Origin of the sequence: Stenotrophomonas sp. ESTM1D_MKCIP4_1, assembly GCF_003086895.1 — a bacterium.
In the GTDB taxonomy this organism is placed as follows: domain Bacteria; phylum Pseudomonadota; class Gammaproteobacteria; order Xanthomonadales; family Xanthomonadaceae; genus Stenotrophomonas.
Genome location: NZ_CP026004.1, coordinates 3736135 through 3962849, shown reverse-complemented (window position 1 = coordinate 3962849; position 226715 = coordinate 3736135). Strand labels below are relative to the sequence as shown.

202 protein-coding genes, 1 tRNA gene, 1 pseudogene and 2 riboswitches (2 of these 206 only partly in view) are annotated in these 226715 nt (G+C 67.2%); of the genes and pseudogenes, 126 read left to right on the top strand and 78 right to left on the bottom strand.

Features of this window, described 5'->3' with window-relative positions; translation table 11 throughout:
• From accC to C1924_RS17980, 4 genes are all read right to left on the bottom strand, one after another.
• Positions 1-583 carry the 5' portion of an acetyl-CoA carboxylase biotin carboxylase subunit gene (gene accC / locus C1924_RS17995; protein ID WP_108766531.1) on the bottom strand. It extends 785 nt beyond the left edge of the window, so only the first 583 of its 1368 coding nucleotides appear in the window; its start codon is at positions 581-583; its stop codon lies beyond the left edge, outside the window.
• Positions 584-593: 10 nt separating this feature from the next.
• Positions 594-1073, bottom strand: a complete 480-nt coding sequence (accB, locus tag C1924_RS17990) for an acetyl-CoA carboxylase biotin carboxyl carrier protein (RefSeq protein ID WP_108766530.1) — start codon at positions 1071-1073, stop codon at positions 594-596.
• Positions 1074-1133: 60 nt separating this feature from the next.
• Positions 1134-1577, bottom strand: a complete 444-nt coding sequence (gene aroQ / locus C1924_RS17985; RefSeq protein ID WP_108766529.1) for a type II 3-dehydroquinate dehydratase — start codon at positions 1575-1577, stop codon at positions 1134-1136.
• Positions 1578-1846: 269 nt separating this feature from the next.
• The gene (locus C1924_RS17980) at positions 1847-2554 is read right to left on the bottom strand and encodes a DOPA 4,5-dioxygenase family protein (RefSeq protein ID WP_108766528.1); all 708 of its coding nucleotides are present in this window, start codon (positions 2552-2554) and stop codon (positions 1847-1849) included.
• Between the two features lie 156 nt (positions 2555-2710).
• Between C1924_RS17980 and C1924_RS17975 the strand changes: the two genes are divergently transcribed.
• The 8 genes from C1924_RS17975 (at position 2711) to C1924_RS17940 (ending at position 10877) form a co-directional block, all read left to right on the top strand.
• Positions 2711-3538, top strand: a complete 828-nt coding sequence (locus tag C1924_RS17975; protein WP_108766527.1) for an isocitrate lyase/phosphoenolpyruvate mutase family protein — start codon at positions 2711-2713, stop codon at positions 3536-3538.
• Positions 3539-3767: 229 nt separating this feature from the next.
• Positions 3768-4313 carry a sigma-70 family RNA polymerase sigma factor gene (locus tag C1924_RS17970; RefSeq protein WP_108766526.1) on the top strand — a complete coding sequence of 182 codons (546 nt, stop codon included), beginning with the start codon at positions 3768-3770 and terminating at the stop codon, positions 4311-4313.
• A 68-nt stretch (positions 4314-4381) separates the two neighbouring features.
• Positions 4382-5365 carry a FecR domain-containing protein gene (locus tag C1924_RS17965; protein ID WP_108766525.1) on the top strand — a complete coding sequence of 328 codons (984 nt, stop codon included), beginning with the start codon at positions 4382-4384 and terminating at the stop codon, positions 5363-5365.
• A 140-nt stretch (positions 5366-5505) separates the two neighbouring features.
• A complete protein-coding gene (locus C1924_RS17960; protein WP_108766524.1) occupies positions 5506-7953 on the top strand; it encodes a TonB-dependent receptor in 2448 nt (815 codons plus the stop codon).
• A gap of 8 nt (positions 7954-7961) precedes the next feature.
• On the top strand, positions 7962-8657 hold the full coding sequence (exbB, locus tag C1924_RS17955) for a tonB-system energizer ExbB (protein WP_108766523.1): 696 nt from the start codon (positions 7962-7964) through the stop codon (positions 8655-8657).
• Positions 8657-9088 carry a biopolymer transporter ExbD gene (locus C1924_RS17950; protein ID WP_108766522.1) on the top strand — a complete coding sequence of 144 codons (432 nt, stop codon included), beginning with the start codon at positions 8657-8659 and terminating at the stop codon, positions 9086-9088. Before exbB ends, C1924_RS17950 begins: the two co-directional genes overlap by 1 nt.
• Positions 9088-9801, top strand: coding sequence for an energy transducer TonB (locus tag C1924_RS17945; RefSeq protein ID WP_108766521.1), 714 nt, complete (start codon positions 9088-9090; stop codon positions 9799-9801). Before C1924_RS17950 ends, C1924_RS17945 begins: the two co-directional genes overlap by 1 nt.
• Entirely contained in the window at positions 9798-10877 is a 1080-nt protein-coding gene (locus C1924_RS17940) for a cytochrome c peroxidase (RefSeq protein ID WP_216821559.1), read from the top strand. Before C1924_RS17945 ends, C1924_RS17940 begins: the two co-directional genes overlap by 4 nt.
• A 64-nt stretch (positions 10878-10941) precedes the next feature.
• On the opposite strand, the gene C1924_RS17935 is transcribed toward C1924_RS17940, so the two are convergent.
• Positions 10942-12993: a TonB-dependent receptor gene (locus C1924_RS17935; protein WP_108766519.1), complete on the bottom strand. Its 2052-nt coding sequence runs from the start codon at positions 12991-12993 to the stop codon at positions 10942-10944.
• Positions 12994-13213: 220 nt separating this feature from the next.
• Here C1924_RS17935 and C1924_RS17930 point away from each other — a divergent pair, with 220 nt between their 5' ends.
• The 3 genes from C1924_RS17930 to C1924_RS17920 all read left to right on the top strand — a co-directional run bounded on the left by C1924_RS17930 (position 13214) and on the right by C1924_RS17920 (position 16090).
• Complete coding sequence (locus C1924_RS17930) at positions 13214-13810, top strand: NAD(P)H-dependent oxidoreductase (protein WP_108766518.1); 597 nt, start codon at positions 13214-13216, stop codon at positions 13808-13810.
• Between the two features lie 14 nt (positions 13811-13824).
• Positions 13825-14421 carry a TetR/AcrR family transcriptional regulator gene (locus tag C1924_RS17925; protein WP_254051168.1) on the top strand — a complete coding sequence of 199 codons (597 nt, stop codon included), beginning with the start codon at positions 13825-13827 and terminating at the stop codon, positions 14419-14421.
• 112 nt (positions 14422-14533) lie between these two features.
• On the top strand, positions 14534-16090 hold the full coding sequence (locus C1924_RS17920) for an alkaline phosphatase (RefSeq protein ID WP_108766517.1): 1557 nt from the start codon (positions 14534-14536) through the stop codon (positions 16088-16090).
• A 56-nt stretch (positions 16091-16146) separates the two neighbouring features.
• On the opposite strand, the gene C1924_RS17915 is transcribed toward C1924_RS17920, so the two are convergent.
• Entirely contained in the window at positions 16147-17022 is an 876-nt protein-coding gene (locus C1924_RS17915) for a LysR substrate-binding domain-containing protein (protein ID WP_108766516.1), read from the bottom strand.
• A 93-nt stretch (positions 17023-17115) separates the two neighbouring features.
• On the opposite strand from C1924_RS17915, the gene C1924_RS17910 reads away from it, so the two are divergent.
• Positions 17116-18051 carry an AEC family transporter gene (locus tag C1924_RS17910; protein WP_108766515.1) on the top strand — a complete coding sequence of 312 codons (936 nt, stop codon included), beginning with the start codon at positions 17116-17118 and terminating at the stop codon, positions 18049-18051.
• A gap of 139 nt (positions 18052-18190) precedes the next feature.
• Here C1924_RS17910 and C1924_RS17905 read toward each other — a convergent pair whose 3' ends face one another.
• The 3 genes from C1924_RS17905 to C1924_RS17895 form a co-directional block, all read right to left on the bottom strand.
• The gene (locus C1924_RS17905) at positions 18191-18904 is read right to left on the bottom strand and encodes a transporter substrate-binding domain-containing protein (protein ID WP_108766514.1); all 714 of its coding nucleotides are present in this window, start codon (positions 18902-18904) and stop codon (positions 18191-18193) included.
• 64 nt (positions 18905-18968) lie between these two features.
• On the bottom strand, positions 18969-20492 hold the full coding sequence (locus tag C1924_RS17900; RefSeq protein ID WP_108766513.1) for a carotenoid oxygenase family protein: 1524 nt from the start codon (positions 20490-20492) through the stop codon (positions 18969-18971).
• 26 nt (positions 20493-20518) lie between these two features.
• Positions 20519-20941: a DUF2141 domain-containing protein gene (locus C1924_RS17895; RefSeq protein WP_108766512.1), complete on the bottom strand. Its 423-nt coding sequence runs from the start codon at positions 20939-20941 to the stop codon at positions 20519-20521.
• A 149-nt stretch (positions 20942-21090) separates the two neighbouring features.
• Here C1924_RS17895 and C1924_RS17890 point away from each other — a divergent pair, with 149 nt between their 5' ends.
• Both C1924_RS17890 and C1924_RS17885 read left to right on the top strand, forming a co-directional pair.
• Positions 21091-22188 (top strand): histidine kinase, encoded by a 1098-nt coding sequence (locus C1924_RS17890; protein WP_108766511.1) that lies wholly within the window; start codon positions 21091-21093, stop codon positions 22186-22188.
• On the top strand, positions 22185-22823 hold the full coding sequence (locus C1924_RS17885) for a response regulator transcription factor (protein WP_108766510.1): 639 nt from the start codon (positions 22185-22187) through the stop codon (positions 22821-22823). Before C1924_RS17890 ends, C1924_RS17885 begins: the two co-directional genes overlap by 4 nt.
• A 102-nt stretch (positions 22824-22925) precedes the next feature.
• Here C1924_RS17885 and C1924_RS17880 read toward each other — a convergent pair whose 3' ends face one another.
• Positions 22926-23762 carry an arylamine N-acetyltransferase gene (locus tag C1924_RS17880; protein ID WP_108766509.1) on the bottom strand — a complete coding sequence of 279 codons (837 nt, stop codon included), beginning with the start codon at positions 23760-23762 and terminating at the stop codon, positions 22926-22928.
• 209 nt (positions 23763-23971) lie between these two features.
• On the opposite strand from C1924_RS17880, the gene C1924_RS17875 reads away from it, so the two are divergent.
• Positions 23972-26509, top strand: coding sequence for a methyl-accepting chemotaxis protein (locus C1924_RS17875; RefSeq protein ID WP_108766508.1), 2538 nt, complete (start codon positions 23972-23974; stop codon positions 26507-26509).
• A 118-nt stretch (positions 26510-26627) separates the two neighbouring features.
• On the opposite strand, the gene C1924_RS17870 is transcribed toward C1924_RS17875, so the two are convergent.
• The 5 genes from C1924_RS17870 to C1924_RS17850 all read right to left on the bottom strand — a co-directional run bounded on the left by C1924_RS17870 (position 26628) and on the right by C1924_RS17850 (position 34936).
• Positions 26628-29156: a sulfite reductase flavoprotein subunit alpha gene (locus tag C1924_RS17870; protein ID WP_108766507.1), complete on the bottom strand. Its 2529-nt coding sequence runs from the start codon at positions 29154-29156 to the stop codon at positions 26628-26630.
• 651 nt (positions 29157-29807) lie between these two features.
• On the bottom strand, positions 29808-30365 hold the full coding sequence (locus tag C1924_RS17865) for a TlpA disulfide reductase family protein (protein WP_108766506.1): 558 nt from the start codon (positions 30363-30365) through the stop codon (positions 29808-29810).
• Positions 30362-32716, bottom strand: coding sequence for a protein-disulfide reductase DsbD (locus C1924_RS17860; protein WP_108766505.1), 2355 nt, complete (start codon positions 32714-32716; stop codon positions 30362-30364). Before C1924_RS17860 ends, C1924_RS17865 begins: the two co-directional genes overlap by 4 nt.
• Positions 32713-33051: a divalent-cation tolerance protein CutA gene (gene cutA / locus C1924_RS17855; RefSeq protein WP_108766504.1), complete on the bottom strand. Its 339-nt coding sequence runs from the start codon at positions 33049-33051 to the stop codon at positions 32713-32715. Before cutA ends, C1924_RS17860 begins: the two co-directional genes overlap by 4 nt.
• Positions 33052-33118: 67 nt before the next feature.
• On the bottom strand, positions 33119-34936 hold the full coding sequence (locus tag C1924_RS17850; protein ID WP_108766503.1) for an endonuclease: 1818 nt from the start codon (positions 34934-34936) through the stop codon (positions 33119-33121).
• Positions 34937-35259: 323 nt separating this feature from the next.
• Between C1924_RS17850 and C1924_RS17845 the strand changes: the two genes are divergently transcribed.
• Both C1924_RS17845 and groL read left to right on the top strand, forming a co-directional pair.
• On the top strand, positions 35260-35547 hold the full coding sequence (locus tag C1924_RS17845) for a co-chaperone GroES (RefSeq protein ID WP_088027441.1): 288 nt from the start codon (positions 35260-35262) through the stop codon (positions 35545-35547).
• A gap of 83 nt (positions 35548-35630) precedes the next feature.
• Positions 35631-37280, top strand: a complete 1650-nt coding sequence (gene groL / locus C1924_RS17840) for a chaperonin GroEL (RefSeq protein WP_108766502.1) — start codon at positions 35631-35633, stop codon at positions 37278-37280.
• A 285-nt stretch (positions 37281-37565) separates the two neighbouring features.
• Here groL and C1924_RS17835 read toward each other — a convergent pair whose 3' ends face one another.
• Positions 37566-37832, bottom strand: coding sequence for a hypothetical protein (locus tag C1924_RS17835; protein WP_108766501.1), 267 nt, complete (start codon positions 37830-37832; stop codon positions 37566-37568).
• A 127-nt stretch (positions 37833-37959) separates the two neighbouring features.
• Here C1924_RS17835 and C1924_RS17830 point away from each other — a divergent pair, with 127 nt between their 5' ends.
• The gene (locus C1924_RS17830) at positions 37960-38571 is read left to right on the top strand and encodes a DUF6445 family protein (protein WP_108766500.1); all 612 of its coding nucleotides are present in this window, start codon (positions 37960-37962) and stop codon (positions 38569-38571) included.
• Positions 38572-38574: 3 nt separating this feature from the next.
• On the opposite strand, the gene C1924_RS17825 is transcribed toward C1924_RS17830, so the two are convergent.
• On the bottom strand, positions 38575-39528 hold the full coding sequence (locus C1924_RS17825) for a pepsin/retropepsin-like aspartic protease family protein (protein WP_108766499.1): 954 nt from the start codon (positions 39526-39528) through the stop codon (positions 38575-38577).
• Between the two features lie 103 nt (positions 39529-39631).
• Here C1924_RS17825 and C1924_RS17820 point away from each other — a divergent pair, with 103 nt between their 5' ends.
• From C1924_RS17820 to C1924_RS17805, 4 genes are all read left to right on the top strand, one after another.
• The gene (locus C1924_RS17820) at positions 39632-40339 is read left to right on the top strand and encodes a response regulator transcription factor (protein WP_108766498.1); all 708 of its coding nucleotides are present in this window, start codon (positions 39632-39634) and stop codon (positions 40337-40339) included.
• A 47-nt stretch (positions 40340-40386) separates the two neighbouring features.
• Positions 40387-41679 carry a HAMP domain-containing sensor histidine kinase gene (locus C1924_RS17815; protein ID WP_108766497.1) on the top strand — a complete coding sequence of 431 codons (1293 nt, stop codon included), beginning with the start codon at positions 40387-40389 and terminating at the stop codon, positions 41677-41679.
• Positions 41680-41772: 93 nt separating this feature from the next.
• A complete protein-coding gene (locus C1924_RS17810; protein ID WP_108766496.1) occupies positions 41773-42273 on the top strand; it encodes a MarR family transcriptional regulator in 501 nt (166 codons plus the stop codon).
• Entirely contained in the window at positions 42270-43013 is a 744-nt protein-coding gene (locus C1924_RS17805; protein ID WP_108766495.1) for a DNA alkylation repair protein, read from the top strand. The genes C1924_RS17810 and C1924_RS17805 overlap by 4 nt, the downstream gene beginning before the upstream one ends.
• Positions 43014-43126: 113 nt before the next feature.
• Here C1924_RS17805 and C1924_RS17800 read toward each other — a convergent pair whose 3' ends face one another.
• A complete protein-coding gene (locus tag C1924_RS17800) occupies positions 43127-43483 on the bottom strand; it encodes a hypothetical protein (RefSeq protein ID WP_108766494.1) in 357 nt (118 codons plus the stop codon).
• 870 nt (positions 43484-44353) lie between these two features.
• On the opposite strand from C1924_RS17800, the gene C1924_RS17795 reads away from it, so the two are divergent.
• The 4 genes from C1924_RS17795 (at position 44354) to C1924_RS17780 (ending at position 47424) form a co-directional block, all read left to right on the top strand.
• Positions 44354-44614, top strand: a complete 261-nt coding sequence (locus tag C1924_RS17795) for a hypothetical protein (protein WP_108766493.1) — start codon at positions 44354-44356, stop codon at positions 44612-44614.
• Positions 44615-44872: 258 nt separating this feature from the next.
• The gene (locus C1924_RS17790; protein ID WP_108747472.1) at positions 44873-45946 is read left to right on the top strand and encodes a 3-deoxy-7-phosphoheptulonate synthase; all 1074 of its coding nucleotides are present in this window, start codon (positions 44873-44875) and stop codon (positions 45944-45946) included.
• 478 nt (positions 45947-46424) lie between these two features.
• Positions 46425-46859, top strand: a complete 435-nt coding sequence (locus C1924_RS20390; RefSeq protein WP_216821557.1) for a hypothetical protein — start codon at positions 46425-46427, stop codon at positions 46857-46859.
• 28 nt (positions 46860-46887) lie between these two features.
• Positions 46888-47424, top strand: a complete 537-nt coding sequence (locus C1924_RS17780) for a type II TA system antitoxin MqsA family protein (protein ID WP_108766491.1) — start codon at positions 46888-46890, stop codon at positions 47422-47424.
• A gap of 131 nt (positions 47425-47555) precedes the next feature.
• On the opposite strand, the gene C1924_RS17775 is transcribed toward C1924_RS17780, so the two are convergent.
• From C1924_RS17775 to C1924_RS17760, 4 genes are all read right to left on the bottom strand, one after another.
• On the bottom strand, positions 47556-50615 hold the full coding sequence (locus tag C1924_RS17775; RefSeq protein WP_108766490.1) for an efflux RND transporter permease subunit: 3060 nt from the start codon (positions 50613-50615) through the stop codon (positions 47556-47558).
• Entirely contained in the window at positions 50612-53746 is a 3135-nt protein-coding gene (locus tag C1924_RS17770; RefSeq protein WP_108766489.1) for a multidrug efflux RND transporter permease subunit, read from the bottom strand. Before C1924_RS17770 ends, C1924_RS17775 begins: the two co-directional genes overlap by 4 nt.
• The gene (locus C1924_RS17765; protein ID WP_108766488.1) at positions 53743-54927 is read right to left on the bottom strand and encodes an MdtA/MuxA family multidrug efflux RND transporter periplasmic adaptor subunit; all 1185 of its coding nucleotides are present in this window, start codon (positions 54925-54927) and stop codon (positions 53743-53745) included. Before C1924_RS17765 ends, C1924_RS17770 begins: the two co-directional genes overlap by 4 nt.
• A 287-nt stretch (positions 54928-55214) precedes the next feature.
• Positions 55215-55832: a trimeric intracellular cation channel family protein gene (locus C1924_RS17760; RefSeq protein ID WP_108766487.1), complete on the bottom strand. Its 618-nt coding sequence runs from the start codon at positions 55830-55832 to the stop codon at positions 55215-55217.
• 82 nt (positions 55833-55914) lie between these two features.
• A riboswitch (glycine riboswitch) is annotated at positions 55915-56020 on the bottom strand.
• Between the two features lie 13 nt (positions 56021-56033).
• Positions 56034-56123, bottom strand: a riboswitch (glycine riboswitch).
• A gap of 40 nt (positions 56124-56163) precedes the next feature.
• Between C1924_RS17760 and C1924_RS17755 the strand changes: the two genes are divergently transcribed.
• Positions 56164-56439 (top strand): GIY-YIG nuclease family protein, encoded by a 276-nt coding sequence (locus C1924_RS17755; protein WP_108766486.1) that lies wholly within the window; start codon positions 56164-56166, stop codon positions 56437-56439.
• Between the two features lie 121 nt (positions 56440-56560).
• Entirely contained in the window at positions 56561-56992 is a 432-nt protein-coding gene (locus tag C1924_RS17750; RefSeq protein WP_108766485.1) for a nuclear transport factor 2 family protein, read from the top strand.
• 32 nt (positions 56993-57024) lie between these two features.
• Here C1924_RS17750 and C1924_RS17745 read toward each other — a convergent pair whose 3' ends face one another.
• Positions 57025-57345: a DUF2004 domain-containing protein gene (locus C1924_RS17745; protein ID WP_108766484.1), complete on the bottom strand. Its 321-nt coding sequence runs from the start codon at positions 57343-57345 to the stop codon at positions 57025-57027.
• Between the two features lie 84 nt (positions 57346-57429).
• On the bottom strand, positions 57430-58707 hold the full coding sequence (locus tag C1924_RS17740) for an NAD(P)/FAD-dependent oxidoreductase (RefSeq protein ID WP_108766483.1): 1278 nt from the start codon (positions 58705-58707) through the stop codon (positions 57430-57432).
• Positions 58708-58815: 108 nt separating this feature from the next.
• On the opposite strand from C1924_RS17740, the gene C1924_RS17735 reads away from it, so the two are divergent.
• Entirely contained in the window at positions 58816-59592 is a 777-nt protein-coding gene (locus tag C1924_RS17735) for an NYN domain-containing protein (protein WP_108767115.1), read from the top strand.
• 71 nt (positions 59593-59663) lie between these two features.
• On the opposite strand, the gene C1924_RS20385 is transcribed toward C1924_RS17735, so the two are convergent.
• Complete coding sequence (locus C1924_RS20385; RefSeq protein ID WP_133249454.1) at positions 59664-59855, bottom strand: hypothetical protein; 192 nt, start codon at positions 59853-59855, stop codon at positions 59664-59666.
• Between the two features lie 79 nt (positions 59856-59934).
• Between C1924_RS20385 and C1924_RS17730 the strand changes: the two genes are divergently transcribed.
• Positions 59935-60555, top strand: coding sequence for a glutathione S-transferase (locus tag C1924_RS17730; protein WP_108766482.1), 621 nt, complete (start codon positions 59935-59937; stop codon positions 60553-60555).
• A 66-nt stretch (positions 60556-60621) separates the two neighbouring features.
• Here the strand turns inward: C1924_RS17730 and C1924_RS17725 are convergent, their stop codons facing one another.
• Positions 60622-62799: a primosomal protein N' gene (locus C1924_RS17725; protein ID WP_108766481.1), complete on the bottom strand. Its 2178-nt coding sequence runs from the start codon at positions 62797-62799 to the stop codon at positions 60622-60624.
• 414 nt (positions 62800-63213) lie between these two features.
• On the opposite strand from C1924_RS17725, the gene C1924_RS17720 reads away from it, so the two are divergent.
• From C1924_RS17720 to sppA, 4 genes are all read left to right on the top strand, one after another.
• The gene (locus C1924_RS17720; protein WP_108766480.1) at positions 63214-64212 is read left to right on the top strand and encodes a hypothetical protein; all 999 of its coding nucleotides are present in this window, start codon (positions 63214-63216) and stop codon (positions 64210-64212) included.
• Positions 64205-64780: a DUF3106 domain-containing protein gene (locus tag C1924_RS17715; RefSeq protein WP_108766479.1), complete on the top strand. Its 576-nt coding sequence runs from the start codon at positions 64205-64207 to the stop codon at positions 64778-64780. The genes C1924_RS17720 and C1924_RS17715 overlap by 8 nt, the downstream gene beginning before the upstream one ends.
• A 253-nt stretch (positions 64781-65033) precedes the next feature.
• The gene (locus C1924_RS17710; RefSeq protein WP_108766478.1) at positions 65034-66398 is read left to right on the top strand and encodes an MATE family efflux transporter; all 1365 of its coding nucleotides are present in this window, start codon (positions 65034-65036) and stop codon (positions 66396-66398) included.
• Positions 66399-66513: 115 nt separating this feature from the next.
• On the top strand, positions 66514-68436 hold the full coding sequence (gene sppA, locus C1924_RS17705) for a signal peptide peptidase SppA (RefSeq protein ID WP_108766477.1): 1923 nt from the start codon (positions 66514-66516) through the stop codon (positions 68434-68436).
• Positions 68437-68487: 51 nt separating this feature from the next.
• Here sppA and C1924_RS17700 read toward each other — a convergent pair whose 3' ends face one another.
• On the bottom strand, positions 68488-68694 hold the full coding sequence (locus tag C1924_RS17700) for a hypothetical protein (RefSeq protein ID WP_108766476.1): 207 nt from the start codon (positions 68692-68694) through the stop codon (positions 68488-68490).
• Positions 68695-68804: 110 nt separating this feature from the next.
• Between C1924_RS17700 and C1924_RS17695 the strand changes: the two genes are divergently transcribed.
• Complete coding sequence (locus C1924_RS17695; RefSeq protein ID WP_108766475.1) at positions 68805-69581, top strand: SDR family oxidoreductase; 777 nt, start codon at positions 68805-68807, stop codon at positions 69579-69581.
• A 153-nt stretch (positions 69582-69734) separates the two neighbouring features.
• Here the strand turns inward: C1924_RS17695 and C1924_RS17690 are convergent, their stop codons facing one another.
• The 9 genes from C1924_RS17690 to C1924_RS17650 form a co-directional block, all read right to left on the bottom strand.
• Positions 69735-70463, bottom strand: a complete 729-nt coding sequence (locus C1924_RS17690) for a hypothetical protein (RefSeq protein WP_108766474.1) — start codon at positions 70461-70463, stop codon at positions 69735-69737.
• A gap of 427 nt (positions 70464-70890) precedes the next feature.
• The gene (locus C1924_RS17685; protein ID WP_108766473.1) at positions 70891-71598 is read right to left on the bottom strand and encodes a DUF4124 domain-containing protein; all 708 of its coding nucleotides are present in this window, start codon (positions 71596-71598) and stop codon (positions 70891-70893) included.
• Between the two features lie 43 nt (positions 71599-71641).
• The gene (locus C1924_RS17680; RefSeq protein WP_108766472.1) at positions 71642-72202 is read right to left on the bottom strand and encodes a Sua5/YciO/YrdC/YwlC family protein; all 561 of its coding nucleotides are present in this window, start codon (positions 72200-72202) and stop codon (positions 71642-71644) included.
• A gap of 230 nt (positions 72203-72432) precedes the next feature.
• On the bottom strand, positions 72433-74910 hold the full coding sequence (locus C1924_RS17675; protein ID WP_108766471.1) for a DNA topoisomerase I: 2478 nt from the start codon (positions 74908-74910) through the stop codon (positions 72433-72435).
• A 212-nt stretch (positions 74911-75122) separates the two neighbouring features.
• Positions 75123-76052: an RDD family protein gene (locus C1924_RS17670; RefSeq protein WP_108766470.1), complete on the bottom strand. Its 930-nt coding sequence runs from the start codon at positions 76050-76052 to the stop codon at positions 75123-75125.
• A 55-nt stretch (positions 76053-76107) separates the two neighbouring features.
• A complete protein-coding gene (locus C1924_RS17665; protein ID WP_108766469.1) occupies positions 76108-76839 on the bottom strand; it encodes a pilin in 732 nt (243 codons plus the stop codon).
• A gap of 40 nt (positions 76840-76879) precedes the next feature.
• Positions 76880-77353 (bottom strand): DUF494 family protein, encoded by a 474-nt coding sequence (locus C1924_RS17660; protein ID WP_108766468.1) that lies wholly within the window; start codon positions 77351-77353, stop codon positions 76880-76882.
• A 43-nt stretch (positions 77354-77396) separates the two neighbouring features.
• Positions 77397-78530, bottom strand: a complete 1134-nt coding sequence (gene dprA / locus C1924_RS17655; protein WP_108766467.1) for a DNA-processing protein DprA — start codon at positions 78528-78530, stop codon at positions 77397-77399.
• 432 nt (positions 78531-78962) lie between these two features.
• Positions 78963-80090, bottom strand: coding sequence for a LysM peptidoglycan-binding domain-containing protein (locus C1924_RS17650; protein ID WP_108766466.1), 1128 nt, complete (start codon positions 80088-80090; stop codon positions 78963-78965).
• Positions 80091-80219: 129 nt separating this feature from the next.
• On the opposite strand from C1924_RS17650, the gene def reads away from it, so the two are divergent.
• The 5 genes from def (at position 80220) to C1924_RS17625 (ending at position 86253) form a co-directional block, all read left to right on the top strand.
• Entirely contained in the window at positions 80220-80732 is a 513-nt protein-coding gene (def, locus tag C1924_RS17645; protein ID WP_108766465.1) for a peptide deformylase, read from the top strand.
• Positions 80733-80853: 121 nt separating this feature from the next.
• Positions 80854-81780 (top strand): methionyl-tRNA formyltransferase, encoded by a 927-nt coding sequence (gene fmt / locus C1924_RS17640; protein WP_108766464.1) that lies wholly within the window; start codon positions 80854-80856, stop codon positions 81778-81780.
• 4 nt (positions 81781-81784) lie between these two features.
• Positions 81785-83116, top strand: coding sequence for a 16S rRNA (cytosine(967)-C(5))-methyltransferase RsmB (gene rsmB / locus C1924_RS17635; protein WP_108767114.1), 1332 nt, complete (start codon positions 81785-81787; stop codon positions 83114-83116).
• A gap of 22 nt (positions 83117-83138) precedes the next feature.
• Complete coding sequence (locus tag C1924_RS17630; protein ID WP_108766463.1) at positions 83139-84854, top strand: glycosyltransferase family 39 protein; 1716 nt, start codon at positions 83139-83141, stop codon at positions 84852-84854.
• 94 nt (positions 84855-84948) lie between these two features.
• A complete protein-coding gene (locus C1924_RS17625) occupies positions 84949-86253 on the top strand; it encodes an O-antigen ligase (protein WP_108766462.1) in 1305 nt (434 codons plus the stop codon).
• Positions 86254-86361: 108 nt separating this feature from the next.
• Here C1924_RS17625 and C1924_RS17620 read toward each other — a convergent pair whose 3' ends face one another.
• Positions 86362-87168 (bottom strand): glycosyltransferase family 2 protein, encoded by an 807-nt coding sequence (locus C1924_RS17620; protein ID WP_108766461.1) that lies wholly within the window; start codon positions 87166-87168, stop codon positions 86362-86364.
• Between C1924_RS17620 and C1924_RS17615 the strand changes: the two genes are divergently transcribed.
• Positions 87167-88225, top strand: coding sequence for a CDP-glycerol glycerophosphotransferase family protein (locus C1924_RS17615; protein ID WP_108766460.1), 1059 nt, complete (start codon positions 87167-87169; stop codon positions 88223-88225). The genes C1924_RS17620 and C1924_RS17615 overlap by 2 nt on opposite strands.
• Before the next feature lie 974 nt (positions 88226-89199).
• On the opposite strand, the gene C1924_RS17610 is transcribed toward C1924_RS17615, so the two are convergent.
• From C1924_RS17610 to C1924_RS17595, 4 genes are all read right to left on the bottom strand, one after another.
• Positions 89200-90738 carry a PH domain-containing protein gene (locus tag C1924_RS17610; protein ID WP_108766459.1) on the bottom strand — a complete coding sequence of 513 codons (1539 nt, stop codon included), beginning with the start codon at positions 90736-90738 and terminating at the stop codon, positions 89200-89202.
• Positions 90735-91235 (bottom strand): PH domain-containing protein, encoded by a 501-nt coding sequence (locus C1924_RS17605; RefSeq protein WP_108766458.1) that lies wholly within the window; start codon positions 91233-91235, stop codon positions 90735-90737. Before C1924_RS17605 ends, C1924_RS17610 begins: the two co-directional genes overlap by 4 nt.
• Before the next feature lie 76 nt (positions 91236-91311).
• Positions 91312-92445: a GTP cyclohydrolase II RibA gene (gene ribA, locus C1924_RS17600; RefSeq protein ID WP_108766457.1), complete on the bottom strand. Its 1134-nt coding sequence runs from the start codon at positions 92443-92445 to the stop codon at positions 91312-91314.
• 54 nt (positions 92446-92499) lie between these two features.
• Entirely contained in the window at positions 92500-93420 is a 921-nt protein-coding gene (locus C1924_RS17595; protein ID WP_108766456.1) for a lauroyl acyltransferase, read from the bottom strand.
• A 61-nt stretch (positions 93421-93481) separates the two neighbouring features.
• Between C1924_RS17595 and dtd the strand changes: the two genes are divergently transcribed.
• From dtd to C1924_RS17570, 5 genes are all read left to right on the top strand, one after another.
• The gene (dtd, locus tag C1924_RS17590; protein WP_108766455.1) at positions 93482-93922 is read left to right on the top strand and encodes a D-aminoacyl-tRNA deacylase; all 441 of its coding nucleotides are present in this window, start codon (positions 93482-93484) and stop codon (positions 93920-93922) included.
• 90 nt (positions 93923-94012) lie between these two features.
• Positions 94013-95869, top strand: coding sequence for an RNA polymerase sigma factor RpoD (gene rpoD / locus C1924_RS17585; protein WP_108766454.1), 1857 nt, complete (start codon positions 94013-94015; stop codon positions 95867-95869).
• Positions 95870-96115: 246 nt separating this feature from the next.
• Complete coding sequence (gene yjjJ, locus C1924_RS17580; RefSeq protein ID WP_108766453.1) at positions 96116-97516, top strand: type II toxin-antitoxin system HipA family toxin YjjJ; 1401 nt, start codon at positions 96116-96118, stop codon at positions 97514-97516.
• A gap of 184 nt (positions 97517-97700) precedes the next feature.
• On the top strand, positions 97701-98015 hold the full coding sequence (locus C1924_RS17575; RefSeq protein ID WP_108766452.1) for a hypothetical protein: 315 nt from the start codon (positions 97701-97703) through the stop codon (positions 98013-98015).
• A gap of 40 nt (positions 98016-98055) precedes the next feature.
• Positions 98056-98131, top strand: a tRNA-Ile gene (locus C1924_RS17570).
• Positions 98132-98451: 320 nt separating this feature from the next.
• Here C1924_RS17570 and C1924_RS20380 read toward each other — a convergent pair.
• Positions 98452-98994 carry a hypothetical protein gene (locus tag C1924_RS20380; protein ID WP_159094834.1) on the bottom strand — a complete coding sequence of 181 codons (543 nt, stop codon included), beginning with the start codon at positions 98992-98994 and terminating at the stop codon, positions 98452-98454.
• Positions 98995-99082: 88 nt separating this feature from the next.
• Positions 99083-99562: a YcxB family protein gene (locus tag C1924_RS17565; RefSeq protein WP_108766451.1), complete on the bottom strand. Its 480-nt coding sequence runs from the start codon at positions 99560-99562 to the stop codon at positions 99083-99085.
• A gap of 231 nt (positions 99563-99793) precedes the next feature.
• Between C1924_RS17565 and C1924_RS17560 the strand changes: the two genes are divergently transcribed.
• From C1924_RS17560 to C1924_RS17550, 3 genes are all read left to right on the top strand, one after another.
• Positions 99794-100213 carry an H-NS histone family protein gene (locus C1924_RS17560; protein WP_108766450.1) on the top strand — a complete coding sequence of 140 codons (420 nt, stop codon included), beginning with the start codon at positions 99794-99796 and terminating at the stop codon, positions 100211-100213.
• A gap of 101 nt (positions 100214-100314) precedes the next feature.
• A complete protein-coding gene (locus tag C1924_RS17555) occupies positions 100315-101301 on the top strand; it encodes a glycoside hydrolase family 43 protein (protein WP_108766449.1) in 987 nt (328 codons plus the stop codon).
• Between the two features lie 57 nt (positions 101302-101358).
• The gene (locus C1924_RS17550; RefSeq protein WP_108766448.1) at positions 101359-101760 is read left to right on the top strand and encodes a hypothetical protein; all 402 of its coding nucleotides are present in this window, start codon (positions 101359-101361) and stop codon (positions 101758-101760) included.
• Between the two features lie 41 nt (positions 101761-101801).
• Here C1924_RS17550 and C1924_RS17545 read toward each other — a convergent pair.
• Positions 101802-102442, bottom strand: a pseudogene (locus C1924_RS17545) (glutathione S-transferase family protein).
• A 657-nt stretch (positions 102443-103099) separates the two neighbouring features.
• Here C1924_RS17545 and C1924_RS17535 point away from each other — a divergent pair.
• Together C1924_RS17535 and C1924_RS17530 are read left to right on the top strand one after the other, a co-directional pair.
• Positions 103100-103552 carry a PA2169 family four-helix-bundle protein gene (locus C1924_RS17535; protein WP_108766446.1) on the top strand — a complete coding sequence of 151 codons (453 nt, stop codon included), beginning with the start codon at positions 103100-103102 and terminating at the stop codon, positions 103550-103552.
• A gap of 163 nt (positions 103553-103715) precedes the next feature.
• Positions 103716-104336 carry a hypothetical protein gene (locus C1924_RS17530; RefSeq protein ID WP_108766445.1) on the top strand — a complete coding sequence of 207 codons (621 nt, stop codon included), beginning with the start codon at positions 103716-103718 and terminating at the stop codon, positions 104334-104336.
• Positions 104337-104385: 49 nt separating this feature from the next.
• Here the strand turns inward: C1924_RS17530 and C1924_RS17525 are convergent, their stop codons facing one another.
• Entirely contained in the window at positions 104386-104700 is a 315-nt protein-coding gene (locus tag C1924_RS17525) for a KGG domain-containing protein (RefSeq protein WP_108766444.1), read from the bottom strand.
• Positions 104701-104933: 233 nt separating this feature from the next.
• Between C1924_RS17525 and C1924_RS17520 the strand changes: the two genes are divergently transcribed.
• On the top strand, positions 104934-105827 hold the full coding sequence (locus C1924_RS17520) for an NAD(P)-dependent oxidoreductase (RefSeq protein WP_108766443.1): 894 nt from the start codon (positions 104934-104936) through the stop codon (positions 105825-105827).
• 213 nt (positions 105828-106040) lie between these two features.
• Positions 106041-108575: a methyl-accepting chemotaxis protein gene (locus tag C1924_RS17515; protein ID WP_108766442.1), complete on the top strand. Its 2535-nt coding sequence runs from the start codon at positions 106041-106043 to the stop codon at positions 108573-108575.
• Between the two features lie 78 nt (positions 108576-108653).
• On the opposite strand, the gene C1924_RS17510 is transcribed toward C1924_RS17515, so the two are convergent.
• Positions 108654-109040: a DUF2628 domain-containing protein gene (locus C1924_RS17510; RefSeq protein WP_108766441.1), complete on the bottom strand. Its 387-nt coding sequence runs from the start codon at positions 109038-109040 to the stop codon at positions 108654-108656.
• Between the two features lie 214 nt (positions 109041-109254).
• On the opposite strand from C1924_RS17510, the gene C1924_RS20435 reads away from it, so the two are divergent.
• The 6 genes from C1924_RS20435 to hemC all read left to right on the top strand — a co-directional run bounded on the left by C1924_RS20435 (position 109255) and on the right by hemC (position 115710).
• A complete protein-coding gene (locus C1924_RS20435; RefSeq protein ID WP_174208971.1) occupies positions 109255-109425 on the top strand; it encodes a hypothetical protein in 171 nt (56 codons plus the stop codon).
• Between the two features lie 374 nt (positions 109426-109799).
• On the top strand, positions 109800-111728 hold the full coding sequence (gene mdoH, locus C1924_RS17500) for a glucans biosynthesis glucosyltransferase MdoH (protein WP_108767113.1): 1929 nt from the start codon (positions 109800-109802) through the stop codon (positions 111726-111728).
• A gap of 50 nt (positions 111729-111778) precedes the next feature.
• Positions 111779-112438: an alpha/beta hydrolase gene (locus C1924_RS17495; RefSeq protein ID WP_079223585.1), complete on the top strand. Its 660-nt coding sequence runs from the start codon at positions 111779-111781 to the stop codon at positions 112436-112438.
• 3 nt (positions 112439-112441) lie between these two features.
• Positions 112442-113485 (top strand): sensor histidine kinase, encoded by a 1044-nt coding sequence (locus C1924_RS17490; protein ID WP_174208970.1) that lies wholly within the window; start codon positions 112442-112444, stop codon positions 113483-113485.
• A gap of 4 nt (positions 113486-113489) precedes the next feature.
• Positions 113490-114224, top strand: a complete 735-nt coding sequence (locus tag C1924_RS17485) for a LytTR family DNA-binding domain-containing protein (protein WP_174208969.1) — start codon at positions 113490-113492, stop codon at positions 114222-114224.
• Positions 114225-114798: 574 nt separating this feature from the next.
• On the top strand, positions 114799-115710 hold the full coding sequence (gene hemC / locus C1924_RS17480; protein ID WP_108766439.1) for a hydroxymethylbilane synthase: 912 nt from the start codon (positions 114799-114801) through the stop codon (positions 115708-115710).
• A gap of 134 nt (positions 115711-115844) precedes the next feature.
• Here hemC and C1924_RS17475 read toward each other — a convergent pair whose 3' ends face one another.
• Positions 115845-116621 carry a DUF481 domain-containing protein gene (locus C1924_RS17475; protein ID WP_108766438.1) on the bottom strand — a complete coding sequence of 259 codons (777 nt, stop codon included), beginning with the start codon at positions 116619-116621 and terminating at the stop codon, positions 115845-115847.
• Between the two features lie 107 nt (positions 116622-116728).
• Positions 116729-117337, bottom strand: a complete 609-nt coding sequence (locus C1924_RS17470) for a hypothetical protein (RefSeq protein WP_108766437.1) — start codon at positions 117335-117337, stop codon at positions 116729-116731.
• A gap of 81 nt (positions 117338-117418) precedes the next feature.
• Between C1924_RS17470 and C1924_RS17465 the strand changes: the two genes are divergently transcribed.
• A complete protein-coding gene (locus C1924_RS17465) occupies positions 117419-118390 on the top strand; it encodes a YafY family protein (RefSeq protein WP_108766436.1) in 972 nt (323 codons plus the stop codon).
• Between the two features lie 28 nt (positions 118391-118418).
• Entirely contained in the window at positions 118419-119213 is a 795-nt protein-coding gene (locus C1924_RS17460) for a MetQ/NlpA family ABC transporter substrate-binding protein (RefSeq protein WP_108766435.1), read from the top strand.
• A gap of 141 nt (positions 119214-119354) precedes the next feature.
• On the opposite strand, the gene glpK is transcribed toward C1924_RS17460, so the two are convergent.
• The 3 genes from glpK to C1924_RS17445 all read right to left on the bottom strand — a co-directional run bounded on the left by glpK (position 119355) and on the right by C1924_RS17445 (position 123347).
• Entirely contained in the window at positions 119355-120854 is a 1500-nt protein-coding gene (gene glpK / locus C1924_RS17455; RefSeq protein ID WP_108766434.1) for a glycerol kinase GlpK, read from the bottom strand.
• 186 nt (positions 120855-121040) lie between these two features.
• Positions 121041-122546 carry a glycerol-3-phosphate dehydrogenase gene (glpD, locus tag C1924_RS17450; RefSeq protein WP_108766433.1) on the bottom strand — a complete coding sequence of 502 codons (1506 nt, stop codon included), beginning with the start codon at positions 122544-122546 and terminating at the stop codon, positions 121041-121043.
• Positions 122547-122717: 171 nt separating this feature from the next.
• On the bottom strand, positions 122718-123347 hold the full coding sequence (locus tag C1924_RS17445) for an OmpW family outer membrane protein (protein WP_108766432.1): 630 nt from the start codon (positions 123345-123347) through the stop codon (positions 122718-122720).
• A 186-nt stretch (positions 123348-123533) separates the two neighbouring features.
• Between C1924_RS17445 and C1924_RS17440 the strand changes: the two genes are divergently transcribed.
• From C1924_RS17440 to lpdA, 3 genes are all read left to right on the top strand, one after another.
• Complete coding sequence (locus tag C1924_RS17440) at positions 123534-124049, top strand: DNA-deoxyinosine glycosylase (RefSeq protein ID WP_108766431.1); 516 nt, start codon at positions 123534-123536, stop codon at positions 124047-124049.
• 167 nt (positions 124050-124216) lie between these two features.
• Positions 124217-125926, top strand: a complete 1710-nt coding sequence (gene aceF, locus C1924_RS17435) for a dihydrolipoyllysine-residue acetyltransferase (RefSeq protein ID WP_108766430.1) — start codon at positions 124217-124219, stop codon at positions 125924-125926.
• A 107-nt stretch (positions 125927-126033) separates the two neighbouring features.
• Complete coding sequence (gene lpdA / locus C1924_RS17430; RefSeq protein ID WP_108766429.1) at positions 126034-127842, top strand: dihydrolipoyl dehydrogenase; 1809 nt, start codon at positions 126034-126036, stop codon at positions 127840-127842.
• Between the two features lie 373 nt (positions 127843-128215).
• Here the strand turns inward: lpdA and C1924_RS17425 are convergent, their stop codons facing one another.
• Entirely contained in the window at positions 128216-129034 is an 819-nt protein-coding gene (locus C1924_RS17425) for a hypothetical protein (RefSeq protein WP_108766428.1), read from the bottom strand.
• Between the two features lie 493 nt (positions 129035-129527).
• Between C1924_RS17425 and C1924_RS17420 the strand changes: the two genes are divergently transcribed.
• From C1924_RS17420 to C1924_RS17380, 9 genes are all read left to right on the top strand, one after another.
• Complete coding sequence (locus tag C1924_RS17420; protein WP_079223564.1) at positions 129528-129863, top strand: hypothetical protein; 336 nt, start codon at positions 129528-129530, stop codon at positions 129861-129863.
• A gap of 30 nt (positions 129864-129893) precedes the next feature.
• Positions 129894-130694 (top strand): F0F1 ATP synthase subunit A, encoded by an 801-nt coding sequence (gene atpB / locus C1924_RS17415; protein ID WP_108766427.1) that lies wholly within the window; start codon positions 129894-129896, stop codon positions 130692-130694.
• 73 nt (positions 130695-130767) lie between these two features.
• Complete coding sequence (atpE, locus tag C1924_RS17410) at positions 130768-131073, top strand: F0F1 ATP synthase subunit C (RefSeq protein ID WP_005411133.1); 306 nt, start codon at positions 130768-130770, stop codon at positions 131071-131073.
• 106 nt (positions 131074-131179) lie between these two features.
• Positions 131180-131650, top strand: a complete 471-nt coding sequence (locus tag C1924_RS17405; protein WP_005419512.1) for a F0F1 ATP synthase subunit B — start codon at positions 131180-131182, stop codon at positions 131648-131650.
• A gap of 2 nt (positions 131651-131652) precedes the next feature.
• Positions 131653-132180: a F0F1 ATP synthase subunit delta gene (locus C1924_RS17400; protein WP_108766426.1), complete on the top strand. Its 528-nt coding sequence runs from the start codon at positions 131653-131655 to the stop codon at positions 132178-132180.
• A gap of 44 nt (positions 132181-132224) precedes the next feature.
• Positions 132225-133772 carry a F0F1 ATP synthase subunit alpha gene (gene atpA / locus C1924_RS17395; protein ID WP_006471335.1) on the top strand — a complete coding sequence of 516 codons (1548 nt, stop codon included), beginning with the start codon at positions 132225-132227 and terminating at the stop codon, positions 133770-133772.
• 79 nt (positions 133773-133851) lie between these two features.
• Positions 133852-134715, top strand: a complete 864-nt coding sequence (atpG, locus tag C1924_RS17390; protein ID WP_006471334.1) for a F0F1 ATP synthase subunit gamma — start codon at positions 133852-133854, stop codon at positions 134713-134715.
• Between the two features lie 37 nt (positions 134716-134752).
• On the top strand, positions 134753-136159 hold the full coding sequence (gene atpD, locus C1924_RS17385) for a F0F1 ATP synthase subunit beta (protein ID WP_108750369.1): 1407 nt from the start codon (positions 134753-134755) through the stop codon (positions 136157-136159).
• 2 nt (positions 136160-136161) lie between these two features.
• Positions 136162-136584 carry a F0F1 ATP synthase subunit epsilon gene (locus tag C1924_RS17380; protein ID WP_006471332.1) on the top strand — a complete coding sequence of 141 codons (423 nt, stop codon included), beginning with the start codon at positions 136162-136164 and terminating at the stop codon, positions 136582-136584.
• Between the two features lie 362 nt (positions 136585-136946).
• Here C1924_RS17380 and C1924_RS17375 read toward each other — a convergent pair whose 3' ends face one another.
• Entirely contained in the window at positions 136947-137333 is a 387-nt protein-coding gene (locus C1924_RS17375) for a GtrA family protein (protein ID WP_108766425.1), read from the bottom strand.
• Positions 137334-137414: 81 nt separating this feature from the next.
• Between C1924_RS17375 and glmU the strand changes: the two genes are divergently transcribed.
• Both glmU and C1924_RS17365 read left to right on the top strand, forming a co-directional pair.
• Positions 137415-138782, top strand: a complete 1368-nt coding sequence (glmU, locus tag C1924_RS17370; protein ID WP_108766424.1) for a bifunctional UDP-N-acetylglucosamine diphosphorylase/glucosamine-1-phosphate N-acetyltransferase GlmU — start codon at positions 137415-137417, stop codon at positions 138780-138782.
• Positions 138751-139281, top strand: coding sequence for a GNAT family N-acetyltransferase (locus tag C1924_RS17365; RefSeq protein ID WP_108766423.1), 531 nt, complete (start codon positions 138751-138753; stop codon positions 139279-139281). Before glmU ends, C1924_RS17365 begins: the two co-directional genes overlap by 32 nt.
• A gap of 192 nt (positions 139282-139473) precedes the next feature.
• Here the strand turns inward: C1924_RS17365 and C1924_RS17360 are convergent, their stop codons facing one another.
• The 7 genes from C1924_RS17360 to C1924_RS17330 all read right to left on the bottom strand — a co-directional run bounded on the left by C1924_RS17360 (position 139474) and on the right by C1924_RS17330 (position 147252).
• Positions 139474-140835 carry a HAMP domain-containing sensor histidine kinase gene (locus C1924_RS17360; RefSeq protein ID WP_108766422.1) on the bottom strand — a complete coding sequence of 454 codons (1362 nt, stop codon included), beginning with the start codon at positions 140833-140835 and terminating at the stop codon, positions 139474-139476.
• Positions 140832-142178, bottom strand: coding sequence for a sigma-54 dependent transcriptional regulator (locus C1924_RS17355; protein WP_108766421.1), 1347 nt, complete (start codon positions 142176-142178; stop codon positions 140832-140834). Before C1924_RS17355 ends, C1924_RS17360 begins: the two co-directional genes overlap by 4 nt.
• A 105-nt stretch (positions 142179-142283) precedes the next feature.
• Positions 142284-142676: a PDZ domain-containing protein gene (locus tag C1924_RS17350; RefSeq protein WP_108766420.1), complete on the bottom strand. Its 393-nt coding sequence runs from the start codon at positions 142674-142676 to the stop codon at positions 142284-142286.
• A gap of 1 nt (position 142677) precedes the next feature.
• Positions 142678-143895, bottom strand: coding sequence for an FtsX-like permease family protein (locus C1924_RS17345; protein WP_108766419.1), 1218 nt, complete (start codon positions 143893-143895; stop codon positions 142678-142680).
• Between the two features lie 20 nt (positions 143896-143915).
• Entirely contained in the window at positions 143916-145217 is a 1302-nt protein-coding gene (locus C1924_RS17340) for an ABC transporter permease (RefSeq protein WP_108766418.1), read from the bottom strand.
• A gap of 10 nt (positions 145218-145227) precedes the next feature.
• Complete coding sequence (locus C1924_RS17335; protein ID WP_108766417.1) at positions 145228-145950, bottom strand: ABC transporter ATP-binding protein; 723 nt, start codon at positions 145948-145950, stop codon at positions 145228-145230.
• Positions 145951-145974: 24 nt separating this feature from the next.
• The gene (locus tag C1924_RS17330; RefSeq protein ID WP_108766416.1) at positions 145975-147252 is read right to left on the bottom strand and encodes an efflux RND transporter periplasmic adaptor subunit; all 1278 of its coding nucleotides are present in this window, start codon (positions 147250-147252) and stop codon (positions 145975-145977) included.
• 203 nt (positions 147253-147455) lie between these two features.
• Between C1924_RS17330 and glmS the strand changes: the two genes are divergently transcribed.
• Positions 147456-149294 carry a glutamine--fructose-6-phosphate transaminase (isomerizing) gene (glmS, locus tag C1924_RS17325; RefSeq protein ID WP_108766415.1) on the top strand — a complete coding sequence of 613 codons (1839 nt, stop codon included), beginning with the start codon at positions 147456-147458 and terminating at the stop codon, positions 149292-149294.
• A gap of 92 nt (positions 149295-149386) precedes the next feature.
• Here glmS and C1924_RS17320 read toward each other — a convergent pair whose 3' ends face one another.
• Positions 149387-149788 (bottom strand): hypothetical protein, encoded by a 402-nt coding sequence (locus C1924_RS17320; protein WP_108766414.1) that lies wholly within the window; start codon positions 149786-149788, stop codon positions 149387-149389.
• A gap of 565 nt (positions 149789-150353) precedes the next feature.
• On the opposite strand from C1924_RS17320, the gene C1924_RS17315 reads away from it, so the two are divergent.
• Complete coding sequence (locus C1924_RS17315; RefSeq protein WP_216821555.1) at positions 150354-150815, top strand: DUF2846 domain-containing protein; 462 nt, start codon at positions 150354-150356, stop codon at positions 150813-150815.
• Between the two features lie 98 nt (positions 150816-150913).
• A complete protein-coding gene (locus C1924_RS17310) occupies positions 150914-152863 on the top strand; it encodes a PEP/pyruvate-binding domain-containing protein (protein ID WP_108766412.1) in 1950 nt (649 codons plus the stop codon).
• 39 nt (positions 152864-152902) lie between these two features.
• Here C1924_RS17310 and C1924_RS17305 read toward each other — a convergent pair whose 3' ends face one another.
• The gene (locus tag C1924_RS17305; protein ID WP_159094833.1) at positions 152903-153376 is read right to left on the bottom strand and encodes a hypothetical protein; all 474 of its coding nucleotides are present in this window, start codon (positions 153374-153376) and stop codon (positions 152903-152905) included.
• 297 nt (positions 153377-153673) lie between these two features.
• Between C1924_RS17305 and yddG the strand changes: the two genes are divergently transcribed.
• The 4 genes from yddG to C1924_RS17285 all read left to right on the top strand — a co-directional run bounded on the left by yddG (position 153674) and on the right by C1924_RS17285 (position 159387).
• On the top strand, positions 153674-154624 hold the full coding sequence (gene yddG / locus C1924_RS17300; RefSeq protein ID WP_108766410.1) for an aromatic amino acid DMT transporter YddG: 951 nt from the start codon (positions 153674-153676) through the stop codon (positions 154622-154624).
• A 189-nt stretch (positions 154625-154813) separates the two neighbouring features.
• Positions 154814-157558 carry a TonB-dependent receptor gene (locus tag C1924_RS17295; protein WP_108766409.1) on the top strand — a complete coding sequence of 915 codons (2745 nt, stop codon included), beginning with the start codon at positions 154814-154816 and terminating at the stop codon, positions 157556-157558.
• A 71-nt stretch (positions 157559-157629) separates the two neighbouring features.
• Positions 157630-158589 carry a pectinesterase family protein gene (locus C1924_RS17290; protein WP_159094832.1) on the top strand — a complete coding sequence of 320 codons (960 nt, stop codon included), beginning with the start codon at positions 157630-157632 and terminating at the stop codon, positions 158587-158589.
• A gap of 366 nt (positions 158590-158955) precedes the next feature.
• A complete protein-coding gene (locus C1924_RS17285) occupies positions 158956-159387 on the top strand; it encodes a CBS domain-containing protein (protein WP_108766407.1) in 432 nt (143 codons plus the stop codon).
• 65 nt (positions 159388-159452) lie between these two features.
• Here C1924_RS17285 and C1924_RS17280 read toward each other — a convergent pair whose 3' ends face one another.
• Positions 159453-159881, bottom strand: coding sequence for a VOC family protein (locus tag C1924_RS17280; protein ID WP_108766406.1), 429 nt, complete (start codon positions 159879-159881; stop codon positions 159453-159455).
• A gap of 93 nt (positions 159882-159974) precedes the next feature.
• On the bottom strand, positions 159975-160493 hold the full coding sequence (gene gloA, locus C1924_RS17275; RefSeq protein ID WP_108766405.1) for a lactoylglutathione lyase: 519 nt from the start codon (positions 160491-160493) through the stop codon (positions 159975-159977).
• 125 nt (positions 160494-160618) lie between these two features.
• On the opposite strand from gloA, the gene C1924_RS17270 reads away from it, so the two are divergent.
• Complete coding sequence (locus tag C1924_RS17270; RefSeq protein ID WP_108766404.1) at positions 160619-161731, top strand: PLP-dependent cysteine synthase family protein; 1113 nt, start codon at positions 160619-160621, stop codon at positions 161729-161731.
• Between the two features lie 959 nt (positions 161732-162690).
• On the opposite strand, the gene C1924_RS17265 is transcribed toward C1924_RS17270, so the two are convergent.
• Positions 162691-163095 carry a hypothetical protein gene (locus tag C1924_RS17265; protein WP_108766403.1) on the bottom strand — a complete coding sequence of 135 codons (405 nt, stop codon included), beginning with the start codon at positions 163093-163095 and terminating at the stop codon, positions 162691-162693.
• Between the two features lie 172 nt (positions 163096-163267).
• On the opposite strand from C1924_RS17265, the gene C1924_RS17260 reads away from it, so the two are divergent.
• A complete protein-coding gene (locus tag C1924_RS17260) occupies positions 163268-165298 on the top strand; it encodes a M3 family metallopeptidase (RefSeq protein ID WP_108766402.1) in 2031 nt (676 codons plus the stop codon).
• An 88-nt stretch (positions 165299-165386) separates the two neighbouring features.
• On the opposite strand, the gene C1924_RS17255 is transcribed toward C1924_RS17260, so the two are convergent.
• Complete coding sequence (locus tag C1924_RS17255) at positions 165387-166190, bottom strand: SDR family oxidoreductase (protein ID WP_108766401.1); 804 nt, start codon at positions 166188-166190, stop codon at positions 165387-165389.
• On the bottom strand, positions 166187-166753 hold the full coding sequence (locus C1924_RS17250) for a DUF1415 domain-containing protein (RefSeq protein WP_108766400.1): 567 nt from the start codon (positions 166751-166753) through the stop codon (positions 166187-166189). The genes C1924_RS17255 and C1924_RS17250 overlap by 4 nt, the downstream gene beginning before the upstream one ends.
• Before the next feature lie 194 nt (positions 166754-166947).
• Here C1924_RS17250 and C1924_RS17245 point away from each other — a divergent pair, with 194 nt between their 5' ends.
• The 3 genes from C1924_RS17245 (at position 166948) to C1924_RS17235 (ending at position 170746) form a co-directional block, all read left to right on the top strand.
• Entirely contained in the window at positions 166948-168414 is a 1467-nt protein-coding gene (locus tag C1924_RS17245) for a benzaldehyde dehydrogenase (protein WP_108766399.1), read from the top strand.
• 17 nt (positions 168415-168431) lie between these two features.
• Positions 168432-169559, top strand: coding sequence for an NAD(P)-dependent alcohol dehydrogenase (locus C1924_RS17240; protein WP_108766398.1), 1128 nt, complete (start codon positions 168432-168434; stop codon positions 169557-169559).
• A 98-nt stretch (positions 169560-169657) separates the two neighbouring features.
• The gene (locus C1924_RS17235) at positions 169658-170746 is read left to right on the top strand and encodes a helix-turn-helix domain-containing protein (RefSeq protein ID WP_108766397.1); all 1089 of its coding nucleotides are present in this window, start codon (positions 169658-169660) and stop codon (positions 170744-170746) included.
• A 54-nt stretch (positions 170747-170800) separates the two neighbouring features.
• Here C1924_RS17235 and C1924_RS17230 read toward each other — a convergent pair whose 3' ends face one another.
• Positions 170801-171283: a YajQ family cyclic di-GMP-binding protein gene (locus C1924_RS17230; RefSeq protein WP_108767110.1), complete on the bottom strand. Its 483-nt coding sequence runs from the start codon at positions 171281-171283 to the stop codon at positions 170801-170803.
• 92 nt (positions 171284-171375) lie between these two features.
• Here C1924_RS17230 and C1924_RS17225 point away from each other — a divergent pair, with 92 nt between their 5' ends.
• The 3 genes from C1924_RS17225 (at position 171376) to C1924_RS17215 (ending at position 174195) form a co-directional block, all read left to right on the top strand.
• Positions 171376-172272 carry a DMT family transporter gene (locus C1924_RS17225; RefSeq protein WP_108766396.1) on the top strand — a complete coding sequence of 299 codons (897 nt, stop codon included), beginning with the start codon at positions 171376-171378 and terminating at the stop codon, positions 172270-172272.
• Positions 172273-172501: 229 nt separating this feature from the next.
• A complete protein-coding gene (locus C1924_RS17220; protein WP_108766395.1) occupies positions 172502-173509 on the top strand; it encodes a methionine ABC transporter ATP-binding protein in 1008 nt (335 codons plus the stop codon).
• A complete protein-coding gene (locus tag C1924_RS17215; protein ID WP_108766394.1) occupies positions 173506-174195 on the top strand; it encodes a methionine ABC transporter permease in 690 nt (229 codons plus the stop codon). Before C1924_RS17220 ends, C1924_RS17215 begins: the two co-directional genes overlap by 4 nt.
• A 60-nt stretch (positions 174196-174255) precedes the next feature.
• Here the strand turns inward: C1924_RS17215 and C1924_RS17210 are convergent, their stop codons facing one another.
• Positions 174256-174858 (bottom strand): lipocalin family protein, encoded by a 603-nt coding sequence (locus tag C1924_RS17210; protein ID WP_108766393.1) that lies wholly within the window; start codon positions 174856-174858, stop codon positions 174256-174258.
• A 125-nt stretch (positions 174859-174983) separates the two neighbouring features.
• Between C1924_RS17210 and C1924_RS17205 the strand changes: the two genes are divergently transcribed.
• Positions 174984-175298: a hypothetical protein gene (locus tag C1924_RS17205; RefSeq protein ID WP_108766392.1), complete on the top strand. Its 315-nt coding sequence runs from the start codon at positions 174984-174986 to the stop codon at positions 175296-175298.
• A 69-nt stretch (positions 175299-175367) separates the two neighbouring features.
• Positions 175368-177464: a prolyl oligopeptidase family serine peptidase gene (locus C1924_RS17200; RefSeq protein ID WP_108766391.1), complete on the top strand. Its 2097-nt coding sequence runs from the start codon at positions 175368-175370 to the stop codon at positions 177462-177464.
• A gap of 93 nt (positions 177465-177557) precedes the next feature.
• On the opposite strand, the gene C1924_RS17195 is transcribed toward C1924_RS17200, so the two are convergent.
• Complete coding sequence (locus C1924_RS17195) at positions 177558-178742, bottom strand: pyridoxal phosphate-dependent aminotransferase (RefSeq protein ID WP_108766390.1); 1185 nt, start codon at positions 178740-178742, stop codon at positions 177558-177560.
• Positions 178743-178998: 256 nt separating this feature from the next.
• On the opposite strand from C1924_RS17195, the gene C1924_RS17190 reads away from it, so the two are divergent.
• The 8 genes from C1924_RS17190 (at position 178999) to hslU (ending at position 186740) form a co-directional block, all read left to right on the top strand.
• A complete protein-coding gene (locus tag C1924_RS17190; RefSeq protein WP_108766389.1) occupies positions 178999-181110 on the top strand; it encodes a S9 family peptidase in 2112 nt (703 codons plus the stop codon).
• Positions 181111-181164: 54 nt separating this feature from the next.
• Positions 181165-181599, top strand: coding sequence for a YbaN family protein (locus C1924_RS17185; RefSeq protein WP_108766388.1), 435 nt, complete (start codon positions 181165-181167; stop codon positions 181597-181599).
• Between the two features lie 347 nt (positions 181600-181946).
• The gene (locus C1924_RS17180; protein ID WP_108766387.1) at positions 181947-182198 is read left to right on the top strand and encodes a lipoprotein; all 252 of its coding nucleotides are present in this window, start codon (positions 181947-181949) and stop codon (positions 182196-182198) included.
• The gene (gene dapF, locus C1924_RS17175) at positions 182191-183042 is read left to right on the top strand and encodes a diaminopimelate epimerase (protein ID WP_108766386.1); all 852 of its coding nucleotides are present in this window, start codon (positions 182191-182193) and stop codon (positions 183040-183042) included. Before C1924_RS17180 ends, dapF begins: the two co-directional genes overlap by 8 nt.
• Complete coding sequence (locus C1924_RS17170) at positions 183039-183713, top strand: DUF484 family protein (RefSeq protein ID WP_108766385.1); 675 nt, start codon at positions 183039-183041, stop codon at positions 183711-183713. Before dapF ends, C1924_RS17170 begins: the two co-directional genes overlap by 4 nt.
• Before the next feature lie 16 nt (positions 183714-183729).
• Positions 183730-184626 (top strand): tyrosine recombinase XerC, encoded by an 897-nt coding sequence (gene xerC, locus C1924_RS17165; protein WP_108766384.1) that lies wholly within the window; start codon positions 183730-183732, stop codon positions 184624-184626.
• An 85-nt stretch (positions 184627-184711) separates the two neighbouring features.
• Complete coding sequence (hslV, locus tag C1924_RS17160; RefSeq protein WP_005411093.1) at positions 184712-185263, top strand: ATP-dependent protease subunit HslV; 552 nt, start codon at positions 184712-184714, stop codon at positions 185261-185263.
• 103 nt (positions 185264-185366) lie between these two features.
• Positions 185367-186740 (top strand): ATP-dependent protease ATPase subunit HslU, encoded by a 1374-nt coding sequence (hslU, locus tag C1924_RS17155; protein WP_108766383.1) that lies wholly within the window; start codon positions 185367-185369, stop codon positions 186738-186740.
• A gap of 421 nt (positions 186741-187161) precedes the next feature.
• On the opposite strand, the gene C1924_RS17150 is transcribed toward hslU, so the two are convergent.
• The gene (locus C1924_RS17150) at positions 187162-187815 is read right to left on the bottom strand and encodes a TetR family transcriptional regulator (RefSeq protein WP_108766382.1); all 654 of its coding nucleotides are present in this window, start codon (positions 187813-187815) and stop codon (positions 187162-187164) included.
• Between the two features lie 235 nt (positions 187816-188050).
• Between C1924_RS17150 and smeD the strand changes: the two genes are divergently transcribed.
• Genes smeD through smeF form a run of 3 tightly spaced genes read left to right on the top strand, consistent with a single transcriptional unit; the run spans position 188051 to position 193808 of the window.
• Positions 188051-189238 carry a multidrug efflux RND transporter periplasmic adaptor subunit SmeD gene (gene smeD / locus C1924_RS17145; RefSeq protein WP_108766381.1) on the top strand — a complete coding sequence of 396 codons (1188 nt, stop codon included), beginning with the start codon at positions 188051-188053 and terminating at the stop codon, positions 189236-189238.
• Between the two features lie 12 nt (positions 189239-189250).
• Positions 189251-192430, top strand: a complete 3180-nt coding sequence (smeE, locus tag C1924_RS17140; protein WP_254051167.1) for a multidrug efflux RND transporter permease subunit SmeE — start codon at positions 189251-189253, stop codon at positions 192428-192430.
• Positions 192411-193808 (top strand): multidrug efflux RND transporter outer membrane subunit SmeF, encoded by a 1398-nt coding sequence (smeF, locus tag C1924_RS17135; protein ID WP_159094831.1) that lies wholly within the window; start codon positions 192411-192413, stop codon positions 193806-193808. Before smeE ends, smeF begins: the two co-directional genes overlap by 20 nt.
• A gap of 94 nt (positions 193809-193902) precedes the next feature.
• Here smeF and C1924_RS17130 read toward each other — a convergent pair whose 3' ends face one another.
• From C1924_RS17130 to C1924_RS17115, 4 genes are all read right to left on the bottom strand, one after another.
• Entirely contained in the window at positions 193903-194325 is a 423-nt protein-coding gene (locus tag C1924_RS17130) for a low affinity iron permease family protein (protein ID WP_108766379.1), read from the bottom strand.
• 72 nt (positions 194326-194397) lie between these two features.
• Entirely contained in the window at positions 194398-194724 is a 327-nt protein-coding gene (locus C1924_RS17125) for a hypothetical protein (protein WP_108766378.1), read from the bottom strand.
• Positions 194725-194797: 73 nt separating this feature from the next.
• Complete coding sequence (locus C1924_RS17120; protein WP_108766377.1) at positions 194798-195055, bottom strand: hypothetical protein; 258 nt, start codon at positions 195053-195055, stop codon at positions 194798-194800.
• A gap of 198 nt (positions 195056-195253) precedes the next feature.
• Positions 195254-195706: a nucleoside deaminase gene (locus C1924_RS17115; protein ID WP_005411083.1), complete on the bottom strand. Its 453-nt coding sequence runs from the start codon at positions 195704-195706 to the stop codon at positions 195254-195256.
• A gap of 80 nt (positions 195707-195786) precedes the next feature.
• Between C1924_RS17115 and ubiE the strand changes: the two genes are divergently transcribed.
• The 4 genes from ubiE to C1924_RS17095 all read left to right on the top strand — a co-directional run bounded on the left by ubiE (position 195787) and on the right by C1924_RS17095 (position 200192).
• Positions 195787-196548: a bifunctional demethylmenaquinone methyltransferase/2-methoxy-6-polyprenyl-1,4-benzoquinol methylase UbiE gene (gene ubiE, locus C1924_RS17110; protein ID WP_108766376.1), complete on the top strand. Its 762-nt coding sequence runs from the start codon at positions 195787-195789 to the stop codon at positions 196546-196548.
• 209 nt (positions 196549-196757) lie between these two features.
• The gene (locus tag C1924_RS17105; protein WP_108766375.1) at positions 196758-198686 is read left to right on the top strand and encodes a M1 family metallopeptidase; all 1929 of its coding nucleotides are present in this window, start codon (positions 196758-196760) and stop codon (positions 198684-198686) included.
• A gap of 163 nt (positions 198687-198849) precedes the next feature.
• Positions 198850-199581, top strand: coding sequence for a hypothetical protein (locus C1924_RS17100; RefSeq protein ID WP_108766374.1), 732 nt, complete (start codon positions 198850-198852; stop codon positions 199579-199581).
• The gene (locus tag C1924_RS17095) at positions 199578-200192 is read left to right on the top strand and encodes an HAD family hydrolase (protein WP_301554014.1); all 615 of its coding nucleotides are present in this window, start codon (positions 199578-199580) and stop codon (positions 200190-200192) included. Before C1924_RS17100 ends, C1924_RS17095 begins: the two co-directional genes overlap by 4 nt.
• A gap of 352 nt (positions 200193-200544) precedes the next feature.
• Here the strand turns inward: C1924_RS17095 and C1924_RS17090 are convergent, their stop codons facing one another.
• Positions 200545-201483 (bottom strand): carbohydrate kinase family protein, encoded by a 939-nt coding sequence (locus C1924_RS17090; protein WP_108766373.1) that lies wholly within the window; start codon positions 201481-201483, stop codon positions 200545-200547.
• A gap of 282 nt (positions 201484-201765) precedes the next feature.
• Between C1924_RS17090 and C1924_RS17085 the strand changes: the two genes are divergently transcribed.
• From C1924_RS17085 to C1924_RS17040, 10 genes are all read left to right on the top strand, one after another.
• Positions 201766-202812: a rod shape-determining protein gene (locus C1924_RS17085; protein WP_079223402.1), complete on the top strand. Its 1047-nt coding sequence runs from the start codon at positions 201766-201768 to the stop codon at positions 202810-202812.
• A gap of 118 nt (positions 202813-202930) precedes the next feature.
• Complete coding sequence (gene mreC, locus C1924_RS17080) at positions 202931-204085, top strand: rod shape-determining protein MreC (protein ID WP_108766372.1); 1155 nt, start codon at positions 202931-202933, stop codon at positions 204083-204085.
• Positions 204082-204567, top strand: a complete 486-nt coding sequence (gene mreD / locus C1924_RS17075) for a rod shape-determining protein MreD (protein WP_079223400.1) — start codon at positions 204082-204084, stop codon at positions 204565-204567. Before mreC ends, mreD begins: the two co-directional genes overlap by 4 nt.
• Positions 204568-204570: 3 nt before the next feature.
• Positions 204571-206649 carry a penicillin-binding protein 2 gene (mrdA, locus tag C1924_RS17070; protein WP_108766371.1) on the top strand — a complete coding sequence of 693 codons (2079 nt, stop codon included), beginning with the start codon at positions 204571-204573 and terminating at the stop codon, positions 206647-206649.
• Positions 206646-207758 (top strand): rod shape-determining protein RodA, encoded by a 1113-nt coding sequence (gene rodA / locus C1924_RS17065; protein WP_108766370.1) that lies wholly within the window; start codon positions 206646-206648, stop codon positions 207756-207758. Before mrdA ends, rodA (C1924_RS17065) begins: the two co-directional genes overlap by 4 nt.
• Positions 207759-207929: 171 nt before the next feature.
• Positions 207930-209021, top strand: a complete 1092-nt coding sequence (gene rodA / locus C1924_RS17060; RefSeq protein ID WP_108766369.1) for a rod shape-determining protein RodA — start codon at positions 207930-207932, stop codon at positions 209019-209021.
• Between the two features lie 388 nt (positions 209022-209409).
• Positions 209410-209820, top strand: coding sequence for a hypothetical protein (locus C1924_RS17055; protein ID WP_108766368.1), 411 nt, complete (start codon positions 209410-209412; stop codon positions 209818-209820).
• A gap of 459 nt (positions 209821-210279) precedes the next feature.
• Positions 210280-211428, top strand: coding sequence for a lytic murein transglycosylase B (gene mltB, locus C1924_RS17050; RefSeq protein ID WP_108766367.1), 1149 nt, complete (start codon positions 210280-210282; stop codon positions 211426-211428).
• Positions 211425-212711, top strand: a complete 1287-nt coding sequence (locus C1924_RS17045) for a septal ring lytic transglycosylase RlpA family protein (protein ID WP_108766366.1) — start codon at positions 211425-211427, stop codon at positions 212709-212711. The genes mltB and C1924_RS17045 overlap by 4 nt, the downstream gene beginning before the upstream one ends.
• 98 nt (positions 212712-212809) lie before the next feature.
• Positions 212810-214027: a D-alanyl-D-alanine carboxypeptidase family protein gene (locus tag C1924_RS17040; protein WP_108766365.1), complete on the top strand. Its 1218-nt coding sequence runs from the start codon at positions 212810-212812 to the stop codon at positions 214025-214027.
• Between the two features lie 363 nt (positions 214028-214390).
• Here C1924_RS17040 and C1924_RS17035 read toward each other — a convergent pair whose 3' ends face one another.
• Complete coding sequence (locus C1924_RS17035; protein ID WP_108767108.1) at positions 214391-215452, bottom strand: lipid A deacylase LpxR family protein; 1062 nt, start codon at positions 215450-215452, stop codon at positions 214391-214393.
• 259 nt (positions 215453-215711) lie between these two features.
• On the opposite strand from C1924_RS17035, the gene C1924_RS17030 reads away from it, so the two are divergent.
• The 7 genes from C1924_RS17030 to gnd all read left to right on the top strand — a co-directional run bounded on the left by C1924_RS17030 (position 215712) and on the right by gnd (position 223157).
• Positions 215712-215990 carry a YbeD family protein gene (locus C1924_RS17030; protein WP_108766364.1) on the top strand — a complete coding sequence of 93 codons (279 nt, stop codon included), beginning with the start codon at positions 215712-215714 and terminating at the stop codon, positions 215988-215990.
• Positions 215978-216688, top strand: coding sequence for a lipoyl(octanoyl) transferase LipB (gene lipB, locus C1924_RS17025; RefSeq protein ID WP_108766363.1), 711 nt, complete (start codon positions 215978-215980; stop codon positions 216686-216688). The genes C1924_RS17030 and lipB overlap by 13 nt, the downstream gene beginning before the upstream one ends.
• A gap of 18 nt (positions 216689-216706) precedes the next feature.
• Positions 216707-217717, top strand: a complete 1011-nt coding sequence (gene lipA / locus C1924_RS17020; RefSeq protein ID WP_108766362.1) for a lipoyl synthase — start codon at positions 216707-216709, stop codon at positions 217715-217717.
• Positions 217718-217961: 244 nt separating this feature from the next.
• Complete coding sequence (locus tag C1924_RS17015) at positions 217962-220139, top strand: carboxy terminal-processing peptidase (RefSeq protein ID WP_108766361.1); 2178 nt, start codon at positions 217962-217964, stop codon at positions 220137-220139.
• Between the two features lie 180 nt (positions 220140-220319).
• On the top strand, positions 220320-220985 hold the full coding sequence (locus C1924_RS17010; RefSeq protein ID WP_108766360.1) for a DUF2242 domain-containing protein: 666 nt from the start codon (positions 220320-220322) through the stop codon (positions 220983-220985).
• Between the two features lie 2 nt (positions 220986-220987).
• On the top strand, positions 220988-222241 hold the full coding sequence (locus C1924_RS17005; protein WP_254051166.1) for a hypothetical protein: 1254 nt from the start codon (positions 220988-220990) through the stop codon (positions 222239-222241).
• 10 nt (positions 222242-222251) lie between these two features.
• A complete protein-coding gene (gene gnd, locus C1924_RS17000; protein WP_108766358.1) occupies positions 222252-223157 on the top strand; it encodes a phosphogluconate dehydrogenase (NAD(+)-dependent, decarboxylating) in 906 nt (301 codons plus the stop codon).
• A 416-nt stretch (positions 223158-223573) separates the two neighbouring features.
• On the opposite strand, the gene C1924_RS16995 is transcribed toward gnd, so the two are convergent.
• Complete coding sequence (locus C1924_RS16995) at positions 223574-224617, bottom strand: oxidoreductase (protein ID WP_108766357.1); 1044 nt, start codon at positions 224615-224617, stop codon at positions 223574-223576.
• Positions 224618-224788: 171 nt separating this feature from the next.
• Between C1924_RS16995 and C1924_RS16990 the strand changes: the two genes are divergently transcribed.
• Positions 224789-225163 carry a BON domain-containing protein gene (locus tag C1924_RS16990; protein WP_108766356.1) on the top strand — a complete coding sequence of 125 codons (375 nt, stop codon included), beginning with the start codon at positions 224789-224791 and terminating at the stop codon, positions 225161-225163.
• A gap of 116 nt (positions 225164-225279) precedes the next feature.
• Positions 225280-226715, top strand: the 5' portion of a protein-coding gene (locus C1924_RS16985) for an ATP-binding protein (protein ID WP_108766355.1). It continues 379 nt past the right edge of the window; 1436 of the gene's 1815 nt are visible here — the first part of the coding sequence; the start codon lies at positions 225280-225282; the stop codon falls past the right edge of the window.

Here is a 226715-nt window from a genome sequence, read left to right as displayed (position 1 = left end):
TGCCGAACGCGGCCTTGGCCTCGCTCTTGGTGGTTTCAATCGAGGTCTTCAGCGAGGCTTCGGCGTGCACCACGCGCATGCCGCGGCCACCGCCGCCACCGGCCGCCTTGATGATGACCGGGTAGCCGATCTCACGGGCGATCTTGGTGTTGGCGACGATGTCATCACCCAGCGGGCCGCCCGAACCGGGCACGCACGGCACGCCGGCGGACTTCATCGCACGGATGGCTTCGACCTTGTCACCCATCATGCGGATGGTGTCGGCCTTGGGGCCGATGAAGATGAAACCGGATTCCTCGACGCGCTCGGCGAAGTCGGCGTTCTCCGACAGGAAGCCGTAGCCCGGGTGGATGGCCTGGGCGTCGGTGACTTCCGCCGCAGCGATCAGCGCGGGAATGTTGAGGTAGCTCTGCGGCGACGGTGCCGGGCCGATGCAGACCGACTCGTCGGCCATGGCCACGTGCTTGAGGTTGCGGTCGACCGTGGAGTGCACGGCCACCGTGCGGATGCCCAGGGTGTGGCACGCGCGCAGGATGCGCAGCGCGATCTCCCCTCGGTTGGCAATGACGACTTTGTCGAGCATGGCGTGCCCCTCAGCCGATCACGAACAGCGGCTGGTCGAATTCCACCGGCTGGCCGTTCTCGCCCAGGATGGCGACGATGGTGCCGGATTTGTCGGCTTCGATCGGGTTGAACATCTTCATCGCTTCGATGATGGCCAGGGTCTCGCCTTCCTTGACCTGCTGGCCAACGGTGACGAAGGCCGGCTTGTCCGGGGCCGCCGAGGCGTAGAAGGTGCCGACCATCGGCGAACGCAGCACGTGGCCTTCCGGCAGCGCCGGGCCCGGCTTGGCGGTGCCGCCGGTGGAGGCTTCGGTCGGCGACTGCATCGGCATGGCCTGCGCAGCGGGTGCGGCCGGAGCGGCATACACCGGGGCAGCGATCGGGGCGGCGTAGCCGGCCACCGGGGCGCGCGACAGGCGCACGGACTCTTCGCCTTCCTTGATTTCGATTTCAGCCAGGTTCGACTCTTCCAGCAGGTCGATCAGCTTCTTGATTTTGCGCAGATCCATGAGGGCCTCTTTGGTTTCTATCTAGGTGAGGAGAGCGCCGCGTGGCGCCCGGGTCGACAATCAGGTGGCGGACACCCGCAGCAGCGCCGCGTCCATCGCGTAGCGGTAGCTGTCGGCGCCGAAGCCACACACCACGCCCACTGCCTTGTCGCTGAAATAGCTGTGCTGGCGGAACGGTTCGCGGGTGTGCGGGTTGGACAGGTGGATTTCGATGAACGGCACGGCCACTGCCGCCAGCGCATCGCGCAGGGCGACCGAGGTATGGGTGAAGGCGGCCGGGTTGATCAGGATGAACGTGGTACCGTCGATACGGGCAGCCTGTACGCGGTCCACCAGCACGTGTTCGGCGTTGGACTGCAGGCTTTCCAGCGCGTGCCCGGCCGCAGCGGCCTGGTCGGCCAGCGCCTGGTCGATGTCGGCCAGCGTGGTGTGCCCATAGACCTCCGGCTCGCGGGTGCCGAGCAGGTTGAGGTTGGGGCCGTGCAGGACCAGCAGCTTCGCCATGGAATCCGATCAACGGGAAAGGGCGGCAGTCTGGCGGAACCTGTGGATGCTGTCCAGTTCGGCGAAATTGCAGGCGTTTAAAGCAATCGTTTGAAAATCGTGGAAGCGCTTGCGGCCGTATGGGCCGCCCCGGATCAAGGCTCGCTGAACGCCGTGGCGGCGAGGATGCCCGCACGAAGGCCGAAGATGGCGTAGATCCACGCCACGCGTGACTGGCCGCCGCCGCGCCCGGTAGATCCACGACATGCGTGGATGACCAGCGGCGGCGCTCACGTCTCCAGCGGCACCGTCGGCACCACGTTCGGGAACACCTCTTCCAGTGCCTCGGTTTCACTGGGTTTCGGCGCTGGCCAGTTGTAGGCATTGACCGGCTGCGCGCGGTTCACCCACAGCGCGTAATACAGATGGTCGGCGCGACCATCACCGGTGTTGGGATGGATGAGGATGGTAAGGCCCAGGCTGTTGAGCTGCAGCCAGGGCACCAGCACTGGCAGCAGATCGTTGGTGAAGCCGAAATAGAACGAAGGCGTGACATGTGGCCCGCGCGGCTCCAGGTTCCAGTTGCCCAGCTCCACCGGGAAGCGCTCGATGGCCCAGCGCCGCAGCAGCGCGGCCTTCTGGTAGCTGTCCTCGTCGAAATAGATGTGCGCGTGGTAGCTCTTGATATCGGTGTAGGCGCGCGGCCGGCTGGGCAGCGGCGATTCGCCGGGCCGCACGCTGGCCGGGCGCGGCGTTGCTTCGCGGGCGGTGTTCTGGCCCCAGGGGCTGTGGCCCTGCGCGCGTGGCGGCACGATCGGGCGGAAGCCCGGCTGGCCCGGTTCGGTGGTGTTGGGCGCGGCGCTGGCCGTGCTGGCAGCGGCCAGTCCACCCACGGCCGCCCCCGCCGAGGCAATCAGGCGCCGGCGGACGGGGGAGAGCAGGTCGGCCCAATGGGCGTCTTCGGCGTCGAACGGTGGGGCAGGGGTGTGCGGCGGCATGACCAGCGTCCTGGGGGCAGAACCACTACGCTCGGCGAGGGTGTCTGCGCCGTCCAATAAGCAGCCGGCATCAGGTGATGCCCTGCCTTGGCGTGCCACGTTGAGTCGCGCTGGCGACCGGGCTAGGGTGGCCGGGCCGCATACCGGACCTTCGCCATGACTGCTGTTGATACCGATACCGCCAGCCGACGCGCTGCCTTCCGCCAGCTGCACGCGCAGGGCTGTTTCGTGCTGCCCAACCCGTGGGATGTGGGCAGCGCACGCTATCTGCAGCGGCAGGGCTTCCAGGCCCTGGCGACGACCAGTGCCGGCTGTGCGTGGAGCGAAGGCCGGCCTGATGGCGCCGTTTCGCTGGAAGCCACGCTGGAACACCTGCGCCTGATGGCGGGCGCGACGTCGCTGCCGTTGAACGCGGACTTCGGTGATGGGTTCGGCGCAACGCCGGACGAGGTCGGCGCGGCAGTCACCGCTGCGCTGGACACCGGCATTGCCGCACTGTCCATTGAAGATGCCAGCGGCGTACACGGCGCGCCATTGCGGCCGCTGGACGCGGCGGTACAACGGCTGGCCGCGGCCCGTGCTGCCATCGACCGCGCCGGTGCCGATGTCCTGCTGGTGGGACGTGCGGAAAATTTCTTCGTGGGCGTGCCGGATCTTGAAGACACCCTGCAGCGGCTGCGCGCCTATGCCGCGGCCGGCGCCGATGTGCTGTACGCACCGGGCATCACCACACGCGAGCAGATCATCGCCGTGGTTGCGGCCGTGGCTCCCAAGCCGGTGAACCTGCTGGTCGGCGGGCCCACCCGGCTCACGCTGCAGGACATTGCCGCCCTGGGCGTGCGCCGGGTCAGCCTGGGCGGGGCGCTGGCGCGCGCGGCATGGGGTGGCCTGATGCAGGCCACTGACCCGATCCTGCGCGAGGGACGTTTCGATGGCCTGCAGCAGGCCGCCGCGGGCGCGGCATTGAACGACCTGTTCCGCTGACGGGGGCAGTAGATCCACGCCATGCGTGGATGGATACGGGCCAGTGGGGTCAGAGCCCTTCTGCGAAGGGATCCGACCCCGGGGTCAGATCCCTTTGCGCGGCAAAGGGCTCTGACCCCACCACCCGCACACACCCTTGCACCCGGCCAGCTGCGCTGGCAGCATGCGCACAAATGAGAATTACTCGCAGATGGACGCGTGCGAGTCCGCCGTCCTCTGTAGAGCCTGCATGCCCCCTGTCCCCGCCGAACCGGCGCCCGCACTGTCGGTGTTCCTGGCCCATCGTCCGACGCTGCTGGCGTTCGTGCGCGGGCTGCTGGATGACGCCAGCCACGCCGAGGACGTGCTGCAGGACGCGTGGCTGCGCTTCGAGCGCGCCTGGGCCGAGACCGAAGCGCGCGGCGAGCAGATCCAGCAACCGGCGGGGTATCTGCACCGCATCGCCCGCAACCTCGCCTACGACCATCTGCGCAGGCTGGCCAGCGACGCCTGGCTGCCGGACGGCGAAGCACACCTGGATGCCCTGGCCAGCCCGGCCCCTGGCCCGGAACGGCTGGCCGCCGATGGCGATGAACTGGCCGCCGCTGCCGCTGCCCTGGCCGAACTGCCCGAACGCACCCGGCGCGCCTTTGAACTGCACCGCTTCCAGCAGCGCACGTATGCGCAGATCGGCACCGAACTGGGTCTGTCGCAGGCGCGCGCGCATGACCTGGTGCGCCAGGCCGTGGCCCACTGTGCTGCCCGCCTGGGTCGCACCCCAACGGGAGGGCGCTGAACAATGCCGCTGAAGATCCGCGTGTTGCATCCGTCTATTACATATCGGCCAGCCAAGGTGTCCTGCCAGTGCCCGTAACGCCCGTCGCCAGCGTCGTCCCCGACCCCCTGCTGCAGGATGCCGCGCAGTGGTGGCTGCGGCTGCGCGAGGAACATGCCGACGACACGCTGTTCGATCAGATCGAGGCTTGGCGCGCGCAGAGTCCGGCCCATGCCGAAGCCTGGCGGCAGGTCCAGCGTGGATGGGCGCGCACCGCTGCGCCGGCACCGGAACCGGCGGCGGCCAGCCCCGGCGCAGCCCTTCCTGCAGCGGCCCCCGGCAGGGCGCGCCCCCGGCGTCCGCGCCTGCGCCGCTGGCTGGCGGCGGCCGCCGTGGCTGGAGTAATGGCGACGCAGATTCCTTCACTGTGGCTGGCCTGGGAATCGGACGTGCGCACCGGCACCGGGGTACGCAGCGTGCTGCTGGCTGATGGCTCGCGTGTCACGCTGGATGCAGCCTCGGCCATCGCGCTGGAAGCGGAGCCGGGCCAGCGCGGCGTGCGCCTGCTGGCGGGCCGCGCGTTCTTCGAGGTGGCCCATGACGCCGCCCATCTCTTCGTGGTGCGCAGTGGCGCGGTGTCGGTCACCGTCACCGGCACGCGCTTCGAGGTTTCGCGCCTGCAAGGCACCTCGGTCAGCCTGCTGCAGGGCGGGGTGGACGTGCGCCACCCGTGCCAGCCGCAGGACTGTGTCGTGCACCTGCAGCCCGGCCAGCAGCTGCAGCTGGATGAGGACGCCACGACCGCCACGCAGGGGGAAGTGGCCCACGGCACCGGTCAATGGCAGCACGGGCGCTGGCTGGTGCAGCAGGCACCGTTGTCCGAAATCGCCGCGCAGCTGCAGCGCTACGGTCGTGCCCGCATCGTCATTGCCGACCCGGTGCTGGCCGCCGCACCGGTTACCGGTGCCTTCGACCTGCACGACCCGGATGCCGCGCTGGCCCTGGCGGTGCAGGCGCAGGGCGGCCGCGTGCGCCACATCACGCCCTGGCTGCGGGTGGTCACCCGGCGCTGAGTGCGTCGGGCAACGGGCCTCGAAAAAAAAATCTGCGATCGCGCTGAAGATCGCGCGCTGGCCCGCGTCTATATCTCGAACCTGCTGCGGATGCGTCGCATCCGCACCTCCCCTTTCGATTGCCAAGACGAGGTTTGTCCATGCCGATGCCGGCTCCGTCGTTCCTGCGCCACGCGCTTGCCGCGGGTATCACTCTGGCCCTGGCCAGCCCGCTGCTGTTTGCTGCTCCCACGGCGCATGCCGCTGAAACCGCCGGCAACGTGCGCCGCTTCGACCTGCCCGCACAGCCGCTGGGCCAGGCGTTGCTGGCGTTCGGCGAACAGTCCGGCCTGCAGGTTTCGGTGGACAGCACCCTGCTCGGCAGCCGCAGTTCGGCGGCGGTGCGCGGCAGCTACAGCGATGAGCAGGCCCTGGCCCAGCTGCTGGCCGGCAGCGGCCTGACCTGGCGCCGGCAGGGCCAAGGCGTGGTGGTGGAAGCACAGCCCACCGCGCGTGCGGGTGAAGTACGCCTGGACACCCTGCGCGTGGAAGGGGCACTGGGCCGCAACGCGCTGCCGGCGCCGTACGCCGGTGGCCAGGTGGCCAGCGGCTCGCAGCTGGGCCTGCTCGGCAATGTCAGCGTGATGGAGACGCCGTTCAACACGGTCAGCTACACCCGCGAGATGATCGAGAACCAGCAGGCGCAGAGCCTGGCCGATGTGCTGGACAACGATCCATCGGTGCGGGTGAGCGCACCGCGCAACGGCGAGAACGGCTCGGTGATGATCCGTGGCTTCGAGTTCACCGCACGCGAGGCGCTGGTCAACGGCATGTACGGCATGGCCGATACGCGTGACACCATGATCGAATCGGTCGAACGCATCGAAGTGCACAAAGGCCCCAGCGCGATGCTCAATGGCATCAGCCCGTGGGGTTCCTCGCCGGGCGGTTCGGTGAACTACGTGCTCAAGCGCGCCGCGGATGCACCGCTGACCCGCCTGACCACCACCTATGCCTCGTCCTCGCAGTTCGGCGGGCATCTGGATGTGGGCCGCCGCTTTGGTGCGCAGGGCCAGTTCGGCGTGCGCCTCAACAGTGTCTACCGCGATGGCGACACCGAACTGGATCACACCCGCAACCGCACCCAGCTGAATGCACTGGCACTGGATTACCGCGGCGAGCGCCTGCGCGCCAACCTCGACCTGAACCATCAGGACCGCCTGCTGTGGGGCGGCATCAGCAGCACCCGCATCGGCTCCAGCGTCAGCATTCCCAGGGCGCCGGACAACACCACCAATTCCAAGCAGCCCTGGGAGATGTACGACGGCCAGAACCGCTATGTGATGGCGCGCGTGGAGTACGACCTGGCGCCGAACTGGACGATCGGTGCGGCCTATGGTGACAACCGTTCGGACGAGGTCTACCTGCTCACCATCGACAGCATCACCAACAACAACGGTGACAAGTCGGGTACCCCGTACTGGATTCCTGCGCGCAGCCACAACGAAAGCTGGGAAGCTTCGCTGAAGGGCGAATTCGTGACCGGGCCGATGACGCACAGCCTGTCGGTGGTGGCCAGCCGCAACGATGCCGGCCGTGGCCAGCTGACCTGGAGCGTGCCCGGCTACCCGTACAACAGCGTGCCCTCCAACATCTACAACCCCATCTACTACCCGGCGCCGGATACCAGCACCCTGACCACGGCCGGACTGCGCGATACCAGCCGCTACCAGTACGAAGGCGTGGCGGTGGCCGACCTGATGCACCTGCTGGATGACCGCCTGCTGCTGATGGTGGGCGCACGTGACCAGACGCTGCAGTTCGAGAACCTGGACTACGCCAGTGGCCGCCGCACCAGCGGTTACCGCCGCAGCCGCATCACGCCCTCGGCCGGCGTGGTGTACAAGCTGCGCCCGGACACCTCGGTGTATGCCAGCTACATCGAACGCCTGGCGCCGGGCGGCACGGTCAGTGCCTACTACGCGAACGCGGGGGAAGTATTCGAGCCGACGCTGTCGGACCAGTACGAGATCGGCGCCAAGCACGACAGCGGTCGCTTCACCACCACGGTCAGCGCTTTCCAGACCAAGCTGCCGAGCACCGTGGAGGTGGACAACCCGGCCGGCGCAACGCCGTTCCTGCGCGTGGACGGACTGGAGCGCCACCGCGGCCTGGAACTGAATGTCTTCGGCCAGCTGACCGACAGCGTGCGTCTGCTGGGCGGCGCCATGCTGCTGGATGCGCGCATGGTCAGCACCGAGGGCGGCACCAATGATGGCCGTCGTGCACGTGGCGCACCGCGCCTGAACTTCAACCTCGGCAGCGAGTGGGACGTGGCCGCCGTGCCGGGCCTGACCTTCAGCGGCCGCCTGCTGCATACCAGCCGCGAGAACATCGATCTGACCGAGCGCCGCGAACGCAGCATTCCGGCCTGGACGCGGGTGGACGTGGGCGCGCGTTACGCGTTCCAGGCGGCAGGCAAGCCGATGAAGGTCAATCTCTCCATCGACAATCTGTTCGACCGTGACTACTGGGCGGCGGCCTCGCGCGGCGTGCTCAGCATGGGCGGTGCGCGCGCGCTGCGCCTGTCGTACACGGTGGATCTGTGAGCCCGGTGATGCCTGCCGACCTCAGCATCATGGCGATGTACCAGCAGGCCGACCTGCTGGTGAAGGCGGTGATGCTGGGCCTGCTGCTGGCGTCGCTGAGCACATGGACGGTGCTGCTGGCGCGCAGCGTGCAGCTGCACCGCCAGCTGTGGCGACAGGGCAATGACGTGCTGCGGCTGTCGCTGCCGCGCGGGCTGCGCGAGGCGATGGGCGACCAGGACGCGCCGCGCCAGGGCGCCGCCGCGCGCATGCTGGAGGCAGCGCGTGCGGAACTGCGTGCATCCGACGATGCCCTGCATGATGGCGAAGGCGTGAAAGAGCGCCTGGCCTGGCAGCTGCAGCGCATCGAAGCCGATGAGGGCCGGCAGCTGGTGCTGGGTACCGGCCTGCTGGCGACTGTCGGCGCGGTGGCCCCGTTCGTGGGCCTGTTCGGCACGGTGTGGGGCATCATGAATGCCTTCATCGGCATCGCCCGCAGCCAGGCCAGCAGCCTGGCCGTGGTCGCACCCGGCATCGCCGAAGCCCTGCTGGCCACCGCACTTGGCCTGGTTGCGGCCATTCCCGCCGTGGTGGCTTACAACCACCTGGCGCGGCGGGCCAATCGCGGCCGCGCGCAGCTTGCCGACATGACCGCCGCCGTGATGCGCCTGGTATCGCGCGATCTGAGTCGCGGCGTGAGTGGTGCGCCGCGGGAGGCGCCCTGATGGCGATCCGCCTGCAGCCGGGCGACAGCGATCTGCCCGAGCAGCACGAGATCAATGTCACCCCCTTCATCGACGTGATGCTGGTGCTGTTGATCGTCTTCATGGTGGCCGCGCCGTTGGCTACGGTGAGCGTGGCGGTGGATCTGCCAAGCTCGCGTGCCACCCCTGCGCCCGCGCCGGAGCAACCCCTGGTGGTGGTGCTGCAGGCCGACGGCGGCTGGCAGGTGCAGGGCCAGCCGGTGGCTGCCGATGCGCTGCGCAGCGTGCTGCAGCGGGCGGCCGGCCCACGTACGGAGGGCGATGCCCCGCGCGTGTTCCTGCAGGCTGACCGACGCACCGACTACGCCACCCTGGTAGCGGCCATGGACAGCCTGCGCGAGGCGGGCTTCGGCAAGGTGGCGCTGGTGGCGGCGGAGCAGGGCACACCGTGATGCGCATGCCGTCGTCGGGCTGGTGCTGGGCACTGGGCGGCAGCCTGCTGGCGCACGGGTGCCTGCTGGCGCTGCTGCTTCCCCGCGTGATGGCGGCGGCGGAACAGCCGCCCGCGGCAGCGGCCGTGGCCATGGACGCCGAACTGGCAACCCTGCCGCAGGCCCCGCCCGCGCCGGCCAGCGAGCCTGCACCTGCGGCGGAGGACGCCGCGCAGGCGCCGCCACGACCGCAGCGGGTGGCCGTGAAGCCGCCGGTCCAGCCACTGCCACCGCTCCCTGTTGGCGCGCAGGGTGAACCGATGCCGGCACCTGCCGAGGCGGCCGCCATGGCGGCGGCATCCGCGCCGCCCAGCGTACAGGCCGCGCCCGCAGCGATGGCGGCAGCGCCGCAGGATGCGGCGACCTCGCTCAGTGAATCTGCGCTGCCTGCCGACTGGCGCAGCCGCCTGCTGGGGCGGTTGGAACGCTTCCGCCAGTACCCTGCCAGTGCACGCATCCGCCGCCAGGAAGGGCAGCCCTGGCTGCGCCTGCGCATCGACCGGCAAGGCCGCGTGCTGGAGGCCGCGCTGGCCCAGTCGTCCGGCGTGGCCGCACTGGATGCTGAAGTCCTTGCGCTGGCGCGCCGGGCGCAGCCGCTGCCGCCGCCGCCGGAAGACGTGGCCGGTGCCACGATCGACGTGGTGCTGCCCATCGCGTTCTCACTGCAGCGATGAGCCGTCGACGATCATTCGGCTGCGCGGTCATGGTTGCCGCCGGCCTGTTGCTGCTGGGTACCGGCGCACGCGCACTGGAAGACGCATCCCGTGATGCCGCCGCGCTGCGCGAGCGCTACCGCGGTGCACCTTCAAGCTGGCCGCGGCCGGAGCTGCTGCCTGGTGCCGTGTTCGAGGAATTCGGCCCGGTGCCGGACAGCCCGGCGTTGGACCCGGCACAGGTTGCCCTGGGCGAACGCCTGTTCCAGGAACCACGGCTGTCGGGCAGTGGGCAGATCGCCTGCGCCAGCTGCCACGCACCGGAAATGGGCTTCAGCGATGGCCTGCCGGTTTCGGTGGGACACGACCGGCAGAAAGGCACGCGCAATGCGCCGCCGTTGTTCACGACGGCATGGACGCGCGAACTGTTCTGGGATGGGCGTGCGCCTTCACTGGAAGCACAGGCGCTGGAGCCACTGACAAATCCGCATGAAATGGCGGCCACGCCGTCGCATATCGAAGCGTGGATCAACAGAGATGCAGGCTATCGCGCGGCGTTCGCGCCGTGGGTTGGTACGCGCCGCATTGATGTACAGGACATCGCCCGTGCCCTGGCGGTCTACCAGCGCAGCCTGCGGCCACCACGCAACCGCTGGGACCGGGTGTTCAGCCAGGGCATCGATGCGCTGGATGACCAGCAGCTGCTTGGCCTGCATCTGTTCCGCACCAAGGCCGGCTGTGCCAACTGCCACAGCGGTCCGCTGCTGACCGACCAGCGTTTCCACAACCTGGGCCTGGGCCGCATCGGTACGCCCGGGCAGGACCTGGGGCGCTATGCGGTGAGCCACGATCCGGCGGACATCGCCGCGTTCCGTGCGCCCAGCCTGCGGGGGCTGATCCACACCCGGCCGTACATGCACAACGGCTCGATACCGTTCCTGGTGCCGGTGGTGCTGCTGTACGCCGGCGGGGGCGGCGTGGCCGAAGTGCCGGCCAGCGACCGGCTGCCGGCCTCGCAGCGCAGCCCGCTGCTGCGCGACCGCGCGTTGAGTAGTGCAGAGCGCGCCGCACTGGTGGCCTTCCTGGAGACGCTGTAACGCCTGCCGGATGCCGGGGTCAGAGCCCTTTGCACGGCAAAGGGCTCTGACCCCAGGCGCTTGCTCAGAACCGCGCGGTCAGCCCGACGAAGTACGTGCGCGCACCACCGTCATAGTTGTTGCCTTCTTCAATCGTGGACACATCACCCAGATTGAGCACACCCGCGCGCAGGGTCAGGTTTTCACTGACGTCCAGGCCGGTCACCAGATCCACCGTGGTGTAGGCCTTGGCAAAGGTGGCACTGGTGGCAGACACCAGCTGTTCGCCAATGTGCTGCGCGCTGAGGTTCAGCGACCACGCATCGGTCACCTCCCAGTCCAGCGAGGTGTTGGCGGTGATCTTCGGTACCACCAGCAGGCTGGCACCGGTGGTGCGGTTCTTCGATTCCAGCATGCGGGTGGCGTTGGTGGTCCAGCTCAGGCGGTCGTGCAGCGGCACGGTCACGCTGGCCTCGACGCCGCGGGTGCGCGCCTTCTGCACGTTCTGCGCCACCGTCCACCAGAAGCCATTGACGAAGCTGGTGGTCTGGCCGGGCAGGTCACGCAGCGGCACCTGCTGGATCTTGTCGTCGAAATCGGTGAGGAAGTAGGTAGCCGACGCCGACCAGCCGTTACGGTCGAAGCCCACGCCCAGCTCGTAGTTGGTGCTGGTTTCCGGTTCCAGGTTCGGGTTGCCGGCCATGTAGCAGCCGGTGGTGCCATCGGCGCTCACCGATCGGTTGGTCCAGCCTTCGGCCACCAGCGACGTGCAGCCGTTGCCGCCGGACTGCGTGGCTGCGCCGGCCGTACCCTGCTTCAGGTTGGGTGCCTTGAAGCCCTGCGACACGCCACCGCGGATGGTCCAGTCATCGCCCGGGTGCCAGACACCGTAGATGCGCGGGCTGACGTTGTCATCGTAGTTGTCGGTGTTGTCCCAGCGCACGCCCACGGTCAGCACGAAGCGCTCATGCAGGGTGATGTGGTCCTCGGCGAACAGCGCCCACGAATCGGCTTCGCTGACCGGGCTGATGCGGCCGCTGCCGGTCCAGGTCACCGGCACGGTACCGATGGTGTCAGCGTTCTGCAGTTCCTCGCGCTTCCACTGGGCGCCCACGTTCAAGCTCTGCTCGAAGCCCCAGTCGAAGCCATGGGTGAAGGCGGTATCGAACACGGTTTCCTTCGCGTGCGTACCCAGGATGCTGCCCTTGTCCTTGTAATCGTTCTGCACCAGGGTGCTTTTGGAGGTGGTCGCGTCGCCGTAGCGGCCGTCGTGCATCACCACGTAACCGGTCTGTTCCAGCTTGGACAGGCCCCACGAGCTGACCGCACCTGCGCCGGTATTGCGCTGTTCGCCACGCGATGCCTCAAGGCCGAGGGTGTGGTTGTCGTTGATGCGCCAGTTGAACAGGACGTTGGCGTTCTCCGCCTTGTTGCCCGGCGTCTGCCGCGCACCGGTGTCCGATTCGCGGTCGGTGACGTTGGCGCCGATGCGCACGCCCAGAGTGTCGGTGAGCGGGCCGCTGAACAATGCGCCCATCTGCGTGGTGCTGCCGCGCGTATCCGAATCGGGCTTGCTGTAGTTGTACGTCACCGAGCCGCCCCAGTGGTCGGCGATCTTGCGGGTGATGATGTTGATCACCCCGCCCATCGCATCCGAACCGTACAGCGAGGACATCGGGCCACGCACCACTTCGATGCGCTCGATCATGTCCGGCGACAGCCAGTTGAGATCCTGCGGGCCCAGATCGTCGCGGTAGTTCACGCCGGAGGAATTGCCCTGGCGGCGGCCGTCGATGAGGATCAGGGTGTACTGCTCGGGCAGGCCGCGCAGGCGGATCTTCGACTGCGCACCGGACAGCGCATAGCCACCGGTTACGCCCGGCACGGTGCTGAGCAGCTGGCCGATGCTGCTGACCGGCTTGCGCTCGATCTCCTCGCGGGTGATGACGCTGATGCTGGCCGGCGCGTCCTTGATCCACTGCTGGGCACCGGTGGCGGTGACCACCACTGTATCCATCTGCTTGGCCGAGGACGCATCGCCCGAGGCATCCGCATATGCGGTGGTGGCCAGCGCAAGACCGATGGCTGCGGTCAGGGTGGCAAGGGAACGACGGGATTTCAGAACGGCGTGCGACATCGCGCAGTACTCCTGGTGAGGGTCCACTGGCGATGGCTGGGACGTCCGTGTGTGGGGATTTCAGAATTCCTTAACAATCGTATCACGAATCATTCGCATTTGAAGTCTGACGACATATTCCCAGCGCGTGGATGGCCGAAAACAGCGTCCTGCAGGTTGGGCTGGTGGAGATCTCTTCCTTATCTACCATTGGTAACTTATCAATCCACGAGCTGCTTCCATGCGCACCCTCATCGTCGTTGCCCATCCCGAACCCACTTCACTTACCCACGCCGTGGCTGCGCGCATCGGTGCCGCCATCGCCGTTGCCGACGCGCGCAACACGGTCAGCGTGGCCGATCTCGCCGCCGAAGGCTTCGACCCCCGCTTCAACGCCGCTGACGTCGGCCTGTTCAAGCAGGTGGCGGCGGTACCGGCCGACGTGGCCGCCGAGCATGCGCGGCTGGATGCCGCCGACACCCTGGTGCTGGTCTATCCGCTGTACTGGTGGTCCTTCCCGGCACTGCTGAAGGGGTGGATCGACCGCGTGTTCACCCAGGGCTGGGCCTATGCCGATGGCGCCGACGGCAAAGTGGAAAAGAAGCTGCAGCGCCTGCAGGTGCATCTGGTCGGTATCGGCGGTGCGGGCGCGGAGATGATCGAGCGGCGTGGCTACGGCGCAGCGATGAAGACGCAGATCGACCTGGGCATTTTCGACTATTGCGGTGCCACCGTGCATTCGTCCACGCTGCTGCTGGACGCCGACAGCGGGCAGGCGGCGGCGCATCTGCAGACCGCTGCCGACATCGGCCGTACCATAGGCACATCTGCCCGATGATGTAGAGCCGCTGCATGCCCACCGCTGCCACGCCCACCCGCCGCCGGATGTCGCGCGAACAGCGCGGCCGCCAGTTGCTGGAGGTCGCCTGGGCACTGGTGGGTGAAGAGGGCACCGATGCGCTCAGCCTGGGCCGTCTGGCAGAGGCGGCCGGGGTGACCAAGCCGGTGGCCTACGATCACTTCACCACCCGCAATGGACTGCTGGCCGCGCTGTATGCCGACTACGACCAGCGGCAGACCGCCGTGTTCGAGACCCGCATCAGCGCGGCGCCGGCGCAGCTGGGCGCGCGCGCGCAGGCCATCGCATCGGGCTACATCGATTGCGTGCTGTCGCAGGGCAGTGACATCCAGGCGATCCTGGCCGCGCTGGCCGGCTCGCCCGAACTGCGTGATGTGCGCCATCGCTACCAGCAGGATTTCGTCGACCAGTGCGCGCAGTGGCTGGGCCCGTTCGCCACGGGCGGCGATGTATCCGTGGCTGGGCGCTGGGCAATCCTGGGGGCCGCCGAAGCGTTGTCCGAAGCCGTGGCTGCCGGCGCACTGCTGCAGCCAGTCGCCGAAGCGGAACTGCAACAGCTGATCATCCACACCGCCACTCGCGCCCAGTAGATCCACGCCACGCGTGGATGGGGCTTTCGCGGGTCGCACGAACTGCAACATTGCCTTGCTATAACGGGCCGCTGTTGGCGGTGTCGCCGCCTCCCGCACTGCAGGAACCACCATGCTCCACATCCCCGCGCGACGCTGGCTGTGCCCGTCGATCCTGACTGCGCTGGCCGCACTCACTGCATGCCAGTCCTCCGCGCGTCCCGATGCGCAGGCGGCCACCGCTACAACTGAATCGCGCCCGCACAACGTCATCGTGATGATCAACGATGGCGCCGGCTGGGGCACCTGGGACGCGGCCGCATACTGGCAGTACGGCAGCCGCGAAGGCGCGCCCTACGCCGATTTCCCGCAGCGCCTGGGGGTCACCACGTTTCCGCTCAACGCCAGTGGCCAGCCCACCCGCGATGATGCGCAACGCATCGGCTACGACCCCGCCAAGGCCTGGGATGCCACGGCAGTTCCCGCACCGGACCTGCCGTTTGTCGGGTACCAGTACCTGGCGGCCGTGGCGACCGACAGTGCTGCCGCCGGCACCGCGCTGTCGTCCGGGGTGAAGACCTACAACAACGCCATCAACTACAACAACGATGGCCAGCCGGTCGAGTTCAATACCCTGCGTGCGAAGGCGCTGGGCATGGCCACCGGTGTGGTCACCTCGGTGCCGTTCGCGCATGCCACGCCCGCGGCATTTGCCGCGCAGGCCGAATCGCGCAACAGCTACCACCAGATCGCCCACCAGATGCTGGCCCAGGGCCATATGGATCTGGTGATGGGCACCGGTGGCCCGGGTTACAGCGTTGATGGCACGCCCTGCGTGGAGGGCATGGGCAAGGTTGCCGCCGAAGGCTGCCAGAACCCGTGGGAATGGGTATCGCAGCAGGATTGGCAGCAGCTGGAAGCGGGTACGCCGATCGCCGGCAACCCGGCCGGTGCCTGGCGCCTGATCCGCAGCAAGGACGACTTCGCTGCACTGGCTGACGGCCGCCTGCCGGTCGACCGCCCGCTGATCGGCGTGCCGCGCGTGGCCAACACCCTGCAGCAGGCGCGCCAGCTGCCAGTGGTCGGGCGCGATGCCGCCACGCCTTCGGGGGTGAAGAAGATCGACAGCGTACCGGACCTGGCCACCATGACCCGGGGTGCGCTGCGCTTCCTGCAGCAGCGTTCACCACATGGCCTGTTCCTGATGGTTGAAGGCGGTGCCACCGACTGGGCCGCGCACACCAGCGCCTGCGGCACTGAATGGCACTACGGCGCCTGCACCGACCAGCCGCAGTACGGCCGGTTGATCGAGGAAACTGTCGAGTTCAATGATGCGGTCTCGGCCGTGGTGAAGTGGATCGAACAGAACGGCGGGTGGGACCGCACGCTGCTGATCATCACCACCGACCACGACAACAGCATGCCCATGGGGCCGAACGCACAGCAGGTTGCGTTCGAGCCGGTGCGCAACCATGGCCGCGGGCAGATGCCGGGCATGAGCTTCCGCCCCACGGGCAACCATGCCAACGGCCTGGTGCCGTTGTGGGCCAAGGGCAGGGGCGCTGAACTGCTCGGCCAGCGCGTGCGTGGCGTCGATGCCGGCTATCGCCAGCACGTGCGCTGGAACGACGGCAGCTACATCGACAACACCGATGTGGCCAAAGCGGTGCAGGACGCCCTGCAGCGCTGACCGCCCTCGGCTGCCTTTCGCCCTTTTCTGCGGAAATCCGTCGAACAAACGCGACGCTACCCATCCACCACGCAATCCAGGAACCGCGGCAGCACCGGGTTGCGGTTGTCGGACTTCCAGAACACCACCTGCTGCACACGCGGTGCGTCCTTCAAGCGCAGGAAGGCGACCCCCGGCATGCCCATGCGCCGCAACGAAGCCGGCACCAGTGCAATGCCCAGGCCTTCGCCCACCAGGCTGACGATGCTCTGCTGAAGCTGGACTTCCATCCGCACATCGGCCTGCAGGCCTGCGGCATGGAAGCTCGCTTCGATGGCCTCGCGCAGGGTCGGTACCACGTCGGCCGGCGCGGTGATGAGTGCCTCGCCCTCCAGGACGCTTACATCGACGCTGCGGCGGCGGGCCAGACGATGGGTGTCCGGGACCACTACGCAGAGTGGTTCTTCCAGCAGCGGCAGCAGCTCCAGGCCACGCAGTGACGCCGGGGCGAAGCCGATTCCGGCGTCCAGCGCACCCGAACGCACCCCCTCCAGTAGCGCCATCGGCAGCGCCTCGCGCAGGCGCAGCTGCACCTGCGGATGGGCGGCAATGAACCTGCGCGCCAGCGGCGGCACCGAACTGTGTGCGGCATGCATCATGAAGCCCACCTGCAGTTCGCCCAGCTCGCCCGCACCCACCTGGCGCGCAACGTGGCAGGCCTGCTGCAGGGCGCTCATCACGGCGCGCGCATCTTCCTGGAAGCGCTGGCCGGCCGCCGTCAGGCGCACGTGGCGCGAGTCGCGCTCCAGCAATGCAACGCCAAGGGATTCTTCCAGCGCGGCAATCTGCCGGCTCAGCGGTGGCTGGGTAACGTTCAGCCGTTCGGCGGCGCGACCGAAGTGCAGGGTCTCGGCAACGGCCAGGAAATAGCGCAGCGGACGGATATCGATCATGCGGAAATAGTATCGCTGGATCCCTTCAAAAGCATTGGAAGGTATCAATGGCGGCGCGTAGCCTGCGCGGCATCCCCCCACGCCCTGCCGCCCATGCTGTCCGTCCTGGCCGTCGTCCTTCCCGTATTCGCATTGATCTTCGCCGGCTGGCTGGCCCGCCGCAGCGGCGCGCTCGGGCCGCACTCGACCGGCGAACTGAACCGGTTCGTGGTGCAGCTGGCGTTGCCGGCGCTGCTGTTCGACGTGGTCGCCAACGCGCACTGGCAGCAACTGTGGCATCCAGGATTCATCGCCAGCTTCGGAGGGGCGACGGCGCTGGTCTTCGCCGGCACCGTGGTGTGGCGGCGGCGCAGGGGGCACGCGCTGGCCGATGCCAGCATCGACGGACTCAACGCGGCCTATCCCAACACCGGCTTCGTCGGTTTCCCGCTGGCGGTGGCCGCGCTGGGCAAGTCGGCGTTGGCCCCGACGCTGGTGGCGACCCTGCTGACGGTGTGCTTGCTGTTCGCCGTTGCCATCGTGCTGATCGAGATCGGTCTGCAGCGCGAACAGCGCCTGCATCATCTGTTGGCCAAGGTAGCGCGATCACTGCTGCGCAACCCGTTGCTGCTTGCGCCCGTGGCCGGCGTGCTGCCGATGGCGCTGGGTGTGTCGATGCCGGCGCCGGCGGAAACCTTCCTCAAACTGCTGGGCGGTGCCGCTGCACCGTGCGCGCTGATCGCGCTGGGTCTGTTCCTTGGTGAGCGCCGCAGCCCGGCGCCGGGCAGTGGCCGCAGCGCGCTGCTGCTGGGCACAGTGAAGCTTCTGGTGCACCCGCTGCTGGTGTGGCTGCTGGCTACGCACGTGTTTGCATTGCCTGCGCCACTGGCGCATGTGGCGGTGCTGATGGCGGTGCTGCCCACCGGCACCGGACCGTTCATGCTGGCCGAGTTCTACCGCCGCGAGGCATCCACCACCGCCGCGACGGTGCTGGGGACGACGCTGCTGTCATTGCTGACCGTGACCGCTTACCTCGCGCTGCTGCCGTAGCGCGGCAATCGAGCGCGCCGCCGCTTTTGGTAGAGTCGAGCTTGCTCGACTGCCTTTCGCAGGGACCTCCACACAGCAGTCGAGCAAACTCGACTCTACAAGGGCACGCCGTCCGCACATCCGTCGAGCTGGCTCGACGCTACAACAACGTCACCGCCTGCCCGGCGCGTGCAAAGGCTTCACCCAGCAGTGGCCCCTGCCGGATCGCCTCCACTTCAGCAAACAACGCCTGCAGTGCGTCTGCCGGGCGCGAGGCCGGCGCGGCCACGGCCTGCTGGATCGCGGTGAAGCGGTCCGCCAGTACCCGATGCCCGGGATGCGCCTTCGCCCAGGCCTGCAGCGGTTGCCGCACGCCCGCAGCAGCCTCCAGCCGCTGTTGGTCGAACAACGCGATGGCCGCCGCCGAGGTCTCGGCACGTTCGATGTGCGCGTGCTTCAGTTCGCGGCTCAGGTACAGGTCATAGGCCGCACCACGGCCCACCGCGATGCGTACCCCTTCGCGGTCGAGGTCGGCCACCGTGCGTGCGTCGCTGGCCTCGCGCACCAGATACGTACCTTCAATCTCCACATAGGGCGCACTGAAGGCAATGCGGTCGGCGCGTGCTGGATCCACCGCCAGGAAAGCAAGGTCCCAGCCATCCTCGGCGGCGGCAGCCACGACCGACGCGGCGGCAGCGTGGCAGGTGAAACGTGCCTGCACACCCAGTCGCTGCGCCAGGGTCGTGGCCAGTTCCAGCGACGGTCCCCGGGGTGATCGTGCATCGCCCTGGGCCAGCACCGGGTTGCCCAGGTTGATCGCTACCCGCAGGTAGCCCTGCGGTGCCAGCGTGGCGCGATGGTCGGACAAGGGCATGCGCTGCTCCGGAAGAACATGGGGAGCCCCAGCATGCCAGCTGCGGCGTGCGTGCTGCGTGCGCTCATCCCTGCGCGGCGAACGTTCCGTGGAAACCCAGCGGCACCGCGTACGGCAGCCACGCCTGCGCCAAAGGGCCATCCTGCACGTGGCGCGCATCCAGCACGGCAATGCCGCTGCGCTTGTTCACCGGGTCCAGCAGAGTGCCGACCAGCCAGCCATCGTCCGGGTTGCGGCTGCCGGGGCGGGGCACGAACACATGCTCCTCGGCCATGATGTCGCTGCCATAGCGCCACACCTGGCGGCGGCCACGCTCCACGTCGAAGGCCGCCACCGCGTTGAAGTACGGCGTGTTGCTGGCGCCATCGACGGTCGGTGCGTACAGGCGGGCCGCGCGGCTGTCGGGCGTGCGCGGGTCGAACAGCGGGAATTCCACCGTGCTGATGCCGGTGTCCTGCCAGCGCGCCTGGCCACGGCGCAGGTCCAGGTGCAGTTCCACCAGGCTGCTGTGGCCGTTGGTGGCGTGGGCGCCGTCACCGGCCATCGCTTCCTTCATCGGCGAACGGGCTTCGTCCATGTTGTCGCGGCGCACGGCGCGCACCACGATGCCGTCCTTGCTGCGGTGTGCATCGCCGAAATGGTAGATCGCCGCGAAGGGGGCCTCGAACCACTGCGCCTTGTCCGGCGCATCCTTGGACACCACCGCGATGTTGGCCGCGCGCTGCGGGGCGAACTGCATGCGCTCGAAGAAGCTGCCGCCGCTTTGGTTGAAGTCGAACGGCGCCAGCACGAACACCAGGTGCTGGTCGGTCATGGTGAAGGCGTGCAGGTAGCCGCGGCCCGGCGTGGCGATCACATCGGCGCTGCGCAGCTGCCCGTCCTTGCCGATGCGCCAGACCAGCAGGCCGGCACCGCCCATCAGGCTGATCGAGCCGAAGTTCCAGACGCTGCCGTCGCGGTCCACCAGCGGGTGTGCCGAGAAGGGCAGGGCTGCCAGATCCGGGCGCCAGGTCACCGGGCCGATGGTTTCCAGCGAGTCGGGGTGCACTTCGAAGGCAGAGCCGGATTCGCACAATGCAAACACACGACCATTGAGCGCCATCACCGAAGTGTTGGCCACATTGGCATCGTCGTTGTTGCGCACTGCCTGTGCGTTGGGGACGCTGGTGCCGGCAGCCGGGTAGAGGAAGCGTCCGGCCTTCTGTTCGCGGGTGAACTTGGGCGTGGCCACCATGCGTGCACGGTGGGTCAGGCTGCCATCGCCGTTGAAGTGCCAGCCGTGCACCATGCCGTCGCCGTCGAACCAGTGGTCGTAGCGCAGGGTGCCGCGTTCGCTCCAGGCCGGGCCGTTGCGGTACAGCGTACCCGCCAGGCCGGCCGGCAGCCGCCCCTGCAGCTGCACCGTGGCCGGGCCCAGCGTTTCGCTGCTCACCCCGCGCCAGCCCAGCAGCCATGGGTGCTCCTGCAGGCCCTGGGCGAACTGCGCCGGGTCGTTGGCGAAGGCCGGGGCGCTGCGAAGCGCGGTCGCTCCCAATGCCAGGCCGGCGGTGCTGCTGATCAGGGTACGGAGGAAGCGGCGGCGATCCATGGCGGGCCTCGGGGCAGAAAAGGAAATCAGCGCAGGGTGATGTCGATGGCGGTGCCGGTGGCAGGCACGGCGAAGCGGGCTTCCTCGAAAGTCGGCTTGCGCATCACCTGCGGGTTGTTGCTGAAGCCGTAGCCTTCCACCGGCATGCCGACCAGATTGGTGTCGAGCTTGCCATTGTCGTTCTCGTCGTGGGTCAGCAGCACGGCATAGTTGCCGGCCGGCAGATCCTTGAACGTGAAGTGCAGGCTGTCGCCCTGCGGGTGTGCCTGCTGTGCCTGGGCCGGTGCCGCCTTGCCGTTCCAGGCCTCGTCGGAAGACACCAGCGCGGCGCGCACGGTGCCGGTCTGGGCGCGCACATCGTGCACGTTCACGGTCAGGTCGGCGGCCTGGGCGGCGCCTGCCAGCAGCAGGCCAGCGAGCAGGGAGCAGGTCAGGGCGGTGCGGATCATGGCGGCGGTTCCGTCTGGAGGTGTGGGGCCAGTCTGCGCCGTGGCCCAGGCCGGGTTCAGGGCCAGTGGTCATCGATCCGACGTGCCAGAAGTCACTTTCTGCGCCTGACCCATTGCCGGCAGGTGCCCGGGCCGGTCAGCATGCCGGCATGCCCAGCCTGCTCCGCCATCTGATGCGTCCCCTCAGCCTTGCCGGCATGGTCACCGTGCTGGTGGTTGGCCTGTCTTTTGGGGGCCGGCCCGGTGCGGCGCAAAGCCTGCTGCTGCTCGGCGCGTTCCTGCTGCTGTTCGTGCTCCACGGCTGGGCGGCAGTACCCACCCGCGTGCGTGGCGTGGCTGCCATCCTGCAGACGCTGCTGGCGGTGGCGCTGATCGCCCATCAGCCACGCGTGGGCACCGCACCGGTGCTGCTGGTGGTGCTGGTGGCGCAGCTGGCCGAGCATTGGCCGCCGCGTTTCGTGCTGGGCGTGGCGCTGCTGGCCAATCTGGCCGAGTACGCCGTACTGCGCCAGAGCGGGTTCACCCAGCCGCTGCTGGTGGTGCTGCTGTACGGCGGCTTCCAGGCCTTCGCCGCGCTCACCGCGCATTACTCGCGCAGCACGGCACTGGCCCGCGACGAGCTGGCGCGGGTCAATGCCGATCTGCTGGCCACCCGCGCCCTCCTGGCCGACAGCGCCCGCGATGCAGAGCGCTTGCGGCTGGCGCGCGAACTGCATGACGTGGCCGGGCACAAGCTCACCGCTATGCGCCTCAACCTGCGTGCGCTGGCCGCCGATCCAGGGCTGGCCGGGCACGAAGGGCTGCTGACTGCCGAACAGCTGTCCGGCGAACTGCTGTCCGACATCCGCCAGGTCGTGCAGTCCATGCGCGATGACCGCGGCCTGGACCTGTACACCGCCCTGCATGCGCTGGCCGCGCCGTTCCCGCGCCCGCGCCTGCAGCTGCAGATTGCTGAAGGCGTGCGGGTGACGAACCCGCGCACGGCCGAGACGGTGCTGCGCCTGGTGCAGGAAGCGTTGACCAATGCGGCACGGCATGGCGAAGCCGATACTGTGTGGCTGACGATGACAGAAGAGGATTCCCGGTTGCGTATTGATATCCGCGATGACGGCCAGCGCGCTGAGCGCATCCGTGAAGGCAATGGCATTTCCGGCATGCGCGAGCGCCTGGCCGAAGTGCATGGCCAGCTGCAGCTGGCCCGTACCGAGCAGGGCGGCATGCACCTGATCGCGCGGTTGCCGGCATGAGCGGCGCACCGATCCGCGTCGCCCTGGCCGATGACCAGGCACTGGTCCGCGCGGGTCTGCGTGCGCTGCTGCAGGGGTTGGGTGTGCAGGTGGTGCTGGAGGCCGAGGATGGCCAGGCCCTGCTGGATGCACTGGCCACGCAACCGGTGGATGTGGTGCTCAGCGATATCCGCATGCCTGGTCTGGATGGCATCGAGGCGCTGCGCCAGCTGCGTGCACGCGGCGACGCCACGCCCTGCCTGCTGCTGACCACGTTCGATGAAAGCGAGCTGCTGCTGCGTGCCAGCGAAGCGGGCGCCCAGGGGTTCCTGCTGAAGGACGCGGCGCCGGCCGACCTGCGCGAAGCCATCGAACGCGTGGCTGCGGGCGAGACCCTGTTGCTGCCGGTCAGTACCGAACCGGTGCGCTCGCGCTATCGGTTCCATGACGAAGCACCGCCCAGCGATACCTTCGGCGAGCGCGAAGTGGCCATCCTGCGCCTGCTGGCTGGTGGCTACAGCAACAAGGAAATCGCACGCAGCCTGTTCCTGGCTGAGGGCACGGTGAAGAACTACGTATCCGCCATCCTCGACAAGCTGGGTACCCGCGACCGTACCCGTGCCGTGCTGAAGGCGATCACCCTGCGCATCATCTGAAGCCCCGCCCGTAGCGTTGAGCCTGCTCGACGGCTTGTGGCTCCTCGTAGCGTCGAGCTTGCTCGACGGGCTTTCGTCGGCAACAGTCGAGCAAGCTCGACGCTACGAAGCCGTCGCCTGCCACCGCTGCAGCCATCCGGCAATGGCCGGGTCCAAGCGTGCATCGTCCGGCAGCCGCACGCCAAAGCCGTCCTGCAGCACCTGCCGCACATCCGCCACATCGCGCAGTGCCCGTTTCTGCGGCGGCTGCCCCGGCCGATATTCGGTGTAGTTGCCACTGCCGAGGGTGCGCCGCCAGTCCGGCCCGGTCAGCGAAGCGCGCAGTTCCCCCGGAAAACTCGATTGCGGGTGCGTGCACACATACCAGTTGCCCACCACGTTGTCGGCCGCCGCCGGTGACGTCAGGTCGAAGCGGTACAGCGACCGCCAGTCGTCACCGCTGCTGGCCTCCAGCAGGTAATCGCCATCGCTCAGCGGCTGCAGCCTGTAGCGCTCATGCGGCGTGTCCTGTTCCGCGGTGTCGTGCAGGCGTAGCGGCACGGTCGGGGTCAGGCTGCCGAACCCGGTGTCCACCAGCCAGTCCTCGCCGTCCAGCCGCACCCGGATCAACAGGTGCGTACGCGGCGTCAGCTCGCCTTCGCGGGCCGACAGCAGTATGCGCGCACTCAGCGCATGGGCGTCGAAGCCCAGCGCCTGGAGCAGGGCAACAAAGGCGCCATTGAGCTCGAAGCAGTAGCCGCCGCGCTGCGCATCCAGCAACTTGCGCTGCACGCTGTCCAGATCAATCGGCACCGCATCGCGCAGCAGGCAGGCCAGTGTCTCGAACGGCACGTGGGCGTTGTGGCGCTGCTGCAGCAGCCTCAAGCCGGCCAGGGTTGCCGGTGGCGCGTCCTGCAGCCGCAGACGCTGCAGGTACCGGGGGATATCGAGCGTGGTCATGGCGGCACCAGGCAGGGCGGGGCAGGGGCACCCACTGTGCAACCGCAACCGGGGTTGAGGTCAAGGGTGGGCGGCCGGTGTCATCGCGCCGTCGCCTGCGGCCGGTACAACGGCGGTGATCGCGCGCACCGCAGCCGTGATCGAAACGCAGGGCTAAAGTCCTGTCCAGCCAGGCCGATACAGGTGCGTCCTTTCGCCTGGAGTCAGTCATGTCGACCGCGGTTGTTCGCCTCCGGTCCCTGCGCACCCGCCTGGACGGGCTGCGCTCGGCGTTTCCTGACCTGTTGCGCTGGCTGCAGCCGCACCGGCTCAGCGTAGGGTCCAGACTGAAGGCCACGCTGTGGGTCTGCGGCCTGGGCCTGGTGGCCATTGCCGGCGTCCACGCCTGGACCGGCCATGCCAGCGCGCAGGCAGCCCGCACCCAGGCCAGCTACCAGCAGGGCAGCGATCTGGCGGCCGCGCTGGCCACCCGCGTGGCGGAAGCGCGCCGCCTGCAGACACAGTATGCGCGCAGTTTCGATGATGCCGACCGCAATGCACTGCTGGCCACCCAGCAGGCACTGAAGCGCGACCTGCAGGCACTGCGTGCCATGCCGATGAGTGCGGGCCAGCGCACGGCCCTGCAGTCCCTGGCAGAGGCGGTGGATGGGTTCTCGCAGGGCATCGCCGCCCTGTTCGAGCGGGTGGATGAAATGGGGCGCGGCGATGCCGGCCTGGCCGCGCAGCTGCAGCAGGCCGCCGACGCGCTGCAGGCAAACGTGGCCGCGCTGCAGCGTCCGGCGCTGGAACTGTACGTGCAGAAGATGCGCCGGCAGGAAGCCTTGCTGCTGCTCGATGGCGACTCCACCCACGCCGACCGCGCCAGCGAGGAGAAGCTGCCCTTCGATCTGGCCCTGGCCGGATTGCCGTCGCAGGCGCAGGAGCAGCTGCGTGCCGACATGGACGCCTACCAGGCGGCGCTGCTGGGCTATACCGCCGCCCGCGTCGGCCTGGATGTGGAGGCACAATCGCTGCTGGAGACCGCTGCAGGCGTTGCGCCAGCACTGGCCGCGTTCCAGGGCGCGCAGGTACAGGCGCTGGCGCAGGCACAGGCACGCCAGCAGGCCGGTGCACGCACCATGAGCGTGCTGTTCGTCGCAACGCTGGCGCTGGTGGCGGGCGTGCTGATCACCAGTCTGGTGCTGGTGCTGCGCGCCGTGCGCCGTCCCATCCAGGACACCCTGCGCTTTGCCAGTGACATCGCCGATGATCGCCTCGACACCACGCTGCGCGTGCACAATGCCAACGATGAGATCGGCCAGCTGGCACAGCGCCTGATCGACATGCAGCAGCGCCTGCGCGCGCGCATCGCGGACGAACGCGCGGCAGCCCGAGGCAACACCCGCGTGCGCCAGGCGCTGGACAGCGCACAGACCGGGCTGATGGTGGTCGATGCCGAAGGGCAGGTGGCCTATGCCAACCCCGCGCTGCTGCAACTGCTGGACATGGACGCCGCCAGCCTGGTCGGCAGCGACGCCGTGCATCTGCATCCGGCGATGCCCAGGCTGGTGGGCGTGCGTCATCGCGAAGAGCGCGAGATCCATCACCTTGGGGTGCGCTATCAACTGATCGCCAACGCCATCATCGACGAGGGTCACTTCCTCGGCGTCGCTGTGGAGTGGCGCAGCCGGGCCCTGGAAACCCTGCTGGAAACCGAAGTGGCGGCGCTGGTTGATGCCGCCGCACACGGCGAACTGCAGGGGCGTATCGCACTGGACGGCAAGCAGGGCTTCGTGCGCACCCTGTCCACCAGCATCAACCACCTGCTGTCCACCTTTGAAACCAATCTGGGCGACCTGCAGGCGTTGCTGGCGGCGTTGGCGCGGGGTGACCTGAGCGTGCGCATGGAAGGTGACCTGCAGGGCGTGTTCGCGCGCATGCGCGACGATGCCAATGCCACCGTCGGCCAGCTCGGCCGCATCGTCACCCGTATCCAGCAGGCTACCTCGCGGCTGGATGTCGGTGTGGGCGAGATCGTCGCCGGCCACCATGACCTTTCCCAGCGCACCGAACAGCAGGCGGCCAACCTGGAAGAAACGGCCGCGTCGATGCACGAACTGACCGACACCGTTGGCCGCAACGCCGATGCCGCAGGCCGTGCCGACGCGCTGGTGCAGGGCGCGGCGGCGGTGGCCGCACGCGGTGGCCAGGCCGTGGGCCAGGTGGTGGCGACCATGCAGGGCATCAGCGAAGCGTCGCGCCGCATCGGCGACATCACCCAGCTCATTGATGGCATCGCCTTCCAGACCAACATCCTGGCGCTCAACGCGGCGGTGGAGGCGGCGCGTGCGGGCGAGCAGGGCCGCAGTTTCGCGGTCGTGGCTTCGGAAGTGCGCTTGCTGGCCCAGCGCAGCGCCGAGGCGGCCAAGCAGATCAAGGGCCTCATCGAAGATTCCGTGGCCCGCGTCGGCCAGGGCAACGTGCAGGCCGAGCAGGCGGGCACCACCATGGGCGAGATCGTCGGCAGCGTGCAGCAGCTGGCCGAACTGCTCGCCGCCATCCGCAGTGCATCGCATGACCAGCATGCCGGCATCGCCCAGGTGAACCAGACCATCGTGCAGATGGAATCGAGCACCCAGCGCAATGCCAGCCTGGTGGAGGAAGCCGGAGCATCGACCGCGCACATGCAGGCCCAGGTGCAGGCCCTGGCAGAAGCGGTATCGGCGTTCCGCCTGCAGCCGGAGCGACGCCCGCGCGTGGCAGCGTGATGGCCCGGCGGACGTCGCGCCGGTGGGCAGGGTTCACACGTCACGCCGGTAGTGCCGGCCGCTGGCCGGCATTCCACCAACCTCACGCCGGCCAGCGGCCGGCGCTACCAGGCAGGGTTCAATACACGTCGCGGCGGTAACGCCCGTTTTCCAGCAGCGTTTCCACCGCGTCGTCGCCCAGCGCAGCACGCAGCACCTGGTCCACGCCTTCGGCCATGCCCTGCAGCGAGCCGCACACATGGATCACCGCGCCACGCGCCAGCCACGCCTGCAGTTCCTCGCCCGCCGCCTGCAGGCGGTGCTGCACGTAGCCACCACCGTCGGCATCGCGCGAGAATGCCAGATCCACACGTGCCAGATGGCCGTCGGCCTGCCACTGGGCAATCTCTTCGGCAAACAACCGGTCGTGCGCGCGCTGGCGTTCGCCGAACAACAGCCAATGGCCGTGCTCGCCCTGTTGCGCAGCTTCGCGCAGCAGGCTGCGCAGGCCGGCGATGCCGGTGCCGTTGCCAACCAGCACCATCGGCGCGCCGCCCCGGCGATGGAAGCCCGGGTTGCGGTGCACGCGCGCGGCAATGCGGGTGCCCAGCGGGGCGTGCAGCGCCAGCCAGCCCGAACCCAGGCCGGGGCGACCGGCCGCGTCGTGCACCAGCCGTACCACCAGCTCAACCACGCCATCGGCGGCGCAGGATGCGATGGAATACTCGCGCCCCGGCAGGGCGGGCAGGCCGGCCAGCCACAGCGCGGGGTCCTGCACCGGCAGCGCGGCACCTTCGTCGGGCAGCAGGCGTCCGCCGGCCAGTTCCAGCAGCGTGCACGTGCCATCGTCGAGCAGCAGCGGCTGCAGCGGGTCCAGGCCGTGCGCTTCCAGCACCGCCGTGGTGTGCTGCACGCTGTTGCGCGGTGCGATGTGCAGGATGTCGCCGGCCTGCCAGGTCGTAGTGGCCGGTGGTGCCAGGCGGATCTTCCAGATCGCGCCCCCCTGGCTGCCCGGATTCAGCGCTTCGCGCGCCAGCAGTTGCCAGTCATGCATCTGCGTGGCCGGCGGCAGCACGCTGTCATCGGTGTCGATGCCGGTCAGTGCGGTCAGCTGGTGCTGCCACTGGCGCAGGTCCACCACCGAGGCGGCATCCACGTCGATGCGCGGGAACAGCGGCTGCGCACCGTTGCCCGCCAGCCACGCGTCCACCTGTGCGCCGAACGCGCAGAAGTGCGGGTACTGCCGATCGCCCAGCGCCAGCACGCCATGCTGCAGGCCCGACAGATCCACGCGCTGTGCCAGCAACTGGCGTGCTGCGCGGCGCGCGTTGTCCGGTGGCTCGCCGTCGCCGAAGGTGCTCAGCACCCACAGCACCTGCGGCGTGTCCTGCAGCTGCGCAGCGGACACCCGCGCCAGCGGAAGCACCTGCACCGGGTGGCCAGCGGCCTGCAGCTGTGCCGCCGCGCGCCAGGCCAGCTGTTCGGCCAGGCCGCTCTGGCTGGCATGGATCACCCGCCACGGCATGCCTTCGCCGCCGCCGTCCTGTGGCGCAGGCAGGGTCTGCCGCAGTGCACGTGCCGCGCGCTGGCTGCGCCGACGGTCCAGATACAGCATCCAGCCGGTGATGAAGAACAGGCACATGGCCAGGCTGCTGAGCATCACCACCACCCGGCCGGGCAGGCCGAAGTAGCTGCCCGAATGCAGCGCGAACATGCTGGTGGCCAACTTGCCGCCGGTGCCCTGGCGCGCGTAGGGACGCGCATCCAGCAGCGCGCCGCTGGCCGGGTCCAGCTGCAGCACGTCCTGCGCGCGGTCGTGGGCGCCGCCGCGCAGGGCCGGATCGCCGGACATCACCCGCACGTTCAGCACCTGGCCCGGCTTTTCCGGCAGGCGCAGGTCGATGTAACCGCTGCGCACACCGGGCTGCGCGTACAGCGTGTCTTCCACATGCTGCAGATCGAGTACGGCATCCGCCGCCACCTTGTGCCTGGCCGGCGCAGGCACGCCGAGCACACTGCTGGCGGCACTGCGGTACCAGTCGAATGACCACCACAGACCGGTCAGCGCGCTCATCAGGTAGATCAGCAGCACCCAGGTGCCGACCACCGAATGCAGGCTCCACAGGAAGCCGCGGCCGCTGCGCTTCCATTCCACCGCCAGCCAGCTGCGCCAGTGCCACCAGCGGCGCGGCCAGCGCAGGTACAGGCCGGACAGGGCGAAGAACAGCAGCGCGATGGCGCAGCTGCCGACCACGAGCTTGCCGCGTTCGCCCGCCGCGAGGTGGCGGTGCAGGTCTTCAACGAAATCGAAGAACGCCTGGCCGCGCAGATGGCTGAAGCGTTCGCCGTTGTACGGGTTGAAGTAGACCCAGTGCTGCTTGCCGCCAGCGAAGCGTGCCACCGAAGGGCGCTGGCCGGTCGCATCCACGCGCAGACGCTGCAGTGGACGCTCGCTGCCGGCCTGCAGCAGCGGCACCAGTTCGCTCAGTGCCAGCGTCTGCTGGCCGTCGGCATGGTGTTCGGCAATGGCGGCAAAGCCGGGGTTGGCGGCGCGCAGCAGCTCATCCTCGAAGGACAGCGTCGCGCCACTGAGGCCCATGATGGCCAGGATCGTGCCGGCCGTGATGCCCAGCAGCCAGTGCAGTTGGAACAGGACGTTCTTGAACATCGGGGAGAGAGGCCGTCTAGGCTGCCGCCCGCATCCTGCGCAACAGCAAATGAGAATTAATCCCGTAATTCTCCGGGCGCGGACGGGCTACGGTCAAGGAGGGTTTCGTTGCAGGGCTTGCAGCCCTGCACCCGCTTCAAGCCACAGCAACGTCAACTTCAAAAGCTGGCTTTCCGTGGGATGGCGGGGTGGGTCCGGTCGAGGGGGACGGCGTGAATACGTCCATGTAGCCTCGGTCGCGCCATCCATGGCGCTCACCCCCCCTCAACCGGACACACCCCGCTTTCGACAGTTTCCTGCGATCTGTCGGAACGGCATTCTGCTTTGGTGGGTGCCGACCGTTGGTCGGCACGGATGAATTCATTTGATTTCTGACAGAAAAATCGTGTCGGCCAAGGTCGACACCTACCAAAAGCTGAGCGTTCCAGCGGTCGCCGTTACCCACGGCCGCAGGAATCTGTCAGAGGTGGGGCGGTGTGGGCTTGCAGGACCGCAGGCGCCATGGATGGCGCCTACGAGCCCCCATGGATGGGTTTACGGCGTGTCCTGCAAGCCCACACCGCCTCGCCATCCCACGGAAAGCCCGCTTCGGCCTTTGACGTTGCCGTTGCATTGAGCAGGTACAGGGCTGCAAGCCCTGCAACAACACCCTCACTTCACCCAGTTGGCAATCTCGCCGTGCTCGAACGGCCCCAGCTTGGCCTTCACCATCCGCCCCTGTGCATCAAACAACACGCTGTACGGCAGCAGGCCCTGCGCATTGCCCAGTTGCACGCTGGCATCGCGGGGGCCGGGGGTGTCCAGCACGATGGGGTAGCTCACCGGCACGCGCTGCAGGAATGCAGCCACGCCCTCCGGTGTATCCAGCGCCACGCCCAGCACCTGCACGCCGTGCACGCCCTGCACGTCGGCAAAGCGCGCCAGCTCGGGCATTTCCTCGATGCACGGCCCGCACCAGCTGGCCCAGACGTTCACCAGCAGCGGCCGGCCTTGGAAATGCTGGCGCAGATCCAGCGCCTGCCCGTCCAGCCCAGGCAGCACCAGCGGCGGCAACGCATCCCCCGCGCGCAGGACGGGAATCAGCGGCGTGGCGACAGCCGGCGTAGCAACCGGCGGCGCAGGCGCAGGCGTCAACCGGTGCCCCGCCCACAGCCCAAGGCCGGCGGCCAGCACCGCTGTCCACAGCAGTGCCGGCCGTTGCCAGTTCATCGGGCGGTGCGCAGCAGCGCTTCTTCCACCAGGGCCTGGGTCAACAGGGTCGGCAGCACGGTCGGCGGTGCGCCGGGGCCGTACACCACGTACAGCGGCACGCCCACGGCCTTGTGCTCATCCAGGAACGCGGTGATCTGCGGGTCCACGTTGGTGTAGTCGCCACGCATGTACACCGCGTTGGTGCGCTTGAGCAGTTCCTTGAACTCCGGGCGCGACAGCACCGCGCGTTCGTTGGCCTTGCAGCTCACGCACCAGTCGGCGGTCATGTTCACGAACACCACGCGGTTGTCCGCACGCAGGCGGTCCAGCATCTGCGGCGAGTAATCCACCACGTTGTCGCTGGCAGCCTGGGCGGCACGTGCCGGCGGGGCCAGCTGGGTCACACCCCATACCGGGCCCAGCGCGGCCAGGGCCAGCAGCACCCCCAGCAGGCTGGCGCCGCGCTTGCTGCGCCAGCGGCTGGTCTCGAACAGCCACAGGCCGGCGGTCAGCAGCAGCAGGCCACCCAGGGCCAGCGCCATGCCGTCCACGCCACGCTGCTTGCCCAGCACCCACAGCAGCCACAGTGCGGCGGCATACATCGGGAAGGCCAGCACGTGCTTCAGCGTTTCCATCCACGGGCCGGGCTTGGGCAGGCGGCGCGCCAGGGCCGGCACGAAGCCGATCAGCAGGAACGGCAGGGCCAGGCCCAGGCCGAGGAACAGGAATACCAGCATCGCCGCGATCGGCGGCGCCACGAAGGCATAGGCCACCGCCGGGCCGAAGAACGGACCCACGCAGGCACTGCCGACCACGCAGGCCAGCACACCCGTGAAGAAATCACCGGCCGGGCCGCTGCGGCGGGCCAGCGACTGGCCGAAGTTGCCGATGCCGCCGCCCATGGTGAACACACCGGACAGGCTCAGGCCGACGGCGAACATGATGTACGCCAGCGCAGCCACCACGCCCGGGTGCTGCAGCTGGAAGCCGATGCCCACCGCATTGCCGAGCATGCGCAGGCCCACCATCAGCGCGCCGATCACCGCAAAGGCCACCAGCACGCCCAGCGTGTACCACATGGCATGGCTGCGGGCGCGTTCGGCGCTTTCACCGCTCTGCGCCAGGCTCAGCACCTTCAGCGACAGGATCGGCAGCACGCAGGGCATCAGGTTCAGCACCAGGCCACCGCCCAGCGCCAGCAGCAGCACCCACAGCAGCGAGCTGTCGGTCTTGGGCACGCTGCCCGGCGGCTTGGTGCGCTTGGCATTGTCCTGCTGTGCATCGGCGGCGAAGGCATCCGCACCGGGGGCGCCGTCAGTGGCGCCGTCGGCGGCATCGTTGGGCACGGTCGGCAGCAGGCGACGCGGGGTGCCATCGGCATCTCCGCGCGGGCCTTCGCCGGCTGCGGCGGGCACCGCCTCCGCCGTGGTCTGGCCGGCGGCCGCCACGGTGCCGGCGGGAATGGACAGCTTCACCCGGCGGGTCATCGGCGGGTAGCAGATGCCATCGGTCTGGCAGCCCTGGAAGGTCACCACCAGGGTGCTGTCCATCGCCCCGGTGCGCGTGCGGCGCAGCGGCACCGGTACCTCCACCTGGTTGAAGTACACCGAGACATCGCCAAAGTGCTCGTCGCGGTGCGCCTGCGCGGCCGGCCAGCGCGGCTTGTCGGCCAGCACGCCGGTGCTGCCTTCCAGCTTCAGCGAGGTGCGGTCGCGGTACAGGTAGTAGCCCGGTGCAGGGGTGAAGCGCAGCAGCAGCGTATTGCCGTCGCTGGCGATGGCATCGAAGCCGAACGCCTGTTCCGACGGCAGCGGAAGCGCCTGCGTGTTGCCGCTGCCCGGCAGGCGCAGGCCACCTCCGCTACCGGCCAGCGGGTTGTTGAACGGGCTCACCCCGGTCGCGCGCGCGGTGCGCAGCGCGGCCTTGCCACTGGCACCGGGCAGGGCCACCTGCACCACGCGCTTCTGCGGCGGGTAGCACACGCCGGCATCGGCGCAGCCCTGGTAGCGCACTTCCAGGCTGATGGTGCCGGCCGCATCGGTCGGCGCACCGGGCAGGGTGGCCTGCAGGCGTTCGCGGTAGGTTTCCACCTCACCGAAGAAATCATCGTGGTGCTTGTCGCCGGCCGGCATCTGCAGGGCACCGGCATTGAAGGCCGGGTCGGCCTTGACGCTGGTGCGGTGGCGGTAGAGGTAGTAGCCGGGGGCGATCTTGAACTGCAGTTGGATCTGGCCCCGTTCGGGCGCACTGGCCGTCAGCGCGAAGGCCTGGTCGACCGGCAGCAGGTCCTTCTCATCCAGCGCGAAGGCCGGCAGGGCCAGCCACAGCAGAGCGCACAGCGCGGCGCCACGAGCAAACAACTTCATCAATCGGTGTCCTCCCGGGTCTGCGCCCGGATCCAGTCCAGATACGCCGGCAGGCCGGCCCGGGTTTCGACCGCGATGCACTCCGGGAGTTCATACGGATGCAGTTCGACGATGCGGGCGATTGCGTCATCGACGCGGCTCGCCGTGGTTTTCACCAGCAACTGCAGTTCGGCGTCGGTGGTGACTTCGCCCTGCCAGCGGTAGGTCGACTGCGCGCCATCCAGACGGGTGACACACGCCGCCAGGTGTTCACCGACCAGCGCGTGCGCGATGCGCTCGGCACTGGCCCGGTCCGGGCAGGTGGTCAACAGCAGCAGGATGGGATCGACGGTCGACATGACCGCCGAGTATAGGGCCGCCGCCGGGTCGAGGCCCGGCGGCGGCGTGGACCGCTGCGTTGCGCGGTCAGTTGGCCAGCTGGCAGGTGGCCGGTTTTGCCGAGGTGAACAGGGCCGGGGTGGCCCACTCGGGGTGGTCGATGAACGGGTTGCGGTTGCCCTGGAAGCTGTAGATCACATCATTTCGCGCACGCTCGGCATCATCCGGCGGGTCGGACAGGTGCCAGTCGATCAAGGTCGACAGCAGGCCCATGTAGGCCGGCGAACTGCTGGTCTTGACGATCTTGCTGCGGTCGTCGGTCAGTTCCAGGTCCGGTTCGGACTGGCCGGTGGCCGCATCCTTGCCGCCCTCATAACGGATGGCCATGTACATCACCGCACGCGCCATATCGCCCTTGCGCTTGCCCCATACCTCGAAGGTGCCGGTATTGCCGTCGGGGGTACGCACCCAGTTGGAATTGCCCGGGTAGCCGCCGCTGCCGCCGCCCTGGCCGTTGTTGGCCTCGGTGGCGCGCTCGCCGCAGCTGGCATCGCACTTGCCGAACGGCTTGTTGCCGCGGTCGGCATTCCACTGCGCATCGGTCAGGTACAGCATGTGGGTGTCGGTGTACGGGGCGTACGGCAGGCCCTTGTCGCCGGTGGTGCTGGCAAAGCCCAGCGAGTTCGGCCAGGTGTGCTCGCGGTTGTAGGTCAGGCCGCTGCCCGTGCCCGCGCGGCTGCTCACCTTGGTGTAGCTGTGGTTGCGGTAGGCATCGAGGATCTTGCCGCTGTTGTTCGGGTCTTCGTCGGCAATCTCCAGGATGGTCCAGGTGCTCGTGCCCGAGCCGCTGTACGGGTAGGCGGTGTGGCCCTTGATGGTCTCGTGCAGCGAGCAGCGCAGCTGGCTGGCGCTGGAGGTGTTCACCTTGGAGTAGTAGCCCTCCGGCGTGCCCGGGTTACCGGGGTTGCCGGGGTCCGGATTACCCGGGTCCGGGTTGCCGGTGGTGCTGGCCACGGTAAAGGCGATGCGGCTGTCAGCAGCCGGGTGCGCGCCCTGGTTGTCGGTGATGCGCGCGGCGCGGATGTCGAAGCGGCAGGCCTCGCCGGCCACCAGCGCGGTATTGGTCGACAGCTTCACGGTCCTGCCACTGCCCGGCCAGGTCAGCGGCACGCTGCCGGATCGGCCGCAGCTCAGGGCGAAGGCGCCGCTGGCCAGGGTGACCGTTTCACTGAACACCACTTCCAGATCGGCCGCCGCCGGGAAGGTGCTGCTGCCCTGCGCCGGGGTGGTGGTGGTGACCGACGGCGGTGTGTTCGGGCCGCCCGGGGTGCCACCGCCACTGAAGGTCTGGTTGGTGTTGCAGCGGCCGAAGGTCTGCCCGGCCGACTCGGCCCAGGTGAAGTGGGCGTACTGGCTGCCGCTGCCGGTCAGCTGCAGCGAGGTGCCCGGCGCGGTGCTGTTGGTCTCGGCCACCGGAATGTTCTGGCTGGTCATGCCCGCCGCGGGGCCACCGGAGGCGGTGATGGCGCCCTCGTAGCTGAGGAACTGGACCACCTTGCCGCTGGCGTCGACCAGGGCGATGCCGTCATTGGGGCCGTTCTGGATGCCGTTGGTGGGGTAATTGACCACGGCAATGGTGGCGCTGCCGCAACCGGCAGCGCTGCCGGCCGGCACCGGGTTGTTGGCGTACACCACGGCCGCCGAAGCGTTGGCGCCGTTGTACAGGTACAGCCGGTAGCCGGACAGGTCCTCGCCAGCGGTGGCGACCACTTCAATGGCTTCGCCGACATCACCGGCCGGGGTGCTGTCGTCGTAGTGCAGTTCGTTGATGAAGACCTCGGCCTGGACCGGCGCGGCGGCCAGCGCCAGCAGGCAGGCGGCGGCGAGCGGGGACAGCAATCGCATCGACTACTCCTTGTGATTGGGAATGCCGGGCCGAGCCTAAGGCCGAACGCGTGACACTTTGTCGTAACTGAACGTCAGATATCTGACACTGCGACGTGGGTCACCAAAAACTGGGAAACCCGCCTGCCGCAGCGGGGCGCGGCCAGCGCAGCCCACCGTCAAAAAATTTTACGGGGCGGGGCTTGAAAGGTCCCGGGGCAGCTCCATCTCTGTCCTGCTCCCGACCTGTCGGGCTTTTTCACACGCAATGCTGGCAGTCACCCTGGGTGAGTGCTAACATCGCCAGACTTTTTCAGACCAATCAATAACTTAAGAGGTCTCTCATGAGCATCAAGCCGCTGCACGACCGCGTTGTGGTCAAGCCGATCGAAGCCGACGAAATCTCCGCCGGCGGCATCGTCATTCCGGATTCGGCCAAGGAAAAGTCCACCAAGGGTGAAGTCGTGGCCGTCGGCCCGGGCAAGGCCCTGGACAACGGTAGCGTGCGCGCTCCGTCGCTGAAGGTTGGCGACAAGGTCATCTACGGCCAGTACGCCGGCAGTTCGTACAAGAGCGAAGGCGTCGAGTACAAGGTCCTGCGCGAAGACGACGTGCTCGCCATCATCGGCTGAGCCCCGGCGCGACCTGCTTCATCCCCTGATTCCAAACACCCAGCCGCCGGGCCTGCCCCGGCGCTACCAATGAGGTAACTGCAATGGCTGCCAAGGATATTCGTTTCGGTGAAGACGCCCGTTCGCGCATGGTGCGCGGCGTCAACGTTCTCGCCAATGCCGTCAAGGCCACCCTGGGCCCGAAGGGCCGCAACGTCGTGCTGGAAAAGAGCTTCGGCGCCCCGACCATCACCAAGGACGGCGTCTCCGTCGCCAAGGAAATCGAACTGGCTGACAAGTTCGAGAACATGGGCGCGCAGATGGTGAAGGAAGTCGCTTCCCGCACCAACGACGACGCTGGCGACGGCACCACCACCGCCACCGTGCTGGCCCAGGCCCTGATCCGCGAAGGCGCCAAGGCTGTGGCCGCCGGCATGAACCCGATGGACCTGAAGCGCGGTATCGACAAGGCCGTCGTGGCCGCCGTCACCGAGCTGAAGAACATCTCCAAGCCGACCGCCGACGACAAGGCGATCGCCCAGGTCGGTACCATCTCGGCCAACTCGGACGAGTCCATCGGCCAGATCATCGCTGACGCGATGAAGGAAGTCGGCAAGGAAGGCGTCATCACCGTTGAAGAAGGCTCGGGCCTGGACAACGAGCTGGACGTGGTCAAGGGCATGCAGTTCGACCGCGGCTACCTGTCCCCGTACTTCATCAACAACCAGCAGTCGCAGACCGCTGACCTGGATGACCCGTTCATCCTGCTGCACGACAAGAAGATCTCCAACGTCCGTGACCTGCTGCCGGTGCTGGAAGGCGTCGCCAAGGCCGGCAAGCCGCTGCTGATCGTTGCCGAAGAAGTCGAAGGCGAAGCGCTGGCGACCCTGGTGGTCAACACCATCCGTGGCATCGTCAAGGTCGTGGCCGTCAAGGCTCCGGGCTTCGGCGACCGTCGCAAGGCGATGCTGGAAGACATGGCCGTGCTGACCGGCGGCACCGTGATCTCCGAAGAAGTGGGCCTGTCGCTGGAAAAGGCCACCATCAAGGACCTGGGCCGCGCCAAGAAGGTGCAGGTTTCCAAGGAAAACACCACCATCATCGACGGCGTGGGCGACAAGGCCAACGTTGACGCACGCGTGGGCCAGATCAAGACCCAGATCCAGGACACCTCCTCCGATTACGATCGCGAGAAGCTGCAGGAACGCGTGGCCAAGCTGGCCGGCGGCGTTGCCGTGATCAAGGTCGGCGCCTCGACCGAAATCGAAATGAAGGAAAAGAAGGATCGCGTCGACGACGCCCTGCACGCCACCCGTGCAGCCGTCGAAGAAGGCGTGGTCCCGGGCGGCGGTGTTGCCCTGGTTCGTGCGGTCACCGCACTGGCCGGCCTGAAGGGTGCCAACGAAGACCAGAACCACGGCATCCAGATCGCCCTGCGCGCGATGGAAGCCCCGCTGCGCGAAATCGTGGCCAACGCCGGTGAAGAACCGTCGGTCATCATCAACAAGGTCAAGGAAGGCACCGGCAGCTTCGGCTACAACGCTGCGACCGGCGAGTTCGGCGACATGCTGCAGTTCGGCATCCTGGACCCGACCAAGGTGACCCGTTCGGCGCTGCAGAACGCAGCCTCGATCGCTGGCCTGATGATCACCACCGAAGCCATGGTTGCCGAAGCTCCGAAGAAGGACGAGCCGGCCATGGGTGGCGCTGGTGGCATGGGCGGCATGGGTGGCATGGGCGGCATGGACTTCTAAGTCCCCGCGCTACCGATGCAATGAAAAACCCCGCCGGAAGGCGGGGTTTTTTTGTGGACGCATTCCATGCCGCTGGTAGGTCCACGCCATGCGTGGATGAAACCGCGCGTGGCATCAACCGTGCGACGCACAGTAGATCCACGCCATGCGTGGATGAAACCGCGCGTGGCATCAACCGTGCGACGCACAGTAGATCCACGCCATGCGTGGATGAAACCGCGCGCGGCATCAACCGTGCGACGCACAGTAGATCCACGCCATGCGTGGATGAAACCGCGCGCGGAATCAACCGCGCAACGCGCGCCGATCCAACCAGACCTTGGCGATGAAGAAGGTGGGCACACCGCCATACAGCACGCCCTTCACCCAAGGCAGCCCCAGCTGGTAGGCAATCAACCCACCTGCGGCCATGCCGACCAGGCCGACGGCCACCGCCCTGCGCTGACGCTGCAACTGCTGCATCTCCTCCTGCTGGCGCGCGGCGATCTTGTCACGCCGCTCATCCGGCTGCATCACGGCGGTGGCGATGGCATCAGCTTGCGAAGGGGTCATGCGGGGGTCCAGAAAAGCGAGTGTCTGGCTTTTATACTGCGCCGGGCGGCAAAGCGGCGTAAACCCCGGTCGCATCCATGCTGCACAAAGCCTTGCCGCCGCAACGCGCCGGCACTAGCCTCCTGCCATGCCTACTTCGTTCCTCGTCGTCGACGACTTTCTTTCCCCGGCCGATGCCCACGGCCTGCGCCACGCCGGCCTGGGCCTGGACTATCCCGCGCAGGATGGCGCATTCCCTGGCCGTAATTCACTGCAGCGGCTGGAAATGCAGGGCCTTGCCGGTGCCGCCTCCCGGCTGTTGAACGAACCGCTGCGGCCGGTGCAGCCGTTGCAGTCACACGGCAAGTTCCGGCTCACCCTGGCCAATGACGAGGGTCGCGCCCGCGTGCATACCGATCAATCGCACTGGTCTGGCATTCTCTACCTCAGCGCGCCCGAACACTGCCAGGGCGGCACCGAATTCTTCCGCCACCGCCGCACCCGCACCGATCGGATGGCGCTCAATCCCACCGAACTGGCTGCGCTGGGCTATGCCGATGGCGCAGCCATGCACCGTGACATCATCGAGCGTGACAGCAACGATGAAAGCGCCTGGGAGCCGACCATGACCATCCCCATGCGCTTCAATCGGCTGGTGCTGCTGCGCCCATGGTTCTGGCACACCGCTGGCCCGGCCTTCGGCGACTGCGCCGAGAACGGCCGGCTGGTGTACCTGATGTTCTTTGAAAGCGCGGCCTGAGCATCAATCCGTAGATCCACGCCATGCGTGGACAAGGCCCGGCCGCTGCAGGCAGATACGCTCGGCCCCTGCACTGATGTCCACCTGGCCATCCTGCATCACATCCGCCCCCAGGATCACTGCGGGGCGCTGATCCAGCCCAATCGCCCGGAACACCGGCAGTTCACTGATGCGCACTTCCACTGCCGGGTGCTGCCACCCTGCACTGGCCAGCGCCGGCAGGGTGTACAGCCACGTTGGCGTCGGCTTGCCACCCAGCCCTTCGCTGCCCCTGCTGCGTGCCCGCACACGCTCATCGCTGCCATCGGTACGCAGGCCCAACGCGCGCGCTGCCGCGTTGTTGAGGATGGTCTGCGCCGCACCGGTATCCACCACGCCGATCGCCTCCACGCCTTCATCGCCCAGCTGCAGGGTGACAAAGCCGAAACCCTTCAACACACCGCTGCGGTCGGGCAGGGCGTTTCCCTGGCAGTACCCCGCGGAGGTCGGCAGCGTCTGCGCCGGCCACAACATCAGGCGTGCATTGGCGAAATCCCAGCGCGTGTCGAAGCGCGCTGTGATGTCCTGGCCGATGATGCCGTGCAACGGCGCGCTGCGAGAAGAAGACAGGCTGGCCAGGTCGGCCTGCAGCGCGGTGACCTGCAGTTGCAGGCTGCCCAGCCCCATCGCCACGCTGCGCGTACTGCGCAGTGCCACCCCGCCCGCGCTGGCGCCCTGCGCGTTGTGATTGCGTGCGTTCGGGTCCTGCAGCTGGAAGCGCTGCACCACGGCCGCATCCAGCAAGGTTGCGCTGGCGGCGCTGTCCACAACCAGATGCAAGGGCTCATCGCCTCCCGCCAACGTGCCCAGTACGGTGGGGTGGCTGGCCTGCATCGTCATCGGCAGGCTGTGCAGCGCGGCCGGCTCAGCCGCAGCTGGCAAGGAAGCGATCAACAGGGGCAGCAGGGCCATGCGCATCGGGGGACTCCTCGGGAAAGAGCGGCCATTTCGCACCACGTGCGTCGTACCGGTATGTCCGCGTTGATACCGGGCCGATACACAGCGCCGTCATACTTGTCGCATGAATGCTACCGCTACCCTCATCGTCGTGGATGACGATGCCAGCATCCGCGACGCCATTGCCGACCACCTGCTGCTGCATGGCTACCGCGTGCGCGTGGCGGCCGATGCTGCCGGCCTGGATGTATTGCTGCAGGTCGAGCGACCCGATGCCATCATCCTGGACTGGATGATGCCCGGCGAAGATGGCCTGTCGGTGTGCCGCCGCCTGCAGTCGCGCGCCATTCCCATCCTGATGCTGTCGGCCATGGGCAGCGCACCGGACCGGGTCATCGGGCTGGAAATGGGCGCCGACGATTACCTGGCCAAACCCTTCGACCCCCGCGAGCTGCTGGCCCGCGTGCGTGCGCTGCTGCGCCGGCAGGACAAGCTGCGCGAGCAGGCGACGATGGAACTGCGTTTTGAAGGCTGGCGCCTGCTGCCGGCACCGCGCCGCCTGCTGGCGCCCGATGGTGCCGAGGTCGCGCTCAGTCGCGGCGAGTTTGCCCTGCTGCACGCGCTGGCGGAGCGCCCGGACCGCGTACTGGACCGCGATCAGCTGATGCAGCTCACGCGAGGCGACGACAGTGACAGCGTGGACCGCGCCGTGGACCTGGCCATCAGCCGCCTGCGACGCAAGCTGGCCCAGGCCGCCAGCGGCGGCGAGCGCCTGGTGCAGACCCTGCGCGGCGAAGGCTATCGCTTTGGCGCAGCGGTGCAGCGATTGTGAGCGCGCGTCTGAGCACTGTGCGCTGGAGCACCGCACGATGGATTGCGATGCTGGCCGTCAGCAGCCTGCTGCTGGCCACGGCGGTGAGCATGGCCGTGGTGGGCTGGCTGCCGCGCCCGGCAGCGCCGCAGATGCGGCTGGACCAGGCCATGCAGGTACTGCGCGGGGAGCACGCGGGCGACAGCATGGGCCTGCGCGTGGACACGCGGACGCAGGCCCCACACGGTGCCGAACACGAGCGGCTGCGACAGATGGTGGCAGATGACCTGCGCCAGCCCGTCCAGCGCGTGCGGCTGGTCTGGGCAGGCAACAGCAAGCCGCCGGATATTCATGTCATTGCCGCTGGTGCGGAGCAGGGAAGCCGCGGCGATGTGGCTGCACTGAAAGCCGCGCAGCAGGTGCTGGCCAGCCTGCCGTGGCCACCGTTTGAACTGGCCGTGCAGCAGCCCGACGGTCGCTGGCGCGTGGTCAGCAGCACCTACAGCGATCTGGCCGCGTGGCGGCGGCAGGTCCTTCTGGCCCTGCTGGGCGGCACTGTGCTGCTGGCACCGCTGGCCGCGTGGGCGGCGGTGCGCCTGAGCCGGCCGTTGCGCCGCCTGGCCGACGCCAGCGCCACCCTTGACCTGCACGCGCAGGCACCGCTGCCTGATGACGGCCCCCGCGAAGTACAGATGCTGGCCGAAGCCCTGGATGCCGGCCGCACCCGCCTGCGCGAACAGGCGCAACAGATGACACGCATGCTGGCAGCGGTGGCGCATGACCTGCGCACCCCGCTCACCGGCCTGCGCCTGCGCGCCGATTTCGCCCCGCCCGCGCAGGCTGCGCGCATGGTGGCCGATATCGAGCGCATGAACGCCATGATCGAGCAGGTGCTGGATTACGCTCGCGGCGAGTTGCAGCCGCCACAGCTGCAACCGATGGATCTGGTCCCTCTGCTGGAAGACTGTGTGCAGGCCGCACGTCTGCGCGGCCTTGACGTTGCCGTTGAACTGCCCCGCACATTGCCCTGGCGCGCTGACGCACTGCTGCTGCGCCGCGCGCTGGACAACCTCATCGACAACGCCGGTCGTTACGCCGGTGCCGTGGAGCTGCGCGCGGCGCAGGTGGATGCACGGGTGCAGCTGGACATCATGGACCGTGGCCCCGGCATTCCCGCCGATGATCGCGAGCGCCTGCTGCAACCGTTCCAGCGCAGCGAAACCTCGCGCAGCCGCACAACCGGCGGCACCGGCCTGGGCCTGGCCGTTGCGGCCAACGCCGCCCGCAGCCACGCCGGCCACCTGCAGCTGTTGCAGCGCGAAGGCGGCGGCCTGATCGCCCGCCTGCAACTGCCCCAGTAGATCCACGCCACGCGTGGATGAACCTTCCGATCCACTTGCAACACCCACCCACGCCTGAATATGATTAGCCGCCTAATCATATCCGTGTATGCAATGCTGGAAGCCAAGCACACTGCCCTCATCGGTGAAGCCACCCGCCGCGGCCACGCCAACCTGGCCCAGCTGCGCCTGTGCTTCCAGCTGCTGTCCCTGTCCAGCGCCATCGATCGCGACTGCGCCACCCGCCTCGCACCGCACGGCCTCAGCGAAGGCCGCTTCATCGTGCTGTTCCTGCTGCAGGGCGCTGGCGGCACCTTGCCCCCGCACGAACTGGCCGAGCGTGCAGGCGTCACCCGTGCCACCATCAGCGGCCTGCTGGACGGGCTGCAGCGCGAGGGCCTGCTGCAACGAAAGCCCGATGACGAAGACGGCCGCCGCCTGCAGATCGTGCTGACCGCGCGCGGCAAACGCCTGGCCGAAGAACTGTTCAACCAGCACACGCAGTGGATCGGCGGGTTGTTCAACGGCTTGGATGCAACCGAGCAGGCACAACTTTCGACGCTGCTGGAAAAGGTGTGGCAGCACACCGACACTGGCCGGGACGCGACCCCGTGAGTGCGGCCATCAACACGACGCGGCAGCACGAACTGGATACCGGAAAGGTGGCCAGCACGCATCTGGCCGAGTGTCTTGCGGTGGATTTCGCACTTCTGCTGCAGACCGTTGCGACGCCGCCAGACGCCGCAGTGCAACGCATGCGCGAAGCTGCCAGCAAGGGTGTCACACAGCGCATGGCCCTGGCTGCAACGCTGCTGCGCGAAGCAGGGCAGGGCGATGCAGCACAGTGGCAGTCGCACCCCTCAGACACGGTACGAGGCTGGGCCTGCTACCTCATCGGCAGTGATGCCACATTGGCGATGTCCGGCAAGCTGCACGCCCTGCGGCCACTGGCCGATGATCCGCATTTCGGCGTGCGCGAATGGGCGTGGCTGGCCGTGCGTGCTGACGTGGTGGCAGCGCCTTTGCAGGCACTACAGTTGCTGCTGCCGTGGACCGGTGAAGCCTCACCTTACCTGCGCCGGTTCGCCTGTGAAGCACTGCGCCCGCGCGGCGCATGGGCCACACACATCGCCGCCTTCAAGCAGCAACCGCAGCACGCACTTCCGCTGCTGGAAGCACTGGCCAACGACCCCGAGCGCTACGTGCAGGACTCGGTGGGCAACTGGCTCAACGATGCCAGCAAGACGCAACCCGAGTGGGTGCGCGATCTCTGTACGCGTTGGCAACGCGAACACAGTAGCTCAGCAAACGCACACATCCGCAAGCGCGCCCAACGCACCCTCAGCAAAACGTAGAGTCGAGCTTGCTCAACTGCTCTTGGCGTGTAGAAAGAGCAGTCGAGCAAGCCCGACTCTACGGTAGATCTACGCCCTGCGTGGATGAAGCCATCCGCGCAACCCGATTGCTGCTACGGGTGCACCCGCTCTGCCGCGTGCGTACCCAGCGCCAGGCAGGCCAGCATCAGCCCTTCCATCACCCGCTCGCCCACGTCATGTTCCGGCCCGCCGTTGCGACGGCAGCGTTCGGCTGCCAACAACACCTCATGCAGGACGCGAAGCCCGGCCAAGGCGCAATCGCCATCGGCAATCTGGATACGGCGTCCGATCGGCAGGTTGGACTCGGGCCACGGCTGCCCATCGCTGCCGTAGCCGGCACCAATGCGCCGCAGGCTGGTAATGAAGCGGTTGGGATCGCGGAATGCGTCGTCGGCGTTGGCCGGTTCGTCGTGGTTGCGGCCCGGGAAGGGAACGTGCTTTGCGTTCATGGCATGTGCTCCGTACAGGAAAGACGGCAGCGCCACCGGAAGAGGTGGCGGACGGTACGTGGCTGGAAGCCGGGAAACAGAAGTAAACCGGTGGACCCTCAGGTCCCCACGTACCGCCCGCCATGGAACGCGGACGATTTGCCAGCCGGCGCCGCACCACGCGGCGCCGGCTGACAAACGTTTCTTCTGTTGCACGGGCTTCCAGACCCGGCCACCCGTTTTCGGTGGCAATCCATCTTGTGCATATGCTCGCGCAGAGCACCAAGGGCGACTGCGACATTCACGAAGCGCCGCGAATTATTGCATACGCCCAACGCCTTGAAAGCCCTTGTTTTGCCGTCTGTTTGCCGCCGTTGAACTTCGGCCTCGATAACTTACGGGCGCGTCACCTGCCAGACGATCACGCGGTTCAATCGCGACAACACAACGACCTTGCAGTTATCGAATCGCCCGCAGGTGGGCGTGCCGAACACCAGCAGCGGCTGCCACTCAACGTTGACTCCCTGTTCGTACGGCTGCTACCTCGTCTTCGGATATTCTCGAGTATCTGGAGGCTTCTGCAGCCAAGCGACCACTCGCACTTGATGTCGCCTATCCAGCGGTGCTGATGCACTCTGTTGGGAGAACGGGTGAAGCGTGCGAGCAGATCTCCAATCTGCAGCAGAAGGCTCTGGGAGATTGGAGGCATAAAGCGGCCGAGGTGGCTGCACGCCTTGGTTGCTGTCAGGCTTAGTGCCTGCAGCCTGGTTCATCCTGCCGGCAAGCGTACGTCGCAGTTGCCGGCTAGGCTGCAGCAACTGGCACATGCGCCTGTCACCGATTCCGGGTAAACATGACCCCTGCCCATGTCCACCCGCAGGGAAGTCGATCATGCAGAGCAAGCTCCAGGTCACGCTGTACGGAACCCTTGGCGACAGCCCGGCGCTGCAGGTGCCGGGGCTGGAGGGGCCGTCGGTCGCCATCCTGGAATCGACCCTGCGGCAGCTCGTCTCCGATCTCTACACCGCCCGCTCCCTGCTCAACCCCGAGCAGCTGGACGATGCCCGCAAGGAACTGGACCGCGTGGTGGAGCGCTGGGTGGACATCCATGAAGGCCTGCTGCTGGATGTGGAAGTGCACGGCAAGCGCTGAGGCGCGCCCTGCCTGAACCGCGCCCGCAGTTGCCAATGAAACATTTTGCACAGCGCAGAAGCTGTGCTATCAATACATCCCATGAACGCAGCCCACGCCAACTTTTATTGGTATTACTTTCCGAAGCCCCCGGCGGAGGAAGGACTGCGCTCACCCTGAAGAAACCTTCAGACGCATTCCCGAAAGCCGCCAGCGAACCTGGCGGCTTTTTTCATGTCGCCACGCTGCGGACCCCCACATTCCGTAGAGACCCCCCCCATGCCCCCGCACACCGACGACCTTCGTATCCGTACCATCGAACCGCTGACACCGCCCGCCCAGCTGCTGGCGATGCTGCCGTGTGACGATGAAGCCTCCGACACGGTCAGCGCCTCGCGCGCGGCCCTGCACGAGATCCTGCACGGCCGTGACGACCGCTTGGCCGTAGTGGTGGGCCCGTGTTCGATCCACGATCCGCACGCGGCCATCGAGTACGCCCAGCGCCTGAAGCCCCTGCGCGATGCGCTGGCCGGCGAACTGGAAATCGTCATGCGCGTGTACTTCGAGAAGCCGCGCACCACGGTGGGCTGGAAGGGCCTGATCAACGATCCGGACCTGGATGGCAGCTTCAAGATCGACAAGGGCCTCCGCATTGCCCGCGGCCTGCTGCGCGATATCAACAAGCTGGGCCTGCCGGCCGGCGTCGAGTTCCTCGATGTGATCTCGCCGCAGTACATCGCCGATCTGGTGGCCTGGGGCGCCATCGGCGCGCGCACCACCGAAAGCCAGGTGCACCGCGAGCTGGCATCGGGCCTGTCGTGCCCGGTGGGCTTCAAGAACGGCACCGATGGCAACGTGAAGATTGCCGCCGATGCGGTGGGTGCCGCGTCCAACCCGCACCACTTCCTGTCGGTCACCAAGCAGGGCGGCACGGCCATCGTGTCCACCACCGGCAACCCGGATTGCCACGTGATCCTGCGTGGCGGCAAGCAGCCGAACTACGACGCGGCCAGCGTGGGCGAGGCCTGCCAGGCGCTGGCCAAGGCCAAGCTGCCGACGCGCCTGATGATTGATGCCAGCCACGCCAACAGCCTGAAGAACCCCGAAAACCAGCCGAAGGTGATCGAGGACATCGCCACCCAGCTGGAAGACGGCGAACAGCGCATCGTCGGCGTGATGGTGGAAAGCCATCTGGTCGGCGGCCGCCAGGAACTGGTGGAAGGCCAGCCGCTGGTCTACGGCCAGAGCATCACCGATGGCTGCATTGATTGGGACACCACCGTGCAGGTGCTGGAGCGCTTGGCCGCTGCCGTGCGCGCCCGTCGTGAAGTAAAGGTGTCTGAAGCCGCTTGATTGCGGTACGTGTGTGGATGGCGGCCAGCGCCTGCGGGGGTGCGGCCGCGATCAGGGTCGGTCGGAGTTGGAGACCGACCCGTCCGCACCGGCGATGCGCCTGGCGCTACGTAAGTGCGACAGCGCCAGGTACATCGCCGGGGTGGAGTGAACTGTAGATCCACGCCATGCGTGGATGATTGCCCGCCAATGACGGCTACGACCCGTCGGCGGCCACATCAGCGCCGACAGCGCGCCCCCGGCTCACGATGATCCTGCGTCTGGCAGGCCTTCATGGGGGCCGCATTTCACTGATTCCACTGAGGAATCTGCGGGCAGCAGAAGGGCCCTGTGTGTGTCCAGCGCGGTCTGCCGCAAACGACCATTCCGCTTCTTCCGTCTACGCCCCACGGTTGTCCGTGCGGGAGCCGCCAACCCACGGCGGCAGGAGCGGAAGATCGGTCATGGACTTGACGAAACTTATCACGGTGATAAATTGATGCTGGCGCTGTGGCGGATAAATCCTGCCCAGTTGCCGTGGCCTCAGGAATCCCGGCGATGGCGGCGGACAATCAATGTCTGCGGGCGGCCCCTGATTGATCTGTGTGCTTTGCAGGACTGCGCGCGGGCGGGAAGCCTTCAGCCTGACGACATCTGGGTGGCCACGTACAAGGCACAGCGGGATCTGGAGAACCTGCGCTGGACACTGGGTGATCTGTTGGACTGTCTGCTGTGCCTGCAGGCGGTGGACTACAAGGGATCGGAGTGGTGCAGGGACCAGTTGGGCCATTGGCACCCGTGTGACGCGTATGCGGTTCGCTACGACGATGTGCGCAAGTGCAGGAACAGCCGTTCGGACATCAACTACTACCTGAAATTCTCAGTTGGCCAGGACGGGACGTTGCGACTCGTCTTTCTCAGCTGCCATCTGTAGATCGCCACGTGATTGATCGGAGCACGCCATGAACAACGCCAAGCCCCGGATGTGTCCGGCCTGCCAGAACGCACGGTTGCTGGCATCCACACGCGAACGACACTTCAGCCCGCGTGGCAATGAAGTTGTTGTCGACCTGTTGGTGATGGAGTGCCCTGCATGTGGCGCTACGGCAACCAGCGAAGCACAGCAGATCGAGAACCTCAGGCGTCTGGCGGCCCGGCGCGAACATTACGGCGGCCTCTTGCTGGGTGAGGACGTGCTCGCATTTCGGCGTCGCTATGGCCTGACCCAGCGTGCAGCGGCAACGCTCTTCGGAAAAGGTGCCATTGCGTTCTCCCGCTACGAGAACGAGACGACCTATCCCGACGATGCTACGACGATGCTGCTGGCGTTGGCGATGGAAAAGCCGGATGTGGTGCGCTGGCTGGCCGAACGTACTGGCACGACGGTGCCGCTGCTGGACCCGCCGCGGGAATCTGCAACCACGCCTGCTCGGCGTGTGGCACGAAGCCGTCGTGCCATGCCCGGCACGTCAGGTAATGCAATCCGCTCCGCGCGCTGATCCGCCTTCTGCAGTGTCGAGCTTGCTCGACGGCTGTTGATCCACCGCAAAGGGCAGTCGAGCAAGCTCGACTCTACAAGGTCCCACCCGATGCAGTAGATCCACGCCATGCGTGGATGAACCGCCCGCATTCACCGCTTCGCGCGCATCCTCGCCAGCGCCAGATACATCGCCGGCGTCGTGTACAGCGTCAGCCACTGGCTCACCAGCAACCCGCCGACAATCGCGATGCCCAGCGGCTGCCTCAGTTCCCAGCCTTCGCCGTTGGCCAGCATCAACGGCAGGGTGCCCAGCAGTGCCGCCAGCGAGGTCATCAGGATCGGCCGCAGGCGAAGCCGTGCCGCATCCATCACCGCCTCCTGCGCACTCAGGCCCCGCCGCTCCCCTGCCAGGGCAAAATCCACCAGCAGGATGGTGTTCTTCATCACCACGCCCACCAGCAGGAACAACCCCAGCAACGCGATCAGGTTCAGTTCGTTGCCGAACGCCCACAGCGCCAGCAGCGCGCCGATGCCGGCCGAGGGCAGGGTGGACAGGATCACCAGCGGCTGCAGGAAACTTTCGTACAGGATGCCCAGCACCAGATAGACCGCCAGGGTGGCACCCAGCACCAGCCACAGCTGGCGAGAACGCAGCTGGTCCAGGCCACCGGCCTCGCCCGACAGCTTGGCCTGCACCGTGCGCGGCAACATCAGCTTGGCCATCGCCGCGTTGATGGCCTGTGTGGCCTGTTCCAGGCCGACGCCCGGTGCCAGCGCGAACTCGATCCAGATCGAGGCGAACTGTTCGCTGTGGTAGATGCGGTCCGGTGCCATGCCATAACGCCAGCTGGCGATGGTGGACAGCGGAATGCGCTGGCCATTGCCATCCACTACCTGCAGTCGCGCCAGCGTGCCCGGGTCCTGGGTATGCTTAGGGTCCAGTTCCATCACCACGCGGTACTGGTTGAGGCTGTCGTACAGGGTGGCGACCTGGCGCTGGCTGAAGGAGTTGTTGAGCACGTTGGCCACGGTGCGCAGGTTGACGCCATGGCGCGCGGCGGCTTCGCGGTCGATGTCCAGCACGACCTGGCGCATGCCGGCCTCGCCCTGCGCTTCCACATCCACCAGCTCGGGCAGGGTGCGCAGCGCGGCGGCAACCTTGGGCGCCCACTCGCGCAACGGCGCCATGTCCGCCGACAGCAGCTGGAATTCGTACTGGCCGCTGCTGCCGCCACCTTCCAGGCGGATGTCCTGGTCGACCCACAGGTAGAGATTGCCGCCGGGCAGCTTCGGCAGGCGTGCGCGCAGGCGGTCGATCACTTCCTGGCTGGACACCTTGCGCTCGGCCAGCGGCTTCATCTTGATCATGATGAAGGCGTTGTTGACGCCGTTGCTGCCGCCGATATATCCGATGATGTCTTCGATGGCCGGGTCGGACAGCAGCAGCGTGCGGTAGGCATCGATCTTCGGCTGCATGGCCTGGAACGAAAGCCCATCGTCGCCGCGCGCGAAGCCCCGCAGCTGTGCGGTGTCCTGCTTGGGCACCACGCCCTTGGGTACCTGCTGGAACAGCCACGCGTTGAGGGCGATGACTGCCACGAACGCCAGCAGCGGCCAGCGCAGCCGACGCAGGCTTGCCTGCAGGGTGCGCAGATAGGCGGCGCGCACGCGCTCGAACAGTGCATTGCTGCCGCGCTGCCAGCGCGACGCCTGCTGCGCGTCATCCACGAACAGGCGCGCGCACAGCATCGGCACCAGGCTGAGGGCAACCACCACCGACACGCTCATCGCTGCCACCAGGGTCAGCGAGAATTCGCGGAACAGGCGCTCGACGAAATCATCCAGGAACAGGATGGAGACGAACACCACCGCCAGTGCCACATTCATCGACAGCAGGGTGGCGCCCACTTCGGCCGCACCGCGCACGGCGGCCTGCCAGCGGTCGGCGCCCAGTTCGCGGTGGCGGGCGATGTTTTCCAGCACCACGATGGCATCGTCCACCACCAGCACCGCGGCGACGATCAGGGCCATCAGCGAAAGCGTGTTGAGCGAGAAGCCCATCAACGCCACCAGCGCCAGCGTGCCGAACAGCACCACCGGGATGGCCACGCTGGGCACCAGCGCGGCGCGCCAGTGGCCAAGGAACGCCAGCACTACCAGCACCACCAGGGCGATGGCCAGCACCAGGGTCAGCTCGGCTTCGTGCAGGGTGGCGCGGATGACCGGCGAGCGGTCCATCACCAGCCGCATGTCCACGCTGGGCGGCAGCAGCGCGTGCAGCTGCGGCAACTGCGCCTGGATGGCATCGACGGTGGCGATGATGTTCGCACCGGGCTGGCGGCTGACGATCAGCAGCACCGCCGGGCGTTCGTTGTGGAAGCCGCTGGCGTAGCGGTCTTCCACGCCATCGGCCACGGCGGCCACATCGCCCAGGCGCAGGGTGCGGTCGTCGCTGACCTTCAACGCCAGTTCGCGGTACTGCGCGGCCTGGCGCAGCTGCAGCGGTGCTTCCAGCTGCCAGTGCTGGCGGTCATCGCCCACCGCACCCAGCGGTCGCACCGCGTTGGCGCGGCCGATGGCCTGGGCCACGTCTTCCAATGCCAGCCCGGCGTGGTTGAGGGCGTTCGGGTCCAGCGATACGCGCACCGCCGGCAGGGCGCTGCCGCCCACCTGCACTTCGCCCACGCCCGGCACCTGCGAGAGCTTCTGCGCCAGTACGGTGGACGCCAGGTCGTACAGCTGGCCCGGTGGCAGCGTGTCCGAGGTCAGCGCCAGTGCCAGGATCGGTGCCTGCGAGGGATTCACCTTGCGGTACTGCGGCATGCCCGGCATGCCGCTGGGCAACTGCCCGCGTGCCAGGTTGATGGCCGCCTGCACTTCGCGCGCGGCTTCGTCGATATCGCGGCCGAGCACGAACTTCAGCTCCACCGAGGTCTGGCCCTGGGTGCTGGCCGAATCGATGCGCGAGATGCCGGGCAGGCTGCCCAGGGCGCGTTCCAGCGGTGTGGCCACGGTGGCGGCCATCGACTCGGGCGAGGCGCCGGGCAGGCTGGCGCTCACTTCGATGGCCGGGTAATCCACCTGCGGCAGCGGCGCCACCGGCAGCATGCGCAGCGCCAGCAGCCCGGCCAGCACCAGCGCCACCGCCAGCAGGATCGTCGCCACCGGTCGCTGCACGCAGGCCTGGGCCAGGCGTGCGATGGGGCTCATGCGCGGGCCTCGCCGGGCATGGCGGGGGCGGCCGTGCGCCGCCGCTGCAGGCGGTCGAAGGCCAGGTAGATCACCGGGGTGGTGAACAGGGTCAGCACCTGGCTGACCAGCAGGCCGCCGACCATCACCCAGCCCAGCGGTTGCCGCAGTTCCGCACCGGAACCACTGGCCAGCATCAGCGGCACCGCGCCGAACAGCGCGGCCAGCGTGGTCATCAGGATCGGCCGGAAGCGCAGCAGCGCCGCCTGGTGGATCGCCTCGCGCGGGGCCATGCCACGCGTGCGCTGCGCGTCCAGCGCGAAGTCGATCATCATGATCGCGTTCTTCTTCACCAGGCCGATCAGCAGCACGATGCCGATCACGGCGATCAGATCCAGGCTGCGCCCGCTCACCCACAGCGCGGCCAGCGCGCCCACCGTGGCCGAGGGCAGGGTGGAGAGGATGGTGATCGGGTGCACGAAGCTTTCATAGAGCACGCCCAGCACGATGTACATCACCACCACGGCGGCCAGGATCAGCCACAGCGTGGACGACAGCGAACTGCTGAACGCTGCGGCCGCACCCTGCAGGCGCAGTTCGATGCTGTCGGGCAGGGCGATCTGCGTGCGCGCCGCTTCCACGGCGGCGGTGGCTTCGCCCAGTGAGGCACCCCGTGCCAGGTTGAACGACAGCGTGGCCGCTGGGAACTGGCCCACATGGTTGCGCAGCAGTGCCGCCGGCCCCAGTTCCACCCGCGCTACCGCGCCCAGCGGTACGGTCTGCCCATCGCTGTTGCGCACGCGCAGGCCACTGATGGCGTCGGGCCCGGGCTGGCCCGAGGGATCGGCTTCCAGCACCACGCGGTACTGGCTGGCCTGGGTGAAGATGGTGGAGATCTGCCGCTGCCCGTAGGCGTCGTACAGCGCATCGGCCACCGCTTCCACGCTCACGTTCAGGCGCGCGGCGGCATCGCGGTCGATGTTCACCCGCGCCTGCCGGCCCTGCATCTGCAGGTCGCTGGCTACATCGCGCAGCGCCGGCTGCTGGCGCAGGGCGTGCAGCAGCTTCGGCGTCCAGGTTTCCAGCGTCTGCTGTTCGGGCGTGGTCAGGGTGAACTGGTACTGGTTGCGGCTGATGCGGTCTTCGATGCCCAGTTCCTGCACCGGCTGCAGGTACAGGGTGATGCCGGGAATTTTCGACACGCGGTGCTGCAGCCGTTCCATCACTACGGCGGCGCCTTCGCGGTCGCCATGCGGCTTCAGTTCGATCAGCAGGCGGCCGGTGTTGAGCGTGGCATTGTTGCCGTCCACACCGATGTACGAGGACACGCTGGCCACCGCCGGGTCGGCTTCGATGGCCGCTGCCAGCGCCTGCTGGCGCTCGCGCATGGCCTGGAAGGAAATCGCCTGCGGTGCTTCGCTGATGCCTTGCACCAGGCCGGCATCCTGCACCGGGAAGAAGCCCTTGGGCACGGCGAAGTACAACGCCACGGTGAGCGCCAGCGTGGCGACGGTGGCCAGCAGCATCAACGGCTGGCGCTGCAGCACCCACTGCAGCTGGCGGTCGTAGACGGCGATGATGCGGTCGAAGACATCCTGTTTTGGGGTCGGAGCCCTGGCGGGATCCGACCCCTGGGCCGGGGGCAGATCCCCTTGGGGCTCTGACCCCTTCGCATGCGGCTTCAGGAAGCGCGCACACAGCATCGGCGTCAACATCAGCGACACCAGCAGCGAAATGCCGATCGCTACCGCCAGCGTCACCGCGAACTCGTGGAACAGCGCGCCCACCAGATCGGCCATGAACAACAGCGGGATCAGCACCGCGATCAGCGAGACGGTCAGCGAGACCAGGGTGAAGCCGATCTCGGTCGCACCCTTCAGCGCCGCCTCGCGCGGGCTTTCACCGTCTTCCAGATGGCGGGCGATGTTTTCCAGCATCACGATGGCATCGTCCACCACGAAGCCGGTGGCGATGGTCAGTGCCATCAGCGTGAGGTTGTTGAGCGAATAGCCGGCCAGCAGCATCACCGCGAAGGTGCCGATGAGCGAGAGCGGCACCGCCACGCTGGGAATGAGAGTGGCCGGCAGGTTGCGCAGGAACACCCAGGTGACCAGCACCACCAGGCCGATGGCCAGCACCAGTTCCTTCTGCACGCCGCGCACGGAGGCGCGGATCGATTCGGTGCGGTCACTCAGCACGGCCATCTGCACGCCCGCCGGCAGCGTGGCCTGCAGCTGCGGCAGCAGCGTGCGTACCTGTTCAACCACGGCAATCACGTTCGCACCGGGCTGGCGCTGGATGTTTACCAGTACCGCCGGCGTGGTGCCGCTCCAGGCGGCCAGCTGGCGGTTCTCGGCGCCATCGGTGATGGTGGCCACATCGCCCAGCCGCAACGGGGCACCGTCGCGCCAGGCCAGCACCAGGGCGCGGTACTCATCCACGCTGCGCATCTGGTCGTTGGCATCGAGCATCACCGCGCGGATCGGGCCATCGAAACTGCCCTTGGGCAGGTTGACGTTGGCCGCAGCGATGGCGGTGCGGATGTGGTCCATGCCCAGGCCGTTGGCGGCCAGTGCAGCCGGGTTCACCTGGATGCGGACGGCGGGGCGCTGGCCACCGGCCAGGCTGACCAGGCCGACGCCCGGCAGCTGCGAAAGGCGCTGCGCGATGCGCGTGTCCACCAGATCGTGCACCTGTGGCAGGGCCAGCGCCTGCGAGGTCACCGCGAGGGTAAGGATGGGCGTGTCGGCCGGGTTGACCTTGCGGTACACCGGCGGCACTGGCAGATCATCCGGCAGGAAGCTGCCGGCTGCGTTGATGGCGGCCTGCACATCCTGCTCGGCCACGCCCAGCGCCACATCCAGGCCGAACTGCAGGGTGATGACCGAGGCACCGCCGGAACTGGTGGACGACAACTGCTTCAGGCCGGGAATCTGCCCGAGCTGGCGTTCCAGCGGCGCGGTGATCGTGCGCGTGGTCAGTTCCGGACTGGCGCCGGGGTACAGCGTGGTGATCTGGATGATCGGGTAATCGACCTGCGGCAGCGCCGCCACGGGCAGCAGGCGGTAAGCCAGCACGCCGGACAGCAGCAGCGCCACCATCAGCAGCGTGGTGGCTACCGGGCGCAGGATGAACGGACGCGACAGGTTCATGCGCCGGCCTTGGCCGCCTTCGCTGCAGCAGCGGGTTCGGCGATGATCTCCACCGCGGTGCCGTCTTCCAGCCCGTCGATGCCTTCGATCACCACCTGGTCGCCAGCCTGCAGGCCCGAACGCACGGCCACGCGGCCCTCATCGGCCGGGCCCAGCACCACGGTGCGGCGCTGTGCCTTGTTGTCCTTGTCGACGATGTGCACGTAGTTGCCCTGGCTGCCGAACTGCACGGCGGCATCGGGAATCAGCAGTGCCGGGTGTTCGCCCAGCTGCAGGCGCACGTTGACGAACTGGTTGGGGAACAGGGCCAGGCCCGCGTTGTCGAACTGCGCGCGCAGCTTCAGCGTGCCGGTGGCGGTGTCGATGCGGTTGTCGACGCTGGACAGCGTGCCCTGCGCCAGTGCCTTGCTTTCGCTGCGGTCCCAGGCTTCCACCGGCAGGCCGGCCTGCGCCTGCACGGCGTCGAGCAGGGCCGGCAGTTCCGGTTCGGGCACGGTGAACAGCACGCTGATCGGAGCAGTCTGCGCCAGGGTCACCAGGCCGTCGGTGTCGCTGGCGTGCACCAGGTTGCCGACATCGAGCCGGCGCAGGCCGACGCGACCGCTGACCGGTGCGGTGATGCGGGTGTACTGCAGTTGCAGGCGCGCTTCGTCCACCGAAGCCTGATCGCTGATGCGTCGGCCCTGCAGCTGGCGGACTTTGCTCTGCTGGTCGCTCAGTTCCTGCCCGGACACGTAGTTCTGCTTCTGCAGTTCGCGGTAGCGCTGCAGCTGGCGTTCGGCGTTTTCCAGTTCGGCCAGGTTCTGCTGCTGGGTGCCCTGTGCCTGCGCCAGCTTCACTTCATAGGGGCGCGGGTCGATCTGCGCGAGCAGATCACCGGCCTTGACCTGTTGGCCTTCCTGGAAATGCAGGCGCAGCAGTTCACCATCCACGCGGCTGCGCACCACCACGCTGTGCAGCGGGGTGACGGTGCCGACGGCCTTCAGGCGCAGCTGCAGCGGTTCGGCGCTGGCGCGGGCCACGCGCACCGGTACGGTCTTGCCCGGCCCTTCGGCCACGTCCGCATCGGCGCGCGGCCACGCCCACCAGGCCACCAGGCCGATCACGATGATGGCGGCGGGAATCGCCCACCTGCGGTGGGAACGCGACGGGGTGCTACGGGACGGCTCAACAGCGGACATGGGGCATCCTGCGCCCTGCGGGCACGCAGGGACATGTACGCCCGGTCACGCTTCATGCGCAGCGGGCAGCGGGGGAGGGGAGTTGTCTGGCGGGGCCGCGAGCGCAGCGTGGCTGGATGCCGTCGCGCGTGCGACGGGGCGTCAATGGTAGCCAATCAGACCGGCGAATGCCGCATGACCTTGGTCATGTCCTATCACCGGTAGTGCCGGCCGCTGGCCGGCAACCTGCTGGAATTTGTGGGCGTGTGCAGCGTTGCCGGCCAGCGGCCGGCACTACCGTCAAACGGTCAATGCACTTCGTCGTGGTACACGAACTTGGGCATTTCCCAGCGGTAGTGGATCGCCAGCAGGCGCACCGCGAAGCCGCCGCCCAGGCAGCACAGGATGGCGGTGGCATCGGCCACGCCCCAGCGCAGCAGCAGCAGGTACACCGCGCCGGTCAGCAGCGAGATGATCGCGTACAGCTCCTTCTGGAAGATCAGGGGCACTTCGTTGCAGAGGATGTCGCGCAGCACGCCGCCGAAGGCACCGGTCAGCATGCCGGCAATCAGCACGATGGGCATCGCATGGCCGGCCTCGCGTGCAATCGAGCAGCCGATCAGGGTGAAGGCAATGAGCCCCAGGCCATCCAGCACCAGGAAGGTGCGGCGGAAGTGATGCATCCAGCGCGCCACCCAGGTGGCGATCAGCGCCGCGCACACGGTGAAGCCCAGATACTCGGGGTGCTTCACCCAGCCCAGCGGGTAGTGGCCCAGCAGGATGTCGCGCAGCGAACCGCCACCGAGGGCGGTGACGCAGGCGATCATGACCACGCCGAACAGATCCATGCGACGGCGGCCTGCGGACAGGGCGCCAGTCATGGCTTCGGCGGAAATGGCGACGAGGTAGATGATGGACAGCAGCATGGGAAAGGCTCCGGGCGCGGTGGGGCCGGCCATGCGCGTATACCGCCACTGCCTGCGCAATGACGGGATGACGATGACCGGTGCCGCTCCCGCTGTCCTTTTGCCTGAGAGTTCAGCGGGATGAACCGCGTGCCCCTTCGGCGGATCGTGCCGGGCGTGCCCGGTGACCTCTCTCCAGCTCGGCGAGTCGAATGCATGGTTGGTGGGATTCCAGCCCACCGGCCTGAGCGATCATGGGAGCCTGCGCCTTCGGCGGGCGCCAGCGTGGCGCCTCTCTCCTGCATTCGGCCGCCAGTATATCCGCTGCAGTGCAGCACGCCATAATCTCCCCATGACCCGTCCGCCCGTGCCCTGGTTCCTGTATCTGCTTGAGTGCCGGGATGGCAGCTATTACGCCGGCATCAGCACCGACGTGGCGGCCCGTTTCGCCGCCCACCAGGCCGGCAAGGGCGCCCGCTACACACGGGCCCGGCCGCCGCTGCGCATCCTCGCCGTGCGCGAATACCCGGACCGCGCCGCTGCCTCACGTGCCGAATGGCAGCTCAAGCAGCAGCCGCGTGAACGCAAGCTGGCCTGGCTGCAGGCCCCGGCCCAGGCCGTCCCGTAGATCCACGCCATGCGTGGATGGGCGCCGATGAAATGCGCCTGATGCAGTAGATCCACGCCATGTGTGGATGGGTGCCGCACCCATGCCATCATCGCCAGACGCCCAGCGCTGGAGACCCGGAATGCCCACGCTTGCCCTGCTGTTTGCTGTTGCCGGTGCGACGAGCCCGGCCGCCGACCCGGCCACCCTCGCGGCCATCGAAGCCACCTGCCACGACTACGTGGACGGCCAGTTGGAGGCCGACCCGCAGCGCGTGGCCCGGTCCCTGCACCCGGACGTGGCCAAGCGCGCGGTGCTGGGCGATACGCCGGATGAGCGACTGGGCCTGCGCCGCATGTCCAAGGAAGAACTGGTGGCTCTGACCAAGCAGGGCGCGTTGAAGACTCCGAAGGAGCAATGGGACCGCCGCTGCACGGTGCTGGATGTCACCGGCAACGCGGCCTCGGTGCGGCTGGAAACCCCGTGGTTCGTCGACTACTTCCACATGGGTCGTTTCGACCAGCGCTGGGTCATCGTCAATGCGCTGTGGTATCCGAAACCGAAGGCGGAGTAGATCCACGCCACGCGTGGATGGCCTCGCCGCGCTCAGCTCTCCATCGAAACGCCAAGCACCTCGCCGTCCTCATCGAACTCGACACTCAGCACATACTGCGAGACGTCGCCCGGCAGCTCGAAATCGACGTGCACCGATCCATCGTCTCCCCAGGGCGCGCGCGGCTGCAGCAGGCCCAGCACCGCGCTGGCCGCCGGCGTGGCCGTGCCCAGTTGCGCGTTCCAGTACCCGGCTTCGATCTCGTCCAGATGATGCTGGATGAACAGGTCGACGCTGTCCTCGCCTTCTTCGGTGCCCAGCAACTGTTCAAGGGCGGTGCGGGCGCGCTTCTGCTGGGCGTCAGGGGTGGTCATGGCATTCCTTTGCGTAGTGGTTGAGAGGCGGGGTCAGAGCCCTTTCCTGCGGAAAGGGATCCGACCCCAGGGTCGTGCAGGCCATTACCTCGGCCGTCGGTCTTCCTGATCATCGCCGAAGATGATGCGCGCGCTGCGCTGGTAGCTCCAGTACGCCACCGCCCAGTTCAACAGCACCACGATGCGGTTGCGGAAACCGATCAGGAAGAACACGTGCGCGGCCAGCCAGAACCACCAGGCCAGGATGCCCGACAGCTGCAGCTTGCCCAGGTGCACGATGGCGGCCATGCGGCCGATGGTGGCCAGGTTGCCGTAATCGGCGTACTTGAACGGCCCCGGCGTCGGCTTGCCATGCAGGCGCGCACGGATCACATCGGCCACGTACTTGCCCATCTGCTTGGCGGCAGGCGCCACGCCGGGCACCGGCTTGCCGTTGGCTTGGTTCACGGCGGCCAGATCGCCGGCCACGAACAATTCGGGATGGTCGGGCAGGGTCAGGTCGGGCTGCACCAGCACGCGGCCGGCGCGGTCCAGCGGTACGTCCAGCGTGCGCGCCAGCGGCGAGGCGGCCACGCCAGCGGCCCAGACCACGGTGCGTGCGGGCACGAACTGCTCGCCCAGCTTGAAGCCCTGGCTGTCGATGTCGCTCACCGGGGTGCCGGTCAGCACTTCCACGCCCAGCTTTTCCAGCTGCCGGCGCGCCTTCAGCGAAAGCACTTCGGGGAAGGAGGACAGCACGCGCGGGCCCGCCTCGACCAGGCGCACCGTGGCGCTGGCCGGGTCGATGTGGCGGAACTCGTTGCGCAGGGTGTGGCGGGCGATCTCGGCCAGGGTGCCGGCCAGTTCGACGCCGGTCGGGCCGCCGCCGACCACGGCAAAGCTCAGCCAGGCGGCCTTCTTCGCCGGGTCCGGTTCGGCCTCGGCGCGCTCGAAGGCCAGCAGCAGCTTGCGGCGCAGGGCGATGGCATCGTCCAGGGTCTTCAGGCCCGGCGCATCGGCCGCCCACTGGTCGTTGCCGAAATAGGCATGGGTGGCGCCGGTCGCCAGCAGCAGGCTGTCGTAGCCCAGGGTGCTGCCATCGGCCAGCTGAACCTGGCGGGTGGCCTTGTCGATGGCGACGACCTCGCCCAGGCGCACTTCCACGTTGCGCTGGTGGCCGAGGATATGGCGCAGCGGGGCGGCGATATCGGGGGCGGACAAGCCGGCGGTGGCGACCTGGTACAGCAGGGGTTGGAACAGGTGGTGGTTGCGGCGGTCGAGCAGGGTGATCCTGATCTTCTCGCGGGCCAGGGCCCGGGTGGCCCAGAGGCCCGCAAAACCGCCGCCGATGATGACCAGGTGGGGGACTGGTTCGCGGCTCATCGACGTACTCCAGAGGGGGATGGATGTCGCCCTGCATCATCGCACGTCACATGGCGGGCAGTGGCCATGGGTGATACTCCGCTCAGCCTGCAGCCCACCGAGGAAATCATGTCTGAACCGGAAAAGCGCATCGCCCTGCTGATCGACGCCGACAATGCGCCGGCATCGAAGATCGACGAAGTCCTGGCCGAGGTCGCCCGCTATGGCGTGGCCAACGTGCGCCGTGCCTATGGCAACTGGAAGAGCCCGCGGCTGAAAGGCTGGGAAGCGGTGCTGCACGAGTACGCCATCCGCCCGATCCAGCAGTTCGCCTACAGCAAGGGCAAGAATGCGTCGGACATGGCCATGGTCATCGATGCGATGGACCTGCTGTACGCGCGCAACCTCGATGGCTTTGCCATCGTGTCCAGCGATGCCGACTTCACCCCGATGGTGATGCGCCTGCTGACCGATGGCGTGAAGGTCTATGGCTTCGGTGAAAAGAAAACGCCGGAGCCGTTCGTCAATGCCTGTTCCAAGTTCACCTACCTTGAAGCGCTGGGCCAGACCCATGCCAGTGTTCCCGATGTCGAGGCCGGGGCCGAACAGGTGCCTGCCGGGCAGGTGGGCAGCGATGAAGTGCGCCCGCGCAAGAACAGCGCGGAACTGCGCAACGACACGCGCTTGGTGAAGATGCTGCGCCGTGCGGTATCGGCGGCCGAGGGCGAAGACGGCTGGTCGCACCTGGGCCCGGTCGGCAGCCAGATCGGCAACCAGGCCTCGTTCGATCCACGCAACTACGGGTATGGAAAACTCAGCGATCTGCTGGCAGCCATCGGCCTGTTCGAGCTGAAGAAGGACGGCAAATCGTCCTACGTGCGCGCGCTGCCGAAAAAGAACCGGTAGCGCCGGCCGCTGGCCGGCACATCAGAGAGACCGGTAGTGCCGGCCGCTGGCCGGCACATCGACGCCGCGACTCAGATCACCCGCGCATCGGAACCCGCATGGCCGTCGGCAAACCCGGCGGCGAAATCCTCGACGCCATTGAAGGCCAGCAGCAACAGCCCCGCACACAGCAGCTGGTTGCGGCTGGAACGGCGGTAGCCCAGCACCAGCATCACCAGCCCCGCTGCCAGCAGAACGTAGTTCAAAGCATCCCATGCAGTCACGTCGTCTCTCCCTGTGGATGGGCGTATCGTAGCGGCTCCGCGCCACCGTGGCGCACCGCTGCAGGCAAGGGAATCCGCAATGTTGAAGATCTGGGGCCGCCGTAATTCCAGCAACGTCCGCAAGGTGCTGTGGTGCGCCGAAGAAATCGGGTTGCCGTACGAATGCATCGAAGTGGGCGGCAGCCATGGCGGCACGCAGTCACCCGAGTACGTGGCGATGAATCCCAACAGCCTGGTGCCGGTGATCGAAGACCACGGCCTGCCGCTGTGGGAATCGAACACCATCGTGCGCTACCTGAGCGCGCGCTATTCGCTGGGCACGCTGTACGCCGAAGATGCGATGGAGCGTGCGCAGGCCGAGAAGTGGATGGACTGGAGCACCTCGCGGATGGCATCGCTGTACTCCGAACTGATCTGGGGAATCATGCGCACCGCCCCGGCCGACCGCGATGAAGCACGCATCAACGCCGCCATCGTGCGTGCCGGTGATTACCTGGCGATGGCCGATGCAACCCTGGCCAGGCAGCCGTGGCTGTCGGGCGAGACATTCGCGATGGGCGACATTCCGCTGGGCTCGTTGATCTACGCCTGGTACGAACTGCCGATCCAGCGCCCGGACCTGCCGCACCTGGCCGACTGGTACGCCCGCCTGCGCGAGCGCCCGGCGTACCAGCGCGGCGTGATGTCGCCGCTGACGTAAGCGGGGGCGACCGGGGTCGGGGTCGGATCCCACCTGAAGGGTGGGCTCTGACCCCAGCGCCGATCCTCAATACAGATCCGTCGGATCCACATCCAGCGACCAGCGCACCTTGCGTGCCTCCGGCAGCGCGTACAGCTGCGGCACCAGTTGGGCCAGCACGCCGTGCAGCGGTGGCCGCTGCAGCGCCGACAGCAGCAGCTGCGTGCGCTGGTAGCCGGCGCGGCGTGGCATCGGCGCCGGCATCGGCCCATAGGCCTCCACGACGTTCTGCTCCCCCAGCAACTGACGCGCCGCCAGCAGGAAGGCGTTGGCATGTTCCACCTGCTGGGCTTCCGCACGCATCAGCGCAAGATGCGCGAACGGAGGAAAGCCGGCGGCCTGGCGCTGGTTCAGTTCAGCCTGCGCGAACGGGTGGTAGCCACCGTTCACCAGGGTTTCCAGCAGTGGATGACCGGGGTGGTGGGTCTGCAGCCACACTTCGCCGGGATCACGCGCGCGGCCGGCACGCCCAGCCACCTGGATCAACTGCTGCGCCAGTTTTTCGCTGGCACGGAAATCGGCCGAGAACAGGCCCTCGTCGATGCCCACCACCACCACCAGGGTCAGCTTGGGCAGGTCGTGGCCCTTGGCCAGGATCTGCGTGCCGACCAGGATGCCGGGCTGGTCGCCCAGCTTCGCCAGCTGCTGTTCCAGCGCATCGCGGCGCGCGGTGGTGCCGCGGTCGATGCGCACCACCGGGTAATCGGCGAAGGCGCTGACCAGGTGTTCTTCCAGGCGTTCGGTGCCGATGCCCTGCGGCTGCAACGCGAGGCTGGCACAGGCGGGGCAGGCCAGCGGCGCCGGCTGGCGCGCGCCGCAGTGGTGGCACTGCAGGCGGCGGCCACCGCCGTGCACGGTCATCGGCGCATCGCAGCGCTGGCAGGGCGCGGTCCAGCCGCAGTCGTGGCACAGCAGTACCGGTGCGTAGCCGCGGCGGTTCTTGAAGACCAGCACCTGCTGCCCGCGCCGCAGATGCTCGCCGATGCCGGCCAGCACGTCGTCGCTGAGGCCATCGTGCAGCGGCCGCTTGCGGACATCCAGGATGCGCACGCGTGGCGGCCGCGCATCACCTGCGCGCTGCTTCAGGCGCAGATGGGTGTAGCGGCCTGCGTAGGCGTTGTGCAGGGTTTCCAGCGAAGGCGTGGCGCTGCCCAGCAGCACGGGAATGCCCAGTGCCTTGGCCCGCACCAGGGCGAAATCACGGGCGTGGTAGCGGATGCCATCCTGCTGCTTGTAACTGCCGTCGTGTTCCTCATCGACGATCAGCAGGCCGGCGTGTGGCAGCGGGGTGAACACCGCTGAGCGGGTCCCTACGATCACCCGCGCCTCCCCGCGCGAAGCGGCCGCCCAGACGCGCGCGCGTTCGTTGTCGCTCAACCCCGAGTGCAGGGCGTGTACCGCGATGCCCAGGCGGCCCCGGAAGCGCGCCAGGGTCTGCGGGGTCAGGCCGATTTCCGGCACCAGCACCAGCGCCTGCTTTCCCTGCGCCAGGCAGTGGATGATGGCCTGCAGGTAGACCTCGGTCTTGCCGCTGCCGGTCACGCCATCCAGCAGGAACGCATGGAACCCGTCGGCGGCGCTGATCGCGGCCACGGCTTCGGCCTGTTCGGCATTGAGGGTGGGGCCGGGCAGGGGCTGTGCATGCTGGGGCGCCACGCTCAGAACCACGCGCTCGGCCAGTTCGCGCTTGGCCAGGCTGCGTGCGGCCGTGCGCCAATCGTCCATGCGCGCGCCCAGCACATCCTCATCAACCACGGCCTCGCCCAGCAATTCGGCCAGTTGCCGGGGACGGCTACCGGCGCGCAGCTTTTCGCGCTGGGCCTGGCCGGCGGCGGTCAACTGCCAGCCCCAGTGATGGGTGTCGGGCAGGGCTTCGCCGTGGCGCAGCGGGCCGGGCAGGGCCGTGTTCACCACCTCGCCCAGCGGGGAGTGGGTGTAACGGGCCAGCCATTGCAGGCTCTGCCACAGCTCACCCTGCAGCAGCGGCTGCGGGTCGCACCAGGCCAGCGCCTGCCGCAGGCCTTGGCCGTCGTCCACCTGGCCATGGCCGGCCACCATCCCCACCAGCTCGCGGTTGCCGAACGGCACCTTCAGCCGGCAGCCGACCGGCACGGCCGGGCCGGGGCCTTCCGGGGGCAGGTAGTCGAACAGGCGCGGCAGCGGGACGGGCAGGGCGACCTGCAGGGTCGGGATGGGGTCGAGCATCGGCGCAGTGTAACGGGCCGGGCGGGAGCCGATGGCAGAGCGGAGGACGGCGCCCGCAGTGGCCGCGGAATCATAAATGTCACCTAAATACAGGTGGCTATTAGAGATTCAGTCTTATCCACATCTTCTGTGGATAACGTTGTGTGTTACCGGTCAGCGGAACCGCATGAGGCCGATGGCGACAGCTTTACACTCGGGTTGGTCAAAAAATAGCCATACTTAAAACATCATTGAAATCAATGATTTGAGTGTGAAACATTGCTGAAACAGGGTGAATGCGCTGGCTCAGCCCGGTTCGTTGCCCGGCACGATTGATGCTGTGCACAACCTGCAGCACGAAGTAGCCGCGGGTGCAAGTCCTGCCGGCCGCCGATGGGCTGCCGCTATCATGCCGGCAGACCTTTGGAGTAACCGATGACGGCTGTGCCCGCCCCTGTTTCCTCGACCGCGGCCGGCGCGCTGTCGGCGTTCCTGCGTGGTGTCGAGCGCCGCGCACTGGTGGTTGCCGAACTGCAGTGCGGTGACCCCGCCCGTGCCGAGCAGACCCTGGTTGCGGTGATGCGTGCTTTTTCCGCCGTGGCCAGTGATCTGCCGATGGCGCAGTGGCCCACCCGTTTCTGGACCCTGCTGGGCCAGCGCCAGGCGCTGCGCGAGCCGGCCGCGGGGCAATGGCCGCTGCCGCTGGCTGCCCTGGGCGAGATGCCGCCGTTGCCGCGTCTGGCCCTGCTGCTGCGGGTCGGCGGCAGCCTGGATGAAAGCATTGCCACCCGCGTGCTGGACATCGAGGAGGACGGCTACCAGCAGCTGCTGGCCGCCGCGTGCCCGCGTGACGCCCACGGCCAGCCCGACGCCGCCGCATGGCGCGGTCTGGCCGAGCAGGTGCAGCTGCGTATCCGCGATCTGCCCGCCAAGCGCCTGCAGCAGCTGCAGCAGCCCTCGGCGCCGGCGACCAACAACCAGGCCCCTACGACCAGCTGGCGCGCGCCGGCCCGCGAGGAGCGCAGTGCGCCCAAGCGCCGCCGTGCTGCCGGTGGCGCACCGCGCTGGCGTGGCCCGGTCATCCTGCTGGCGACGGTCGCGGTGCTGCTGGCCGCCGCCCTGGGCTGGCGCTACTGGCAGACCCGTGCGCCGGCCAGCGATGCGCCGCTGCCGGAAGGCGTGGTCGCCGAGGCCGGTCCGGTCACTGTCGAAGCCCTGCCGGCCACCGATGTGCAGCCGATGGCCGGCGCCGATGGCCACGCGGCCGAGGACGCCGCCATGCTGGCCGACCGTGACTATCCGCTGGCCGCCGATGCCGATCTTTATGCGTGGAGCGCCGCAGGTGGCCCGCTGCCGGTGGACGAATCCGAACCCAAGCCGACCCGCCCCGAGCCGGTTGGTGCCGCGCTGGAAACGGCCGCTGCCGATGAATAAGTTCCTGCTGACCAGCCTGCTGCTGGCACTGCCGTTGTCGCTGGCCGCCGCGCCCCCTTCGCTGCAGGTGCCACTGCCCCCCGCTGCACCCGGCACAACGCCAGCACTGGCTGCTGATACGAGCTCACCCGACGCTTTTGCCCAACTGCGGCCCGAGCAGCAGCGCCAGCGTCGTGCCGATTACGCTGCGTGGAAGGCGTTGCCGGAGGGCGAGCGCGAACGCATCCGCCAGGCCGCTGCCCGCTTTGCCGCGCTGCCGGCTGCACAGCAGCAGCGCCTGCGCGAGCAGTTCCAGGCCCAGGACCAGTCCTTCCGCGATGGCTGGCGGCTGGGCCCGCAGCTGGGCATGCAGTTCCCGAAGCTGCACGGCCTGTTCGGACTGGTGCCGCCGGAGCAGCGCGAACCAGTGTTGGCCGTGCTGCGCCAACTCAGCGCCGCGCAGTTGACGCAATTGGCGCTGGTTGCCCAGCGCACCCCACCGCAGGAACGCGACGCCGTGCGCAGCGCCTTCCTGGCGGTGCCGGCCGCCGAACGCGACGCCTGGCTGAAGCGACAGGCCGGCCAGTAAAATCAGGGGGATCCGACCGGGATCCGGTCGGGATTTCGGCGGGGATTCGACCGGGATTCAACGGGGTAGAGTCGACCGTTGGTCCACTACCGCGCGCAGCGCGGGGGGGCCTGCGCGGGCCGAATGAAGCGCAGTCGACCAACGGTCGACTCTACCGGGCATGCGGCGTGGCATCGTTTGGCCGTAAAATGGCCGCCCCCAACCCGGTGCCTGTGCCCTTCGCGCGCAACCGCAGTTGGCGTTCTGTACCTCCATGTCTACTGCAACCTCCACGCCGCGCTTCAGCAAGGAAGTCGGCGCGACCGGTCTGCTCGCCCTGCCTCTGGTGCTGGGTCACGTATCCACCGGTCTCATCTCCTTCGTCGACAACGTCATTGCCGGCCACCACGCCACGGCAACCCTGGCCGCGGTGACCATCGGCACGGCCCTGCTGTGGCTGCCGATGCTGATCCCCATCGGCACGCTCATCTCGCTCACCGCATCGGTGTCGCAGCTGCACGGCGCCGGCCGCGAGCGCGAGATCGGCCCGCTGTTCCGCCAGGCGCTGTGGCTCGCACTGGGCCTGGGCCTGATCATGTTCACCTTCCTTACGGTGGTGCCGCCGCTGCTGCCGGCGTTCGGCATCGCCCCGGACATCGTGCCCGGCGCGACGGCGTTCCTGCACGCGGTGCGCTGGGGGGGACCGGCGCTGACCCTGTACTTCTGCATGCGCTACCTCAGCGAGGGCATGCACTGGACGCTGCCGACCATGCTGCTCGGCTTCGGTGGACTGCTGGTGCTGGCGCCGATGGGGTACGTACTGGCCAATGGCAAGCTCGGCTTCCCGGAAATGGGGGCGGAAGGCCTGGGTATCGCCTCGGCGGTGATGATGTGGCTGCAGGCCATCGCGTTCGCCACCTACCTGTGGTTCACCAAGCGCTTCGCCCACCTGCAGCTGTTCGCCCACTTTGAAGGCCCGCGCCCGGCGGCAATCTGGGACCTGCTGCGTACCGGCCTGCCGATCGGCATCACCGTGCTGATGGAAGGCGGTCTGTTCATCGTCACCGCGCTGCTGATTGGCCGCCTGGGCGCCAACGAGGCGGCCGCGCACCAGATCGCGATCAACGTGGCGCAGCTGTGCTTCATGATCCCGATGGGCGTGGCCGAGGCCACTACCGTGCGCGTGGGCCATGCGGTCGGCCGTGGTGATGGCTTCGGCGTGCGCCGCGCGGCGTGGGCCGGCTACGCGATCATCATGGGCACGCAGACGCTGTCGGCAGCAGTGCTGCTGTTCGGCCACGATGCCATCGTCGGTGTCTACACCAATGACCTGGCCGTGGCCGGCCTGGCGTCCACCCTGCTGCTGTACGCGGCCACCTTCCAGTTCCCCGATGGCATCCAGGTGCTGTCGGCCGGCGCGCTGCGCGGGCTGAAGGACACCCGCGTACCGATGTTCATCGCCATGTTCGCCTACTGGGGGCTGGGCATGCCGCTTGGCGCCGGGCTCGGGTTGGGCCTGGGCATGGGCCCGCAGGGCATGTGGATCGGCCTGATCGTGGGCCTGACCGCCGCCGCCATCCTGATGGGGTGGCGCCTGCGCCGCAGCAGCCTGCGCATCGGCCAGTCGGCCCTGAACTGATCGTCGCGCCCGTCACCACAGACCGTGACGGGCGATCCCCTGACTTGTGTCCGATGCCGCCTCACACGGCACCGGCTATGCTGTTACCACGGCAAGAAGCCATCCGGAGCGTTCCATGAACCAAACCGTGCCCCCGCTGCCCCCGGCACGTCGCAACCCCGTCGCCAGTTTCTTCATCGGGCTGTGGGACGTGATGAATTTCACCCGCCGGCTGATCCTCAACCTGGTGTTCTTCGGCCTGTTGCTGCTGTTGCTGGTGATGTTCATCGTCGCCGCTGGCATGGGTGCCTCCGCCAGCAAGTCGCTGCAGGACCGCACCACGCTGGTGATCGCGCCGGAAGGCCGGCTGGTCGAGCAGTTCAGTGCCGACCCGGTCAGCCGCGCGCTGGCCAAGGCCGTTGGCGACAACGGTGCCGAGGAAGTGCAGCTGCGTGATCTGCTGCGGGTGATCGAGGCGGCCAAGACCGACAAGAAGATCGAACGCGTGGTGCTGGAACTGGACAAGCTGCAGCCGTCCGGTTTCGCCTCGCTGCGTGAAGTGGCCGGTGCGCTGCAGGACCTGCGCGCTTCGGGCAAGCAGATTGTCGCTTTCAGCCAGAGCATGGGCCAGTCGCAGTACCTGCTGGCCGCGCAGGCGGATGAGGTCTACCTGGACCCCATGGGGTCGGTCGTGCTGGAAGGCCTGGGCCGTTACCGCCAGTACTTCCGCACCGGTCTGCAGGACAAGCTGGGCGTGGACGTGCACCTGTTCAAGGTGGGTGAGTACAAGTCCGCCGCAGAGCCGTACGTGCTGGATGCGGCCTCGCCGGCATCCAAGGAAGCCGACCTGTTCTGGATGAATGATGTGTGGCAGCGCTACCTGGGCGACATCGCCAAGGCGCGCCGCCTGGATCCGGCACAGCTGGCTGCGGGCATCGATACCCTGCCCGAGGGCGTGGCCGCAGCCGGTGGCGATCTGGCCAAGTTCGCCCTGCAGCAGAAGCTGGTGACCGCGCTGAAGACCCGCGAGGAATTCGAGGATCTGATGATCGAGCGCGGCGTGGCCGATGAAGATGCCGATGGCGGCTTCCGCAACATCGACTTCGCCTCCTACATGGGCCAGCTCGACGCGCGCCGCAACCCGGTGGACAACCGTCCGCAGGTGGCCGTGGTCGTGGCTTCGGGTGAGATCAGCGGTGGCGATCTGCCGGCCGGCCGCATCGGTGGTGAATCGACCTCGGCCCTGCTGCGCGCCGCACGCGACGACGAGCAGGTCAAGGCGGTGGTGCTGCGCGTGGATTCGCCGGGCGGTGAAGTCTTCGCCTCCGAGCAGATCCGTCGTGAAGTAGTGGCCCTGCAGGCTGCCGGCAAGCCGGTGGTAGTGTCGATGGGCGACCTGGCGGCATCCGGTGGTTACTGGATCAGCATGAACGCCGATCGCATCTACGCCGATCCGTCGACCATCACCGGTTCGATCGGCATCTTCGGCATGATCCCCAACTTCAGCCGCGCGCTGGACAAGTTCGGCGTGCACACCGATGGCGTGGGCACGACCCGCTTTGCCGGTGCCTTTGATGTCACCCGTCCGATGGACCCGGCCGTGGGCCAGGTCATCCAGTCGGTGATCAACAAGGGCTATGCCGACTTCACCGGTCGCGTGGCCGAGGCGCGCAAGAAGCCGGTCGAGGCCATCGATGAAGTGGCCCGTGGCCGCGTCTGGAGTGGTGCGCAGGCCAAGGAACGCGGCCTGGTCGACGCCTTCGGCGGCATGAAGGACGCCGTGGCCGATGCAGCCAGCCGTGCCAAGCTGGGCAATGAAGAGAAGTACCGCGTGCGCTACATCGAGAAGCCCGCTACCCCGTTCGCGCAGTTCATCACTGGGTTCGCCGGCAGCCACGCCGGTGCCTGGATGCTGTCCGACTCGGGCATGGCGCGGATGATGCTGGCGCGCACGATGCCGGAAGTCGATACGCAGCTGCGCTTCGTCGAGAACGCCGCGCGCGAGAAGGGCAACGGCGCCCCGGTGAAAGCACTGGCGTATTGCTTCTGCGGGTTCTAAGCAGACCGGGGTCAGAGCCCTTTGCGCCGCAAAGGGCTCTGACCCCACCCATCATTGAGTTGCTTCTGCCTCGGCCTTCCGCTCGCGTTCGGCGCCGTCATCTACGGTCTGCTGCACGCTCTTGGCGCGGTCCAGCGGCTGGTTGATGGCCTTGGCCAGCGCCTGCGGCTCCGGCGGCTTTTCGGGGTTGGGCGGGGCCGGCTTCTGGCAACCCGCCAGCAGTGCGACCGACAGGCAGACAGGGATCAGCAGACGCATGGTGGTGCTCCTGGGCAGGTGATGCGGCAGTGTCGCACTGTCGGCAGCGGCCTGCTGTGACGCGTATCCTTGCCGCATCGAAATACAGCGGGCGCGGCCCCGGAGGACTCATGACCCAGCAACGGTGGCGCCTGGACGGGCAGACCGCTCTGATTACCGGCGCCAGCGCCGGTATCGGCCTGGCAATCGCACATGAACTGGCCGGTTTCGGCGCCGATCTGATGATCGTCGGCCGCGATATCGACATGCTGGAAACCGCGCGCGATGAGCTGCTGGACGTGCATCCGCAGATGCAGGTGCATGCGCTGGCGGCCGATGTGTCTGACGATGAAGACCGCCGGCAGATCCTGGACTGGGTGGAAGACCACAGCGATGGCCTGCACATCCTGGTCAACAACGCTGGCGGCAATGTCACCAAGGCCGCGACCGAGTACTCCGAGGATGAGTGGCGGCAGATCTTCGAGACCAACCTGTTCTCGGCGTTCGAGCTGTCGCGCTATGCGCACCCGCTGCTGGCCCGCCACGCCTCGTCGGCCATCGTCAACGTCGGCAGCGTATCGGGGCTGACCCATGTGCGCAGCGGCGTGGTGTACGGCATGACCAAGGCGGCGATGCACCAGATGACCCGCAACCTGGCAGTGGAGTGGGCCGAGGACGGCATCCGCGTGAACGCCGTGGCGCCGTGGTACATCCGTACCCGGCGCACGTCCGGCCCCTTGTCCGATGCCGACTACTACGAAGAAGTGATCGCACGCACGCCGATGCGCCGCATCGGTGAACCGGACGAAGTGGCCGCCGCCGTAGGGTTCCTGTGCCTGCCGGCATCGAGCTACGTCACCGGTGAGTGCATCGCCGTCGACGGCGGCTTCCTGCGCTACGGGTTCTGACCCCAGCACCGGTCAACCGGGGTCGGATCCCTTTCCGCAGGAAAGGGCTCTGACCCCACCACCGACCGCATCACCGGTAGTGCCGGCCGCTGGCCGGCAGCAACGGACCAAACAACCGCCGGCCAGCGGCCGGCCCTACCCGGGTTGCGATGCTCATTCCGGTACCCGGCAATCACTCGCGGTCAGAACCTCCTGCAGCCGCTCGCGCTCCGCGCGTGCAGCATCGCGGTTCTCTGCCGAGGCAAAGCGTTCGCGGCCGCGTGCAGTGCGGAAGCGCTGTTGCCAGCTGCCACAGCGCTGCGCTTCGGCGACTTCGGTGCAGCGGTCGCTGACCACCTCGCAGCTGGCTGCGTTGACCGGGGTGGCCCCGCCCAGGCCGTTGATGTTCATCAGCTCGCAGCGGCCCGGTGCAGCCTCGTACTCATGCAGGTACTGCCCGCCCTGTGAATCGAGGCATTGGAAGATCGGTGGCAGCGGCGGCTTGGGCGGCGCATCGTTGTCGACCGTCGCATCACCGGGGCGGGGCAGCAGGGCGCTGTCGAGGATGGCATCGCCTCCGTCGCGCTCGACCATGTAGGCCTCGCTGATGATGCGTTCCTGTCCCGCGCGGGGCGGTTCGGGGGTGTTCGTCGGCGGCGTGGCGGTGGCTGCGGGCTCGGCGGCGGCCTGGGGCGGGGCCGGAGCAACGGGTTCCGGGGCGGCGGCCGACGCGGGCTGCGCAGATCCCGGCAGGGTCACGATCGACTGTTTCATGCCCGCAGCGCACGGCACGCGCTGCACCACGGGAACGTCGCTGCTGCCGGTGCAGCGGTAGATCACCATTTCGTCGGCGGCCGCAGCGCCGGGCAGCAGGCCCAGCGCCAGCCAGATCAGTTTCTTCATGGCAGCAGCCTACAGCAGCGGCCACCGCCCGGTAGATGCCAACCTTGGTTGGCACACGCGGTGGTCGATGCCCCGGTAGATGCCAACCTTGGTTGGCGCACGCGGTGGTCGGTGCCCCGGTAGACGCCAACCTTGGTTGGCGCTGGCAAACAGCGGCGCCCACCAAGGTGGGCAGCTACCAAAGCAGGAGCAGGGCGCCAACCAAGGTTGGCATCTACCAAAGCAGGAGCGGAGCGCCCACCAAGGTGGGCAGCTACCAAAGCAGGAGCGGAGCGCCCACCAAGGTGGGCAGCTACCAAAGCAGGAGCGGAGCGCCCACCAAGGTGGGCATCCACCAGGGCAGGAGCAGGGCGCCAACCAAGGTGGGCAGCTACCAAAGCAGGAGCGGAGCGCCCACCAAGGTGGGCATCTACCAAAGCAGGGGCGCTCAGCCGCCGCTGCAGTCCTGCGACAGCCGCGCGTCGATGCCGCGCTGCTCGTTGCTGATCGCGGTGCGTTCGCTCTGCAGGGCGCTGTTGTAGCGGCGGTCCAGTTCCCAGCGGCGGTCGCGCAGGCGCGAGCAGACTTCGCGTGCGGGAAGCTGGCTGCAGGCATCGCGTACCAGCACGTTGCCGCCGGGCACGTTCACCCCATAACCCAGCGGAGGCCGGTGCACCGGAATGCCCGCGCCGCCGGGTGGTGGTGCGATGCCGATGGCACCGCCCCCAGGGCCGGGTGCGGGCGGCCGCGGACGCGGTCCGCCATGTGGCCCCGCCGGGTACCACACGGTGGTCCAGACCGGCACCCAGCGCGGATTGCCCTCGTTGTTGTCACTGGTATAGCGGCTGCCATCGTCACGCACGCACTCGTACATCGGCTGCGGCGGCTGGATGTACACGTGGCGCACTTCACGCACGCCCATGTCCGGCGTCGCTGCGGGTGCCGGTGCGGGGGTGTCGGTGCTGACCGCGCGTGGCGGCGGATCGCGGGGGCGCTGCAGGTCACGCACTTCCTGGCGGCCGCTGCTGCAGGGCTTGTCCTGCAGGGCGACGGCACCGTTGCTGCCGACGCAGCGGTAAACCCGCACGTCATCGGCGGCGACAGCCGTCAGTGGCATCAACAGAGCCAGGCACAGGGCAGGGCGCAGCAGGTTCATGGCTGCAGCCTGCGCGAATTGCCGCAGCAGTGCAATCGACGCGTCAGGAACGCAGGATGCTGCCACTGAGCGCGTCGCGGATGGGCGTCGGCTGGGCCAGGCCACCGGTCTGGCCATCGAGGATGCCGTCCAGCAGCCGCAGCAGGCGCGGATCCAGTTCTTCGCGGCTGCGCGCCGGCGGTTCGCCGGCCAGGTTGGCGCTGGTGGACACCAGGGGGCCGCCCCAGGCGCGGCACAGCGCCGCCACGAGGGGGTGGGCGCTGATGCGCACGGCAATGCCGCTGTGTTCGCCGGTCACCCAGCTGCGCGCGCGTGGGCCTGCGGGCAGAATCCAGGTATTGGCACCGGGCCAGCTGGCCAGCACCGCGCGCTGGCGGGCGTCAGGCAGGGCCTCCAGGCGCACCCAGCCTTCCAGTTGTGGCAGGTCGGCGGCGACCAGGATCATGCCCTTCTCGACCGGGCGCTGCTTCAGGCGCAGCACCATGTGGACCGCCGCTTCATGCGCCGGGTCGCAGCCCAGACCCCAGACGGCTTCGGTCGGGTAGGCGATCACGCCCCCCGTACGCAGCGTGGCCACAGCAGTATCGAGGGTGAGATCTTTCATGGGGAAGGGCCGGCCCGACGTGGGCGTCCATTATCCCCCCGATGCGTGCAGAAGGGGTGGTGGGGGGTGACGGTAGTGCCGGCCGCTGGTCGGCAGGTGCATCACCCGGGCTGCCGGCCAGCGGCCGGCACTACCCTCAATCATGGGGCGGTGGGTGCGGACCGTTGGTCCGCACATCATGGCAGAGCATCCACGCATGGCGTGGCAGAGCATCCACGCATGGCGTGGATCTACTTGGCGGCCTTCTTTACGGCTTTCTTCGCGGGCGCCTTTTTGGCCGCTTTTTTGGCGGGAGCTTTCTTCGCCGGGGCCTTCTTGGCAGCCGCCTTCTTCGGCGCGGCTTCCTTCTTCACCGCCGCCTTCTTCGCCGGGGCCTTCTTTGCCGCGGCCTTCTTGGCACCGAATCCCTTGCGCACCGGCTTGCCGGTTTCTTCCATCAGCTGCTGCACTTCGGCCAGGGTCAGCGAGGCCGGCTCGCGATCCTTGGGGATCTTGCCGTTCATCTTGCCGTCGCTGATGTACGGGCCGAAACGGCCATTCAGCACCTGGATCTCGCTGCCCTCGAATTCCTTGATGATCCGGTTGCGCGCGATCTCTTCCTTCTCTTCCACCAGGAACACGGCACGGGCCAGGTCGATGGTGTACGGGTCGTCTTCCTTCTTCAGCGAGGCATAGGTGCTGCCGCGCTTGGCAAACGGTCCGAAGCGGCCGATGCCGACGCTGACCGGCTCGCCGTTGTCCTCACCCAGCGCACGCGGCATCAGGAACAGCTCCAGCGCGTCTTCCAGGGAGATGGTGTGCATCGACTGGCCGGGGCGCAGCGAGGCGAACTTCGGCTTTTCCTCGGCGTCCTCGGCGGTGCTGCCGATGGCCGCGTACGGCCCGAAGCGGCCCAGGCGCACGCTGACCGGCTTGCCGGTCTTGGGGTCGGTACCCAGTTCGCGGGCACCGCTGGCCTCGGCGCGGTCGACCGATTCCTTCTTGTCTTCCACCAGTTCCTTGAACGGCTCCCAGAAGCGGGCCATCAGCGGAATCCACTCTTCCTCCCCGCGCGAGACGGCATCGAGCTCGTCTTCAAGCTTGGCAGTGAAGTCGTAATCCACGTACTGGGTGAAGTGGCTGGACAGGAACTTGGACACCGCACGGCCGACGTCGGACGGGCGGAAGCTGCGGCCTTCCATTTCCACATACTTGCGGAACAGCAGGGTCTGGATGATCGAGGCGTAGGTCGAGGGACGGCCGATGCCGTACTCTTCCAGCGCCTTCACCAGCGCCGCTTCGGTGAAGCGCGGCGGCGGCTGGGTGAAATGCTGTTCGGCCAGGATGCGTTCCAGCGGGATGCGGTCGCCCGGCTTCATCGCCGGCAGCTTGCGGCCTTCGTCCTCGTCCTCGGCGCTCTTGTTGTCCTTGCCTTCCTCGTACACGGCCAGGAAGCCGGGCACCACCACGGTGGTACCGCTGGCGCGGAACACGTGTTCGCTGCCGGCGGACAGGTCGACGCTGACGGTGTTGAGCGTGGCCGGAATCATCTGGCAGGCCACCGCACGCTTCCAGATCAGCTCGTACAGGCGGCGCTCGTCATCGGTGAGGAAGCGGGCGACCTGGGCCGGGGTACGCAGGGCCGAGGTCGGGCGCACGGCTTCGTGCGCTTCCTGGGCGTTCTTGGACTTGGTCTGGTAGGTGTTGGGCTGGTCCGGCAGCGACGCGATGCCATAGTCACGGGCGATCACGTCGCGGATCTCGGCCAGCGCGTCCTGCGACAGGTTCACCGAGTCGGTACGCATGTACGAGATCAGGCCGACGGTGCCTTCGTCGCCGATGGCCACGCCTTCATACAGCTTCTGCGCCACCTGCATGGTCTTGCGGGTGGTGAAGCCGAGCTTGCGCGAGGCCTCCTGCTGCAGGGTGGAGGTGGTGAACGGCGGCGCCGGGCGGCGCTTGCGCTCCTTGCTGGCCACGTCGGTGACGTGCAGCGAGCCCTGCGCGGCCTGCTGGATGCGCAGGCGGGCGGCCTCGGCGGTGTCACCGTCGGTGACGGTGAACTGCTCGAACTTCTGCCCGTCCAGCTTGATCAGCTTGGCGTTGAAATGCTGGCTCGGGTGCGCGCATTCGGCGCCGATGGACCAGTACTCGCGGGCGATGAAGGCTTCGATCTCTTCCTCGCGCTCGACGATCATGCGCAGCGCCGGGCTCTGCACGCGGCCGGCGGACAGGCCGCGCTGCACCTTGCGCCACAGCACCGGCGACAGGTTGAAGCCGACCAGGTAGTCCAGCGCGCGGCGCGCCTGCTGGGCGTCCACCAGGTCGCTGGCAATGGCGCGCGGCTGGTTGATGGCTTCCTTGATGGCGCGCGGGGTGATCTCGGTGAAGACCACGCGCTGCATCGGTTTGTCCTTGACCAGCCCGCGTTCCTTCAGGATCTCGGCGATATGCCAGCTGATCGCTTCACCCTCGCGATCCGGGTCGGTCGCCAGCAGGATGTCATCGGCGCCCTTGGCGGCCTTGGCGATGGCATCGACGTGCTTCTCGTTCTTGTCGATGACGTCGTAATGCATGGCGAACCCATTGTCCGGGTCGACCGCGCCTTCCTTCGGGATCAGGTCGCGCACATGCCCATACGAGGCCAGGACGGTGTAATCCTTGCCGAGGTATTTGTTGATCGTCTTGGCCTTGGCCGGCGATTCGACGATGAGCAGGTGCTTGGGCATGTCGGGAAGGGTCTGTGGGCGAACCGGGGGAAGGGGCCGCTAGGGTGGAGCAAACGGCCGCATTAGTGAAGCGGCCACGGGCAAATCCATAAACTGAACGCCCGGTAATGTGCCGGGCGTTCAGGTTTCCTTATTAGAAAAATCACGCCCGGACCGGCCCTGTCAAGGGGCGGGGCGTGATGACGGCGGCCTGCCAGCGCCGCCGCCAGGGCTCAACCGGCCATGTTGGCGATCACGCCGACCGCCACGATCATCAGGATCAGGCCACCCACGACCATCAGGCCGCCAAGCACCAGCATCACCACGGTGACCGTACCCAGTTCGCGGCGCTGCAGGTGCGGCTGGTCGGTATAGGCCCAGCGGTCCACCACGACGGTGTCGCAGATCATGTCGTGCAGGGCCTGCTTGCGGTCGGTGAACGCCGCCATCAGGTAGCCGATGCACAGGATGATGCTGCTGAGGATGGTGGCGAAGTAGCGGCCGATGCTGCGGCCCAGGGTGAGACGCTCGCCGTTGCCGCGCACGACCTTGATGCCGATGGCCATCTTGCCGGGCGTGGCGCCGCCCGCGGAGGCGTGGAACCAGCCGTAGTAGGCCAGCGAGATGACCAGGCCGGCCAGGCCGCTGACCAGCTGTGCGACCAGCCCGGTGGCGGTATCGCCCCCTCCCGCCGCGCCCATGCCGACACCGATGCCGACGCCGAGGATCATGCCGATGATCCAGCTGGGGATGAGCAGGATGAAGTAGTCGATGAGGTAGGCCGCGAACCGCTTCCAGAAGCCGGCATAGACCACCTCGCCACCCTGCACGGCCTGTGCGTAGTCGCCGCCGGTTGCGCCCGGGGCGCTGTAGGGGGAGCTGCTCAGGGCGCCGGTGCCCGGCAGCGGCGCGGTGCCGCTGTCGATGGCGGCGTAGTCACCGCGCAGGTCGAAGCCGCCCGAGGCACTGGTTTCGGTGGCGTCGGCCAGGGTCTGCAGGCCCAGTTCGTCCACGACCTGGCGCAGGGCGGCCCACTGGCCCATCCCCTCGCGCCACACCAGCGTGTCCAGGGTCAGCTGCCCGCGCTGGAAGCGCTGGCGGATATCGGTGACCGGGAACGGTCCCTGGCGTTGCTGTCCTTCGGCGAAATACCACTCAGTCATTGCGTTCCCCTGTTGGGTCGTCCTTGGATGTCATGCAGCCTGGAGTGCCGACGGCTCAGCCGCGGCACTGCACAGGCAGATACTTGTCGTCGCTTTCGCCGGTGCATTCCCAGCGTCCGCTTTCGCGGTCGTATTCCTGCCACAGCAGATCGCCGTCGATCGTCTTGCCGGGTGCGGCCAGGGTGGCTTCGATACCGCAATGGCCATTGTTGAAGCGGCCGATGTGCACCGCCGACAGGCCCTGGCTGGCAAAGCTGCCTGCGTCGGGGAAACCGGCATCGTTGGCGCCCGGGCAGCGTCCCTGGTCGTCGGCGAAGCGCTGGACCTGTTCCTTCAGCGGCTGCAGGGCGGTGATCGCACCGGCAACCTTGGCCTTCACGGTGTAGTCGTTGTAAGCGGGCAGGGCGATCGCGGCCAGGATGGCCACGATCGGCACCAGCACCAGCAAAGCGGCGCCCGCGATGATTGCGGTCAGCGCGCAGCCGGACAGCCCTTTTTTGGGGGGCGGCAACGTAGCGCTGGCGGCGGCGCGGTAAGGCGTTTCCGGCGGCAGGATGGGCGGTTGCGGGGCGGCCGGTGGTGGCGGTGCAGTGGCCGGTGCATCCACGGCCGGCACGATCAGGCCCAATTCGTCGACCACGCTGCGCAGGGGCTGCCATTGCGGCAGCCCGTCGCGCCAGACCAGCGTGTCCAGGGTGATTTCGTTGCTGCGGAAAAGCTCGATCAACTGCTCCGCCGGCAACGGGCCTTGCTGGCGGTTGCCTTGGGCGTGAAACCACTCACTCACGGGGACGCTCCTGAATGCGCTCGGTCCCCCAAGTGTACGGTCAGTGCAGGGGTTCTGGCTCGTCCATGAACATCTGCGTTTCCATCCAGGCATAGGCCGCTTCGGCGCCCGGCTGGTTGAACAGCACCATCAGCACGACCCACTTCAGGTCGTCCAGGTCCAGCTCGTCCTGGTCCAGGGCCATGGCGCGGTCCAGCACCAGCTCGCGCTGGTCGGCATCCAGGATGCCGTGCTGTTCCAGGTACAGCAGGAAGCCGCGGCATTCCACGTCCAGCTTGTCCAGCTCGGGGCCGTGGAAAATGCGCACGGGGCCGTCGACCCGGGCCTGCGCCACGCTGGGCCGCTGGGCCGCCAGCGCGTCAAGCCAGTCGAACGCCTTGTTGATCTCGGCGGGGCTGAAACCGGCCTGGATCAGGCCATTCTGCAGGGAATCGCGGTCACGGATCAGATCAGCATCTTCGCTGAAATAGTGTTCAAACAGGTACAGCAGTACGTCCAGAATGCTCTCTTTCATTGCCCCTCGGCCTGCGTCGCGCGACGCTGTGGAGGTGAAGAAACTAGGGAGTCCGACAGTAGCGGCCGTGTACGCACACCACGATTCCCGCCAGTTCCATGGCCAGCAGCATGGAGGACACCTCAGGCGCCGTCAATCCACAACGCGTGATCAATGAATCCATACTGCTTGGGTTGTCGTCCAGTGCCCGCCACAAGCTCTGGTAGTCAGGGTCGTTCACCCACCGGTCCGGCAGGTCTGCCGGCGGTGCCTGTTCAGTGGGGGTGCCCAGGCGGCTTTGCAAGCCGGGCAGCTGCTGGCGCAGGGCAGGGGCCAGCAGCTCCAGTACGTCCTCGGGGCGTTCGATCAGGGCCGCGCCCTCCCGGATCAGCCGATGGCAGCCGGCGGCCCGCGGGTTCAGCACCGAACCGGGCACCGCGCCGACCTCGCGGCCGGCCTCTGCGGCCAGGCGGGCAGTGATCAAAGCGCCAGAGCGCTGGGCGGCTTCGACGACCACGGTGGCCAGGGCCAACCCGGCCACCAGCCGGTTGCGGGCCGGAAACTGTCCCGGCCGTGCCGGCGTGCCCGGTGGGTACTCGCTCAGCACGGCCCCTTCGGCGGCGATGTGGGCCTGCAGGCGGGCATTGCCGGGGGGATAGGTCAGGTCCGGGCCGGTGCCGATGACAGCCACCGTGCGCCCGCGCGCGTCCAGTGTGGCGCCATGGGCGGCCGCATCGATGCCGGCGGCCAGGCCGCTGGTCACCGCCAGGCCGGCCTCAACGAAGCACTGGGCGAAGCGCGTGGCCAGGGCGCGCCCGGTGGGCGTCGGCGAGCGGCTGCCGACCACGGCCACCGACGGGTGCCAGGCGACGTTGGGGTCGCCGGCCACGAACAGGGCCAGCGGCGGCTGCGGGATGTCCTGCAGCAACGGCGGAAATGCGGGGTCGGTGCAGCCCAGCAGCTGCTGGCCGGGTTGCTGCAGCCAGCGCAGCGTGGCGGCCAGCGCGGTTGGGTCGGGCTGTTGCAGCGCCGCGCATTGTTCGGCGGAACAGCCATGGGCGCGCCAACCGGCCACCCCCAGGGAAAGGGCGGCGGCGGCATCGCCGCTGGCCAGCAACAGGGCGCGGCGTGGCGCCAGCGGCCCGCCGGCCAGGACCAAGCGGGCGAGGGCTTCGGGGGCAGGTTCGGAGCGGGGCATCGGCCGACTATCCGGCACGGGCGACGAAGGCGCCCTAGGGCGCCTTCGCATGGTGGTGTAAGGGGAATCCGCCGCGGCGGGGTGGGGTCGACTACCGCGCGCGGCGCGGGGTTTCGTGGGCCGATCGAAAAGCAGTCGACCAACGGTCGACTCTACCGGGAGAATCCGCCGCGGCGACCGCTGTCGGGGGTAGAGTCGACCGTTGGTCGACTTCCGCGCGCGGCGCGGGGTTTTCGCGGGCGGATCGAAGGGCAGTCGACCAACGGTCGACTCTACCGGGGGAGTCCGCTGCGGTGGGGTGGGGTCGACTGCTGTCGGGGGTAGAGTCGACCGTTGGTCGACTTCCGCGCGCAGCGCGGGGTTTTCGCGGGCCGCCACAAACAACGAAGGCGCCCTGGGGCGCCTTCGCGTAGTGCTTTCAGACCGCTGCGCTTACTTCGCGTCCGGGTGCTGGGCGCTGTAGCCCACCTTCACTGGCTTCACGCCCTGCATCACCAGCGCGTAGCTGACGTTGTCGAAGGTGCGGAACACCATCGCGTGGGCGGCATACTCGTCCGGCAGGCTGACCCGGCCCGCGCCGGTGGACGGTGAATCGTCCATGCGCGAGGAGTTCGGGTACTTCATGCGGTGGGCGACATGACTGCCCTGGCGCCACAGCGAGAACACGGTGCCGTTGTCCACGCCCTGGCTGCGGCCGGCCGAGATGGCGATGACGTCGCGCGGGCCGCCGGCATTGAACATGTCGGCCACGGCCAGCACACGCACGTCCAGGCCTTCCAGGCTGGCGGCCGGTACATGCGGGAAGAACTGCAGGTCGTACGGCTGCGCTTCCACCTGCACCAGGCGGTCACCGGCGCGTACTTCACGGCCGTTGCTGTTGGCGTCCAGCATCAGGGTGGAGGCTTCGGTCCTGCCGCCGGCCACCTGGGTGATGGTGCCGACGCCAACCTGGGCCAGTTCATAGCCCAGCACGCCGCGGCGATGGTTCGGGGTGTTGTAGGCCTTCCACAGATTGCCGCTGCCCGGGGTGACATCCCCATTGGCGGTCAGGTCCTCGGTCGGCTTGGGCTGGCCGTAGCGCACCGTCGGGCGGACCACCGCCCAGCGCTGGCCAACCTGGGCATCGGCCAGGCGGACATAGGCGGCCTGGCCGCTGGTGGCGCGCAGGCGGTTCTCTTCCAGGCCGACCACGTAGGGCAGCTGGTCGATGCTGTCGACCACGCTCAGCTGCTTCAGGAAGGGTTCGACCTCCGACAGCGGCACGCCGGTCAACGGGGCCTCCGTGCGCGGGCCGGGCTGGGCCGTCACGCGGTCCAGGTAGGCCAGGCTGAGCACGTCGCCCGGGTAGATGAGATGCGGGTTGGCGATCTGCGGGTTGGCCTGCCAGATCTCCGGCCACAGCCAGGGCTTCTGCAGGAAACGACCTGCAATGTCCCACAGCGTGTCCCCTTTGCGGACCACATAGGTGTCCGGGTGCCCGCCGTTCACTTCAACAGCGGTAGCATAGGCAGCCACGGTCAGCATCGCCGCAGCGACGACCGTACGAAAACGAAGCAACATAGGTGCGAAGCCCTGATTCCCCAACAGGTTCGCGCACTATAGTCCAGAAACCGGGGCGCAAGGCAAGCGTTGCAGATAGAATCTGCGACGTATGCCGGCGTATCCCCGGCCCCCAACCCGGAAACAGCCATGGCCCTGCTCCCCATTCTTGAGTTCCCCGATCCGCGCCTGCGTACCAAGGCTGCGTTGATCGACGCCGCCGAGGTCACCACCCCGGCCTTCCAGACCCTCATCGACGACATGTTCCAGACCATGTACGACGCCCCCGGCATCGGCCTGGCCGCCAGCCAGGTGGACGTGCACAAGCGCTTCATGGTCATCGACGTGAGCGAAGAGAAGAACGAGCCGCGGGTCTTCATCAACCCGGAAATCGTCGCCAAGGACGGAGGCCAGGTGTACCAGGAAGGGTGCCTGTCGGTGCCGGGCATCTTCGCGGACGTGACCCGTGCCGACACCATCACGGTGAAGTACCTGGACCGCCAGGGGCAGCCGCAGGAGCTGAGCACCGACGGCCTGCTGGCCGTGTGCGTACAGCACGAGATGGACCACCTGGACGGCAAGCTGTTCATTGATTACCTGTCGCCGCTGAAGCGCGAAATGGTGCGCAAGAAGCTGGCCAAGCAGCGCAAGCACGTGGCCTGACCGCCATCGCGGGCCGCCCTTCGCGGTGGCCCCCGCCTGCGCTTCCCGCGCGGGCTGCACGGCGCCGGCCGACGGCGCCGTTGTTCTTTCTGCACGAATCCATCCTGCAAGTGGGGTAGCCATGAGGATTGTCTTTGCCGGTACGCCGGAATTCGCGGTGTCGTCGCTGCGTGCGGCCGCGCGCCATCACGAGGTCGTGGCCGTCTACACCCAGCCCGATCGCCCGGCCGGCCGTGGCCGTGGCCTGGCGCCGTCGCCGGTCAAGCTGGAAGCGGTGGCCCGTGGCATTCCCGTCTACCAGCCGGAAAGCCTGAAGGACGCCGCCGCCGCCCAGCAGCAGCTGCGTGATCTGCAGCCCGACCTGATGGTGGTGGTGGCCTATGGCCTGATCCTGCCCAAGGCGGTGCTGGCCATTCCGACCCATGGCTGCTGGAACGTGCATGCCTCGCTGCTGCCGCGCTGGCGTGGCGCCGCGCCGATCCAGCGTGCGATCCAGGCCGGCGATGCCACCACAGGCGTGTGCCTGATGCAGATGGAAGCCGGGCTGGATACCGGCCCGGTGCTGCTGCACCAGGAACTTCCGATTGCCGCCACCGCCACCGGGGGTGACCTGCACGATGCGCTGGCCGCACTGGGTGCGCAGGTGCTGTCCGATGGCCTGGGCCTGCTGCGCGCGGGCATCAAGCCGATCGCACGGCCGCAGCCGGCGGAAGGTGTCACCTACGCACACAAGCTGGACAAGGCCGAAGCGAAGCTGGACTGGGCGCAGGACGCACAGGCCCTGGCGCGTACCGTGCGTGCGTTCAACCCGTGGCCGATTGCCGAAGCGCAGTTGGCCGGCGAGCGCGTGCGCATCCACGGTGCGGTGGCGCTGGACCTCGCCCATGGCCAGGCCGCTGGCACCGTGCTGGCGGCCGGCCGCGAAGGCATCGACATTGCCTGCGGGCAGGGCGCCCTGCGCCTGCGCGTGCTGCAGCGCGAGGGCGGCAAGGCGATCACCGCCGCCGACTACCTCAATGCGCGCCGCGACCTGCGCGTGGGAGCGTAAACCGGTGTCGAAGCAGAACGATTTCTCCATTGCCAAGGCCGCGCCGGGCGCTGCGACCCGCATGCTGGCCGCCCGCGTGCTGGCCCAGGTCTTCACCCGTGGCCGTTCGCTGAAGGCCGAACTGGCGTGGGCCCTGCCCAAGCTGGCCGACACCCGTGACCGCGCGCTGCTCGAAGCCCTGTGCTTCGCCGTGCTGCGCCGTCGCAGCACCTACGATGCCGCGCTGCAGGCGTGGATGCAGAAGCCGCTGTCGGCGCGCGATGCGGACCTGCGCACCCTGTTGATGGTGGGTTTCGCCCAGCTGGACGTGCTGGAGCTGCCGGCCCACGCGGCCCTGTCAGCCACCGTGGATGCCGCGCGCGCGCTGGGCCGCGAGCGCCAGGCGGGCCTGGTCAACGCCATCCTGCGCCGTGCGCAGCGTGAGGGCTTCCCCGAACAACCCGCGCGCGACGCGTTCCCGGCCTGGTTGGCCGAGGCGGTCGAGCGCGACTGGCCGCAGCAGGCCGAGGCGATCTTCAGCGCCAGTCTGCAGCCGGCACCGCTGTGGCTGCGCGCCAACCGCCAGCAGGGTGGCCGCGACAAGGCGCTGGCCGCACTGGCCGAGGCCGGCATCGCCGCCGAAGCCAGCCCGCTCAGCGACGATGCGCTGCGCCTGGCCGAGGCCAGCCCGGTCAATCAGCTGCCGGGCTTTGCCGACGGCGCGCTGTCCGTGCAGGACCTCTCGGCGCAGTGTGCGGCCGATGCCCTGGCGCCGCCGGCCGGTGCGCGGGTGCTCGACGCCTGCGCCGCACCGGGCGGCAAGTCGGCACACCTGCTGGAACGCGACCCGAGCCTGCGTCTGCTGGCGCTGGACATCGACGCCCGCCGCCTGGCGCGGGCCAAGGACACCTATGCACGCACGGGTGTCGGCGAACACGTGCAGACCCAGGTGGCCGACGCCAGCGACACGGCAGCGTGGTGGGACGGCACCCCGTTCGACGCGATCCTGCTGGATGCACCGTGCTCGGCCACCGGCGTCATCCGCCGCCAGCCCGACGTGATGTTCCACCGCCGTGCCGAGGACATCGAGGCACTGGTGGGCGTGCAGGCGCGCCTGCTGGAAGCCTGCTGGGCGATGCTGCGGCCTGGTGGCGTGCTGCTGTATGCCACCTGCTCGATCCTGCGGGCCGAGAACGTGGACCAGGTGCGTGCCTTCCTGAAGTGGCACCCGGACGCCGAAGCGGCACCGCTGGGTGACGCATTTGGCCTGGACTGCGAGGGCATCGCCCGCCAGCGCCTGCCGGGTGAAGACGACGCTGACGGATTCTTCTACGCGCGTCTGCTAAAAACGGCCTGACCTCTCCGCTGTCCGAGTTCCCATGCTGAAAACCCGCGCGTCACGCGAAACGGGGTTGTTCGTAGTGATGGCCCTGCTGGTAATCGGTGCGGGGCTCGGATTGCGCGACCCCTGGCCGTCGGACGAGCCCCGCTTCGCCCTGGTCGCCAAGCAGATGGTGGACAGCGGCCAGTGGCTGTTCCCGCACCGGGGGCTGGAGCTGTATTCGGACAAGCCGCCCATGCTGATGTGGTGGCAGGCCACCGTGTACAGCCTGATCGGCAACGCGCGGGTGGCCTTCCTGCTGCCCTCGCTGATCGCCGCGCTGGGCACCTTGTGGTGCGTGGTCGACCTGGGCCGGCGGCTGTGGACGCGGCGGGTCGGCCTGTACGCCGGCTGGGCGTTGCTGTTCGCACTGCAGTTCACCTTCCAGGCCAAGAAAGCGCAGATCGACCCGCTGGTGGTGCTGTTCATCACCCTGGCCAACTACGGGCTGCTGCGCCACCTGCTGCTGGGGCCGGCCTGGCGCTGGTGGTGGGCCGGGTGGTTCTTCGCCGGCATCGGGGTCATCACCAAGGGGGTCGGGGTGATCGCGCTGCTGATGATCCTGCCGGCGGCCATCGCCTCGGCGCTGCACTGGCCGCGGGTGCGCCTGCACGCACGCGACCTGCGCTTCTGGCTGGCGCCGCTGGCCTTCGTGCTGGCCCTCGCGCTGTGGCTGGTGCCGATGGTGATGACCGCGCTGGCGGCGAAGCCTGGCGAATACCAGGCCTATCTGGACGACATCCTGTTCCGGCAGACGGCCAAGCGCTACACGCAGTCCTGGGACCACCACCAGCCCTGGTGGTACTTCCTCGGCACGATGCCGTCGATGTGGATCCCGGCGTTCCTGGCCCTGCCGTGGGCGATCCCCGCGTGGCGGCGGCGCCTGCAGCGACGCGATGCGCGCTACCTGCTGCCGCTGGCCTGGTGGCTGATGATCGTGCTGTTCTTTTCCCTTCCGCACGGCAAGCGCGACGTCTACATCCTGCCGGCGCTGCCGATGTTCTGCCTGGCCCTGGCGCCCTTGATGCCGGGCCTGCTGCGCCGTCGCGACATGCAGTGGGTGCTGGGCGGCTTCACCCTGCTGCTGGCGCTGGGCACCCTGGCTGCCGGCGCGTCGGCCCTGCTGGGTACGCCTGGGTTCGAGGCGCGGCTCGTGCAGGAACGTGGCCTGGCACCGGGCGCGATGGAGGCGTTGGCGTGGGCGGCGCTGGCCATGGGCGGGGCGGGCATTGCCGGCCTGCTGTTGTTCGGCCCGTCGCGCCGCCACCTGGCGCTGGTGTCGATGCTGACGGTGGTGTGGGTGCTGTACAGCCTGGTCGGCTATCCGGCGCTGAACGATTCCAGTTCGGCGCGCGGCCTCATGCATTCGGTGGGCACGCGCATCGGCGCCGATGCGGAGCTGGGCCTGGTGGCCTGGAAGGAGCAGAACCTGCTGATGGCCGACCGGCCGGCAGCGACCTTCGGCTTCAACGTGCCCTGGCACGAGCAGTTGCAGGCCGGGGTGCAATGGCAGCGGCTGTCGCCGCAGCGGCGCTGGCTGCTGGTGCGTGAGGATGCGCTGCTGTCCTGCGTGGAGCGCAGCGGGGCGGTGCTGGCCGGTGTCGCCAACCGCCGCCGTTGGTGGTTGGTACCGGCGTCGGCGGTGCACGGCCCCTGCGAGCCCAGCGAAGCCGAACTGAAACGTGAACGGTGGTTGCAGAAAAGTGAGCAATAACGTGGCCGCTGGCTTGTCCAGACTGCCCAAGCGTGGACAAAGGCAGTAAAACATCAGGCGGGCGGCCCGCGACACGGCCGCCGTTTTCTTCCGCATGACCGCAGCGATCATTCCCGACGTGCCAGCTTCACCGGACAACCTGAGCCCTTCCCACGCCCATCCGCTGCCCGCGCCTGCGGGCGGCCGCCTCGGCGCCGCGCACTGGATCGCACAGATCGGCCTGTTCTGCATGCCGGCGCTGGTACTGACCGTACCGGTGAACCTGTTGCCGTATGCGCTGACCCTGCTGGTCAGCTCGCTGCTGGCGCCCGAACTGCTGTGGCGCGCGCGGGGCATGGGCGGCACCCCCGTGCGTGCGCTGACCTGGATGATGCTGGCGGCGGTGGCGCTGGGCCTGCTGTCGGTGCTGCTGTTCGAGCAGGGGCTGCGTGACGTCGACAACCGTTCCCGGTTCCTGGTGATCCCGTGGATCGCACTGTGGGTCTGTGCATTGCGCCCGGACCTGCGCTGGTTGTGGCGCGGCGCGCTGGCCGGGTTGCTGGCCACCTTCGTGCTGTCGCTGGTGCAGGTGCTGCAGGGCGCGCCGCGTGCCGAACTGAGCACCAACGCCATCGTGCTGGCCGACATCGTGGTCATGCTGATGGTCCTGCTGGTGTTCTGCCGCCCGTCGCGGCGCTGGTCGCTGGTGATCGTGGGCATGGCGGCCGGCTGCGGCACCATCGTGCTGACCGGCAGCCGTGGCGTGTTCGCCGCCCTGTTGGCGCTGCTGGTGGTGCTGGCCCTGAGCCTGCGCTGGCGGACCGGTGTGGCCCGCCTGTCGGTGCTGGCCGGCATGTTGGCCATCGGCGCCACGCTGCTGCTGTCGGTGCCCGAACTGCGCCACCAGGTGCGCCTGACCGAGCTGCACAGCGATGTGCAGAAGCTGGAGCAGGGTGACGTCGATTCCTCTGCCGGTGCGCGCGTGGAGCGCATGCAGGTGGCCTGGGAGACCTTCCTCGATCATCCGTTGACTGGCGTGGGCATTGGTCACTTCGACAGCGCCATGCAGCGCGTGCCGGTGTGCCGGGACGACCCGGCCGAAGTGCGCTGCCACTTGGGCCATGCGCACAACGATGTGGCCGAATGGGCCGCCACCCAGGGCCTGCCCGGCCTGTTGATGCTGATCGCGGTGTACGGCGTGCCGCTGTGGGTGTTCGTTTTCCTGCACCGGCGCAGTGGGCGGGTCACCTTCCGTGGGCCGGCGGCGGCCGGGGTGATGATCGTCATCGCCTACGTGCTGTGCGGGCTCACCCAATCGATGTTCGCCCACCAGATGACGGCCAGTTTCTACGTGACCATCGTCGGCCTGCTGACCGGCCTGTCGCTGCTGGAAGGCGCACGCCACCGAGCGAAGGCCTGACGTCTGCAGCGGTAGGTGCCGACAGAGTTACCGGTAGGTGCCGACCGTTGGTCGGCACAGGGGTTCTGCAGTGGTGGGTGCCGACCGCTGGTCGGCACAGATGCCGGATCAATCGTTGCGCGGGTCGGCCACGGCCTGTCCGTTGCCCAGCATCCACAGCATGATGGTCTTCTGCCGCACGTAGTTGGCGCGCACGTAGGCGTACACCAGGCCGTGCCAGCCATCGCGGAAACCGCCGCGGAACACGAAGCCGCGCCAGAACCGCCAGGCCGGCGCCAGCACCAGCTTGCCCAGGGTGGCCCGCTTGCCACGCGCGAACTCGTGCTCGGCCATCATCCGCGCGTACTTTTCGGTCTTGGCCAGCTGCTGCTGCAGGGACCGGTACGGGTAGTGGATGAGATCGCCCCGCAGGGTGCCGACGCTGCCATCGACGCTGGCGGCTTCGTGGATCTCGCGCTTGCCGCGCCAGCCACCGCGGCGGCGGTCGAACAGGCGCATCACCCGGTCCGGGTAGGCGTTGCCGTGGCGCAGGAATCTGCCGAAGTACTCCGACAGGCGCGCGAAGCGGTAGCCGGCGTGGCCAGCGAATCCGCCCTCGCGGGCCTGCTCGATGGCCGCGCGCAGTTCCGGGCTGATGCGCTCGTCGGCATCCAGGCACAGCACCCAGTCGTGGCGGGCCTGTTCGACGCAGAACGCCTTCTGGCTGCGGAAGCCATCGAACGGACGCTGCAGGACGCGGGCGCCTGCGGCCTCGGCGATGGCCACGGTGGCATCGGTGGACTGGGAATCCACCACCACGATCTCATCGCAGAAGGCCAGCGAGGCCAGGCAGTCGCCGATGCGCCCGGCCTCGTTGAACGCGATAATGCAGGCCGAGATGCGAGGCCGTTCGATGGGAGCGGTCGTGGAGGACATGATGGCCGGGTACCTGTTGTTTGCGACGGAGCGCTATGCGCTGCCTATTCTCGCCCCGTTGGCGCAGGCGTTGCACGCGTCCGGGCAGGAAGTGGCCGCCTGGTTCGAGGGCGGCGCGGCCGGCAGCCGCCTGCCGGGTGTGCCTAATATCGGCCTGAAGCAGGCCCTGGCCATGCGCCCGCGCGCGGTGTTCAGCGCGGCCAACTGGGTGCCGACCTTCCTTTCCGGGGCCAAGGTGCAGCTGTTCCATGGCTTCAACGTGGAGAAGCGGGACAGTGCGCGTGGCCATTTCCGGGTACGCGGCATGTTCGATCTGTACTGCACGCAGGGGCCCGCCACCACCGCGCCGTTCCGGCAGATGGCCGAGCAGCAGGGGCACTTCGCCGTGGCCGAAACCGGCTGGCCGAAGCTGGATCCTCTGTTCCGCGACGATGGCGGCGAAAGCGCCGCGCTGCGTGCGCTGGCTGCCGGGCGTCCGGTCATCCTGTTCGGCTCGACGTTCACCGAGCGCCTGAGCGCGGCCCCGCACCTGCTGGCGCCGATCGCCGCCGACATCGCTGCCGGTGATCACTACTGGCTGCTGACCCTGCATCCCAAGTGCCCGCCGGAACTGTTCGAGCGTTACCGCGCGCTGGCCGGCGCCAATGCGCGCTTCGTCGAACCGGAGCAGGTGATGGCCGCCCAGCGCGCGGCCGACGTGCTGGTGTCGGATACCTCGTCGATCGTTTCGGAGTTCATCGTCCAGCACAAGCCGGTGGTGACCTTCCGCAACCGCGTGCCCAAGCCGCACATGATCGATTTCGACGATGCCACGCAGCTGCCGGCAATGCTGCAGCGCGCGCTGCATCCGGACGCCGCGCTGCAGGCCGAGATCGTGCGTTATGCCGATGCCATCCATCCGTTCCGCGATGGCCGTTCGAGCGAGCGGGTGATTGCCGCCACCGAGGATTTCCTGTCCGGCGAAATGGGCGCGCTGCGCCGCAAGCCATTCGGCAGCTGGATGCGCGACCTGCAGATCCGCAAGGACCTGGGGTATTGGGGCCCGTCGCAACGGTGAGATATTGCCGGCCGCTGGCCGGCAACCTCGGGGATGCATACGGTTGCCCGGTAGAGTCGACCGTTGGTCGACTGCTGTTGATCCTCGCCGCGAAAACCCCGCGCTGCGCGCGATGGTCGACCAACGGTCGACTCTACCGGCGGTTTTTCACGCACGCGGTGATGTCCGGTAGATCCACGCCATGCGTGGATGCCTGCGTTGCCGGGTAGAGTCGACCGTTGGTCGACTGTTGTTGATCCTCGCCGCGAAAACCCCGCGCTGCGCGCGATGGTCGACCAACGGTCGACTCTACCGGCGGTTGTTCACGCACGCGGTGATGTCCGGTAGATCCACGCCATGCGTGGATGCCTGCGTTGCCGGGTAGAGTCGACCGTTGGTCGACTGTTGTTGATTCTCTGCCCGAAAACCCCGCGCTGCGCGCGATGGTCGACCAACGGTCGACTCTACCGGCAGTTGTTCACGCACGCGGTGATGTCCGGTAGATCCACGCCATGCATGGATGCCTGCGTTGCCGGGTAGAGTCGACCGTTGGTCGACTGTTGTTGATCCTCGCCGCGAAAACCCCGCGCTGCGCGCGATGGTCGACCAACGGTCGACTCTACCCGCGGTTGTTCACGCACGCGGTGATGTCCGGTAGATCCACGCCATGCGTGGATGCCTGCGTTGCCGGGTAGAGTCGACCGTTGGTCGACTGTTGTTGATCCTCGCCGCGAAAACCCCGCGCTGCGCGCGATGGTCGACCAACGGTCGACTCTACCGGCGGTTGTTCACGCACGCGGTGATGTCCGGTAGATCCACGCCATGCGTGGATGCCTGCGCTGCCGGGTAGAGTCGACCGTTGGTCGACTGCTGTTGATCCTCGCCGCGAAAACCCCGCGCTGCGCGCGATGGTCAACCAACGGTCGACTCTACCGGCAGTTGTTCACGCACGCGGTGATGTCCGGTAGATCCACGCCATGCGTGGATGCCTGCCTTCACCAGCGCAGCTTGCGCCGCGCCAAGGCCGCCGCCAGCTGCTCCATCACCTGCTGTGCCTGCGCCTGCGGCAGGTAATTCAGCGCCAGTGCCACATCGCCATGCGCGCCAGCCGTGTCCAGCTGCAGGCTGGCGGTGCCCAGCAGCTTGTCCAGCGGTGATCGCTGCAGGCGCAGGCCCTGCACCTTGTCCAGTTCGGCCCAGCGCCACCATCGTTTCCACCAGCCGCCGCGCACGGCCACGTACTGGTCGTCCAGGTGCCAGCCCATGCGCGCCATCTGCCGCTGCGCCACCAGCAGCGCCACCGGCAGCCACGCCAGCACCAGCAGGCCCCACGGCCCCCAGCGCCAGTACGCGCCCGCCGCCAGCAACGGCACCAGCACCAGGCTGCCCAGGCTCAACCGCCACCAGCCGCGCTGCGGCAAGGCATGCCACTGTGCGGGAGGCCATTGCAGCTGCGGCAGCAGGTGCCGGACCAGCCCTTCGCAGGTGGCCGCCGCGGCCAGTGGTGCCAGTTCGCGCAAGGCGCGGTCGTCATCGCGGGAAGGACCACCTGCCGCGCTGTCGATGCGCAGCTGGCGCAGGCCAAACCAGCGCTGCAGCGTGCCTTCGCGCAGGGTCCAGGCCTGGATGCGCCGCCGCGCCACGCTGCTGCGGGTACGGCTGAGCAGACCGGTGGACACCGTCAGCCTGCGTTCGCGTTCGCTCAGGGTGAAGCCGTGATAACGCAGCACGGTCAGCACCACCGACAGCACGCGCAGCCCCAGCCAGCCCAGCAGCAGCGCGGCGGCCACCAGCAGCAGCGTGCCGGTCAGGCCGGCGTGCAGGTGGCTGAAGTAACCGAAGGCCTGGCGGCCGCCACGCTGGATCGCATCGTCCATCATCGGCCGCGGCACGGTCTGGAACAGCACGCCGACCGCGGCGGCGGCCAGCGCCCAACCGCGGTTGGACAACAGGCCCATGCGCACGACGTCCCACGCCGACAGGCGCAGCAGTACCTGTTCGTCTTCGTCGCTGGGTGCGTCCTGCGGCGCATCGCTGGCCACGGCCTGCGGTGCCTGCCCGCGCTGGCGCACCAGTCGTTCCAGGGCGAGTGCCTGGTCCAGCTTCAGTACCCGCATCTCGGCTTCCGGGCGCACGCCACCGGCCGATTCCAGGCGAAGCTCGGCCACCCCGAACAGGCGGTGCAGCGGGTTCTGCCGCACTTCCACGTTGTGGATGCGGGCGAAGGGAATCTCGCGCCGGTTGCGCGACAGCAGGCCGCTGCGCACGGTGATGGCATCGTTGCCGATGCGGTAGCGGTAGCTCAGGTACTGCAGCACCGAGACCAGCACCAGCGCGGCGATGGCCAGCAGCGGAATCAACTGCGCCCACATCGGGTCGCGGTCGCCGCGCTGGCCAAACACCAGCAATGCCACCAGGGGCAGCAGGTAGTGGCGCAACTGCATCAGCAGCACGAACAGCCACGACCACGGGTGCAGGCGATGTTCGTGGCCGTCGCCAGGCAGCGACGGCGGCAGGGGCGGTGGCTGGCTCACAGGGCGTCGGCGTCCTGGTCGAGCTGGTGCGCCAGGGTGTCGCGCAGGCGCTCGGCATCGGCGTGGTCCAGGCCACTCACCGTCACCGCACTCAGGCGGGTGCCGGCGGTGTGCACGATCAGCGTGGCCAGGCCGGCGCGACGTTCCAGCGGGCCACGGCGCAGGTCCAGGTGCTGCACGCGGGAAATAGGAATGCGGGTTTCCAGCTGCCACATCAGGTCGCGGCGCAGGCCCAGCCCCTGTGCGTCCAGCCGCCACCGCGTGCGGGTCAGGCGGCGGTGGCCAAGCCAGGCGCCGAACACCAGGCCGACCAGCAGGCCAACCGGCGCACCCCACAGGCCCCCCGGCAGATCGAAGAACCACCAGGCGGCGGCCAGTGGCGCGCCGGGCACGAACAGGCCGCCGAAGGCGCCCTCGAAGGCGGCCATGCGCGCGGCACGGCGTGGCAGCGGTTGCCAGTGGTCCAGGGGCGGGGCAGGCGAAGGCAGTTCGGTCACGCGGGCGTCCGTCGGCAGCAGGGCAGGGCGGTGGCGGCCGCAGCCGCCCCGCGCAGACGGTAGCAGGTCGGCCGCGTTACTGGGCGGCCTGGATCAGCGCGTCGACGTCGAGCATGTGGCCGGCACGGTCGGCCTTGGTGCGCAGGTACTGTTCGTTCTCGGCGGTGATCTCGCCGGTCACCGGAATGCAGTCCAGCACTTCAATGCCGGCATTGCGCAGGCGCTGGGCCTTGGTGGGGTTGTTGCTGAGCAGCGCCACGCGCGAAATGCCAAGGCCGCGCAGCATCGCCACCGCGCTGCCGTAACGGCGTTCGTCGGCACCAAAGCCCAGCTGGGCATCGGCGTCGATGGTGTCCAGGCCATCGTGCTGGTAGCCGTAGGCGCGCATCTTGGCGGCGATGCCGGTGCCGCGGCCTTCCTGGTCCAGGTACAGCAGCACGCCGCCACCCAGTTCCTTCAGCTTGCGCAGCCCGCGCCGCAGCTGGTCGCCGCAGTCGCACTTGAGCGAACCGAACAGATCACCGGTCAGGCAGGAGGAATGCACGCGCACCGGCACCACGGCCGACAGGTCCGGCTCACCCACGATGATCGCCACCTGGTCGCGCTGGGCCACGCCGCCGCGGAACACCGCGAAGGTGGTCATGCCCACATCGCGCAGCGGCACCGGCGAGCGCGCCACCAGTTCGTAATCGTGCGCCGCATGGGCCGCGCCCTCGGCCAGGTCGCACAGGGCCACCTCGGCGGCACCGTCGAAGGTGGGGTCATCGGCCTCCAGGCGCACGGCCACCATCGCCGGCAGCAGCAGGCCCAGCCGGGCCAGTTCCACCGCCCCGGCATCAAAGGCATCGCCGGCACTCCAGCCGTCCGGCATCGGGCCCGGCTCGCGCAGGTAGCCCAGCGAGGGCAGCGCATCGAAGGCCACACCGGCCAGCGGCAGCCGTGCACCCTCGGGGGCCTCCACGCCAAGCACGCGTGCCCGGGTGGCGGTCAGGAACAGGTAGTGGCGCTCGCGCGCGGCGCTGGCGAAGGCGGCGAAGCTGCTGGCCGTTGCACTGTCCAGCGCGATCACCGCCAGGCGTTGGCCGTGGCCATCGTGCAGCAGCACTGGGCGACCGGCACGCAGCTCGGCCACCGCACGTTCGCAGCGGATCGCGGCGGGATCGCCGAACAGGGAAGAAGCAGGCATGGCAGGACCGGGGGAGGCGGACATCGCAGTCTCTATGGGGGCGCCAGCGTTGTATTCAACGCACGGGCGGGGCGGCCTCTAGTGAGGGTGCGCCTCGGTCGCGTACGGGTCATCCTCGCCACTGCCCGGTGGGCGCAGCGTGTAACGCTTGTAGGTCCACTGGTACTGGGTGGGGTCGCGGCGGGCGATGCGCTCGATGCCGGCATTGAGCGCGGTGGCGGCCACCTGCGGGTCCGGGTCGGCCACCGCAGGATCAGTGGGTTCGATGTGCAGGGCGAATTCCATGTCCGGCCCGATGCGCTCGCACCAGCCGTACAGCACGGTGGCGCCGGTGCGCTCGGCCAAGCGGTTGACCAGGGTCATGGTCAGCGCCTGCACCCCGAAGAACGGCACGAACACGCCGTCGCCGGCCTTGGGCTGCTGGTCGGGCAGGATGCCGGTGGCGCCGCCGTCCTTGAGCACCTTGAACAGCTGGCGCACGGCCGGGCCTTCGGCACGCACCTGCTGCACGTTCTGGCCCCCGCGCACCAGCTGCAGGAAGGCATCGCCGGCCTCGTCCTCCGGCGGCTTGTAGACGATGGCGATCTGCCCGCGGGACGCCAGCCACTGGTTCAACAGCTCCCAGTTGCCGAAATGCGGGGCGGCCACGATCACGCCCTTGCCGCTGGCCAGGGCGGCGTCATACAGGGCCGCGCCGTGCTGCTCCTTCAGGTGCAGGCGCAGGTTGTCGGCCGGCTTCTGGCTCCACAGGCGCAGGGTTTCGATGGCCTGCAGCGCGGTCGAACGCAGCAGCTCGCGGTGCAGGCGGTCGCGCTCAGCGCCGGTGATGTCCGGGTAGGCCAGTTCCAGATTGCGCCGGGTCACCCGGCTCTCGCGGGCGTTCACGCGGATCCAGGCCCAGGCCAGGGCGTGGGCAAACCCCCGCAGCAGCGGCCAGGGCAGGCGGGCGAACAGGGTGGTGGCGCGGTAGACCAGCCGGGCTTTGCGTTGCGGATTCATTGGCCCCAGTTTAGCCAAGGGCGCTGCTATCGTGGCCGGCCCCGTTATCTGGAGCCCTTCGATGCTTGTCCTGATCCAGCGCGTCACCCAGGCCGCCGTGCACGTGGAAGGCGAGGCGGTCGGGCAGATCGGCCCCGGCCTGCTGGCCCTGGTGGGCATGGAGCCGGGCGACACCGAAGCGCAGCTCACGCGGATGGCCGAACGCCTGCTCGGCTACCGTGTATTTGCAGATGAGGCGGGGAAAATGAACCGTTCGCTGCGGGATACCGGGGGCGGGCTGCTGCTGGTCAGCCAGTTCACCCTGGCCGCCGAGACCCGGTCGGGCATGCGCCCCAGCTTCACCAGCGCTGCCCCGCCGGACGAGGCTGAACGCGGGTTCAATCGATTTGTCGAGATCTGCCGTGAAAATCACGCCCCGGGGGTGGAAACAGGCCGGTTTGGTGCCCATATGGTCGTCAGCCTGGTCAACGATGGTCCCGTGACCTTCCTTCTCAGGCCCTGAGCCGCCGGGACCACCGCCCGGCAGGCGGGGCCCCGGGCTGGTATAATGCTACGTTCCCTATTTCTCCCTAGCCGGTGGCGCGAGCACTACATGGCCAACGAACGTCCTGCCCAATCCGAAATCAAGCAACTGATCAGCAAGGGCCTGGAACAGGGCTACCTGACCTACGCCGAAGTCAATGACCATCTGCCGGACGACATGGTCGACCCGGAACAGATCGAAGACATCATCGGCATGATCAACGGCATGGGCATTGATGTCCATGAAGTTGCGCCGGATGTGGAAACCCTGCTTCTCAACGACGGCAACACGGGCAACCGTGAGGTCGACGACACCGCGGCCGAAGAAGCCGCCGCAGCGCTGAGCGCGCTGGACACCGAAGGTGGCCGCACCACCGACCCGGTGCGCATGTACATGCGCGAAATGGGCACCGTCGAGCTGCTGACCCGCGAAGGCGAAATCGCCATCGCCAAGCGCATCGAGGAAGGCCTTTCGCAGGTGCAGGCCGCGCTGGGCCAGTTCCCGGTGTCGGTCGAATCGCTGTTGAACGATTACGACGCCCACAAGGAAGGCAAGAAGCGCCTGGCCGAAGTGATCGTCGGCTTCAACGACCTGGCTGACGAAGAACCGGCGCCGCCGGCCGCCGCGGCCTCCGATGACAGCGACGATGCCGACGCCGACGCCGACGAGGACGAGGACGATGATGTCGACGGCGGCGATGAAGAAGCCGCACCGACCGGTCCGGACCCGGAGGAAGTCGCCGCACGCATGCAGGCGCTGACCGACGCGTTCAATGCCTTCAAGAAGGCTGCCGCCAAGGGCGACAAGAAGAACCTGCCCAAGCTCCGCGAGGAGATGTCGGCGGTGTTCGTCACCCTGAAGCTGCCGCTGCCGCTGACCGACGTGCTGACCAAGCAGCTGCGCGACACCATGGCCGACATCAAGTCGCATGAGCGCCGCGTGCTGAACCTGGCCACCGTCACTGCCCGCATGCCGCGCAAGGACTTCATCCGTTCCTGGGAAGGCAACCAGACCAACCTGGAATGGGTGGAAGACGCACTGAAGCGCAAGCAGAAGTGGTCTTCGGCGCTGCGTGAGGTGAAGGACCAGATCGTGTCCGAGCAGCAGGCCACCATCGACATCGAAAAGCTGACCCTGCTGGACCTGGACGAGCTGAAGGAAATCAGCCGCGCCATGGCCTACGGCGAAGCCAAGGCCCGCAAGGCCAAGAAGGAAATGGTCGAGGCCAACCTGCGCCTTGTCATCTCCATCGCCAAGAAGTACACCAACCGCGGCCTGCAGTTCCTCGACCTCATCCAGGAAGGCAACATCGGCCTGATGAAGGCCGTGGACAAGTTCGAGTACCGCCGCGGTTACAAGTTCTCGACCTACGCCACCTGGTGGATCCGCCAGGCGATCACCCGCTCGATCGCCGACCAGGCACGCACCATTCGTATTCCGGTGCACATGATCGAGACGATCAACAAGTTGAACCGCATTTCCCGCCAGATGCTCCAGCAGTACGGCCGCGAGGCTACGCCGGAGGAGCTGGCCAAGGAAATGGACATGCCGGAAGACAAGATCCGCAAGGTGATGAAGATCGCCAAGGAGCCGATCTCGATGGAAACCCCGATCGGCGACGACGAGGATTCCCATCTGGGCGACTTCATCGAGGACACCAACGTGGAGTCCCCGATCGAGAACACCACCAACATCAATCTGTCTGAAACCGTGCGCGACGTGCTGGCCGGCCTCACCCCGAGGGAAGCCAAGGTGCTGCGCATGCGCTTCGGCATCGACATGAACACCGACCACACGCTGGAAGAGGTCGGCAAGCAGTTCGACGTGACCCGCGAGCGCATCCGCCAGATCGAAGCGAAGGCCCTGCGCAAGCTGCGTCACCCGAGCCGCTCGGAACAGCTGCGCAGCTTCCTGGATATCGACTGATATCCGGGTACCGCTGATGTGTTGAGAGAAACCCCGCTTCGGCGGGGTTTTTCTTTGGTAGTGCCGGGCCATGCCTGGCGGACTGCATGAAGAATTCATAACTTTTACGTAACACTATTTTTGATGCCTCTCCTCGCTTTTTCCACAAAAGTCCTTGTGAAACAATGATTTTTAAGCTTCGTTAGGCTTGCCCTCTGCGTTATTTTGCGATAAATACGTAACACTATTCGTCCCGTAGGCCCTGCCATGGCCCGCCGCGCGCTCCTGCAGCCCGAAGATCTGATCGCCCAGCTTCCCCCCGGCCAGCCGCAACCGGCGGCCGTGCTGGCCGAGCACCTGGGCGTGAACCGCATGACCCTCAGCCGCCTGGTCGCGGCCAGTGGCGATCAGGTCGTGCGGCTGGGCCAGACCCGCGCCACCGCCTATGCCCTGCGCCAGCCCTCCCGCGCCGGCAGCGAATGGCCGCTCTACCGTCTGCGCGAGGACGCCACTCTGGAAGAGCTGGGCCGGGTGATCGCCCTCAGTGGCGATACCTTCCACGTCGACACCAGCCGCGCGCGTCCCAACCTGCTGCGCGCACCGGACGGCGATATCGCCGCCTTCTTCCCAGGCCTGCCGTGGTACCTCGACGACCTGCGCCCACAAGGCTTCCTCGGCCGCAGCTTCGCGCATGGCCGCGCGCGCGGGCTTGGACTGCCTTCGGATCTGACACGCTGGCAGCGCGACGACGTGCTGGTGGCGCTGGTGCATGGCGGCGGCACCGAGACCGGCGATCTGCTGCTGGGCGGCGAGCCCGTGCAGGCGGCCCTGGCCGCGCTGGATGCACCGCCTGACCGCGTGGATGCACGTGACCGGCCGCAGCAGTACCCGCAACGCGCCCGCGCCGCGCTGGGTGGCGAAGACGTGGGGTCGTCGCCTGGGGGCGAGCAGCCCAAGTTCACCGCCACCGTGGAAGGCGACGGCGGGCGCCGCGCCGTGATCGTGAAGTTCGCCCAGCCCGAGGGTGGCGACGCTGCGCAGCGCTGGGCCGACCTGCTGGTGTGCGAACACCTCGCGCTGGGAACCCTGCGCGCCGCCGGCGTGGAGGCCGCCAGCAGTGAGTTGCTGCAGACGCCCACGCATACCTTCCTGGAAGTGACGCGCTTTGATCGCAGCGCCGATGTGCTGGGGCGCCGGGGCTTCGTCTCGCTCCTGTCGCTTTCGGCCGCGTTTACCGGCGAGGCGACTGCGGAGTGGCCACGTGCGGGTGCGCTGCTGCAGGCGTCGGGTTGGCTGTCTGCCGATACCGTGCAGGCCATGGCAAGGCTGCATGCGTTTGGCCGGTTGATCGGCAACAGCGATATGCATCAGGGCAACATCGGTTTCCATTTCATTGATCGCGGCGCGCTGCCGTTGGCGCCTGCGTACGACATGCTGCCGATGTCGTTGGCGCCATCGCGGTTGGGGGTGTTACGGGCGGATGTGGCGTTGGAAGCGGTGGCGCCGCGTGGCAGTGGGGAGCTGGAACACCTGCGCTGGGCCGCGCCGCTGGCCAGTGCGTTTTGGGAGCGGGTTGCGGGGGATGCGCGGGTGGGTTCGGTTGGGCTGCGGGAATTGGCGGCGGCTAATGCCGAGAGGGTGAGGGCGATGGGGGCGCGATTTGGGTGATTACACCCGATGTCGCATCTGCCATTTGAACTCTCCCCGCGACAGCCCCACGCTGGTAGGGCAGATGCTCAACACATCGCGTAGGCGGGCCGGATCTTCACCGGCACCGATGCAGACAGGCAGCAGGCCATGCACACCAAGTGCTGCCTGTTGCACGGATCCCTTATGCATCTGGAGTTACGCCATGAATGTTGTCGAACACGAAATACCTGATCCCCTGCAGGCCGACTTCTCGCCGCTGCTGGATTGGGAGGGAGTGGAGCAGGATGAGCGCGAGGATCGGCTGGGGTTCGCCCGCCGCACGACGCAGGCGCTTCTGACGCGGTCTGGCGCGCAGCTGGTTGAGGGCTTTGGTGGTCGCAACCAACCCGGGCTGGAAGCGGCCAGAAGGACGGTTGCGTTGTACCACGCACACCTGCGGCAGATGCAGCACTTCGCGGAGATTGCGGAAGTGCGGCTGGAGCGGGTGGCCAAAGCACTGGCAGTGATGCCTGAGTAGCCGGGCAGGGGCGCGGTCCACTACACTGTGACGCTGCGCAGGGCCTATAGCTCAACGGTTAGAGCAGGGGACTCATAATCCCTTGGTTCCAGGTTCGAATCCTGGTGGGCCCACCAACAAATCAGGCACTTGGGATCAACCGCGAAGCCCTCGTCGTTGAGTCAGCATCATCTGGTGACTGCTTGGTGACCGTTTACGATCGTTGCCAGCACAGTCGGCTATCGACCGCGAGGCCGTGCTCCGAGCCTCAATCCATCGCCGAGCATCGCTCTGAAACGCGAGCCCTTGCTGGCGCCGATCAGCCGCCAAAAGGCGGTCGCAGGTCTTCTGGATGGAGGTCCTGCAGCCCATAGGTCGCAGGCAACATCGCCGTCTGATCAAGCGACAAGAATACGGACGTTGGCAGCAAAGAATACTGAGGAGCGCATGATTGCATTCACCGTGACGAGACGTCGAACAATCTTTCGCCATAGGTAATGACATGTCTGCTCGATCTGCCATTCTTGAATTCCACTCCGGAGCGGGTCACTGCATAAGTTGGACCCGTGAGCTCGCTTAGAAATGGCTTTGTTTTTTCAGCGTCAGGTTCAGAGCCTTTGACAAAAACGTAGGGCAGCGTTGAGCCAGTGGCTGCACAGTCGGCTGCCGAAGAAGTGGTCTTCAGCTGAATCTTCTTGCGATTGTCGGCGGAGTATTCCAATTGGCCACAGATCGTCGCCCGACTTGATTCTAGAATCATGGCAGCGTATCGGCCGATGCGTGACACGAAATGGTCCTGCGACTCCCCCTCCTTTGAGGTCTCCTCCCAAAGCGTTCTTGTCAGTCCAAGCTTGAGCGCATGCTCAACCGTCCCCGTCATATGTATCCACTGATACGCCTCCGCTGGCGGTACTGGAGGGGAGGGTGGGCGGGCAACTGTTTGAACGGTTGCTGGGACGGTCAGAATGGAAAGAACAACTGGGAGTACGATCGAGCGCATGCTGGTCTACTTCGGCAGTCCTGTTGTCACCAGAGTAGCTGCAACAGCGCTCTGAACCACGCGCCACCCATTGCATTCTTCGTAATGCTTAGCCTGTCGCCCGCGAGGCCAGTCGACGGAACTCATTGATCTGCGTCTGTTCGTTGAACCATGCTTTCGGGAAAACCTCGAACATGACGTCCGAATGGTAGAGAAGCAGCAGCTCATCACTTTCCCGCATCTTGATGTAATCCGACCACCGCCGTTTGGCCTGCACATGCTCCGATGCAACGCTGAGCCACTCGTCGTCCCAGCTGTAGGTGTAGTGCGCGTGCAGGCTCGCCTGCTGACGATGGATCTTGGCGATCTGGCGTGGCAGCGCCAGCCTGGACTGGACGAATGCACCGACTACTCCGCAGAGGCTGCCGCCAACCAAGACCAGGCCGGGGAAGTGATGGCCCACGGCGAGCGCGGCAATGCCGACAACTGCGCACCCCAGCAGCACCCCTACCAGCACCTTTACGGCCTTCCGCCGATGCAGGCGAAGTGCGTGGAGATGCTGCTCTTGAGTAAGTATTCCGGAGATCATCAGCCCTCACCTGTGATAACGCACTGAAACGAGATCCTCCTGAAAATTGTGCCATCCCGTGGAGGCGCCGAATATGAAAATATTCAAAAAAAGGGTTGAAACATAGTCCCGTGCGCGTCACCCCAAGGCGCCAAAACAGGAATGGCTGCAGAGCGTAGAGTTTCGCTGGAAATGTTCTGCAACAGTAAAGAAAACTTGACACCCAGCCCGCCGCAGTAGACCTTTCCCCGCATGACTATCAATATCGAATCGCTCAGCCTCCGGGAGCTGGGCGCACTGGTGGCTGCGGCTGAACAGCGCAAAGCCCTGATCACCACCCGCCGCCCGGCCGCCGCCGTGCGCCGCCTGCTGAAGGTCGCCGCCGCTGAAGCCGGTTACACCATCGAAGAACTCTTCGGCGATGAAGCCGCAGAAACCGCCGCACCCGCGCGTAAACCCGCCCGTCGTAAAACCGGCAAGGTCGCCGCCAAATACCGCGATCCGGAATACAAGCGCCTGACCTGGACCGGCCGTGGCCGCATGCCGCGTTGGCTGGCACACAAGGTGTCCATGGGCCACAAGGTCACCGATTTCCTGATTCCGGGTCTGGCCAAACCAACCGCCGGCAAGACCAGCAACATCGGCAAGCGCACCGTCATCAAGAAAGCCTGAGGCCTGCGTCCCATTCCCGCGCACGGGGTGGGGCCGCCTTCGCATTCCGCATCTGAATCGATCTAATATGCTCCCATCTATCCAGCACGGGAGCGCACGGCATGGCGTTGGGCAAGTGGATGATGGCCGCCTGCATGGCAGCGGCACTGGCATCGGGCGCGCAGGCTGCGCCGCCGGCCACCTCGGGTAATCCGATCCTGAAAGGGTGGTATGCCGACCCGGAAGCAGCGGTATTCAACAACCGCTACTGGATATTCCCGACCACCTCCGCCGAGTACGACGCGCAGACCACCTTCGATGCGTTTTCGTCGCCCGATCTGGTGCATTGGACGAAGCATGCCGATGTCCTCAACGCGCGGAACGTTCCCTGGGCCAAGCGCGCGATGTGGGCGCCATCCGTGGTGGAAAACAACGGCAAGTACTACTTCTTCTTCGCCGCCAACGACATCAAGACCGAAAGCGAACCGGGTGGCATCGGGGTGGCCGTGGCCGACCGCCCGGAAGGGCCTTACAAGGACCTGCTCGGCAAGCCGCTGGTCGGCGCTTTCCATAATGGCGCGCAGCCCATCGACCAGTTCGTGTTCAAGGATGACGACGGCGCCTGGTACATGATCTACGGCGGTTGGAAGCACGCAAACATCGTGCGCCTGAAAGATGACTTCACCGGCGTGCTGCCGCTGGCCGATGGCACGCTGTTCAAGGAAATCACGCCGGCACCGGAATACGTGGAAGGCTCGCTGATGTTCAAGCGCGGTGGCCGCTATTACTTCATGTGGTCCGAGGGCGGCTGGGGTGGCCCCGATTACTCGGTGGCCTATGCCATTGCCGATGCACCCACGGGGCCGTTCAAGCGTGTCGGCAAAGTGCTGCAGCAGGACGCGTCCATTGCCACCAGCGCGGGCCACAACTCGGTCATCCAGGTGCCGGGTACCGACCGCTGGTACATCGTTTACCATCGCCGCCCGTTGGGTGACAGCGCCCGCGACCACCGCGTGACCGCCATCGAGCGCATGGAATTCGATGCGCAGGGCCACATCCTGCCGGCGAAGATCACCCATGAGGGCGTGGCGGCCGATCCGCTGCGCTGACCCACTTCGCCGGCAATCACGCTACGCTGCCGGGTCTGCACAGCACAGGAGCGTGGCGTGGCACACACCGGCAGCATGACAATTCCACCGAAGGTTCTGTACACGGCCGCCGCGGTGGCCGTGCTGATCAGCCTGTTGGCCTGGGCAATTGAATGGAGCGGGCTGGCCTATGTCTGCCCGTACTGCCGCGTGCAGCGCACGGTCATCGGCCTGCTGGGGGTGCTGCTGCTGTTCGCGCGGCCCGGCGGCATCGTGGTGCCGTGGCTGGCCTACACCTCGGGCGGTTTTGCGTTCGTGGTCGCGGCCATGCAGCACTTCAATGGCTGGAAGCGCATTTCCGCCGGCAGCTTCAGCTTGAATGAGCAGTGGTACATCGATCCCTGGCTGCTGTCAGGCGGTGCGATGCTGATGCTTGTGGCGCTGATGATGCTGGTGCAGGCGGCCTGCCGCCGCACTTGATCCGTGCGTGACTGCGGCATGCCTTCATGTCCGCCGCGTTGCTACGCATTCTGGTACACCGCCAGCTGCGCGGCAAACGCGCGCTGGTAGGCCGGCCGCGCCGTCGCGCGTGCCACGTAGGTGGCCAGCAACGGGAAGTCATCGACGATGCCGCTGCTCTTCAGGCGCAGCAGCACCGACACCATCAGCAGGTCGCCGGCACTGAACGCGCCGTCCAGCCACGGGCCGTCGCCCAGTCGCGCTGACAATTCATCCAGCCGCCGCCGCACGCGCTCATCCAGCATCACCAGCCGCTGCGCGTACCAGGGCTGTTCGCGTTCCAGCACCCAGGCCATGGAGCGTTCGACGATGGGCGGCTCCACGGTATTCAAGGCGGCGAACATCCACATGATGGCGTGCATACGCCCCGTCGCGTCGCTGGGCAGCAGGCCGGGGTGTTGCTCGGCCAGGTGCAGAATGATCGCGCCCGATTCAAACAGCCGCAGATCGCCTTCCTCGTAGGTAGGAATCTGCCCGAACGGATGCCGCGCGCGGTGTGCAGGCTCCTTCATCTCGGCGAAGGTGAGCAGCTGCACGTCGTAGGCGATGCCCAGTTCTTCCAGAGCCCAGCGCACGCGCATGTCGCGGGCCAGGCCCTGGCCACGGTCGGGGAGGTGGCGAAAGCGGTGATGGTCGGGTGCATGGCGGTGCTCCTGCAGGCGAAGGGCCTGCCTTTCCCGTTCCGACGAATGACAGGCGGGGAAATCGACACCGCCTCTTCAGCCCATTGACGGGCCAGGAGGTCGTGCGCCGATACTGCAGGCAGTCCACTGCAAGCCTCGGCACATGAAAATCCGTCGTCCGGCCTTGGTGCCGCTTCCTCCCGTCCTCGATTCCGCACCTCGCCTCTCTTACGCCTCCTTCCTTGAAGAGGAGTATGAAGTGTTCAAAGCGCTCCTTCCTCAGCGGGAATGGCACGAGACGTTTGCTGCGTGGGAGAGGGATGTTGAACGGCACATGTGGATAGCGAGAGTCAACGGGGCAGATCCCCTCCGGGTGACGGTCCCAGTAGCCGATTTCGTGGAGTGGTGCATGGCGAGCGATCTGCCGATTGAGCAGTCTTCATTGTCGAAATTCGCCTCTGCCCACGCACGGCGTTGAACACGGTTGGCAGTCGAGAAACATTGTCTTGGCGTGAACGCTGCGCAACGCTGCGTGAACAGTCAGGTGCTATTCCACGCCGTGATTTCCACATCAATCGCTGCTCACCCGCGCCCCACATGCACTCCTCCACTCTGGTCCTGCAGGCAACGGACACACCGCTGCCCTCATCCCGCAGACCCGATCAAGGAGAACCACCATGAGCACCCAGTCCACCATCGAACACCGCCTCAACGACCTGATCGAGATCGCCCGCGACGGCAAGTCGTTCTACGAAGAAGCCGCGACCAAGGTGAAGGACACCGAGCTGTCGGCCCTGTTCGTGCGCATTGCGGGCGTCAAGGCACGCATCGTGTCCTCGCTGAGCAGCGCCGTTGCAGCCACCGGCGGCAAGCCGGCCGAGCACGGCACGATGGTCGGTTCCATGCAGCAGTTCTACGGCAAGGTGCGCGCCGCCTTCGGCGATACCAACTATGGCTATGTGGCCGAGCTGGAAGAATCGGAAGATCGCCTGCTGGCGGCCTTCAAGGATGTGCTGAATGACAACGATCTGCCGCCGGCCGTGCGCCAGGAAGTGACCGCATGGCTGCCGGAAGTGCAGGACTGCCACCGCGTGATGCGCGACCGCAAGCATGCGATGAAGGCGGCCTGATCGCTGCAGCCGCATGGCCCAGGCCGTGCGACGGGCCCCGCTGCGAGCGGGGCCTTTTTGTTTCCCCGGAGCCTGCTCCCGCAGGCCGTGGCGGCCTGACTGCGGTCGCGCTAGGATGCGCGCACGAACCCCTGGGGCGAAATGCATGAAAAGGATGTCATGCGTGGGTGGCGTGCTGTTGCTGGCGCTGACGGGCTGCAAGGTGGCGTATGTGAAACCGGATTCGGTGCTCGCGCCGGACCAGGGCGTGGTGCTGGTTTCCACCCACTGTGGCCGTGGGGTCAATATCCTGATGGTGCATGCCAGCGGCACCGCGCCCGTGCAGGGTGGCCACGTCATCGAGTTCGCGTGCCGTGGTGGGCTGATGGCTGTACCGATGAAACAGGGCCGCTATTACCCGGGCGTCCTGTTCGAGAACCCCATGGTCAGACAGGAGATTCATGCCGAGCCGGCGTCCGTGTCGTTCACTGTGGTCCCCGGCCAGGTTACTTACATCGGTGAAATCAATGCCACGTGGCGCAGCGCGCCGATGGACGTGACGGGCGGCACCCTCTACGTGAGCGACCGGGCAGATGAATCGTTGCAGCTGGTAAAGCGCCGGCAGCCCTGGCTGCTGGAAAGACATCCGTTCAAAGTGCAACTGGCACGCGCAGCAAGCGGCCAGCCATCGCCAGCCGGGGTGGATGCATTGCGTGCCAGTTGCCCTGACGAGGCTTGCCGGGAAAAGGTGGCCCCGCCGCTGGACATGCATTGCCCCACCCGTGGGTCATGCGCCGCGCCGTGATGAGAGGCCGATGATCTGCCATCGCTGGTGCGGGTGAGGCCGGGCACTGTCAGCTCTGCTGCCCGGGTGTGGAGCGCGGCCAGGTCGATGCGGCAGGCGTCTGTTGCTCCTGCTGCCGCTGCCGCTGCGCATTGGCATGCCGTGCATGGCCGCCCTCGCGGCCGATGGCCGCCATGTGCTGGCGGTTGCGGCTGATTGCCACGCCGCCCTTGCGACCCGCCACGCGTGCCTCGGCTGAGTTGAATTCATGGGCGTTGCCGGACGCGTGCGCGGCGCGCCCGCCCTTGGCAGCGATCGCACGTTGTTTATCTTCATCCATCGAGGCAAAACCGCGGTTCTGTGTGCCGTGGGGTGCAGTGGCCATGCTGTGTCTCCTGTGCGGAAGGGACGCCGCCAGCTTCGACGACCGGTTCCATGCTGCACAGGCCGGGCTAATGGCAGGTGGACATCGCCACGGCAGCTTTCACGTGGGCCATGCAGGCGGTTGACGCTGCGCCATCACGCCACGCACGTGAACAGGCTATCGCCGCGCGGGCGCGCATGCCTAGAATCAGGTCATCCCGGTAGCTCCCGGGCGATGTCGAGTGAATGGATTCAATGAAGATCCTGTTGACCGGAAGTTCCGGGCGGATCGGTCGCGCGATTTTCGGTGCGCTGGCTGCCGAGCATGACGTGGTGGGGTTGGACCGCAGCCCGTTCAACACCACCCGCATCATTGCCGATATCACCCACCGCCAGGCGCTGGAGCGCGCCGTGCAGGGGGTGGATGCGGTGATTCATACCGCAGCCCTGCACGCGCCGCATGTCGGCCTGGTGCCGGATGCGGTGTTCGAGCAGATCAATGTGGAGGCCACCGCGCAGCTGCTGCAGCTGGCCCGGCAGGCCGGCGCGCGCCGCTTCGTGCTGACCAGCACGACCGCGCTGTACGGGCACGCGGTGGTGGCCGGTGGTTGCCGCTGGATTGACGAAGCCACCGAGCCGCTGCCGCGCACCATCTACCATCGCACCAAGCTGCAGGCCGAAGCGCTGGCCGAGCAGGCGGCGGCGCCGGGCTTCCAGGTGCGGGTGCTGCGCATGGCGCGCTGTTTCCCTGAATCGCCGGAGCGGATGGCGATATTCCGGCTGCATCGTGGCATCGATGCGCGCGACGTGGCCAGTGCCCATGCGGCGCTGCTGGTGGACCCGGGCGGGGATTTCGAGCGGTACCTCGCCTGCGCGGCCACGCCGTTCCAGCGCAGCGATTGCCTGGAACTGGCCGCCAACCCGCGCCAGGTACTGGCCCGGCGCGTGCCGCAGCTGCTGGCGGAGTTCGACCGCCGTGGTTGGCCGCTGCCGCTGAGCATTGACCGTGTGTACGACAGCAGCCGGCTGCGCCAAGTGCTGGGCTGGCGGCCACGCTTCGGCCCGGAGGGCGTGCTGCAGCAGTATGCGGCGGGCAGCATCGAAGTGCTGCCGCGCACGCAATGGATAGGCGACCGCGTGGACCTGTAGCGTCGAGCCAAGCTCGACAGGCTTTTGTAGAGTCGAGCTTGCTCGACTGAAAGGCCAAGAGCAGTCGAGCAGGCTCGACGCTACCGGGCCTGGCTGACCAGGTTCAGGTTCCAGTCCACGGTTTTCCTCAACCAGAACCGTCGGCGGCCGTTAACCCGGTGCGCGCGGTGCCGTCGTGGTGCCGGTTGTCCTGAACTGCCTGCGGACCCCTCCATGCCTCCTTCCCGCTCTGCCGCTGCCCGTCGTCCGGGCAGCATCGCCCACAAGCTGATGCTGGGCACTGCCGTGATCGCGCTGCTCTGCTTCGGCGTGACCGCCTTTCTGATCTACCGCCAGGCCAGTGCCAGCCTGGTCAATGCTTCGCGCCAGACGATGGGCAGTGAAGCCGTTGCCGAAAGCCGCAAGGTCGCCGCCGATCTGGGCACCGCCTTTGCCAGCAACGATGCCATGGTGGAAGCCGTGCTCGCCCAGCGCGCCCGCGGGGATGTCCCCGACCGCGCCGCCCTGGCCGCGGTCGTTGGCCAGCAGCTGCAGGCGCACCCGGAATGGGTGGGCAAGAGCACCATGTGGGAAGCCAACGCCTTCGACGGCAAGGATGCGGAGTTCGTCGACACCGAGGCGCACGATGCCACCGGTCGCTTCATGAGCTACTGGGCCTGGGAGAACGGCAAGACCCAGCAGTCGCCGATGACCGCCTACACCGATCTGCCCGACGGTTCGGGTGACTGGTACATGGGCCCGAGCCGCGACAAGCTGCCCAAGGTCAGTGAACCCTACTCCTATGCCATCGGCGGCCAGCAGGTGCTGATGAGCACGCTGAGCACGCCGATCGTGGAGAACGGCACCTTCCTCGGCGTGTTTACCGTCGATTTCTCGCTGGCGGCGCTGCAGAAGCACCTGGCCACGTTGGCCCCGATGGGCGCTGGCCGGGTCGAGCTGCTCTCGCCCAAGGGCGTGGTGCTGGCAGCGGCGAATGCGGCCGAGATCGGCAAGCCGCGTACCGATGCGGTGACCCGCAGGATGCTGGCGCAGATTGCCGAGGGCAGGACCTTCGAGGCGTTCGAGCCGGATGCCGAAGGCAACGTGCGTTTGTATGTGCCGATGCAGGTGGGCGATGCCCCGCAGCACTTCGCATTGGGCGTGGTGGTGCCGCACGCGGTGATCGTGGCCGAAGCCCGGCAGCTGCTGTGGCTGACCCTGCTGGTCGGTGTGATCGCGGCGCTCACCCTCAGTGCGGGTGTCTACGTGCTGCTGCGCCGCTTGGCCATCGCCCCGCTGGCGCAGGCCGTGCGCATTGCCGGTGACGTGGCGGCTGGCAGGCTGGACACGGCGCTGCCGCCGCGTGGCAACGACGAAGTGGGGCGCCTGCTGGAGGCCATGCAGGGCATGCGCGGCACGCTGCAGGCGGTGATGGCCGCGCAGGCGGAGATGGCGCAGCGCCACGATGCAGGGCAGATCAGCTACCGCATGGATGCCAGTGCCTTCCCCGGCGAGTACGGCCGCATGGTGTCCGACAGCAACGAACTGGTGGCATCCAGCAACGCCGTCACCCAGCGCCTGGTAGAGGTGATGCAGCGTTACGCGGTGGGCGACCTGAGCGTGGACATGGATGCGTTGCCGGGCGAAAAAGCAGTGTTCACTGCGGCCATGGCCACCACCAAGGGCAACCTGGCGGCGATCAACGAGCAGATCCAGCAGTTGGCCGCAGCGGCGGCCGCGGGCGATTTTGCGGTGCGTGGCGATACCCAGCGCTTCGAGCATGATTTCCGCCGCATGGTGGAAACGCTCAACACCATGATGCAGGTGAGCGACCACAATCTGGCGGCGCTTTCCACGCTGCTGCGCGCGATTGCGGCCGGTGACCTGAGCACGCGCATGCAGGGTGAGTTCAACGGCGTGTTCGCGGTGATGCGGGACGATGCCAACAGCACCGTGCAGCAGCTGACCCAGATCGTCGGCCAGATCCAGCAGTCGGCGGCCAGCATCCGCCTGGCGGCGGGCGAGATCGCCTCGGGCAACAGCGATCTGTCGCGCCGTACCGAACAGCAGGCGGCCAACCTGGAAGAGACGGCTGCGTCGATGGAGGAGCTGACCTCCACCGTGCGCCAGAACGCCGAGCATGCGCAGCAGGCCAACAGCCTGGCGGCGTCGGCGGCCGGCGTGGCCAGCGAAGGCGGGCAGGTGGTCAGCCAGGTGGTGCAGACCATGGAGCAGATCGAGACCTCGTCCCAGCGCATTGCCGAAATCATTTCGGTGATCGATGGCATCGCGTTCCAGACCAATATCCTGGCGCTCAATGCGGCCGTGGAAGCGGCGCGTGCCGGCGAGCAGGGCCGCGGTTTCGCCGTGGTGGCCAGCGAAGTGCGCGCCCTGGCGCAGCGCTCGGCGGGCGCTGCCAAGGAGATCAAGGCGCTGATCGACGTTTCGGTGGCCCAGGTCGGTGCAGGCGCGCAACTGGTGCATGGTGCGGGCCGCACGATGCAGGAGATCGTGGGCCAGGTCGGCCGGGTGAACGACATCATGGCCGAGATCTCGGCCGCCTCGCGCGAACAGTCGGCCGGCATCGAGCAGGTCAACCAGACGGTCGTGCAGATGGATGAAACCACCCAGCAGAATGCCGCGCTGGTAGAGGAGGCCACGGCTGCGGCACGGGCGATGGAAGACCAGGCCGAGCAGCTGGCGGTGGCGGTATCGCGCTTCCGTCTGCAGGCCGAGGTGCCGGTGGCGGCCACGCGGCGCGCGGCCTGATGCTGCAGACGGCGACGCCCGGCCGGAGCCGGGCGTCGTCTGCACTGCCTGCCGGGTGGGCCCGGCGCGGGCGGCGGTTTAGAACATGCCCTCGAAGGGGTTCCAGCTGGTGCTGCCCTTCACGCGATCGAGGTAGTAGCTGTAGTTGGTGCTGGAGGCGACCAGGAAGTTGGTGGCGATCCAGAGCATGCGGGCCACGATATCCGGCAGCATGAACGACAGGATGGTCAGCACGACGTAGATGCCAAGTACCACCAGCGCCTTGCGCCACATGCCCAGGATCAGCAGGTAGATCCAGTTGAAGAAGAAGGCGAAGAAGTTGAGGTTGATCTTCAGGCGGTCGCCAAAAGAGAGGGCCTTCCAGGCCTGCTTGAAGCCCGGTTCCTTGGGCGCGCCGTGCTGCTGGAAGAAGTTGAAGCGGAACTGCCACTTGGGGCTGTACTGGGAGAGATCGACTGCATTCATGAATGGGACGTCCGTGTAGGAAAACGTTTTCATGATAAATGCGTCGCATTCAGCCGACCACACCGTTCCGTCAAAAATGTGACGCTGAACCAGTTAAGGCCGTGCGCTGGATCGCGCCGCCGTCACCCACCCGCCTTCTTTTTAGGATAGGGTGCGCAGTCCCGCTCGCCCGATGGCCTTGGCTTGGCAGTGGCGGGATGTCCACGGAGGTTGCATGTCCACACCTGTTACACCGGAAAACGCACCGGGCCCGGTGCTTCTGCCGACACCTGAAGTGGTGCAGGCACAACAACTGCTCGCCCGCCAGCAACTGGCGGTGGCGATGGACCGCGCACGCGCGGCCGCCAGCCGCGATCCGGCTGCACCTGAGACAACCTTGCCCTGACGGGCGCCAACCAAGGTTGGCGGCTGCCAGGTCTCTCAATTGCGAATCGTTATCATTTTGCTCGATCCAGTTTCCGCCGCGTCAGCGTATGCGCGGCATGCTCGGGCCTGCCATCTCCCGCTGTTTGCTGAATGGGGAAAATTCCCGGCGTAGACCTTCGCGCCCGGCTTACATTTGCCGCCATAGACTGGGCCGCATTTTCGATTCCGCCCCGTTGGAGATCGTGTGGGTTCCGGTAGTGACAGACATCGACTGCGCGGCGTGATGCCGTCGCAGGCAGGACAAGTGCGGGCGCCGGGAATGCGCGCGGGGAACCCTGGTGCATGCCGCCTGGCCAGGACGGCCAGCTGTGCAGCCTGGGCGGAGTAAACGTGATGGAAGCTCAAACCACCTCCCACGCAGGCCCGGGCAACCCCGAGCTGGATGCCGGCTGGGCGCTGTTGCCGCCCGAGGCGCCGCTGGAGATGCCGGAGCAGACCCTGCGCGAAGGCACGCTGAAGGTCCGTCGCCACCGCACCTCTCCGCGCATGATCAAGCTGCGCCGCCTGTATATCTTCGGCGGCACTGCGGCAATGACCGCCGTGGCCACGCGGATGATGTGGCGGGTGCTGTCGGGCAATGGCATTACCGTGCTTGAGGCCTGCCTGCTGGTGCTGTTCGTCGGCCTGTTCGCCTGGATCGCGTTGTCCTTTGCCAGTGCCGTGGCCGGATTCCTCACCGCCGTGTTCGACCGTGGCTACCGCCTGGGCATCGACCCGGACAAGCCGCTGCCGATCGTGCATAGCCGCACCGCGCTGCTGATGCCCACCTACAATGAAGACCCGCGACGCCTGCTGGCCGGTCTGCGTGCCATCTATGAATCGGTGGCTGCCACCGGGCAGCTGGAACGCTTCGATTTCTTCGTGCTCAGCGACACCCGCCGCGAGGACATCGCCCGCGCCGAGGAACAGGTCTTCAACGAGCTGCGTGAGCTGGTGCCCGATGGCCGGGTGCGGCTGTTCTACCGCCGCCGCAGCGACAACGGCGCGCGCAAGGCCGGCAACATCGCCGACTGGGTGCGACGGTTCGGCGGAGCCTACCCGCAGATGCTGATCCTGGATGCCGACAGCCTGATGACCGGCGACAGCATCGTGCGCCTGGTGGCCGGCATGGAACACAACGCCGACGTCGGCCTGATCCAGACCCTGCCGTCGGTGATCGGTGGCCGCACGCTCTTTGCCCGCATGCAGCAGTTCGGTGGCCGCGTGTACGGCCCGGTGATCGCCCGCGGCGTGGCCTGGTGGCATGGTGCGGAGAGCAACTACTGGGGCCACAACGCGATCATCCGCACCCGTGCCTTCGCTGACCAGGCCGGCCTGCCGGCGCTGCCGGGGCGCAAGCCGTTCGGCGGCCATGTGCTCAGCCACGATTTCGTCGAAGCTGCGCTGATGCGCCGGGGCGGCTGGGCCGCGCACATGGTGCCCTACCTGGGCGGCAGCTATGAAGAAGGCCCGCCGACCCTGACCGACCTGCTGGTGCGTGACCGCCGCTGGTGCCAGGGCAACCTGCAGCACGGCAAGGTGGTGGGTACCCGCGGCCTGCACTGGATCAGCCGCGTGCACATGCTGATCGGCATCGGCCACTACTTCACCGCGCCGATGTGGGGCATGTTGATGCTGATCGGCATCGCCATCCCGCTGTTCCAGGAAGGCATCGATTTCAATGCGCTGCTGCACCTGTCGCCCAGCGTCTACTGGCGCGCGCAGGATGAGGAGCAGGTGGTGCGCCTGTTCGCCGCCACCATGGCCGTGCTGCTGATGCCCAAGGTGCTGGGTTACCTGGCCATGCTGCTGGACCCCGTCGATCGCCGCGGTTGCGGCGGGGCCATCCGGGCGTTCGTGTCGATGCTGGTGGAAACCGTGCTGGCGGCGCTGATGGCACCGGTGGTGATGTACGTGCAGTCGCGTGGCGTGGCCGAAGTGCTGTCCGGCCGCGATTCGGGCTGGGATGCGCAGCAGCGCGACGACGGCGGTATTTCCTGGTGGACCCTGGTCCGCAGCTATGGCGGCCTGGGCCTGTTCGGCGCCTTCATGGGCGTGCTGGCGTGGTCGGTTTCGCCGGCGCTGGCCGCCTGGATGGCACCGGTGGTGATCGGCATGGTGCTGGCCATTCCGGTGGTGGCGCTGACCTCCTCGCGTGGCCCGGGTGCGTTCCTGCACCGCCTGGGGCTGCTGGACATCCCTGAGGAGAACACCCCGCCGACGGTGCTGGTGCGTGCGGCCGAACTGCGCCGCGAAGCCGCTGCGCAGCCGCCGCTGTACTGATCGCCCCACGGCGGCGGCATAATGCGGCTCGAACTTGAAGGAGCCGCATCATGCTGCAAACGGTGGAACAGGAAACCGGCGCTTCGCCGCAATGGTCGGTGATCTGGCTGCATGGCCTGGGTGCCGATGGCCACGACTTCGCGCCCATCGTGCCCGAGCTGGTGCGCCCGCACTGGCCGGCGCTGCGCTTCGTGTTCCCGCATGCACCGGTGCGGCCGATCACCATCAACAACGGTGTGCCGATGCGCGGCTGGTACGACATCGTCGGCATGGATTTCCGTTCGCGTGCCGACATGGCCGGCGTGCGCGAATCGGTGGCCCAGCTGGATGCACTGATCGCGCGTGAGATCGAACGCGGCATCGCCGCCGACCACATCTTCCTGGCGGGCTTCTCGCAGGGCGGGGCGGTCATCCTCAGTGCTGCGCTGGAACGTACTGCGCCGCTGGCGGGCCTGATCGCATTGTCCACCTACCTTCCCGATGCCGAAGCGGCACGCCGGGTTGACGGCGCGGTCGATGTGCCGGTGTTCATGGCGCACGGCAGTGGCGATCCGGTGATTCCGCTGGCGGTGGCCGAGCACAGTGCACAGGTGCTGCGCACGCTGGGCCTGTCGCTGCAGTGGCAGCGCTACCCGATGGCGCACCAGGTCTGCGCCGAGGAAATCCAGGCGCTGGGTGACTGGCTGCAGGAACGGCTGGGCGTGGCCTGAGCCATGGCTGCCAGCACCAGCGCCCCGTGGATGCCGGAACTGTGCCGCCTGCCGCGCGTGCTGGCGATGCTCGGCCTGGCCGAACTGGTGGTGGTGGTGCTGGCCCTGGCGCCCGATGGCAGCCGCCATTGGACGCTGGGTGAGCTGGTTTCGGCCAGCGGTTTCGCACTGTGGCTTTCGTTGGCGGTCAGCGGCTGCCTCTGCCTGTTGCGACGCGCGCTGTCGACGCTGCCCGAGGCGATCGGCGCGGTGCTGGCCATCGTCCTGTCGGCGCTGATCGCGGTGGCCTGTGCGGGGGTGGTCCATGCCTTGTATGCCGTGCTCGGCGACAACTTCACCCGCGGCATCAGTTTCTGGCGCTTCACCCTGGGCAGTGCCGCGACCACGGCGCTGATCACCGCGCTGGCGCTGCGCTACTTCTATGTCAGTGATCGCTGGGCTGCGCAGGTACAGGCCAATGCGCGCGCGCAGGCGGACGCACTGCAGGCGCGCATCCGCCCGCATTTCCTGTTCAACAGCATGAACCTGATTGCCAGCCTGCTGCATCGTGACCCGGCAGTGGCCGAACGTGCGGTGCTGGACCTGTCCGATCTGTTCCGCGCTGCGCTGGGTGCCGGTGAAGGCGATTCCACCCTGCAGGCCGAGTGCGAGCTGGCCGAGCGCTACCTGTCGATTGAATCGCTGCGGCTGGGCGACCGCCTTCAGGTGCGCTGGCAGCGCGAGGAACCACTGCCGTGGGACCTGCCCCTGCCGCGCCTGGTGCTGCAGCCGCTGGTGGAAAACGCGGTGCTGCATGGCATTTCGCGTCTGCCGGAAGGGGGCACGATCGAGTTGGTGCTGGTCTGCAAGGACAATGAGCTGCAGATCACAGTTCGCAATCCGGCGCCGGACCCGCAGGCCCCAGGGTTGGCCTTGGCACGGGGCGCCGGCCACGCGCAGCACAGCATCGGCCATCGGCTGGCATGGCGCTTTGGTCGTGCGGCGCGGATGACGGCTGGCTGGAGCGAAGGCTACTATGCCTGTCAGGTGACAGTGCCGATCCAGTGAGGGAATGAGCGTGAGGGTAGTCATCGCCGATGACGAACCGCTGGCCCGCGAGCGCTTGCGCAGCTTGTTGGCGGCGCAGGAGGGCATTGATGTGGTGGCCGAGGCCGGCAACGGCGAACAGGCCCTGCACGCCTGTGCGGAACTGCAGCCGGACCTGGTGCTGCTGGATATCGCCATGCCCGGCCTGGATGGCCTGGAAGCGGCGCGTCACCTGGCCAGTTTCGAGCCGCGTCCGGCGGTGGTGTTCTGCACGGCTTACGACGCGCACGCGCTGTCGGCTTTTGAAGCGGCAGCGATTGATTACCTGATGAAGCCGGTGCGGGCCGAGCGCTTGGCGGCGGCGATCGCACGCGCGCGGACGTTCCTGGCCGGCCGCGATGGCCATCCCGAGCACAGCGGTGGCCAGGCGCGCAGCATGTTGTGCGCGCGCCTGCGTGGCAGCCTGCGGTTGATTCCGCTGGATGACATCCACTATCTGCAGGCGGAAGAGAAGTACGTGGTGGTGCACCACGCGCGTGGCGAAGATCTGATTGAAGAATCGCTGAAATCGCTGGAAGAGGAATTCGCCAGCCGTTTCGTGCGCATCCATCGCAACTGCCTGGTGGCCCGCCATGAGCTGGTGGAGCTGCGGCGCGGTGTGGGTGGGCAGGTGCAGGCGGTGCTGCGGCATGGCAAGCAGCCGCTGGAAGTGAGCCGCCGCTGCGTGGCGACGCTGAAGCAGGAACTGCGGCATCTGTGAGGTTCCGCGCGGCCTGCGGCCGCGACTGCTTACGAGCAACATCTGAAGCAACAGCAACAGCAACAGCGGGTTGGTCGGCTCGTTGCTTTTACGTGCTGGGTCGGGCCGGGGTGGGGTGGCGGGACACGCTGCAAGTACATCCATGTAAGCTCGTAGGCGCCATCCATGGCGCCTGCGGTCCCGCCACCCCACCCCGGCCCGACCCTCTCGTTTTTCCTGTGCCGGACGGCAAGAGCAGAGCATTGTTGTTATCGGGTGGGGGAGAGGGGTCAGATCCCTTTTCCTGCGGAAAAGGGATCTGACCCCGGAAGCCGCCGGCTGCTGCCTTTGCTTTTGCTCTTTTCTTTTGATCTTCCGTGGCTGGCGCGCACGGAAACTGTCAGGGGCCGGGGCGGTGGGGTCAGGCGGGGTGTCCGCGGCATGGATGCCGCGGCCAAGCCCCCATGGATGGGTTCACGGCGTCCCCGCCTGACCCCACCGCCCCGGCCAAGCACGCCTTCCAACCGCGACCCGCACCCGCCACGAGGGGCTCCGCCGTTGGCCGTATCCCGCCGATAGGCGCGATAATGCCCGGATGGAAACCGTCCGCATCGCCACCCGCAAGAGCCCGCTCGCCCTCTGGCAGAGCGAACACGTCGCCGACCGACTGCGCCAGGCCTACCCCGGCCTGCACGTGGAACTGGTGCCGATGAGCACCCGCGGCGATGAAGTGCTCGACCGCTCGCTGGCCGCCATCGGCGGCAAGGGCCTGTTCCTGAAGGAACTGGAGCTGGCCATGCTGCGCGGCGACGCCGACTGCGCGGTGCATTCGCTGAAGGATGTGCCGATGGAACTGGATGCACCGTTCGCGCTGCCGGCCATGCTGACTCGCCACGATCCGGCCGATGGCTTCATCTCCAATCTGTACGCCTCGCTGGATGCGCTGCCCATCGGCGCGCGCGTGGGCACGTCCTCGCTGCGCCGGCAGGCACAGCTGCGCGCACTGCGCCCGGACCTGCAGCTGCTGGATCTGCGCGGCAACGTCAACACGCGCTTGGCCAAGCTCGACAACGGTGGCTACGACGCCATCGTGCTGGCCGTGGCCGGGCTGGAACGCCTGGGCCTGGGCGATCGCATCGTCGCCCGCCTGCAGCCGCCGCAGTGGCTGCCTGCACCGGCACAGGGCGCGGTGGCGGTGGAGTGTGATGGTGGCAATGCGCGGCTGATGGAGTTGTTCGCCCGCCTGGATGACGCCGACACGCGAGCCTGCGTGGAAGCGGAGCGGGCCATGAACCGCGCGCTGCACGGCAGCTGCCATGTGCCGGTGGCGGCCATCGCGCAGTGGCAGGGCGCGGATCTGCACCTGCAGGGCATGGTCGGCAGCGCCAGCGATGGTCGCGCTGTGCGTGCCGACGCCGTAGGCCCGGCCAGCGACCCGGAAGCGCTGGGCCAGCAGGTGGCGAAGATGCTGCTGGACGGCGGTGCAGGCGAGCTGCTGAACGTCTGAATCGCGCGCCTGTAGAGTCGAGCCATGCTCGACTGAGGCATTCGTAGAGTCGAGCCATGCTCGACTGTCTGGCCAACAGCAGTCGAGCAAGCTCGACTCTACAAAAGAAGACGGGCGCCTGGGGCGCCCGTTTCTCATTTGAACTTGTAGACCACGTTCATCGTGGTCAGGGTATCGGTCCTGCGCTTGTCGTCGGCCACGTCGCTGTTGTAACGCGCCTGCCAGCCGGCCTTCAGCGCCAGGTGCTCGTTCATGCTCACCGACACGCCGAAATCGTTCTGGCCGAAGGTGTTGTACGAACCCGATTCCACCAGCAGGTTGTTGACCAGATCGGTGTTGCCGGTGATGGCGTACTTCAGCTCGAACTGACCCTGGCCGATCAGGCCGGTGCGCGTGCGGTCGTCCTCGGTGCTGTGGGTGCGGCTGACACCCGGGCCCAGCAGCGCATCGAACGAAAGGCGTTCGGTGTTGATCAGGCGGGTACCGTAGCCCAGGCCGAACGAGCTGCGGCGATCGTAGGTGGCGAAGTCATCGCGCTCGGTACGCACCTTGGCGAACAGCTGGCGGTGTTCACCCAGCTGCAGCGCGCTGCCGGCTGCGCCGGTGTAGCGGTTGGCCGTGGTGTTGTCGCGGCGGCTGGTGGTGCCGTCGTCGTTGGTCTCGGTGACCTTGGAACTCGAGCGCAGGCCGAACAGGTCCATGCTGTGCACCCAGTCGCCATCGGTGTAGCGCAGGCGCAGGGCGCCGTTGAAGCTCTCGGTGCTGCTGTTGCCGCTGGCGGCGGCAAAGCCCAGTTCGCCACCGCTGCCACTCCACGGCGAGGTCATCGCCGCCAGTTCGGAGGCGTCCTGGGCATACGCCAGCGGCGCGCACAGCAGCAGGGGCACAAGCAGGGACACGCGCAGGGACATCAAGGCTTCTCCGAAGCGGTTAACAACCCGTGATGATACTGGAAGCGCCATGGCCACCAGAACGCGAGCGGCGTCGCGCTTCAGCAGGCGTTATTGCCATCGCCCATTCAGGGGCGCTCGATACGCAGGGCCGGGTCGTTGAAACGCGAGTAGCGCAGGCGCAGCTGGTAGGGGCGGCCCTGGTTGCTGCCGCTGCGCACGATCTGCCGCGGCAGTCCCTGGTCGTCCACCCAGTATTCCAGGCGCTCGCCGGCCGCGCCGAGCAGGCGGTAGTGGCGGGTGTCCACGCCGTCCAGCGACTGCCGGCCCAGATCCTCGGCCTGCAGCTCAGCTGCGGGTGCGCCCGTGGGCAGCGGGTTGCGCCACTGCTCCATCAGGCCCGGCGGGGTCGGCACCTGCTGGATGGCGCCGTCGGCCTGCAGGAACATGGTGTCGCCAATGATCGTCTGCGGCCCGGCCGGGGTCTGCACCCGGAAGCGGTCGGGGGCGACGAAGTCCATGGCGCTGCGCACCGGCTGAGCCGCACCCTGCAGGTCCAGTTCGGCGTGGAAGCTGCGGAGGCCGGCCAGGCGCTCGCTGGCGGCCAGCACCGCCTGCGCAGGATCGGCGGGCGGTACCGGGGCCTCGGCCGGTGCCGCCGCCGGTGCCGGGGCGCGGTCGCAGGCCGCCAACAGCAGGCAGGCCAGCAGCAGGGGCAGGGCAGACAGGCGGCGCATCGGGCGTTCCGTGGGGCAGGGGGCACCCACGATAGCCCAAAGGCCCCGCACAACGCCCGCGACTCGGACATAATCGGGGGCATGGACCGATACGAACGCATCACCGCCCTGCATCGTCTGCTCAAGTCCGCACGCTATCCGGTGACGGTGGCGACCCTGCAGGACAAGCTCGGTTGTTCCCGTGCCACCGTCTACCGTGATCTGGCCTTCCTGCGCGACGCGCTGATGGCCCCGATCGAGGGCGACGGCGAGGCGGGCTTCCGCTACCAGGCCGACGAGAGCGACCGCTTCGAGCTGCCCGGCCTGTGGCTCAGCTCCGAAGAGCTGCACGCGCTGCTGGCGTCGCAGCACCTGCTGGCGCGTACCGGCGGCGGTGTGCTGTCCTCGGTGCTGGCACCGCTGCAGCAGCGTATCGAAAGCCTGCTGGCCGCCCAGGCCGGCGTGTCCAACTGGCCGGTGGACCGGGTGCGGGTCATTCCGCACCGCGGCCGCAAGTTCGACGAAGGCAGTTTCCGCACCGTCGCCTCTGCGGTGCTGGAGCGCAAGCAGCTGGCGTTCGAGTACCGCGCCCGCTCCACTGACGAATCGACCCGACGCACCGTCTCGCCGCAGCGCCTGACCCATTACCGCGACAACTGGTACCTGGACGCGTGGGACCACGACCGTGAAGCGCTGCGCAGCTTCGCCGTGGACCGCGTGCACAAGGCGCGGGTGGTCGACAACGGTGCCCGCGACGTGGCCGAGAGCGAGCTGGACGAACAGCTGGGTGCCAGCTACGGCATTTTCTCCGGCCCACCCAAGGGCTGGGCGACCATCCTGTTCAGTGCCAAGGCGGCGCGCTGGGTGGCCGATGAGCACTGGCATTCCAAGCAGCAGGGCCGTTTCCTGCCCGACGGGCGCTATGAACTGAAGGTGCCCTACAGCGTTTCGCGCGAGCTGCTGATGGACGTGCTGCATTACGGTTCCGACGCCGAGATCGTCGAGCCGGTGATGCTGCGCGAGCAGGCCAAGGCGCTGCTGGACCTGGCCCTGACCAACTACGAAAACTCCTGATCCTCCCCCCGAGAGACCCGTTGCCCCCATGAAGAAGACCCTGTTGCTGCCCCTGTTCGCCGCTGCGCTGGCCCTGACCGCCTGCGGCAAGTCCGGCGAGCCCTCGCAGAAGCTGGTGGTGGCCGCCACTGCCGTGCCGCACGCGGAGATTCTCGACGTGGTCAAGCCGATCCTCAAGGCCGAAGGCGTTGATCTGGACGTGCGCGTGTTCAACGACTACGTGCAGCCCAACGACCAGCTGGTGCAGAAGCAGGTGGACGCCAATTACTTCCAGACCGAGCCTTACCTGGATGCCTACAACCGCGACCGCAAGACCGACCTGACCAAGGTGATCGGCGTGCACATCGAACCTTTCGGTGCGTACTCGCGCAAGGTGAAGTCGCTGGCCGAACTGCGCGAAGGCGCCGACGTGGTCATTCCCAACGACCCGAGCAACAACAGCCGCGCGCTGATCCTGCTGCACAAGGCCGGCGTGATCGAGCTGAAGGACCCCAGCAATGCGCTGTCGACCCAGCGCGACATCATTGCCAACCCGAAGAACCTGAAGTTCCGCGAGCTGGATTCGGCGATGCTGCCGCGTGTGCTGGACCAGGTCGACTTGGCCCTGATCAACACCAACTACGCACTGGACGCCGGCCTGAACCCGACCCAGGATGCGCTGGCGATCGAGAGCAAGGATTCGCCGTACGTGAACTTCCTGGTGGCGCGCCCGGACAACAAGGACGACGCCCGCGTGCAGAAGCTGGCCAAGGCCCTGACCAGCCCGCAGGTGAAGACCTTCATCGAAACCAAGTACAAGGGCGCCGTGCTGCCTGCATTCTGACCTTCGCGCCGTCACGTTGCCATGTAGAGCCGAGCCCACGCTCGGCTCTGTTTTTTGCGGCGCCCCACCCAGGGCAGCCAAGCATGGGCTCGGCTCTACCGGTTCAAGGATGTCGCCGGGCATAGCCCGGCGCTACCGCCCTCAATCGACGTGGAAGGCGAGGGTGGCTGCCACGGCCTGCTGCCACCCGGCATACAGTTTCTCGCGCCGCGTTGTATCCATCTGCGGCTCGAAGCGGCGGTCCAGGCCCCACTGCGCGGCAATCTGTTCGCGGCTTTCCCAGAACCCCACCGCCAGCCCGGCCAGATAGGCCGCGCCGAGTGCCGTGGTTTCGGTCAGGCGCGGCCGCAGCAGTGGCACGCCGAGAATGTCGGCCTGGAACCCGGCCAGGAAGTCGTTGCTGATCGCACCGCCGTCGGCACGCAGTTCGCTCAGGGCAATGCCCGCATCCGACTGCATCGCATCGAGCACGTCCCGGGTCTGGTAGGCCATCGCCTCCAGCGCGGCGCGCACGAAGTGGGCCTTGCTGGTGCCACGGGTCAGGCCGAACATCGCCCCGCGCACGTCGCTGCGCCAGTACGGGGCACCCAGGCCGACAAAGGCCGGTACCAGATAGGCACCGCCGCTGTCGTCCACCTTCGCTGCCAGCGCCTGGCTGTCGCTGGCGCGGTCGATCATGCGCAGTTCGTCGCGCAGCCACTGCACCACCGAACCGGCGATGAAGATCGACCCTTCCAGTGCATATTCCACCCGCCCACCGATGCCCCAGGCGATGGTGGTCAGCAGGCCATTGCGCGAACGCACCGCCTCCGTTCCCGTGTGCATCAGCATGAAACAGCCGGTGCCATAGGTGTTCTTGACCATGCCGGGCTGGAAGCAGGCCTGGCCGAACAGCGCCGCCTGCTGGTCCCCGGCGATGCCGGCGATCGGTATCGGATGATCGAAGAAAAACTGCGGCCGCGTATGCGCATACACCGCACTGGAATCGCGCACGCTGGGCAGCATTGCGCGCGGGATGTCCAGCAGCGCCAGCAGGTCGTCATCCCATTGCAGGGTGTGGATGTTGAACAGCAGCGTGCGTGCGGCATTGCTGTAGTCGGTCACGTGGGCCTGGCCACCGCTGAGGTTCCAGACCAGCCAGCTGTCGATGGTGCCGAACAGCAGTTCGCCACGTTCGGCGCGCTGCTGCGCACCGTCCACGTGGTCGAGGATCCAGCGCACCTTCGTGGCCGAAAAGTAGGCATCGATGAGCAGGCCGGTGCGTTCGCGTATCAGCGCTTCGTGGCCCTCGGCGCGCAGCCGTTCGCAGATGGCCTGGCTCTGTCGTGATTGCCAGACGATGGCATTGTGGATCGGCTGGCCGGTGGCGCGGTCCCACACCACGGTGGTTTCGCGCTGGTTGGTGATGCCCAGCGCGGCAATCTGGCGCGGGTCGATCTGCTCGCGGCTGAGCAGTTCGGTGATTGTGGCGTAGACGCTGGAGAGGATCTCGCGCGGGTCATGTTCCACCCAGCCCGGCTGCGGGAACAACTGGCTGAACTCACGCTGCGCGCTGCCGACGATGTTGCCGGCCCGGTCGAAGAGGATCGCGCGCGAACTGGTGGTGCCCTGGTCGATGGCCAGCACGTAGCGGGGCGTCATGGGGCGTCTCCGGTGGCGATGGGGAAATCCTACGACATGGCGATGGACGGCGCGGTGTGCGTGGGGGATGGCCTGGGGTCTGTAGAGTCGAGCTTGCTCGACTGCTTTTCGCGGCAGTCGAGCAAGCTCGACTCTACGAAGAGCACAGTCGAGCAAGCTCGACTCTACGAAGAGCGAAACGCGGGGTCAGAGCCCTTTCCGTTGGAAAGGGATCCGACCCTGCATCCATGCCTGCAGGCGTGCCACCTGCGTCGGGTCCAGGCGCAGGCCCAGCTTGCTGCGTCGCCACAGCACGTCTTCGGCGCTGCGTGCCCATTCGTGCTGCTGCAGCCATGCGACTTCGCGCGCATGCAGGCCAGCGCCGAAGTCTTCGCCCAGATCGGACAGCGTCGTCGCGTCGTCGAGCAGTGCCACGCTGCGGCTGCCGTAAGCCGCTGCCCAGCGCCGGGCCAGTGCGGCGGGCAGCCAGGGGGCGAGATCCTGCAGCCGCCCGCGCGCTGCATCTGCATCGCCCCAGTCGCTGCCGGGCAGGGCAGCGCCGTGCGCCGTCCACGCCGGGCCAATGTGCGGCAGCTGCGTGCGCAGCAGATCCAGGGCTTCCTCGGCCAGTACCCGGTAGGTGGTCAGCTTGCCACCCAGTACGTGCACGGCCGGTGCGCCGCCGCCCTGCAACTGCAGTCGATAATCGCGGCTCAGCGTTGCCGCCTGCGGATCGGAGGCGGCCAGCAGCGGGCGCACCCCGGCGAACTGCCAGACCACATCGCCGGCGCTGATCGGTTCGCGCAAATAGCGGTTGGCGGCCTCGCACAGGTAGTCCACTTCCGAAGGCAGGACGCTGCAGCGCGCCGGGTCCCCGCGGTAGTCGGTATCGGTGGTCCCCACCAGCAGGTGGTCATGGGCGAAGGGCAGCAGGAACACCACGCGCCCGTCCGGCTGCTGCAGCAGGCAGGCGCTGTGCTCGGGCCAGGGCCGGCGAAGCACGATGTGGCTGCCCTGCACCAAGCGCAGCGCAGGTGCGCCATCGCCCGGCTGCATGCGCTGCAGCAGGCCACCGGCCCAAGGCCCTGCGGCATTGATCACGGCCTTGGCCTGCACCCTGCAGACCTCACCGTCGCCGCCTTCCAGCGTCGCCAGCCAATGGCCAGGCGCCTGTTCCACACCCGTGCAGCGTGTATCGGTGAGGATGCGCGCGCCGCGCTGGGCGGCATCGAGTGCATTGAGCACCACCAAGCGGGCGTCGTCCACCTGGGCATCGGCATAGCTGAAGGCATCCTGCAGGTGCGGCGCCAGCCACGTGCCAAGCGCATCGCCGTGCAGCTGCAGCGAGCGCGAGGCGGGGAAGGCGGCGCTGCGCTGGCCCAGATGGTCGTACAGCCACAGGCCCAACCGCAGCATCCAGCGTGGGCGCAGGTGCGGCTCCCAGGGCAGCACGAAGCGCAGCGGGTGGACCAGGAAGGGCGCTTGCCGGCGCACGATCTCGCGCTCGCCCAGGGCCTTGCGTACCAGGCCGAACTCGCGCTTTTCCAGATAGCGCAGACCCCCGTGTATCAGCTTGCTGCTGGCGCTGGAGGTATGTGCGGCCAGGTCATGCTGTTCGCACAGCAGCACCTGCAGCCCGCGGCCGCTGGCGTCGCGAGCGATACCGGCGCCGTTGATGCCACCGCCGATGACCAGCAGATCTACTTCGTGCATGGTGCCCCCAAACCGTCGGTAGAGTCAGCTTGCTCGACTGCCCTGAAAAGCAGTCGAGCAAGCTCGACTCTACGGGTTCTGCGCAGTCGAGCAAGGATCCGTTGCAGGTAGCGGAAACGACGACGGGCCCCGCAGGGCCCGTCGTTTCACCACAGTGGATCGGCAGGGCGCTTAGAAGCGGGCGCCGATGCCGAAGCCCACGGTCCACGGATCAAGCTTGGCTTCGCCGACCTTCTGGCCGGCCACCTTCAGGTCCGGGCGCGAGTGCATGTAGCGGGCATCGGCGCGGGCAAACCAGGTGGAGTTGATGTTCATGTCCACACCCACTGTGCCGATGGCGCCCTTGGCATCCTTCAGGCGGATGTCATCGCCGCCGGCGAAGTTCTCGTTGCTGAAGGACGACTGGAAGTAGCCCACGCCCACGAACGGACGGAACACGTTGTCGGCCTGGCCGAAGTGGTACTGGCCGCTCAGGGCCACCGGCTGCTGCTCGACGCTGCCCAGGCGTGCGTTGCCCGGACCCTTGACGCGGTGGTCGAACTTGTCGGCCGCGCCCCACAGTTCAACGGCCCAGTTGTCGTTGACGTAGTAGCTGAAGCTGACGGTCGGCGCCGGGCCGCCATCGACCTTCTTGATGCCGTCGATGGGGTCGTTCTTCGGCTGCAGCAGCGACACGCCGCCAACCACGGCAAAATGCTTGCCCGAGGCGGTGTCAGCGGTGCTGCTGTCCTGCGCGAAGGCAGCAGGTGCGAAGGCAGCGGAGGTCAGCAGGGCGAGGGTCAGAATACGGATGGAACGCATGGGGGAATCTCCTGTTCTTTCTTGTTTTTGGCCCCCGATTGCGGGGCGACCTCACCGTAATCGCCTCAACATGAATCGAATCCGACGCGCGTTAAAATTTGGTTTCCATTGTTCAGCGGGCAGAGCGAAAGCGCTGTTTTAAAGGGGTTTCATGCATATGCGGGCGTTCATGCTGTTGGAGGAAATGTGAGCAGCGATGCGTTCTGCACGGGGCTGCCCGCGCAGGTGGACGTCGATTGCCGCGTGCTTGTGCTTGGCTCGATGCCGGGTGTGGCATCGCTGCAGGAACAGCAGTACTACGCGCATCCGCGCAACCGTTTCTGGCCGCTGATGGGAGATCTGTGCGGGTTCGATCCATCCCTGCCGTACGCGGCGCGGCTGCGCGCGCTGGCCGCGGCCGGCGTGGGTGTGTGGGATGTGATTGGCCAGTGCCAGCGGCGCGGCAGCCTGGATGCGGGCATCGTGCGCGGATCGGAAGTGCCCAATCCGCTGCCGGCACTGATCGCCGGCCTGCCACGGCTGCGCCTGGTGGCCTGCAACGGTGGTGCGGCGTGGCAGGCGCTGCAGCGCTGGGTTGTGCCGGATCTGGCGGCAGCGCCGCCACTGCTCGCACTGCCCTCCACCAGCCCTGCAAACGCCGCGTGGTCCTTGCCGCGCCTGCGCCAGGCCTGGCAGCCGCTGGCTGACGCGCTGGCGACATGAAGCGGACATGGTCGGGACAATACGCTACCGACTGGAAGTGCCCGCAGGCCTTTGGCAACAGCGTGTCCCGACGGCGTGCGTACTGAAAACACCTGTAACGGTTGGCGCTGGCCCCCTCTGGCCGCACAATAGACGTTTCCCTACACCAGATTGCCGGAGTTATCCCCATGGCCGAAATCAAGGAAGCACTTGTCCCCGATATCGGTGACTACAGCGATATCCCGGTAATCGAGGTGCTTGTCGCCGTCGGCGACACGGTCAAGAAGGACCAGGGCCTGGTGACGCTGGAAAGCGACAAGGCCACCATGGAAGTGCCGTCCTCGGTCGCCGGTGTGGTCAAGGAAATCAAGGTCAAGGTCGGCGACAACCTCTCCGAGGGCAAGGTCGTGGCCCTGATCGAAGTGGCCGAAGGCGAAGCCGCCAAGCCGGCCGCTGCAGCCCCGGCCCCGGCCAAGGCTGCCGCTCCGGCCGCCGCCACCCAGAGCGCCCCGGCCCCGGCCGCAGCACCGGCAGCACCGGCCGCCAGCGGCGGTGCCGTTGAAGCCCTGGTGCCGGACATCGGCGATTACACCGACATCCCGGTCATCGAAGTGCTGGTCGCCGTTGGCGATACGGTCAAGAAGGACCAGGGCCTGGTCACGCTGGAAAGCGACAAGGCCACGATGGAAGTGCCGTCCTCGGTCGCTGGCGTGGTCAAGGAACTGAAGGTCAAGGTCGGCGACAACCTGTCGCAGGGCGCCGTGGTTGCCATCATCGAGGCCGAGGGCGCTGCTGCCCCGGCCCCGACCAAGGCTGCCGCTGCCGCCGCTCCGGCCGCTGCCGAGACCGCCACCAAGGTCGAGCCGGTAGCCGTTCCGGCCCAGCCGGACAAGCTGGCTGCCCGCGAGATCGCCTCGGCCGGCACCCCGTCCAGCCCGCCGGTGCAGTTCAACGCCGATGGCGTGCTGCCGGCCAAGGTGCCGTATGCCACCCCGGCCGTGCGCGTGTTCGCCCGCGAACTGGGTGTGGACCTGCTGCAGATCAGCGGCACCGAGAAGGGCGGCCGCATCACCAAGGGTGACGTGCAGAAGTTCGTCAAGGCTGCCCTCAGCGGTGGCGTCCCGGCGGCCGGCGGTGCTGCCGCCGCTGCCGGTGGTGGCCTGAACCTGCTGCCGTGGCCGAAGGTCGACTTCAGCAAGTTCGGCGAAACCGAAGTGCAGCCGCTGTCGCGCATCAAGAAGATTTCCGGCGCGAACCTGGCCCGCAACTGGGCGATGATCCCGCACGTCACCCAGTTCGAGCAGGCCGACATCACCGACCTGGAAGGCCTGCGCGTGGCGCTGAACAAGGAAAACGAGAAGGCCGGCATCAAGCTGACCATGCTCGCCTTCCTGATCAAGGCCAGCGCCGCAGCGCTGAAGAAGTTCCCGGAATTCAACGCCTCGCTCGATGCCAGCGGTGAAAACCTGACCCTGAAGAAGTACTTCCACATCGGCTTTGCCGCCGATACGCCGAACGGCCTGGTCGTGCCGGTCATCCGCGACGTGGACAAGAAGGGCGTGGTGCAGATCGCGCAGGAAACCGGCGAACTGGCCAAGAAGGCGCGCGACGGCAAGCTGGGCCCGGCCGACATGAGCGGCGGCTGCTTCTCGATCAGCTCGCTGGGCGGCATCGGCGGCACCGCGTTCACCCCCATCGTCAATGCACCGGAAGTGGCCATCCTGGGCGTGTCCAAGTCCTCCATCCAGCCGGTCTGGAATGGCAAGGAATTCGCACCGAAGCTGATGCTGCCGCTGTCGCTGAGCTACGACCACCGCGTCATCGATGGCGCCCTGGCCGCACGCTTCACCACGTACCTGTCGCAGGTACTGGCCGACATGCGTCGCGTGCTGCTGTAAGGCACCGCTTCGCCCCCACCGTGCGGCCGCTGCCCCCTGGCGCGGCCGCGTGAACAGATGCAGTGACAGCCCGCCGGCCACCCCGGCCGGGCATGAGGAAAACCACCATGGCCACGATTGAAGTCAAGGTTCCCGACATCGGCGATTACAGCGATGTGCCGGTGATCGAAGTGTTGGTCGCCGTCGGCGACACGGTGAAGAAGGACCAGGGCCTGGTGACCCTGGAATCGGACAAGGCCACGCTGGAAGTGCCGTCCTCGGCCGCCGGCGTCGTCAAGGAAATCAAGGTCAAGCTGGGCGACACGCTGTCCGAAGGCGCCGTGGTCGTGGTGCTGGACGCTGAAGGCGCTGCCGAAGCCCCGGCCAAGGCAGCTGCCCCGGCCCCGGCGGCGGCCGCCCCGGCCAGCAAGCCGCCGGTCACCCCGTCGCACCGCGCCCCGGCCGAACCGGCCGCACCGAAGCCGGCGCTGTCCAGCGGCAAGCCGGCCGATATCGAATGCGAAATGGTCGTGTTGGGCTCGGGCCCGGGCGGCTACACCGCCGCCTTCCGCGCCGCCGACGTCGGCCTGGATACCGTGCTGGTCGAGCGTTACGCCAGCCTCGGCGGCGTCTGCCTCAACGTGGGCTGCATTCCGTCCAAGGCCCTGCTGCATGCCGCCGCGGTCATCGACGAAGTGGCCCATGCCGGTGATTTCGGCGTGGAGTTCGGCAAGCCGACCATCACCCTGGACAAGCTGCGCCAGTACAAGGAAAAGGTCGTCAACCAGCTGACCAAGGGCCTGGCCGGCATGGCCAAGCAGCGCAAGGTCCGCAACGTGCAGGGCGTGGGCAGGTTCGTTTCCGCCAATGAGCTGGAAATCACCGCCGCTGACGGCAGCACCCAGCTGCTGCGCTTCCAGAAGTGCATCATCGCCGCCGGTTCGCAGGCGGTGAAGCTGCCGAACTTCCCGTGGGACGACAAGCGCGTGATGGATTCCACCGATGCGTTGGAGCTGGCCGAAGTGCCGGGCTCGCTGCTGGTCGTCGGTGGCGGCATCATCGGCCTGGAAATGGCCACCGTGTATGGCGCGCTGGGCAGCAAGGTCACCGTGGTCGAGTTCATGGACCAGCTGATGCCGGGTGCCGACAAGGATCTGGTCAAGCCGCTGGCTGACCGCCTGAAGAAGCAGGGCATCGAAGTGCACCTGAAGACCAAGGCGTCGGGCGTCACCGCCGATGCCAAGGGCATCACGGTCACCTTCGAGGCCGCCGAAGAGGGCCAGGCGCCGGCATTGGCGCAGGGTACCTTCGACCGCGTGCTGGTGGCCGTGGGCCGCTCGCCGAATGGCAAGAAGATCGACGCCGAGAAGGCCGGCGTGCAGGTCACCGACCGTGGTTTCATTCCGGTCGACCGGCAGATGCGCACCAACGTGCCGCACATCTTCGCCATCGGTGACATCGTCGGTAACCCGATGCTGGCCCACAAGGCCACGCACGAAGGCAAGCTGGCCGCCGAAGTGGCTGCCGGCCACAAGAAGGAATGGGTCGCCCGCGTGATTCCGTCGGTGGCTTACACCAACCCGGAAATCGCCTGGGTGGGCGTGACCGAAACCGAAGCCAAGGCCAAGGGCCTGAAGGTCGGCGTGGCCAAGTTCCCGTGGGCCGCCAGCGGCCGCGCGATCGGCATTGGCCGTACCGAAGGCTTCACCAAGCTGATCTTCGACGAAGAGACCCACCGCATCATCGGTGGTGCCATCGTCGGCGTGCATGCCGGTGACCTGCTGGCCGAGATCGGCCTGGCCATCGAGATGGGTGCCGAAGCCGAAGATATCGGCCACACCATCCACGCCCACCCGACGCTGAGCGAATCGGTGGCGATGGCCTCGGAAATCTACGACGGCACGATCACCGATCTGTACATGCCGAAGAAGAAGTAACGCGGCGGTGTGCTGTTGACGAAAAACCCGGCGAAAGCCGGGTTTTTTGTAGGTAGAGTCGACTGTCAGTCGACTGCTTTTGCCATCCGGGCGCGAAATTCCCGTGCTGCGCGCGATAGTCGACTGACAGTCGACTCTACCGGCCTCATGCGGCGCGTGCTGCGCGCGATAGCTGCTTGGGTAGAGTCGACTGTCAGTCGACTGATTTTGCCGTCCGTGCACGAACTGCCCGCGCTGCGCGCGATAGTCGACTGACAGTCGACTCTACCGGCCTCTCGATTGACAGTCGATTCAACCATTCCGCTGCGGCAGACATGAAAAACGCGGCGCCGGTTGCCCGGGCGCCGCGCTGGAGAGATCAGGTTGCGCGCGATCAGAAGGTCAGGCTGACGCCCGCGATCGGGCCCTTGAACTCCTGCTTCAGGCCCACCACACCGTCGCTGCCCTTCTGGTCGACGTCCAGCTTGAACCAGTCATAGCCGGCGAAGACACCGAAGGTCTCGGTGAAGCGATACTCCACAATGGCGTTGGCGCGGCTCAGGTCGCCGTCGTAGTCATCGAAGCTGCCCCACTTGGTGTTCAGGTACTGGCCCTGGATGTTGATCAGCCAGCGCTCGGCCGGATTGAAGCTCAGGCGCGCGCCCACCACCGGGGCCACGCCGCTTTCGCTCTCATCCAGGAAGCGACCGTTGTAGACGTTGCCCAGGTCGGCAAAGCCCTTGGCGCTGACCTTGGCCCATTCGGCACCCAGTTGCAGGCCCAGGTCGAACTTTTCGGTGTCCACCACCGAGTAGTCGTACACCAGGCTGGCGACCTGGTACTTCAGTTCGGCCTTGACGAAGCTGCCGTCCGGCACGTTGATCTGGCCGAAGGCAATGCCGTCATCCAGCGTCTCGCGGCGGTCCTTGTCCCACTTGAAGTAGTCGAAGATCAGGCGCTGGCGGTCGCTGACGCGGAACACGCCATCAATGCGCGGCTCCCACTCCTTGCCGCCCATCTTGAAGTCTTCGCTGACGTTGACGTCCTGGCCGGCAACCGTGGTGTTGCCGCGGATGGTGTTGTCGTTCTCGATGTTCATCGCACCCACGCGCAGCGTGAAGCGCGGATCGCCCTCCGCAGCGTGGGCAGCATTGGCAAACGACGCGCCAGCGGCGAGCAGCGAGAGGGCGAGCAGGGTGGGTACAGGGCGCATCGCAGAGTCCTTGCAGTGGTTAATTCGGAATGAAGGCCACTGTGCCGGACGTGCTCGTCCACCCTACGTGAACGTATGGTCCACGTTGCGTGGACGGTTCAGCGCCGTCACGGCGCTGCAAAGAAGATGGCCCCGGAGCGGACTACGGGGCCATCCTGGGACCTGCGGGGCGAAGCGTCGACGAGGTTGCTGCGGGCAGGTCGGAAGGTAGGACACATCCGGCGCTGGAAAGTTCCGGGGCCTGCGACCAAAGTTGAATACGCTGCACCGCAACATGGCGTGGACGCTATTGTCCCCCCTGTGGGCGCTAAAAATCCTGCCGATTCGGCAACTTGCGGCCTCCGGGATGAACAGGCAGCGGTTGTCTCGCAAATTGTCCCATTGCTATAATTTGGCGGCTCGATGAGGCACGCACGCTGTAAGCGCCTCCGCCCTTCACCAGAACCATGTGGGACATCCTGTGCTGAACTCCGTTGAAGCGGGTCGGCGACTGATGCTGCGCGCCGCGGTCTATCCGCTTGTTGCAGTGGCTGTCCTGGCTCTGGCATTCCTGCTGCTGGCAGGGCAGAAAGCCGCACTGGGTGCGCTGCTGTCCGGCGTGGCGGTCTCGGCAGGGGGATGGGTGGCGGCGCGGATGGCACTGAGCGGGGGCGCGGTCGCGGCAGGTTCGGCGATGGCTCGCCTGATCATTGCCGTGGTGGCGAAGTGGGCAGTGGTTTTCGGCGTCCTGCTGGCGGGTTTCCTGGTCTTCAAGCTGCCTGCATTGGCGCTGTTGGCCGGTATCGCCGTCGGTTTGATGTTCCAGGTCCTGGCTCTGGCCAGGCGTTGACAGAATTCAATTAACTAAGGTTCCGGACACATGGCGGGCGAGGCTCTAACCCCTACCAGCTACATCCAGCATCACCTGCAGAACCTGACCGCACCGGTCGGCAACGGCGAAGGGATGTTCTGGCACATCCACGTCGATACCTTCCTCACCGCCGTCCTGATGGGCCTGGTGATCGTGGTCGCGTTCTGGATGGGTACCCGCAAGGCCACCGCCGGTGTGCCGGGCAAGTGGCAGGCCTTCGTGGAAATCTGCCTGGAGTTCGTTGACCGCCAGGCCAAGGACACCTACCACGGCAAGAGCAAGCTGGTCACGCCGATCGCCATCACCATCTTCTTCTGGATTCTGCTGATGAATCTGCTGAAGATGATCCCGGCCGATTTCATCGCCAAGCCGCTGGAGATGGCCGGTATCCACTACTGGAAGCCGGTGCCGACCGCTGACGTCAACGCCACCTTGGGCATGGCCTTCAGCGTGTTCTTCCTGATGCTGTTCTTCGCCCTGCGTGCGAAGGGTCTGGGCGGTTTCATCAAGGAATTCCTGACGGCGCCGTTCGGCAAGTGGATGATGCCGTTCAACCTGATCCTCAACATCGTCGAGTGGCTGAGCAAGCCGATCTCGCTGGCGATGCGACTGTTCGGCAACATGTTCGGCGGCGAAATCGTGTTCCTGCTGATCTGGGTGCTGGGTGGTGCCGGTTTCTTCGGTGCCATTGCCGGTGGTGCATTCGGTCTGGGCTGGATGCTGTTCCACCTGCTGGTGATCCCGCTGCAGGCCTTCATCTTCATGATGCTGTCGATCGTGTACCTGAGCCTGTCGGAAGACGCTCACTAAAGTTCCAAGCTTCAACGCGTTTCAACCTTCATCCGTTTCATCACCCTTAGCAACTTAGTTCCTGGAGATAACCATGTACTTCGCCGTCCTGACCAACTTCGCGCAGATTCAGAGCTCCACCGCCCTTGCCGTCGGCATCATGATCGGCCTGGCCGCGCTGGGCGCCGGTCTGGGTCTGGCCATCATGGCTGGTAAGTTCCTGGAGTCGGCCGCCCGCCAGCCGGAACTGATCCCGGTCCTGCAGGTCCGCATGTTCATCACCGCCGGCCTGATCGACGCCGCGTTCATCATCTCGGTCGCTGTCGGCCTGCTGCTGGCCTTCGCCAACCCGCTGTCGGCCGCCTTCGCTGGCGCCGTCACCAAGGCTCTGGCCGGCTGATACAGCGGTTTGAGACGACCGGGTGCTGATGCACCCGGTTTCGGATGAAGGCCGGATGCGCCGCTACGGCGGCGCGTCCACCCCGAAACCAGCGATCGAGCTAACCATGAATATCAATTTCACCCTTCTTGCGCAGGCGCTCGCCTTCGCTGGTCTGATCTGGATCATCGCGACCAAGATCTGGCCGCCGCTGATGAACGCGATCGAAGAGCGCCAGCAGAAGATCGCTGAAGGCCTCGCTGCTGCCGACCGCAGCCAGAAAGATCTGGCCCAGGCGCAGGAGAAGGTCAACGAAGCGCTGAAAGAAGCACGCACCAAGGCCAACGAGATCATCGACCAGGCCCACGCGCGCGCCAACCAGATCGTTGATGCTGCCCGTAACGAAGCGATCACCGAAGCCACCCGTCAGAAGGAACTGGCCCAGGCTGAAATCGACGCCGCCGCCAACCGTGCCCGTGAAGATCTGCGCAAGCAGGTGTCCGCGCTGGCCGTGACCGGTGCCGAAAAGCTGCTCAAGCGCGAAATCGACGCCAACGCCCACAAGGCGCTGCTCGACGAGCTGGCCTCGGAGATCTAAGGATGAGCCAGGCCCTCACGCTTGCCCGCCCGTACGCCCGCGCCGCCTTCGCGACCGCGCGCGACGAAGGCACGTTCGCGCCGTGGTCGGACGCCCTGGCGTTCTCCGCCCACGTCGCCGCCGATCCGCGCGTGGCGGCCCTGCTCGCCAACCCGGAGCTGGGTCGCGACGACGCTGTCGCACTGCTGGCGCCGGAAGCCCACGGTGAAACCTACGCACGTTTCCTCGCCGTGCTGGCCGAATCGCATCGTCTGCCGCTGCTGCCGGAAATCGCAGGCATGTTCGACGCCCTGCGCGCCGAAGCCGAGCACGTGGTCAAGGCCACGGTGACCTCGGCGGCCGAACTGTCGGCCGGTGAGCTGGACGCGATCAAGGTCGCACTGCGCAAGCGCTTCAACCGCGAGGTCGAAGTGACCACCGCGGTCGATGCCTCGCTGATCGGCGGTGCCGTCATCGACGCCGGCGACGTGGTCATCGATGGTTCGCTGAAGGGCAAGCTGGCCCGTCTGCAGACCGCGCTCGCTAACTGAATTCATTTAACGTCCGGCCCCGCTGCCGGCACTAGGACTTGACGATGGCAACCACGCTCAACCCCTCCGAAATCAGCGAACTGATCAAGAACCGCATCGAGAAGGTCAAGCTGGCCGCGGAATCGCGCAACGAAGGCACCGTGACCAGCGTGTCCGACGGCATCGTGCGCATCTTCGGTCTGGCCGACGTGATGCAGGGCGAAATGATCGAACTGCCGAACAACACCTTCGCCCTGGCCCTGAACCTGGAGCGCGACTCGGTCGGCGCCGTGGTTCTGGGTGACTACGAGCACCTGCGCGAAGGCGACGTCGCCAAGACCACCGGCCGCATCCTGGAAGTGCCGGTGGGTCCGGAACTGCTGGGCCGCGTCGTGAACGCGCTGGGCGAGCCGATCGACGGCAAGGGCCCGCTGGGCACCGACCTGACCGCTCCGGTGGAGCGCGTTGCTCCGGGCGTGATCTGGCGCAAGTCGGTCGACCAGCCGGTGCAGACCGGTTACAAGTCGGTCGACGCCATGATCCCGATCGGCCGTGGCCAGCGCGAGCTGATCATCGGCGACCGCCAGACCGGCAAGACCGCGATGGCCATCGATGCGGTGATCAACCAGAAGGGCACCGGCATCAAGTGCGTCTACGTTGCGATCGGCCAGAAGGCTTCGACCATCGCCAACATCGTGCGCAAGCTGGAAGAGAACGGCGCGCTGGCCCACACCATCGTGGTTGCCGCCACCGCTTCCGAATCGGCTGCCATGCAGTACATCAGCGCCTACTCGGGCTGCACCATGGGTGAGTACTTCATGGACCGCGGCGAAGACGCCCTGATCGTGTACGACGATCTGTCCAAGCAGGCCGTGGCCTACCGCCAGATCTCGCTGCTGCTGAAGCGCCCGCCGGGCCGTGAAGCCTACCCGGGTGACGTGTTCTACCTGCACTCCCGTCTGCTCGAGCGCGCTGCCCGCGTGTCCGAGGAATACGTCGAGAAGTTCACCGAAGGCAAGGTCACCGGCAAGACCGGTTCGCTGACCGCGCTGCCGATCATCGAAACCCAAGCTGGCGACGTGTCCGCCTTCGTTCCGACCAACGTGATCTCGATCACCGACGGCCAGATCTTCCTGGAAACCGACCTGTTCAACGCCGGCATCCGCCCGGCCGTGAACGCCGGTATCTCGGTGTCGCGCGTCGGTGGCTCGGCCCAGACCAAGATCATCAAGAAGCTGTCGGGCGGCATCCGTATCTCGCTGGCCCAGTACCGTGAACTGGCTGCGTTCGCGCAGTTCGCTTCCGACCTGGACGAAGCGACCCGCAAGCAGCTGGAGCGTGGCCAGCGCGTCACCGAGCTGATGAAGCAGAAGCAGTACGCGCCGATGTCCATCGCCAACCAGGCGCTGTCGATCTACGCCGTCAACGAGGGTTACCTCGACGACGTGCCGGTGAACAAGCTGCTGGCCTTTGAAGAAGGCCTGCACGCCCACTTCGCCAACACCCAGGGCGAGCTGGTCGGCAAGGTCAACGCCACCGGCGGTTGGGACAACGACATCGAAGGTGCCTTCAAGAAGGGCATCGCCGAGTTCAAGACCACCGGCAGCTGGTAAGACGGACGTGTGGCGGGGCCTGGCCCCGCTGCACCGTTGAATGCAGCGGGGCAACGGCCCCGCTCTACGGGAATCAAAGATGGCAAGCGGACGCGAAATCAAAACCAAGATCAAGAGCGTGCAGAACACCCGCAAGGTGACGCGCGCCCTGGAAATGGTCTCGGCCTCCAAGATCCGCAAGGCGCAGGATCGGATGAAGACCTCGCGTCCGTACGCGCAGGCGATGAAGCAGGTGATCGGCCACCTGGCCCAGGCCAGCACCGATTACCAGCATCCGTTCCTGGTCGAGCGCGAGCAGGTCAAGCGGGTCGGGTTCATCGTGATCTCCTCCGATCGCGGCCTGGCAGGCGGCCTGAACAACAACCTGTTCCGCAAGATGCTGGGCGAAGCCAAGGCATGGCAGGACAAGGGTGCTGAAGTGGACCTGGTGACCATCGGCCAGAAGGCATCGACCTTCTTCCGCCGCGTGAAGGTCAACATGGTCGGCAGCGTGACCCACATCGGCGACGTGCCGAAGCTGGAATCGCTGATCGGTGTGATCAAGGTCATGCTCGACGCCTTCACCGAAGGCAAGGTCGACCGCGTGTACCTGGTCTACAACCGCTTCGTGAACACCATGACGCAGAAGGCCAGCTTCGATCAGCTGCTGCCGCTGCCGCCGGCTGAGAAGCAGGTCGCTCACCACGACTGGGACTACCTGTACGAACCCGATGCCGCGACCGTGCTGGAGCACGTGATGACGCGTTACATCGAGTCGCTGGTGTACCAGGCACTGCTGGAAAACGTCGCCTCCGAGCATGCTGCACGCATGGTTGCGATGAAGGCGGCGAGCGACAACGCCAACAAGCTGATCGGTACCCTGCAGCTCGTCTACAACAAGGCGCGCCAGGCAGCGATCACCCAGGAAATCTCCGAAATCGTCGGCGGCGCGGCAGCAGTCTGACCGCGTTCGTTCAAAGCACACATTAGAGGATGCAGCAATGAGTCAGGGCAAGATCGTTCAGATCATCGGCGCGGTCGTCGACGTCGAATTCCCGCGTGAGTCGGTGCCGAAGGTGTACGACGCACTGAAGGTCGAAAACACCGAAATCACCCTCGAAGTCCAGCAGCAGCTGGGCGACGGCGTGGTGCGTACCATCGCCCTCGGTTCCACCGACGGCCTGAAGCGCAACCTGGTGGCCATCAACACCGACCGCGGCATTTCCGTGCCGGTCGGCGCCGGCACCCTGGGCCGCATCATGGACGTGCTGGGCCGTCCGATCGACGAAGCCGGCCCGGTGGCCGCCAGCGACAGCTGGGAAATCCACCGTGCGGCCCCGTCGTACGAAGACCAGTCCCCGGCCACCGAACTGCTGGAAACCGGCATCAAGGTCATCGACCTGATGTGCCCGTTCGCCAAGGGCGGCAAGGTCGGCCTGTTCGGCGGCGCCGGCGTCGGCAAGACCGTCAACATGATGGAACTGATCAACAACATCGCCAAGGCGCACAGCGGTCTGTCCGTGTTCGCCGGCGTGGGTGAGCGTACCCGTGAGGGCAACGATTTCTACCACGAAATGAAGGACTCCAACGTCCTGGACAAGGTGGCGATGGTGTACGGCCAGATGAACGAGCCGCCGGGCAACCGTCTGCGCGTCGCCCTGACCGGCCTGACCATGGCTGAGTACTTCCGCGATGAGAAGGACGAAAACGGCAAGGGTAAGGACGTCCTGCTGTTCGTCGACAACATCTACCGCTACACCCTGGCCGGTACCGAAGTGTCGGCACTGCTGGGCCGTATGCCGTCCGCCGTGGGTTACCAGCCGACCCTGGCCGAGGAAATGGGCGTTCTGCAGGAGCGCATCACCTCGACCAAAAACGGTTCGATCACCTCGATCCAGGCCGTCTACGTTCCCGCGGACGACCTGACCGACCCGTCGCCGGCGACCACCTTCGCCCACCTGGACTCGACCGTCACCCTGTCGCGTTCGATCGCCTCGCTGGGTATCTACCCGGCCGTCGATCCGCTGGATTCCACCAGCCGCCAGATGGACCCGCTGGTCATCGGCCACGAGCACTACGACACCGCCCAGCGCGTCCAGCAGACCCTGCAGAAGTACAAGGAACTGAAGGACATCATCGCCATCCTGGGCATGGACGAACTGTCCGAAGAAGACAAGCAGGCCGTGTCGCGCGCCCGCAAGATCGAGCGCTTCTTCAGCCAGCCGTTCCACGTGGCCGAAGTGTTCACCGGTTCGCCGGGCAAGTACGTGCCGCTGAAGGACACCATCCGTGGCTTCAAGGCCATCGTCGATGGCGAGTACGACCACCTGCCGGAGCAGGCGTTCTACATGGTCGGCGGCATCGAAGAAGCGGTTGAGAAGGCCAAGAAGATGGCTGAGAAGGCCTGATCATGAGCACCATTCGTTGCGACATCGTCAGCGCTGAACAGGAAATCTTCCGTGGCGAAGCGACCCTGGTCGTGGCGACCGGTGAGCTGGGCGAGCTGGGCATTGCGCCCAAGCACGCCCCGCTGATCACCCGACTCAAGCCCGGCAAGGTCGTGGTCACCACGCCCAACGGCGAGCAGCTGGATTTCGCCATTTCCGGCGGCATTCTGGAAGTGCAGCCGCAGGTGGTGACCGTGCTGGCCGACACCGCGATCCGCGCGCAGGACATCGACGAAGCCTCGGTCCGCAAGGCCAAGGAAGAAGCCGAGCGCATCCTGGCCAACCGCGGTGAAGCCATGGAAATTGCCGAGGCCCAGCAGAAGCTGGCCGAAGCCGTGGTGCAGCTGCAGGCGCTGGAGCGCCTGCGCAAGACCCTCAAGCACTGAGGTTCGCGCCACACCCGCAGAAACGCCGGCCTAGTGCCGGCGTTTTTGTTTGAGCCGCCGGCGCTGGAATGGGCTGGCGCGTTACCGGCGGGGTAAATCCAACGGCGCGACACATCGACCGGGCAAAGTACGACGGGGAAAAACCGACCGGAAAAACCGTACGGGAAAAAACCGTACGGGAAAAAAACGTACGGGAAAAAAACGTACGGGAAAAAAACGTACGGGAAAAAAACGTACGGGAAAAAAACGTACGGGAAGAACCGACGGGGTAGAGTCGACCGTTGGTCGACTATCGCGCGGAGCGCGGGTTTTCCGCGGCACCCCGGAAGAACAGTCGACCAACGGTCGACTCTACCCGTCCCTCAGCGATACACCACGTAACGCAGCAGCACGAACGACACGCACGCCAGCCCGCCTTCCACCAGCGGCTTGGCCAGCCACGCGTACTGCAGGCCCAGCGCATGATGGGCGGTGGAGACCAGCAGCGTGCTGGCCGCCGTCAGCAGCAGCCACAGCGGCAGGAACCGGGCAAAGCGCCGCCAGCCCAGGCGCTGCTGGCCCTGCGCATCGGCAAAGGTGATCCGCCCGTTCAACCAGAAGCCCAGCAGCATGCCGGCCACGCGCCCGGCGATGTTGCCCGGCGCCACCGGCACACCTGCCGCCGTGAGGGCGACGAACACCAGCCAGTCCAGCAGCAGCTGCAGCAGGCCGATGATGATGTAGGCGCTTCCCTGGCGGAGCAGGCTCATGGTGGAGATCGTGGCGGGCAGGCCGCCATGTTAACGGCCGACGCTCTAGAATCACCGGCAACGAACCACGGACCGCTGCCCATGACCCAAGCCCTGCACGTCATCATCCTCGCCGCCGGCGCTGGCAAGCGCATGAAATCCGTGCTGCCGAAGGTGCTGCAGCCGATTGCCGGCCAGCCCATGCTGGCCCATGTGATCGCCGCCGCCCGCGAGCTGCAGCCGGCCGCCATCCATGTGGTGTACGGGCACGGCGGGGAAGCGGTCCGCCAGCACTTCGCCGGCCAGCCCGATCTGTTGTGGGCCGAACAGGCGCAGCAGCTGGGTACCGGCCATGCCGTGGCCCAGGCCATGCCGGACGTGCCCGATGCGGCGCAGGTGCTGGTGCTGTATGGCGACGTGCCGCTCATCCGTGCCGACACCCTGCGCCACCTGCTGGCCCAGCCGGGCCGGCTGGCGGTGCTGGTGGCCGACGTCGAAGACCCGACCGGCTACGGCCGCGTGCTGCGCGATGCCGAAGGCCGCGTCGGCTCCATCGTCGAGCAGAAGGACGCCAACGACGACCAGCTGCGCGTGCGCACCATCAACACCGGCATCATCGCCGCCGAATCGACCGCGCTGCGCCGCTGGCTTTCGCAGCTGTCCAACAGCAACGCGCAGGGCGAGTACTACCTCACCGACGTGTTCGCCTTCGCCGCGCACGAATACACCCCCGCTGAAATGGCGCTGGTGTCCGATGCGCAGGAAGCCGAAGGCGCGAACGATCCGTGGCAGCTCTCGCAGCTGGAACGCGCCTGGCAGCGCCGTGCCGTGCGTGCCCTGTGCGCGCAGGGCGCACGCGTGCTCGATCCGGCGCGGTTGGACATCCGCGGCGAGGTTACGGTCGGCAGCGATGTGCTGATCGATGTCGATGTGATTCTTGAAGGCAAGGTGGACCTGGCCGATGGCGTGACCGTGGGCCCGTTCACCCGCTTGAAGGATGTCCGCCTGGGGCCGGGCACCGAAGTGCGTGCGCACTGCGATCTGGAAGGCGTGGTGACCGAAGGTGCCGCGCAGATCGGCCCGTTCGCACGCCTGCGCCCCGGCACCGTGCTGGCCGATGGCGTGCACGTGGGCAACTTCGTGGAAACCAAGAAGGTCACGTTGGGCGTGGGCAGCAAGGCCAATCACCTCACCTACCTGGGCGATGCGGTCATCGGCAGCAAGGTGAACATTGGAGCCGGCACGATTACCTGCAACTACGACGGCGTGAACAAGTCGACCACCACCATCGGTGACCATGCCTTCATCGGCTCCAACAGCGCGCTGGTGGCACCGGTGACGATTGGCGAAGGCGCGACCATCGCCGCCGGTTCGGTCATCACCCGCAACGCGCCGGACGGCAAGTTGACCCTGGGCCGCGCGCGGCAGGAAACCATTGATGGCTGGAAGCGGCCGGTCAAAAAGTCCTGAGCCGAGGCTGGCGCGCGTCGATGATCTGGGCCTGCTGCCCGGCATCGAGCGACGCGCGGGCGAGCGGCTGAAGGGCCACCCGGCCTACACGGTGTTCGCCGCGCATGGATTGGACCTGCCAACCCTGCATGCAGGACTGCAGCGTGGACAGCTGTGGGTCGTCGAGGTTGCCGGTACCGTCGCCGGTTATCTGCTGGCCGGGCAGCTGGACAGCGCGTTCCATGTGCTGCAGATGGACGTGGATCCGGCCCATGCGCGGCAGGGCTTGGGTCGCGCATTGCTGCGCAATGCACTGGCCGTGGCCCACGCCGACGGCTTTGCGTCTGCCGTGCTGACCACGCTGTTGGATGTGCCGTGGAATGCGGCTTTCTATACGAGCGAAGGCTTCGACGTGGTGCAGCCCGGGCAGTGGGGTGCGGGGTTGCAGGCGGTGATGGCCGAGGAGGCCGCGTTGGGTTTTCCGATGCACCTGCGCGTGGCGATGCGTCGGGCTCTGTAGTGGCAGCACGTGGATGCCCGCACCGGGCCGGGAAAGCCCTCCACGCCATGCGTGGGCGCGGTCCAGTAGATCCACGCCATGCGTGGGCGCGGTCCAGTAGATCCACGCCATGCGTGGGCGCGGTCCAGTAGATCCACGCCATGCGTGGGCGCGGTCCAGTAGATCCACGCCATGCGTGGATAAGCCCACCCATCAGCTGACCGGCAGCAGGATCGACACGCACAACCCGCCGTCACCACGGTTCTGCAGTGACACGCGTCCACCATGCGCCTCGACAATCTCGCGGGTCAGCGCCAGGCCCAGCCCGGTGCCGTTGCGCTTGGTGGAATAGAACGGCATCAGCGCGTTCTGCAGCACCTGCTCGTTCATGCCCTTGCCGCGGTCCAGGACATCCAGGCGCAGCCACTGCGGCAGCCGGGTCAGCTGCACCTGCACATCGTCATTGGGCGGGTCCGCTTCGGCGCAGGCTTCGTGCGCGTTCTTCAGCAGATTCAACAGTGCCTGGCCGAACTGGGCGATGTCGATGCGGCTGCTCATCGTCTCATCCGGCTCGCGGTCCATGTGGAAGGGAATCTGCTGGCGCAGGCTGGACAGGAACGGCGCCCAGTGCACGGTCTGCAGCTGCGGCTGTGGCAGCTTGGCAAAGCGCGCGTAGCCGCGGATGAAGCCTTCCAGATGGCGCGCGCGGTCCTCGATGGTACTGAAGATCTCGGGCAGGCGGTCGAAGCGTTCGCGCTTGACCAGTTCGCCACCGGAATGCGCCAGTGAGGCAATGGGGGCCAACGAATTGTTCAACTCGTGGCTGATCACGCGGATCACCTTCTTCCACGTCTGCACTTCCTGGCGGCGCAGTTCGGCGGTCAGCTGGCGCACCAGCAGCAGGTCGTGGGGGCGGCCGTTCAGATGGAAGGCACGCCGCGACAGGTGGTAGACCTGCTCGTCGTCTTCATCCGGCTCGACGCCGTCCTCCACCTCCGCGCGCACCGCGAACAGACTGTCGCCGCCGCGTGCGATGGCATCGCGCAGTTCCACCGGCAGTTGTTCCAGCACATCTTCCATGCGCTGGCCTTCCAGTTTCCAGCCGCCGTGCAGCAGCTTGCGTGCGGCCAGGTTGGAAAACACCACCCGCGAAATGCCATCGCCACCGGCGGCGATGAGCAGCATGGCGACCGGCGTGTTCTGCACCATCGTGTCCAGCAGCAGTTCGCGCTGCACCAGGCCCTGGCGCTGCTCGCGCAGCACATCGCCCAGTTCACGGTGCGCCTCGACCAGGTCGCCCAGTTCGTCGTTGCCCGGCCAGTACACGCCGAAGTTGAATTCACCATCGCGGTAGCTGCTGGTGGTGCCGGCCAGGGCGCGCATCAGCGAACGCACTGGCGCAGTGGCACGGCGCAGCGACCACCACATCAGCGCCAGCAGCACGGCGGTGGAAATGCCCGTCACCCACCAGCCATGGTTCATCCAATAGGCCAGCAGCCACGGCAGCGCGGCGGCCAGCGCCAGCACCGGCAGCAGGCGCAGGAACAGGCGGAAGGTGAAGGAGCGTCGCTTCATTCGCGCGGAATACCGTGGCGGTCCATGCGACGGTACAGCGCCTGGCGGCTCAGGCCCAGTTCGGCGGCCGCCTGGGCGATGACGCCGTGGTTGCGGGCCAGCACGTCTTCGATGCGCGCACGGTCGGGGTCGTTGCCGGCGCTGGCGGCGGGGCGTGGTGCGGCCGGGGCGCGCGGCAGGTTCAGGTCGGCCACTTCGATGCGGTTGCCGCTGGCCAGCAGTTCGGCGCGCTGGATCACATTGCGCAGCTCGCGCACGTTGCCCGGCCATGGGTGGCGCTGCAGCGCCGCCGTGGCAGCGCTGGACAGCGGCTTGCCAGCGGTGAGGAAGCGCTCGGCCAGCGGCACGATGTCGCCGGGGCGTTCGGCCAACGGCGGCAGTACCAACTCCACGGTGTTGAGGCGGTAATAGAGATCTTCGCGGAAGCTGCCATCGCGGATCATCGCCGGTATGTCGGCGTTGGTGGCGCTGACCACCCGCACCTTGACCTGTCGTTCGCGGTTGGAACCCAGGCGCTCGAAGCGACCGGTTTCCAGCACGCGCAGCAGTTTCATCTGCCCACCCAGCGACAGGTTGCCGATCTCGTCCAGGAACAGCGTGCCGCCATCGGCGGCTTCAAACTTGCCCTCGCGCGCCTTGTTGGCGCCGGTATAGGCCCCAGCTTCAGCGCCGAACAGTTCGGCTTCGATCAGTTCGGAGGGCAGGGCACCGCAGTTCACCGCCACGAACGGACCCTTGGCCACCAGCGAATTGGCCTGGATGATCTGCGCGATCTTTTCCTTGCCTGCGCCGTTGGGGCCGGTGATGAGAACGGGCAGTTCCGAGCGGGCGACCTGGCAGGCCAAGGCGATCACACGCTCGCTGGCGGGATCGGCAAAGACCGCGTCGCACAGCGCGTACTTTTCTTCCAGCGCATGGCGCTGGCGTGCCTCGCGCGCACGCCGCTGGTCCAGCTCGCGACGGGCTTCGGACAGTTCCAGCAGGTTGTTGACCGTGGTCAGCAGCTTGCGGTCGTCCCAGGGCTTGGCCAGGTAATCGGCGGCGCCGGCCTTGACCAGATCCACCGCGCTGCTGAGGTGCGTCCACGCCGTCAGCAGGATGACCGGCAGGTCCGGGTGGCGCGCGCGGATCTGCGCGAACAGGGCCTCGCCTTCCTCGCCGGAGGTGGTGTCCTCGGTGAAGTTCATGTCCTGGATGACCAGGTCGACGGCATGTGCTTCCAGCATCGCCAGGCCCTCGGCTGGGCTCTGCGCCTGCAGGGTGTCGATGTCATGCAGGGAGAACAGCACGTCCAGGGCGGTGCCCACGCTGGCGTTGTCGTCGATGATCAGGATCGCGGGCATGGAAGCGTTCTGGGAAAGGGATGGGCAGCGCCGAGAGAGCCGGGACCGGCAAGCGCTACCCATCAAGCATAGCCAAACCCGTGGCCCCGCAGGAGCCGGGGAATTTCAGCGCCCCGGCGGCGGGGGCGGTGGTGGTGGTGGCGGCGGGGCGGGCGGTACCAGCACCGCTTTCCAGGGAGCCACCGCCACCGGCACGCTGAAGGTGCGGCCGTCGCGGCGCAGCAGCAGGTAGGCCTGCGCCTTGCCGGTCGTACCCAGCGCGGCGGCCAGCTGGTCGATCTGCCGCACCGGGGTGTCGTCCACGCGCAGGATGCGGTCGCCGCGGCGCACGCCGAAGCGGGCCTCGGGCCTGGCCGCCTCGACCTCCACCTGGCCTTCGGTGGAACGCAGTGCCAGCCGCGCGCCATCCTGCTGCCAGTTCATCGTCTGCACCGTGCTGCTGCCGGCAAGCGCCGGCACCGGCAGGGTCAACGCAATCGCCAGGGCCAGGGCGCGCATGTCAGGCCCCCCGCGTGGCGACGGCGGGCGGCACGGCGGCGGCGCGCCGCGCCGGGCCGAACACGGCAATCTGGCCCAGCACCCACAGCAGCACCGCGCCCAGCGGCAGGTACAGCAGCGGCATGCGCGGCAGCTCGTACATGTTCATCAGCGCCAGGTTGATCGCATACGCAGCCAGCATGCCCAGCACGATGCCCAGTGTGGCCAGCAGGAAGTTCTCGGTCTGGAAGTAGCGCAGGATCTGCCCACGGGTGGCACCCAGTGCACGGCGGATGCCGATCTGCTTGCTGCGCTGCTGCACCCAGAAGCTGGCCAGGCCGATGATGCCCAGCGCGGTGACCACCAGCAGCGCGATGCACACCGTCACCAGCAGGCCGACCATGGCGCGGTCGTTCTTGAAGTAGTCGTTGCGCTGGTCCTCGTAGGTCTTCTTGTCGCGCATCAGGCGGTTGGCATCGTTGCGCTCCAGTGCGGCCACGGCGGCCTTGAGCACTTCATCGCGGCGCTCCGGGGCGGTACGCAGCATGTAGGTGCCGCCTTCGTCGAAGCCACGGCGCAGCGGCAACAGCATCGACTCGTTCCAGTTGTCATCCCAGCCGGTGGGCGTGGTGAGCGTGTCGACGATGCCGATGACGTGCAGCGGCTGCTTGCCCATGTAGTAGGTCTTGCCCAGCGCGCTGCCATCGGGCTCCATCTTCGCGGCCGTGGCCTGGCTGAAGATCACCGGCACGGCCTGGTCCGTGGAGCCCGCCTTGGAGACGACGGCATAGTCCATGTATTCGTCAGGCCGGAAGTCACGCCCGGCGATCACATTGATGCCCATCGTGCGGATGCCATCCTCGGACATCGTGTACATCGATGCTTCAGTGGTCGGCCGTTCCTGGTCCTGCTGGCGCTGGATGCTGCTGCTGGACGAGCCGCCACGGAACGGCAGCTGGTTGATGATGGTGGCGCTGGTGACACCGGGAATGGCGCGCAGCGAGGCCAGGTCCTCGCGGGTGCGGGCCATGCCATTGGTCTGCTTGCCGATGCCGCTGACGCGGACCATCACCAGTTCGTTTTCGGCGATGCCGCTGGGCATGCTGATCTTTTCCACGCGCTGGCTGACCAGGAACAGCGCGTTGCAGACGATGGCGCAGGTCAGGGCGACTTCCAGCACGATCAATGCGGCGGCGGTCTTGTGCCGGCGCAGGGTGCTGAGGATGGGGCGGATGTCCATGGGAGTCCTCGTTCCGGTACTTACTGCGACTTGAGCTGGATGGCCGGGGTGACCTGCATCGCGCGCCAGGCCGGCAGGAAACCAGCGGCAATGCTGGCAAACAGGGTCAGGCCGATGGCCAGCAGCAGCATGCTGCCGTCCAGGTGGGCCAGCTTGGCGTAGTCCACCGGCTGCTGGCGCACGGCGAACAGGCCCAGCAACGCCACGCCGATACCGAGTACGCCGCCGACCACGCCCACCGCACCGGCTTCCACCAGGCACTGCAGGAAGATCTGGCCACGGCTGGCACCCAGCGCACGGCGCACGCCGATCTCACCGCTGCGGCGCAGGAACTTGGCCAGCAGCAGGCCCACCGTATTCACCAGGCACACGCCCAGGAAGCCCAGTGCCAGCCACAGCTGCAGGCGCACATCGCTGGGCACGGCACCGTTGAAGTCCAGCCACTCCATCACGTTGCGCAGGCGCACATTCGGCGGGCGCTCGAAGCGGCCGGCCTCGCGCTGCTGGCTGGAATAGTTTTCCAGGTAGCGGCGGAAGTCATCGGCCTTGGCCGGATCCACCTCGACCCAGTACTGCAGCCAGGTGCACGGCGCGTTCAACGAATAGCTGTCACGGTCCGGGTTCTCGCCGAAGCAGTTCATGTTGCCGTTGCTGCCCAGCTTCATGTCGAACGAGGTGGTGACCGGCAGCAGCAGATCCTCATCCTTGCCGTAGCTGCCGGTGGTCAGGTCGAAGAACTGCGGTTCCGGGTTCCATTCCTTCATTACGCCGACAATGCGGAAGCTCTGGCCATCCATGCGGATGTCCTTGCCCACGCTGTTGCCGCCCTGGTACAGCTTGTCGTTCAGTGCCTTGGAAATGACCACCACGCGCGCGCGGCCCTCGTCATCCTGGCGGGTCCACGGGCGGCCGTACTGCATCGGCACGTTGAACATCGGGAAGAAATCGGCCGAGGTCCAGCGGGTATCGATCGTGAACGGCTGCAGGGTGCTTGCGTCCGGCTCGATGGTGCCGCCGCCGCCGCTCATCAGCGCCTGGCGTTCGGCCTTGGCCTCGCGCAGCAGGGCCTCGCCATCGAAGCGGGTCATCTGCGAATTGGGTTCCTCGCCGGGCACGTAGCCACCGCGGGGGCCCGGGTCCAGCTGTACGTAGAACAGGCGATCGCTCTTGTCCGGAATCGGATCGCCGGAAAGCACGTGGAAGACGGTCAGGGTGGTCATCGAGGCGCCGATGCCCAGCGCGATGGCCACCACCATCAGTGCGGTCAGCACCTTGTTGCGGAGGAAACTGCGCGCCGCCAGTCGGGCGTAGTAGGCAAACATGGTCAGGCCCTCACTCGTTCACGGCAACGATGCGGCGCGGCGTGGCCAGCACCGGCTCACGCACCAGGTCGGTCACCTGGCCATCGACGATGTGCACGTTGCGCTGCGCACGCGCGGCCAGTTCCGGGTCATGGGTGACCATGACGATGGTGGTGCCGGCCGCGTTGATCTCTTCCAGCAGTTCCATCACGCCACGCGCCATCTGTGTGTCCAGGTTGCCGGTCGGTTCGTCGGCCAGCAGCAGGCGCGGGCTGCCGGCCAGGGCGCGGGCGATGGCGGCGCGCTGCTGCTGGCCGCCGGACAGTTCGTTGGGGTAGTGCTTCATGCGCGAGCCCAGGCCCACCTGGGTCAGTGCCTTCTCGATGCGCTCGCGGCGTTCGCCGGCGCTCATCTTGCGGTAGCGCAGCGGCACGTCCACGTTGTCGAACAGGTTCAGGTCGGGAATCAGGTTGAAGCCCTGGAAGATGAAACCGATCTTCTGGTTGCGCAGGCGGCTGCGCGCATCGTCGCCCAGCGTGCTGACGTCCTGGCCGTCGAGCATGTAGGTGCCGCTGGTGAAGGTTTCCAGCAGGCCTGCGATGTTGAGGAAGGTGGTCTTGCCCGAGCCCGACGGGCCGGTGACGGCCACGAACTCGCCTTCCTTCACCTGCAGTTCCAGCGAGCGCAGTGCGTGGGTTTCCACCTGTTCGGTACGGAAGACCTTGGCGACCGAACGCATTTCAAGCATGTACATGGGGTGTCCTCTCTCCAGGATGTATCAGTTGACGGAGACGCGTTCGGCGTCCTTGAACAGGTCGCTGCCGGAGACCACGATGCGGTCGCCCGGCTGCACACCCGACTTGATTTCCACTTCGCCCAGGCTGCTGACGCCCAGTTCCACCGGCCGGCGCACCGCAGTGCGGCCGTCCATCACATAGGCCACGCCGTTGCCCTGTTCCACGAACGGGCCACGCTCGACCTTCATCACGTCCCTGCGCGTATCCAGCAGCACGCGCACCGACATGCGCTGGCTCTGGCGCAGGCCTTCGGGCTGCGCGGCGGCAAAGCGCACGCGGGCGTTCACCTCACCGTTGACCACTTCCGGCGACACCGCGCTGATCTCGCCCGGGAACGGCTTGCCGTTGCCGCCGGTCAGCTGCGCCGGCATGCCGATGGCCAGGTCGCGGGCAAAGCTCTCGGGCACCTTGATCTCCACCTCGAACTTGGACAGGTCGACCACGCCCAGCACCGGCGCGTTGGCCACCAGGTTGGTGGCCTGGGTGGCCTGCACCTGGCCCACCTGGCCATCGAACGGCGCACGCAGGGTCAGTGCATCCACCTGGCGCTGCACTTCGGTCACCACCGCCTTCTGGCGGTCGGCCAGCAGGCGCTTGTTGCGTGCATCCAGATCGGCGCCCTGGCTCTGCAGGCGGGCATCGGTGGTGGCATTGGCCAGGGTGATGTCGGCCTTCTTCAGGCTGTCCTGGGCTTTGGCCAGGTCGATCTGCGGCACCGCACCGCCGTCATAGCCGCGCTGGTAGCGCTGCAGGTCGCGGTCGGCGGCCTGCCGTTCAATGCTGGCCTGGTCGGTTTCCTTGCGCGACTTGGCGCGGGCCAGGGTGGCATCCAGGGCAGCGCGGCTGGCTTCGGCTTCCAGGCCGGCCAGGGTGGCCTGTTCCTGGGCCAGCTTGCTGCGCAGTTCCGGGCTGTCGATGATGGCCAGCTCCTGGCCCTTCTTCACCACATCGCCGGCCACCACCTTCAGGTCCACCGTACCTGCGGAGATGGCGTACAGGGTGGGACTGTTGGCGGCGATGACGCGGCCATCGGCGGCGATGTCGCGCACCAGGTCGCCGCGCTGCACTTCGGCGATGCGCACCCGGCTGCTGTCGAAGGAGCGGCTGGCGTTGGACCAGGCGTGCACGGCCCAGCCAATGGCGGCCAGCAGTGCGACCGCGCCCAGCGCCGGCCAGCGGTAGCGGTGCCAGGCCGCACGGGGGGCGCTGGCGGAGGGGGCGGAAACGATCTGGTCCTGTGCAGAGGTGTCGCGGATCATCGGGAGCGTGCCTGTCGGTGGTGCCAGAGATAAAGCACGCTCCGTGCCAACTTTATTTCACGCAATTTCAATGGCTTGCGTTATGGTGCCCTGTGTCCGGGTGTCCGCGGACACCGCGGCGGACACTTTCATTAAGCGGACAGGAGGGACGGCGTGGACACCCACGCTAGAATGCGGCGACCGTCTTCAAGGAAAAGCGCGACATGTGTGGAATCGTGGGTGCGATCGCTGATCGCGATGTGGTGCCGGTGCTGATCGAAGGACTGAAGCGGCTGGAGTATCGCGGCTACGATTCCTCCGGCATCGCGGTGATCGACCGTGCCGAGCGCCCGGATGTGCGCCGCGTGCGCCGCACCGGTCGTGTCTCGGAAATGGCCATGGCCGCCGAAGCCGAGAACTTCCATTCCCAACTGGGCATCGGCCACACCCGCTGGGCCACCCATGGCGGGGTGACCGAGGCCAATGCGCACCCGCACATCAGTGCCGGCGTGGCGCTGGTGCACAACGGCATCATTGAAAACCATGAAGAGCAGCGCGAGAAGCTGCGGGCGCTGGGCTACACCTTCGAGTCGCAGACCGACACCGAAGTGATCGCCCACCTCATGCACCACCACCTGAAGGGCGGCGACAGCCTGCTGAGCGCGCTGCAGCGCACGGTGAAGGAACTGACCGGCGCCTATGCGCTGGCCGTGGTCAGCCGTGCCGAGCCGGACCATTTCGTCTGCGCACGCATGGGTTGCCCGCTGCTGGTGGGCCTGGGCGAGGGTGAGAATTTCGTCGCCTCCGACGTGTCGGCGGTGATCTCGGCCACCCGCAAGGTCATCTTCCTGGAAGAAGGCGACACCGCCGACGTCCGCCGCGATGGCGTGCAGGTGTTCGACGAGCACGACCAGCCGGTCGAGCGCGACGTGCACCTGTCCGATGTGTCGCTGGCCTCGCTGGAGCTGGGCCCGTACCGCCACTTCATGCAGAAGGAAATCCACGAACAGCCGCGCGCGCTGGGCGACACCATCGAAGCGGCGATCGACGCCGGCGGTTTCCCGGCCGAGCTGTTCGGCAAGAATGCCGAAGCTGTGCTGGCCGGCATTGAAGGCGTGCAGATCCTGGCCTGTGGCACCAGCTACTACTCCGGCCTGACCGCGCGCTACTGGATCGAATCCATCGCCGGCCTGCCGTGCAGCGTGGAAATCGCCAGCGAGTACCGCTACCGCGCCGCCTATGCGAACCCGAAGCACCTGATCGTGACCATTTCCCAGTCCGGCGAAACGCTGGATACGATGGAAGCGCTGAAGTACGCCAAGTCGCTGGGGCACAAGCACACGCTGTCCATCTGCAACGTGCCGGAAAGCGCCATTCCGCGCGCCAGCGAGCTGGTCTGCTACACCCGTGCCGGCGCCGAGATCGGCGTGGCCTCGACCAAGGCGTTCACCACCCAGCTGGCTGCGCTGTTCCAGCTGACCGTGGTGCTGGGCAAGCTGCATGGCCGCGTGGAAGCCGCACAGGAAGCGGATTACCTGGAACAGCTGCGCTTCCTGCCGGGCAGCGTGCAGCACGCGCTGAACATGGAACCGCAGATTGCCGCCTGGGCCGAACGCTTCGCCCGCAAGAGCAGCGCGCTGTTCCTGGGCCGTGGCCTGCATTACCCGATCGCGCTGGAAGGCGCGCTCAAGCTGAAGGAAATCTCCTACATCCACGCCGAAGCCTACCCGGCCGGTGAGCTGAAGCACGGGCCGCTGGCGCTGGTGGACGAGGACATGCCGGTGGTGGTGATCGCGCCCAACGACAGCCTGCTGGAAAAGGTGAAGTCGAACATGCAGGAAGTGCGCGCGCGTGGTGGCGAACTGTTCGTGTTTGCCGACCAGGACAGCAACTTCAGTGAATCCGCAGGCGTGCACGTCATCCGCACCCCGCGCCATGCCGGCGTGCTGAGCCCGGTGGTGCACACCATTCCGGTGCAGCTGCTGGCGTACCACACCGCGCTGGCGCGCGGCACCGACGTGGACAAGCCGCGTAATCTGGCCAAGAGCGTTACGGTGGAGTAAGGCCGCTTTGGCTGATGGTCGCCGGGCATGGCCCGGCGCTACCAGGACACCGTAAACATCGGTAGCGCCGGGCCATGCCCGGCGGAACGGCCTCAGGCAGCGTGCACCTGCACATCCACATATTCGGACAACCCGCGGCAGGCCAGCAGCAGGCCTTCGCGCACGTCGTTGCCGATCTGCTGAGCGTCGTCGCCATCCACGCGGACGCGCTCGCTGGCGTGCAGCAGTTCCAGCAGGACGGTCAGCCCAGCGTTGGCCCGGTTGATGCGCGCCAGCGCCATGCATTGCCCCGCGCTGCGTCCGTTGCGCTGCAAAGGCTGGCCATCGGCGGCTTCCACCTGGCGGATGCGCCGCAGGCTACCCAGCAGGGTGATGCCATCATCGGTCTGCTGGGCAGCAAGGGTGGTTTCCAGCGGCTGGGCGAGTTCATCGGGCAGCGCGTTGGCGGCCTCGCCCAGTGTGGCGAACAGATACGGGTAACGCGTGGTGCTCATGTCGGCTTCCTTCTGCATGCGGCAAAGAAGCCACCCGGCTTGACAGCGAGGGTGGCGGACGGTGCGTGGTTGCAATACCGGGTAGCAGCAGCCGGCGGGCACGAGGCCCCCACGCACCGCCCGCCATAACTGCGCGAGCAGAATGCCTGCCGGCGCCACCCACAGGGATGGGCGACGCCGGCAGACAAGCGTAACCAACAACTGCTACTAACGGGATTGCAAGCCCGTGCCACCCGTTTTCGGTGGCGGTCCATGTTTCGCATGGATGGCTTTGCCCGCCAATGAGAAAAGTTGGAAAGTTCGAAAGTGTTGCAAGTCTTCAAGTTCTTGCAGGCGCAGGGTCTCCCGTGCCGATTGCGACATTCCATTCCGGCATGGCACCATCTGCGCACGCTGCTGCCCGCATCACGGAGGATGCCCACGCCACGCTCGATTTCCCGATCCGTCCACCCGCCTGCGCAACCGCCGCAGCGCCGAGGTGGCGTCGATTTACCACGCCCGTTCAACACGGGTGCGATACCAGAATTCATTCCGCGTGCATTGCACGCATTACAGGGGGCGGTAGATGGGTAAGTGGCACGTGGTTGCAATGGCGGCGGCGATCAGCCTGCTGTCTGGCTGTGCGAGTGTTCCGATGTCGGACAAGGGCCAGCTGGACGTGGCCAAGAGTTTCCCGGTGCCCGAGGAGGGCAAGGCCGGCGTGTATGTGTACCGCAACTCGTTCGTCGGCCAGGCGCTGAAGAAGGATCTGCGCATCGATGGCGAGTGCCTGGGTGAGACGGCCAACAAGGTGTTCTTCTACACCCTGGTGCCGGGCAACCAGGAGCACGTGATCTCCACCGAGTCGGAGTTCTCGCCCAACGACGTCAAGCTGTACACCGAAGCCGGGCGCAATTACTTCATCGAGCAGTCGATCAAGATGGGCGTGTTTGTGGGTGGCGCCAAGCTGACGGTGATGCCCGAGGCCGAGGGTCGCCGCCAGGTGGCGCAGTTGAGCCTGGCCCAGCACGGGCGCTGCTCGCGCTGAACCAGGTGGGTCGTTCCCCGGTGGCGGTGGCTGATGGGCCATCGCCGCCGGACCGCGTACCCTGTTGCTTCCGTACCGGCATCAAGGACCGATCCCGTATGAACACCCTTTGGCACCGCGCGACCCTGCTGTTGCTGCTGGCCTGCGCCATGCCCGCACTGGCACAGACGGCGCGCAAGCCGTCGGCGTATGAGTACCGCCCCGACGCTGCACAGCAGCCGGCCGAGGGCCCGGACTATCTTTCGCGCATCGACAGCCGCGCGCAGTTCATGCAGATGGCCCGGGTCTACAACGCTGGCACCGCGCTCGAAATGCCGCACCTGATCTTCGTGATCGACCGGCAGGCGGATGGCAAGGTGTACTACATCAATACCCGCCGCCACGCGCTGCACGAAGCGTTCGTGCGCCAGCAGCGGCTGGTGCGTTCGATGGACAAGGCGACGTTGAACGCGCAGTACCGCGACCCACAGCGCCGGTTCCTGTTCGGTACGATGGCCTGGCAGCGGGATCTGCCCGGCTACACCTATGAATTCTGGGAGGGCGACCGGCTGACGGCGCCGCTGCTGCGGCAGGCCGATGAGGTGCTGCACGCATCGTTCGCCGATCCGATCCGGTTCAAGACCAATTCCACCGCGCACGAGCAGCTGGCCCGGGGGATGGCGCTGCCCTATGTGAGCCAGGAGGCGCTGCTGCGCGAACAGCGCTTCCTGCCGCTGAACACCGGGCGCGCGGAAGGGCGCCTGCGCATCGTGCGCAGCGAAGCGCAGCTGGCCACGCTGTCGCCACGCGACATCCCGGTGCTGGATGAAGTGCCCATTGCGCTGGCCCCGGTGGCTGGCTTGGTGACGCAGCGACCGTCGACGCTGCTCTCGCACGTCAACCTGCTGGCCAAGGGCTGGGGCATTCCCAACGTGTACGTGCGTGACGCACAGAAGACGCTGGGCCCGTACGACGGCCGCTGGGTGGCGCTGGAGGTGACCGGCAGCGACTACCGGGTGACCCCGCTGGCGCGGCCGGCGCGTACACCGTCGGCCAGCGCGGTGCGTCCCATCCAGCGCAACCTGCCGCGACCGGATCTGGGCGTGGTGGCACTGAAGCCGCTGGCGGCGCTGCGCGCGCGCGACAGCACCTACTGCGGGGTGAAGGCGGCGAACCTCGGCACGCTGCGGGCGGTGCTGCCACCGGCTGCGCGGGTGCCCGATGGTTTCTGCGTTCCGTTCTCGCACTACCAGGCCATGCAGCAACGGCTGCAGATACCGCAGCGCCTGCGCGAGCTGCAGCAGCGGCCGGGCTTCAACAGCGACCCGGCGGTGCGCCGTGAGGCGCTGGCGTCGCTGCGTCTGCAGATCGAGAACGCGTCCGCCGATGCCGCCTTCCTGCGCACGCTGGAAAACCAGTGGCGTGGGCAGTTGCAGGGTGCGCCGGTCTTCGTGCGCAGCTCATCCAATTCCGAGGATCTGCCGGGCTTCAGCGGGGCAGGGCTGTACACCACGGTGCCCAACGTAACCCGCCTGGAGGCGGTGGCCAAGGCCGTGCAGACGGTGTGGGCCTCGGTCTACAACTTCGAGGCCTACGAAGCGCGCACGGCGGCCGGCCTGCCGCAGGATGCGGTGGCCATGGCGGTGCTGGTGCAGGTGGTTGCACCGTCGGACAGCTCCGGGGTGATGATCACCCGCGATCCCTTCGATGCCGCACGCCGCCACGTCACCTACATCTCGGCCAAGCGCGGGCTGGGCATCCGCGTGGTGGAAGGCAAGCGCCAGGCCGAGCAGGTGATGTACTCGTCGTGGTCGAAGGCAGTCCAGGTGCTGAGCCGTTCGGCCGAAGACACGCAGCTGGTGGCGCGCGCGGGTGGCGGCGTGCGCGAGGTGCCGATCACCGGTTCGCGGCAGGTGCTGACCGATGCACTGATCGCGCGGTTGGCGCGCATTGGTGGCCGCACAAAGCAGGCCTTGGGCGGTGCCGACCAGGACATCGAATGGGCCGTGGTCAGCGATGAGGTACTGATCCTGCAGTCGCGCCCGTATGTGGAGGGTAGCGCGCGCTAGCCCTGCCGGGACAGGGCCACCGCGCATTCCACGCGTCGCTTACGGTTCCTGGTAGTCGCGCTCGTCGTAGGCGCCATACACCAGGCAGGTCAGCTGTGCCGATCCATCCTGGGCGATCGACAGCACACCCATGCTGGTATCGCGCTCGGGCTTCCTGCCCAGCTTGGAGGCGTTGCGCACCGCCGCGGCATTGGCCGAGAGCTTGCTGGTGTAGCTGGCCCCCAGGTCACCGTCGGGATCGATGTAGACCGAGAAGTAGCGGACCTGCAGGCCGAACACGGTGAACGGCACCGGCGGCTTGATCGGTTCGTCGGTGCCTTCCACATTGCCTGACAGGCCTGCAAGGGCCTTGGCTGCGGCATCCGGGTCCGCGCGGCATTCCAGTGCAGCCTGCAGCGTGGGTGCCAGCTTCTGCCACTGCGCTGCGTCGATGGTCGTTGCGGCATGCGCCGTAGGTGCAGCCAGCAGGGCGGCGAAGATCGGGGCGAACATCCGGGTGGGGGTCAATGTCATGACAGTCATTCCTTTGCGTGGGGGCGGGAATTTTACGCAAAGGTGCAGGGATGAACATGGCCATATTGCGGCGCAGCATCGAAAGCGTACAATCCGCTTCGGCCAGTCGGCTGCTGTAACCCGCCTCCCGCCGTACCCCCTGCAACGCACAGTGCCGGGGCATTCCGGGGACGACGCTACGGACCAGCGTACTCCCCAGGACCCACGCGTCCGCATGACCTGCCTGTCCCGCTGTCGGGGCCGGGCGCAGTGCTGCGCGTGCCTTTCAACCCATCGCCTTCTGTTGTCGTCGCCCCCATGTACGGCTTCCGCGCGCTGCGCGCCTCCGCGTCACCCCATCTTCCAACCCTCATCGGCGCCAGCGCCGTGCTGCTGTGGAGCCCGACGCTGGGCATGCTGCGCACGATCACTGAGATCTTTGGCGCCGTGGGTGGCGCCGCACTGATCTTCAGCGCTGCCGCCGTGTTTTCGGCGCTGATCCTCGGTGTGCCGCGTCCCTCGCAGCTGCCGCGCCGCTACCTGCTGATCGGTGGCGCATTGTTCATCGGTACCGAAGTTTCGCTGTCGCTGTCCATCGGCCTGGCCCATCACCGCGGGCAGGCGCTGGAACTGGTGATGATCAATTACCTGTGGCCCTGCCTGACCGTGCTGCTGACGGTGCTCACCCGCATGCAGCGCGGCAACTGGCTGCTGCTGCCGGCCACGGTGCTGTGCCTGCTGGGCGTGGTGCTGGTCATCACCGGTGAGGGCGCGTGGTCGCCGGCGATGCTGCTGGCCAACCTGCGCAGCAATCCGCTGGCCTACGCGCTGGCGCTGGCCGCCTCGTGCATGTGGGCCACCTATTCGCTGGTGACCAAGCGCATCGGCGGTTCGCGCAATGCGGTGCCGTTGTTCATGATCGCCACCGCCGTGGTGCTGTGGCTGAAGTACGCGCTGGGGGATGCGCCGCCGCTGCACCGGCACTGGGGCGGCCTGGCCCAGGTGGCGGTGTTCGGCCTGCTCACCGCCACCGCCTACTCCTGCTGGAACCATGGCCTGCAGCACGGCAACGTGACCTCGATGGCGATCTTTTCCTACTTCGCCCCGGTGCTGTCGGTGCTGTGGAGCAGCCTGTGGTTGTCGCTGCACCCGGGCCTGGGCTTCGTGCAGGGCGTGGCCTGCGTGACCGCAGGTTCGCTGCTGTGCTGGTGGGCGACCCGCGCGCGCCCGCTGCCCCCGCCAGCCCCACCGGCCGCGCATACCGCCTGACGGCGTGTCCGGCTGGGTGCTGGCACCCCTCGATTCCCAAAGCGCGCAGGCACTTTGCCGGTGCCTGCGGTTGTCTTGCTGCACCGCATGATGTGTCCGTTCGATGACGCTGCTACGTTTCGTGTCCCCCGGTGTCATAGCTCTATCGACACCATCGACCGCCAGTAGCAGTGATTGCAAGGGATTTTCATGACGCACAGGCTGAATCGCAGAAAGACACCGGTTACCTTCGTGGCCAGCACGCTGGCCAGTGCCGTGCTGCTGGCGCTGGCCGGCCCGGCCGCCGCCCAGGACGCGGCACCGGCCAACCCCACCGAACTGGATGCGGTGACGGTGACCGGCTACCGCGCCAGCGTGGAAAAGGCGCTGGACATCAAGCGCTCGGAAAAGGGAATGGTGGACGCGGTGGTGGCCGAGGACATCGCCAACTTCCCCGATCTCAACCTGGCCGAGTCGCTGCAGCGCATCCCCGGCGTCACCATCACCCGCGATGCCGGCGAAGGCCGCAATATTTCCGTGCGCGGCCTGGGGCCGGATTTCACCCGCGTGCGCATCAACGGGCTTGAGGCGCTGACGACCGTCGGCGGCTCGGACCAGTCCGGCGGCACCAACCGCAGCCGTGGTTTCGACTTCAATGTGTTCGCGTCGGATCTGTTTTCGCAGCTGATCGTGCGCAAGACCGCGTCGGCCGATGTGGAAGAGGGCTCGCTGGGTGCCACGGTGGACCTGCGCACCGCGCGCCCGTTCGACTACGACGGCTTCACCTTCGCTGCCAGCGGGCAGGGCAGCTTCAATGATCTTTCCGAAAAGGCCAGCCCGCGCGCAGCGGCGCTGATTGCCGATACCTGGGCCGACGGCCGATTCGGTGGCCTGCTGTCGGTGGCCTATTCCGAACGCAAGGTGCGCGAGGAGGGCAGCAACACCGGCCGCTGGTACAGCGCCAGCAGCAATGGAGGCTTCAGCCCCAGCTCGCCGTTCACTGCCGGTCTGGCCGATGGCGTGTGGCACCCGTACTTCCCGCGCTACACGCTGCTGGAACACGACCAGAAGCGCCTGGGCGTGACCGCCGCGCTGCAATGGAAGCCGACCGACAACACCGAGTTCGCGCTGGATGCGCTGTACTCGAAGATCGATACCGTGCGCAGCGAGAAGTACATCGAGGCGATCTCGTTTGCCTACTCGGCGCAGAAGCAGAACATGGTGCTGCGCGACGGCTATATCGATCCGACCTCCGGTGCGCTGCTGTACGGCGTGTTCGACGGCGCCGGCGTGCGTTCGGAACAGCGTCGCGATGAGTGGAGCACCGAGTTCAAGCAGGTCTCGCTCAGTGGCGAGCATCGCTTCAGTGATGCGTTCAAGGTCAATCTGCTGGTCGGCCATTCCAAGTCCGAGCACGCCAACCCGGTGCAGACCACGCTGATCATGGACAAGGCCAATGTGTCCGGCTACAGCTACGATTTCCGCAACAGCGCCACTCACCCGACCTTCAACTACGGCATCGACCCCACCGATCCCAACGGCTGGACCCTGGCGGAAGTGCGCCTGCGCCCGCAGTACGCCAGCAACAGCTTCGACAATGGCGCACTGGATTTCACCTGGAACTTCGGTCCGTCCTTCACCCTGCGCGGCGGCCTGCTGGCCAAGGACTATACGTTCGACACCAGCGAGTACCGCCGCCGGACCGAGACCGTGGTGCCGGCCTTTGCCGATGGCAGCTACACCGTACCGGCGGCGCTGGTGGACATCGCCCGCCTGGGCGGCGTGGCCGGTTCGCCCGATGCCTGGGCCGTGCCTGACCTGGCCGCGCTGTCGCAGCTGCTGGGCATCTACAGCGGGGAGGGCATCTACCAGTTGTATGAACGCAATGCGACGCGCCGCAGCGTGGAAGAACGCGACCGTGGTGCGTGGCTGATGGGTGAGTTCGGCTTCGATGTCGGCAGCGTGCCGGTGTCGGGCAACGTGGGCGTGCGCCGGGTCAAGACCTCGCAGTCTTCCACCGGCTATTCCACAGTGGATGGCGCGATGGTGCTGACCCATGTTTCGCGCGACTACACCGATACGCTGCCGTCGCTGAACCTGGTGGCCGAGCTGTCGCCGGACCTGATGCTGCGCTTCGGTGCGGCCAAGGTGATGGCCCGCCCGGGCCTGTCCTCGCTTACGCCGGGCACGACGCTGAGCCTGTCCAGCGGCCACCGCTACGTCAACGGCGGCAACCCGAACCTGGACCCGATCCGCGCGCGCACGCTGGACCTGGGCGTGGAGTGGTACTTCCAGGAAGGTGGCCTGCTGGGCCTGGCACTGTTCCACAAGGACATCGAAAGCTTCGTGCAGGGCACCAGCACGGTCATGCCGTTCACCGCCAGCGGACTGCCGGCCAGCCTGCTGGACGGTACCGGCGTGTCGCCCAACGAGGACTTCACCTTCACCCGCCCGTTGAACACGCCCGGTGGTGACCTGAAGGGCGCTGAGTTCAACTACGTGCAGCCTTTCAGCTTCCTGCCGGGGCGCTGGAGCAACCTGGGCCTGCAGCTGAACTACACCTGGGTCGATTCGCAGATCCAGTACCTCACGTCCACCGGTGCGACATCGCTGAAGACCGACCTGACCGGGTTGTCGAAGAATTCTTACAACAGCACGCTGTTCTACGAAGGCGAGAAGCTGGGTGCGCGCGTGTCCTATACCCACCGCGATGGCTACTACACCCAGGTGCCGGCCAGCGTGCAGGGCTTCAGCTTCCACGGCATGGATGCGGTGGACACGGTGGACGCCTCGATCAGCTGGAAGATCGACGACCATCTGGAAGTGAGCCTGGAAGGCATCAACCTGACCAACGAAACCAGCAACGAATGGGTGGGGACCTCGGCCTGGAAGCTGCCGCTGACCTACACGCAGACCGGCCGTGAGTTCCTGCTGGGCCTGCGCTACAAGTTCTGATGGTTGCCTTTGGATCGCGGCCGGCCTGCAGTGCCGGCCGCGTATTGCCCTTCTTCCCTGCAGGACGCCGCATGCCGAACAGACGCCGTTTCTCTCTCCCCCTGGCCGGCCTGCTGGTGCTGGCGGCGCTGCCGGCCGGCGCACGCGATTGGGTGGTGGCCGCCGATGGCAGTGGCGATTACCGCAGCGTGCAGGCGGCCATCGATGCGGTACCCGATGGCAACCGCACGCGCCAGGTCATCGTGCTGCGCGAGGGGCTTTACCGGGGCGTGGTGAAGGTGCCCAAGGAAAAAACGCGGGTGACGCTGCGTGGGGCCGGTGCCGGTGCGTCCATCCTCAGCTGGAACAACTACGCCGATCTGGTCGACCCGGCCACCGGCAAGGCGATGCGCACCAGCGGCTCGGCCACGGTGTACGTGTATGGCGATGAGTTCATCGCCGAAGACCTGACCATCGAAAACACTGCCGGCAACGTCGGCCAGGCACTGGCGCTGTACGCGGCGCCGCCGCGTGGCGGCTTCCGCAACGTGCGCCTGCTCGGCAACCAGGACACGCTCTACACGCACGAAGGCAGCGTGTTGCACTTCAAGGACTGCTACATCGAAGGCACGGTGGATTTCATTTTCGGCGCGGCCACCGCGCTGTTCGATGACTGCACGATCGTCTCCAAGGGCAAGCTGGGCTGGGTGACGGCCGCGTCCACGCCGGAAGGGCAGCGCTTCGGCTATGTGTTCCGCCGCGCGCTGCTGCGTGGCGAAGGTGTGGGCACCGCGTACCTGGGCCGGCCGTGGCGGCCGTTCGCGCGCACGGTGTTCCTGCAGTCCAACCTGGGCCCGCATATCGTGCAGGCCGGTTGGCACAACTGGGACAAGCCGGATGCCGAACGTACCACTTACTACGGTGAGTTCGGCAGCGTGGGTACCGGCGCTTCACCGGAAGAGCGCGTGCCGTGGTCGCACCACCTGTCCGGTGATGAGGCCGCGCAGTACACCACCGAAGCGGTGCTCGGCAGTTGGCGGCCGTTCCCCTGACTTTGCTGGGTCGGGCGGTTGCACGTGCCCCGGCCGCGGGGATGCGAACTTGAGTGGCTTGAAACCGCTGCATTCAGCGCCGGTTTCAGCGCAGGTGCGATTCTCGGAAGCGTCGACAGGTTCCACGACAAAGCGTCCCATCGGTGCCGGTAGCGGCCGCGCAGGACGCTCGTAGAATCGAATCGTCCGGGGCCCCTGCGGGTTCGCCTGCCACTGGCCTCGTTCGCGTTGCAGCACCTTGCCGGCCGATGCCGTACCGCGGCCGCAACGTGCGCCAGACGTGCGCTGAAAGGTCTGTTCCCGGGGAGGGGGCGAATCGGAAGAGCACACTTTTTTGACTTCAGTGACCTGCATCAGGAAACAAGAATGAACGTCCGCGAACTCCTGCAATCCAAGAAAGAAGCTGTCATCACCATCGATTCGGAAGACACCATCGGTGCTGCCGCCCACAAGATGAGCGCGAATAAAATCGCTGCCCTGGTGGTGATGAAGGATGAGGTGCCGGTCGGCATCATCTCCGAGAAGGACATCGTGCGCAGCCTGGCCGACGACGGCCCGCAGGCGGGGCGCCGGGTGATTTCCACCGTGCCGACCACCGGCCTGGAAGGCATCGCGCCGGAGGCGACCCTCAAGCAGGCCATGTCGCTGATGACGTACTCGCGTCGCCGCCATCTGATGGTGACCGATGGCAACCGCCTGATCGGCATCCTCAGCCTGGGTGACATCGTGAAGAACCTGCTGGGCGAGCTGGAGCTTGAAAAGGCCGTGCTGCAGGACATCTACATGGCGGCCCACTGAGACATACACGCTGCAGATGGAAAAGCCGGGCAATGCCCGGCTTTTTCGTTTAAACGCGGGTGGACCTAGAAGGTGACCTTCACCGAATCCGCGCTGTACTGCGCCGGCCCGTGGTAGACCACTTCGATGTTGTTGCCATCCGGGTCGAGCACGAAGGCGCCGTAGTAGCCGGGATGGTACGGGCGTTCGCCGGGTGCGCCGTTGTCGGTGCCACCGGCGGCCAGCGCAGCGGTGTGGAAGGCATCGACCGTGGCCGCGTCGCGTGCCTGGAAGGCCAGATGATGCCGCCCGGTCAGCTGGCCGGCGGCGGCCTCGCTGCTGGCGGTGGAAATGAACAGTTCGTCGGCCCAGAAGTAATCCGGGCCTTCGCCGGCAACGGGAATGCCGATGCTGTCGAACACGGCCTGGTAGAAACGGCGGCTGGCGGGCAGATCGCGCACCACCAGCTGCAGATGATCAATCAGGCGTCCGCGATGCAGTTCCATCGTTTCCATGCGCACCTCTACAAAAAGGGGACGGAGGGGATCAAGGCGTTTCCAGCCCCATAGTGCCAGAAACGCCTTGATCCCCTCCGTCCCCTTCTTGGATCAGGCGTTGGCGATGATTTCGACCCAGTAGCCGTCCGGGTCCTTGATGAATGCGATGTTCTTCATGCGACCGTCGGTCAGGCGCTTCTGGAACGCCACGCCCAGGTTCTCGAAGCGCTGGCAGGCCGCTTCCAGTTCCGGCACCGACACGCAGATGTGGCCGAAGCCGCGCGGGTCGCTGTTGCCATCGTGGTAGACCGGGCCGTCCTGGGTCTCGGTGCCGTGGTTGTGGGTCAGTTCGAGCACGCCCGGCAGGCCGGCCATCCACACGCGGCGGGTGGCATCGTCTTCCGGCACGGCCACGCCGGCCGGCACGTAGGCCAGGAAGTACAGGCTGAACTGGGCTTCGGCGAAATCGCGCTTGTCGATGAGCTGGTAGCCCAGCACGCGGGTGTAGAAGTCCAGCGAGGCGGTGATGTCCTTGACCCGCAGCATGGTGTGGTTGAACACGAAGCCGTGGGTTTCGGCCGGGGCCTGGGCAGCCACGCCGGGAATATCGCGCAGGGCGGGAAGGGTCATGGGGGAAGGTCCTTCAGACAGGGCCGTGATGGCCGGATGCCGCCATTCTACCGGCCGCCACCTGACGGCACCGCGACGTACAATGGACGGATCGCACCGTTCCGTCCTGACAACGATTGCCCGCCATGTCGCAGCGTGAATGGGTGGCCGCCGCCATCCGCAAGATCGAAGCCGATTTCAACCGTTCCGCCGATACCCACCTGATCCCGCTGGCGCTGCCCGGGTTCGATGGCATCGACGTGTACCTGAAGGATGAATCGAGCCACCCCACCGGCAGCCTGAAGCACCGCCTGGCGCGTTCGCTGTTCCTGTACGCGCTGGCCAATGGCTGGCTGCGCGAGGGGCGGCCGGTGATCGAGGCCTCCAGCGGTTCGACCGCAGTTTCCGAAGCCTATTTCGCGCGTCTGCTGGGCCTGCCGTTCATTGCGGTGATGCCGGCCACGACCTCGCCGGAAAAGATCGCCGCGATCGAATTCCACGGCGGCCGCTGCCACCTGGTGGAGCGGGCCTGCGATCTGAACAGCGATTCCGAACGGCTGGCGCGCGAGACCGGCGGCCACTTCATGGACCAGTTCACCTACGCCGAACGGGCCACCGACTGGCGCGCCAACAACAACATCGCCGAATCCATCTTCAAGCAGATGGCCGAAGAGCCGAGCCCAATTCCGGAATGGATCGTGTGCAGCCCCGGTACCGGCGGCACCGCGGCCACCCTGGGCCGCTATGTCAGCTACCGCCGGCACGATACGCGCATCCTCTGCGCGGACCCGGAAGTATCGGTGTTCTTCGACGGTTACCAGGCGGCCGTGGCGGGCCAGCCGGACTGGCGCGGGCTGACCTGCAGTGGTGGTTCACGGGTGGAAGGCATCGGCCGGCCATGGGTGGAGTCGAGCTTCATCCCGACCAGTGTCGATGCGATGGTGAAGGTGCCCGACGCGCTCAGCCTGGCGGCGATGCGCCACGTCAGCCGCCAGATCGGGCGTCGCGTCGGTGGTTCGACCGGTACCAACTTCATCGGCGTGCTGCAGGCCGCGCAGTGGATGCGCGAGGCTGGGCACCAGGGCAGCATCGTCAGCATCCTGTGCGATGCCGGTGAGCGCTATGCGCACAGTTACTACGACCCGGCGTGGTATGGCCGCCAGGGCATCGACGTGGACGGCGCCGATGCACAGCTGGCTGCAGCGGTGGCTGGCGAGGGCCTGCCCGAACTGCCGTGGTGCAGCCTGGAAGCGTTGTAAACACAACGGGGGAGAGGCAACGGGGTAGAGTCGACTGTCAGTCGACTGCCCTCCGTTCAGATCGCGAAACCCCGCGCTGCGCGCGAACGCCGGCCGGTAGCGTCGACTGTCAGTCGACTGCTCTCCGTTCAGATCGCGAAAGCCCGCGCTGCGCGCGAAAGTCGATCGGTAGAGTCGACTGTCAGTCGACTGCTCTCCGTTCAGATCGCGAAACCCCGCGCTGCGCGCGAACGCCGGCCGGTAGAGTCGACTGTCAGTCGACTGCTCTTCGTTCAGATCGCGAAAGCCCGCGCTGCGCGCGAAAGCCGACCGGTAGAGTCGACTGTCAGTCGACTGCTCTTCGTTCAGATCGCGAAAGCCCGTGCTGCGCGCGAAAGTCGACCGGTAGAGTCGACTGTCAGTCGACTGCTCTCCGTTCAGATCGCGAAAGCCCGTGCTGCGCGCGAAAGTCGACCGGTAGAGTCGACTGTCAGTCGACTGCTCTCCGTTCAGATCGCGAAAGCCCGTGCTGCGCGCGAAAGTCGACCGGTAGCGTCGACTGTCAGTCGACTGCTCTCCAATCAGATCGCGAAAGCCCGTGCTGCGCGCGAAAGTCGACCGGTAGAGTCGACTGTCAGTCGACTGCTCTTCGTTCAGATCGCGAAAGCCCGCGCTGCGCGCGAAAGTCGACCGGTAGAGTCGACTGTCAGTCGACTGCTCTCCGTTCAGATCGCGAAAGCCCGCGCTGCGCGCGAAAGCCGACCGGTAGAGTCGACTGTCAGTCGACTGCTCTCCGTTCAGATCGCGAAAGCCCGCGCTGCGCGCGAAAGTCGACCGGTAGCGTCGACTGTCAGTCGACTGCTCTTCGTTCAGATCGCGAAAGCCCGTGCTGCGCGCGAAAGTCGACTGACAGTCGACTCTACCGTCCGCCGTGCCCGTTCCCCGTTCCCCGTTCACCAGCCACCGTTCGCGGGCCGTGCTCAATACCCCGCATCCATGAACGCATCCAGCAGCACATCACGCAGTGCGGCGGGCAGGGACTCGATATCCATCGCGCGGTCATCCATATGCAGGTGCGGGTCCAGAACGCTCGCGCGGCCCTGGGCCAGCGCCTGCAGCCACAGCAGCACGCAGATGACGAACTCGCGCTCGTGCCCCGGCTGCAGGTGACTGGCGCCGCGTTCGATCACCTCGAACGGATACCACTCCTGCGTCTCGCTGAGGCGACCGCCCTGACGCTGCAGGGCCTTCAACTGGGTCAGGTGGCGTCGCGCATCATCGCCGGCATCGCATAGGGCGGCGATCCATGACAGCTCGTCCGTGGTGGCCGTCAGGGCCAGCGAACGGACGGTTGGGGCGGTGGTGCCTGGAGCCAGACCTTCCATGTGGGGCCTCCTCGTGACGTACCGCTGCGGTTTCCCCCGCACCACCAGCTTCGGCGCGGGCCCGTAAGGCGGACGTGAATGCCGGGTGGACCCGGCCCCTTGTCTGCGGGCCCCGCCAGCGCCATATCGACAAGGCTGCCCACCTGCCGGGCCCGTACTCTGGAGATCTGCCGTGACCGTTGCCAACCCCCTGCTTGATGCTTCCGGCCTGCCGCGCTTCGAGGCGATCCGCCCCGAGCACGTGGCCCCGGCACTGGATGTGCTGCTGGCCGACGCTGAAGCGGCGGTCAGTGCGGCCGAGCAGGTGCAGCCGGTCACCTGGCAGACCTTCGTGACCCCGCTGGACGATGCCACCGAACGCCTGTGGCGCGCCTGGGGCCTGGTGGGCCACCTGCAGGGCGTGGTGAACACGCCCGAGCTGCGTGAGGCCTACAACAGCAACCTGCCGCGGGTGACCCGCTTCGCCAGCGCACTGGGGCAGAATCTGGCGCTGTACCGCCAGTACCAGGCGCTGGCGGCCAGCCCCGAAGCGGCGGCTTTCGATGAGGCCCGGCGCAAGGTGCTGGACAACACCCTGCGTGATTTCCGCCTCGGCGGTGCCGAACTGGACGCCGAGGCCCAGCAGCGCTTCGCGGCGATCAAGGAAGAGCTGTCGGCGCTGTCGGCGAAGTTCTCGCAGAACGTGCTTGATGCCACCGATGCCTGGTCGCTGATCGTGGAGGACGAAGCGCGCCTGGCCGGCGTACCGGATGACGTCAAGGCTGCTGCCCGCGCCGCCGCTGAAAAGGACGGCAAGCCCGGCTGGAAGCTGACGCTGCAGATGCCGTGCTACCTGCCGGTGCAGACCTGGGGCGAGGACCGCGACCTGCGCGAGATCCTGTACCGCGCCAGCGCGCAGCGTGCCTCCGAATTTGGCGATGACGCGCTGGACAACGGCGGCAACATCGACCGCATTCTTGCCCTGCGCACCGAACTGGCCGCGCTGCTGGGCTTTGCTTCGTATGCCGATTATTCGGTGGCGACCAAGATGGCGCAGGACCCGGCCGAGGTGCTGGCCTTCCTGCGTGACCTCGCCGCCCGTGCGAAGCCGTTCGCGGGCAAGGACCGTGCCGAGCTGGAACAGTTCGCCCGCGAACAGTTGGGCATCGACAGCCTGCAGGCCTGGGACCTGGCCTTTGCCGCCGACCGCCTCAAGCAGGCGCGCTACAGCTATTCCGAGCAGGAAGTGAAGCAGTACTTCACCGAGCCGAAGGTACTGGGCGGGCTGTTCGCGGTGATCGAGCAGCTGTACGGCCTGCGCGTGCAGCCGGACAGCGCGCCGGTATGGCATGAGGATGTGCGCTTCTTCCGCCTGGTCGATGCAGAAGGCGGCCTGGTTGGCCAGTTCTACCTGGATCTGTATGCGCGCGAAGGCAAGCGCGGCGGCGCGTGGATGGATGATTGCCGCAACCGCCGCGAGCGCGCCGATGGCAGCGTGCAGACCCCGCTGGTCTACCTGGTGTGCAACTTCGGCCGAGGTGCCAACGGCAAGCCGGCCACCTTCAGCCATAACGAAGTGACCACGTTGTTCCATGAAATGGGCCATGGCCTGCACCAGCTGCTGACCCGCATCGGCGAACTGGGCGTGGCCGGCATCAACGGCGTGGAATGGGATGCAGTGGAACTGCCCAGCCAGTTCATGGAGAACTTCTGCTGGGAGTGGGACCACCTGCAGGGTATGACCGCGCACGTGGAAACGGGCGAGCCGCTGCCGCGTGCGCTGTACGACCGCATGCTGGCCGCACGCAATTTCCACAGCGGCATGGCGACCGTGCGCCAGCTGGAATTCGGCCTGTTCGACATGCTGCTGCACAGCCAGTTCGAGCCGGCGCAGGATAGTGTGCTGGCGTTGCTTGACCGCGTGCGCGGCGAGGTGGCGGTGAACCATCCGCCGGCCTGGAATCGCTTCCCGCACCAGTTCAGCCACATCTTTGCCGGTGGCTACGCAGCCGGCTACTACAGCTACAAGTGGGCCGAGGTGCTCAGCGCCGATGCCTACGCGGCGTTTGAGGAATCACCGCAGGCGCTGGCTGAAACCGGAGCGCGCTTCCGCGACGAGATCCTGTCGCGCGGTGGCAGCCGCCCGGCGGCGGAGAACTTCAAGGCATTCCGTGGGCGCGCGCCGCAGATCGACGCGTTGTTGCGCCATTCGGGCATGGCGTAACCGCTCTGGCGTGATCCACCCGCGTGCCGGCCAGCGGCCGGCACTACCGGGTCAGGTGCCAACCTTGGTTGGCGCGACCGGAAACCGGTCAATCGGCGTAGATCATCTTCCGGGTCATGCCGCCGTCGACGATGAAATCCTGGCCGGTGCTGAAGCCGGACAGCGACGACAGCAGGTAGACCGCCAGTGCGCCGATGTCCTCGGGTTCGCCCACGCGGCCGACCGGGTGTTGGCCGTGGTCGGTGGCCGAATACTGCGGTGGGTGCCGGCGCGACGGCGCCTGCCAGGCCGTGGTGCCGATCCAGCCGGGGCTGATGCTGTTCACCCGTACCGCCGGGCTGGCGCTGATCGCCAGTGCATGGGTGAACGCCACCAGCCCGCCCTTGGCCGCTGCATAGGCTTCACTGTTGGCTTCCGACTGCCAGGCGCGGGTGGAGGCCACGTTGATGATCGAACCGGCCTTGCTGGCCATCAGTGCCGGCAGCGCGTGCTTGCTGCACAGGAACGCGCCGTGCAGCGAGGACAAGCGTCGTTGCCACTCGTCCCAGTCCATGTCCTGCACCGTGGTGCCGTGCGGCCCGGCGATGCCGGCGTTGTTGACCAGGCCGTCGATGCGGCCGAAACGCTGCTGTGCCACCCCGATGAAGGCACGCACGCTGGCCTCGTCGGCGATGTCCAGGCGCTGGAACGCGGCATCGTCGCCACGCTGCCATTCGTCCAGGCAGGCCTGCCCCGCTTCCACGTCCAGATCGCCGATCAGCACGCGGCCGCCGGCGCCCAGCACGGCTTGCGCAATGCCACGACCGATGCCGTTGGCGCCGCCGGTGACCAGCACCACTTTGCCGTGCAGCGGTGTGGCCGGCCAGGCTGCAATGGGCGGGGCCGCGCTCACGACAGGTCTTCCCCGCGCAGGCGGCGGTGCCAGCCGGCCACGCCGATGCGGTCCAGGGTCTGGATGTTGCGCTCGACGATCACATCCGGGTCCGGGAAGGCCTCCACCGCACGTTCCACGCTGTCTTCGCGCAGCAGGTGCAGGGTGGGGAAGGGCGCGCGGTTGGTGTAGTTGCTGGCATCGTCGGCAGCCACGCCATCGAACTGGTAATCCGGGTGGAAGCTGGCCACCTGCAGGATGCCCTGCAGGTCCAGCGCCTCGATCGCCGCGTCGGCGTTGTCGAGGAAATCGTTGTAGTCGAGGAAATCGGTCAGCACCTGCGGATGCACGATCAGCGTGGTGTCGATCTGCTCGGCCGGGGTGTCGCGCAGCAGCACCAGTTCTTCGGCCAGCTGTTCCACCAGCGCTTCGGGCGTGGTCGCATCGCTCAGCACGAAGCGGACCTGGTCTTTCACGTAGACCGCCTTGGCGAACGGGCACAGGTTCAGGCCGATCACGATGCGCTCCAGCCACAGGCGGGTGGCGGCGATCGGGTCGTCGGTGGGCAGGGCGGTATCGGTCATGGCGGGCGCTTCGGCTGGCGGGGCCGCCATTGTAGGCGCGCGGTCACCGCCGCGCTGTTCACTGTCCACGCACTGGACAGTGGCGATGCTGGAAAATCCCATCCATTCAAACCCTTGCCGCTCCCGCACCGATGGCCGATTGCCTGCGCAGCGGGCCAGGCGTGCAATGGACGCACGACACAGGAGGACACCTCATGACTGCATCTTCCCCTTGGCTGCCGGACGAACTCTGGTCCGGCGCCTTCTTCGACGGCCAGTGGCAGGCCGCCGCACAGCGCCAGCCGGTGATCGAACCGGCCACCGGCCAGACCCTGGGCGAGGTCGGCCTGGCCGACGCCGCGCAGGTCGCCACGTCGGCCGCCACCGCTGCACAGGCGCAGCAGGCCTGGGCTGCCGCGCCGTACGAGCAGCGCGCCCAAGTGCTGCGCCAGGCCGCGCGCCTGGCTGAAGAGAACATCGACACGCTGGTGGACTGGCTGGTGCGCGAAAGCGGTTCGACCCGCCTGAAGGCCGGCTTCGAGGCCAAGGTGACCATCAAGGCGCTGCAGGAAGCCGCCGCGCTGCCCTCGCGCAGCACGGGTGAAATCCTGCCCTCCGAGCCGGGCCGGCTGAGCCTGGCCCGCCGTCGCCCGCTGGGCGTGGTCGGGGTCATCTCGCCGTTCAACTTCCCGCTGTACCTGGCCATGCGTGCGGTGGCGCCTGCCATCGCGCTGGGCAATGCCGTGGTGCTCAAGCCCGACCCGCGCACGGCCGTGTGCGGCGGCGCGGTCATCGCGCGCCTGTTCGAGCAGGCCGGGCTGCCGGCGGGCGTGCTGCACATGCTGCCCGGCGATGGCGCGGCAGGGGCTGCGCTGACCAGCGACCCGCACGTGGCAATGATCCAGTTCACCGGTTCCACCGCCGCCGGCCGCAAGGTGGGCGAAGCGGCCGGCAAGCACCTGAAGAAGGTTTCGCTGGAACTGGGCGGCAAGAACTCGCTGATCATCCTCGACGATGCCGACCTCGACCTGGCCGTGGCCAACACCGCCTGGGGCGTGTACCTGCACCAGGGCCAGATCTGCATGGCCACCGGCCGCGTGCTGGTGCACAGGAAGATCCACGCCGCTTTCCTGGAAAAGCTGGTGGCCAAGGCCAGGTCGCTGAAGGTCGGCGACCCGGCGCGCGAAGACGTGGCGATCGGCCCGCTGATCAACGCCACCCAGCGCGACCATGCCGCCCGCGTGGTGGCCGATGCGGTGAAGGCCGGTGCGACGCTGGAAGCCGGTGGCACCCACCAGGACCTGTTCTTCGCGCCCACCGTGCTTGGCAACGTGGCGGTGGACAATCCGGCGTTCAACGAAGAGATCTTCGCGCCGGTGGCGGTGGTGGTGCCGTTCGACGATGACGACCAGGCCGTGCAGCTGGCCAATGACAGCGAATACGGCCTGTCGATGGCCATCGTGTCCAGCAATGTCGGCCGTGCGCTGAAGCTGGGCGAGCGCCTCCGCACCGGCCTGCTGCACATCAACGACCAGACCGTGAACGACGAAGTGATCAATCCCTTCGGTGGCGTTGGCGCGTCCGGCAACGGCACCAGCATCGGTGGCCCGGCCAACTGGGAAGAGTTCACGCAGTGGCAGTGGCTGACCGTCAAGGGCGAAGCGCCCGCCTACCCGATCTGATCAAAGGAATCCGAACGATGAGCGACAACAACGCAACGCGTGAGATCACCGCCGCCGTGGTACGCGGCAAGGAACAGCCCTTTGTCATCGAACAGGCGAGGCTGCGTGGCCCGCAGGACGACGAGGTATTGGTGAAGGTCGTGGCTACCGGTCTCTGCCATACCGATCTGATCGTGCGCGACCAGTACTATCCCGTGCCGCTGCCGGCGGTGCTGGGCCATGAAGGCGCCGGCATCGTCGAAGCGGTGGGCCCGAACGTACGCGACCTGAAGGTGGGCGACCACGTGGTGCTGACCTACGGCGCCTGCGGCCACTGCAATCCCTGCCGCGGTGGCCACGGTGCCTACTGCAAGGATTTCTTCGGGCTCAACTTCGGCGGCGACGATGGCCACGGCCACACCGCCATCACCGATGCGCAGGGCCAGCCGCTGCATGATCATTTCTTCGCGCAGTCCTCGTTTGCCACGTTTGCCATCGCGCGCGAGATCAACGCGATCAAGGTGCCTGACGATGCGCCGCTGGAGCTGCTGGGCCCGCTGGGCTGCGGCATCCAGACCGGTGCCGGTGCGGTGCTCAATTCGCTGAAGGTGCGCTCGGGCAGCAGCTTCGCCAGCTACGGTGCCGGTGCGGTGGGCCTGAGTGCGGTGATGGCGGCCAAGGTGGCCGGTGCCACCACCATCATCGCCATCGACGTGGTGCCGTCGCGCCTGGAGCTGGCGCTGGAACTGGGCGCCACCCACGTGGTCAACAGCCGCGAGGTGGATGTGATCGAGGCGGTGCGGGCGATCACCGGCGGCGGTGCGGATTTCGCGCTGGAATCCACCGGTCGCCCGGAGGTGCTGTCGGCCGGCATCGAGGCGCTGGGCGGGCTGGGCATGATGGGCGTGGTGGGTGCGCCGAAGCTGGGCACCACCGCCAGCTTCGATGTGAACAACCTGCTGCTGGGCGGGCGCAGCATCCGTGGCATTGTCGAAGGTGACAGCGTGCCACAGGTGTTCATCCCGCAGCTGGTGACGCTGTACCAGCAGGGCCGCTTCCCGTTCGACAAGCTGGTGAAGTTCTACCCGCTGGAACAGATCAACCAGGCGGCCGAGGACAGCACCAAGGGCATCACCCTGAAGCCGATCCTGCGCATCGCCGCATGAAGGCGCGGGGTCGGATCCGTTTCCCGACGGAAACGGCTCTGGCCCCGGGCTGGCGGCGCATAACGCAGGCATAGCGTTCGCGGGTGTACGCTGCGTCCATGATGGCCACCACAGTCGGGCAACAACAGCTGGTCGCCGCGCGCGCGGCGTTCGCCGAAGGCGATGCGCAGTCATTGGACCTGCTGCCCTTGCCGCTGCAGCATTCGTGGCAGCGTTCGCGCGCGGCCGGCGTGCAGCCGGGGCAGGAGCCGTACTACCCGCCGCTGCAGGGCACGGGCCATCGCTTGAGCACTGCCGAAGACCGTCGGCTCGCGCGCTGCGTGCAGCCCGAGCTGGAACAGCTGTGGGCTGCGTTCGGGGGCCGTGGCTGGACGATGTTCTGTGCCAACCGGGACGGCCTGGTGATTGCGCAGCAGGCCCATGGCCTGGAGGACGCGCCGCTGCTGCGGCCCATCCAGGTGGGGCGGCGGATGAGCGAAGCCGAGATCGGCACCACGGCGCCTGCCGTCAGCGTGGCCGATGACGTACCCGCGCTGGTGCGTGGCAACGAGCATTACCTGCAGCGTTTCGCGCCGGTGTTCTGCCTGAGCGAACCGCTGCACGATCTGGATGGCCAGGTGTGCGGGGCGATCGACATCACCGGGCTGGGCGAGCGTGATCCGGCGCTGCTGCAGGGCTACTTCCGGCAGGCCGCGCTGGCCAGCGAGAACCGCCTGTTCCAGAGCCTGGGCGATGTGCATCTGCTGGCCGTGCAGCACGATCCGCGCTGGTTGGCCTCGCCGCTGCAGGGCCTGCTGGCGGTGCAGGACGACGGTCAGGTGCGGGCTGCCAACCGCGTGGCGCGGCGCCTGCTGGGCCTGCCACGAAGGGGGGCGCTGCCCCTGCTGTCCATCGAAGGCGTGTTTGCTGGCGCCAGTGCCGCGCAGCGGCGCCGGTTGCTGCAGCCGGGCCCGGCGCATCGGGTGCGGCTGGGCGAGGGCAGTGCGGTCTATCTGCAACATCTGCGGGCACCGCGCGCGCCGCGGGTGCGCACTGTGGCACCTGCAGCGACGCAGCATGCCCCGTTGCGGGACCAGCAGCGCGAAGCGGCGCGGCGTGCGGCGCAGGCGGCCGAGGGCAATCTCAGCCTGGCCGCCCGCCAGCTGGGTATTTCGCGCACCACGTTGTACAAGCTGCTGCGCAATTGACCGTGCCGTCCGCCGGGCATGGCCCGGCGCTACCGCTGCGGCACGGCGCCATCATCAATCGCGGAAATTGTTGAACTGCAGCGGCAGCTCGAACTTGCCGGCCTTCAATACGGCGATGGCGTCCTGCAGATCGTCGCGCTTCTTGCCCTGCACGCGCAGCTTGTCGCCGTTGATCTGGCTTTCCACCTTCAGCTTGGCTTCCTTCAGCGCGGCGGCGATCTTCTTGGCGATCTTCTGCTCGATGCCCTGCTTGACGGTGATCTTCTGCCGGGCCTGGGCCAGGTTGGTCTCGATATCGCCGAACTCCAGGCTCAGCACGTCGATGCCGCGTGCAGCCAGCCGGGCGCGCAGGATGTCGTTCATCTGCTTGAGCTGGAACTCGGTCGGCGCGGACTGGTTGATGACATCGCCATCGCGCTCGAACTTCGCTTCAACGCCCTTGAAGTCGAAGCGGGTGGCCAGTTCGCGGTTGGCCTGGTCGATGGCGTTGGTCAGTTCGTGGGTGTCGACTTCGGACACGACGTCGAAGGAAGGCATGGGCATGGCTCCGCGGAATTCAGTGGCGGCCATTCTATCGCGTGGGCCGGTGCACGGCGCCCGAAGCACCGCCCGGTCGGCGATAATGGGCCATGAACGCGCAACGCTCCCCCTCGCGCGCGGTGGCCTGGATGGTTGCCGCCGTGGCCTGCTTCTCGCTGATGGATGCCGGCATGAAACAGCTGTCGGCCAGCTACCCCTCGCTGGAAGTCACGTTCCTGCGCGGTGCGGCCTCGCTGCCCTTCGTGCTGGTCTGGGTGCTGGCCAGCGCCGGCCCGCGCTCGCTCATTCCCCGCCGCTGGGGCCTGCATCTGCTGCGTGGCGGGCTGGGCATGGCGATGATCGGCTGCTTCGTGTTCGCCCTGCGCGACCTGCCGCTGTCCACCGCCTACAGCATCTACTTCGTCGCCCCGCTGTTGATCGCCGCGCTGTCGGTGCCTTTGCTGCGCGAACGGGTGGGGCCGCGGCGCTGGGTGGCCATCGGCGTCGGTCTGCTGGGGGTGATCGTGGTGCTGCGGCCGGGCGTGGGTGGCTTCATTTCCATCCCCGGCCTGATGGTGCTGGCGGCGGCGACGGCCTACGCCATTGCCGCGATCACGGTGAGCCTGCTCACCCGTACCGATACCTCGCAGTCGATGGTGGTCTGGTTCCTGGTCATCATGGCCATCGGCGCCGGCCTGCTGGCATTGCCGGGCTGGGTGCCACTGCAGCTGGCCCATGCGCCGCTGATCGCGGGCATGGGCCTGGCGGGTGCGCTGGGGCAGATCGCCCTGACCCGTGCCTTCCAGCTGGGCGAGGCGTCGATGATCGCGCCGCTGGAATACAGCGGCCTGGTCTGGGTGATCGGCTGGGATCTGGCCTTCTGGGGCCAGCTGCCCGATGGCTACACCTGGGCCGGCGCGGCGATCATCGTGGCCTCGGGCTTGTACCTGCTGCACCGCGAGCGCCTGAACCGGGTGCAGCCGCCGAAGCCGCTGGATCATCCCTGAACCTGTCCGGGATGGGGTCAGAGCCCCTGCGGGGATCCGACCCCGGGGTCAGATCCCCGCAGGGGCTCTGACCCCCACGTACCCAGGGTAGTGCAGGCCAGCGGCCGGCACTACTTCACAGCACCCTTAGAACCAAAAGGAATAACATTCTGGCCCAAGGCGCAGGCGCGGAACCGCCGGCGCTGGTAGGCTGCACGCCCCTTCCATCACCCGCCGGTGAGCCACGCCCGTGATCGAGTTCCAGCGCCTGCACAAATCCTATGCCGTTGCCGGCCGCCAAGTGAGCGCGCTGCAACCGTTGGACCTGACCATCGAGGCCGGCGAAGTGTTCGGCATCATCGGCCATTCCGGCGCAGGCAAGTCGACCCTGATCCGCATGATCAACCGCCTGGAAGAACCCAGCGGCGGGCGCCTGCTGATCGGCGGCGAGGACATCACCGCGCTGGATGCCGATGGGCTGCGCGCGCTGCGCCGGCGTATCGGCATGATCTTCCAGCACTTCAACCTGCTGTCCTCGCGCACCGTGGCCGGCAATGTCGCCTTCCCGCTGGAACTGGGCGGCATGGCCAAGGCCGAGATCGACGCGCGCGTGGCCGAGCTGCTGCAGACCGTGGGCCTGCAGGACCATGCCGCGAAGTACCCGGCGCAGTTGTCCGGCGGCCAGAAGCAGCGCGTGGGCATCGCCCGTGCGCTGGCCACCCGCCCGCAGATCCTGCTGTGCGATGAAGCCACCAGTGCGCTGGACCCGCAGACCACCGCGTCGGTGCTGTCGCTGCTGTCGAAGATCAACCGCGAGCTGGGCCTGACCATCGTGCTCATCACCCACGAGATGGATGTGATCCGTCGCGTCTGTGACCGCGTGGCCGTGCTGGATGCTGGCCAGCTGGTGGAAACCGGCCCGGTCACCCAGGTATTCCTGCACCCGCAGCACCCGACCACGCGCCGTTTCGTCAGCGAATCGGAGCATGTGGACGAAGGCACGCTGCACCGTGATTTCGACGTGGTCGGTGGCCGCATCGTGCGCCTGACCTTCCTTGGCGGCGACACCTACGAACCGCTGCTGGGCAGCGTGGCGCGGCAGACCGGCGTCGATTACAACATCCTGTCCGGCCGCATCGACCGGATCAAAGACACCCCGTATGGCCAGCTGGTGGTCGCCCTGGTGGGCGGCGACCAGTCCGCCGCGCAGGCGGCATTCGTGGCCGCCGGCGTGCACGTTGAGGAACTGCGTCGATGATCGTCGCCACTGCTGAAGGCTTCTTCCGCCACCTGGATGCGGGCAAATGGGCCGACATCGGCCAGGCCACCATCGACACCCTGTTGATGCTGCTGGGCTCGCTGCCGCTGACCCTGGCCATCGGTCTGCCGCTGGGCGTGCTGCTGTACCTGTTCGGTGCGCCGCAGATGAAACGTCGTCCGTTCGCCTATGGCGTGCTGGCGCTGGTGGTGAACCTGCTGCGTTCGGTGCCTTTCATCATCCTGATGATCGTGCTGATCCCGGTCACCCTGTTCCTGATGGGCACCTCGCTGGGGGTACGCGGTGCGATCGTGCCGCTGGTGATCGGCGCCGCGCCGTTCTATGCGCGCCTGGTGGAAACGGCGCTGCGCGAAGTGGACCGTGGCGTCATCGAAGCGACCCAGGCCATGGGCGCCACCACCTGGCAGCTGGTCACCCGCGTGCTGCTGCCTGAAGCGCGTCCGGGCCTGATTGCCGGTGCGACGGTGACCACCGTGGCCCTGATCGGTTTCACCGCCATGGGCGGTGCCATCGGCTCCGGCGGCCTGGGTGATCTGGCCTTCCGCGATGGCTACCAGCGTTCGCACACCGATGTGGCTCTGGTTACCGTGGTCCTGCTGCTGGTGCTGGTGCAGCTGCTGCAGATGCTCGGCGACCGCCTGGTCGCGCATTACAGCCGCAAATAACGGTAGTGCCGGCCGCTGGCCGGCAGAGGCGTGAAAATGCCGGCCAGCGGCCGGCACGACTCAGCGTACGTTCGGCACTTCGTAACCCAGCTTGCCCACCTGGTCGGGGTGCTGCGGTACGCGCTTGAGCTTGTCGGTGTTCACGCCGTATTCGTCGCGCAGGCGCTCGGCCAGCTCCTTGTACAGCGCTTTGTCCATGTCGGGCTGGCGGGCGAAGATCCAGGCCATCTCGCGGCCCGGGTAGCCGATCATGGCCCACGAATAGTCCGGGGCGACTTCCAGCACGCGCGAATGGGTCGGCACGATGCGATAGAACCAGGTGCGCCAGGCGTGGTTGCCGCTGTCGGCGTCGACGCTGGCACGTGCACGCACTTCCTGCTGCGGCGCACCGAAGCCATCGCGGTAGCGGTAGACGATGCCGACCTTGTTGTCTTCGCGCAGCGTGTACTCGTTGACGCTGGCCACGTGGCCGCGCTCGATGAAGTTCGGCACGCGCCCGATCACATACCACGTGCCCATGAAGCGCTGCAGATTGATCGGTGCGCCGTATTCGGAGGCCCCCGATGCGCTGGCGCGCGGCGACGGCGGGTCGCTGGCGGCCAACGCGGGGCCTCCAAGAGACAGAGCCAGCAACACGGCGCAGAACGGGCGGATCGAGGACATGCGGGAGCGCGCTCCAGTGGGTGCCCAAGCATGGTCGACTGTGTGTGCTCGATCCGTCAATGGTGTCGCAGCTCCTGAGAAGGCAACACGCGAAGCTGGCCGCCATCGAATTGCCGAGAACGCCCATGAACGCACGCTCTTCCCGTCGCCAGCCTGCTGAACGCGACAGCTTCGCTTCCGACCTTCGCCTGCTGCGCAGCGTGCAGCAGCTGGCCCTGGCAGGTCTGGCCCTGGTGCTGGTGTGGCCGGCCGCGCGCGGCAGCAGCGTCTGGCTGGGTTGGTTGCCGTTGTGGCTGGTGGGCATGCCGCTGGCGGCCTGGTGGGCACTGCTGGGCTGCCCGTTGCCCGTGCGGGCGTGGCTGCGCCGCCTGCGCGGGCCGGGCGTACAGGCCCGGCGCCTGCCAGCACGGGCACGGCGCACGCGCACGGCCACGGCCTGACCTTCGACACGGGGGCGGCCCCGGGGATCCGTGCTAGCGTTCCAGCGCTTATGACTGCCTGGAACCGCAATGTCACGATTCGCTTCCGCCTGCCTGCTGGCCGGCATGATGACCGCTGCTTCGGTGGGGACCGCCGTGGCTGCTGAAGAAACCGACCGTTACGCCTGGCTGGAGGACGTCACCGGCGACAAGCCGCTGTCCTGGGTCAAGGAACAGAATGCCAAGTCCGAGGGCCGCCTGGCGCAGACCCCGGCCTTCAAGCAGATGGAAGCCAGCATCCGCGAGGTGCTCGATTCGGACGCCAAGATTCCCGGCGTGCAGAAGATCGGCGATTACTACTACAACTTCTGGAAGGACCAGCAGCACGAGCGCGGCCTGTGGCGCCGCACCACCCTGGCCGAGTACCGCAAGGCCTCGCCGCAGTGGGAAACCGTGCTCGACCTGGATGCGCTGAACAAGGCCGAAGGCGAGAACTGGGTCTGGCACGGCGCCGATTGCCTGCGCCCGGATTACAGCCGCTGCCTGATCGCGCTGTCGCGTGGCGGTGCTGATGCCGATGTCACCCGCGAATTCGACCTGGCCAACAAGACCTGGATCAAGGACGGCTTCTTCCGCCCCGAATCCAAGGGTGGCCTGGGCTGGATCGACCGTGATTCGGTGTTCGTCTACACCGATTTCGGTGCCGGTTCGATGACCACCTCCGGCTACCCGCGCGTGGCCAAGCTGTGGAAGCGCGGTACGCCGCTGTCTTCGGCCAGCGTGGTCTACGAAGGCAAGCCGGACGACATGTACATCGCGGCGATGCACGATGACACCCCGGGCTTCGAGCGCAATCTGGTCAGCCGCACGCTGGCCTTCTACAACAACGAACTGTACCTGCGCGCCGACAACGGCACGCTGACGAAGATCGACGCGCCGAACTCGGCCGAAAAGGGCCTGCACAAGCAGTGGTTGACCCTGGAACTGCGCGACCCGTGGACCGTGGGCGGCAAGACTTACGCCTCCGGCTCGCTGCTGGCCACCAAGCTGGATGACTTCCTGGCCGGCAAGCGTGATTTCGAGGTGCTGTTCACCCCGACCGCGACCACCTCGCTGGCCGGTGCGACCTGGACCCAGCACCACCTCGTGCTGAACGTGCTCGACGACGTCAAGAACCGCCTGTCGGTGCTGACCCCGGGCGCCAGCGGCTGGCAGAAGAGTGACTTCGTCGGTGCGCCGGCCTTCGGCACCCTGGCCGTCGGCGCGGTGGACAGCAACGACAGCGACGCGGTGTGGCTGACCGCCACCGACTACCTGACCCCGACCACCCTGGCCCTGGCCGAGATCGGCAAGGCCCCGGAAACGCTGAAGACCATGCCGGCCTTCTTCAATGCCGAAGGCAAGGTGATCGAGCAGCACTTCGCCACCAGCAAGGACGGCACCCGCGTGCCGTACTTCGTGGTGCACGACAAGACGATGAAGCTGGACGGTTCCAACCCGACCCTGCTGTACGGCTACGGTGGCTTCGAGATCTCGCTGACCCCGAGCTATTCCGGCGGCATGGGCCGTGCCTGGCTGGAAAAGGGCGGCGTGTACGTGGTGGCCAACATCCGCGGCGGCGGCGAGTACGGTCCGCGCTGGCACCAGGCCGCGCTGAAGCAGAACCGTCACAAGGCCTATGAAGACATGGCCGCGGTGGCGCAGGATCTGGTCACCCGCAAAATCACCTCCGCCAAGCACCTGGGCGTTCAGGGTGGCAGCAACGGTGGCCTGCTCACCGGCAACATGCTCACCCAGTACCCGGAACTGTTCGGTGCGGTGGTGGTGCAGGTGCCGCTGCTGGACATGAAGCGCTACAGCCACCTGCTGGCCGGCGCTTCGTGGATGGCCGAGTACGGCAACCCGGACACCAGCGACTGGGAGTTCATCAAGACCTTCTCGCCGTACCACCTGTTCGACGCGAAGAAGACCTACCCGCCGGTGCTGTTCACCACCTCCACCCGCGATGACCGCGTGCATCCGGGCCATGCCCGCAAGATGGCGGCCAAGATGATCGACGCCGGCAAGGACGTGACGTACTACGAGAACATCGAAGGTGGCCACGGCGGCGCAGCCAACAACGCGCAGGCCGCGCACATGTCGGCCCTGGCCTACAGCTTCCTGTGGGAGCGGTTGGGCGGTAAGTAAGCAGAACGGAAAACGCCGCCCTCGGGCGGCGTTTTTCGTTCTCGGGTCGTGCCGGCCGCTGGCCGGCAAACCGCTGCCGGCCAGCGGCCGGCGCTACCGGAAATGTTTCAACCCGCGCGCGATCCGCTCCACCGCCTCCTGCAACCGCGGCACTTCCTGCGTATACGCCAGACGCACATGCTGGTTGGCGCGGTGGAAGCCGAAATCCAGGCCCGGCGTAAAGGCCACGTGTTCGGTTTCCAGAAAGTGCGCGCAGAACGCCTGCGCATCATCGGTGAACGCGCTGACGTCGGCGTACAGGTAGAACGCACCCTGCGGTTCCACCTCGATGCGGAAGCCCAGCTCGCGCAACGCAGGCAGCAGGAAATCGCGGCGCTGCCGGAACGCTTCGCGGCGCTGCTCGAAGATCGCCATCGATTCTTCGCTGAAGCACGCCAGCGCTGCGTGCTGGGCAATGCTCGACGCGCTGATGTACAGGTTCTGGGCAAGCTTTTCCAGATCGGGCACGGCCGCCGGTGGCGCCACCAGCCAGCCCAGCCGCCAGCCGGTCATGCCGAAGTACTTGGAGAAGCTGTTCAGCACGAACGCGCTGTCATCCACCTGCAGCACGCTGGGCGCGTCCAGGCCGTAGGTCAGGCCGTGGTAGATCTCGTCCACCACCAGATGGCCACCGCGCGCATGCAGCGCCTTCGACAGGGCAGCCAGCTCGTCGGCTGACAGCACGGTGCCGGTGGGATTGGCGGGCGAGGCGACCAGCGCGCCCACGCTGTCGTTGTTCCAGTGCTGGTCCACCAGTGATGGGGTCAGCTGGTAGGCGGTGTCCGGCCCGACCGGCACCAGCTGCGCGCCGCCTTCCACCAGGCGCAGGAAATGGCGGTTGCAGGGATAGCCAGGGTCGGCCAGCAGCCAGTGGCGGCCGGGGTCGACCAGCAGGCTGCTGGCCAGCAGCAGCGCACCGGAGCCGCCCGGAGTGACCAGGATGCGTTCGGGGTCGATGTCCAGCGCGTAGTGGCTGCGGTAGAAGCCACTGATCGCCTGACGCAGGGCCGGCAGGCCGCGCGCGGCGGTGTAGCGGGTATGGCCGGCGGCCAGTGCGGCCTGGCCGGCGCGCACGACCGGCGCGGCCGTGGTGAAGTCCGGCTCACCGATCTCCAGATGGATCACATCGTGGCCGGCCTGTTCCAGCGCCTGGGCGCGGGCCAGCAGGGACATCACGTGGAAGGGGGCGATTTCATGGCTGCGCCGGCTGTAGCCCGGCGTGTGGGGCAGGGTGCTCATGCAGCCATGGTACGCCGCACGACGGGGTCGGATCCCTTTTGCCTGCAGAAGGGCTCTGACCCCAGCAAGGTCGCGGTCGTGCCGGCCGCTGGCCGGCAACCTCGGCCGGCCAGCGGCCGGCACGACCGGCAGGCATGGCCACCATGACGATCCGCAGGCTTGCCGCCCCGCCGCGATTGGGGTCAGATCCCTGTTCGGGAAAAGGGATCTGACCCCGTCGAAGACCATTGCATTGATGCTCCTGGAGCCTTATTTCATGAAATCCACCCTCTGCCTGTTGCTTGCCAGCCTGATGACCAGCACCGTTACCGCCGCCACCCCGCCCGTTCCGCCGGATGCCGCCAAGCACCCGCACGAGGTCAAGGCGCCGTTCGGCGCCACCCGCAACGACGACTATTACTGGCTGCGCGACGACAAGCGCGAGAACAAGGACATGCTGGCCTACCTGCAGGCCGAGAATGCCTACACCGACCAGCTGCTGGCGCCGCTGAAGCCGCTGGAAGACACCCTGTACAAGGAAATCGTCGCCCGCATCAAGCAGGACGATGCCAGCGTGCCGGCGCGCGAGCGCGGCTACTGGTACTACAGCCGCTTCGAGACCGGCCAGGACTATCCCATCCACGCACGCCGCAAGGGCAGCATGGACGCGGCCGAGGAAATCCTGCTGGACGTCAATGCGATGGCCGCCGGCAAGGGCTATTTCAGCGTCGGCTCGATGGAAGTCAGCCAGGACAACCAGCTGCTGGCCTGGGCCGACGATGACGTTGGCCGCCGCCAGTACACCATCCGTTTCAAGGATCTGGCCACCGGCAAGGTGCTGCCCGACGTCATCACCGGCAGCTCCGGCGATCTGGTCTGGGCCGACGACAACCGCACCGTGCTGTACGTCGAGAACGATCCGGAAACCCTGCTGACCGTGCGGGTGAAGAAGCACGTGCTGGGCACCCCGGCCAGCGCCGACACCGTCGTCTACGAAGAGAAGGACGACAGTTTCTACATGGGCCTGGGGCGCACCCGCGACGACCGCTTCATCACCATCGGCGTGCACAGCACGGTGTCGTCGGAAGAGCGCTACGCCCCGGCCAGCGACCCCACCACCTTCACCGTGCTCGCCCCGCGCCAGCGCGATGTCGAGTATGACGCCGACCATTACGACGGCCGCTGGGTGATCCGCACCAACGATGGTGCGAAGAACTTCAAGCTGGTCACCGCGCCGACCGATGCCACGTCACGCGCGCAGTGGAAGGATTGGATCGCGCACGACACGGCGGTGTTCATCGAAGGCTTCGAGCTGTTCGACAGCTACACCGCCATTGCCGAGCGTTCCGAAGGCCTGGAGCGCGTGCGCCTGCTGTTCAAGGACGGCCGCACCGAATACGTGAAGGCCGATGAGCCGGCGTACTCGATGGGCCTGGGCGACAACACCGAAGCCGATACGCCGTGGCTGCGCTATGTCTACACCTCGATGACCACCCCGACCACCGTGTTCGAGCTGAACACCGGCACCGGCGAGCGCCGCACGCTGAAGGTGCAGCCGGTGATCGGCTATGACGCCTCGAAGTATGAAACCGACCGCGTCTGGATCACCGCGCGTGACGGGGTGAAGGTGCCGGTGTCGCTGGTGTACCGCAAGGGCTACCAGAAAGATGGCAAGGGCGCGCTGTTCCAGTACGCCTACGGCAGCTACGGCATGTCGATGGACCCGTACTTCAACCAGACCGCTGTGAGCCTGCTCGACCGTGGCGTGGTGTACGCCATTGCCCATATCCGTGGCGGCCAGGAAATGGGCCGTGACTGGTACGAGAACGGCAAGCTGCTGCACAAGCAGAACACGTTCAACGACTTCATCGATGTCACCCGTGGCCTGGTGGCGCAGGGCTGGGCGGCCAAGGACCGCGTGGCGGCTTCCGGTGGCAGCGCCGGTGGCCTGCTGATGGGCGCGGTGGCAAACCAGGCCCCGCAGGACTACCGGGTGATGGTGGCGCAGGTGCCGTTCGTGGACGTGGTCACCACCATGCTCGACCCGACCATCCCGCTGACCACCAACGAATACGACGAGTGGGGCAACCCGGAGCAGAAGCCGTACTACGACTACATGCTGTCCTACTCGCCCTACGACAATGTAAAGAAGCAGGCCTACCCGGCGCTGTTCGTGGGCACTGGCTTGTGGGATTCGCAGGTGCAGTACTGGGAGCCGGCCAAGTGGGTGGCCAAGCTGCGTGACGACAACACCGGGCACTTCCCGATCGTGTTCCGCACCAACATGGAGGCTGGCCACGGCGGCAAGTCCGGGCGCTTCCAGCGTTACCGCGAACTGTCCGAATCGTACGCGTTCGTGCTGCAGCAGCTGGGCATCGTCCAGCCGTGATCGTGGCAGGGTGCCGGGCACTGCCTGGCACCCTGAACCGGTATCCTTGCGGCCATGACCGCACCCACGCCGCCCCCTCCGGATGACACCCCGCCGCCGCGGGTGGTGCGTTTCCGCTGGGCGTGGTGGCTGCTGGCCTACGCCAGCCTCGGCACCGGCATCGTCGGCATCTTCGTGCCGGGTCTGCCGACCACCGTATTCATCCTCATATCGGCCTGGGCCGCTTCGCGCGGCTCCGAGCGGCTGCACCGCTGGCTGCTGCAGCACCCGCGCTTCGGCCCGGCCATCGCCAATTGGCAGGCGCATGGGGCGGTGAGCCGCTATGGCAAATGGATGGCCACGATCACCATGGCCGTGTGTGCCGGCATCATGCTGTGGTGCGTGCCGGTTGCCTGGGTGAAATGGTTCTCCATTGGCAGCATGACCGCAGTGGCGATCTGGCTGTGGACACGGCCGCTGCCGCCGCCCGATGACAGGCGGGCGGGGTAGCGTCGACCATCCGGAAGGAATGCTGCCGAAGGGGGTAGGGTCGACCGTTGGTCGACCATCGCGCGCAGCGCGGGGTTTTCGCGGTCAGCCAGCAGAGCAGTCGACCCACAGGAGGGTGTTGCCGGAGGGGTAGCGTCGACCGTTGGTCGACCATCGCGCGCAGCGCGGGATTTTCGCGGCCAGCCAGCAGGGCAGCCAACCAACGGAAGGGGTGTCGCCGGAGGGGTAACGTCGACCGTTGGTCGACCATCGCGCGCAGCGCGGGATTTTCGCGGCCAGCTGGCAGAGCAGTCGACCAACGGTCGACTCTACCTTCCGCTCAGCCGCCAGTGGCTATACTCGGGCGCATGAAGATCCCCCATCGCAATGCCATCCTGATTCCGCTGGCAGCGGCCTCGCTGCTGTTCCTGTCCGCCTGTGGCAACAAGGGCCCGCTGGTGCTGCCGCAGAAGCCGGTGCCGGTGGAAGAGACGGTCGAGCCGGCCGTCGCGCCTGAAGCCAGCCCGGAAGCCACCCCCGCCGCCACCCAGCCGACCAGCGATGGCAGCCCGTCGGTCACCCCGGACCCGATCAAGCCGGTGGATGATGGGAATGAGTAAGGCCGGCTCCACGGCCCTGCGCTTCTGCAAGATGCATGGCGCGGGCAACGATTTCGTAGTGATCGACCTGCGTGATGGCACGCCGGCGCCGACCCCGGAACTGGCCGCGCGCTTGGCCGACCGCCACACCGGTGTGGGCTGCGACCAGATCCTGACTGTCGAAGCCCCGCGTGCGGAAGGTTCAGTGGCCGCCTACCGGATCTGGAACGCCGACGGCTCCAATTCCGAACAGTGTGGCAACGGCGCGCGCTGCATCGCCGCCTGGCTGGTGCGCGAAGGCAGTGCCCAGGGCGATCACTTCATGATCGACAGCCCGTTGGCCAGTCACGATGTGCAGGTGCTGGGCGATGGCCGTTTCTCGGTGGCCATGGGGGTTCCCGCGTTCGAGCCGGCGCAGGTGCCGCTGGTGGGCTTCGCCCATCCGCGCGATGAGTACCTGTTGCCGCTGCAGGGCGAAACCGTGCGCTTCTCCGCCGTGTCGATGGGCAACCCGCACGCGGTCATCGAAGTGGGCCTGATCGATGCCGCGCCGGTCGAGCGCGTCGGCGCGCTGCTGCAGCAGCACGCATCGTTCCCGCAGTCGGTCAACGTGGGCTTCGCCCAGGTGGTCGGTCCGGACCACGCGCGCCTGCGCGTGTACGAACGTGGCGTCGGCGAGACCCTGGCCTGCGGCAGCGGCGCCTGTGCTGCCGCGGTCACCCTGATGCAGCGTGGCCGCCTGCAGGGCGATGCACGCATCAGCCTGCCCGGTGGCGAGCTGCGCATCCAGTGGCCGGGCGAAGGCCAGCCGGTGGTGATGGCCGGTCCGACCGCATTCGTCTTTGAAGGGGAGTGGATCGCATGAGTGAGACCGTCGACAAGCTCGGGGCCCATGACGTCGCTGCATGGTTGCGGCGTCATCCCGGCTTCCTCAAGCAGTTCCCGGACCTGGCCCTGACCCTGGTGGTGCCGCGCGATGACGGCCCCACCGCGTCGCTGGCCAGCTACCAGTTGGAAGTGCTGCGCGAGAAGAACCGCGAGCTGGCGCGACGGTTGGCCGACCTGGGTGCGACCGCCCAGGTCAATGAACGGTTGGCGGTGCGCACGCACCAGCTGACCCTGGCCCTGATGAAGCAGGGCAATGCCGCCGACACCCTGCGTGCGATGGCGGCATCGCTGCAGGAAGACTTTGCCGGCGACCTGGTGCGGCTGGTGGTGCACACCCCGGTTGCCGGCCTGGAACAGGCCGACTGGCTGCAGGTGATCGCGGCAGACGACGCGCGGTTGGCTCCGTTCCGCGATTGCCTGAAGGACGGTGAGCCGATCTGCGGGCGCCTTCAATCGGAAAAGAACGCGGTGCTGTACGGCGAACGCAGCGACGAAGTGCAGACCACCGCACTGCTGCCGTTGCCGGGCATCGGCCTGATCGCCGTCGGCAGCCACGATGCCAACCGCTTCTACCCGGGCATGGGCACGTTGTTCCTGCGCATGATGGGTGATGCGCTGGCTGCCGGCCTGAAGCGTTTCGAGCGCTGAACCGGGCGGCGCGGCCATGAGCGCGGTACAGCGTTTCCTGCAGCACCTGCAGGTGGAACGACGGATGTCGGCGCACACGCTTGATGCGTACCGCCGCGATCTGGACGCGCTGTCGGTGTGGGCCGAGCCGCGCGGCGTGGCCGTGGAAGCGCTGGATGCCGACACGCTGCGCCAGTTCGTCGCCGACGAGCATCGTCGCGGATTGTCAGCCAAGAGCCTGCAGCGTCGCCTGTCGGCCTGCCGCAGCTTCTACGCGTGGCTGCTCAAGCACGGGCGCATCGAGGTGAGCCCCGCCGCAACCCTGAAGGCGCCCCGTGCACCGCGGCGGCTGCCGCAGGTGCTGGATGCCGATGAGGCGGTGCAGCTGGTCGAGCTGGAACCGGAGGGCGACCTCGGCCGCCGCGACCGCGCGCTGCTGGAACTGTTCTATTCCTCCGGCCTGCGCCTGAGCGAAGTGTGCGCGCTGACCTGGCGCGACCTGGATTTCGACAGTGGCCTGGTGAACGTGCTGGGCAAGGGCAACCGCCAGCGCCGGGTGCCGTTCGGCCGCCCCGCACGTGAGGCGCTGCAGGCCTGGCGGGCGGAAAGCGGGGGAGGCCCGGCCATGCCGGTGTTTCCCGGCCGCAACGGGCCGATCAGCCAGCGCGCGGTGCAGATCCGCATCCGCCAGCTGGCCCAGCGCCAGGGTCTGTTCAAGCACGTGCACCCGCATATGCTGCGGCACAGTTTCGCCAGCCACATCCTGGAATCCTCCGGCGACCTGCGCGGCGTACAGGAACTGCTGGGCCACGCCGATATCGCGACCACCCAGATCTACACCCACCTGGATTTTCAGCATCTGGCCAAGGTCTACGATGCTGCGCATCCGCGCGCCAAGCGCCGCAGCGGCAACCCGGGCAGCGGAGAAAGCTGAACGTTGGCCCTGCGGCAGCCGGTCGCGGGTGGCTTGAAGGGCGCAGGGCAGTCCCCACCTCTGGTCCTGTTACCCCGGAGGCATCATGGACCCCAGTCAGAACCCCAACGTTTTCCACGCCACCACCATCGTCTGCGTACGCCGCGGCGAACACGTGGCCATTGCCGGTGATGGCCAGGTCACCCTCGGCCACACGGTGATGAAGGGCAACGCACGCAAGGTGCGCCGCCTTGGCCGTGACGGCCAGGTGCTGGCCGGCTTCGCCGGTGCCGCCGCCGATGCCTTCACTCTGTTTGAACTGTTCGAGGCCAAGCTGGAAAAGCACGGCCAGCTGCAGCGTGCCGCCGTCGAGCTGGCCAAGGATTGGCGTACCGAACGCCGCCTGGGCAAGCTGGAAGCCCTGCTGGCCGTGGCCGACAAGGAAACCTCGCTGATCATCAGCGGCACCGGCGATGTGATCGAGCCGGAGGACGGCATCATCGCCATCGGTTCCGGTGGTTCCTACGCACTGTCGGCGGCCCGCGCGCTGATGGCGCACACCGAACTCGATGCACGCACCATCGCCAGCGAAGCGATCGGCATCGCCGGCGACATCTGCATCTACACCAACCGCAACGTGGTGGTCGAAGAGCTTTGAGGGTAGTGCCGGCCGCTGGCCGGCAACCTCATGAGCCCCCGCACGCGTGCCTGGTTGCCGGCCAGCGGCCGGCACTACCGACAACGAATCCGTGAGCACATCCATGTCGAAGATCGAAGTTTCCTCCGCCACCATGACCCCGCGCGAGATCGTGCAGGAGCTGGACCGGCACATCGTTGGCCAGCACGACGCCAAGCGCGCGGTGGCCATCGCCCTGCGCAACCGCTGGCGCCGCATGCAGCTGGTGCCTGAGCTGCGCAATGAGGTCATGCCGAAGAACATCCTGATGATCGGCCCGACCGGCGTCGGCAAGACCGAAATTGCTCGCCGCCTGGCCACCCTGGCCAATGCGCCGTTCGTGAAGGTTGAAGCCACCCGCTTCACCGAAGTCGGCTACGTCGGCAAGGACGTCGAGCAGATCATCCGCGATCTGGCCGATACCGCCGTCAAGCTCTACCGCGAACAGGCCAAGGTGCGCGTGCGCACCCAGGCCGAAGAGCGCGCTGAAGACCGCATCCTCGATGCACTGCTGCCGCGCCGCAGCGGCGGCATTGGTTTCGATCCGGAGGCTGCGCGCAACGAGCCGTCGGCGCAGGACAACGAGACCCGCATCAAGTTCCGCAAGATGCTGCGCAGTGGTGAGCTGGATGAGCGCGAGATCGAACTCGATCTGGCCGCCAACGTCAGCATGGACATCATGACCCCGCCGGGCATGGAAGAAATGGGCCAGCAGCTGAAGTCCATGTTCGCCAATCTCGGCGGTGGCGCCAAGGCGCACAAGCGCACGCTGACCATCAAGGCGGCGCGCCCGCTGCTGGTGGAAGAAGAGGCCGGCAAGCTGGTCAACGAGGATGACATCCGCACGGCGGCGATCGAAGCCTGCGAACAGCACGGCATCGTCTTCATCGATGAGATCGACAAGGTCGCCAAGCGCGGCGATAACGTGGGCGGCGGCGATGTGTCGCGCGAAGGCGTGCAGCGCGATCTGCTGCCGCTGGTGGAAGGGTCCAACGTGTCCACCAAGTACGGCACGATCAAGACCGACCACATCCTGTTCATTGCCTCCGGTGCGTTCCACCTGGCCAAGCCCAGCGACCTGATTCCGGAACTGCAGGGTCGTTTCCCGATCCGCGTGGAACTGGGCGCGCTGAGCAAGAACGACTTCGTGCGCATCCTGACCGAACCGAAGGCGGCGCTGACCAAGCAGTACGAAGCACTGCTGGCCACCGAAGGCGTCAAGGTCAGCTTCACCCCCGATGCCATCGACCGCCTGGCCGAGATCGCCTTCCTGGTGAACGAGCGCCAGGAAAACATCGGTGCCCGTCGCCTGCACACGGTGCTGGAGCGCCTGCTGGATTCGCTCAGCTATGAAGCACCGGATCGTGACGGGGAAACCCTGGCCATCGACAGCGCCTACGTTGATGCGCACCTGGGTGAACTGGTGCAGGACCCGGACCTGAGCCGTTACATCCTGTAACACCGGACGGGGTCGGACGGGGTCGGATCCCTCGCAGCAGCGAGGGCTCTGACCCCCGACCTGTAATGCATGAGGCCGCCGAAAGGCGGCCTTCTTGTTGGGGGCGGATCCCCTGCGCGTGCCCATCCACGCATGGCGTGGATCTACCAGGTAGCACGGGACGGGGTCGGATCCCTCGCACCAGCGAGGGCTCTGACCCCGACCTGTAATGCATGAGGCCGCCGAAAGGCGGCCTTCTTGTTGGGGGCGGATCCCCTGCGCGTGCCCATCCACGCATGGCGTGGATCTACCAGACAGCGCGGGACGGGGTCGGATCCCTCGCGCGAGCGAGGGCTCTGACCCCGTACCTGTAATGCATGAGGCCGGATTCCCTGCGCATGCCCATCCACGCATGGCGTGGATCTACCAGGCAGCGCCGACCCTACGGCAGCGGTTCGGGAATCGAACCCGGCACGAACACGCCGTCCTTCACGTAGGCGGTCAGCGTCATGTCCAGCGCGAGCATGCCGTCGCGTTTGAGGTCCATCAGCTCCGGTTCGACCATCGCCCCGTGCAGCACGCCCAGCACAGTGGCGTGCAGCATGCGCGCGGCAATCTTCGGATCGGCGCCATCGCGCAGCTGGCCCAGCGTCTGCGCCCGGCGCAGGGCGCGCTCCATGCGATCCAGCGCATCGCGGAACCCGGACTGCTGCAGTTCGGCCAGCGCCCGGCTTTCGGAGGAGGCATCGCTGCGCAGCATGATTTCCATGGTCTTGCGCAGGCGCTCGTCCTCGGACAGCTCGATGAACGAGTAGATCATCACCGCGCGCAGGTCGTGTATCGGTGTCTGCCGTTCGTCGCTGGAAGTGCGCTCCAGCTCCTGCATGAAGGGCAGGTGCACCCGCTGGATGATCGCGGCCAGCACTTCGGTCTTGTTCTTGAAGTGCCAGTAGACCGCGCCGCGGGTGTAGCCGGCGCGCGCGCCGATCATCTCCAGCGTGGTCCGGGCCACGCCGTGTTCATGGAAGCAGCCTTCGGCGGGATCAAGGATGCCTTCGCGGGTGGCCTGGGTGTCCTCTTTGGTCTTGCGCGCCATGGGTCCGTGAGTGGGCACGAGTGCCGGTGAAACCTGGCTGAATTGTACCGCTTTACAAACAAACAATCATGTATGTATATTTCGCATCCACGCTCCCCGCCGTGTATGCGCGCTCGCTGACGCCCGCGCCGTGCGCAGGGATGCCTTCCCGATGCGACAACCGCGCCCCTCTACGGGGAGGCGGCTGCGTATCACGGCAGGCTGAGAATATTTTCCCTTCCCCGAGCCCCGCCCCATGCCCCTGACCCGAATCCGCCCCTTCCTGCTGTCGCTGGCCATCGCCGCGACCGTGGCCGCCTGCGGTGGCCAACCCGAACAGCCCCAGCAAGGACCCGGCCAGGTGACCGTGGTCACGCTGAAGTCGGAAAGCGTGGGCCTGACCCGCGAACTGCCGGGCCGCACCAATGCCTTCCTTGTGGCCGAAGTGCGCCCGCAGGTCAGTGGCATCGTCGCCAAGCGCCTGTTCACCGAAGGTGGCCTGGTGAAGGAAGGGCAGCCGCTGTACCAGATCGAAGACGCCAGTTACCGCGCCCAGGCCAACAGCGCCCGCGCCCAGCTGGCCCGCGCCGAGGCCACGGCCAACGCCGCGCGCCTGAGCGCCAAGCGCATCACCGAACTGGCCAAGGTCGACGCGGTCAGCCAGCAGGACCTGGAAAACGCCATCGCCGCGCAGAAGCAGGCCGAAGCTGATGTCGGTGCCGCCAAGGCGTCGCTGGATGCCGCCAACGTGACGCTTGGCTATGCCCGCATCACCGCGCCGATCAGCGGCCGCATCGGCAAATCCAGCGTCACCCAGGGTGCGCTGGTCAGCGTCGGCCAGGCCGATGCGTTGGCCACCGTGCAGCAGCTCACCCCGATCTACGTCGACCTGACCCAGTCCTCGGCCGAGCTGCTGCAGCTGCGCCGCGAACTGGCCGCCGGCCGCCTGCAGGACAACCAGACCCTGCCGGTCACCATCCTGCTGGAAGACGGCAGCGAGTTCCCGCACAAGGGCGCGCTGGAATTCTCTGAAGTGAGCGTGGACCCGACCACCGGCAGTTACGCGCTGCGGGTGAAGGTGGACAACCCCGAGGGCCTGCTGATGCCGGGCATGTACGTGCGCGCGGTGATCGGTGGTGGCGTGCGCGCCGATGCCGTGCTGGTGCCGATGCAGGGCATCGCCCGCGACGCCAAGGGCGATACCAGCGCCATGGTGGTGGGCAAGGACAACAAGGTGGAAGTGCGCCCGGTGAAGGTCAGCCGCGCGCTGGCCGACAAGTGGCTGGTCGAGGACGGCCTGCAGCCGGGTGACAAGGTCATTGTCGAAGGCCTGCAGAAGATCGGCCCCGGCATGCCCGTACAGGCCACCGAGAAGGGCGCCGCCCCGGCACAGCCGGGCGCTGCCCCCACGCCTGCCGCCCAGCCGGCCGGCGACGCGAAGTAAGCGGAGAATTCCATGGCACGTTTTTTCATTGATCGACCCATTTTCGCGTGGGTGATCGCCATCATCATCATGCTGGCTGGTGCGCTGGCGGTGGTGAAGCTGCCGGTGTCGATGTATCCCGAGGTCGCTCCGCCGGCCGTCGAGATCAGCGCCACCTACCCGGGTGCATCGGCCAAGGTGGTCGAGGACTCGGTGACGCAGATCATCGAGCAGAACATGAAGGGCCTGGACGGCCTGATCTACTTCTCCTCCAACAGCTCGGCCAACGGCCAGGCCACCATCACCCTCACCTTCGAGGCCGGTACCAACCCGGACATCGCCCAGGTGCAGGTGCAGAACAAGCTGCAGCTGGCCATGCCGCTGCTGCCGCAGGAAGTGCAGCGGCAGGGCATCAACGTGGCCAAGTCCAGCAGCGGCTTCCTGCAGGTCATCGGCTTCGTGTCCAACGACGGCAGCATGGATGCCAACGACATCGCCGACTACGTGGGTTCCAACATCGTCGACACGCTCAGCCGCGTGCCGGGTGTGGGCAACATCCAGGTTTTCGGTGGCAAGTACGCCATGCGCATCTGGCTGGACCCGAACAAGCTGCACACCTACAAGCTGTCGGTCGATGAAGTGACCGCCGCGATCACCGCGCAGAATGCACAGGTGGCCATCGGCCAGCTGGGTGGCGCGCCGTCGGTGAAGGGCCAGCAGCTCAACGCCACCATCAATGCGCAGGACCGCCTGCAGACCCCCGAACAGTTCCGCAACATCCTGGTGCGTGGCGGCACTGATGGCAGCGAGCTGCGCCTGGGTGATGTCGCCCGCGTCGAACTGGGCGCGGAAAGCTACGACTTCGTCACCCGCTACAACGGCAAGCCGTCCACCGGTATCGCCATCACCCTGGCCACCGGCGCCAACGCGCTGGACACCGCCGAGGGCGTGCGCACCGCACTGGATGACATGAAGGCCAGCTTCCCGGCCGGCCTGGAAACCGTCGTGCCGTACGACACCACGCCGTTCGTGCAGGTCTCGATCAAGGGCGTCATCAAGACCCTGATCGAAGCGATCGTGCTGGTGTTCGTGGTGATGTACCTGTTCCTGCAGAACTTCCGCGCCACCCTCATCCCCACCATCGCCGTGCCGGTGGTGCTGCTGGGTACGTTCGGCGTGCTGGCCGCGCTGGGCTTCTCCATCAACATGCTGACGATGTTCGCCATGGTGCTGGCCATCGGCCTGCTGGTGGACGATGCCATCGTGGTGGTGGAGAACGTCGAGCGCATCATGTCCGAAGAGGGCCTGTCGCCGCTGGAAGCCACCCGCAAGTCGATGAGCCAGATCACCGGCGCGCTGGTGGGCATCGGCCTGGTGCTGTCGGCGGTGTTCGTGCCGATGGCCTTCATGAGCGGCTCGACCGGCATCATCTACCGCCAGTTCTCGGCCACGATCGTCTCGGCCATGGCGCTGTCGGTGCTGGTGGCCATCGTGCTGACCCCGGCGCTGTGCGCGACCATGCTCAAGCCGCTGAAGAAGGGCGAACACCATGTCGCCCACACGGGCCTGCTGGGCCGCTTCTTCAACGGCTTCAACCGTGGCTTCGACCGTTCCAGCGAAACCTACCAGCGCGGCGTGAAGGGCATCATCCATCGCCCGTGGCGCTTCATGGGCATCTTCGTGGCGCTTGCCGTGGTGATGGGCGTGCTGTTCGCGCGCCTGCCCAGTTCGTTCCTGCCCAACGAAGACCAGGGCATCATGATGGCGCTGGTGCAGACCCCGGTCGGTGCCACCCAGGAACGCACCCTGGAAGCGATGGCAAAGCTGGAAGACCACTTCCTGAAGAACGAAGCCGACGCGGTCGAGTCCATCTTCGCCGTGCAGGGCTTCAGCTTCGCCGGCATGGGCCAGAACGCGGGCATGGCCTTCGTCAAGCTGAAGGACTGGAAGGAGCGCGATGCCGAACACAGCGTCGGTGCGATCACCGGCCGTGCGATGGGCGCGCTGGGCCAGATCAAGGACGCCTTCATCTTTGCCTTCCCGCCGCCGGCCATGCCGGAGCTGGGCATCGGTTCGGGCTACACGTTCTTCCTGAAGGACACCAGCGGCAAGGGCCATGACGCCCTGCTGGCCGCGCGCAACCAGCTGCTGGGTGCGGCCGGACAGAGCAAGCTGCTGGCCAACGTGCGCCCCAACGGCCAGGAAGACACCCCGCAGCTGCGCATCGACGTGGACGTGGAAAAGGCCAATGCACTGGGCCTGTCGGTCAGCTTGATCAACAACACGCTGGCGGCCGCGTGGGGCAGCAGCTACATCGATGACTTCATCGACCGTGGCCGCGTCAAGCGCGTGTACGTGATGGCCGATGCACCGTTCCGCATGAACCCGGACGATTTCAATGTCTGGTCGGTGAAGAACGGGCAGGGCGAGATGGTGCCGTTCAGTGCCTTTGCCACCAAGCGCTGGGACTACGGTTCGCCGCGCCTGGAACGCTACAACGGCGTATCGGCGATGGAGATCCAGGGCGAGCCCGGCGCGGGCGTGGCCTCGGGTGATGCCATGGCCGAGATCGAGCGCATCGCCAAGGACCTGCCGGCCGGCTTCGAGATTGAATGGACCGCGCTGTCCTACCAGGAACGCCAGGCCGGTTCGCAGACGCCGCTGCTGTATACGCTGTCGCTGCTGATCGTGTTCCTGTGCCTGGCCGCGCTGTATGAAAGCTGGAGCGTGCCGACCTCGGTGCTGCTGGTGGCCCCGCTGGGCATCCTCGGTGCCGTGCTGGCCAACACCTTCCGCGGCATGGAGCGCGACATCTACTTCCAGGTGGCGATGCTGACCACGGTGGGCCTGACCAGCAAGAACGCGATCCTGATCGTCGAATTCGCCAAGGAAAACCTGGAGAAGGGCGCAGGCCTGATCGAAGCAACGATGCACGCGGTGCGCGACCGCCTGCGCCCGATCATCATGACCTCGCTGGCGTTCGGCCTGGGCGTGCTGCCGCTGGCCATCGCCTCCGGCGCAGGTTCCGGTGCGCAGCGCGCCATCGGTACCGGTGTGCTGGGCGGCATGCTGGTGGGCACCGTGCTGGGCGTGTTCTTCATCCCGCTGTTCTTCGTTGTGGTGCAGCGCGTGTTCAACCGCAACAAGGGCAACGGGGGTGGCACGCCGCCGGCCCCGCGCGATGATGCTGCCCATGGAGGTTCCCATGAATAAGACCCCCTTGCTGCTGGCGCTCGTCGCCAGCCTGGGCCTGGCCGGCTGTTCCACCCTGGCGCCGAAGGACACGGCCGTGGCCCCGGCCATTCCGGCGCAGTGGCCGGCCGAAGCCAGCCAGGGCGAAGTCACCGATGTGGCTGCACTGGGCTGGCGCGACTTCTTCACCGATGAACGCCTGCAGCAGGTGATCGGCCAGGCGCTGGACAACAACCGCGACCTGCGCGTGGCGGTGCTGAACGTGGAAAAAGCGCGCGGCCAGTACCGCGTGCAGCGCGCCGACCGCGTGCCTGGCCTGGCAGCCACCGGGCAGATGGAACGGCAGGGCACCGATGCCGGTGTCACCGAACAGTTCACTGCCGGCGTCGGCGTGGCTGACTTCGAGCTGGACCTGTTCGGTCGCGTGCGCAACCTCAGCGAGGCGGCCCTGCAGCAGTACTTCGCCGTGGCCGCCAACCGCCGCAACGCGCAGCTGAGCCTGGTGGCCGAGACCGCGACTGCCTGGCTGACCTACGGCGCCGACGCGCAGCAGCTGAAGATCTCCGAGGCCACGCTGAAGACCTATGAGGATTCGCTGCGTCTGGCTGAAGCCCGTCACGAACGGGGCGGCAGCTCCGGGCTGGAGTTGAGCCAGACCCGCACCCTGGTGGAAACCGCCCGTACCGATGCGGCGCGCCTGCGCGGACAGCTCGCCCAGGATCGCAATGCACTGGCCCTGCTGGCCGGCGGCCAGATCGATGCGGACCTGCTGCCCGACAGCATCGAACCGCAGCTGCTGGCGCTGGCACCGCCGCCGGCCGGCCTGCCCAGCGATGTGCTGCTGCAGCGCCCGGACATCATGGCGGCCGAACACCAGCTGCTGGCGGCAAATGCGAACATCGGCGCGGCGCGTGCAGCGTTCTTCCCCAGCATCACCCTGACCGGCAGCATCGGCAGTGGCTCGGGTGAGCTGTCCAACCTGTTCGACAGCGGCACCCGCGTATGGAGCTTCCTGCCGAAGATCACGCTGCCGATCTTCCAGGGCGGCAAGCTGCGCGCGAACCTGGCGGTGGCCAACGCGGACCGTGATATCGCCCTGGCCCAGTATGAAAAGGCGATCCAGAGCGGGTTCCGCGAAACCTCCGACGCGCTGGCGCTGAATGTCAGCCTGGACGAGCAGGTGAGCGCGCAGCAGCGTCTGGTGGACGCGGCCGAAACGGCCAACCGCCTGTCGCAGGCCCGTTATGACGCCGGCCTGGACAGCTTCGTGACCCTGCTGGACGCACGCCGCACCGCCTACAGCGCGCAGCAGACGCGCCTGCAGGCCGAACTGGCCCAGCAGGCCAACCGCATCACCCTGTACAAGGTGCTGGGCGGCGGCTGGCACGAACGCGGTTGAGGTAAACGCGATGCCGGCCGCTGGCCGGCATTCACCAATGTTCCGGATGTCCGGTAGTGCCGGCCGCTGGCCGGCATTCCCCAATCGGGGCGCGTCAGATCGCTTCATCATCGCGCGGCGCTGCGCGGCACGCGCGTACCCGCACCAGCGCGTCGCCGGCTTCCCGCGCCATGCGTTCGTACTCGGCGCGGATTTCCTCCAGCCGCTCTTCGTCCATCTCTTCAAGGTCCAGCAGCTCGTTGTTCGCCTCGGCCGTGGCGCGGATCAACTCGTCCAGCTTGATCTGCATCGCGGCCGTGTCCGAGTTCTGCGTGTGCTGGATCAGGAACACCATCAGGAACGTGATGATGGTGGTGCCGGTGTTGATGACCAGCTGCCACGTATCGTTGAAGCCGAAGACGGGGCCGCTGATGCCCCACACCACCACGATCGCCACTGCCACCAGGAACGTCCACGGCGAACCGGTGGCGGCCGCGGCTTTCTTTGCGATCGTATTGAACAGGTTCCGTGCTTTCATCGTCGTCGTTCCACCCAGGTGACGACGATGATCGGCAGCGGCCCGTGCACGGGCCGTGCAGCCGCAGCAGGGTCAGGCGCGAAGGCGCGGGGCGTCCTGCAGCTGCACCCGGCTGGTCTGGTACACGTGCTGCCAGCAGCGGTCGACGAACTCACGGGCCTGCGCCTCGCTCAGGCGCGGCATGATCTGCAGGGCGTACTGGGTCTGGAAGGTCTCATCGCGCTCGGCGTTGCTGGCGCGCGGCTGGGTGATCAGCGAATCGCAGGCGAACTTGATCCACGGCACGTAGGAGCCGAACGAGTTGTGCGACAACGCGCCGTCGGCATGCTGCCGGCGCCAGTGATCGAGTTCAGCATCGACGTCGATAACCGGTGGGATGGCGGGGACTTCAGCGTGCATGGCATTCCAATTCGGTTGGGTGGCAGGGAGTGGGGGTTGATGCCAGTGTGGCGAGATGCCGGTGCATGCAGCGTCAGCGCGGTGTGCAGCCGGTGTTGCCATCTATGCGCTGCGCGTGCGTGACTGCGCCCAAGTCTTCGGCCATGTCGGCCATCGCGTTGCACAGCCGCACGTGGTCGCGCGGGTGATCGCGGGTGAGTTCCTGCTGCATGTCCTGGAATGCGGTCCAGAAAGGGGCGCCATTTCGATGCAGCGCGAACTGTTGCGCCAGACGGTGGCGGATGCCGGCGAGGGCAGGGTCGGGCAGGGGGTGTACGGCGTGCGCGCTCATGGGCTTGCTCCGCCGGGACAAGGGGCCCCGGTGGTTCCACCCTAGGCGCGCGCTGCGAAGGCAGTGTTAGCAGCGCGTGTGCAACGTATCCAGCTGACTGTGCGCCAGCGCACATCGACGCGCGCAGACGCAGCCGGCACAAGCCTGTGCCGGCTCTGAAGCGTTCATCTACGTGGATGCAGAACGACGGGCGAAGGCTTATTCGCCGATGTCTTCGTTCCAGATTTCCGGATGCTGCGCAATGAAGCCACCCAGCAGGTCCACGCATTCCTGGCTGTCCAGGTCGATCACGTTGACGCCGTTCTCGCGCAGCCAGTCGATGCCGCCCTGGAAGGTGCGCGATTCGCCGACCACCACGGTGCCGATGTTGAACTGGCGCACCAGCCCGGAGCAGTACCAGCACGGTGCCAGGGTGGTGACCATGATGGTGTCCTGGTAACGGCGCTGGCGGCCGGCCTTGCGGAAGGCATCGGTTTCGCCGTGCACCGACGGATCGCCTTCCTGCACGCGGCGGTTGTGACCGCAGCCCAGCAGGCGGCCATCGTTGTGGTATAGCGCCGCGCCGATCGGCACGCCACCCTCGGCAAGGCCCTGTCGGGCTTCGGCGATGGCGGTCTGCAGCAGGGCCTGGTAGTCGGGCGTGGTGATCATGCGGGGCTCCGGTGGGTCATGGGCCGCCATGATAAGGCGCGGTTACCCCGCAGCGGCCCCGGCGGTGCGATAATCAGGGCATGAGCGAATCCCCCTACAAATCCGGTACCACCCATTTCGGGTTCCGCGACGTGGCCGCCAAGGACAAGCAGAAGCTTGTCGGCGAGGTGTTCACCTCGGTCGCGCGCAACTACGACCTGATGAACGACCTGATGAGCCTCGGCGTGCACCGGGCCTGGAAGCGCTATTACGTGGCCACCGCGCAGGTTAAGCCCGGTGACCGCGTGCTCGACCTGGCCGGCGGCACCGGCGACATCGCCGCCCTGCTGAAAGAGCGCGTGGGTGCCGAGGGTTCGGTGGTGCTGGGCGACATCAATGCCGGCATGCTGTCGGTCGGCCGTGACCGCCTGACCAACCGCGGCCTGGTGCTGGGCCTGGACTACGTGCAGTGCAACGCCGAAGCCCTGCCGTTCCCGGACAACAGCTTCGATCTGGTGACCATTGCTTTCGGCCTGCGCAACGTGACCGACAAGGATGCCGGCCTGCGCGAGATGTACCGCGTGCTGAAGGTGGGCGGCCAGGCCCGCGTGCTGGAGTTCTCCGAAGTCACCGCCGACTGGTTCAAGCCGATCTACGATTTCCACTCGTTCAGGATCCTGCCCAAGCTGGGCAAGCTGTTCGCCAACGATTCGGACAGCTACCAGTACCTGGCCGAGAGCATCCGCAAGCACCCGCCGCAGGAAGAACTGAAGGCGATGATGGGGCAGGCCGGCTTCGAGCGCTGCCACTACAAGAACCTGACCGGCGGCATCGTCTCGATCCATTCCGGCTACAAGCTGTAATTCCTGCTCTGGTAGGTGCCAACCTTTGTTGGTACACGCCCGCACCGGCCATCCGCTCTGGTAGGTGCCGATCTTGGTCGGCACGGGCCTGCCGCACGCGTGGATGGGTTCGTGCCAACCAAGGTTGGCACCTACCGGGGGCGGGTGGCACCCTCCGGGCCGGGGGCGAGGTACCATTGGGGTTTGATCCCCCGTAACGGTCCCGATTCATGCGTAATCCGCTGATGCTCCTTCCGCTGGCCGTGGCCCTGGCCGCCGGCTGCTCCCAGGAGGCGGCCGCGCCCGCCGCCGCCCCGACTGCCGAAAAGGCCCCTGCCGCCCCCGTGAACGCCGAGAACCGCAGCCACGACGAAAGCTCGTACGCCGAGCCGGACAAGGTCGTCATCAAGGACATCGCGCTGGATCTGAAGCTGGACTTCGACCAGAAGCAGATCGGCGGCACCGCCACCTACACCCTGGAATGGAAGCAGAAGGATGCCCAGCAGCTGGTGCTCGACACCCGCGAACTGAGCGTCTCCAAGGTCGAGGCCATCGCCGCCGACGGCGCGCGCAGCCCGCTGAAGTTCGAGCTGGCCCCGGTCGACAAGGTGTTCGGCAGCAAGCTGACCATCGAAGCGCCGGCCCAGCCGGCCAAGGTGGAAGTGACCTACCACACCGCACCGACCGCCTCCGGCCTGCAGTGGCTGGAGCCGTCGATGACCGAGGGCAGGAAGCTGCCCTTCATGTTCAGCCAGTCGCAGGCCATCCACGCCCGTTCCTGGGTGCCGCTGCAGGACACCCCCAGCGTGCGCTTCACCTACAGCGCGCACGTGACCTCGCGCCCCGACGTGATGGTGCTGATGAGCGCCGACAACGACCCGAAGGCCGCGCGTGACGGTGATTACACCTTCAAGATGCCGCAGCCGATTCCGTCCTACCTGCTGGCCATCGCCGCGGGTGACCTGGTGTTCGAGCCGATTTCCGGCCGCTCCGGCGTCTGGGCCGAACCGACCATGGTGAACAAGGCCGCCAAGGAATTTGAAGACACCGAAAAGATGATCGGTGCCGCCGAGAAGCTGTACGGCGAATACCGCTGGGGCCGCTACGACATGCTGGTGCTGCCGCCGTCGTTCCCGTTCGGCGGCATGGAAAACCCGCGCCTGACCTTCGCCACCCCGACCGTCATCGTCGGCGACAAGTCGCTGGTTTCGCTGGTCGCCCACGAACTGGCGCACAGCTGGTCGGGCAACCTGGTGACCAACGCCAGCTGGAAGGACATCTGGCTCAATGAAGGCTTCACCACCTACGTCCAGGGGCGCATCACCGAAGCCCTGTACGGCAAGGAGATGGCCGAGATGGAGAAGCAGATCGACCAGACCGATCTGCTGGCCGAAGTGAAGGACATGAGCCCGGCCGACCAGGCGCTGGCGCTGCCGCCGCTGAACGAGCGTGACCCCGACGAAGCCCTGAGCCAGGTCGCCTACGTCAAGGGTTCGTGGTTCCTGGAGTTCCTGGAACAGCGTTTCGGCCGCGAAACCTTTGACCCGTTCCTGCGTGGCTGGTTCGATGACCATGCCTTCCAGAGCGCCAACACCGACCAGTTCGTCGACTACTTGAAGAAGAACCTGCTGCCGAAGAACCCCTCGGCGGTGAGCGAGGCCGAACTGAAGGCCTGGCTGGACGAGCCGGGTATCCCGTCGTTCGCCACCAAGGCGCAGTCGCGCAACTTCAGCAGCGTCGATGCGGCGCGCATCGCGTTCTCCGGTGCCGGCAGCCTGCCGGGCAGCCAGGTCACCGCCGAGTGGGGCACCCAGGAATGGGTCCGCTTCATCGATGGCCTGGGCGCCACCCTGTCGCTGGACAAGCTGGCCACGCTGGACAAGGCCTATCACTTCACCGGCACCGCCAATGGCGAAATCGCCATGCGCTGGTACCCGCTGGCCATCCGCAGCGGCTATCAGCAGGCCAATGACGCCGCCGCCGCGTTCATCGAGCGCGTCGGCCGTCGCAAGCTGATCATGCCGATCTACGCCGAACTGGTGAAGACCCCGGAAGGTCTGGCGCTGGCCAAGCAGGCCTTCGAGAAGGCCAAGCCGGGCTACCACCCGATCACCACCGCCTCGGTGCAGGATCTGCTGGCCAAGGCCGAAGCCAAGTAAGCAGAAACGCCGGGTATCCCCCGGCGTTTTTTTTGTAGCGTCGAGCCATGCTCGACTGCCGTTGCTCCACGCTTCTGTAGAGTCGAGCGTGCTCGACTGCTCTTGAAGTGCCAGTCGAGCACGCTCGACTCTACAGAACAGTGCACACACGAAGGACCTCCACATGAAACGTCTGATCCTGATCACCGCCTGCGCCCTGGCCCTGGCCGCCTGCAGCAACCCCGAGGAAGAGCGCAAGGCGCAGGAAGCCGCAGCCGCCGCCGCCCAGGCGCAGAAGGAGGCCAAGGCCGAAGACGTTGCCAAGCAGTACGACACCGCCGTGGCGGCACAGGACTGGGAACGCGCACGCATCCACGGCGGTTCGCTGCTGGACCAGTACAAGGACACCGCCGCAGCCGAACGCATCGCCGCCGGCTACGACGAGGTGAAGGCCAAGGCCGATGCCGCCCGCAACCTGCGCCGCCTGCAGGCGCTGTGGCAGTACAACGAGATTCCGGTCGGCAGCAAGGGCGTGCAGCGCTCCGCGTCGATCTACAGCAAGGAACGGGTGGACGTGGACGGCAGTGGCGCCAAGCCGGTGCAGCTGGTGTTCCGCGACCATCCGGAATGGAAGCGCCACGCCTACCTGGTGCTGCAGGCCGGTGATTTCCGCTGCCCGCAGTGTTCGGTGAAGGTGACCGTGGACGATGGCAAGCCGGTCGCGATGGCCGCCTGGCGCCCGAAGACCGACGAGGCCATCGCGATGTTCATCACCGACCAGAAGGCGCTGTGGAAGCTGGCCCAGAAGGGCACGTCGATCAGCATTGAATTCCCGGTGAAGGCCGGTGGCACCCGCACTGCCGTGTTCGAGACCGGCGGCGTGGACACCAGCCGCATGCCGCAGTGGTGGAAGTGACGGCCAGCGCCGTGGAGGTGGCGCCGCCTCTATCGGCCGTGCGCCACTGGGTGTTCGACATGGATGGCACGCTGACTGTGGCCATGCATGATTTCGAGCGCATCAAGCGCGAGCTGGGCATCCCGCCGGGCGATGACATCCTGGCGCATCTGGCGGGCCTGCCCGATGTCGAAGCGGCACGGAAGCACGCCTGGCTGCTGGAACACGAACGTGGCCTGGCCGAAAACGCACTGCCGGCGCCAGGCGCGGTCGAACTGCTGCGAGCGCTGGCGGCGGCCGGCTGCCGGCTGGGCATCCTCACCCGCAACGATCACGCGCTGGCGAAGCTGACGCTGGAGGCGATCGGGGTAGGGGATCTGTTCGAGGATGCGGCGATCATCGGGCGCGATGAAGCGGTGCCCAAGCCTTCGCCCGATGGCGTGCAGCAGCACCTGCGGCGCTGGGGAATCGGCGCCGACGCAGGCGTGATGGTAGGCGACCACGTCTACGACCTGGAGTGCGGTCGTGCCGCCGGCGCCCGCACAGTGCTGGTCAACCTGCCCGAGAACCCCTGGCCGGGCCGTGCCGATTGGCATTTCGCCGATTGCCGCGCACTGCTGGCGGCCTTGTAGAGCCGAGCCCACGCTCGGCTGCTCCAGGCAGTGCCGGCCGCTGGCCGGCAGGTCGACCAAGGTCGACACCCACCAGAGCGATCTACGGTAATGCCGCGCCATGCCCGGCGCTGCGGGTAGTGCCGGCCGCTGGCCGGCAGGTCGACCAAGGTCGACGCCTACCAGAGCGATCTACGGTAGCGCCGGGCATGCCCGGCGGTCCAGGTAGTGCCGGCCGCTGGCCGGCAGCGTCGACCAAGGTCGACACCCACCAGAGCAGATCCTGATGACCCGTCGGGTGGAAAGCCCCCTTGTTGTTCAAGGGGGCGCGCCGAAGGCGCGGGGATAAGGTGAAATGCGCGGTCAGTCCGGCTTACGCGCCCAGCGCGTAACCGAACTGCTGCTTGAACTGGTCGTGGAACTCTTCAAAGGTGAAGCGCTGGTTCTGCGTGCCCGGGTGCTCTACCTTCAGCGCGCCCATCAGGTTGGCCATGCGGCCGATGGTCAGCCAGTCGTAGCCCTTCTCGATGCCGTAGATCAGGCCGGCACGGAAGGCGTCGCCACAGCCGGTCGGGTCGACCACGCGGCGCTCGTGCGCCGGCGGAATGTCGTAGCTCTTTTCCGGGGTGTGGATGACCGCGCCCTTCGGGCCACGGGTGGTGATGTAGGCCTTCACCCGGCTCACGATCTGCTTCTCATCCCAGCCGGTGCGTTCCTGCAGCAGGTTCGACTCGTAGTCGTTGACCACCACGTAGTCGGCCTGCTCGATGAAATCGCGCAGCTCCGGGCCGTTGAACAGCGGCAGCGCCTGGCCCGGGTCGAAGATGAAGGGGATGCCGCATTCCAGGAACTCGGCCGCGTTCTGGATCATGCCGTCACGGCCGTCCGGCGCAACGATGCCGAAGGTGACGCCCGGCACGTCCTTCACGTGGTTCTCGTGCGAACGCATCATCGCGCCCGGATGGAACGCGGTGATCTGGTTGTTGTCGTGGTCGGTGGTGATGAAGCACTGCGGGGTGAACATGTCGTCCAGCACGCGGACCTGGCTCAGGTCGATGTCCATGCGCTCGAAGTGCTCACGGTACGGTGCGAAATCCTGGCCGACGGTGCCCATCGGGATCGGGCTGCCGCCCAGCAGCTTCAGGTTGTAAGCGATGTTGCCGGCGCAGCCGCCCAGTTCGCGGCGCATGCGCGGGACCAGGAAGGACACGTTCAGGATGTGCACCTTGTCCGGCAGGATGTGGTTCTTGAACTGGTCCGGGAACACCATGATGGTGTCGAAAGCAAGAGAACCACAGATCAGAGCGGACATCGATGTAAGCCTATGCGGTGAATTTGGGGGTGGCCAGCCGGCGTCTGCCAGCAAGCAAATGGCGCCCTTGGGCGCCCGACGGCGCAAAGGTTACCTGCTGGTGCCGCTCAGGGCCAGAACCGGGTGATGCCCAATTGGGCCGAAACCCAGCCAAGTCGCGGGTTCAGCTAGTTTTTTCCTTGCTCGCCGGGAAGCGGGTTGCTAGGCTTGTCGGCCTCGAATTCTGCCCATTTTTTCGCCATCCCGCGGCGGGCACGACACCCCTCAGGACTCCTTCCTCAGATGTTCAAGAAACTCCGTGGCATGTTCTCCAATGACCTGTCCATCGACCTGGGCACGGCCAATACCCTCATCTATGTGCGCGGGCAGGGGATCGTGCTGAACGAGCCGTCGGTCGTGGCTGTGCGCCAGGACCGTGCCATTGGTGGCACCCGCTCGGTGGCAGCCGTAGGCGCCGAAGCCAAGCAGATGCTGGGCCGTACCCCGGGCCACATCACCACCATCCGCCCGATGAAGGACGGCGTCATCGCCGACTTCACCTATACCGAGGCGATGCTCAAGCACTTCATCAAGAAGGTGCACAAGTCCCGCGTGCTGCGCCCGAGCCCGCGCGTGCTGGTCTGCGTGCCGGCCGGTTCGACCCAGGTCGAGCGCCGCGCCATCCGTGAATCGGCCGAGGAAGCCGGTGCCCGCGATGTGTTCCTGATCGAAGAGCCCATGGCCGCCGCGATCGGCGCCGGCATGCCGGTCACCGAAGCGCGCGGTTCGATGGTCATCGACATCGGCGGCGGCACCACCGAAGTGGCGGTGATCTCGCTGAACGGCATCGTCTATTCGGCATCGGTCCGCATCGGTGGCGACCGCTTCGACGAGTCGATCACCAACTACGTGCGCCGCAACCACGGCATGCTGATCGGTGAAGCCACCGCAGAGCGCATCAAGGTCGAGCTGGGCTGCGCCTACCCGCAGGCCGAGGTCATCGAGATGGAAATCTCCGGCCGCAACCTCGCCGAGGGCGTGCCGAAGATGATCAAGATCAGCTCCAACGAAGTGCTGGAGGCCCTGCACGAGCCGCTGTCGGGCATCGTCAGCGCGGTCAAGCTGGCCCTGGAGCAGACCCCGCCGGAACTGTGCGCCGACGTCGCCGAGCGCGGCATCGTGCTGACCGGTGGTGGCGCCCTGCTGCGTGACCTGGACCGCCTGATTTCCGAGGAAACCGGCCTGCACGTGCAGGTGGCCGACGACCCGCTCACCTGCGTCGCCCGCGGTGGCGGTCGTGCGCTGGAACTGGTCGACATGCACGGCAACGAGTTCTTTGCGCCGGACTGAGGTCTGCCGCCTGGTCGTTCCTGCAGCGCCCTTCCGGGGTGTGGCCCGCCGCTGCGGGCCGGCACCGGCGGGGCGCCGCCATGTTTCCCCTTCGTCCTTTGCTGGTTGAACTGTTGCCGTGCCGCCCTACGCCGGTCCTCCCGTAGCCTCCCGATCCGGTGACGCCGCCAGTCCGCTGCGACTGCTCGCCTACCTGGCCATGGCCATCACCCTGATCGTGCTGGACGACCAGGCCGGCTGGCTGGCGCGCGTGCGCGCCCAGGCCGACGCCCTGGTGCAACCGGTGTGGGCGCTGGCCGGCCTGCCCGGCAAGCTCAGCAACCAGGTGCGCGACAACGCCGCCAGCCACGGCCAGCTGGTGGCCGAGACCCGCGAGCTGCGCAACCAGCTGCTGCTGGCCAACGCGCGCCTGACCCGCCTGCAGACCGCCGCACTGGACAACGCCCAGCTGCGCGAACTGCTGAACGTCGCCGAGCGCAGCGGCCTGGACGTGCAGCTGGCGCCGATCCTCGATATCGACCTGGACCCGGTCAAGCAGCGCCTGGTGCTGGATGCCGGCAGCCGCGATGGCGTACATGTAGGCCAGGCGGTGATCGATGCTGGCGGCTTGATGGGGCAGGTGATCAGTACCACCGGCGGAACCTCCACCGTGCTGCTGCTGACCGACCCGGACCATGCCGTGCCGGTTACCGTGGCGCGCAACGGCGTGCGCCTGATCGTCTATGGCCGCGGCGACACCCTGCAACTGCGTGATATTCCGCTGAGCGCGGGCGTGGAAGTGGGCGATGAGATCGTCACCTCCGGCCTGGGCGGGCGTTTCCCGCCGGGCTTCCCGGTGGGCACCATCACCGCGCTGCGCCCCGATGACACCCACGCCTTCCTGGTGGGCGAAATGAAGCCTGCGGCCCAGTTGGACCGCGGCCGCGACGTGCTGCTGCTGCGCCCCGGCGCGGCGATCCGGATACCGCCGGAGCTGCGCCAGAGCCTGGAAGGCACCGCCGGTGGCCCCGCAGAAGGTGACGCGCTGCCCGCAGGCGCCGCGCCCGCCACGGCCCCGGCGACGCCCCCGGTCGTGCCGGCCGCTGGCCGGCAACCGCCCCCGCCTGCGGCGCGGGCGGTTGCCCCCGCATCCTCCCTTAACCCCGCGCCTTCGGCGCGCCCCCTTCAACAAGAAGGGGGCTCTCCACCCGACACAAGGTCGGCCCCGGTAGTGCCGGCCGCTGGCCGGCAGCCGCAACCCACCCAACCCACTTCGCAGGAGCCCGCACGATGAGCCGCCTGCGCGACAACCCCTGGGTGCTGCCGGCCAGCCTGGTCGTGGCCCTGCTGCTGGGCCTGCTGCCGCTGCCCGCGCTGCTGCAACCGCTGCGCCCGTACTGGCTGGCCCTGGTGCTGGCCTACTGGGTCATCGAAGCGCCCGAGCGCGTGGGCCTGGGCATCGCCTTCACCAGCGGCGTCATCGCCGATCTGCTGTATGGCGGCGTGCTCGGCGAACAGGCCATGCGGCTGGTGATGCTGGCCTTCATCCTGCAGCGCTTCCGCGCCCGCATCCGTTTCTTCCCGATGTCCCAGCAGATGCTGGCCATCGGCGGCCTGCTGTTCAACGACCGCATCGTCAGCGCACTGGTGCACATCCTGGTGGGTGAACCCACCCTGCCGTGGTCGTACTGGTGGGCACCGCTGCTGGGCATGGGCCTGTGGCCGCTGGTGTTCGTGCTGCTCGACGCCGTGCGTTTCGGCAAGCGCGGGCGCTGAACCATGAACTCGCGTCGCCAGGTCAAGAACCCGCACGCCGAAGCCGAACAGTTCCGCCGCCGCGCGGCGCTGGGCTTCCTCGGCGTGCTGGTGTGCCTGCTGGGCCTGGGCGGCTGGTACTTCAAGCTGCAGGTGCTGGACCACGATATCTACGCCACGCGTTCGGAAGCCAACCGCATCAAGCCGCGGCCGGTGGTGCCCGGGCGCGGCATGATCTACGACCGCAACGGACGCCTGCTGGCCGAGAACGTACCGGCGTTCCGCCTGGACGTGACCCCGGACAAGGTCAAGGACATGGACGCCACCCTGGAAGGGCTGGCCAAGATCATCAGCATCAGCCCTGAAGAGCTGGAAGCGTTCAACAAGTCGCGCAAGGCGCGCCGCAAGTTCCTTCCGGTCACCCTCAAGCTGCGCATGAGCGATGAGGAAATGGCGCGCTTCGCGGTGGACCGCTGGCGCTTCCCGGGCGTGGAACTGGAACCCTACCTGACCCGCCGCTATCCCTATGGCGATCTGTTCGCGCACATCATTGGCTACGTCGGCCGGGTCGATGACAAGGATCTGGAGATCCTCGGCGAAGGCAACGCGGCGCTGACCCACATCGGCAAGTCGGGGCTGGAGCGCTATTACGAGCAGCAGCTGCGCGGCAAGGTGGGCTACGAGCAGGTCGAAACCAATGTGCAGGGCCGTGCCATCCGCACCATTGGCCGCGTGGCCGCACAGTCCGGCGCCGACCTGCGCCTGTCCATCGATGCCGACCTGCAGCGCGCGCTGGTGGCCGCGTTCGGCGAACAGGAAGGCTCGGCGGTGGCGATGGACCCGCGCACCGGCGAAGTGCTGGCCATGGTCAGCCTGCCCTCGTACGATCCCAACCTCTTCGTCAACGGCATCTCGCATGCCGATTTCAAGGCGCTGAACGACAATCCGTCGCGGCCGCAGTTCAACCGCCTGGTGCTGGGTGGCGTGGCCCCCGGTTCCACGCTGAAGCCGCTGATCGGCCTGGCTGGCCTGGATTCGGGCGTGCGCCGCCCGGAAGACAAGGTGCTGTCCACCGGCATGTTCTACCTGCCGGGTACCTCGCGCGGCTGGGGCGATTCGCACCGCGGCGGCCATGGCTGGACCGACCTGCGCAAATCCATCGCCCAGTCGGTCAACACCTACTACTACCGGCTGGCGCTGGACCTGGGCATCGAGCGCTTCGACCACTACATGGAGTACTACGGCTTCGGCCAGCCGACCGGCATCGACCTGACCGGCGAGATCGGCGGCATCCTGCCGTCGCCCGCCTACAAGCGCAAAAGCCGCAAGGAAGCCTGGTATCCCGGCGATACGGTCAACATCAGCATCGGCCAGGGCGACTGGAAGGTCACCCCGCTGCAGCTGGCGCGCGGCGTCAGCGCGCTGGCCGATGGCCAGCTGCGCACCCCGCATCTGGTCATCCAGCAGCGCGCAGGCTTCGACCACGACTGGGTGGCCAGCGAGCCGGGCCCGAGCAAGCCGGTCAGCCCCAACCCGAACAACGTGCAGGCCGTGCGCGAAGGCATGATGGCCACGATGCTGCCCGGGGGCAGCGCCGCGCGTATTGCCGTCGGTGCGCCGTACACCATGGCCGGCAAGACCGGTACCGCGCAGGTGGTCAGCCGCAAGGGCACCGCCGCGGTAAACCCGAAAAGCCTGCCGATGCACCTGCGCCATCGCGCACTGTTCGTGGGCTTCGCGCCGGTCGAGCAGCCGGTCATCGCGCTGGCGATCGCCGTGGAAGGCGGTGGTTACGGCGGTTCGGCCGCCGCGCCGATCGCGCGCAAGGTGTTCGACGCGTACCTGCTGGGCAAGATGCCCGAGGGCATGCAGCCGCTGGACAGCGAGCGCGGCACCACCGTCATCGGCGTGACCGCGTTCGACAACGAAGATGCCAGCGCGCGCCCGGCCGGCGACGCTGCCGCCGCGCTGCTGGGCGAGCATCCCGTGCAGGTGGGCGTGCCTGCGCCGTCGCCCGTACCCGCCCCCGCACCGGGCGCCCCGGCGGTTGCCGCCGCCGTGCCGGCAAGCCCCCGACCCACGCCTGCGGAGCACGCGCGATGAGCGATTTCCTGCGTTGGGCCGGCGACATGCTGCGCCGCTTCTTCAGCACCCTGGACTGGGTACTGTGCCTGGCCCTGGGCGCCTTGATGGTGATCGGCCTTGCCACGCTGAAGAGCGCGGGCGGGGACAGCCTGGTGATGGCCCAGGGCGCGCGCTTCGTGGTCGGCCTGGCGGCGCTGTGGGGCATTTCGCGGGTACCGATCCTGCGCATCCGCTCGGCAACCCCGCTCATCTACGCGATCTCGATGATCCCGTTGCTGGCGGTGTTCGTGCTGGGCACCGGCAAGTACGGCCGGCAGTGGCTGGACCTGAAGTTCTTCTACCTGCAGCCGGCAGAACTGCTGAAGGTCAGCCTGCCGATGATGGTGGCCTGGTACCTGCACCGCATGCCGCTGCCGCCGCGCTTCAACACGGTGCTGGTGTCGCTGGTCATCATCGGCGTGCCGACCGGCCTGGTGATGCTGCAGCCGGACTTTGGTACCGGCGTGCTGATCGCCGCCAGCGGCGTGTTCGTCCTGCTGCTGGCCGGCCTGCCCTGGTGGTGGGTGGGGCTGGGGGTAGGCGGCGTGGCCGCCGTCGCCCCGGTGGCCTGGTTCTGGCTGCTGCGGCCGTACCAGAAGGACCGCATCATGATGTTCCTCGACCCGGAGATGGACGCGCTGGGTGCGGGCTGGAACATCATCCAGTCGAAGATCGCGATCGGCTCCGGTGGCTTCGATGGCAAGGGCTGGGGCGAGGGGTCGCAGTCGCATCTGAACTTCATTCCCGAGCAGACCACCGACTTCGCGTTCTCGGTGCTGAGCGAGGAGTTCGGCTGGATGGGCGTGGCCCTGGTGCTGACCCTGTACCTGGTGGTGATCGGGCGCTGCCTGTGGATTGCCAGCCAGTCGCGCGATTCCTACTCGCGCCTGTTGGCCGGTGCCACCGGCCTGGCGTTCTTCGTGTACGTGCTGGTGAACGGCGGCATGATTTCCGGCCTGCTGCCGGTGGTGGGCGTGCCGATGCCGCTGATCAGCTACGGCGGCACCTCGGCGGTGTCACTGCTGGCCGGGTTCGGCCTGGTGATGGCGGTGCGCAGCCACAACCCGGTGCACGGCGGCTACGGCTGAAACCGGCCGCGCCGCTTCTGTAGAGTCGAGCCATGCTCGACTGCGCTGCGGTTTCTGTAGAGCTGAGCCACGCTCGGCTGCTCCCGGCGAGAAGCAGTCGAGCATGGCTCGACTCTACAAACGCACGAGCCATGACAGCTTCACGCAAGCGCCGCTCGCTACCCTGCCTGGGTGGAATGGAAACGTGTATCCGGCATCTGCCGCGAGGTGGTGCGTACGATCGACCTGCCGCTGCTGCTCGCCTTGCTGCTGTTGATGGCAGCCGGCCTGGCCGTGCTGCACAGCGTGTCGGGCCCGGTCACCGGGCAGGCCGCGCGCTTTGCCGGGGGCCTTGCGGCGATGTGGCTGCTGTCGCGGGTGTCACTGCTGCGCCTGCGCGCGTGGACCCCGGCCCTGTACGCGCTGTCGATGCTGCCGTTGATGGCGGTGTACGTGATCGGCACCGGCAAGTACGGCCAGCGCTGGCTCAACCTGGGCGTGTTCTACCTGCAGCCCTCCGAGCTGCTCAAACTCAGCCTGCCGCTGATGATGGCCTGGTACCTGCACCGCCAGCCGCTGCCGCCATCGCCACGCACGGTGCTGACCGCCGCCGCGCTGATCGGTGTGCCGGGCGTGCTCATCCTGCTGCAGCCCAACCTCGGCACGGCCACCCTGGTCACGGCCAGCGGCGTGTTCGCGCTGCTGCTGGCCGGCCTGCACTGGGGCTGGGTGGCAACCGGCCTGGCCAGTGTGGCGATGGCCGCGCCGCTGGCCTGGTTCGGCCTGCTGCGGCAGTACCAGAAGGACCGCGTACTGACCTTCCTCGACCCCGCCGCCGATCCGCTCGGCACCGGCTGGAACATCCTGCAGTCACGCATCGCCATTGGTTCGGGCGGATGGGAAGGCCGCGGCTGGGGGCAGGGCACGCAGGCCACGCTGGATTTCCTGCCCGAGTACACCACCGATTTCGCGTTCTCGGTGCTGAGCGAAGAGTTCGGCTGGATCGGCGTGGCGACGATGTTCGCGCTGTACCTGTTCGTGGTCGGGCGCTGCCTGTGGATTGCCGTGCACGCGCGCGACACGCATGCGCGGTTGCTGGCCGGCAGCCTGGGCCTGGCGTTCTTTGTCTATGTCCTGGTGAATGGCGGCATGATTTCCGGCCTGCTGCCGGTGGTGGGCATCCCGATGCCGCTGGTCAGCTACGGCGGCACCTCGGCCGTTTCGCTGCTGGCCGGCATCGGCCTGGTGATGGCCGTACGCGTGCACCGGCCGGTGAACGGGTAGCGTCGGGCCACGCCCGGTGGCTTTGGCTGACGCTTTTGGCCTATCGCCGCCCGCCCCGCATCGGCTTCTGAAAAATTCGACTTTCCAACTTTTCTCATTGGCACCTATGGCTGTCCATGCAAATCATGGATGGCCACCGACAACGGGTGGCGCGGGACTCCAATCCCGTTGACCTAAGTGTTGTTTACGCTTGCCAGCCGGCGTCGCCCTTTCCTGTTCGGGCGGCGTCGGCTGGCAATCTGTCCGTGCGTTTCTGGCGGGCGGTGCGTGGAGGGCCTCGTGCCCGCCGGCGCTTTAACACTTGGTCACCGGTATTGGAGCCACGCATCGTCCGCCACCCCCGCATTCTCGCGGGGGGCTTCTTTGTCGACCGCACAAGGATGACCGCATGACCGCTTCCCGCTATCCACACCTGTTTGCCACCCTGGGCGAGGCTGCCAACGAACTGCCCGATGACATCGCCCAGGCGTTGGAAACCACCCTGACCGCCACCCAGGACACCCCGTCGCCCGGTGCCATCACCCTGCTGGGCTGCCTGCAGCGCATCCGACAAGGGGATGCCGCTGATGGCCAGCCCTGGCCCCGCAAGGGGCACACGCCGGGGCAGTGCCTGGCGCTGGCCCGCGCCAACCGCGCCAATGTCGGCCTGACCTTCCTGCTGGAGCTGCTGCACGCCGCCGAGCGGGCCCGCGTGGAGGGTGACGAAAGCCAGCACATCGGCAACGGTGCGCGCGATGAGCTGTTGCTGGCCTGCCGTGGTTTGTCCGAATACGTTGACCTGCAACTGCACGCCGCGTGACCGGAACGCTGGCGTAGACGCGCGGTGTGGTGGGAAAGATCAGTGGCACGCCTGCATCACGCCGACGAAGTTCCAAAAAAAATGTGGACCAATTCACACTTTGACGTAGCGTTGATCCGGATCAATGGACTTGTCGCAATCGGCCTGCACAATGGCGGCCCGTTCGGCATGGCGCGCCGTCTGTAGATGCAGCGCGAGGGGCGTCGGACGGGAAAGCAGTACTGGTCCAACGGATACAGGGAGCGCGGGGCACTGTCACTGGGGAGCGACAGCCGCGCAGGTATCGACAGGATCCGGTCGCCGGTTGCGCCTGCGGGGATGGGGGCGCAACCGGCCACCTCTGCCTGAATGGGGCGGGTCGATCACGACGTCTTCACATTTCCCGCTGAACGCGGGCAAATCGTTGTGATTCATGGTGTTAGGGGTTTTAATTCATCCATGACCTGCTAACCTGCGACGATGATTCGACGCTCCCTGGCCTGCTTGCTCACCCTCGGTCTGGTCGCCTGCGCGACCCAGCCGACGTCCCCGCCGACTTCACCCCAGGCCAGCAGCACGCCGCGCCATCCGGCCGGCAAGCCCCACGGCGGCCCGGCCGAAGCCGCGCCGGAAGCGACCGCAGCCACGGCGGCGCCGATTGACCTGACCCCGGTGCCGTTCGAGACCGCACGCGCCAACTTCATCGCCGATACCGCCAAGCGGTACGGGCTGGCGCCAGCCGAGATTGCCCGCGTACTCGACCAGGCGCAGGTGCGCCAACCGATCATCGCTGCCATGTCGCGACCCGCCGAGCGGGTGAAGCCGTGGAACGAATACCGCCCGATGTTCATCAGCAAGGCACGCATCGAGGGCGGCCGCGCGTTCCTCGCCGAACATCGCGCCGAGCTGGACCGCGTGCAGCAGCGCACGGGCGTGCCGGCCGAAGTGATCGTGGCCATCATCGGCGTGGAAACCAGTTACGGTAAGAACGCCGGCAGCCACCGCGTGCTCGATGCGCTGTACACGCTGGCCTTCTATTACCCGCGCAGCGGCGACCCGGCCAAGCTGGAACGCGAAGTGCGCCGCGAGCTGTTCTTCCGCGATGAACTGGCCAAGCTGTTCGAGCTGGGCCGCCAAGAGAAGCTGGACATCACCACGCTCAAGGGCAGCTATGCCGGCGCGATGGGCATGGGCCAGTTCATGCCGTCCAGCTACCTCGATTACGCCGTGGACGGCAACGGCGATGGTCGCCGCGATCTGTTCACCAGCTATGACGACGTGTTCTCGTCCATCGCCAATTACTTCGTGAAGAAGGGCGGCTGGGTACGCGGCGGCCAGGTGGCAGTGCCGGCCACGCTGGCGCCGGGACGCGAAGAATTCAATCCGACCGAGTGGATGCCCACCTGGACCCTGGCCGACCTGGCCCAGCGCGGCTACCAGCCCAGCGCGCCGGTCCCGCCGGGCGTCACCGCCACCCCGATCAGCCTGGAAGGCAGCACGGGCAAGCAGTACTGGCTGGGCTTCCAGAACTACTACGCGATCACCCGCTACAACCTCTCGAAGATGTACGCGATGGCCGTGTTCCAGTTGTCGCAGGCCATTGCCGGACAGGAGCTGCCCCCGGCATGAACATCAGATGGCTGGTCCCCGCATTCGCTGTGCTGGCGCTGGCCGCCTGCAGCAGCGTACCGCAGAAACCCAGTGCCGGCCATGGCGGCAAGGTGCCCAGCACGGTGGTGCAGGGCAAGGGCAAGGGGGGGCGCCCGGCGCACTGCCCGGACGGTTCGCCGTACGCGGCCGCCACCGAAGACCTCAGCACCCGCGGCAACTACACCGCCGGCGGCCTGTACAAGCCGGGGGTGAAGGACACCACGCCCAGCTACGTGCCCAACGTGGCCTGCATTCCCGAGCCGGAAGTGACCGCGGTCGAGCGCTCGGTCATCGGCAACAAGTCGCCGTATGTGGTGCTGGGCAAGTCGTACAAGGTGCTCGACGACACCCATGACTACGTCGAGCGCGGCACCGCTTCGTATTACGGCGCCAAGTTCCATGGACGCCTGACCTCCAACCGCGAGGTCTACGACATGTACCAGTTCACCGCCGCGCACAAGACGCTCCCGCTGCCCAGCTTTGCCCGCGTGACCAACCTGGACAACGGCGAGTCGGTGATCGTGCGCGTCAACGATCGTGGCCCGTTCCATGATGGCCGCGTGGTCGACCTCAGCTACGCCGCCGCCGTGCGCCTGGGCATCACCCAGCGCGGCACCGGCAACGTGGAAGTGCGCGCGCTGCAGCCGGGCGAAAGCAACCTGCTGGCGCAGAAGCCGTCGCGCCGCGAGCGTCGTGCGGCCGAAGCCGCTGCTGCAACCACGACCGTCGCCGCCGCACGCCCGGCAGCCACCCCGCGCGCCGCCGCGCCCAGCGACATCGACCGCCTCGTGCAGCGCCTGCCGGCCGACGGCGCACCTGCCCGTGGCCAGCCGGCCACCACCCAGGCGGCCAGCAGCGCCCTGCCTGACGTGGCCGTCAGCAGCCTGCCGCCGAGTGCACCGGCCGTGCGCAGCGCCCCCGCCCCGGTTGCCGTGGCTGCTGCCACGCCGCGTGCCACCGCCGCCCCGGTTCGCAGCGCGCCGGCAGCGGTGGTTGCCGCCCCGTCGCCGACGCTGTCGCAGCAGGTGGTGGGTGCGGTGATGGTGCAGGTGGCCAGTTTCTCCAGCCGCGACAACGCGACCCGCGCGATGGGCCAGCTCAACGCGGCCGGCATCGTGGGCGCCACCATCAGCGACATCGCTGCCGGTGGCCGCACCCTGTTCCGCCTGCGCGTACCGGCCAACGACCATGCCAGTGCCGCCGAACTGGTCGGCCGCATCGCAGGCCTCGGCCTGGGCTCGCCGCAGATCGTCAAGGATTGATCCACCCGGGTCGGTGCTGCCGGCCCCTGCCACACCGGCCGTACAATGGCCCGTCTTACAACCCTCCATTCTGGCCGTCCCCTGGAGCCTGCAGTCCAATGAATTTCCGTTCCGCCGCCACCGCCCTGGCCGCCACCCTGGTGGTTGGCCTGGCTTCCGCCCAGACGCCGCTGCCGACCCCGGCCACCCCGGCGCCCGCTGCTGCTGCCGCTCCGGCGGTCGTGGCCACTCCGCCGGCCCCGGTGCCCAGCGTGTCCAAGGCCTGGATCCTGATGGATTACGCCACCGGCCAGGTGCTGGCGGGCGAGAACGTCCATGAACAGCTGGCCCCGGCCAGCATCACCAAGGTGATGACGTCCTATGTGGTCGCCGCCGAGGTCAAGAACGGCAAGGTCCGCGCCGACGACCAGGTGATGATGAGCGAACGCGCCTGGCGCGAAGGTGGCGCTGGCACCGACGGCAGCTACAGCGGCTTCCCGGTCAACCAGACCGCGCGCCTGGAAGACATGGAAAAGGGCATGGCGATCCAGTCCGGCAACGACGCCGCGATCGCCCTGGCCGAACACGTGGCCGGCAGCGAGGAAGCCTTTGCTTCGCTGATGAACAGCTACGCCGCCAAGATCGGCATGAAGGATTCGCACTTCGTCAACGCCCACGGCCTGAGCGCCGAAGGCCACCACAGCACCGCCTACGACCTGGCGCTGCTGGGCCGCGCGATGGTGCGTGATTACCCGGAAACCTACGCCTACAACAAGGTGAAGGAATTCCAGGTGGGCAACATCAAGCAGCCCAACCGCAACCTGCTGCTGTGGCGCGATGGCAGCGTGGACGGCATCAAGACCGGCCACACCTCCGAAGCGGGCTACTGCCTGATGAGCTCGGCCCAGCGGGGTGACCAGCGCCTGATCGCGGTGGTGCTGGGTGGTTCGTCGGAAAAGCAGCGCGCCGATGACAGCCTGGCCCTGCTGAACTGGGGCTTCCGCTTCTTCGAGACCCATCGCCTGTACGAGCCGGGCAAGGCCGTGGCCGAGCACAAGGTGTGGAAGGGTGCCACCGACAAGGTGCAGCTGGGCGTGGCCCAGCCGATGCTGGTGAGCGTGCCGCGTGGTCGCTACAACGACCTGAAGCCGAGCATCGATGTGCCCAAGACCCTGGAAGCGCCGTTCACCGCGGGCCAGCAGATCGGCACCGTCAAGGTGACCCTGGATGGCAAGGTGGTGGCCGAAGCCCCTCTGGTGGCCGTGGCTGCCGTAGAACAGGCCGGCTTCTTCAAGCGCCTGTGGGACAGCTTCTGGATGTGGTGGGAATCGGAATGATCCACGCCCCGGCGTGGTGAATGAAAAAGGCCGGCGAATGCCGGCCTTTTTTATTGGTAGTGCCGGCCGCTGGCCGGCTTCTCATGAACCCATCCGGATATGCCTGCAGCCGGCCAGCGGCCGGCAGCTTTTTGTAGAGTCGAGCCATGCTCGACTGCCGTTGCCATCAGTCGAGCATGGCTCGACTCTACAGAGCGGTTCAACCGGTGTGCCGACCAACGGTCAGCAGCTACCCGCTTCAGCCCCGGTGTGCCGACCAACGGTCGGCACCTACCTACAGCGAGCGGTTCAAACGGTGTGCCGACCAACGGTCAGCAGCTACCCGCTTCAGCCCCGGTGTGCCGACCAACGGTCGGCACCTACCTACAGCGAGCGGCTGATGGTGAAGCTGCCGAACACGGGGGCTTCGCGCTGGCCGTTGAATTCGCGGGTGCTGTGGTAACGGGCCATCGCGAACTTCCAGCGGCCGCGCATCACGGCCACGCCGTAGCCGCCGTAGGCCACCACGTGGCGCTTGTCCACGCTGTGGCTGTCGCGGAAGGTGTTGCCGTCCAACGTGATGTCGCGGATCACCCAGGCCGCATCGGTGGTGGCAAACAGGTGCCACGACCAGCCACCGGGCTTGCCGCCGCGGGTGGGGGCGGTGTTTTCGCCCGCCGGGCGCAGCGGGGTGCTGCCGAAATCATCCGGCAGCTTCCAGCCGAAGCGCACTTCACCGCCGAAATTCGCCTTGGTTTCCAGGTTGCCGATCGCGCCGCCGTAATGGCTGATCGCATCCCAGCCCCAGCCAGCGGCATTCACGCTGGCGTCGGCCGGCCAACGGCGCATGCGCTCGTGGGTGTACATCACCACCGGCTCGTTGTGCAGCTGGTTGTCCCAGCCCTGGAATTTCTCGTCGCCCAGCAGGTCGTGCACGGCGTTCTGCACCTGCTTGCCCTGCGCCCACGGGCCCACCACACCCAGGGTCAGCAGGGTGGTCTGCAGGCGATCACCGCGGCGGGCGTTGTAGCCGAAGCTGGCCACCAGCACGCCGGCATAGGGCCGGTCGTCCTCGATCAGGTCCTTGCGGGTGAAATCGGTGGGCGTGTAGATGCCCTGGCCGAGGCTGAAGATCATGTTCTGCTGCTCGAACTCACCCGGGTGCAGGCGCTCGAGGTGGCGGTTCACCCAGCGCGCCAGGCGCGGCAGGCAGGGGTCATCGGTGTAGTCCACCAGATTGGGCGAGACCAGGGTCAGCTGGGCGCCGTTGGTGTAGCCCTGGTCCTGGTCCTTGGCGCCGAACAGGTCATTGTCGACCCGGAAATTGACCTGCGGCGGGTGTTCGCGCATCGCATCGGGACCACATTGTTCAGCCGCCTGGGCGGTGAGGGGGAGGGCGGCGGCGGCCAGAAGGCCGGACAGTCCAACAGCGGCGGCAGTACGCATGGATGGGATGATCATCGGGTAGTTGGCGTGTGAAGGTCGATTTATGCAACAACACAGTACTCCCACCGCTGTGATGGAACGAGGCGCGCGCCTTCACTTGTCTGTTCTGTAAAACGCACTTGTCCCGATGCGAAAACACGGCGCCGGTCGGGGCGCTGGCTGAACCAGGCACGGCCTGCAACGCAGCGGGCTGCGGATGTGGCGTTTGACGTTGATGAATACTCTTGGGTTTGTTGCCCTGCGGCCCGATAATGGGGGCATGGAAATCAAGTCCGACAACCCCGAACACGGCTTCCAGTTCCCCGGTCAGTTCGAGCTCAGCGCGATGGGCCCGGCCAACCGTGGCCTGGAGCACGACCTCCCCCGCCTGCTGATCTCCGCTGGCGTCGACGTGGTGAACGAACGCATCAGCTGGAAGCATTCGTCCAACGGCAAGTACGTCTCGGTGCGCCTGGTGTTCCGGGCGGAGAACCGTGAGCAGTACGACGTGGCCCACCAGGCCCTGCGCGACCACCCGGAAGTGAAGTGGACGGTGTAGCCAGCAGCTGCGCGGCCGAACCTGCCCCCGGGCAGCGTCCGGCCCGTCCTGCGGTGGTGCGCGATCTCGGCCGCCAGGCCTATGAACCGGTCTGGCGCGCCATGCAGCGCTTCACCGACCAGCGCACCGACGACGACGCCGATGAGCTGTGGGTGGTCGAGCACGATCCTGTGTTCACCCTGGGCCAGGCGGGCAAGGACGAGCACGTGCTGGCGCCGGGTGACATTCCGGTGCTGCACGTGGACCGCGGTGGCCAGGTGACCTACCACGGCCCCGGCCAGATCGTGGTCTACCCGCTGCTGCGCCTGCCGCGGCTGGGCATCGGCGTGCGTGACTATGTCTGTCGCATCGAACAGGCCCTCATCGACACCCTCGGCGAATGGAACATCGGCGCCGAGCGGCGTGATGGCGCGCCCGGCGTGTATGTGGGCGACGCCAAGATCGCCGCCCTCGGCATCCGCGTGCGTCGTGGCTGCACCTTCCACGGCCTGGCCTTCAATGTGTCCATGGACCTGGAACCCTTCCACCGCATCAACCCCTGTGGTTACCAGGGGTTGCAGGTGACCTCGGTGGTAGACTTGGGCGGCCCGTCCGGGATGGACGCCGTCAAGCCGGTGCTGCTGGACCACCTGGCCCGCCAGTTCGGCCTGCTGCTGCAGCCCTCGCCCGAACTGCCCGATCTTTCTGCGGCCGCCTGACCGCCCCCCGGAACTGCCATGACTGAGACCACCGCCCGCACCATTCCCCTGCAGATCGTGCAGGCCGAGCTTCCGTCCGCCGCGCCGCTGCAGGTGGGCGTCAAGCAGATGGGCGGGGACAAGATCAACCGTTCGCCGGTGCAGTTCGCCGACGCGCCGGTGCTGCGCAAGCCGTCCTGGATCCGCGTGCGCATTCCTTCGGGCAATGCCGTGCAGAACCTCAAGGCCAAGCTGCGCGAGAACCGCCTGGTGACCGTGTGCGAGGAAGCCAGCTGCCCGAACATCCACGAATGCTTCGGCCACGGCACCGCCACCTTCATGATCCTGGGCGAAGTGTGCACCCGCCGCTGCTCGTTCTGCGACGTCGCCCATGGCCGCCCCAAGCCGCCCGATGCCAACGAGCCGGCCAGCCTGGGCCAGACCGTGGCCGACATGGGCCTGAAGTACGTGGTGGTGACCAGCGTCGACCGCGATGACCTGCGCGACGGCGGTGCCCAGCACTTCGTCGACTGCATCACCGCCATCCGCGAGAAGTCGCCGGGCACCCGCATCGAGGTGCTGACCCCGGATTTCCGTGGCAAGGGCCGCATGGAGCGCGCGCTGGAGATCCTGGCGCAGAACCCGCCGGACGTGTTCAACCACAACATCGAAACCGTACCGGACCTGTACCGCAACGTGCGCCCGGGTGCCGATTACCAGTGGTCGCTGAACCTGCTGAAGAACTTCAAGGCGCAGCACCCGTCGGTGCCGACCAAGAGCGGCATCATGCTGGGCCTGGGCGAAGAGTTCGAGCAGATCAAGGCCACCATGCGCGACCTGCGTGCGCACGACGTGGACATGATCACCATCGGCCAGTACCTGCAGCCGACCGCGCACCACCATCCGGTGCTGAAGTACTGGACGCCCGAGGACTACAAGGCGCTGGAAGACTACGGCTACGAGCTGGGCTTCAGCCACGTGGCCTCCGGCCCGATGGTGCGCTCGTCGTACCACGCCGATGTCCAGGCCAAGGGCGCAGGGGTTTCCTGAGGTAGGTGCGGACCGTTGGTCCGCACGCCTTCGCTCCGCCTTGGTGGGTGCGGACCCCTGCCTTGGTGGGTGCGGACCGTTCGTCCGCACGCCTTCGCCTGCATTCACAATTTGCTACACCGGCCCCGCTAGGCTGGTTTTCCACCGAACGCGGCCGGATGACAAACACGGCAACTTTCGGCACTGTCGGGGTGTCTGAACACCCTGCAGTCTCCCCCTTGGCAAGGCGCCTTCGAGCACGTTCATGAAATTCAAAGCCCCCGCATTCCTGATGGCCCTGGCGCTGGTCGCGCCGCTGGCGCTGGCGGCCAAGGCCGACTCGCCGGCATTGCCGGCCGCTGCCACCGCCGACCAGGTGACCACCTCCAAGCTGGTCTACGGCCTGCTGTCCGACAGCCGCTACGCCTACCGGCCGCGCGCGCTGGACGAGGCCACCTCCAAAGACGTGTTCAAGCGTTACCTGGAAACCCTCGACGGGGGCAAGCAATACTTCACCCAGGCCGATGTGACCCGTTTCGCGCCGTTCCAGGCCGGCATCGCCAACGCCATCCGTGGCGGCGAGCTGGAGCCGGCGTTCGAGGTGTTCGCTGTCTACAAGCAGCGCGTGGGCGAGCGCGTGGGCTATGCCCGCAAGCTGCTCAAGCAGGAACCGGATTTCACCACCGATGAGCGCTTCGAGTACGACCGCAAGGACGTGCCGTGGGCGGCCAGCAATGCCGAGCTGGATGAGCTGTGGCGCAAATCGGTCAAGAACGACTGGCTGCGCCTGAAGCTGGCCGGCAAGAAGCCCGACGATATCCGCAAGACCCTGGACAAGCGTTACGCCACGCTGGAAAAGACCGTCAACGAGCTGAAGGGCGAGGACGTCTTCCAGTTCTTCATGAACGCCTACACCAGCGCCGTCGATCCGCACACCGATTACTTCACCCCGCGCACCGCCGAGAACTTCAACCAGGCGATGTCGCTGTCGCTGGAAGGCATCGGTGCGCAGCTGCAGCGCCAGGACGACATGGTGGTGATCCGCGAGATCATCGCCGGCGGCCCGGCCGCCGTGGATGGCACCCTGAAGCCGGGCGACCGCATCGTCGGCGTCGGCCAGGGCAAGTCCGGGCCGCTGGAAGATGTGATCGGCTGGCGCATTGATGACGTCGTGGCCAAGATCCGCGGCGCCAAGGACACCCAGGTGCGGCTGGAGTTCATCTCCGCCGAGGACGGCGTGGACGGCAAGCACCACACCCTGCTGCTGACCCGGCAGAAGGTGCGCCTGGCCGAACAGGCCGCCAAGGGCGAGACGATGACCATCCCGGGCAAGGATGGCCAGCCCGAGCGCAAGGTGGGCGTGATCAAGCTGCCGACCTTCTACCAGGATTTCGAGGGCCGTCGCCGCAATGCCGCCGACTACGCCTCGGCCACCCGCGACGTGGCCAAGCTGCTGGCCGGCTTCAAGAACGACAAGCTGGACGGCGTGGTGCTGGACCTGCGCAACAACGGCGGTGGTTCGCTGGATGAAGCCATTGAGCTGACCGGCCTGTTCATCGAACAGGGCCCGGTGGTGCAGGTGCGCGAATCCGGTGGCCGCGTCACCGTCAACAGCGACCGCAACCAGGGCGTTGCCTGGGACGGCCCGCTGGCGGTGCTGATCAACCGCGGTTCGGCCTCGGCGTCGGAAATCTTCGCCGGTGCGATCCAGGATTACGGCCGTGGCCTGGTCATCGGTGAAACCACCTTCGGCAAGGGCACTGTGCAGAACATCGTCGACCTGGACCGTTGGCCCAGTGGCGAAACCCAGCGCTTTGGCCAGGTGAAGCTGACCATCGCCCAGTTCTTCCGCATCAGTGGCAGCAGCACCCAGCACAAGGGTGTGGTGCCGGACCTGGCCTTCCCAGCCAGCGTCGATGCCACCGAATTCGGTGAAAGCACCTACGACAACGCGCTGCCGTGGACCCGCATCGCCGCCGTGCCGCACACCCAGTACGGCAACTTCGCGCCGCTGCTGCCGAAACTGGAATCGCGCCACGAAGCCCGCATCGCCACCGACAAGGAATTCCAGTGGTGGAACGAGGACGTGCAGCAGTTCCGCACCGAAGCCGCCAAGAAGTACGTCTCGCTCAACGAGGCGATCCGCTTGGCCGAGCGTGAGCGCCAGGACAAGCAGCGCAAGGACCGCCAGGTCATCCGCAAGGAACTGGGCCTGGCCCTGGATCCGCTGGCCGATGACAGCAGCGATGACGGCCTGACCGGCAACGAGCGCGACATCGTCAAGGATGCCGCCCGCGAGAAGGCCGCCGAAAAGCGTCCGGATCCGCTGCTGCGTGAATCCGCCTCGATCCTGTCCGATGCGGTGAACCTGCTGGAAACCGACCGCCCGCTGTCGGCGCAGGTGCTACCGCAGTCCACCGGCGCCGGGCGCTGGGCTGACTGATCCGCCGCTGACGTGAAGTACCCCACGGGGTCGGCAATGCCGGCCCCGTTCGTTTTTCCGGTAGCGCCGGGCCATGCCCGGCGGACGTCGATGAACCGGGAGCAACGGGGGCGGGCGTTTCGACCTGCCGCACACGGCACCGGGGCTACCCTCGGGGCTTCCGTTCTCGCAGGAGTACCCATGCGGGCCTCCCGTCTTTCGCTGTCCCTGCTGGCCCTCGCCAGCACGTGCGTCCTCGCCGGTTGCGGTGGCCGTGCTGCCGACAACAGTCTGCTGCGCGAGTCCTTCGATTCGGGCGACACCTTCTCGCGCACCGTCGATGGCCGCCCGGCCGAGGCCTGTGAAGCGGCCCGCCGTACCCTGCTCAGCCAGGGCTATGCCATTGCACGTGCCGATGATGGGCAGGTGGAGGGCAACAAGAATTTCCAGGTGCGCGAGGATGACCATGAGCAGCTGGTGCTGCGCATTTCCTGCGCGCCGCGCGGCAGCGAGCAGGCGCTGGTGTTCGTCAGCGCCGTGCAGGACCGCTATGCGCTGAAGAAGAGCCCGACCTCGGCCAGCGTGGGCGTGGGGGCACTGGGCTCGGTGTCGCTGCCGTTCGGCAGCAACGACGATTCGCTGGTGAAGGTCGCCAGCAGCACGATCACCGATGCCGATTTCTACCGCCGCTTCTTCGACCGCCTGCACCAGTACCTGCCTGCGGTGGCCAAGCCGGCAGCGGCCCCGCAACCGGCGGCCGTGCAGGAACCGGCGCCGGCGGCCGCACCCGCACCCGTACCGGCCCCGCCCGTACCCGAGCGCCCCCCGCAACCGACGCCCCCGCAACCGACCGACGATCAGGGCTGACCGTGAAGGGCAGGGCGTTGGGGCTGGCCCTGCTGCTGAGCTGGCCCCTGCTGGGCAGCGCCGCGAGCAGCCGCTGCGAACAGGGCCTGCTGCAGCGGCTGGGCTGGCGCTTCGAGACGGCTGCCGTCGACGCACCGCAGATCGAGGGCGGACCGGTGTGCACGCGCGCATCGCTGCAGGCTGCGCAGCAGGCAGGTGACCTGCGGGTGCGCTGGCCAGCGGAGATGGCCGAGGATGCGCGGCAGGCCGTGCTGCAGCGCCTGCTGGATGACCCGGCCACGCTCTGCGCCTACACCTTCGTGCTGGGCGCCGCAGCGCAGCGTGCAGCGCAGGCCCTGCAGGACAACTCCGGCTTCCGCTTCAGTGGCCTGCAGCTGGGCTGGATTGGTTTCGGCGCACGCGGCGCAGCCGCGCAGGGCTGGCAGAACACGCGTTCCTTCGGTCGCGGTTACACGCCGCAGCACGGCAACAGCCGCGCACTGGATGCCTTCTACCATGGCAACGTGCGCGCCGAATGTGGCGTGGGCCGCCAGGTCGCGCAGCTGGCCACCCAGCGCGAGCTGTACGGTGACGCGGCCTTTGATGAAGGGTTTTCCGCCGGCGAACTGTCCATCGGCACCTTTCTGGGCCTGCACGATACCGACAGCATCCTGCTGGGCGCAAAGGCCGGTGCGTTCTTCGCCGATGGCAAGGCCGTGCGCACCGCCGCGATGGGGCGCAGCGCCTTCCTCGGCGTGCCGGGTTTCATCGAGCACGTGGGCGACAATGCCACGCTGGATGACCTGAGCAACCAGGCGGAGAACTTCATCGTCGTCGACGTGGGGGCGGAGGCAGCGCAGGCGCTGGCCACGCACGGCGGGCTGGCCTGGTACGACCAGCGCAACGCCGAGCTGTGGACGCTGGCGCAGGGCATCCCACGCCTTGGCCGCCGCTATTTCGAGCGCCTGCTGTACGAACGCGACCCGGCGCTGCGCGCGCAGCTGCAACCGCGTTACCGGGCCACGCTGGCGCGCATGGACCAGCTGCTGGACGATCCGTTCTACCAGCAGTTCGTGATCTATGTGCACCCACGCGGTATACGTCCTATCGGCTATCACATCATCCGCCTGCTCGACCGCAACCCACGCACGTCGTTTTCCATCGACCTGGCGTTGCACAATCTGCATACCACGCTCTATCGGCGTTGGCGCGAGGCGCAGCTGCGCCACTGCGCGGCGACCGGCCGGCCAGGCAGCCTGACCCTAGACCCCAACTGAAGGTGAAACAATGGACATTGCAATGATCGGCCTCGGCCGCATGGGCGCCAACATGGCCCAACGCCTGCATCGCGGCGGCCACCGCGTGGTCGGCTACGACCCTGGCGAAGCCGCGCGCCAGCGCGCTGCCGAGGCGGGCCTGGAGGTCGTCGATTCGCTGGCGGCAGCGGTTGCCGCACTGCCGGTGCCGCGCGTGGTGTGGCTGATGGTGCCGGCCGGTGAAACGGTCGACCAGACCCTGGGCCATCTGACCCCGCACCTGGCCGAGGGCGACATCGTCATCGACGGCGGCAACTCCAACTACCAGGACTCGATCCGCCGTGCCAAGGCACTCGCCCAGGACGATCTGGGGTATGTGGACTGCGGCACCAGCGGTGGCGTGTGGGGCCTGCAGGAGGGCTACAGCCTGATGGTGGGCGGTGAAGCGTCGGTGGTCGAACAGATCGCGCCGTTGCTGCGCACGCTGGCGCCGGCCGAAGACCGTGGCTGGGGCCGCGTGGGCCCTTCCGGTGCCGGCCACTTCACGAAGATGGTCCACAACGGCATCGAGTACGGAATGATGCAGGCCTATGCCGAAGGTTTCGCGCTGATGGAACGCAAGCAGGAGATGGAACTGGACCTGGCTCAGGTGGCCGAGGTCTGGCGCCACGGCAGCGTGGTGCGTTCGTGGCTGCTGGATCTGAGCACCGAAGCGCTCAAGCGCAATCCCTCGCTGGATGGCATCGCTCCCTACGTGGAAGATTCCGGCGAAGGCCGCTGGACCGTCGCCGAAGCCATCGCGCTGGACGTGCCGGCACCGGTCATCACCCTGTCGTTGCTGGAACGCCTGCGCTCGCGCGAATCCAATTCGTTCACCGATCGCCTGTTGTCGGCGATGCGCAACGAGTTCGGCGGCCACGCCATCAAGAAGTCGTAAGCCCTGCAGCGGGGTCGGATCCCTTTCCGCAGGAAAGGGCTCTGACCCCGGCACGGCAGTCGAGCATGGCTCGACTCTACAAACCATTTCCACGTCATCCACGCATGGCGTGGATCTACTGTGTCGACCAAGGTCGACACCTACCCGATCCGAGCCCGTGCCGACCAACGGTCGGCACCCACCAACAGAACCCACCATCAGCAGCAGGTTTCAACAGCCCGCGGAAACTGTCGAAGGCGGGGTGGGTCCGGTTGAGGGGGTGTGAGCGGCATGGATGCCGCGACCAAGCCCCCATGGATGGGTTTACGGCGTTCCCCTCAACCGGACCCGCCCCGCCATCCCACGGAATGCAGGCTTTTGACGTTGCCGTTGCCGTTGCCGTTGCATTGAGCAGGTGCAGGACGCAGCCCTGCCGGTCAGCCCAGCACCACCCGCCGTCCCTCGCGCGCACTCTGCAATCCGGCCTCCAGCAACTGCATCAGCTGCCGCGCCTGCAGCGCACTCACCGTGGGTTCGCCTTCGCCCTGCAGTGCCGCCGCGAACTGCGCGTACAGCCGCCGGTAGTCCCCCTGCAGGTTGTCCACGGTAGTGCGCTGCACGTTGTCCTCTGCATCGCAGCGCAGCAGCTCGCCATGCCGCGGGTCGATGCCCCAGCCGGGCGCACCCGGCGCTACGCCACGGCGAAGCTGTGCCTCCTGCACATCCAGCCCATGCTTGATCCAGCTGCCCTCGCGTCCATGCACCGCGAAGTGCGGCGTCGGCGCCGCCACCAGTGAACCGGCATGCACGATGGCGCGATGCCGCGGGTAATGCAGTACCGCGTGGAAATAGTCGATGCCGCTGCCGCCGTCGCGCTGTACGGCCAGATCGGCATCGATCGCCTGCGGCCAGCCGAACAGCACCAGCATCTGGTCCAGCAGGTGCGGGCCGAGGTCGTACCACAGGCCGCTGCCGGGCCCGGCCTGTTCGCGCCAGCGATCGCGCACGTGCGGCCGGTAGCGGTCGAAATGGGCATGGCATTCGGCCACTTCACCCAGCGTGCCTGCGGCCAGCAACGCCTGCAGGGTGAGGAAATCCGCATCGAAGCGCCGATTCTGGAACACTGTGGCGATGCGTCCGGCGCGCTGCGCGGCGGCCAGCACCGCATCTGCTTCGGCGACGTCCAGCGCGAAGGGCTTGTCCACCAGCACATGCTTGCCGGCGGCCAGCGCGGCCATGGCCAGCGGTGCATGCTGCTCGTTCGGCGTGGCGATCACCACCGCGTCGACCGCCGGGTCATCGAACACCTCCTGCGCAGTGGCGCGCACGTGCACATCGCTGAAGCTGCGCAGCAGCGTGTCGCGCTGCGAACTGACGATGCTGTGCAGGGCCAGCCCAGGCGTGTGCTGGATGAGCGGGGCGTGGAAGACACGGCCGGCCAGGCCGTAGCCGATCAGGGCCAGTTGCAGGTCGGGGCGCATGGACGGCTCCGCAGGGTGGGGGAGACAGAGCGTAGAACGTGGCTGCGGGCGAGGCAAAACTGAACCGTTGCACTTCCCGCTGAAGGGTTCACGGCAGCGTGACCAAAGCCCGACGCCTGCAACACAACGACCTGTCCAGACTGGCAGCACATCCAGAAGGAGCACCGCACGATGAGCACCCTGACCCGTACCCTGATCGCTTCGTCGCTGACCCTGGGCCTGGCCCTGTCTTCGTCGGCCGTGATGGCAAAGGATCCGCCGAAGACCACCGACCACGCCGCCATGACCCACGCCGACCGCCACGACTCCAACGAGCCGGTGACCGACAGCTGGATCACCACCAAGGTCAAGGCTGATCTGCTGGCCAGCAGCAACGTACCCGGCACCGAGGTGAAGGTGGAAACGGTCAACGGCGTGGTCAGCCTCAGTGGCACCGTGGCGACCCAGGCAGAGAAGGACAAGGCCGTGACCACCGCCAAGGGCATCAAGGGCGTCACCCGCGTCGATTCGGCCGCGCTGAAGGTCAACGCCGCCGCCAAGCGCTGATCGCCGCGGTTGCTTTGAAGTGGACAGGGGCGTCCCGCAGGGGGCGCCCCTTGTCGTGTTCTATTGCACTGACCGGCTGCGCTATATTGGCGACATCGCTTCGTTGACGATGGATCATGGCGCTGGCGTTCAGTGATGACATCCGGGACCGTTGGCGGCTGCCTGCCCTGTCATTGGCGGCTGTGGCGATCATCGTCGTCCCCTGGCTCACGCTGCGCCACCTCCAGCAGGAAAGCGAACAGGCGATGTCCTGGGTCGCCCACACCCAGGCCGTGGGTGTGGCCCTGCAGCAGCTGCAGACCGATGTACGTGATGTCGAATCGGCGGCGCTGACCCTGTCCAAGGGACTGGACGCGCCGGGTCTGCGCGAACGCATGGCCAAGGCGGACGCCATACCCGGGCGGTTGACCGAACTGGCCCGGATGACCCGCGACAATCCCGACCAGCTGATCCGCATCGGCCGCATCGAATCGATGCTGGAAGGGCGGATGGCCCTGGCCCGCGAGCTTGCACGGTCGGAGCCCAACAGCGATCAGCGCGAACTGGTCCAGGACATGAGTACGCGCTACCCGATCCGTGGCCTGGTTGAAGAGCTGCAGGCCAGCGAACGCAAGCTGCTGGCTGCCCGTGCCGAGCAGGCGGCGCGGCAGCGCCGGCAGACCGAGCTGGTGTCCTGGAGTTCGCTGGTGGTGCAGCTGAGCCTGCTGGGCCTGGTGCTGTGGCTGCTGCAGCGGCAGATCGGCCGCCGCCTGCAGGCCGAACACCAGTCGCTTCGGTCGGCCGCGCGCGCCGCTTCAGTGCTGCAGACCGTGCGCGAACCCATCGTGCTGCTCGACCGCGACCTGCGCGTGCAGCTGCACAATACGGCCTTCGCCGACCTGTACGGACTGCAGGACGAACGCGCCGACGGCACGCTGCTGGCCGATGTCGGCGAGGGCGCGTGGCAGGATCCGGTGGTGCGCCAGCGCCTGTCCGATGTGCTGCTGCGCGGGCGCGAGCTGTGGGATTTCGAGCATGAGCAGCGTACCGATGGCAGCGTGCGCTACCTGCTCATCAACGCGCGGCGCATGCCGCTGCCCGACACCGATGATGAAGTGGTGCTGATGACGATCAGCGACGTGACCGTGCAGCGCGCCGTGCAGTGGCGCGTGGAAGAACTGAACCGCCAGCTGGAAGGCAAGGTGGCCCAGGTCTCGGAGGTGAACCGCGAGCTGGAAGCCTTCAGCTATTCGGTATCGCATGATCTGCGTGCACCGCTGCGGCATGTGGCCGGCTTCTCGGACAAACTCTCGCGGCACCTGGGTGAGCGCGCCGACGAGAAGAGCCACCACTATCTGGATGTCATCTCCGGTTCGGCACGGCGCATGGCCGCGCTGATCGACGACCTGCTGGTCTATTCGCGGCTGGGGCGCGCGGCGATGCGCCAGCAGGCGGTGGACATGCAGACGCTGGTGGCCGATACGCGCGCGATGCTCGACGCCAACGTGAAGACCGATGCCGAAAGCAGCGGCGTGGCGCACCACGTGGAGTGGACCATCGCGCCCCTGCCGAT

Coding starts and splice junctions, on each gene's coding strand:
- C1924_RS17905 (WP_108766514.1), bottom strand. CDS start 18,904: ATGCCCTTGTCCGACCATCGCGCCACGCTGGCACCGCAGGGCTACCTG.
- C1924_RS17520 (WP_108766443.1), top strand. CDS start 104,934: ATGAAGATCCTGTTGACCGGAAGTTCCGGGCGGATCGGTCGCGCGATT.
- C1924_RS17770 (WP_108766489.1), bottom strand. CDS start 53,746: ATGAACCTGTCGCGTCCGTTCATCCTGCGCCCGGTAGCCACCACGCTG.
- C1924_RS17565 (WP_108766451.1), bottom strand. CDS start 99,562: ATGATCTCCGGAATACTTACTCAAGAGCAGCATCTCCACGCACTTCGC.
- C1924_RS17935 (WP_108766519.1), bottom strand. CDS start 12,993: ATGTCGCACGCCGTTCTGAAATCCCGTCGTTCCCTTGCCACCCTGACC.
- hslU (WP_108766383.1), top strand. CDS start 185,367: ATGTCGAAGATCGAAGTTTCCTCCGCCACCATGACCCCGCGCGAGATC.
- ribA (WP_108766457.1), bottom strand. CDS start 92,445: ATGTCCGCCTCCCCCGGTCCTGCCATGCCTGCTTCTTCCCTGTTCGGC.
- glmS (WP_108766415.1), top strand. CDS start 147,456: ATGTGTGGAATCGTGGGTGCGATCGCTGATCGCGATGTGGTGCCGGTG.
- C1924_RS17205 (WP_108766392.1), top strand. CDS start 174,984: ATGAACGCACGCTCTTCCCGTCGCCAGCCTGCTGAACGCGACAGCTTC.
- C1924_RS17815 (WP_108766497.1), top strand. CDS start 40,387: ATGCTGGCCGTCAGCAGCCTGCTGCTGGCCACGGCGGTGAGCATGGCC.
- C1924_RS17125 (WP_108766378.1), bottom strand. CDS start 194,724: ATGCACGCTGAAGTCCCCGCCATCCCACCGGTTATCGACGTCGATGCT.
- aceF (WP_108766430.1), top strand. CDS start 124,217: ATGGCCGAAATCAAGGAAGCACTTGTCCCCGATATCGGTGACTACAGC.
- C1924_RS17105 (WP_108766375.1), top strand. CDS start 196,758: ATGCGTAATCCGCTGATGCTCCTTCCGCTGGCCGTGGCCCTGGCCGCC.
- C1924_RS17675 (WP_108766471.1), bottom strand. CDS start 74,910: ATGCCCAAGCACCTGCTCATCGTCGAATCGCCGGCCAAGGCCAAGACG.
- C1924_RS17345 (WP_108766419.1), bottom strand. CDS start 143,895: ATGGACATCCGCCCCATCCTCAGCACCCTGCGCCGGCACAAGACCGCC.
- C1924_RS17185 (WP_108766388.1), top strand. CDS start 181,165: ATGACCGCACCCACGCCGCCCCCTCCGGATGACACCCCGCCGCCGCGG.
- C1924_RS17560 (WP_108766450.1), top strand. CDS start 99,794: ATGACTATCAATATCGAATCGCTCAGCCTCCGGGAGCTGGGCGCACTG.
- C1924_RS17490 (WP_174208970.1), top strand. CDS start 112,442: ATGGCTGCCAGCACCAGCGCCCCGTGGATGCCGGAACTGTGCCGCCTG.
- C1924_RS17810 (WP_108766496.1), top strand. CDS start 41,773: ATGCTGGAAGCCAAGCACACTGCCCTCATCGGTGAAGCCACCCGCCGC.
- C1924_RS20380 (WP_159094834.1), bottom strand. CDS start 98,994: ATGCGCTCGATCGTACTCCCAGTTGTTCTTTCCATTCTGACCGTCCCA.
- C1924_RS17265 (WP_108766403.1), bottom strand. CDS start 163,095: ATGGAAGGTCTGGCTCCAGGCACCACCGCCCCAACCGTCCGTTCGCTG.
- C1924_RS17895 (WP_108766512.1), bottom strand. CDS start 20,941: ATGATCCGCACCGCCCTGACCTGCTCCCTGCTCGCTGGCCTGCTGCTG.
- C1924_RS17740 (WP_108766483.1), bottom strand. CDS start 58,707: ATGAGCCGCGAACCAGTCCCCCACCTGGTCATCATCGGCGGCGGTTTT.
- C1924_RS17890 (WP_108766511.1), top strand. CDS start 21,091: ATGCCCAGCCTGCTCCGCCATCTGATGCGTCCCCTCAGCCTTGCCGGC.
- C1924_RS17330 (WP_108766416.1), bottom strand. CDS start 147,252: ATGATCCGCGACACCTCTGCACAGGACCAGATCGTTTCCGCCCCCTCC.
- C1924_RS17035 (WP_108767108.1), bottom strand. CDS start 215,452: ATGCGTACTGCCGCCGCTGTTGGACTGTCCGGCCTTCTGGCCGCCGCC.
- C1924_RS17800 (WP_108766494.1), bottom strand. CDS start 43,483: ATGAACGCAAAGCACGTTCCCTTCCCGGGCCGCAACCACGACGAACCG.
- dprA (WP_108766467.1), bottom strand. CDS start 78,530: ATGCCCCGCTCCGAACCTGCCCCCGAAGCCCTCGCCCGCTTGGTCCTG.
- C1924_RS17225 (WP_108766396.1), top strand. CDS start 171,376: ATGAACGCGCAACGCTCCCCCTCGCGCGCGGTGGCCTGGATGGTTGCC.
- C1924_RS17250 (WP_108766400.1), bottom strand. CDS start 166,753: ATGACCGATACCGCCCTGCCCACCGACGACCCGATCGCCGCCACCCGC.
- gnd (WP_108766358.1), top strand. CDS start 222,252: ATGGACATTGCAATGATCGGCCTCGGCCGCATGGGCGCCAACATGGCC.
- C1924_RS17845 (WP_088027441.1), top strand. CDS start 35,260: ATGAGCATCAAGCCGCTGCACGACCGCGTTGTGGTCAAGCCGATCGAA.
- C1924_RS17720 (WP_108766480.1), top strand. CDS start 63,214: ATGACGGCTGTGCCCGCCCCTGTTTCCTCGACCGCGGCCGGCGCGCTG.
- C1924_RS17445 (WP_108766432.1), bottom strand. CDS start 123,347: ATGCGTTCCATCCGTATTCTGACCCTCGCCCTGCTGACCTCCGCTGCC.
- C1924_RS17240 (WP_108766398.1), top strand. CDS start 168,432: ATGAGCGACAACAACGCAACGCGTGAGATCACCGCCGCCGTGGTACGC.
- C1924_RS17885 (WP_108766510.1), top strand. CDS start 22,185: ATGAGCGGCGCACCGATCCGCGTCGCCCTGGCCGATGACCAGGCACTG.
- fmt (WP_108766464.1), top strand. CDS start 80,854: ATGAGGATTGTCTTTGCCGGTACGCCGGAATTCGCGGTGTCGTCGCTG.
- hemC (WP_108766439.1), top strand. CDS start 114,799: ATGGAAACCGTCCGCATCGCCACCCGCAAGAGCCCGCTCGCCCTCTGG.
- def (WP_108766465.1), top strand. CDS start 80,220: ATGGCCCTGCTCCCCATTCTTGAGTTCCCCGATCCGCGCCTGCGTACC.
- C1924_RS17900 (WP_108766513.1), bottom strand. CDS start 20,492: ATGGATCGCCGCCGCTTCCTCCGTACCCTGATCAGCAGCACCGCCGGC.
- C1924_RS17700 (WP_108766476.1), bottom strand. CDS start 68,694: ATGCGTCTGCTGATCCCTGTCTGCCTGTCGGTCGCACTGCTGGCGGGT.
- C1924_RS17960 (WP_108766524.1), top strand. CDS start 5,506: ATGCCGATGCCGGCTCCGTCGTTCCTGCGCCACGCGCTTGCCGCGGGT.
- C1924_RS17875 (WP_108766508.1), top strand. CDS start 23,972: ATGTCGACCGCGGTTGTTCGCCTCCGGTCCCTGCGCACCCGCCTGGAC.
- C1924_RS17940 (WP_216821559.1), top strand. CDS start 9,798: ATGAGCCGTCGACGATCATTCGGCTGCGCGGTCATGGTTGCCGCCGGC.
- C1924_RS17555 (WP_108766449.1), top strand. CDS start 100,315: ATGGCGTTGGGCAAGTGGATGATGGCCGCCTGCATGGCAGCGGCACTG.
- C1924_RS17130 (WP_108766379.1), bottom strand. CDS start 194,325: ATGAAAGCACGGAACCTGTTCAATACGATCGCAAAGAAAGCCGCGGCC.
- C1924_RS17180 (WP_108766387.1), top strand. CDS start 181,947: ATGAAGATCCCCCATCGCAATGCCATCCTGATTCCGCTGGCAGCGGCC.
- C1924_RS17085 (WP_079223402.1), top strand. CDS start 201,766: ATGTTCAAGAAACTCCGTGGCATGTTCTCCAATGACCTGTCCATCGAC.
- atpG (WP_006471334.1), top strand. CDS start 133,852: ATGGCAAGCGGACGCGAAATCAAAACCAAGATCAAGAGCGTGCAGAAC.
- C1924_RS17685 (WP_108766473.1), bottom strand. CDS start 71,598: ATGAACCTGCTGCGCCCTGCCCTGTGCCTGGCTCTGTTGATGCCACTG.
- C1924_RS17710 (WP_108766478.1), top strand. CDS start 65,034: ATGTCTACTGCAACCTCCACGCCGCGCTTCAGCAAGGAAGTCGGCGCG.
- mdoH (WP_108767113.1), top strand. CDS start 109,800: ATGGAAGCTCAAACCACCTCCCACGCAGGCCCGGGCAACCCCGAGCTG.
- C1924_RS17295 (WP_108766409.1), top strand. CDS start 154,814: ATGACGCACAGGCTGAATCGCAGAAAGACACCGGTTACCTTCGTGGCC.
- C1924_RS17660 (WP_108766468.1), bottom strand. CDS start 77,353: ATGAAAGAGAGCATTCTGGACGTACTGCTGTACCTGTTTGAACACTAT.
- C1924_RS17350 (WP_108766420.1), bottom strand. CDS start 142,676: ATGCGCGCCCTGGCCCTGGCGATTGCGTTGACCCTGCCGGTGCCGGCG.
- C1924_RS17215 (WP_108766394.1), top strand. CDS start 173,506: ATGATCGTCGCCACTGCTGAAGGCTTCTTCCGCCACCTGGATGCGGGC.
- C1924_RS17790 (WP_108747472.1), top strand. CDS start 44,873: ATGCCCCCGCACACCGACGACCTTCGTATCCGTACCATCGAACCGCTG.
- C1924_RS17460 (WP_108766435.1), top strand. CDS start 118,419: ATGAAGAAGACCCTGTTGCTGCCCCTGTTCGCCGCTGCGCTGGCCCTG.
- C1924_RS17420 (WP_079223564.1), top strand. CDS start 129,528: ATGCTGCGCGCCGCGGTCTATCCGCTTGTTGCAGTGGCTGTCCTGGCT.
- C1924_RS17030 (WP_108766364.1), top strand. CDS start 215,712: ATGGAAATCAAGTCCGACAACCCCGAACACGGCTTCCAGTTCCCCGGT.
- C1924_RS17315 (WP_216821555.1), top strand. CDS start 150,354: ATGGGTAAGTGGCACGTGGTTGCAATGGCGGCGGCGATCAGCCTGCTG.
- rodA (WP_108766370.1), top strand. CDS start 206,646: ATGAGCGATTTCCTGCGTTGGGCCGGCGACATGCTGCGCCGCTTCTTC.
- C1924_RS17730 (WP_108766482.1), top strand. CDS start 59,935: ATGTTGAAGATCTGGGGCCGCCGTAATTCCAGCAACGTCCGCAAGGTG.
- gloA (WP_108766405.1), bottom strand. CDS start 160,493: ATGACCCTTCCCGCCCTGCGCGATATTCCCGGCGTGGCTGCCCAGGCC.
- C1924_RS17045 (WP_108766366.1), top strand. CDS start 211,425: ATGAACATCAGATGGCTGGTCCCCGCATTCGCTGTGCTGGCGCTGGCC.
- C1924_RS17400 (WP_108766426.1), top strand. CDS start 131,653: ATGAGCCAGGCCCTCACGCTTGCCCGCCCGTACGCCCGCGCCGCCTTC.
- glpD (WP_108766433.1), bottom strand. CDS start 122,546: ATGCACGAAGTAGATCTGCTGGTCATCGGCGGTGGCATCAACGGCGCC.
- C1924_RS17055 (WP_108766368.1), top strand. CDS start 209,410: ATGACCGCTTCCCGCTATCCACACCTGTTTGCCACCCTGGGCGAGGCT.
- C1924_RS17760 (WP_108766487.1), bottom strand. CDS start 55,832: ATGCTGCTGTCCATCATCTACCTCGTCGCCATTTCCGCCGAAGCCATG.
- C1924_RS17290 (WP_159094832.1), top strand. CDS start 157,630: ATGCCGAACAGACGCCGTTTCTCTCTCCCCCTGGCCGGCCTGCTGGTG.
- C1924_RS17620 (WP_108766461.1), bottom strand. CDS start 87,168: ATGTCCTCCACGACCGCTCCCATCGAACGGCCTCGCATCTCGGCCTGC.
- C1924_RS17735 (WP_108767115.1), top strand. CDS start 58,816: ATGTCTGAACCGGAAAAGCGCATCGCCCTGCTGATCGACGCCGACAAT.
- hslV (WP_005411093.1), top strand. CDS start 184,712: ATGGACCCCAGTCAGAACCCCAACGTTTTCCACGCCACCACCATCGTC.
- C1924_RS17245 (WP_108766399.1), top strand. CDS start 166,948: ATGACTGCATCTTCCCCTTGGCTGCCGGACGAACTCTGGTCCGGCGCC.
- C1924_RS17915 (WP_108766516.1), bottom strand. CDS start 17,022: ATGATCGATATCCGTCCGCTGCGCTATTTCCTGGCCGTTGCCGAGACC.
- C1924_RS17980 (WP_108766528.1), bottom strand. CDS start 2,554: ATGCCGCCGCACACCCCTGCCCCACCGTTCGACGCCGAAGACGCCCAT.
- mreD (WP_079223400.1), top strand. CDS start 204,082: ATGAGCCGCCTGCGCGACAACCCCTGGGTGCTGCCGGCCAGCCTGGTC.
- C1924_RS17115 (WP_005411083.1), bottom strand. CDS start 195,706: ATGATCACCACGCCCGACTACCAGGCCCTGCTGCAGACCGCCATCGCC.
- C1924_RS17510 (WP_108766441.1), bottom strand. CDS start 109,040: ATGAATGCAGTCGATCTCTCCCAGTACAGCCCCAAGTGGCAGTTCCGC.
- C1924_RS17775 (WP_108766490.1), bottom strand. CDS start 50,615: ATGAGCCCCATCGCACGCCTGGCCCAGGCCTGCGTGCAGCGACCGGTG.
- smeD (WP_108766381.1), top strand. CDS start 188,051: ATGCCCCTGACCCGAATCCGCCCCTTCCTGCTGTCGCTGGCCATCGCC.
- C1924_RS17010 (WP_108766360.1), top strand. CDS start 220,320: ATGCGGGCCTCCCGTCTTTCGCTGTCCCTGCTGGCCCTCGCCAGCACG.
- C1924_RS17405 (WP_005419512.1), top strand. CDS start 131,180: ATGAATATCAATTTCACCCTTCTTGCGCAGGCGCTCGCCTTCGCTGGT.
- C1924_RS17475 (WP_108766438.1), bottom strand. CDS start 116,621: ATGTCCCTGCGCGTGTCCCTGCTTGTGCCCCTGCTGCTGTGCGCGCCG.
- dapF (WP_108766386.1), top strand. CDS start 182,191: ATGAGTAAGGCCGGCTCCACGGCCCTGCGCTTCTGCAAGATGCATGGC.
- accB (WP_108766530.1), bottom strand. CDS start 1,073: ATGGATCTGCGCAAAATCAAGAAGCTGATCGACCTGCTGGAAGAGTCG.
- C1924_RS17200 (WP_108766391.1), top strand. CDS start 175,368: ATGTCACGATTCGCTTCCGCCTGCCTGCTGGCCGGCATGATGACCGCT.
- C1924_RS17865 (WP_108766506.1), bottom strand. CDS start 30,365: ATGAACTGGCAACGGCCGGCACTGCTGTGGACAGCGGTGCTGGCCGCC.
- C1924_RS17150 (WP_108766382.1), bottom strand. CDS start 187,815: ATGGCGCGCAAGACCAAAGAGGACACCCAGGCCACCCGCGAAGGCATC.
- C1924_RS17355 (WP_108766421.1), bottom strand. CDS start 142,178: ATGCCCGCGATCCTGATCATCGACGACAACGCCAGCGTGGGCACCGCC.
- C1924_RS17280 (WP_108766406.1), bottom strand. CDS start 159,881: ATGGAAACGATGGAACTGCATCGCGGACGCCTGATTGATCATCTGCAG.
- C1924_RS17795 (WP_108766493.1), top strand. CDS start 44,354: ATGCAGAGCAAGCTCCAGGTCACGCTGTACGGAACCCTTGGCGACAGC.
- C1924_RS17930 (WP_108766518.1), top strand. CDS start 13,214: ATGCGCACCCTCATCGTCGTTGCCCATCCCGAACCCACTTCACTTACC.
- C1924_RS17950 (WP_108766522.1), top strand. CDS start 8,657: ATGGCGATCCGCCTGCAGCCGGGCGACAGCGATCTGCCCGAGCAGCAC.
- C1924_RS17870 (WP_108766507.1), bottom strand. CDS start 29,156: ATGTTCAAGAACGTCCTGTTCCAACTGCACTGGCTGCTGGGCATCACG.
- C1924_RS17170 (WP_108766385.1), top strand. CDS start 183,039: ATGAGTGAGACCGTCGACAAGCTCGGGGCCCATGACGTCGCTGCATGG.
- yjjJ (WP_108766453.1), top strand. CDS start 96,116: ATGGCCCGCCGCGCGCTCCTGCAGCCCGAAGATCTGATCGCCCAGCTT.
- C1924_RS17425 (WP_108766428.1), bottom strand. CDS start 129,034: ATGCGCCCTGTACCCACCCTGCTCGCCCTCTCGCTGCTCGCCGCTGGC.
- C1924_RS17090 (WP_108766373.1), bottom strand. CDS start 201,483: ATGTCCGCTCTGATCTGTGGTTCTCTTGCTTTCGACACCATCATGGTG.
- C1924_RS17625 (WP_108766462.1), top strand. CDS start 84,949: ATGACCGCAGCGATCATTCCCGACGTGCCAGCTTCACCGGACAACCTG.
- C1924_RS17320 (WP_108766414.1), bottom strand. CDS start 149,788: ATGAGCACCACGCGTTACCCGTATCTGTTCGCCACACTGGGCGAGGCC.
- groL (WP_108766502.1), top strand. CDS start 35,631: ATGGCTGCCAAGGATATTCGTTTCGGTGAAGACGCCCGTTCGCGCATG.
- C1924_RS17880 (WP_108766509.1), bottom strand. CDS start 23,762: ATGACCACGCTCGATATCCCCCGGTACCTGCAGCGTCTGCGGCTGCAG.
- lipA (WP_108766362.1), top strand. CDS start 216,707: ATGACTGAGACCACCGCCCGCACCATTCCCCTGCAGATCGTGCAGGCC.
- C1924_RS17270 (WP_108766404.1), top strand. CDS start 160,619: ATGTCGCAGCGTGAATGGGTGGCCGCCGCCATCCGCAAGATCGAAGCC.
- dtd (WP_108766455.1), top strand. CDS start 93,482: ATGCTTGTCCTGATCCAGCGCGTCACCCAGGCCGCCGTGCACGTGGAA.
- C1924_RS17630 (WP_108766463.1), top strand. CDS start 83,139: ATGCTGAAAACCCGCGCGTCACGCGAAACGGGGTTGTTCGTAGTGATG.
- C1924_RS17755 (WP_108766486.1), top strand. CDS start 56,164: ATGACCCGTCCGCCCGTGCCCTGGTTCCTGTATCTGCTTGAGTGCCGG.
- atpA (WP_006471335.1), top strand. CDS start 132,225: ATGGCAACCACGCTCAACCCCTCCGAAATCAGCGAACTGATCAAGAAC.
- smeE (WP_254051167.1), top strand. CDS start 189,251: ATGGCACGTTTTTTCATTGATCGACCCATTTTCGCGTGGGTGATCGCC.
- rpoD (WP_108766454.1), top strand. CDS start 94,013: ATGGCCAACGAACGTCCTGCCCAATCCGAAATCAAGCAACTGATCAGC.
- C1924_RS17340 (WP_108766418.1), bottom strand. CDS start 145,217: ATGTTTGCCTACTACGCCCGACTGGCGGCGCGCAGTTTCCTCCGCAAC.
- C1924_RS17470 (WP_108766437.1), bottom strand. CDS start 117,337: ATGCGCCGCCTGTCTGCCCTGCCCCTGCTGCTGGCCTGCCTGCTGTTG.
- atpE (WP_005411133.1), top strand. CDS start 130,768: ATGTACTTCGCCGTCCTGACCAACTTCGCGCAGATTCAGAGCTCCACC.
- C1924_RS17820 (WP_108766498.1), top strand. CDS start 39,632: ATGAATGCTACCGCTACCCTCATCGTCGTGGATGACGATGCCAGCATC.
- C1924_RS17360 (WP_108766422.1), bottom strand. CDS start 140,835: ATGAAGCGACGCTCCTTCACCTTCCGCCTGTTCCTGCGCCTGCTGCCG.
- C1924_RS17595 (WP_108766456.1), bottom strand. CDS start 93,420: ATGAATCCGCAACGCAAAGCCCGGCTGGTCTACCGCGCCACCACCCTG.
- C1924_RS17690 (WP_108766474.1), bottom strand. CDS start 70,463: ATGAAGAAACTGATCTGGCTGGCGCTGGGCCTGCTGCCCGGCGCTGCG.
- C1924_RS17285 (WP_108766407.1), top strand. CDS start 158,956: ATGAACGTCCGCGAACTCCTGCAATCCAAGAAAGAAGCTGTCATCACC.
- exbB (WP_108766523.1), top strand. CDS start 7,962: ATGCCTGCCGACCTCAGCATCATGGCGATGTACCAGCAGGCCGACCTG.
- C1924_RS17925 (WP_254051168.1), top strand. CDS start 13,825: ATGCCCACCGCTGCCACGCCCACCCGCCGCCGGATGTCGCGCGAACAG.
- C1924_RS17695 (WP_108766475.1), top strand. CDS start 68,805: ATGACCCAGCAACGGTGGCGCCTGGACGGGCAGACCGCTCTGATTACC.
- C1924_RS17495 (WP_079223585.1), top strand. CDS start 111,779: ATGCTGCAAACGGTGGAACAGGAAACCGGCGCTTCGCCGCAATGGTCG.
- C1924_RS17335 (WP_108766417.1), bottom strand. CDS start 145,950: ATGTACATGCTTGAAATGCGTTCGGTCGCCAAGGTCTTCCGTACCGAA.
- C1924_RS17515 (WP_108766442.1), top strand. CDS start 106,041: ATGCCTCCTTCCCGCTCTGCCGCTGCCCGTCGTCCGGGCAGCATCGCC.
- C1924_RS17745 (WP_108766484.1), bottom strand. CDS start 57,345: ATGACCACCCCTGACGCCCAGCAGAAGCGCGCCCGCACCGCCCTTGAA.
- C1924_RS20435 (WP_174208971.1), top strand. CDS start 109,255: ATGTCCACACCTGTTACACCGGAAAACGCACCGGGCCCGGTGCTTCTG.
- C1924_RS17210 (WP_108766393.1), bottom strand. CDS start 174,858: ATGTCCTCGATCCGCCCGTTCTGCGCCGTGTTGCTGGCTCTGTCTCTT.
- C1924_RS17780 (WP_108766491.1), top strand. CDS start 46,888: ATGAACAACGCCAAGCCCCGGATGTGTCCGGCCTGCCAGAACGCACGG.
- ubiE (WP_108766376.1), top strand. CDS start 195,787: ATGAGCGAATCCCCCTACAAATCCGGTACCACCCATTTCGGGTTCCGC.
- C1924_RS16995 (WP_108766357.1), bottom strand. CDS start 224,617: ATGCGCCCCGACCTGCAACTGGCCCTGATCGGCTACGGCCTGGCCGGC.
- C1924_RS17575 (WP_108766452.1), top strand. CDS start 97,701: ATGAATGTTGTCGAACACGAAATACCTGATCCCCTGCAGGCCGACTTC.
- C1924_RS16990 (WP_108766356.1), top strand. CDS start 224,789: ATGAGCACCCTGACCCGTACCCTGATCGCTTCGTCGCTGACCCTGGGC.
- C1924_RS17190 (WP_108766389.1), top strand. CDS start 178,999: ATGAAATCCACCCTCTGCCTGTTGCTTGCCAGCCTGATGACCAGCACC.
- aroQ (WP_108766529.1), bottom strand. CDS start 1,577: ATGGCGAAGCTGCTGGTCCTGCACGGCCCCAACCTCAACCTGCTCGGC.
- C1924_RS17715 (WP_108766479.1), top strand. CDS start 64,205: ATGAATAAGTTCCTGCTGACCAGCCTGCTGCTGGCACTGCCGTTGTCG.
- C1924_RS17920 (WP_108766517.1), top strand. CDS start 14,534: ATGCTCCACATCCCCGCGCGACGCTGGCTGTGCCCGTCGATCCTGACT.
- C1924_RS17375 (WP_108766425.1), bottom strand. CDS start 137,333: ATGAGCCTGCTCCGCCAGGGAAGCGCCTACATCATCATCGGCCTGCTG.
- C1924_RS17825 (WP_108766499.1), bottom strand. CDS start 39,528: ATGCGCATGGCCCTGCTGCCCCTGTTGATCGCTTCCTTGCCAGCTGCG.
- C1924_RS17975 (WP_108766527.1), top strand. CDS start 2,711: ATGACTGCTGTTGATACCGATACCGCCAGCCGACGCGCTGCCTTCCGC.
- smeF (WP_159094831.1), top strand. CDS start 192,411: ATGGAGGTTCCCATGAATAAGACCCCCTTGCTGCTGGCGCTCGTCGCC.
- C1924_RS17310 (WP_108766412.1), top strand. CDS start 150,914: ATGAACACCCTTTGGCACCGCGCGACCCTGCTGTTGCTGCTGGCCTGC.
- C1924_RS17015 (WP_108766361.1), top strand. CDS start 217,962: ATGAAATTCAAAGCCCCCGCATTCCTGATGGCCCTGGCGCTGGTCGCG.
- glpK (WP_108766434.1), bottom strand. CDS start 120,854: ATGACGCCCCGCTACGTGCTGGCCATCGACCAGGGCACCACCAGTTCG.
- C1924_RS17650 (WP_108766466.1), bottom strand. CDS start 80,090: ATGTTGCTTCGTTTTCGTACGGTCGTCGCTGCGGCGATGCTGACCGTG.
- glmU (WP_108766424.1), top strand. CDS start 137,415: ATGACCCAAGCCCTGCACGTCATCATCCTCGCCGCCGGCGCTGGCAAG.
- C1924_RS17725 (WP_108766481.1), bottom strand. CDS start 62,799: ATGCTCGACCCCATCCCGACCCTGCAGGTCGCCCTGCCCGTCCCGCTG.
- C1924_RS17680 (WP_108766472.1), bottom strand. CDS start 72,202: ATGAAAGATCTCACCCTCGATACTGCTGTGGCCACGCTGCGTACGGGG.
- C1924_RS17750 (WP_108766485.1), top strand. CDS start 56,561: ATGCCCACGCTTGCCCTGCTGTTTGCTGTTGCCGGTGCGACGAGCCCG.
- atpD (WP_108750369.1), top strand. CDS start 134,753: ATGAGTCAGGGCAAGATCGTTCAGATCATCGGCGCGGTCGTCGACGTC.
- C1924_RS17830 (WP_108766500.1), top strand. CDS start 37,960: ATGCCTACTTCGTTCCTCGTCGTCGACGACTTTCTTTCCCCGGCCGAT.
- mrdA (WP_108766371.1), top strand. CDS start 204,571: ATGAACTCGCGTCGCCAGGTCAAGAACCCGCACGCCGAAGCCGAACAG.
- yddG (WP_108766410.1), top strand. CDS start 153,674: ATGTACGGCTTCCGCGCGCTGCGCGCCTCCGCGTCACCCCATCTTCCA.
- C1924_RS17525 (WP_108766444.1), bottom strand. CDS start 104,700: ATGGCCACTGCACCCCACGGCACACAGAACCGCGGTTTTGCCTCGATG.
- C1924_RS17765 (WP_108766488.1), bottom strand. CDS start 54,927: ATGTCCGCTGTTGAGCCGTCCCGTAGCACCCCGTCGCGTTCCCACCGC.
- C1924_RS17670 (WP_108766470.1), bottom strand. CDS start 76,052: ATGACTGAGTGGTATTTCGCCGAAGGACAGCAACGCCAGGGACCGTTC.
- cutA (WP_108766504.1), bottom strand. CDS start 33,051: ATGTCGACCGTCGATCCCATCCTGCTGCTGTTGACCACCTGCCCGGAC.
- C1924_RS17365 (WP_108766423.1), top strand. CDS start 138,751: ATGGCTGGAAGCGGCCGGTCAAAAAGTCCTGAGCCGAGGCTGGCGCGC.
- sppA (WP_108766477.1), top strand. CDS start 66,514: ATGAACCAAACCGTGCCCCCGCTGCCCCCGGCACGTCGCAACCCCGTC.
- C1924_RS17100 (WP_108766374.1), top strand. CDS start 198,850: ATGAAACGTCTGATCCTGATCACCGCCTGCGCCCTGGCCCTGGCCGCC.
- lpdA (WP_108766429.1), top strand. CDS start 126,034: ATGGCCACGATTGAAGTCAAGGTTCCCGACATCGGCGATTACAGCGAT.
- C1924_RS17850 (WP_108766503.1), bottom strand. CDS start 34,936: ATGCGATTGCTGTCCCCGCTCGCCGCCGCCTGCCTGCTGGCGCTGGCC.
- C1924_RS17465 (WP_108766436.1), top strand. CDS start 117,419: ATGGACCGATACGAACGCATCACCGCCCTGCATCGTCTGCTCAAGTCC.
- C1924_RS17195 (WP_108766390.1), bottom strand. CDS start 178,742: ATGAGCACCCTGCCCCACACGCCGGGCTACAGCCGGCGCAGCCATGAA.
- C1924_RS17835 (WP_108766501.1), bottom strand. CDS start 37,832: ATGACCCCTTCGCAAGCTGATGCCATCGCCACCGCCGTGATGCAGCCG.
- C1924_RS17485 (WP_174208969.1), top strand. CDS start 113,490: ATGAGCGTGAGGGTAGTCATCGCCGATGACGAACCGCTGGCCCGCGAG.
- C1924_RS20390 (WP_216821557.1), top strand. CDS start 46,425: ATGCTGGCGCTGTGGCGGATAAATCCTGCCCAGTTGCCGTGGCCTCAG.
- mltB (WP_108766367.1), top strand. CDS start 210,280: ATGATTCGACGCTCCCTGGCCTGCTTGCTCACCCTCGGTCTGGTCGCC.
- C1924_RS17945 (WP_108766521.1), top strand. CDS start 9,088: ATGCGCATGCCGTCGTCGGGCTGGTGCTGGGCACTGGGCGGCAGCCTG.
- C1924_RS17970 (WP_108766526.1), top strand. CDS start 3,768: ATGCCCCCTGTCCCCGCCGAACCGGCGCCCGCACTGTCGGTGTTCCTG.
- C1924_RS17230 (WP_108767110.1), bottom strand. CDS start 171,283: ATGCCTTCCTTCGACGTCGTGTCCGAAGTCGACACCCACGAACTGACC.
- C1924_RS17235 (WP_108766397.1), top strand. CDS start 169,658: ATGATGGCCACCACAGTCGGGCAACAACAGCTGGTCGCCGCGCGCGCG.
- atpB (WP_108766427.1), top strand. CDS start 129,894: ATGGCGGGCGAGGCTCTAACCCCTACCAGCTACATCCAGCATCACCTG.
- C1924_RS17535 (WP_108766446.1), top strand. CDS start 103,100: ATGAGCACCCAGTCCACCATCGAACACCGCCTCAACGACCTGATCGAG.
- C1924_RS17040 (WP_108766365.1), top strand. CDS start 212,810: ATGAATTTCCGTTCCGCCGCCACCGCCCTGGCCGCCACCCTGGTGGTT.
- C1924_RS17910 (WP_108766515.1), top strand. CDS start 17,116: ATGCTGTCCGTCCTGGCCGTCGTCCTTCCCGTATTCGCATTGATCTTC.
- C1924_RS17305 (WP_159094833.1), bottom strand. CDS start 153,376: ATGACATTGACCCCCACCCGGATGTTCGCCCCGATCTTCGCCGCCCTG.
- xerC (WP_108766384.1), top strand. CDS start 183,730: ATGAGCGCGGTACAGCGTTTCCTGCAGCACCTGCAGGTGGAACGACGG.
- C1924_RS17120 (WP_108766377.1), bottom strand. CDS start 195,055: ATGAGCGCGCACGCCGTACACCCCCTGCCCGACCCTGCCCTCGCCGGC.
- C1924_RS17615 (WP_108766460.1), top strand. CDS start 87,167: ATGATGGCCGGGTACCTGTTGTTTGCGACGGAGCGCTATGCGCTGCCT.
- C1924_RS17380 (WP_006471332.1), top strand. CDS start 136,162: ATGAGCACCATTCGTTGCGACATCGTCAGCGCTGAACAGGAAATCTTC.